The sequence below is a fragment of the Flavobacterium esculini genome, assembly GCF_048284325.1.
In the GTDB taxonomy this organism is placed as follows: domain Bacteria; phylum Bacteroidota; class Bacteroidia; order Flavobacteriales; family Flavobacteriaceae; genus Flavobacterium.
This window is the reverse complement of record NZ_JBLVPI010000004.1, coordinates 1-230,686: the sequence shown is the minus strand read 5'-3', so window position 1 is coordinate 230,686 and position 230,686 is coordinate 1. Positions and strand designations below refer to the sequence as shown.

Below are 230,686 nucleotides of genomic sequence, written 5' to 3'. Positions count from 1 at the left end.
GAATTAATACCCATACTGATGCATTAAAAGAAGGGTTTAGTAGTGGAGATATTCACATTTCACCTGATGGACGTTTTCTATATGCTTCTAATCGTGGGGAAGAAAATAATATTGCAATATTTTCTATAGAAAGCAATGGTACTTTAAAAACAGTAGGGTATCAATCTACTTTTGGTAAAACTCCACGGATATTTACTATTGATTCTACTGGAAAGTTCTTGATAGCAGCGAATCAAACAAGTGGTAATGTAGTCGTTTTTAAACGAAATTTAGTTACGGGTCTGTTGAAAAAATCGGGAACTGAAATAAATTTAGAAAATGCTTCTTGTGTGCAAATTAAACACTATCGTAATTAGCGATTATTACTTTAAAATTTAATATTAAAAAGTTGTGATGGCATTCTTACAGGCATGATAATCAGTGCTTTTTTTTGATGTAAAATCATTCTTACAATGTATTGATTTATAGTATTTTAACAAAAATATGGCTTTTCTAAGTATTTGTAAATCAAGCATTTACGTTTTTGTAATTTTAACAAATTATTGACATTGTTTTTCGAATAAAATTTAAATTAATTTTATAAAAATAAACAAAGTTATACTTAATGAAAAATGTTATCCTTTCCAATTTTCATCCCATTTTGGTGGGAAAATTAATAGATCAAACAAAGCTCAATCAGTACACAAAATTTCTCTATTACTATTTTCAAAATCACCCACAATCGGGTATTTCAAAGAATGATGGTGTTGAGCCTGCAAGTTTTGAGTCTATATCTGAGCATGTAGATAAGTATTCGGTTTCTTCAGAAAGTATCAATAGCAGACAAATTTTGATTTTTGAAGATGTGGATAATTTTATTGAAAATGAAATGGATATTACTTTGCCTTCTGAATACCATTTACCTGTCGGTTTTGAAATTAAACCTGGAAATCTTTCTGGACCTAAAATAGAGGTTCGGATGGAATGGTTTAAAAGAAAAATGGGATATGTTTTTGATGAGTTTTATTCAAATACAATTTCGAGCCCTGAAAATTTAATTCATGTTACTTGTTCCGGTTATTCTTCTCCCAGTGTTGCTCAGGAAGCCGTTATTGAAAGAGATTGGGAAACGGTTCAAGTTACTCATTCCTATCATATGGGATGTTACGGTGCTTTTCCAGCAATTCGTACCGGCAGAAGTTTGCTATGCTCTAGCGAAACTAAAGGGAGAGTAGATATAGTTCACACGGAATTATTGTCGGCCCATTTAAATTTAGTTGAGTTTTCTAATTCAAATACCATGATTTGCTCCCTTTTTGCAGATGGATTCATAGGATATTCTTTATTCGATGAGGAATCATTTATGCAAGATGATGCATTTCCGGAGAAAAAAGGATTGCGAATTGTCGCGGCTCATGAGGTAATTATTCCTGATTCATTAGAGGACATGTCTTGGGATTTAGGGGAATATAATTTTTTAATGACACTCTCCAAACGCGTTCCCGTTTTTATTCGTAAAAATATCAAACCGTTTTTGACTACGCTTTGCAAAAAAGGAGGTGTAGATCTTGAAGAACATAAAGACAACATGCATTTTGCAATACATCCTGGAGGACCAAAAATCATAGATTATGTTATAGATGCCGTTGGATTGTCTAAAGACCAAGCAATTTGGTCTTATGAAATTTTACGCCGCCTGGGAAATATGTCTTCGGCAACGATTCCTCATATTTTTAATGAAATTGTAAATGATTCCAACATAAAATCAGGAACAAAAGTTGTTGCAATGGCATTTGGGCCAGGACTTACAGCTACAGGATTGTTGCTTGAAAAAATATAATTCAGATAAAAACTTATAAAAGAAATAGGCTATAAGCGGTTCACGTTTATAGTCGATTGTCTTTTTTATAATAATTCACCATCAAATTCACAAATTTACTATATCCTTCCATGCCATCTTTTTGTTGGTTTAATTTCAGGAAATTGTCATAAAAAGCATGAAAACCAGTTTCAATAGGGGTTTCATATTGCTTCCAGAAATGGTCACTTTCTTTGTAGTTCTTCAAAATTCCCGGATGAACAGTTTTTAGCAATTGTTTAAATACTTTTTCATTTCGAATTTGCCAATTGCTTAAACAATAGCGTAAAGCCATGCTGTATCCAGAATATTGAAAGTATAAATTGTTGTTTTTTACTGAGGCTAAAAATCCAATAAAATTACATTCGCTTTCACTGGCATAGCCCATTTGATGAGCCATTTCGTGATTGGTTGTCATTGGAAAACTATACATAGGTCCAAGATAATTTACTTGGGCTTCATTTGTGAACGGATTCAAATAGCCGCCAAAACCCATATAAGCCAAAGGCAAACTGAGAATCGATTTTTTAGTACTCAAATGACTATAAGTAAAATAGGGGTATTGATTGGATAGGTTTTTATAACCATTTAAATTCATTTCAAAAACCTGTTCTTGCGAGTAAGGGAAGACCACTTTTAAACTGTCGTTTTTTGTAATCTGACCTTGAACAGCGTTAGTTTTAATGATTAATTTTTTGGTGAAAGCCAATAAATCAGCATCCGAATACTCTTTTTTAATTGCCATTTTCTCAAAAAGTGGTTGTCGGTGATAATTGAAAGCCCAAAGAATATGGAATAAAAAATAAAAAACGGAAAGATAACTTAAAATAGACAGAATGTTGTTTTTCCAAGCTTGTTTCCAGGATTTTCGTTTGTTCCAAAACCATATTAATATAAGTGAAATTACAATGAAATAAATGAAATCACCCACAGAAAAAGGAATTGTGCCAAAAACAATTCTCGAAAATGTAGCAATAATAGGATATAAGCCATTGCTGTAAAATTGCTCGACATATTCTGGAAAAAAAGGAATAATCTGCAAAAACAGTATTTGTACTAAAAGAAAGAAGGAAAGAAAATATTTTGGTTTCACTGGATGAACTTTGAATATGTAAAGATAATTACAATATCAATTAGTATCGAAAAGAATTTAAACTTTGTAACTTTGGGGCTTGTAAATGGTAAACCTCAAACAAAAATAAATGAGTCAAGAAATAAGAAATTTGGAACCAAAAGTACTTTGGAACAAGTTTGCCGATTTAAACGCGGTGCCCCGTCCTTCTAAAAAAGAAGAGCGTGTAATTGAGTTTATGAAAAATTTCGGAAACAGTCTGGGATTGGAAACTTTTGAAGATGAAATCAGGAATGTTATTATTCGTAAACCGGCTACTCCAGGAATGGAAAACCGTAAAGCGATTGTGATTCAAGGCCATTTGGATATGGTGCATCAAAAAAATGCAGATACCGTTTTTGATTTTGATACACAAGGGATAGATATGTATGTGGATGGAGACTGGGTTCGCGCGCGCGGAACTACACTTGGTGCTGATAACGGTCTTGGAGTTGCCGCAATTATGGCGATTTTAGAAAGTAAAGAGATTCCGCATCCTGCTATTGAAGCCTTGTTTACAATTGATGAAGAAACTGGAATGACTGGCGCTTTAAATCTAAAAGGAGGCATTCTTCAAGGTCAAATCCTGTTGAATTTAGATACAGAAGAGGATGATGAAATTGACATTGGTTGCGCCGGAGGAATCGATGTAACGGCTACAAGAAGTTATCATGAAGAAGAAGTTCCGGAAGGGTCTGTTGGACATATTATCACTGTAAAAGGATTGAAGGGCGGGCATTCAGGTATGGATATCCATAAAGGTTTGGGTAATGTCAATAAAATAATGAACCGTTTGTTATTTGATGCTTTTGAAAACTTCGGTTTGCAAGTAGTGGAAATCAATGGAGGAAGTTTACGTAACGCTATTCCAAGAGAAAGTGTTGCTACAGTAATTATTTCCGAAATGTTTGACGAAGCTTATATTTTTGATATGCAAGAAATCATTAATGATATCAAAAATGAATTTAAAACTACGGAACCAAACTTAACTATCGAAATCGTGAAATGCGATTTGCCAAAAAAAGTAATGGATTTAGGTGTTCAGGAAGGAATTATCAGAGCAATTTACGCAGCACATAATGGAGTGTATCGCATGAGTGCTGATATGGAAAATCTGGTGGAGACTTCTAATAATATTGCCAGAGTAATCATCAAAGATGGTGAAATTTCAATAGGATGTTTGACTCGTTCTTCTGTAGAAACGTCTAAATATGATTTGGCTAATTCTTTGCGTTCCGCTTTCGAATTGGTAGGTTGTGAAGTGGAACTTTCCGGTTCTTATCCGGGCTGGACTCCAAATGTAAATTCGGAGATTCTAGACGTTCTGGTTGCCATTTACGAAAAACAAAATAACGAGAAACCAAAAGTTGTGGCTTGTCACGCAGGATTAGAATGTGGAATTCTGGGAACTAATTATCCTGACATGGATATGATTTCTTTTGGACCGACAATTCACGGAGCGCATTCGCCAGATGAAAGAGCGAGTATTTCTTCTTCTCAGAAATTTTGGAAATTTGTTTTGGAAATTTTAGCCAATATTCCGGTTAAATAGTATTCAGTTTTCAGTCGCAGTTTTCAGTTCCTACTTATGATATTAAGAATAACTGAAAACTGAGACTGCGACTGAAAATTTTTAAAAATTAGTCTCTTTTAGGACTGTTTTTCTTATCTCTTTTTTCTTCTTTCTTTTCTTTTGCCGTTTTTAAAGGTTCTTTTTTCAAAGTTTTCTTTGCGTCTTGACTTTTTGCCATGATGTAGGTATTTAAATTTTGTTTTTAATTTTGATGTAAGTAAATGTATATAATATTTTGATTTGTTTTAAATATTATTTCAAAAAATCCCCGTCGATGATTAGTAATTCCACTCCATTAGTAACAATAGAGCGATGAGAGCTTAAATCATCAGAAACTACATAAGTCATTCCTTTAGATAGATTTGTTTGTTCTCCATTCTCCATTTCGCTAATAAAAGTCCCTTCGAGACAATGTACAATATGTCCTTTTTGGCACCAATGATCGGCTAAATAACCGTCAGAATAAATAACTTTCCGAATTCGGAGTCCTCCTAATTGCAAAGTTTGCCAATAAGCGGTTCCTGTTTCCCCTCTATGTTCTGTTCTTTCTATTTTGTCCCAATTTATGGCTTGAAAAGGTATGTCAGACATGGATTATGTTTAATGGATTAATTAAATTTTAGCTAAAACCCAAATTTAAGTATTTTAAAATAAAAATCCCCAACTACTTTTGTAATTGAGGATTGGAATTGTCTTTAGATTAAACCTGTAGACGTTATGTTATTTTTTCTTCAGAATTTTATATTCTTCATAACAGCCACTTATGGCATCCATAATTTGTAAATCATTTGCTGTTTGTATAAATGCTTCCGAGTAATTACAGCGTTGCAAAATTTCGGCTAATTCATTTTTATCCACACCAAGAAGTACAGATATCGTTTCTCTGTCAAATTTAGATTCGAGTAGATTTCGAACCGTATCATCCTTTTTCATTTCTTTTAGCTTTTTGAGTTCCTTTGGGTTTTTACCAAAGAAGTTATAAAGCATATCCGCTGGGTTAAAGATAGAACCAAGTACTCTTCCAAAGGCATTTGGAGAATATTCACCTGCTTCATAACCTTGTGTTAATCCGGAAATACTATAACGGTAGTTTTCTTTTGTTGGAATTAATTTTGAATCAACTTCGAGATATCCCGTTAAATTGAAAGGTCTGATGACTACTTCCTCTAATGCGATTGCTTTTTCGGTAAGTTGAATTTTCGTGCTTTTATTTTTTATCCAGTCATTTGTAACCCGAACTCTTAAAGATTGGAAGCCTAAGATAGTAAAATGTAAAGTATCGTTTGGTTGTACATCAATTTCGAAATACCCTCTCGAATCGGTAGTGGCGCCTCTTACTTTGTTGATGTTGATGATATTTACATTAGACAAAGGCAGCTTAGAATTGTTGTTGATAATAATACCATTAACTCTTTGGGAATGTTCTATAACTTGTGCAAAAGCGGTTGCAGATAGTACTAAAAAAAAGAAAACTACAAAATATTTCATAAACTCATTTAAAACTTTAAAAGTAATAAAAGAGGATTAAATATTTTGTAGTTTCTCTATATAATTATAAGAAAATTAACTAAATGTTAGTCTCTTCTTGGTCTTCTTGGTCTTGGTGAATCACCAAAGCTTTCAGAACGTCTAGGCGCTCTATCAGATGCACCTTCAGTTCTAGGTCTGTCAGATGAAAAACCATCTTCTCTTCTTGGAGCAGCACTTCTAGAATCGCTTCTTCCGCCAAATCCACCTTCTCTAGGAGCTGAATTTCTGTCGCTTCTAAATCCGCCACCGCCAGAACCTTCTCTTCTTGGAGCAAAACTACCTTCTCTTCTTGGAGCTGAACTTCTTCCGCCTCCAAAACTTCCACCAGAACTTCTTCCGTTATGATCACGTCTTCCGCCACCATCATTTTTAGAAATTTCAACATTGATTCTACGTCCTTCTAATTGTACGTTGTTCAATACTTCCATTACTTTATCAGTATGTTCCGGATCAGTGTTAAAGAAAGAAAAACCTTCTTTTACGTCTACTTTGAAAACGTCATCACGACCTAAGTCTAATGTTTCTTTCAAGTAATCTTTCAATGACATCCAATCAAAGTTATCTCTAGAACCGATGTTCACAAAATATCTCGTTGCACCACCATTGTTATTTTCTCTTGGAGCACCATCTCTATCATCACGCTCACGTCTTTCAGAACCTGAAGCTTGATTAGAAATATCTCTGGTTTTCTTGTAATAATTGATAAAACGGTTAAATTCAACCGATACCATTTTCTTGATTAATTCCTCTTTCGATAAACCTTCAAGAACGCTGTTAATTGCAGGAAGATAGTTGTCAATTTCGTGATCAACTTCTGTATCTTTAATTTTATTAGCTAAGTGTAACAATTGGATTTCGCAGATTTCAATTCCAGAAGGGATTGTTTTTTCTTCGAATTTTTGTTTGATGATTCGTTCAATTGAAGAAATCTTACGCAACTCACTTTTAGTTACGATTACAATAGAAGTACCTAATTTACCAGCACGACCAGTACGACCTGAACGGTGGTTATAAGTTTCAATTTCATCAGGTAATTGATAATTCACTACGTGAGTAATGCTGTCAACGTCAATTCCACGTGCAGCAACATCAGTAGCTACAAGCATTTGGATTTGTCTTCCTCTAAAAGATTTCATTACGCCATCACGTTGCGCTTGAGATAAATCTCCGTGTAATGCAGCAGCACTGTATCCATCTTCAACCAATTTTTCAGCAACAGCTTGCGTATCTCTTTTAGTACGACAAAAAACTACTGAGAAAATGTCTGGATTAGCATCCGCTAAACGTTTCAAAGCTTCGTAACGGTCACGCGCATTTACAAGGTAAAATTCGTGAGAAACGGTAGCAGAACCTGAGTTTTTAGCTCCAACTGTAATTTCAATTGGGTCAGTCATGAATTGTTTTCCAATACGTGCTACTTCAGCAGGCATTGTTGCAGAGAATAACCATGTGTTTTTTTCGTCTGGCGTAGTAGAAAGGATGTTTACGATATCTTCGTAGAAACCCATGTTCAACATTTCGTCAGCTTCGTCAAGTATACAATAGTTGATTTGAGATATATTTACCAAACCTCTATTAATCATGTCTTGCATTCTACCTGGAGTTGCCACAATAATTTGTGCGCCTCTCTTTATGTCTCTCGCCTGATCTGTTATGCTAGCTCCACCGTAAACTGCTACCACATTAATACCTTTTTCGTATTTAGAGTAGTTTTTAATTTCGTTGGTAATCTGCAAACAAAGTTCGCGTGTTGGAGATAAAATTAATGCTTGTGTATTCCTGTTGTCGGCATCAATTTTCTGAATAACTGGAAAACCAAAAGCTGCCGTTTTCCCTGTCCCTGTCTGAGCCAACGCAACCATATCTGTGTCTTTTTCCAATAATAGGGGAATCGCTTTCTCCTGTACTTCGGTCGGATTTTCAAATCCTAGATCTAAAATCGCCTTCAGTAACGATTCACTCAATCCTAATTGTTCAAATTTATTCATATGTATTTTTAAAATAGGGTGCAAAATTACTGTTTATAATTCATATAAACTAATGCTATTTTAAGATTTAATGATTTATTGTAAATTGATTATCAGAAAGTTATGTTTTTTATTTACAATTTATGTATTTTGCTTTAATAATTCAATGTGAAATTACGACTCAAAATCGGATATATTGTTATAAAAATGTAGTATTGCGAAAATTTATTTATTTGCTTTCAGGAAGTCTATTAGTTGGAGTGTCGCTTTTCCTCTATGACTAATTTTATTTTTTATTTCCAATGATAATTGTGCGAAAGTTTTCTGATATTCTTCAGGTTTAAAAATAGCGTCGTACCCAAATCCTTGATTACCTGTCTTTTCTAAAGTAATTTCACCCCGGGCGACTCCTGTAAAAAGATGTTGTTTTCCGTTTAAATTCAAAGCAATCACTGTTCTGAATTGTGCCTTTCTATTATTTTTATCTGATAAAGCCTCTAATAATTTATTCATATTATCATCGGCATTACGCTGTTCTCCTGCATATCGTGCTGAAAAAACTCCAGGTTCTCCGTTCAAAGAATCCACTTCAAGTCCGGTGTCATCAGCAAAGCAGTCGTAACCATAGTTGCGGGTAACATAATTTGCTTTTAAGATAGCATTGCCTTCAATGGTTTCTGCTGTTTCAGGAATTTCTTCATGACAACCAATGCTTTCTAAACTTAGAATTTTGATTGAATCGGGAATCATACTTTGTATTTCCAGAATTTTATTTTTGTTATTGGAAGCGAAAACGAGTTGCATTTTATTTGTTTTAATTAGATTTCAAAGATACATTTTTTTAACTATTTCATTGGAATGCCGTCAAAGCAGTTCAAAATTTTTAGGGTCATAGGAATCTCTAGTTTATTTAGAATTTTAAAAATGTATTATGGATTAAACTGCTAAAAAACAATACGTTAATTAATGGTTAAAGTGTCGTTTTTTAATTATTTGAATTGACATAAGTTGTATCTTTGAGTGTGGTTTTGATTAATCACTTGGGTAAAACCATCTGAAAAGAGAAGCTTATTCAAATAGTCATTTCATGCTGAACGGTATGATTTGATAAATGGTGAATCAAAATCTACAATCGGAGGCCCTTTAAAAAGGCCTCCTTTTTTGTGGTTACTTACCAACATCGGTTTTTGACTAGTGGAAATTTTATTTTAAATAGTGTTTTTAAAATTCTAAAATCACGATGTTAATTAAGTGTTAAAGTGTTTTATTAGAGTAGTTTGAAACTAAATTTGCGTTATCTTTGAGTATGGTTTTGATTTGTTCTTGAATATGGCCATCTGCAAAGAGTAGCGTATTTAATAGTTAGTTGTACCGAAAGATATAAGTTGATAATAACAAATCAAAGTCTGAATTAGAGGCCCTTTAAAAAGGCCTCTTTTTTTATAATTATTTGTCAAGATCGGTTTTTGACGTGTAGAAATTTTATTTTAAATAGTGGTTTTTAAAATTCTAAAATCACAGCGTTAATTAAGCGTTAAAGTGTTTTATTAGAGTAGTTTAAAACTAAATTTGCGTTATCTTTGATTATGGTTTTGATTTGTTCTTGAATATGGCTATCTGCAAAGAGTAGCGTATTTGATAGTTAGTTGTACCGAAAGATACAAGCTGATAATAACAAATCAAAGTCTGAATTAGAGGCCCTTTAAAAAGGCCTCTTTTTTTATAATTATTTGTCAAGATCGGTTTTTGACGTGTAGAAATTCTATTTTAAATAATGTTTTTTAAAATTCTAAAATGACGGCGTTAATTAAGCGTTAAAATGTTTTAGTAGAATGGTTTGAAACTAAATTTGCCTTATCTTAGAGTATGATTTTGCTTTGTTCTTGAGTATGGCCATCTGCAAAGAGTAGCGTATTTGATAGTTAGTTGTACCGAAAGGTATGAACTGATAATAACAAACCAAGGTCTAAATTGGAGGCCTGTAAAAAGGCCTCTTTTTTATGGCTATATGCCAAAAATAGTAGTTTTTTAGTTTGTCTGTTTTTCTAATGTGTTTTATTAGAAACAACTTTTGTTAAAATTTCCTAAACTAATTTTAAGGAATAGTAATTTTTTAATAACTGTGGTTTTAGCTTTATAAAATGACACGTTAACGATTAGTTAAAGTGCTGATTTACATCTATTATGGTGAAAGTAAATTGTATCTTTGAGTGTGGTTTTGATTAATTACTTGAATGTATCAATCTTGCAATAAGATATGATAATTCAATAGTCAGCTATACAAGTTAAAGTATAAGTTAGATAATGGTAAATCAGAATCAACAATTGGAGGACTCTAAAGGTCCTCCTTTTTTTGTTGTAAACTTTTAGTGTTTCGTAACACTTTTTAAATTATCGGGGAAATACAAATCCGATAAATGAGCAAATTCATCTCCACGCATAAAAATATTAATATCAACATCGGCAAAATTTTTTTTACCAGCTGCAGCCAGAAGTTCATTAGCAGCGTGTAAGCTGTTTTTATGAAAATAAAAAACGCCTTCCGATTTATCAGTCACAAGTAATCCTTTGATTAATATTTTGTCTAGTGTAGCAACTCCGGTAGTACATCTGTTATTGTTGCATCGCAAGGCTTGAATACATCTCAATGAAAACTGGACTCCACGTGCACTATCACACATCAGCACCAAGTGCGATAGCTCTTAGAGTGGAATATCCTGAATTATTTTACCATTGCAAATGACGCATATCTTGTCTTGTATGCCAAAACGCACTAATGTTTTATTTACAATAATAAGTGCGGCTTCAAATGACATTCCTATGCCATCCGCAAATTCGAGTGGTACAGCACCAGTTTCTCCTTCGGCACCATCAACGGTGATGAAATCAGGAAATTAATTTTGAGTAATCATTTCTTGGCAAATCATTTCAAATTCGCTGGTTTCGCCAATACACAATTTAAAGCCAATAGGTTTCCCATTGGACAGTAAACGTAATTTTGCAATAAATTCTATTAACCCTTTTGTATCTGAAAATGCAGCATGGCCGGGTGGAGAAAGTACCGTTGTATGTGGTTGTACACCTCTAATTTTAGCTATTTCTAAGTAAATTTGTCTCCGTTAAAACCACCTCTATCATCGCGACAACCAAAATATCCTGTTCCTATTTGACAAGTGATGTCCCCTCCTTGTTGATGAAACTTAGTCAAACCACCTTCGCCTGTATTGTGATAGAATTTGCCGAGGGCTCCTTTGGTTAGAACCATGATAGCATTTTCACTCAAGGAACCAAAACTCATAGCCGAAATGTTTAATAACGAAGCCAAATAGGGCTACGTACAATCAGGTCCGCCAACTAAAACTCGAGGCAGCTTCTCATTGACTGTTGCTGGAAAAATAGAATGTTTAATTCCTTCGTAACTAGATTTATTTAAATTTAATTGTGTTCCAAAAGGCGTTTTAGAATCAATATTTTTTGCTCTTTGGTGAGCCAGAGTTCACTGATTTCAGGAAAAAGGTTTCCCATCGGTAGAACGTTCGATAAAATATTGCTGAATTTTCGGATGCTATCATTTTAAATAAATATCTAAAATAACCTAATACAGGTAAATTTCTTAAAATGGCATGTTTCTGTTGAATACTATTGGCATAACCAATCAACAATAAATAAATAAAAAGATCAATAAAAATAGACCTGCTTTAAAATATAAATAAAGACCCAAAGTAATTATAAATGCAGCAATTCCTAAAGCGAAATTTTTTGTCTCATAGGTGAAAGTTATTTCAGCTATTAATTTACTAAGACTATTAAAAATTTTGTACTTTAAATGCTATTATTTGAAATGAATTGTTTTATTTCACAAAACAGAAAAACGCAATTAAAAAGAGTAGTTAGAAAAACTAAAGAGTTCTTTTTTACGTATGTTTTTTTGTCTAATTGTAATTTATTAAACATGGGTCAGAAAAAATACGTTCGACTTTCTATTACTTTGAAATTATTGTTTTTCATGTTATTTTTCATAAATACTTACTCACAATATGTTTTTAGAAGCAATGCAATTCCTGAAGAGATTTCCCTATATAACTTTACTACAATTGCAGATGTTGGCCAAAGAAATTTAGATATCCAATTTGTAATTGCAAATTATAATTCATTAAGCCCTAAAAAGCTTAAGACTGAAAGTGATGACTTAGGCTTTACACAAAATAATTTTTGGGCAAAAACCGAACTGGAAAACCCTACAGATTTATCCTTAAAATATTACTTAGAGACTGCTAGACCAATTACAGATTTAGTAGAATTATATATTTTTGATGTTGCTTCAAAGAAAATTACCAAAGCCGTTAGTGGTGACAACATGCAATATTCTGTACGTAGTTTTGATAATCGTAAAACTATTTTTAAAATTGAAATAGCACCAAAATCCAGCTTGATATTATTTTTACATTTAAAAAGCGATGGTGAAGTAATAAAAATGCCAATAAAGCTGTATTCCTCGGAAAGTTTTATAAAAACAGTTTCAGAAGAGCAATTGTTTTTCGGTATTTTTTATGGAATTTTGACAATTGTTTCCATTATTTACTTTTTTTTCTATTTTGCTTTACGCGAAAAAACATTTTTGTATTATAGCTTATATGTTATTTTTATTGGCTTAATGCAATTTTCGTTAGACGGTTATTTTTATGAATTGGTTACACCGCAGGGTGGGTGGTTTTCACTTCATGCCGTATTGTTTTTTGCGATGGTAGCCGGTTTCTTATTGGGTAAATACAGCGAAGTTTTCTTAAACATCAAAAAGTATAATAAAACGATTTACATTCTATTCAATATCGTTTATTTTTTAGCTTTCGTGTTAATTTTCTGTATCCTTTTTGTCCCAGCAGCTTTGGCAATAAGTTATCCTTTGGCAAACGTGCTTGGGTTACTGATCCTCATCTTGATCATTTCCTCTGTGATTTATCTGTATTACAAAAACAAGTATGTTGATGGTTTTTTTACTATTGGTATTTTCTTTTTAATTCTTGGATTTGGAATATTTATTCTCAATAATTTTGGTCAAGTTCCTAATTCATTTTTGACTCAAAACAGTTCTAAATTAGGAACCGGTTTGGAAGTAATTTTCCTTTCACTTTCAATGGCAAACCTGATTAGGAATCTTAAAAATGAAAAAAATGAACTGAATCGTCTTGCTTTAGTTCGTTCGGAAGAGATGAATGATTTAAAATCTTATTTTTTATCGAATATTAGCCACGAATTGCGAACGCCACTGAACGCCATCATGAATTTAATTGATTCTATTTCTGTTGAAGTTCAGGATGAAAAAATTAGAAAAAATTGTCAAATTATAAAATATTCCTCCCATAGCTTATTGAGTTCCGTCAATGATATTTTGGATTTTTCTAAAATTGAAAAAGGGGAATTAAAACTTGAGAATAATCAATTTGATCCAGCGCAGGTTTTAGAACATTTGAAGAATAATGCAATTAATATCGCTAAAGATAAAGGGTTAGGGTTTCAGTTTTCAAAATCGGACACTATTCCTGATTTTTTAATTGGAGATGTGACCCGATTGGTGCAGGTTGTGAATAATGTCTTGAATAATGCCATTAAATTTACGGCCACCGGTTTTGTGAAATTTACTATCGACAGCGAGTTGAAAAACAACAATAAGGCCAGTTTGATTTTGACTATTTCGGATTCTGGTATCGGAATTTCAAAAGATAAAATGGACCGTATCTTTGATTCTTTTTCTCAAAATAATATCGATAATAAGCGAAAATTTGGTGGACTTGGATTAGGACTTTACATCGTTAAGACTTTGGTCGATATGCAAAACGGAACTATTGTAATGGATAGTAAAATCAATGGAGGAACCACTTGCATTATTACGATTGATTTTGATGTATCGACAGAACAGAAAAAGGTTGAAGCTCCTGTTAAAATTGTTATTGACGATTTAGAAGGGAAATCCATTTTAGTAGTTGAAGACAATCCGATCAATCAAATGGTCATAAAAATGATTACCAAGAAATGGTTAAATACAACTGTTGTTTATGCTAATAATGGTCAGGAAGCATTGGAAGCATTTAAAACCAATCAATTTGACATTGTATTAATGGATCTCCAAATGCCAGTTATGGATGGTTATGAAGCAACGATTGCAATTAGAAATGGCGAAGCAGGAGCACATAATAGCAACATCCCAATCATTGCAGTAACTGCCGATGTGATGGAAACCACAAAAGAGCGCGTTAAGGAAATAGGGATGAATGATTATTTGTCTAAACCAATTAAGAAAGAAACTTTATATGAGGCGGTTAAAAAGTTAGTTTAACTAAAACGCAATCGAACATAAACGTGTTTGATTCCTTTTTTATCGGAATCTCTCTCGTCAATTTCGAGAATGTCAGTGAGGGATTTAAGCATGGGTGTAAGTTTTGCAAAGCCATAATTTCTTGGATCGAATTCTGGTTTTTTCTTTACGATGAGGTTTCCTACGTCACCCAGAAAAGCCCAGCCACTGTCATCAGCAATGTCTTCGATGGTTGATTCGATTAATTCTATGGTTTGCACATCGACTTTGTTTAAGCTTTTTGGTGTTGCTTTTTTTGCATCTGAGGCAGTTCTTTTTGGTAATTTCTTTTTGATTGCTCCGTCTAAAACTTCAATATAAATAAATCGGTCACAGGCAACAATAAATGAATTGGGCGTTTTTTGTTCTCCAATTCCAATGACTTTCATTCCGGATTCTCTCAATCGGATTGCTAAACGTGTAAAATCAGAATCACTGGAAACAATACAAAAACCATCCACTTTATCCGAATACAATAAATCCATAGCGTCAATAATCATCGCTGAATCCGAAGAATTTTTACCCACCGTGTAACTGTATTGTTGAATAGGTGTAATAGCATGTTCCAATAAAACACTTTTCCAGCCTCCGGCATTTGGTTTGGTCCAATCGGCATAAATACGTTTGGTGGTTGGTGTGCCAAACTTGGCTATTTCCTCCATCATTCCTTTTACATTACTATACGGAACGTTGTCAGCATCAATGAGAACGGCAAGTTTTAATTCTTTTGTATCTTCGGACATAAATTTCTAATGTTGAAATATTTATCCAAATATACAAAGTTTATCATCGGAATCGTTTTTTTTAGCCCTGATCGAAACGGCATCCTTTTATGCCGATTTTTCTTCAGCACAAAAGATATAGTGTAGAGCAGGAAATAGCTCCTGATAGTCATCAAGATAAACCCTGAAAAATAAATTTACTTTCAATACCATTATAAAATTTAAATAATTATTTTTGCAACTTCTTAAAATTAAAATTATTACTTAATATATTATGGTAAAAGATTTATTCGAAAGGATTCAAAACAATAAAGGGCCATTAGGGAAATGGGCTTCACAAGCAGAAGGATATTTTGTATTTCCAAAATTAGAAGGAGATTTAGGCCCAAGAATGAAATTTCAAGGAAAAGAGGTTTTGAACTGGAGTTTGAATGACTATTTAGGTCTTGCAAATCACCCTGAAGTGCGTAAAGCAGATGCGGATGCAGCGTTAGAATATGGTGCAGCTGCTCCAATGGGTGCTCGTATGATGAGTGGCCACACTAAATATCACGAACAATTAGAGAATGAATTGGCTGCTTTTGTAATGAAAGAATCTTCTTATTTGTTGAATTTTGGGTACCAAGGAATGGTTTCTATCATTGATGCTTTGGTGACTAGAAATGACGTTATTGTGTATGATGTAGATGGACACGCTTGTATTATTGATGGTGTTCGTTTGCATAGCGGAAAACGTTTTACTTACAAGCACAACGACATTGAAAGTATGGAGAAAAACCTGCAACGTGCCACAAAATTAGCTGCTGAACAAGGAGGAGGAATCCTTTTTATTACTGAAGGTGTTTTTGGGATGCGTGGGCAACAAGGAAAGTTGAAAGAGATTGTAGAAATGAAAAAGAAATATAATTTCCGTCTTTTAGTTGATGATGCTCACGGTTTTGGTACACTTGGTAAAACAGGTGCTGGAGCCGGCGAGGAGCAAGGTTGTCAGGATGGAATTGATGTTTATTTCTCAACTTTTGCCAAATCAATGGCGAATATTGGTGCTTTTGTAGCTGCCGATAAAGATATTATCGATTATTTAAAATACAATTTGCGTTCTCAAATGTTTGCGAAAGCATTGCCAATGATTCAAACTATTGGTTCTTTGAAACGTTTGCAATTGTTGCGTGACAACCCAGGATTGAAAGACAAATTATGGGAAAATGTAAATGCTTTGCAAGGTGGTTTGAGAAGTAAAGGATTTAATATTGGTGATACCAATACTTGTGTTACACCAGTTTACTTGGAAGGAAGTGTGCCAGAAGCGATGGTGATGGTGAATGACTTAAGAGAGAATTATGGTATTTTCTTGTCAATAGTAATTTATCCGGTAATTCCAAAAGGAATGATTTTATTACGCGTTATTCCTACTGCACCTCACACTTTGTCAGATATTGACGAAACACTAACTGCTTTTGAAGCAATCCGTGAAAAATTAGAAAACGGAACCTATAAAGAAATTGCATCACGTACTAAAGTTGATTTGGACGCTTAATTTCGTGTTTTAGTTTTATATAAAAAATCCATCAGTCTAACTGATGGATTTTTTTTGGAATGAATTTAGCTATGAATTTGTACATTTATAAAACTAAAATGGAAATTTATGAAAAAAGTAATTGTATTAGGAATCGTTTTTATGAGCCTTCTAGTTTCTTGTAAAAAAGAAAGAGAAAAGAAAGAAGCTCCGGCTGAATTAGAAAAAATAGTTATTGAAGAACCCGTAACCGAAGAATGTTACCGTACAATTTTAAAAAAGGATACGATTTCAATGACTTTGAATATAAAAGGAGATCAATTGACTTCAGGGAAATTGAGTTATAATTTCTACGAGAAGGACAAAAGCTTTGGAACATTAGTTGGAAAAATAAAAGGAGATACACTTTTTGCGGATTATGCATTCATGTCAGAAGGTGTTGCTACGGTTCGCCAAGTTGCTTTCTTGAAAAAAGGGAATACGTACATTGAAGGTTTTGGAGATGTAGTGGATGATAATAAAGGAAAAGTAACTTTTAAGGATGCAAAACAATTAAAATTTGACGGGAATATAGTTTTGTCAAAAGTGGAATGTAAAATGTGATTTTTGTTATAAAAAGCAACCATCTATAAATAAAAAATCCATCGGCCACCGATGGATTTTTTATTTATAATTTAATTATTACAGATTCTTTAAAAAAGTACATCTGCGTTTATGAACTATAGGATCAAAATGTTTCCACAAATTGTGAATAGCAATATTGTTAGCTAATTCAGGAGTTCTAAAACAATTAATAATTCCCTTTTCTTTGAACGTTTCGTAGTATTCTTTAAAAATGATCGCTGTTACTGCTTTGTTTTGGTATTCCGGGAGAACGCCTATAAGATAGAAAAGAACATCTTTGCTTTGTTTTTTGGCTTTCAATAAATGAAGAAATCCAAATGGAAATAATTTTCCTTTTGATTTTTGCAATGCTTCCGAAAATGAAGGCATCACAATGCTAAAAGCAACAATATTATGGTCTTTGTCTTCCACAAATTTGATGAATTCAGGATTGATGAAACTGATGTATTTTTTCTTGAAATATTCTTTTTGTGTGTCTGAAATGGCTACAAAAGAGGATAAAGACGCGTACGATTTATTGAATAAATCAAACATTTTATCAACGTGGGGCATCACTTCTTTAGTAGTTTTGAAATTAAGCGGACTTAATTGGTATCGTCTTTTAACCAAATCATTTGCTTTTTCAAAAAATTCCGGCTTTACGTTTGCAAAAGGAAATTTACTTTCTATGTATTCTTTCTCTTTAACATAACCTAATTGCTCAAAATGAGTGGCGTAATACGGATTATTGTACCACGTAATCATGGTTCCCATTTCATCAAAACCTTCTGTTAGAATACCTACTTTATCTAAATTTGAAAATCCCATAGGACCTTCAACGTGTTCTAAATTATTTTTTCGACCTAATTCATTGACTTTTTCTAAAAGTGCTTTCGTCACTTCAATATCATCAATGACATCAAACCAACCAAATCGAACTTTCTTTTTTTGCTGATCATTCACTTCACTCCAATTGATTATAGCAGCGATTCGGCCTACAATTTCATTGTTTTTGTAAGCAATATAAAAATAGGCTTCGGCATTTTCAAAAGCAGGATTTTTGGTCTTATCAAATGATTCCAGTTCATCTGCTATGATTGGTGGAACCCAGTTTTTATTGTTTTTGTATAATGAAAAAGGAAATTTTATGTAATCCGTTAATTCGCTTTTTGTCTTTGCTTCTTGTATTGTAATCATGGTAGTTTTGGCTTGTAATTTCTATCCTTTTTTTGTTTTTTTTGCTCTTTTCTTAGCTTTTTTATCGGAATCGTTATTGTCTAAATTAATTCGGACTTCATTATAATTAGCATCATAGCGCCAGGAAAAACCTACTCCTCCATAAAGAACAGAAGGAGTATCTTTGAAATTAGTGCTTATTGAAGCATCAATTTGCATGTCTTTGTTTAATAAATAAGCAGCACCTCCACGAACAATTGCGTCACTATAAAAATCACTTTTAAAGCCTTGGTTTTCTACAAAACCTGACCATTTATCATTGAATCCTTTTGTTAAGGTTAATACGTAACCATAACTAGGATAGTCAGTTGTTATGTAATCGGCAATGATATTGGTAACAAAAACCCATGTTCCGTCTCCTAAATGGTTTTGTGTAATCAACATGATTTTTGGAGATATGCTGGATTCAGGAGAAAAAGAATATGGATTATCCGCCATGGTGAAATTAGCCCCTGCAAATACGGAAACAGCAGGAATTAATTGATGCCAATTGAAAGCGCGATTGGCTTTCCAACTGTAAACATTTACCTTTTTTTCGTAATTTTTAAATGGATCGTAAATTAGATATTTGGCTCCTAAAACGGTTTGCTTTAGCGCTGATCTATTAGAGTTATTGAATAATGTAGTGAATTTCTCGTTTTGGTATTGCAAATCGGCTATCAATTCTAATTTTTCCATGAACAATCCCCATCTTAATGTAGCATCAATCCCAAAACCATTGGCGTCATAATTTAATAAATTATGTTTTTGTTTAATTCCATAAATGCCTGTTTCTATTTGAATTACTGATTTTCCAACTGCAAAAGCGGACATGGTTTCACCTGGTCTATTAGAGTTGATTTGATCCGTATGCTGTCCATAATGAATACACGGAATCATAAAAATGGCTACTGCAAATAAGGTTTTGAATTTGAACATATTATTTTTTTGGGTTAAAAAGTAATAACGCTTTTCAAATGTACTATATTTTATTATTTATTTAAGAATGATATTTTAATTTTGAACGTTGGATTTATTAATTTTGAAAAAAAATATACGTTTATGCAAACTGCTTCATTTTCCGGTTTTATAAAAGCACTTTTTTATATGGTTGCTTTCTATTACATTTTTAAATTTTTGGCGAAGTTATTCTTGCCTTTATTAGTAAAAAAAGTAGTGGAGAAAGCAGGGCAAAATTTTCAACAACAGCAACAAAATGCGCAGGATAATTCTTGGAATAAAACACAAAGCAAAGACGAAGTGATTTACAATGCTGCGAATGCCAAAAATCCTCGTGAAACCAAAAAAGTAGGAGAATATGTTGATTACGAAGAAATAGATTAAATTTGCCGTAAAAAACGCAGCTCTCATACTTTAAACCAAACTTTCAAAAATTGAAAATAATAAATAAGTTCTATCCGCACGCACTAGCCATACTCGGTTTTGTACTAATATCTCTAATCTATTTTTATCCTGTATTGCAGGGAAAACAAATTTTCCAATCGGATATTGCTCAATACACGGGAATGGCCAAAGAGCAAAACGATTTTAGAGCCTCAGATCACGTGGAACCTTATTGGACAAATTCAGCTTTTGGGGGAATGCCGACCTACCAATTAGGTGCAAAATATCCACACGATTATATTGGGATGATTGATGATGCTTTACGGTTTTTACCGCGTCCCGCTGATTATTTATTTCTGTATTTCCTTGGTTTTTATGGGTTAATGTTAGTTTTAAAAATCGATCCTTTGAAAGCCTTTTTTGGTGCACTGGCTTTTGGTTTTTCCACTTATTTGATCATTATACTTGGAGTTGGACATAATGCAAAAGCGCATGCTATTGCTTATATGCCGCTCGTTATTGCCGGTTTTATTTTAGTTTTTCGAAAAAAATACATTTTAGGTGGTTTGCTGACAATGTTTGCCACAGCATTAGAAATTAATGCCAACCACTTCCAAATGACCTATTATTTGTTGATTTTCTTAATGATACTTTCTGGTTATTTTATTTATCAGGCTGTGAAAGAAAAGGAATATAAATCACTGTTATATTCGTTTGGAGTTCTGGCGGTGGCCGGGATATTTGCTTTGGGTGCTAATGCAACTAATTTATTGGCTACAGCCGAATATGCGGATTTTAGTACTCGGGGAAAAAGTGAATTAACCTTTAATCCTGACGGGTCAAAAATGACCAGTAATAGTGCCATGACTCGGGATTATATTACAGAATACAGTTACGGAATCGCCGAAAGTTTCAATCTTATTGCTCCAAGACTTTTTGGTGGTTCTAATAATGAAGCTTTGGGGACGGATAGTAAGATGTATGATTTTATGATTGGTAAAGGGGTACAAGAGGCTCAGGCTAAAGATTTTGTTTCTGGAATGCCAACATATTGGGGCGACCAGCCTATTGTAGCTGCGCCAGCTTATATTGGTGCCATCGTTTTCTTTTTAGGAATTTTGGCTTTGTTTGTTGATGAACGAAAAATTAAATATGTATTTCTCTCGGGAGCCATTGTGGCATTAATACTTTCTTGGGGTAAAAATTTACCTGCTTTGACTGATTTTTTTATTGATCATGTTCCAATGTACAATAAGTTTAGAGCGGTTTCTTCCATACAGGTGATTTTAGAATTATGTTTCCCAGTTTTAGCGATAATGGGATTACAGTCCTTTTTTAAATTAGAAAAAGAGAATGCAAAGCTGCAGCAGAAATCCTTATTAGAAGCAGGAACTTTTAGTTTGGGAGTCATTGTGATTTTGTTTTTGTGTAAAAGTTTGTTCAGCTTTTCTGGTGGGAATGATAGTTACTATTTAGAAAATTACGGACCAGATTTTGTAAGTGCGCTTAAGGAAGACCGAATGAATTTGTACAGTGCGGATTTATTGCGTTCTGGTTTCTTTATTTTACTTTCAGCAGGTGTTTTATGGTTGTTTATAAAAAATAAATTGGCTCAAAATACAGCAATAATCTTGGTAGGACTTCTTATGATTTTCGACTTGTTTTTTGTCGATAAAAAATATGTTTCGAGTAAAGATTTTGTGAGTGGAAGAGAAGTAGAAGTGCCATTTCAGGAAACACCTGCGGATGCACAGATTCTAAAAGATACAACAAACTACAGAGTTTTTGAAGTAAGCGGTAATTTATCAAGCGCCCGAACTTCTTATTTCCATAAATCTATTGGGGGGTATAATGCGGTTAAACCTCGAAGAATGCAACAGTTATTTGATTACCAAATTGCCAAAAACAATATGGAAATCCTTAATATGTTGGACGTAAAATATGTAATTCAAACGGATAAAGAAGGAAAAGAATTTCCAACTTCGAATCCTAATGCCAACGGAAATGCTTGGTTTGTGAATAAAATAAAATTTGTTCAAACGGCTGATCAAGAAATGAAAGCATTGGATAGTTTGGATTCTAAAAATGTGGCCGTTGTAAATCAAAAAGAATTTGAAATTAAAAATAAGGTTTTCGCCAAAGACAGTTCGGCTGCAATAATTTTGGATTCCTACAAACCCAACCATTTAAAATACAGTTCGAATAATGGGAATGAAGGTTTAGCCGTTTTCTCTGAGATTTATTATGGAAAAGGCTGGAATGCTTATGTAGATGGCAAATTGACACCTCATATAAGAGCTGATTATACACTACGAGCACTTGTTATTCCTGCGGGAAAACATGCTATAGAATTCAAGTTTGAGCCACAAGTTATTAAAACAGGAAGTACAATTACACTCTTTAGTTCAATAGGAATGTTGTTGCTATTAATTGGAGGGATTTATTTTGTGCAGAGAAGAAAACAAGTGAATAGAATTGAATAGCAATTAGTCGAAATGTTTTTCTAAAATTGTATATTTGAATATGAAATCTTTATATAAAAAGGAAAATAGATTGTCCCAAAAAGAAACTGAAACTTCTGATTTGCAAAAGTTGTACTCTGAAAGAATAGAAAGGTTTATGGCTTTGGTTGAAATTTCGTATGCCTTAAAAACTGCACCAAGAATTATTCAGAAAAAATAATGCTTCAAGAAATTTTAGACATTTGGGAAAAACTCGCCGAAAACAATGTTCGTTATCTAACTATTGGTGGATTGGCAGTAAATATTTATGGTTATACCAGAAATACTGGGGATATTGATATATTGATTGACGATACTATTGAAAATAGAAAAAATCTTCGTCTCGCTTTTGCAGCAATTGGAATTGGAGATTTTCCATCACTTGAAACAATGCAATTTGTTGCTGGATTTACAGATTTTACTATTTCTTATGGGTTGAGATTAGATGTGATGACTTCTATTAAAGGGTTAGAAAACGAAAATTTTGACCGTTTGCTACAAAATTCAACTATTGTTATCTTGAAAGAAATTCCTGTTTATTTTTTAGATTATGATAATTTGATAAAAGCTAAAAAAGCGACAAACAGACCTAAAGATATTTTAGATATTGAAGAGTTAGAAAAACTAAATAAAAAAAATGATTGAAGATTGTTCATTAACGATTTTTGACCCGAGCCTGAAAGAGCGAACAGGCGAAGCATTTCAGAAGTTTTTAAAACTTCTAAACTTTAAACCTTAAACTTGGAATCAAAGAAATTATTAATTATTACCTATTATTGGCCACCGGCTGGCGGACCCGGCGTTCAACGTTGGCTCAAGTTTGTAAAATATCTACCGGATTTTGGAGTTCAACCTATTGTGTATATTCCCGAGAATCCAACCTATCCAATTGTTGATGAAAATCTAGTAAAAGAAGTTTCGGAGAAGGCAATTATTCTGAAACATAAAATTTTTGAACCGTATCAATTAGCTTCGTTTTTTTCGAAAAATAAAACGAAAAAAATCAGTTCGGGAATTATTCCAAATAAAAAGAAACAAAGCTTTCTTGATAAAACCTTTCTTTGGATCCGGGGCAATCTTTTTATTCCGGATGCCCGTGTTTTTTGGGTAAAACCATCGGTTTCTTATTTAGAAAAATACATTCAAAAAAATAATATTGATACGATTGTAACTTCTGGGCCGCCACACAGTTTGCACCTCATTGGATTAGAATTAAAACAAAAATTAGATCTAAAATGGTTTGCTGATTTCAGAGATCCTTGGACTACCATCGGGTATCATAAATCCTTGCGATTATCTGATTATGCAGCCAAAAAACACAAAGATTTAGAACATCAAGTTTTGAATTCCGCCGATGCAATTATTGTAACTAGTAAGACTACTAAAACTGAATTTCAAGCCATTACAAATAAGCCTATTGTGGTTATAACGAATGGATACGATACTGAAAATGTCGAAAAACAATCTTTGGATGCAAAATTTAGCTTGGCTCACATTGGTTCTTTCCTTTCGGAAAGAAATCCTTTGATTCTATGGGAATGCTTCGTTGAATTACTAGATGAAATTCCGGATTTCAAATCACATTTAGACATAAAATTAATTGGCGCAGTAAGTCAGGAAGTATTGGAAACCTTGACTCAATTTGGCTTAAATCCGTATTTGAATAATTTGGGCTATGTTTCCCATGCGGAAGCGATTGCCCATCAAAGAAAATCACAGGTTTTATTGCTTATCGAAATTGATTCCGAGGATACCAAAAGTATTATTCCGGGGAAATTATTCGAATATATGGTTTCTAACAGACCCATTATAGCGATTGGACCAAACGGTTCTGATTTTGCCGAAATCATAACAGAAACGAATACAGGAGTGTTTTTTGATTATTCTGAGAAAGTGAAGCTGAAAAGCGTAATTTTGGACTTTTATAATCAGTTTTTGATAGGAAAATTACAATCGAATGGAGTAGGTTTACAACATTATTCCAGAAAAAACCTTACCAAAGAATTAGTACAATTGATTAATTCATACACACACAACCTCTAACTTCTAAGCTCAATAATGGGAATAGTATTAAATCAGTCTTTAAAAAATACGATAATAACCTATATTGGTTTTGGAATTGGTGGGATAAACACCATTTATTTGTATCCTGTTTTTCTAGGAGCCACTTTTTATGGGTTGACTAATTACGTGACTTCTTGCGCTAACGTCATTATGCCATTATTTGCTATTGGAATGCAAAATACGTTAGTAAAATTTTATTCTCAATATAAAACCGAAGAAGAAAAATCTCGTTTTTTATCCTTTACTGTTTTATTTCCTTTTCTATTGATAATCCCAATGTTATTAATTGGACTCTTATTTTATGATCAGATTTTGTTCTTTTTATCCAAAAAGAATGCAATTGTCAAAAATTATATTTGGTTGATACCATTTATTGGATTATGTATGGCCTATTTCGAAATTTTTTATGCTTGGTTGCGCGTACACATGCATTCTGTTTTTGGAAATTTTATTAAGGAAGTAGGTTTGCGATTGTTTTCGTTATTTCTATTAATTGGAGTTTATTATAATTGGCTTACTGTTGAAGGATTCGTATATGCAACAGCAGGATTGTATTTTTTAGCGTTTTTGGTGACTATGTTCTATGCATTTAGTATCCAAAAGCCCACTTTTCAGTTTACAATTCCTGAAAACACAAAAGAAATATTGACGTATACTTTTTATATTATTTTATCAGGAAGTGTTGCTAATTTACTTTTGGATGGAGATAAAATGATTCTTAATCAATATATGCATATCGAGAATATTGCCTTTTATTCTGTTGCGACCTATATTGCCTTAGTGATATCTGTTCCAAGTCGTGCGATGCATCAAATCGTTTATCCTATCACTGCACGATTAATGCATGAAAATAAACATGATGAGTTAAATAATTTGTACCAAAAAACCTCGATTAATTTACAAGTAGTAGGTGGTTTGGTGATGTTGGGGATTTTTGTGAATATCAATCAGTTGTATGAAATGGTGCCAAAAGATTATAGCGGTGGTATTTTGGTTGTTTTTATGATTGGAATCTCCAAGTATTTCGATTTGATTTTAGGGAATAATAATGCCATTATTTTCAATACAAAATATTACAGGACGGTTTTGTTTTTGGGAGTTGGATTGGTAGTGTTAACCATAGTCCTGAATATGATTTTTATCCCTATTTATGGTATTATGGGGTCCGCTTTTGCCACATTGTTATCAATTACTTTATATAGTCTTGCCAAATTACTTTTTGTGGTTAAGCGATTGGATTTATATCCTTTTACAGCACAAACGTTGCATTCCATAGTGATTACGGTTGTGATGTTCTTACTGTTTTATTTCTGGCAATTTCCTTTTCATCCAATAATTAGTATTGGATTAAAATCAGCTTTGGTGACCATTTTGTATGTGTATATCAATTATAAATTTGTTATTTCTACCGAAATAAATCAAGTTATTGATAATATATTGAAAAAAATTAGAAAGTAGGTTTAGAATGATTTTTTCTAATCCAAAAGTGAGTTGCTATCGGCCCCTATAAAGGGCTCATGACTTTTGTGAATCTTTTACACATTTATATTTTACTAAAAAAACAGTCTTTAAATACCCTCAAATTTAATTATTACATCAAACAGTATCATTAAAAAGCGTTTAATAATATAATTTTTTAGTCATATATTGGAAGATTTTATATAGTGTGAATTATATAATTTTTTCTAAGTATTATGTAATATCTAAAAGCGTTTTTAAAAATATATTTGTATTCTATTTAGAATTTTAAACACAAAGATCAAATTGCAAAATAATTGAAAAATCACTAAAAGTGGGTATTGTGGAAACAAGGTGTTGGCCTTATTTTTGCAAATAATATGTTCGCAAAATATTTTTGAAAAGAATAATAAATAGCTAAAGTAATTTACCCAATAATTATGCAAAGCAAACAATATATTAACGAAGAGAGCCTACAAAAATTTTCTAATATTATAGCAAATAAAATTCATAATGGATTTGTTATAACTGAAAGAAATGATGCATTGCCATTTGCAATCTTATCAAAAGATGCAAAAGCAGTAGATCATAGTTTTAATTTTTTACTTTGTTGTGTAACACTAGGTTTATGGTCCATAGCTTGGATTTATCTAACGTACGTTTCATCTAGAGAAAAAAAGATATTAGTTGCCATCGATGAGGATGGAAATACATTTGAAGAAAAATGTTATTCTGAATAGATTTTTTATAATTTATCTTTAAGGTATTTTCCAGTGATTGATTTTTTTATTTTCACTATTTCTTCGGGTGTCCCTACAGCTAATAATTTTCCGCCATTTTCCCCTCCTTCAGGGCCCAGATCAATAATCCAGTCGGCACATTTTATAAGATCAAGGTTGTGTTCGATAACAATTATCGAATGCCCCTTGTCTATCAAAGCATCAAATGAAGCCAATAATTTCTTAATGTCATGAAAATGCAGTCCTGTTGTAGGTTCGTCAAAAACAAAAAGAGCTTTCTCTTTTGTGGCTCCTTTTACTAAGAAAGAAGCAAGTTTTATGCGTTGGGCTTCTCCACCTGAAAGAGTAGAAGAGGATTGTCCTAATTGTACATATCCCAATCCAACATCTTGTAGTGGTTGAATTTTTTGAGTGATTTTAGCTTGCTTATGAGTGATGAAAAATGCAATTGCATCATCAATGGTCATCGTAAGAATATCGTTTATATTTTTACCTTGAAAGGCAACCTCCAAAACTTCTTTCTTAAAACGTTTTCCGTTACAGGTTTCACAAGGCAATTGCACATCAGCCATGAAAACCATTTCTACGTTTATGGAACCCTCTCCTTTGCAGGTTTCACATCTTCCGCCATCAACATTAAAAGAAAAATGTTTGGCCTGATATCCTCTTATTTTTGATAATTTTTCCTTGGAATACAATTCTCGGATGTCATCATAAGCTTTGATATAAGTCACCGGATTAGAACGAGAACTCCTTCCAATTGGGTTTTGATCTACGTATTCAATATGTTTGATTTGTGAAAATGAACCTGTCATTTCAGTAAATTGTCCTGCTTTTTCTCCAGCATTCTCCAATTTTTTTTGCATGGCAGGAAATAAAATCTTCTTTACAAGTGTACTTTTTCCGCTTCCTGAAACACCTGTAATAACGGTCAATACATCCAATGGGAATGTAACATCAATATTTTGCAGGTTATTTTCTCGGGCTCCTTTTATTTCTATAAAATTCTTGAAAATTCTTCGTTTTTTAGGAACTGTAATTTCTAAATCACCATTCAAATATTTTGCGGTAAGTGACGTCGATTTCAGGATTTCATCATACGTACCTTGAGCCACTAAATTACCACCCAAAGTCCCTGCTTCAGGGCCAATGTCGATAATCATATCAGCCGCTTTCATAATGTCTTCGTCGTGTTCGACTACAATAACGGTATTGCCTAGATCACGAAGCGACAGCAATACTTTTATCAATCGTTCTGTATCTTTTGGGTGCAAACCAATACTGGGTTCATCAAGAATGTACATAGATCCTACTAAACTGCTTCCCAATGAAGTTGCTAAATTAATTCTTTGTGATTCACCTCCGGAAAGTGTCGCTGAATTTCTATTTAAAGTAAGATAATCCAAACCAACTTCAGTTAAAAAGGATAATCGATTATTGATTTCTACTAATAGTCGCTTTGCAATTTGTTTTTCGTAAACATCTAAGTCAATATTTTCGAAAAAGGTGACCAAATGCTTTATGGGTAAATCAACTAAATCAGAAACGGTTTTACCATTAATTTTTACATAAGAAGCTTCTATTCGCAAGCGTTTTCCTTTACAGGAATGGCATTTGGTTTTACCGCGATAACGAGAAAGCATCACACGGTTTTGAATCTTATAATTTTTTTCTTCTAATTCCTTAAAGAAATCATTCAGGCCTTGGAAGTAGTTATTTCCATTCCAAATCAATTCTTTTTGGTCCTCGGATAATTGATAAAAAGGTTTATGAATGGGAAAGTCAAATTTGTAAGCGTTGTTTACTAATTGGTCTCGAAACCAACTCATACTTTCTCCTCGCCAAGGAAAAATCGCGTTTTCAAATATGGATAAAGTTGTGTTAGGAACCACTAATTCGGCATCAATTCCTATTATATTTCCGTAACCTTCACATACAGGACAAGCACCATAAGGATTGTTGAAACTGAATAAATGTACATTTGGTTCCAAAAAAGTAATACCGTCCAGTTCGAAATTATTAGAATAAGAAAATGTTTTATCCGAATTTAATTCCTGTAAATAACAAATTCCCTTCCCTTCAAAAAAAGCGGTTTGAACGGCATCCGCCAGTCTATTGTAGAATTCTTCTTCTCCCGAAGTTTCGGGATTGACAACAATTCGATCGATGATGAGCTTTATGTCTTTATTGTCTAAAGAATGTTGGTCGATTTCATCTAAACGGACCATTTCATTATTAATCAGAATCCTGGCAAAACCTTGTTGTAAAAGGACTTTTAGTTTGTCTTCCAGTTTTCGGCCTTCTTCCAGATGAACAGGGGCCAGCAGTAACCATTTGCTATTAATGTCAAATTTTTTCACATCACTTACCACATCGGTGACCGTGTTTTTTTTGACTTCTCGTCCTGAAATAGGAGAATAAGTTCTTCCAACTCGAGCAAATAATAATTTTATATAATCGTAAATTTCAGTTGAAGTTCCTACCGTAGAACGCGCATTCGTAGTGTTTACTTTTTGTTCAATAGCAATTGCAGGAGCAATTCCTTTGATATATTCCACTTTTGGTTTATCCAAACGACCAAGAAATTGTCTTGCATAGGAAGATAGACTTTCTACATAACGGCGTTGTCCTTCGGCGTATAAAGTATCAAATGCCAGGCTTGATTTTCCTGATCCGGAAAGCCCAGTGATAACAACTAATTTATTTCGAGGAATCGCAACATCTACATTTTTTAAATTATGTACTTGTGCGCCTTTGATAATAATATTTTTCTTAGGATCTAATGTGGAAAGGTCAACTTGCATAAAAATAATTAATTTTCACAAAAGTAATCAATTTTCATTGGAGAAAAGAGGTTGAACAAATCACAAATTTAGCATTGTTAATAGAATGAAATCATAAATACGGTTCTCGGAATTTTGTATGGCTATTAAATTTCGTGTTAAATAGTTTTTTTATTTCTTAAAGCAGAATAGTTTTAAAAAAAATATTTTTTAGTCTTGTTATTGCGTATATTTATATCTCTTTAACGCCGAATTTAAATTTAAATTGTAAGATCTATATTCTATAGATGTTGATTTTTCTTAATTTAATTTGTTTGTTAAAATAATTATTCGCTAAATTTGAGCATTAAAAAACAACCCTAATAATCTTAGCCTATAGTGTAAAACTACTTTTTAGAGAAAATTCTCCCTTTTAATTAAAAACTAAAAAGTATAACTATGGCTAGTACACAACTTCCAGACGCATTATTGGTTCAGGATTATGTTGCAGGTAATGAAGATGCCTTAGCATCATTGATCAAAAGACACGAATCAAAAATTTATGGTTTTATATATTCTAAAATCTCCGATAGAGATATTTCGAATGATATTTTTCAAGATACCTTTATTAAGGTAATAAGAACCTTAAAATCAAATTCTTATAATGAAGAAGGAAAGTTCTTACCATGGGTAATGAGAATCTCTCATAATCTTATTGTGGATCATTATCGAAAAACTAAAAAAATGCCCATGTTTAGAGAAACAGAGGAATTTTCTATTTTTTCAATAATGTCAGATGACTCTCTTACTATAGAAAACAAAATAATATCAGAACAAGTCGAGATGGATTTAAAAAAACTTATTGAAGAACTTCCTATAGATCAAAAAGAAGTTTTGGTCATGAGAATGTATCAGGACATGAGTTTTAAAGAAATTTCTGAGGTGACAGGTGTGAGTATAAATACTGCTTTGGGTAGAATGCGTTATGCGTTAATGAATATGAGGAAAGTTATTGATAAACATCAAATTGTTTTGACTAATTAACAATAAATTGAAATTTGCTCCGTTGTAATATAAAAACAAATTTATTACAATATGGCAAAAATTTACTTCAAAAAATTATTAGTTACTAAGAGCATGAAGCCCGAGAAAGAAATCGTTTCTTTTTTATTGAATTATTCAAAAGCGTTAAGCATAATAAGAATAGAAGATAAAAGTTTCGAAATTATAGCGAATTAAGACAGTCCTTTTAAATATAGGGTGTTATTTTATTGAAAAAAAATCAAGTACTATTTTTTTAGTACTTGAATAACCGGATTCCACTAATCTTACAGTAAGATTAGTGGAATCTCCTATTTAGAGGAGTTCTGTTTTTGGTAGTAGTCATCTAAGACTGATTTTTTCCCAATCGTTTTGGTGATAATATCTTTATCCAAATCCCAACCACGCGCTGGCGAATATTGGCGTCCATACCAAATGATTTGTAAGTGCAAATCATTCCATATTTCCTCTGGAAAAATGCGTTTGGCATCCTTTTCTGTTTGAACTACATTTTTTCCATTTGTCAAATTCCATCGGTACATTAAGCGGTGTATGTGAGTGTCTACAGGAAAAGCAGGAACCCCAAAAGCTTGAGACATTACTACACTTGCCGTTTTATGTCCAACTGCCGGTAATTCTTCTAAAAATTCAAAACTTTGCGGTACTTTTCCACCATGTTTGTCAATTAAGATATGAGATAAGCCATGAATACCTTTCGATTTCATGGGGGATAAGCCACAAGGGCGTATGATTTCCTTAATTTCTTCCACTGACATTTTTATCATATCATACGGATTATCTGCTTTTGCAAAAAGCAACGGTGTGATTTGATTCACACGGACATCCGTACATTGTGCCGAAAGTAAAACCGCAATCAATAAAGTATAAGGATCCTTATGGTCTAACGGAATAGGAATCGTAGGATATAATTCTTTTAACGTATTTATAACAAACGTTACACGTTCTTGTTTATTCATTATTCATTAAATTTGATTTGTAAAGAAAAACAATCTCAATAGCAATTCAAATTCAAATCAAACAAATAAAAATATAAATAATGACAACATTAAAAAAAGGAGATAAAGCACCCGATTTTTCTGGTCTGGATCAAGACGGAAAAAGGTATCAATTAACTGATTATAAAGGAAAAAAACTAGTCGTTTTCTTTTATCCAAAAGCTAATACACCTGGATGCACTGCCGAGGCTTGTGATTTGAGAGATAATTTTGAACGTTTCAAAGCTAATAATTACGAGCTTCTGGGTGTAAGTGCTGATCCGCAGAAAGCCCAAGCAAAGTTCAAAGAAAAATATGATTTCCCTTTTCCATTATTGGCTGATGAAGATAAATCAGTAATTGAGGCATTTGGTGTTTGGGGGCCGAAGAAGTTTATGGGAAAAGAATATGATGGGATTCATAGAACTACTTTTGTGATCGATGAAAACGGAATTATAGATGAAGTGATCTCTGATGTAAAAACCAAAGCACATGCTGCTCAGATTCTGAAGTGAATTTTCAGATTTCAGTAGGTAGATTTTATTAAAAAGGCACTAAAGATTAAAATTTCAATCTTAGTGCCTTTTTTATTTCCTTTTATTGTCTTATTAAAACTATCAATACTATTTAAGGATTGACACCTGAGACCTTGCTAACTGAATCTAGTTACTTTCTTTTAATAATTTACTTGGATCATAACCAAAAAGGTGATGTTCTTTTATAATTTCAGCAATACCGGAAGGAAGCATAGTTTCCCAACCTGGTTTTCCTTGACTTATCATGTTGAGTACTTCACGCGAGAATACTTCCAGAATATTAGGATCATAATCTATAATATCAACAACTTTGCCATTGAATTTGAAGAATTTGTACAATTCTTTCATTCTAGGATGTACTTTCAAATTGTCTGAAGTGATAATTTCACCATTTTCGCCAATCATTGGATACAAAAAGACTTTCATATCACGGTAAAATAATTTTCCGAAGGCTTCCAGAATCCCACCACTTAAATGGCGGTAGTATTTTTCGTCAAAAATATCAACCAAATTATTTACTCCCATTGCTAATCCCATTCGGGCCTTAGTATAATTGGCAAAATATTCCACTACTTTGTAATATTCCTGGAAATTAGAAATCATTACCGTTTGTCCTAATGAACAAAGTAATTCGGCTCGATCCATAAAATCTCTTTCGTCAATTTCACCATCTGAACGTAAATTCGAAAGGGTAATTTCAAAAACAACAAGAGTATTATCGACTTCTACTTTATTCTCGTTCAGAAACATTTTTAATGATTTCTCATACATGTCCATGTTTACTTTTGTAACCGGACGAAAACTTCCTCTAAAAGCAAGAATATTTTTTTTGTATAATATTGCTGCAGGAAGGATGTTTTTCCCATCAGGATTAAACATAACGGCATCAGTCATTCCGTTTTTTACTAACTGTAAACTCATCAAACGATTGTCTACATCTGCAAAACGCGGTCCTGAGAAATTAATAGTATCTATTTCTAACTGATCTTTATCCAAGTGATCATATAAATAACGCAACAAACGCTTAGGGTCATTGTATTTATAGTACGCGCCATAGATTAAATTAACACCAAGAATACCAAGTGTTTCTTGTTGTAATCGTACATCTGTTTCCTTAAAACGAATGTGAATAATAATTTCATTATAATCCTCATCCGGTTCAATTTGGTAACTGATTCCTACCCACCCATGTCCTTTAAATTGTTTGGCAAAATCAATAGTGGCTACAGTATTGGCATAACTAAAAAACATTTTGTTAGGATGTTTTTCTCTGCTTAAACGCTGCTCTATTAAGTTGACTTCATGAGACAGCATTTTTTTTAGTCTGCTTTCCGTAACGTAGCGTCCGTCTTTTTCTGTACCATACACAGCATCACTAAAATCTTTGTCATAGGCAGACATCGCTTTTGCAATAGTACCGGAAGAACCACCTGATCTAAAAAAATGTCTTACAGTTTCTTGCCCAGCACCAATCTCTGCGAAAGTTCCGTAGATATTTTCATTCAAGTTGATACGAAGTGCTTTGTCTTTTATGGAAGGAATTTGCTCGATGACTTTGTCACCTTTTAATTTTATTTCAGTACCCATTTTATTTTAAATATGGCTAATATGTTACAAAGTTAGTTAAATAGGGTTCTAATGAAAGATAATTAACCCTATTTTTGTAAAAAAATCTAAGAGCATTGAAGGTATATTTTTTAGGTACAGGCACATCACAAGGAATTCCTATTATAGGAAGCAATCATCCAGTATGCAAAAGCACTGATTTTAAGGATAAAAGGCTTCGGGTTTCGGTTTGGATCTCTTGGGAAAACCATTCATTCGTAATCGATTGCGGACCTGATTTCAGGCAACAAATGCTTTCTTCTAATTGCCAAAAAGTAGATGGAATCCTATTTACTCATGAGCATTCAGATCATACTGCCGGTTTGGATGATATTCGCCCGTTTAATTTTAAACAAGGCGAGATTCCAATTTATGCGCACCAAAGGGTAATTGACAATCTTCAAAAGCGTTTCGATTATGTTTTTGAAACCGTAAATAGATATCCGGGAGCACCATGTGTCGCAACGATTGAAGTGATCAATAATCAGCCATTTTCTATTGGTGATAAAACGGCTATTCCTATAGATGTGATGCATGCGGGACTTCAGGTTTTTGGGTATAGAATAGATGACTTTGCCTATTTGACCGATGTGAAAACAATTGAAGAAAGCGAAATAGAAAAGTTAAAAGATCTAGAAGTATTGGTGATAAACGCTTTGCGTGAAGAATCTCATATTGCGCATTTCAATTTGCAGGAAGCATTAGATTTTATAACTTTGGTTCAGCCTAAAAAAGCCTATATTACTCACATCAGCCATATTCTTGGGTTTCATGAAGAAGTGCAAAAAAGACTTCCAGAGAATGTTTTTCTTGCGTATGATAATCTAGAAATTACAATTTAATCAGTCTAAAATGAAAAAATCATTATTGCTTTACGCCTTTATCCTAGCTTTATTATTTAATGTTTACACCTATATGTTCTTGAGTAAAGAAGTAACTTTTGAACAAGATAGATATAAAAAGGTAACTACAAAGTTGAAAGATAGTTTGAATTCGGTTAAAAATAAATTAGCGGACTCCAATTATTTTTCTTTGGAAAAAAACGAAAATGCCCAAAATTATTTTGAATCTTCAAATTCAGGAAAGATCATTCAATATGAAAAATTAATTCCTTTTGTAACCGAGAAATTATTGGATTATAATTCAAATCCTAATGGAAATCCCTACGTAGGGCAGGATAAAATAGGAGCTAATAAATTTATAATCAATAAGATCAGGATTCTAAATCATCGTTGGATTATTGCGGATTTTAGCGATGGCGAAATTTGGGGAGAAGTGTTATTGAAATACTTTGTCAACAATGATGACAGTATTACTTTTGAAGTGAATCAATCTTTGTTGTATCAAAAATAAAGCTTTAGTTTTCAGTCGCAATGAATACTCAATGCGACTGAAAACTGAATGCTAATTTTCAAGAAGCCAATTCTTGAAATCATAAAAATTTTGTGGTGCTACACCATGGCCTACAGGATATTCTTTGTAGGTAGAATGAATGCCTAATTTCTCCAGAAATGGTTTTGTTTTTCGGGCCCATTCCACAGGGATTACTTGATCTGCAGTTCCGTGAGAATGGAATATTTTAAGTTTTGTAAAATCGTTTCTCAGATAATTTTTTTCTAAAATAGGTTCGCTTACATAACCGCTCAACGCAACGACTCTTTGCACTTTATCAGGATGAGATAACGCTATTGCATAACTTAAAATCGAACCTTGACTGAATCCAACCAAAGTCACTTTTTTAGCATCAATTGGATAGGTTTCAATTAACTCGGCAATAAATTGAGCGATTAAATCTCTTGATATTTTGGCTTGTTCATGATCTGAAAATTTGTTTTCGTCAGCATCAAAATTGATGGCGTACCAGGCATACGCACCATATTGCATATTATAAGGGGCTCTTGCTGAAATGATGTAGTATTCATCAGGAAGCTCGGTCGCAAATGAAAATAAATCTTCCTCGTTGCTACCGTAACCATGTAATAAAAGTAAAAGTGGGTTTTTGTCTAATTTTATTTTAGGTTCTCGTATTTTATATTCTAAAGATAAATTCATTTTGTTATGATATGTTTTTAAGCCATTTTTGAAAATAAGTTCCTAATAAAGGAACCGGTTTTGTTTCGCCTTTTATAGCACTAGTGATACCATAGGACCATAAAACAAATACAAAAATCCACATAGGGGCAGAAATCATTAAGCTGTCAAAATTGCTGATAATTAGTCCTAATGATATAAAGGTAAAAGTGAGTCCTAATCCCTGTCGGATGTGGAATGAAGCAAAAGTATTTTTGTCTTCAGAATTCATTGACATCGCTATAAATACACCTATTCCTAAGATATAACTTGTAATTGCGGCAGTTTTTCCTGCTTCTGTAGTGTTATTCATATTTTTTATTTTTTCTCACTTTGGGTCTCTGGAAGATTTTTTATTTATACTAAAATTAGTTGTCCTTGATTCAGAATCCCGTGAACTTTTCCTTTGATTTCTGTTCCCAGAAAAGCGGAATTTTTCGATTTCGATAAAATGGACGATTTCGTAAAAATGCTTTTTGGTTCTGGGTTGAATAGGGTAATGTTAGCTTTTGAGCCTTCATTAATGGTTTGTATATCGATACCAAACCTAGATTTTCCAGATGTTAATTTCTCTATTACAGTTTCTAATGGTAGTACCGTCATCAAAGTACCAAAAGTACTTTCTAAGCCGATTGTTCCATTTTTGGACGTATCAAACTCCATTTTTTTATGTTCAATGTCAATTGGATTATGGTCGGAAGTAATCATATCAATCGTTCCATCTTTTATTCCTTTCAATAGCGCTTTTCTATCTGTTTCTGTTCTCAATGGTGGAGAAACTTTAAATCTTGTATCGAATTCTTCTAGTTTTTCATCTGTTAAAACTAAATTATGGACTGCTACACTACAGGTTACATTTAATCCATTGGCTTTAGCCTCTTTGATTAACTGAACTGATTTTTTAGTCGAAATAGTTGGAATGTGTAATTTTCCTCCGGTATATTCTAACAGAAATAAATTTCGTGCGATTTGTAATTCTTCGGCAAGATTTGGAATTCCTTTCAAACCTAATCGAGTAGAAACAATCCCTTCATTAGCTACTCCGTTTCCTTTTATGTTTTCATCTTGAGCAAATGCAATAACCAATCCGTCAAAATCCTGGACGTATTGTAAGGCTATTTTTAGCAAATTAGCATTGTTCAAACTTTTACCGTAATCTCCAAAAGCAATTGCGCCCGCTTTTTTCATATCATACAATTCAGCCATATCTTTTCCTTCACTTTGTTTTGTCAAAGCGCCAATCGGGAAAAGTTGAGTTGCAAATCCATGAGCTTTATTTACCACAAAATTCACTTGGGATTGATTGTCAATAATAGGGAAGGAGTTGGGTTGTAATGCAATTGCTGTAAAACCGCTTTTGGCAGCTACATCAAGCCCGTTTGAAATGGTTTCTCTGTCTTCAAAACCAGGTTCTCCAAGGGAAACGCTACTGTCAAACCAGCCTTGTGATACATGCAAATTATCGAGTTTTACTTCGTCTGCTTTTTCTAAATTGGGAAGCGATTTGCCAATTTTTTTTATAAAACCATCAACAATTAAAATATCTACTGTCTTGTTATGAAAAGGACTTTTCGAATCGATAATTTTTGCTTCTCTGATGATTATATTCATAATGATTGTTTAATTATTTGAAATTCGACTTTACTTCACGAACCGTATAATTGCCATTTCGGTTAGTAGAAATAACAGTGCAAAGATAACAAACCATTTCCAAATTTGATTATCAGTTCTGTCAGTTTGTAAAGTGTCAAAAAATGATGTTATAGATTCGGCTGTTTTATAATTTGAGACTATATTTTCATTGGCTGCAGCCAAATTGCTTTCGGTTCTGTTGTAATTAAAACTGATGTTTTCTAACCATGTTTTTTTATTGTAAATACTATAATTTCCAGCTTGTTCCGGATAATCATTGAAAATCATTTTCACTTTATTATTCAAAATTTGTTGAATAGGAATAAATTGTTCATCTGCACCTTTAACGGTTAAAATATCATCTTTATTTAATGAAGCGTCTGTGAAATGGGGATTGTTATTTCCTATGATCAAAGCACTTATGACATTGTTTTGATTGTTCATTGCCATTTTATAAAATGTAGGGACAATCAATGGCGATTGTTGGAAATTTGAATTTAGTGTATTAATTGGTGCGGAGAAAATAAAAACTGCTGCAGCCGAATTTGCCAACGAAGTCAGAAAAATACTTTGGTCTTCATAGGATAAAGCAGCTGGACTTGAGCTGGATAAGCCAAACGAATTTTTTGTTTTTGGATATTGAAAATTAGTGACTTTATTTTCGAAAACAGTATTGAATATAGGATGATTAAAATTGATTTTAGTAATCAGTTTTTCTTTATTTTCAAAAGAGTTGAATTTGATATTTCCAAAATTCATCAAAAAAGGATTCAAATTAGCAACCGAAGCCACTGCCGAAGGAATCATAATTAAATTCCCGCCTTTTTCCACAAAAGAGTTTAAAGTAGTTTGTAGCGCTTGGGGAATTTCATCCAATTCATTTAAAACAATCGTATTTTGCTCTTCCAGTTTGTTATAATCCAGTGACCCTAAAGTATAATTATTAAAATTAAATTCTTCAGCCGTATAAATTCGATAAAGAAAATTGCTTTTTTCTGGTTCACCAATGCTGATTACATTCGTTTTCTTCGTTTTTGAAATGCTGAAAAACAAAGTGTTATCATAACTCAAACCATTGTCAATAATAGAAACATAACCATGAAAAGCTTGTTTTGGAATTGTAAAATTGATACTTTTTTTCTTTGAATTTAAAGTTACTATCGTCTTTGCAATAAGTTTGTTGTCATTATATAAAGAAATAGGAATTGGATTGAATTCTTCGCCATAATCAGATAATTGGACACTAATTTCATAAAAATTATCTTGTGTTTTATTGATATAAACACTGTCAATTGAAGCGTTGTTTTTTTGTTCTGCTTTCGGGATTATGAATTGGGGAGAATCAGCTGCGTTACTATTTTTTAATTGTTTCTCATCAAGTCCTACAGCATCCGTGATGATGATAATGTCTTTTTTAAAAGTAGATTTATGCGCTTTTATTTTTGCCATTATATTGTCCAACTTAAAAGGCGCAGCACTATATTTAAGGTTTTGTAAAGAACTTCTAACCGACTTTATATCCGTGTTCCAATAATTCTCTGAATTGGTAAGCAAAGAAAAATTTATTTTTTCCGGAGTTTCTTCCAGTAATTCCTGGACGGCTCGTTTTAGTAATTCGCCTTTTTTGCCTTTGGCTTGCATGCTAAAAGAATTATCCAAAATAATATACAATTCATTAGTGGGGTTTTTACTGTCTTTTGAATCGAAAAAAGGTTGCGCAAATGCTATAATAATACAAGCGAGTAACAATAAACGACAGGCGAGAAGCAACCATTTTTTGATTTTGGAGCTTTTTCTGGTTTGTGTCGAAAGTGCTTTTAAGAAACGAACATTAGTGAAATATTCTTTTTTGAAACGGCGTAACTGAAATAAATGAACCAAAATTGGTACAATCAATAAGAAAAGAAAGTATGTAATTTCGGGATGTTTAAAATGCATTTTTATTTCAAGTTTACTTCACGGGATTTTATTTTCAATGGAGTTCATTGAATTTAGTAGTCAAAAATACAAATTAGTTGACAGTTTTGTTTGAAGTTGGTATAATTTTTCAAAGGAACAAACAATTGCCATTGATTCTAAAATATTTATGTATTTTAGCTTTTCAATAAAATTTAAAAACATGAAAAATTCATATGTTGTTCTTCTTTTAGTTTTCAGTTTAACAAGTGTGCAAGCACAAAAAAACAAATTCAATTTGCTAATTGGAACTTATACCAACAGCTGTGAAAGTAAAGGAATTTATACCTATGATTTTGATTCAGATACTGGAGGTTTTAATCTTAAAAACACTACTGATAATGTAGTAAACCCAAGTTATTTGACTGTTTCTAAAAACAATAATTATGTTTATTCAGTAAATGAAAATGGAGCTGAAAGTACGGTAAGTTCTTTTGGTTTTAATGCTTCAACTGGAAAATTAAGCTTAATTAATAAACGAAGCTCCATAGGAGCTGATCCTTGTTATATTATTAATGATGATAAAAATGTAATTGTGGCCAATTATTCCGGTGGTAATATTTCTGTTTTTGGTAAAAATAACGATGGAAGTATTTCTGAAGCAAAACAGGTAGTGCAACACTTTGGAAAAGGAATTAATGTACAGAGACAAGAGAGACCTCACGTTCACATGGTTCATTTTTCTCCGGATAGAAAGTTCATTTTATCTAATGATTTAGGGAATGACAAAGTATATTCGTACCAATACAATCCAAATGCAACGAATGAAATTTTGAATATTAAAGACAGTATTTCTGTGAAATCTGGAAGTGGACCAAGACATTTAACGTTTAGTAATGACGGGAAATTTGTTTATTTATTGCAGGAATTAGATGGAGCATTGACTGTTTTTAGTTATTCAAACGGAATATTAAAAAAAATAGAAGAAACTACCATTTTACCTAAAGATTTTAAGGGAACTTTCAGTTCTGCAGACATTCACATTTCGCCTGATGGAAAATTTTTATATGCTACTAATAGAGGTGAGGCAAATTCTATTTCCATTTTTAAAATTCAAAAAAATGGAAAATTACTGTCGAAAGGACAAAGGAGTACTTTGGGAAAAGGACCTAGGAATTTTGCGATTGATCCAACTGGAAAATTTCTTCTGGTAGCACATCAGTATTCTAATGATGTTGTTGTTTTTAAAAGGAATATAACTACGGGAGCACTTACTGATACTGGAAAAAGAATTGCTTTGTGTTCTCCGGTTTGTTTGGTTTTTACAAAGAATTAAACTTGAAAATTGAATAAAACTCACGAAAAAAAAGGGTTGAAAAATGATTTCCATTTCCAACCCTTTTTGTACTATTTATTCTTGTTTTTATCTTTTATCCCTGATGGTCAGAAAAAAAAATCAGGATTTAGAAATTGAACACTAAAAACTGAATGATGATCACTATTTGTTCTTATCTTTTCTTTTTTTATCTCTGGTTTTTAGCATATTTCTGTTTACAGAACCATGTGTTTTTTTCTTGGTTACACCTGGCCCACCTAAATTGACTTTCTTATTCTTTTTACTTTTCTCTTGAAAAGCCCCATCACCTTCAAGCTTCTGTTTTTTCATCATAAACTTAATCGGTTGTCTGTCTTTTTCAGGTTCGATTAATTTTGATGACACTTCAACTGTTTCTGGGAAAGGTTCAATATCTAATTCCATATTCATCAACACTTCCACTTCCACTTTAGATTCTTCTTCGCGAGGAGCAATAAGACTTATCGCTGTTCCTGTTGCATCGGCACGACCGGTTCTACCAATTCTGTGCATATACAATTCAGGCATTTCGGGCATTTCAAAGTTGATAACATGGGTGATATTAGAAATATCCAAACCTCTTGCCATAATATCTGTGGTAATCAAACCACGTAAATTTCCTTCTTGGAAAGAAGCCATTGTACTCAAACGATAATTTTGAGATTTATTCGAGTGAATTACCCCAAACTGTCCTTCAAAATCTTCTTCGATTCGTTCGTGAACCATATCTGAAATCTTCTTATTATTCACAAAAACCAAAACACGACTCATGTCTTCGTTGGTTTCCAACAAGTGTTTTAGAAGGTTTATTTTGGTGTTAAAATTGGGAACTTTATAGGTAATTTGTTTGATGTTTTCCAATGGTGTTCCTGATGCCGAAAGCGTAACTTCCTCTGGATAATCAAAATAGTCATTTAAAATGGCATCTACTTCATCCGTCATCGTTGCCGAAAAAAGTATGTTTTGACGTTTTTTAGGCATCATAGCCAAAATAGCTGTCAATTGCGTTCGGAAACCTAAATTAAGCATTTCGTCAAACTCATCAATAACCAGTTTTTGCATTTCTTCAAAACGAATCACATTATCTAATGTTAAATCCATGATTCTTCCCGGAGTTCCCACGAGTATGTCACAACCTTGATAAACGGTTGTTTTTTGAGTATTAATGTTGACACCTCCAAAAATACCAACGGTACGAACCGACATGTATTTTGTCAGTTTTTCTACTTCTTCCACTACTTGTACTACAAGCTCACGTGTAGGAACCAGAATCACTATTTTAGGGGTGTGTCCCGGAGTAAATTTATATAGTTTTAATAAAGGCAATAGGTATGCAAATGTTTTACCGGTACCGGTTTGCGCAATTCCCATCATATCTCTTCCAGACATTATCACAGAAAAAGTTTTTTCCTGGATGGGAGTTGGAGATGTAAATCCTAAATCATCTATTGCTTTTTGTACAGATTTAGGGAGATTGAATTGTTCGAAAGTACTCATTTGCTTAAATTTTGTGCAAAGATAGTCTTTTTGAGAGGAATGTTAAGTTTTGATGCTAAACTTCAATAATCTACCCCCTATTTGAATCTTATTTCCCACGATAAATTAAGGGAATAGATCCAAAAGTATTTGCCTGGGTCAAATATTATTTCTTGATGCGTAACTGCAAATTGAGTTCCCCAAGCATTTTGTTTGTTTGACGAAGAAAAATAATATCCCAAATTAATTTTTTGAGACTTTAAATTTATGATTGAGGCTTCATTTTCATTAAAAATAAACTGATTTGTTTCAGGGGAAAAACCAATTCCTAATGAAAGCCCTAAATAATTGTCGGCATCACTACGGTATTTGCGATATGCGATGGTTCCAGAGCTGCTGGTTCCGGCGCCACCAGGCGTTATATAAGGACGAAATGACCAATAGCTATTTCCATAATACCAACCTACAGAGCCGGTATATATAGTTGTGGAGGTGCTGTACATTAAAGTTCGGAATCCTAAGGAAACTTCAAAACTTTTAGGTAAAGATTTGTATAGTTCTGCACCAAATCTAACATCTGGAAACAGAAATGAATTTGACAAACCAACATTAACATAGGCATAAAATCCTTTTGAAATTTTTGGGTATAAATCGACTTCATACTGTAACCCATTTTCCTTGAATCTTCTATTGAAATTTACTTTCGCTATTATACTTCCGTATTTTGTTTGGCGGCCATATTTAAGAGTATGATATTGCATTGGATCAAATACATCCGAATATAAATCAACAGTTGAATTAATTCCAATAGAATTTTGACTGAGTATTTTATTTAAACTTACTTTATAATCACTAGCTTTTTTATCCTCTGGATTTTTATCTAATATAAATTGAACAGTATTTAATGCTTCTATTGGATTGTATGTGCTTTCTTGGGCACTTGCCTTTAAATACAATAGTTCAGCATCGTCAGGAAAATTTTTCAAAGCTTCATTTGTCATTTCTAAAGCTGCAAATGACATATTTGCCCAAGACTCATTTTTTATTGCTGCTATCCAAGTACTCTTGTTTTTAGTATCTCTTTCTAAAACATAAGCAAACTCTTTTCGGGCTTTTTTATAGTCGCCATCCCAAGAATAGGTTGTTGCTAAAAAAGAACGAATTTCGTGATAATCTGGATACTTAGTTAGTATAGAAATCAAAGTGTCCTGCGCTTGTTTGCGTTGTTTATTAAAAGCTAGATTACGCGCTATCTCAAAGGAGGCATCTGGATCTCCATTGTATTTCTTCTCTTGACCTGACATTTCAAAGGCAAGTAAAAATGTTAAAAAACAAAGGAGTTTTATGACTGTTTTTGAAATCATTTTTTTAAGGATTTTTTAAAAGTTACGTAATTGTTATTCTCAGGATGTATTTTTAAAAGACTGTCAATAGTTTTATTTGCCTGATTTTTATTTTTCATCCTTTCATAGGCTTGAGCCAATTTATAGCCTAATTCGGCATCATTAATTTGATTTGCTAATCCTTTTTCACCAATTTCAATTGCTTTTTTATTTTGGCCTGACCACCAATATACATCCATTAGTGCTAAATATGAATCACCGTAAAACGGAGTCCTGTTTATGACTTCCAATAATTCAATTTCTGCATTTTTATAATCACCATCCCAAGCTAATGTTCTGCCTTTTAAAGTCCTTACGTCTCCATAATTAGGAAGCTCATTCAATATATAATTACATAATAATCTCGCTTTTTCACGTTCTTTTTTGAATGCTAAATCTCTGGCCAGAAAGAAAATCTGATCAGGATTTAATCCTTTTGTTAATTTTTTGATTGTCGAAAGTTGCTCAGCTGTAAATGCATAAGTAGGTTTTTTAAAGCTGGTGGCGGTATTGGTAATTTTATTTTTTGAGGTTACGTAAGCATTTAATTTTTTATAATCATTAAAAGAACCGGTTATCGTTTCCATCATTTCGTTGTCTGCTTCACTAAGATTGAAATTTTTATCAATTTTAAAAAGACTGCCATCGGAATAAAAATAGTCCTTATAAATATAATCATTAATACTGCCTTTGTATCTCATTAACGGAATGTCATGGATATTTCTAAATTCTCTAACGGTATCCAAACCTTGACCTATCCAAGTCGTTTTTTCCAACTTATTGAATTTGTAATTATTCGTTAAAAAGGATACTAAACTTGGCGTTACATCGGTATGTGAAGAAATGGATTTAAATTTTGCGGTTTTCTTCAACATAGGGCTGTAAATGTAAAGAGGGACATGAAAACGGGATAAATTGTCTTTTTGGGGAACTGGAATTAGCCTGTGGTCTCCAGTGATTATAAAAATAGTATTATCATAGTCGGGTCTTTTAGAATAAGCTTTCATAAAGCTTTGGATGGAATTATCAGTGTAAAGAAGACAGGCAAATATGTCTTTATATTCACTCATCTTGTTTTTTTCAAAATAAGATTTGGTATTTAAAATACGTTCGACCTTTTCTAAATACACTTTTTTAGAAGGAAAATCAAAAGGTTCGTGATTGGTAAGTGTCATTATGATATCCAATCGAGGTTCCTTTTTATCTTTTAATTCAGCTAATGTTTTGCGGTATATTTCAGCATCGGGATAACCCCAGGAGAATCCGCCTGAATTTTCTTTTGTCTTAATATATCCAGGGCCGAATTTATTGACATCAATGATTTTATCAATACCGTTATATTCTAAGAAATTACTTTTTTTATCAAATGTTGATTCATCTCCAGAATAATAAGCGGTAGTATAGCCGTTCGATTTTAGAATACTGATTAATGAATTGTGTTTAGGGATTGGATTCAATTCCATAAATCCATTTTCTCCAAAAGGCAATGAACCAATTAAAGAGGGTAACGCGCCAAATGTTCGTCCAGCATTACTCACGAAATTTTCCCAATAAAGCGATTTTGTAGCCAACGAGTCTAAGTAAGGAGTAAACCCTTTGTATTCACCATCATCGGTAAAATCGCTTCCAAGGCCTTCCATAATAATAAAAACAACATTTGGTTTTTCTTTTTGTATATTGAAAAACGGACCCAATACATCTTTTGTGCTTTCTGATTTTTTTTCCAGAGGAAATTCTTTTTTGAAAGTGAGATTACCTTCAGAGGCCAAAGCTTTATCATTTTCGGTTCTTATGATGTCACTCAATAAGAAATTTAATTTGTTTTGAGAAGTAGTTTTGTTTGTACTGGCAATTACAAAAGTTAAACTTCCAAAAACAAATAAAACGAAAAGTAAAATTTTAGTATTGATTTTATGTCCAAATGAATTGAATAACCAAATCAATCCCAGAAAAACAATTGGTACTATTATGAACGGTAAAAGCATCAGATATGATAGCGATAAAGAGGCTGTTACAGTCGTATACATGTCACTCAAAGAATATCCTAAAAGATCTGCTCCAAGATTAATATGAGTGGTTAGGCTGTATCCTATCAGTCCAAGTTGGATGATTGTGATAATTGAGAATAATACTTTGATAACAATTATTCCTATAGGATTTTTAATGTATTTTAATACTAAATAAAGGGGAAAAAATAATAATCCTATTAGTAGTCCCGTAAAAAAATCATTTAATAATTTATAGGTAAATAACTGTAAATCAAAATCTTCGAATAATTCGATTAAGCTTAACAGGCAAAAAATAATTATCAGTGAAATTGTGGCGTAAATATATTCTAAACTGTTATAGTAAGAGAATTTTTCTTTCATTTGAATGTTTTATAGAATTAGGCTTTGGTCATTCCTTTTCGTGTCATGGCTCCCCATTTCTTTTTTTTGTTAAAATAATAATCAATATTTCCACTAATTGCTGCATACAAAATGACTGGATGATTAACAAAAGGTTCTAAAAAAGCAATCTTCAATAGGTTGAAACCTGTTCCTTTCTTTTTATATTGATGATAGGTAAGTTCTTCAGTAATTATGGCAACTATTGAAAACAAGACTGAAAATAAATAGGCGAAAATAATAAATACTAATGAATAATCCCATCTTACATGATTTAATGCAATAAGAATTCCAAAATAAAGGATACCGGCTACTTCTATAATTGGAGCCATTCTTTCGAAAAAAAACCAATATGGATAACTGATAATTCCCAAGGATTTATATTTTGGATTAAACCCTATTTTACGGTGTTTTTTAAGTGTTTCGATAGTTCCACGAGTCCACCTGTTTCTTTGGGATGTAAATATTTTATAGCTGTCTGGCGCTTCTGTCCAGCATAGTGGGTCAGGAATATAAGCTACTTTATATTTTTGTTTCTCCTCTTCCATGTACCTTCTCATTCGCACAATAATTTCCATATCTTCCCCTACGGTATTTGTATCGTAACCGCCCACTTTAATGGCTATTTTTTTATCAAATAAACCAAACGCACCCGAAATCACTAACAGGCCGTTTAGTCTGCTCCATGCCATTCTTCCTAATAAAAAGGCTCTCAAATATTCTAAAATTTGACCTTGTTCCAGCCAAGTTTTAGGAAAGTTTATATCGAGTAATTTACCATCCTTAACGGTGCATGAATTGGCTATTCTGATTACTCCACCGGCTGCAATTACTTTGGCATCTGTTGTTTCCAGAAAGGGCTTAATCATTTTTTGAAGCGCATCTTCCAGCAATAAACAATCCACATCTATACAGGCAACATATTTGTTTTTACTTATATTAAGTCCCATATTTAGAGCATCAGCTTTTCCTCCGTTTTCTTTGTCAATTACAGTTAATTTGTCAAATGCAGGGTTTATAGATTTATAAATGCCTTTTCTTAGTGGTTTTGTTTTAATCTGTTCATTGATATGATGGCTTATTTGAATTAAGTCATAGGCTTCAATGAGTTTGCTTAAACTATCATCTTTACTTCCATCATTTACAATGATAACATCATAATTTACATAGTGACTCGACAATAAGGAACGTACATTTTCAACAATGTTTAAACTTTCATTGTATGCAGGTGCAATAATGGAAATTGAAGGAGAAAAAGTCGAAGATAATATTTCCTTATAATTAACAAAGCTATTTTTCTTTACATACTCAATTGTTTCGATAGCCGAAATTACTGCTAATATGACATAAGATCCAATTGCAATTGCAGAAAAAATAAAAAAGAAATAAGGAATGATTGACATTATAATTTGTACGGTGCTTGAATCCATAGTCAATTGGTTTAGGCTGTTAGCATTTTTTTTAGTTCAATCTCGTATAAAGTATATTCTTCAAAATTAATATTTTTCAATATCTCCATTATTAACAACTTAATTTCAAAATTTTTGTGATGTATATGTTCCAATAAGAAAGGCTTATCGCTATTCTCATACACATTTTCCATCATTTTTAAAAAAGCGATTTGTTCTTCATGACTGCGCTCATTAAAATTGTCTTTCAAAATGTTTTTAGCTTCAACAATATTCAGATGGCTTAATGCAGAAATTACATTAACTCTTACGTCTTCACTGTTATGATTTAACAGTTTAATAAGTTCTTCTTTTGCTTCAAATTGATTGTAGACTTTAGTAAGTTTTAAAGTAAAAATGACTACAGAATCATTTGAAGATTTCAACCATGGCCTAATATCTACAATTTGTGGGTCATTGTAAAGTTGAAGGATTTCTAACAATTGAATCTGATCCCATTCAGATAAGGATGTTTCTAAAATATTCAAAAATTCAAGCCCTTTGAATGCATATAAATGGACAAGGTATAATTGCATTTCCTTACGAACTTCTCTCTTAGGATGGTTAATGTTATTGATTATTATTTTATGAACTCCCTTTATTTTAAATTGTGTAAGCTCTCTAATTCCGATAGCGATGATATCCCATTTTTTACTTCTTAATTTGGCTAACGAGTACCGTAAAAGCCCCAGTTTAATATAGAGTTTGTCAATAGATTCAGCTATTTCACCAGAAATCTCATTTCTTAATTTTAATAATGTTGAAATAATAATTTTCCTTTTAAAAGGATCAGCTACACATTTTTTTAATTCATTGATAATTAATTGTTGTTCTGAACTAAAGCTTCCATCTTCATTTCCAGAATATAAATAGGTAACAAGATAAGATTCATAATCCTCTTGATATTTAGCCTTAATCATTTCATTCTCCCTTAAGTTGTTTCTTAAATAGATCAGATACATTATTAGCATTGCAATAATTATTGAGAAAATACAGCTTAAGCTCCAGGCCAATTTGATTATTGGTGGAAAATGTTTTAAAAATTCTAAAAGGTAAAGGTTCCCGTTCATAACTAGATGCTTTAAGTTATTTGTTCGAAATATTAAATGAGCAATCGTTTTATCCTGATTACTAATTCATGGGGACTAAAAGGCTTACTCATAAAATCAGTAGCTCCCAAGTCAAATGCTTTAAGCACTATTTCTTCCTGTCCAGCTGAGGAAAAAACGACAATAGGAGTAGGTACATTTAATTTGTTTCTTACATGACTGATTACTTCTAATCCGCTGACAAAAGGCATCATAATATCGGTTAAAATTAATTCCGGATTGTGCTCTTCTATTAATTCTATTGCTTGCTTTCCGTCAATAGCTATAAGAAGTTTATAACCTTCTTTTTCTAATCTGAATTTTAGTAATAATGAGAGAACTGAATTATCTTCGGCTAGAACAATTTTTTTAGTTTTATTCATTTGTTGAGTGTTTTGAATTAGGTTAATAATTCACATTTAAAATATCATAAAATTATTTGTTAATAGCTTCAATAATTTCTACTCTTTACTTTCTTGTAAATTAAATCGATTTATTCAAAATTTAAATTTTTTATCTAGTTGTCACTTTTTTAATTCTAAATTTTGAGTTTTTTTAAATCTAATTTATTAGTAATTCTATTAACCAAATATAATGCAATTTTTTTTCAAAATATTCGATAAAGTGCATATAAAACAGATAAAGAGCATAAAAGTAATTAAATATAAGTTAAATACTACGAAATTTTTAAAATAAAAATTACTAAATATACCTTAAATTGTTTATAAAAAGAGGTGTTGTAATAATTAAAATAGTATTTTGATTAATTTCAATGTTTCAAGAAAATTGGAGTTGTCGATTTTCGATTAGTAAACGTTGTAGTAAAAATTAAAATCCTTCGAAAACACCCAATCCGAATAATGCAAAGTCATATTTCACTGGATCATTTGCATCGAATTCCCGGAGTTTTAGATCTAATTCAGCTAATGCTTTTCCGTCGTTTTGTTTTCGGCTAAGCAATCCTAATTTTCGGGCTACATTACCGGAATGCACATCCAAAGGACAAGATAAAGAAGCAGGGGAAATACTTTTCCAGATTCCTAAATCAACTCCTTTGTTGTCTTGACGCACCATCCATCGGAGAAACATGTTGATTCGTTTTGCTGCCGAATTATTCAAGGGATCTGAAATGTGTTTTTGGGTTCTATACTGATGTGGAATTTCGAAGAATGTCTTTTTGAATTCCGAGATACTTTTTTGCATAGTTGCTAATTCTTGGTTTTTAGCATATACGGATTCTAAGCCATTGTGGTTTTGATAAATATTTTTTAAGCTTCTGATAAAACTGGCAAAATCCTGTCCGTTGAAAGTTCTATGAACAAAAGTTTCTAGTCGTTCCAAATCATTTTCGGAATGTGACATAACAAAATCATAAGGAGCATTCCCCATTAAATTCATCATTTTATGAGAATTTTTGATAATCATTTTGCGATTTCCCCAAGCAATTGTTGCGCTTAGAAAACCAGCGATTTCAATATCTTCTTTTTGTGAAAATAAGTGCGGAATTTGGACTGGATCACTTTCTATGAAGTCAAGCGTGTTGTACTGTACAACTTTTTCGTCTAGGAAGGATTTGAGTTCGGAGAAATTCATAATTGAAACGCGGATGAGACGGATTTTAAAGAAAATACACGGATTTAAAATTAATTACAGATTAGAATAAATTAGCTTAGCCCAGATAGCAGTGGAAATCCTTTCTAGTCCTGAACTTGTTCAGGATCCTGAACAAGTTCAGGACTAGAAAGATTGCAACGTATAGCTGGAAATAGCTCCTAATTACTAATTTGTCCATCTATCATTACTAATTTTCTATCGGCCATATTTGCTAGCTCTTCATTATGCGTTACAATCACGAAAGTTTGTCCCAATTCATCACGTAATTTAAAAAATAATTGGTGCAGGTTTTCGGCAGATGCTGTGTCAAGATTTCCCGAAGGCTCATCGGCAAAAATGATTGCGGGTTTGTTGATTAAAGCTCTTGCAACAGCCACACGTTGCTGTTCCCCACCGGAAAGTTCATTAGGTTTGTGATTCATACGGTGCGAAAGACCAAGGTAGGTTAGGAGTTTTTCGGCTTCTATTTCTGTTTCTACTTTGGATTTATTGGCAATAAAAGCGGGAATGCAAACATTTTCCAACGCCGTAAATTCAGGTAATAATTGATGAAATTGGAATATAAAACCTAAATTTAAATTTCTGAATTTGGACAGATTTTTGTCGTTCATAGTCAGAATATCTTCGTCATTAATGCGTAATTCGATTCCGTTTTCAACTGTAGGTTTGTCTAAAGTTCCAAGAATTTGCAAAAGTGTTGTTTTACCTGCGCCCGAAGCCCCAACGATAGAGACAATTTCCCCTTTTTGAATATGTAAATCAACTCCTTTCAACACATGTAGTTGATTGTAATATTTATGTAGATTTTTGACTTGTATCATTTTGAAACTATTTTCACAAAGAAACAAAGATTTTAATGATTATTAAATGGTTCACAATATATTTTCCTTCACAAATTATAAACTTTAGTTAATAAGGATTAATCACTTCCTATTATTAGATTAAATTTGGGTTTAGATTATTGGCTATAATAATCTAAAATCAATTTTTTTTGTAAACGAAATAAACTAATAAATGGAAATGGAACAAGGAATGGAAGTTGCTACTTTTGCCGGTGGTTGTTTTTGGTGTACCGAAGCAGTTTTTTTAGAATTGAATGGGGTGAAAACAGTGGTTTCGGGATATATAGGCGGAGAAACAATTAATCCAACATATAAAGACATTTGCAATGGCGATACCGGTCACGCTGAGGCGATTCAAATTACTTTTGATCCCAGTAAAATAAGTTTTGGCGAATTGTTGGAAATATTTTTTGCAACACATGATCCTACTACTTTGAACCGTCAAGGAAATGATATTGGGACACAATACCGAAGCGAAATTTTCTATAATAATATAAATCAGAAAGATTTAGCCGAAGCATATATTGCTTTAATGACTAGCGAAAATACGTTTGGGGAACCAATTGTTACCGTAGTTTCACCAGCTACATTATTTTATGAAGCCGAGGATTATCATCAAAATTATTACAATCAAAATAAATTGCAAGGATATTGCAGTTATGTAATTACGCCAAAAGTAGAAAAATTGAAAAAGATTTTCAAAGACAAGATCAAAAATTAATTGGCATTAGATTTGTGTGTTTTGCAATAAACAATTCTAAAACAGAATGATAAGAAAAACACAAGTTGGAGAAACGGGTAATAAAAATAGAAATCTTTTTCTGGGTTTGTTATTTGATGCAATAGGGATGTTATCGTTTACTGTTCCTTTAGTTGGAGAATTCTCTGATGTGGTTTGGGCGCCAATTGCCGGTTATTTAATGACAACAATGTATAAAGGAACGGTTGGAAAAGTGGGTGGAGTAGTTACTTTTCTGGAAGAAATCTTGCCATTTTCGGATTTTATTCCCACATTTACGTTGACTTGGATTTATAATTATTGGATAAAAAACAAAAACGCTTCATAATTGAGGCGTTTTTTTATTCTTTAAAAACAAATCCGAATCCCATTCGTTTTAGCATCTTTTTTTCGAATGCCCAAAAGAATTTGAATTGTCCGAAAACAAATCCGATTGAGACTAAAAGTACCTGGTATATTGGAAAAATCAATAATAGTCTAACAGGAGTGAACCAATAACCTAAGTCCGATTTTGTAATCCCCAGCCAAAAACAAAATGGCTTTGATAGCCAGGCTGAAGCCGAACCAGTAATTGCAAAAACAATAAATATAATTGTGAGTTGGAAATTGGTTTCAATTCCCCAACGTTTTTTTAAATCACCCATCTTTATTTATAATGATTACAAATATAGTGACATTATCGTAAGGGAACAGTACCAAAGAGTTTTTGTTTGTAGGTATTTTGAAAATAAATAAAGTAATTATAAATCAAATAATTTACTTCATAACCATAGTCAATGTTAGAATCATAGTTGATTGTCATTTCATAAAGATTAGTGTCATAACGTTGTGGTTGTAAGACACGGTTATTCCACTCGCTAACGTAGAATTGATTTTTATTCTCTAAGTAGGTTTGGGAGTGAAACCCTCTAGGATAAGCTCTTGAATTAAGCCAAGTGCTAAAACCTGGGTCAATTATTATGACTTCATATTGGAGTTCATCATTGGCAATTCTTACCGTATCACTTTGTTTTATAGTGGATTCTCCTTTGCCTGAGAGTAGAGGTTTAGAAGTAGTACAACCTATGATAAAACAAAAAATTAATAGTAGGATGTAAAAACTATTTTTCATGATAGAAGAATGAATTATAAAGTTACAAAAATAAAATAATTCGGTATAGTTTTTATTTTAAAAATTTAATTTTCACTCAGTTACATTGGAACTAAATATAATAAAAAAGGGATACATTAAACAATGTTTAATGTATCCCTTTTTTATTATTTAATGCAAAATACTAGCCTAATATGCTGATAATTTGTGAAGCTAATTCAGTACCAATTCTATCTTGTGCTTCTCCTGTTGCAGCTCCAATATGAGGAGTCATTGAGATTTTATGATTCATCAAAATAGTCATTTCAGGAGTTGGTTCGTTTTCAAAAACATCCAATCCAGCGAATAATACTTTTCCGCTGTCTAATGCTTTTACTAATGCAACTTCATCAATAACTCCACCACGAGCACAGTTTACAATACCTACGCCATCTTTCATAATAGCCAATTCTTTCTCTCCAATGATGTAACCATCTTGAGCAGGAACGTGTAATGTTATGAAATCAGCTTCTTTCAATAAAGATTCCAATGATTGAGAAACGATAGTTGTTGTGATAGATTGACCGTCAAAAAATTCAACTTTAACGTCAACTTGTGGGATAAACATATCAGCAGCAATCACTTTCATACCTAAACCTAATGCCATTTTAGCAGTAGCTTGACCAATACGTCCAATTCCTACTACACCAAGAGTTTTTCCTCTTAATTCGATTCCGTTAGCATATGCTTTTTTCAAACCTTCAAAGTTTGTATCTCCCTCAAGAGGCATATTTCTGTTAGAATCATGTAAAAAACGTACACCAGAGAATAAATGTGCAAAAACCAATTCTGCAACTGATTCTGATGAAGAAGCAGGAGTATTGATTACGTGAATTCCTTTGCTTTTAGCATAGTCCACATCAATGTTATCCATACCTACACCACCACGACCAATAATTTTTAATCCTGGACAAGCATCAATAATATCTTTACGAACTTTGGTAGCACTACGCACCAAAACAACGCTTACATTGTTTTCATTTACAAAGTTAGCCACTTGTTCTTGCGCTACTTTTGTAGTTATAACTTCAAATCCACCTTTTTCTAAAGCTAGAATTCCACTTTTAGAAATTCCGTCATTGGCTAATACTTTCATTTTTTATGTCATTGCGAGGAACGAAGTAAATCTCACCCTCATATTTAATTTATTATTTTATTTTTCTGGAGCTATTTCCCGCTTTCCATTGCAATCTTTTATGTTTTTAAAGAAAAAACATAAAAGGATTTCCATTTCAATCGGGGCTAGGTATCCAGAATTCAATTGGTATTTTTTGTGAAACTGAAAACTGCGACTGAAAACTAAACTTTAGCTTCCAATTCTTTCATTACATCCACCAATACTTGAACACTTTCTAATGGAAGTGCATTGTACATAGAAGCTCTGTAACCGCCTACTGAACGGTGTCCAGGTAATCCAGATATTCCCGCAGCTTTCCACATGGCATCAAATGTTTCTGCATGAGCAGCATCATTCAATAAGAAAGTAGCATTCATGTTAGAACGATCTTCAACAGCTGCAGCCCCTTTGAATAATGTATTTCTGTCAATTTCTCCATAAAGTAATGCAGCTTTAGCATTATTTATTTTTTCAATTGCAGCAACACCTCCAAGGTTTTTTAGCCATTGTAAAGTCAATAATGATGCGTAAACAGGGAAAACAGGTGGAGTATTATACATACTTTCTGCTTTGATATGTTTAGTATAATCCAACATACTTGGGATTATTCTGCCATTTTTACCTAAAATTTCTTCTTTCACAACAACCAAAGTAGTTCCGGCTGGACCCATATTTTTTTGAGCTCCTGCATAAATCAAATCAAATTTAGAAAAATCTAATTCTCTTGAAAATATATCAGAACTCATATCACATACAATTGGCATATCAAGTGACGGGAATTCCTTCATCTGTGTGCCAAAAATAGTATTGTTACTGGTGCAATGGAAATAATCAGCATCTGAAGGTACAGTGTATCCTTTTGGAATATGATTGTAATTTTCTTCTTTTGATGAAGCAACAATAACTGTATCACCAAAAAATTTTGCTTCTTTTATAGCTGCTGATGCCCATGTTCCTGAATCAAGATAAGCAGATTTCCCACCTTCTTTCATTAAGTTATAAGGAGCCATAATAAATTCTAAACTAGCTCCGCCAGCAAGAAATAAAGCTTGATATCCTTTTCCTTCTAGGCCTAAAAGTTCAATAACAAGAGCTCTTGCCTCATCCATAACGGCAACGAAATCTTTGCTTCTATGTGAAATTTCTAAAATGGATAAACCAGAATTGTTGAAGTTTAAAATAGCTTGCGCTGATTTTTCAAAAACTTCTTGTGGTAAAATACAAGGTCCTGCGCTGTAGTTGTGTTTTTTCATGGTGTAGTTTAAGTCCAAAAAATTAAAGTGCAAATTTCGGTAATAGGAGTTTAAAAAGCGTTAAATAATTCGAAAAAATTAAACAATTTTTGACTATATTGTTAGCAAAAATGAAATAGTATCGATATTATCTGCATAATTCCACAATTTGGGTCTTTGTGTTTGTCCAAAGTCAATACTGCTTTCTATCAGATTATTACTTACAATACACTGAATTTGCTCGTTTTCAGATTGTAATCTTATTTGTAAGTCATTGATATCGTCATAAAATTCATAAAATACACTAGAAATAGGGGAGGCATGGCTTTTATCTTCTTTTATAGTCAAAAAGCCATTGTCCAATAATTTAAAATTACTCATCAGGAAAACGGCTTTGTTGTAATCATAATTGTTAGCATATTTTTCATAATGAATAACATCCTGATACTCAAATATGGCTTCAAAAAAAATATCAAAAATATACCCTTTTGGGACAAAAATTTTAGAGACATTACGGCAACCTAAACCAAAATATCGGAATATATCTTCACCTAAAGCGCTTAATTGATCTTTGGTCTCTTTTCCATTCAAAACAGCAATAGAATTCCTGCTTTTTCTTATTATTGAGGGCTTGTTTTTGAAGTAATATTCAAAATAGCGAGCGGTATTATTACTACCTGTTGCTATAACAGCATCAAAATTTTCTAGCTTTCCTTCAACAAAAGTTATTTTATTAGCCAGTTCAGGGTCAACGGTTATGATGTATTTAGCTAAAAAAGGCAATAGATGTTGGTCATTTGAAGATGTTTTTATCAATACATCATGCCCTGTTATTAAAACTGATAAGAAATCATGAAACCCAACTAGCGGAATATTTCCGGCAAGAATTAAGGCAATTTTTTTAGGTTCATTTATTTGAAAATCATAAGCAGAGAGCCATTGATTTAAATTTTCTTCTGTTAGTGCTTCTGCCCAAGATTGAATAGAAAAATAAACTTGTTCAGGTGTATACCATCCATTATGAGATTGTGATAATTTTATTAAATCGATAAAATCATGAAAAAATAGATCGTTATGTAAAACAGTAGGATTGATAGAAGAATTATCTTCGGAAAATTGACTTAAAAACTTTCCTAATTCGAGAAAACTTCGTTTTTTTTCGTTTTGTAACATAAGTAACTTGTATATGAATAGTTTTGATTGTAATTTTGCACAAAAATAAGCTATAATAAGTTATAAGTCAAAAGAGAAAAAATCTTAAATAATTTTATCTCAAAAGACATAGCTTTTAACTCATAAAAAGATAAAGATGGCAATTATAATAACAGACGAATGTATCAATTGTGGTGCTTGTGAACCAGAATGCCCAAATACTGCAATATACGAAGGTGCCGATGACTGGAGATTTAAAGATGGAACAAAACTTAAAGGGAAAGTGATTTTGCCTGATGGAACTGAAGTAGATTCAGATGAAGCTCAAACTCCAATTTCTGACGAAATTTACTATATTGTACCGGGAAAATGTACAGAATGTAAAGGGTTTCATGATGAGCCACAATGTGCTGCAGTATGTCCTGTAGACTGTTGTATTCCGGATGACAATCATGTTGAATCTGAGGAAACATTACTAAACAGACAAGCATTTTTGCATAATGAATAAACGATTTCATTTAAACAAAAAAAATCCTGAGTATTCGCTCAGGATTTTTTTTGCTTTTTAGAATTACTTTTTGATAATGATATACGTTTCAGTAGTTACTTTATCTGTTTTATCATCATAAGATTCTAAAACTAGATTTCCATTAGCATCAAAATAGCCGTATGAAGTTTTATTTTTTGACTTGTAAATATAATTGTTGTTTGATGTTCGTCTTAAAATTGCAGCTTTTTTACTGTTTGGTGAATACAGCGTATAGCCACTATTATCGGTTGTAAATTGGTATTTTTTACCATTTAAATTGTAATAGGCAGAACGGTCAACATTTACTTTTGTGATTCCATCTGAGGTTATTGCCGTTGTAGCAGTCACTTGAACGGGAGATTCTTTTACTTCTTTATTCAAAACATTAGAATCAGCATTTTTTAATTCTATATTTTGGACTTCTTTAATTTCCTGAGTTTTGATTAATTGTTTTTCTCCTTCAGAATCTTTAACCTTTGTAATTGTTGTTTTAACTTCTGATTTTACGTTTTGATTTTGTGCTTGAATAGTTAGTGACAGTAAAAAAGCTGCCGTTCCTAAAATTATAGTTTTCATGATATTTAGTTTAAAAATTTATATATAACAAACCTACAATTAGTTGATTGTAAAATTGTTATAGAATTTCTTTTAAAAATTATATTATTCACATGAAGGGCTAAGTAATTTTAGGAATCTATTTTGTTTTTTTTATAGCAACAATCACATACGTGTCGTAAGCGTACGTTTTTCGATCAATAATTTTGATGATTTCAAAATTATTTAAATATAAAAACAATTGAATTTCATTTAGGGTGAATACACGAACGGTTGAAAAATCGTCTGCAATTATTTCTTTTTTATCATCTTTAAAAATATAATATTGTGCAGTCCATTCCAGCATAAAATTATCTGAAAGAGTCGTTTTCCAATTACTATTTCTGTAATATTTTATTCCTTCATATATTGCTTCGTGAATTATAACTTGGTTTTCTGTAGCAAAGGGAATAAATCGATTGGCATCTATAAAGTCAAAAATGAGAATTCCATCTTCTGTTAAATTTTTGTAAATGGATTCAAAAGTGCTAATAACGTCTTCATTTGTAGTTAAATAACTTGTGGAACGCCCCGTAATAAGAATTGAATCAATGGGTTTTTCTAATTCAAATTGCCTCATGTCACCATGAATGAAAGTACAGTCCTTATTTCTTTCTTTGGCGATAGCGATCATACTTTGGCTATAATCAAGGCCAATATATTGCTGATTATTTTCCTGAAATCTTTTAGCAAGATTACCCGTGCCACTGCCAATCTCTAGAATAGTTTTACAATTGTTTTCTTGTATTAGATTGTTATAAAATTGATATTCTTCATCATAATCAATGAAGGTTTGGTACATAGCATCAAAAATTGCAGCCATTTTTCCGTCATAGAGATTTGTCATGATAGTTGTTAATTGGAATATTAAATATAGTAAAATATACGAAATAAAAAAGGGCTGTCGAAAGACAGCCCTTTTGAAATTATTAGATAACCGAATTAGAATTTATAGTTCAACGATAAATTAAACATAGTCCCTAATTGGCTAAAATGTGACCCATCATAAGTTGTATTTGCATAACGTCCGTTGAAAGTAATCAAATTGGATTGGTTTTTAACTTTAGCAGGATCATTCAAAAGTGTAGTTCCTGCTGCATTTTCAGCTACAAATTTCCATTCAGGTAGAACATTTAATAAATTATTTACGTTTAGTGCTAATGTTAATTTGTCTGTCGCTGAGAAATTAATTCCTAAATCAGTAACAATTTTTGGAATGAACTCCGTTTTTAAATTAGAATCTAAACCATCTTGGTCAAAAGTAGTTTTTCCAAAATAAGTATTGTTAAGTGAAAAATCAAATTTTCCAATTTTATAATTTGCTCCCAAAATCCATTTAGTATCAGGTCTGGAAGTAAACATTAAAGATTCTAGTGTTTGTCCAAAATTATTGCTTTTTACAGGAGAGATTCTTTCATTTTGAAAAGTAATATTTCCAGATAAATTGAAACCTAATTTTCCTGTTCCTAACATAATATTGCTGTAATTAGCAACTACATCTAAACCTGATGTTCTAGAGTCAAATGAGTTTTCAAACCAAGCAACTGTACCAAATTGAGTTTCAACTTTGTCTCCTAAAACGATTCTGTCTTCCACTTTAATATTGTAATAATCTATTGTGAAATTAAAATTTCTTGATGGTTTTGCTCCTATTCCTATCGTTATATTAGTTGATTTTTCAGCATCTAATGGGTCAATTCCTAATTGACGTGCTTGTGGAGAAACATTGTTTATAATGCCACTTACTTGAATTCCTTGTCCAGGAACGAATGAGTATTGTGATTTTTGAGTGTAAATTTGGTGTAATGTTGGTGCTCTGAATCCAGTAGAAATGGAACCTCTTAATGTGATTTTATCATCCAAGAATTTATATCTTGAGCTTAATTTCCATACAGTTGCATCTCCAAAATCGCTGTAATCTTCATAACGAAGAGTACCGTTTAATAAGAAATTTTCAGTTACATCATAAGCAAGATCAAAATATGCACCTAAATTATAACGATTCCATTTTCCTGAGTTTTCAGGTCTGTTACCAGCAAATGAATCTGCTCCAATTCCATCCCAAGATGCTTTGTCTCCTTCGGTAACTTCAAAAGTTTCTGTTCTGATTTCCGAACCAAAACCAATACTTACTTTATCCGATAATACTTTAGAGATATCTAAGTTACCTACAATATGGTTGAAAGAAGTTCCTCCTGGTTTAAAGGCTATTGGGCTATTTTCCAAATAAACGTTATTTCCATCAGCATCTTGAATGTCAGATCTGTTGAAAGAGTTTTCAACTGTATAGGTTTGTGTATTTCCACCTACAGTGATGCTCGCATCTGTATTCCAATCGTTTTTTGTTGATTTATATCCTAATGTACCGTTATAATCATTTAGATCTCCAGTAAATGTTGGTACATAGCCTAAATAAGAGGCTGGTGTTCCATTGCCAAAGAAATCTTTTAGGAAAGGGTAATCACTTAAAGTTCTCCAATAAGGAGTTCTGTAGTTAGCAAAAGAGTTTACTTTTTTGTAAACATAAGCTGCATTGTAATACATTTGAGAAGTTTCGCTTAATTCGCTTCCACCATTAACTAAGAATTTAGCGGCTGCAGTTTCTGGCGATCCATTGATGTTTCCTGCATCTGGTTTTTTTGCAAGAAAAGCTTGAACATCTGAAAGAGAAGCTCCAAAATCTCCAGCATCTCCAGCAGCATCAACTTTACCGGGTCTGTTAGATAAATTAACTTTAGAGAAATCTACTGTATAGTTTACAAATCCTTTGTCTCCTACTGTAGAACCATTGTTTAAACTTACGCCTAACATTTCGCCATCACCTTCAGAAGTAATTCCACTTCTTACTGTTACTGATCCGCCGTTAGTATTCTTTTTTAAGATAATATTCATTACCCCTGCAATGGCATCAGATCCATATTGGGCGGATGCACCATCACGAAGGATTTCGACTCTTTCGATAGCATCAGTAGGAATTGCAGAAATATCTGCACCTGTTTCACCACGTCCCGGAGACGTTTGTACGTAAAGTAAAGAACTTAAATTTTTACGTTTTCCGTTGATAAGGATTAAAGTTCTGCTTGGTCCCATATTTCTAATTTCGTATGGATCAAGTAATGAAGTAGCATCGTTTACAGGTGTTTGTACCGTGTTAAAAGAGGGAATTTTGTACTGTAATGCTTTGTCAAAAGTGGCTTGCCCAGTTGATGCTAGGTCTTTAGAGGATATTACATCGATAGGAAGTGCAGTTGTAGTGTTACTTCTGGGAGCTGTTCTTGTACCAGTAACAACAACTTCTTGAAGATTTTGTCCACCTTCTTCGGATAAAACAATATTAATTGTTGTTCCGGTTGCTGCTTTTTCCACTTTATTAAATCCTACGTAGCTAAAAACTAAAGTAGCCCCTTCTTTAACTTTGATTTTGTAAGCTCCATCAATGTCAGTTGAGACTCCATTGTTTGTTCCTTTTTCAATAATGTTAACACCTGGTAATCCAGCACCGGCATTGTCTTTTACTACGCCAGAAATTTCTTTTTGTGCAAAAATAAATGTGACGTTTAATAGAAATAATAATAATGTGAATTTTTTCATAAATAATTAATTTTGGTTTTGTTTGGTTTGAAATCGGTTGCAATATAATTTTTTTTTAACAAAAAATTAATATTTAGTTTAATTTTTTACAAACATTTATGGAAATTTTAATAACAATTAATAAAATTGTGATACTAATAAATTGTTCTGAAGAATAGTATTGAATTGGTAAAAAGTAAAAACTAGAATGGTAATGCATAAATGTTTTGATTATGCTCTCAAACATTTATTAAATCTTATATTTGCAAACTTTTAAAGTGAATTATAAAACTTTTAGCAGGAGACTGTTATCAGTGAACAAAAATAGCATGAGCAATGGCGTTGCCATATTTCATTAAAAACAAATATTATCTACACATGAAAGCAGGAATTGTAGGATTACCGAATGTTGGAAAATCAACATTATTCAATTGTTTATCCAATGCAAAAGCGCAAAGTGCTAACTTTCCTTTTTGTACTATTGAACCAAATATAGGTGTTGTAAATGTTCCGGATTCCAGAATAGAAAAACTGGAAGAATTGGTTAAACCAGAACGCGTGCAAATGGCAACCGTAGATATCGTTGATATTGCAGGATTAGTAAAAGGAGCGAGTAAAGGAGAAGGTTTAGGGAATCAGTTTCTAGGAAACATTAGAGAATGTAATGCGATTATTCACGTTTTGCGTTGTTTTGATAATGATAACATTATACATGTTGACGGAAATGTAAATCCTATTCGTGACAAGGAAACGATTGATATTGAATTGCAATTGAAAGATCTTGAAAATGTTGAAAAACGTTTAGAAAAAGTAAAACGTGCTGCTAAAACTGGAAATAAAGAGGCAATTGTTGAAGAAGCATTGCTAAATAGAATCAGAGAAACGCTGCTTCAGGCTAAATCAGCCAGAACGGTAACGCCACAAAACAATGACGAAGAAGTTTTGATGGAAGGGTTTCAATTAATTACTGCAAAACCAGTATTGTATGTTTGTAATGTGGATGAAAACTCAGCAGTTAACGGAAATAAATATGTAGACCAAGTTCGTGAATTGGTTAAGGATGAAGATGCTGAGGTTATTGTACTTTCTGTTGGTGCAGAAGCTGATATTACTGAATTGGAAAGCTATGAAGAGCGTCAGGTTTTTTTAGAAGATATGGGTTTGCAAGAGCCAGGAGCATCTGTATTGATTCGTGCAGCTTACAAATTATTGAAACAACAAACTTATTTTACGGCAGGAGTTAAAGAAGTTCGTGCTTGGACTATTAATATTGGAGCAACTGCGCCACAGGCGGCAGGAGTTATTCATACCGATTTCGAAAAAGGATTCATCCGTGCCGAAGTTATTGCTTATGAAGATTACGTTCATTACGGTTCAGAAGCTAAATGTAAAGAAGCAGGAAAATTCAAAGTAGAAGGAAAAGAGTATATCGTAAAAGATGGCGATGTTATGCATTTTAGATTTAATGTATAAATCGATTTAATGTGTAATTGGATTTATTGCCTAAGTATAAAAAACTATAAAATTTACTTTTATAGTTTTTTTTGTTTGTAAGGAATTTTTTCGTTAATTTATACAACGTAAAAACGTAAACCTCTAATCTTATGAAACTTGAGCAAATTGTCGTTAATGATAAAAAAGATGTAGAAGTTATTTTTTCTACTACTGGTTTTAATTCAAAGGAAGCAAATCTTGTTCTGGCTTTTGGTGAAAGATTTTTTTTAGAAAAGGTATTGCCATATAAAAAGATAAAGGATTTATACCCCAAAGCACATATTGTTATTTGTTCTACTTCTGGACAAATTTCGAATACCAGTTTAGTCGAAAACAATATTGTAGCTACAGCAATAAATTTCGAAAAAACATCTATTAAAGTTTCTGAAATTGATATTTTGAATAATTCGGATATTCATGAATTAGGCAATATAATTAAAAAAGACTTTTTTAATGAAGACCTAAAATCAATACTTATTCTTTCTGAAGGCAGTTTTGTTAATGGGACTGAACTTATAAACGAATTGATAAAACAAACAAAAGAGACAATCCCTATTTTTGGGGGACTGGCCGGAGATGAATATAAGTTCGAAAAAACAATTGTAGGGTTAAACAACGATGCCTCTCAAGGTAAAATTGTTGCTGTTGGTTTTTATGGAGATGCTATTCATTTTGGTTTTAGTTCTAAAGGGGGGTGGAGTGATTTTGGTCCGGAAAGAGAAGTTACACTTTCAGAAAAGAATGTGCTGTACAAAATAGGCGATAGGTTTGCGCTAGATTTATACAAAGAATATCTTGGGAAATATGCTGACGAATTGCCTGCTTCGTCATTATATTTCCCGCTTTCCATGAAAGAAAATATAGATGCCGCACCAATTGTAAGAACAATATTGTCGATTGATGAGGTAAATAAATCAATGACTTTTGCGGGTAATATTCCTCAAGGTTCTTTCGTTAGATTGATGAAAGGAAATTTGGATAAACTTATAGATGCGTCTTATAATGCCGCTTTACAAATATTTTCGGAACAATCCACTAAACCGGAATTAGCATTATTAGTAAGTTGTGTAGGTCGAAAAGTTGTTCTTGGTAATAGAATCGAAGAAGAACTTGAAGTAGTAAAAGAGGTTTTTGGTGAAAACACGCTAGTTTGCGGTTTTTACTCTTATGGTGAAATCTCTCCAACGTTTAAAAAAGTAGCTTGTGAGCTGCATAATCAGACGATGACAATCGCAACCATTTATGAAGAATTATGATGGAAATAGAGAATCTACACAGACAACTGAACAGGCAAATAAAAAAGCATTTTTCAGAAGATTTCATTGCGGATAATACTGTTGTTTATAATTTTATTGAAGTAATAAATCTATCGTATTTGAATTTTGAAAAAGATGCCGAATTATTTGAGCAATCTTCACGATTAAACGATTTAGAGTATTATGAAATAAATCAAAAACTAAAATCAGAATTAGATAAAAAAGAAAACATACAGGATAAGTTAATTCAAGCCATAAAGCAATTAAACAACAATGAAATAAAACTTGGAAGCGAGGACAGCTCAATTGATTTATTGCAAATTTTGCGTGATGAAATAGATTCTAAGAAAGAGTTTCAAGATCAATTGTATTTAGCAAAATCGAATGCTGAAAAAGCCAATGAAGCTAAGTCAGATTTTCTCTCTATTATGAGTCATGAAATTCGAACTCCTTTAAATGCAATCATTGGTTTGATTTACATTATGGAAAAAGAAAATACGTTATATAGTTTTCAGGAAAATCTAGAGGTTTTAAAGTATTCAGCACAAAATTTATACATGCTTATAAATGATATTCTGGATTTTAATAAAATAGAGGCAGGGAAAATTGATCTTGAAAAAATTCCATTTGATTTTAAGGAGTTAGTTTTCCATATCAAAAAGTCTTTAGAGACAAAAGCATCAGAAAACTTAAATAGGATTGAAGTAATTACTGATAATAATTTTATTACAAATGTAATTAGCGATCCTTTAAGAATTGGTCAAATCATTACAAATTTAGTTTCAAATGCTATAAAATTCACTAAAAATGGATTGATTCAAATTAAAATAGACCAAATCCAACAAAAAGACAATATTTCTATTTTTAAAGTTCAAATTATTGATAATGGAATTGGAATTGACATCGAAAAGTTTAAAACAATCTTTCAGAAGTTTGAACAAGCACAAACTACAAGGCAATTTGGAGGAACGGGATTGGGTTTGGCAATAACAAAGAAACTACTGCATTTATTAAATTCGGATATCAAATTGCAAAGTGAAGTAGGAGTTGGTTCTAATTTTAGTTTTGTTTTGGAATTACCAATATTTTCAACAAATTTAGCCTTAAATAATAATATTGTCTATCATGATTATAAAGAAGAAAATCTAGACGGATTAAAAGTTCTTTTGGTTGAGGATAATTTGATAAATATCAAAATTGCTGAAAAAATACTTAAGCAATGGAATGTCATCGTAGATACTGCAGAAAATGGACTTATTGCCATCGAAAAATTTAAATTAAATGCATATGATATTATTTTAATGGATTTATCAATGCCAGTAATGGATGGTTATGAAGCAACAGCAATCATAAGAAGTACAAATACATTGCTTCCGATTATCGCTTTGACTGCCTCATCTTCTTTTAATTATCTTGAAAAAGCGATACAAATAGGTATAAATGAATATATTGTAAAGCCATTTAATCCAAAAGAGTTAAATATGAAATTGAGAAAATATTATAAGTAATTTCTTTTAAAGTTAACTTCCTGTGTACGCAAGTCTTTTAATTTTTATTACTTTTAATAAAAATAAATAACTATGAAAATCATCGCCTTCGCAGGAAGTCCAAGTAAAAACTCCATCAATAAAAAATTAGCAACTTATGCAGCCCATCTCTTCGAAAACGCCGAAGTAGAGGTTTTGGATTTGAATGATTTCCAAATGCCTTTATTTAGCGTTGATATAGAAAAAGAAATCGGTCAACATGAACTTGCCAAAGCATTTTTGGCTAAAATTACCAGTGCCGATATTTTGGTTGTTTCGCTTGCCGAAAATAATGGAAATTATTCTGCGGCTTTCAAAAATGTGTTTGACTGGTGTACCAGAATAACTGCTAAAGTTTTTCAGGAAAAACCAATGTTACTAATGGCAACTTCGCCAGGAGCCAAAGGAGGAGCATCCGTTTTGGGAATAGCAAAAAACGCTTTTCCTTTTTATGGTGGTAATATAAAAGCAACTTTTTCACTACCTAGTTTCAATGATAATTTTGATGTCGAAAACAATAAAATTTCTAATCCGGAATTAGATAATCAGTTGAAAGAAATTATCAGGAATTTTTAAATATCAGATGTACTAGATGCAATTAAAATATTTGTTGTTTGTTTTTTTGAGTCTTTCGTTTTTTGATATTGCTTATTCGCAAAAATATCGTTTAGTCGATTCTATTGTTGACGGGTACCCTAAAGTTACAATCACTGCGGATCAATTAGTTGAATTAATTAATAAAGATTTTTCTAAACAAGATGAGAAAGCAAGAGCCGTTTTTAAATGGGTGACTGCTAATATAAGTTATGACGTTGATTTAGCTAAAGCGATGGAGTCTAAGCCTATTTATGCATTTTCTTATAAAACCGAAAAAGAAAAGGAGATTAAAGAAAAGAAGTTTAAATTGGATTTGGTAGGGAATGCAATGGTTTCAAGAAAAGCGGTTTGCCATTCATACGCTGCCTTGGTGGAATATTTATGTGTAAGAGCAGGGTTGGAAGCGAAGATTATTATAGGAAACCTGAAATCAGATCCTTCAGAAATTGGAGCGTTGCCTAATAGTATGAACCATGCTTGGAATGTAGTTAAAATAGATAATGATTGGAAATTTATTGATGCAACGTTAGCTGCTGGATTTATTTCTCTTAAAACAAATTCGTTTAAGTTTTATTTCAATGAGAGTTATTTTTTTACAAATCCAGAGCGCTTCTTTTTAAATCATTATCCATTGGATGAAAAGTGGCTTTTGACTAAAAAAAATAAAAAAGATTTTGCACAATTGCCCTTATTTTTTGGAAATTATTTTCAAAACAACTACCAATTAATTAAGCCTGAATCAGGACTTTATTTAACTTCGGAAGGTGAGAATTTTATTTTTGCAATTAAAGGATTGGATCAATACGATACTGTTGAATATTCTTCCAGTATCAATAATAAAATCATCTATTTAGATCAAAAAAATGATTTAGACTACACAATCTACTTGGCGGATAAAAAAAACTCTTTTGTTTCTATTTTCGTCAATAGAAAAATAATTGCGATTTATAAAATCATATAGGAATTCATCTTTAATTTTCAAAATCAAAATCAAAAAAATCAAAAATCGGTAATCCTAAATCAAAATCTATTGTCAATATCATTCTTAATAACTTTGAAGGCTTCTTGTTTTAAATTTTATCGAATTACACTACATTAGCACAAAATCCACAAAATTTACAATGTCCGATCAAAATCAATATACCGAAGATAATATTCGGTCACTCGACTGGAAAGAACATATTCGCATGCGTCCCGGAATGTATATTGGGAAACTGGGTGATGGTTCCTCCCCGGATGATGGTATTTATATTCTTCTAAAAGAAGTACTCGATAACTGTATCGATGAATTTGTCATGGGGTCAGGTAAGACAATTGAGGTGACTATCAAAGATAAAACGGTCACTGTGAGGGATTATGGTCGTGGAATTCCATTAGGAAAAGTGATTGATGTAGTTTCCAAAATGAATACAGGTGGAAAATACGATTCTTTAGCATTTAAGAAATCTGTTGGTTTGAATGGTGTAGGGACAAAAGCGGTGAATGCGTTGTCTCATTTTTTCCGGGTAGAATCCGTTCGGGACGAAAAACAAAAAGCAGCTGAATTTTCCGCAGGAAATCTAGTTCTTGAAGAAGATATTATAGATACAACCAAACGAAAAGGAACTAAAGTTACTTTTATTCCAGACGAAGCAATTTTTAAAAATTATAAATTCAGATATGAGTATGTAGTCAAAATGCTTAAAAACTATTGTTATTTGAACAATGGTTTGACTATTTTATTCAATGGCGAAAAATATTTCTCTGAAAATGGTCTGAAAGATTTATTGGAAGAAACCATTCATGCCGATGATTTGGAATATCCAATTATTCACTTGAAAGGAGAGGATATCGAGATTGCTTTGACGCATAGTAAAACACAATACAGTGAAGAATACCATTCCTTCGTGAATGGACAAAATACCACACAAGGTGGGACGCATTTAGCAGCGTATCGGGAAGCAATTGTAAAAACGATTAGAGAGTTTTACAATAAAAATTTCGAAGCCTCAGATGTGCGTAAATCTATTGTAAGTGCGGTAAGTATTAAGGTTATGGAGCCCGTTTTTGAGTCGCAAACCAAAACTAAATTGGGATCGACTGATATGGGTTCAGAGCCAGGAATGCCATCAGTGCGTACTTTTATAAATGATTTTGTAAAAACGAAGTTAGATAATTATTTACATAAAAACACAGCAACAGCTGATGCATTATTGCGCAAAATTCTTCAAGCTGAAAGAGAACGAAAAGAATTATCAGGAATTCGAAAATTAGCGACTGATCGTGCCAAAAAAGCAAATCTTCACAATAAAAAATTAAGGGATTGCAGAGCTCATCTTACGGATACCAAAAATCCTAAAAGACTGGAGAGTACGCTTTTTATCACTGAGGGAGATTCCGCTTCCGGGTCTATTACCAAATCGCGAGATGTGAACACTCAAGCAGTTTTTAGTTTGCGTGGTAAGCCTTTGAATTCCTACGGAATGAGTAAGAAAATTGTTTATGAAAATGAAGAATTCAATTTGTTGCAAGCGGCACTTGATATTGAAGATGGTTTAGAAAAATTGCGGTATAACAATATTGTAATTGCAACGGATGCCGATGTCGATGGAATGCACATTCGGTTGTTGTTAATTTCTTTTTTCTTGCAGTTTTTTCCTGAATTAATAAAAGAAGGGCATTTATATATTTTACAAACACCACTTTTTAGAATCAGAAACAAGAAGGAAACGATTTATTGTTATTCAGAAGAAGAACGAAAAGAGGCAATGGAAAAATTAAAACCAAAGCCAGAAATCACCCGATTTAAGGGATTGGGGGAAATCTCTCCGGATGAGTTCAAAAATTTTATTGGAGAAACCATTCGACTTGACCCAATTATGATGGATAAAAACACTTCGATTGAGCAATTACTATCCTTCTATATGGGAAAAAATACTCCAGACCGACAGGAATTTATAATCAAGAATTTGAAGGTAGAATTGGACGTGATTGAGAAAGTTTAAAATTCAAACTGATATAGAATACTATGGAAAATCAAGATGTTCGATGGAAGCAAAGGTTTCAGAATTTTGGAAAAGCACTTTCTCAATTAACAAAATTTATTGAAAAAGGGGAACTTAATGAACTTGAAGAGCAGGGTTTGATTCAAAGTTTTGAATATACACATGAATTGGCTTGGAATGTGATGAAAGATTTTTTGATATTTGAAGGAATTCAAAATATTGTTGGATCAAGAAGTGCTACAAGAGAAGCTTTTAATAAAGGTTTATTTGAAGAAGGACAAATTTGGATGGACATGATAGAAAGCCGAAATGAAAGTGTTCATACCTATAATGAGGAAACAGCCGACAAAATAGCTCATAAAATAAAAGAGGTTTATTTTTTAGCTTTTATTAATTTTAATGAAAGAATGAAAACATTTTTATGATGAAATTTGGCTTAAATAAAGAAACGATTTCTAAAATAAATTCAGTTTTTGTTAAACATTCTGAAATCGAGAAGGTAATTATTTATGGTTCCCGAGCAAAAGGGAATTTTAGAAAAGGCTCGGATATTGACCTGACACTTTTTGGAAATGAATTGAAGGATGGTTTAGTTGGAGAAATAAATCTCGAAATAGATGATTTGAATACTCCTTATTTATTTGATATTTCAATTTATAATCAATTAACTTCCGAAAGTTTAAAAGACCATATCAACCGAGTAGGGGAAATTTTTTATGAAAGAATTTGAAATGGTTCCAGCTTAAATTAGAAAGGTGAAAATAAAATAATTAAAAATAATTTTTTAATGATAAACAATAGTTTAAAGTAAAATTTAAACATTCAGCATAAATGAAAGACGAAGACGACGATAACATAATTCCAGCAAACGAAGAAAATAATTCGGAAGATCATTCTACTGATGAAAATCAAGATGAAAATGATTCGGATGAAATTATTAATGTAGATAAAAAATTTTTTGGAGGACAGCATTTTTACTATAATCAGGAAGATGAAAATGATACCATTACAAAAGTTACAGGAATGTACAAGGAATGGTTTTTGGATTATGCATCATATGTAATTCTGGAGCGTGCAGTTCCTGCGATTGAAGATGGTTTTAAACCCGTTCAACGCCGTATTATGCACTCTTTGAAAGAATTAGACGATGGGCGTTACAATAAAGTGGCTAATGTAGTAGGGCATACCATGCAGTATCATCCACACGGAGATCAGAGTATTGGTGATGCAATGGTGCAAATAGGTCAGAAAGAATTGTTGATTGATTGTCAAGGAAACTGGGGGAATATCCTAACGGGAGATGGAGCTGCCGCTTCTCGTTATATCGAAGCTCGTTTATCTAAATTTGCCTTGGAAGTTTTATATTCTCCAAAGATTACCGATTGGGGCGTTTCTTATGATGGTCGTCGTGCGGAGCCTAACAATCTGCCTGTAAAATTTCCATTATTATTGGCTTCTGGAGCAGAGGGAATTGCAGTTGGTCTTTCGACGAAAGTCTTACCTCATAATTTCAATGAACTAATTGATTCGTCAATAAAAATTTTAAAAGGAAAACCATTTACCTTATATCCTGATTTTTTGACACAAGGTATTGCTGATGTGTCTAATTATAATGATGGATTGCGTGGTGGACGTGTACGTGTACGTGCCAAAATCGCGCAGCTAGACAAGAATACCTTAGTGATTACCCAAATTCCGTTTTCGACCAATACGACCACTTTGATTGACAGTATTTTGAAAGCGAATGATAAAGGGAAAATCAAAATCAAGAAAATTGAGGATAATACTGCTGCTGAGGTAGAGATATTAATTCACCTTTTTCCTGGGGTTTCGCCAGATAAAACGATTGATGCCTTGTTTGCTTTCACGGCTTGTGAAACTTCGGTAGCTCCTTTGGGATGTGTGATTGAGGATAACAAACCGCTGTTTATTGGGGTTTCGGATATGTTGAAAATTTCAACTAATAGGACTGTTCAGCTCTTAAAAAGCGAACTTGAAATCCAGTTAGGTGAATTGGAAGAACAATGGCATTTTCTTTCTTTGGAACGTATTTTTATTGAGAATAAAATCTATCGTGACATTGAAGAAGAAACAACTAGAGAAGGCGTAATCAGATCGGTTGATGATGGTTTGAAACCACACACGAAACATTTAAAACGTGCTGTTACCGAAGAAGATATTTTGCGTTTATTGGATATCCGAATCATGCGTATTTCTAAATTTGACAGCAATAAAGCACAGGACAAAATCGAGTCATTGGAAGGCGATATTGAACAAGTAAAACACAACTTAGAACATCTTATTGATTTTGCTATTGCTTACTTTACCAAGCTAAAAGAAAAATATGGAAAAGGACGGGAACGCCAAACGGAACTTCGTATTTTTGATGATATTGAAGCCACCAAAGTTGTTTTAAGAAATACAAAATTATACGTAAATAAAGAAGAAGGATTTGTAGGTACGAGTTTGAAAAAAGACGAATACGTTACGGATTGTTCTGATATTGATGATGTAATTGTATTCCTTCGTGATGGTAAAATGATGATTACCAAGGTGGATGCTAAAACCTTTGTGGGTAAGGACATTATTCACATTGCTATTTTTGACAAAAGTGATAAGCGTACGATTTACAATATGATTTACCGTGATGGAAAATCAGGTCCTTCCTATATAAAAAGATTCAATGTTTCTGGGGTAACCCGAGACAAAGCGTATGATTTAACCAATGAAACTACAGGTTCTCAAGTAGTGTATTTCTCTTGTAATCCAAATGGGGAAGCTGAGGTTATTACGATACTATTGCGCCAAGTTGGTAGTGTAAAAAAACTGAAATTCGATATTGATTTCGCCAGTTTAGCCATAAAAGGACGTGCTTCCAAAGGGAATTTGGTAACTAAATATCCAATCAAGAAAATCGAACTGAAAGAAAAAGGAATTTCGACTTTATTACCAAGAAAAGTTTGGTTTGACGATACTGTCCAAAGACTAAATGTAGATGGAAGAGGAGAACTTTTGGGTGAATTCAGGCCAAGTGATAAGATTCTAATCATATCGCAATCCGGAAAAATAAAAGTAATTACACCTGAATTATCTACTCATTTTGATGAAGATATGGTAGTTTTAGAAAAATGGGTTCCTAAAAAGCCAATTTCAGCGATTTATTATGATGGTGAAAAAGAGCGCTATTATATCAAACGTTTCTTGGTAGAAACAGAAAACAAAGAGGAAAGTTTTATCACGGAACATGCTAATTCACATCTCGAAATAGTATCTACGGATTATCGTCCTGTGGCCGAATTAGTTTTTGCGAAAGTAAAAGGAGTTCAAAAAGAAAATATGAAGGTGGATATTGAATCCTTTATTGCTTTAAAAGGATTTAAAGCTTTAGGGAATCAATTGACAACTGATAAGTTGAAACAAGTAAATCTATTGGAATCTTTGCCTTATGAAATTCCTGCGGAGGTTATTCCAGAAGAATTAGAAGTAAAAGGTGAAACTGACGCTGATGATGCGGATATTAAACTGGAAGATGATGGTCAAATAACTTTATCTTTAGAATAAAAAAAAGCTCCTGATGGAGCTTTTTTTATGGGTTTTATCATTTTTATTTGAACAATTGTTTTAACGTAAGTCTCTTTTTATCTCTTAATTTATTAAGAATTTTCAAAAAAGCAATTGCGGTAATATAGGCATCGCCCATTGCGGTATGTCTGTCTTTTTTAGAGATGTCAAATTTATCGGCAAGCTCGTCCAAACTGTAAGTATCTTTACGTTCCAATAAATGAGAAACTATGAGCGTTTTTTTATAAAGCACTGCTGTGTCCAAAGTCTTGTTTGTTAATTTCGGCAATCCATTTCTCTCCAGTGCCCTATTAATCATGGTAATGTCAAATATAGTATGATGCGCAATTATAATGGAGTCTGCTAAAAATACCAAAAACTGTTGTAAGGCCTCTAATTCAGTGGGACGGTCTATGACAAATTCTTTCAGAATCCCATGAATTTTTGCAGTCGCCTGATCGTAATGATCTTGTTGAATAAAAACTTCAAAACTATCCTGAATGGGAATTGTATTGTTTTTCAGGACGATAGCCCCAATACAAAGTATTCGATCATTAGTGTAATCAAATCCGGTGGTTTCTGTATCCAAAACAACAAAACGCGTAGTATCAATGTCTTTGGACTGTTCCTCCTCGGATGATTTTTCGGATTTGTTCCAAAGTTTAAATAAACCAACTTTAGTTTTTTCAAAGAGATTCATCATTATAATATGTTTGAAGCATTAAATCGGATGGTAATGATTTCTTGAAGTTCCTTAATGGTTTTAAAAGTCCTTTTAAGCTTAATCTTTTCTAATTTGGTTAGCGTTTCCAAGGCAATAAACTGCCCGGAATCATGATGCAAAAGCCCTTGTTTGGTTCTAAATTTCAATAATGCTTTGTACGAATAAGAACAGGCTAAATACAATTCGCTGTTATGGGGTTCCAGTTCTGCCAATTTTTCAAAACGTTCGGGAGTATTGCTAATGGATTTTACGGAATGAGACAGAATCAACACTCTCGCAGCGTCAGTCAGTGGCATTAAAGCCCGTCTTTTTATGTCAAAAAAGTCTTTGTGGGCACCATCCTGTTCTACCAGAAGTTGTCTGAAAAATCCAGTAGGAGAGGGGCTTTGCAACGCACCACTTACTAAATGAATATAAAAAACAGGATTGGCTTTTATATTTTTAAAAATAAAATCGGAAAGATTATTAACGAGTTCATGATCTCCATAAGAGAGGCTGTAATCAAAAAATATAAAGGACAACAATACTTCGTTTTTCCCCGGATTGGTAATCCAATGATGAACCAGATTTTCCCATTCACCAAGGCTCAAACACCATTTTGGATTAGAAGCCATCATTTCTGCAGGACAATAATCATAGCCAATATCGAAAAGGCCTTTATTGACATGAGTCGCTAATTCTAAAAAATAACTTTTAGTTTGTTCCTTTAATTCTTCTGGGACATCCTCATAAACTAAGGCATTGTCTTGGTCAGTATGCAGTAATTGCTCACTTCTCCCTTGACTTCCTAATGCCAACCAGGCAAATTTTACAGGTGGAGGCGTTTTCATTTTTTTTAACGCTATTTCTATTATTTGCTTAATACAGACATCATTTAATTCTGTAATTATTTTAGAAGTCAGTGTCATGGGGATATTTTGGTCTAAATATCCTTGTAATAATTGCATTATATTGGCTCGTATCGGCTTTATCTGTTTTGCTTTTTTTGCTCTTTTTACCGCTTTTATCAAAACTGCAGGATTATTACCAAGTTCCACCATGACATCATGTTTGGATAGGATTCCAACAGCTTTGGAATTTGCCGTACCATCTTTGGTAAGACATAAATGGCTGATGTTACTTTTCATCATTGCCATTTGTGCCTGAGTAACGGTCATTTTCTTGGGATAAGTAATAACCGGAGTGGTCATTATCAGGTCGGCTGTTGTGGTGATTGGAAACTCTCCTGTCACTATTTTATTTCTTAAATCCTTATCTGTGATTATCCCAATGGGAAGCTTATCTTCTATGACAAGAATAGCACCCACATTTTTTTTGGTCATGATTTCGGCAATCTCTTTTGCTGTAGTGGTAGAAAAACAGGTTATTAGTTTTTTTGAATATTTTACAGGCTGTATGTCCAATAGATTTTTATCAATGTCCAAAGTTTCACTTCCTATTATTTCACCATATAATTTGCCGCTATGACTATTGGAATAGGGATTGCGCGTATTAGAGGCAAAACTTTCTATTAGGAAATTCCCTACTGCCCTGTTTTCTAATGCGTACGGTTTGAATATGCTGATGGGTATGGCATAAAGGATAGTTTCTTCATGGGTTCGGGCCTCCATTTTATAGTTCTCATTAGCGATAAGTGGCCTCAACCCAAAAATATCGCCTTCATCACACATATCCAAAATGTCATTGTTCAGACTATTTTTAAGTGTCACGGCACCTTTATGAACCACATAAAAACAGTTGTGCGTTTCTTCGTTTTCGGCAAACACTACGCTGTCTTTTTCTTTGTAAATGATAGATATTTGTTCCGAAAGAGTTTCGATATCTTTTTGATGTAAAAAGTTAAAAGGAGGGAAATTTTTTAAAAAGTCTGCAACTCTATGGGAGATTGTATTTTTCATGACGCTTATTTGCACCGAAGTTAATTTATAAAACAAATATATAAAAGAAAAAAGACCAAATTAGAGTCTTTTTGTGTTCTGCTATTTCAAGACGAGGCCTGTTCTCAGCATAAAAAAAGCTCCATTTCGGGAGCTTTTTCATGAAAACATATTTTCTATTACTTTTTTTTCTTCATTTTCATATTCAATACTTCAACTAATAAAGAGAAAGTTATAGCAAAATATAAGTATCCTTTTGGTACCGGTGTAACGTGGTTTCCAAAGATTAAAGCATCTGATAAATGCGCACTTTCAGTAAGTAACATCATTCCAATTAAAATCAAAAAAGACAATCCCAGAATTTGAATTGATGGGTGTTTATTGACAAAATTCCCTACAGGAACAGCAAATTGCATCATAATTAATACTGAAATAACTACAGCTGTAACCATGATATAAATAGCACCTTCTACACCATTTGTCATCCCTACCGCAGTAAGAATACTGTCAAAAGAAAATACTAAATCGATCATAATGATTTGTAAAAGTACATTTTGAAATGATTTTGTAGCCGCTTTGCCTAATTCTTTTTCTTCATGTCCTTTTTCATCTACTTTCTCCCGAATCTCATTCGTGCTTTTATAAATCAAGAATAATCCTCCTGATAAAAGAATGATACTTTGACCCGTAATTCCCGCGGAAAACCAACTCAAATCAATATGAAACCAAGGTTCTTTCATTTGGATCAATAAATTAATTCCAAACAAGAGCCCAATTCTCATAAACATAGCAAGAAACATTCCTACTTTAGTAGCTTTTTTGCGTTGCTCAATGGGCAATTTTCCAGTGGCAATCGATATAAAAATAATGTTGTCGATTCCCAATACAATTTCCAAAAAGGTCAATGTTAATAAGGCAATCCAAGCATCGGGATTTAAAAATACTTCCATTTTATTTAGTTATGATTTGTAAGTTTTAATTTGAAATTAGTAATCACCAATCTTGGTGACAGTTCCTTTTTGTTTCGTGTCAACGCCAACCATTCCAAATTCAAAGGTATAGGAATTTTTTGATGTTGTCAAAATTTTCATGTCGATTGCCTTTTCTTCTGCTCTATTTTTGGGATGTAATTTCTGCAAAATATACTCACAATCATTTACCCAGCGAATCGAAGCGGTATCCGTTTTTCCTTCAAATGTTTCAATTTCCAGACTGTCATTGCGTTCAAAAACGGTTGTTTTTTTTATGCCGTTGACTTTGTATTCAAATTTGAATTTTCCGGTTTTAAAGTCCTTGCAATTGCGTTCCACATTGTAGCATGACATTAGTACTAATAATGGGAGGAGGAAGATTATTTTTTTCATATTTTTTTGGAGCTGTTTACTGCTTTACGTTTCAATCTTTTTTCGGTAAAAACCTCAAAAAAGGATTTCTCCCGAAACTTCGGGACAATCAAGGGTAGTTATTCGATTTTAATATCATATTTATCTAAAAGTCCAATGATTCCTTGTGTAGAAAATTTGGCTTTTTTCATGGGATTGAATTCGGGATCAATTTTAAAATTAGTTGCTTTTGAAAAATCGGCTCCGGCCAATTGGGTATTGTTAAAAATAGTACCCTCCAAATTGCTGTTGTCAAAAACGGAACTCGTAAGATTGGTGCCAACAAAACTTACCTCTCTTAACGAACAAGAATTGAATTTTGTCTTTGGCATTTTTTTATTCGCAAAAGATGAATAATCCAAGACGCATTCCTGAAAATTGACATTAAACAGGAAATCGTCGCATTCCTCAAATTGAATACCCAGTAATTTGCAGTTTTTAAATTGTATTCCTTTTAAACTTGTCCCTGATAATTTGGTCATCGCCAGATTACAATCGATGAATTCACAATCCATGAAGCTACTATAGGAAAAGTCACTATTTGATAAATCACAGTTTTTAAAAACGCAATCTTCAAATTCTCGGTTGTTAACTTTTTTATCGGTGTAAACGATTTTTTTAAATGTTTTTTGAACGTGAATTAGGTTTTCCATTAGTCGTTAAATAAGCTTTTCGTAATTGTTTTTAATCCCAAGTACATCAGAAACATGGCGGCAAGACAAGCAATAATTCCAATTACTAAAACCAAATAATGCCACATATTTTGTTGATTCATAAAGGCATTATAAATCACTGATGGACCTATAAATAGCAACGGTAAAGCGCCTGCTAAATATTTAATTCCTTTGGATAATAGTTCTTTGTTGGTTGCCATTTTTAGTTATAAATTTGGAGTTAAAGTATGCTAAAAACGAAGTGTGATTGCTTTGTTGCTCGCAATGACGCTTCGATTGAAAACTGCGACTGTTTCTAACCGTTATAATTATCGACTGCCTTCCTCACACTTCCATATTTATTCAATAATTCAGCGGCTTTTTCATAGGAAACAGGAATTTCTCCCATAATCATTTTCACGCCACGATCTACCAGTTTGCTATTGCTCAGTTGCATATCGACCATTTTATTGCCTTTCACTTTCCCCAGTTGAATCATAGTAGTTGTGGTAATCATATTCAGCACCAGTTTTTGGGCTGTTCCTGCTTTCATACGGGAACTTCCGGTTACAAATTCTGGTCCCACAACCACTTCGATTGGGAATTTTGCGGTTTGCGAAAGCGGGCTTCCTGCATTGCAAGAAATACTTCCTGTGCTAATATTATTTTCGTTACACGCTTGTAATCCTCTAATAACATAAGGCGTTGTTCCTGAAGCGGCAATTCCTACAACAACATCATTCTCTTTTATATTGAAAGCTTTCAAATCAATCCAGGCTTGTGCAGCGTTGTCTTCGGCATTTTCTACGGCTCTACGGATTGCGATATCACCACCGGCAATAATTCCGATTACTAAATCGAAAGGGACTCCAAATGTTGGTGGACATTCCGAAGCATCCAGAATTCCCAAACGTCCCGAAGTTCCTGCGCCTATATAGAATAATCGTCCGCCGAGTTTCATTTTAGCAACGATTTCAATCACTAAGTTTTCTATTTGTGGCAAGGCTTTTTCTACGGCAAGCGGAACCGTTTTGTCTTCCTGATTGATATTAGAAAGTAATTCTTGAACCGACATTTTTTCTAAATGTTCGTATTTTGAGGATTGTTCGGTGGTTTTGGTAAAAGTCATTTTTTTTGGGGTTCTAAGTTGTTACCTGTTGCTGTTCTTTTTTCTGTCATATGTCAAGTGTAACTGTTAATGGTTTATGGTCGCTGTGTTTTGTCCACTTTTCATAAGCACCAACTTCGACATTATCTAATTTTTCAATAAGATTTAAAGATGCAAAACAGAAGTCGATATGATATGGTCTGTCAATTTTCCGGTGCATAAAAAGTGTTTTATCTTTTTCCTGTCCTTGAGTTTGGTTGTGGAAATGATGATAAGTGCTTAAAATATTTTTAGTCTTTAAATAATCAACAAGGTTTGTATGGTTATAAATTCTGTTTGGTTTGTCCCAAATGGAATTGCTATTGAAATCTCCAGCAAGAATTACATTTTCATTGTCTAATAAGTTGCTATAAAAATGAACCGCGTTCCAAACCTGCTCTGTATAGCAGTCGTGTTTTTCAGGCTTCTGTGACCATATTGCGAAAACTGTCAAATTGATTTTGTCGTTGTAAACTGACAAAGGTAAAACATATTTAAAATCCGTATTATGTATATCAAGCAGTTTAATTTTGAAGTCGTTATATGAAAAAACTCCAATTCCTTTATGTGGATTGTCGCCATACCAAAAAATATCAGTTGGCTGTTTTGTGTCAAGTCCAAATAAAAGTCGCTCTTGATTTTCGCATTCAGGAATAATTAGAATGTCTGGCTGTTCTGCCAGAATAAACTCCGCTTTTTTACGGAAAGCCATGTTACAATTCCAAGTTATTATTTTCATTCTGCTTATTTGTCGTTGAGTCATGCTACAAGTAGCAGGTTACTTATTAATAGGAGCCATAAAATGACTGTAATCTACCCAATTTTGGATAATTTTGTAACATAAAATGTTCTTTTTTTGCGTGAGGGATAGCAGCGGAAATCCTTTTTATTTTTCCTTTAAAAATAAAAAGATTGCAGCGAATAGCCCGACCCGATTTTTCAGCGGGTCACGCCCAAATTATAAAATTATATAAAATACGCCAAGGCAATTCCAAAAATGATCATCGAAACTTTGGCGATATTGAACTTGTGTCCTTCGCTGGTTTCAAAAATAATGGTGGATGAAATATGAAATAATATTCCTATTACAATGGCTGTGATTTCAGTATAATATACGTTTAATATAGGCATATAATCAGACAAAAATGTTCCGAGTGGTGTCATAATTGCAAAGGTTGCCATGAAAAAAAGTATCGCGTTTTTATCCAGATTTGCATTGATGAAAAATGTCGTCAAAATGATTGCAATTGGCAAATGATGAATGGCAATTCCCACCGCTAAATCATGGTGGTGGCTTACGGGAAATCCTTCCAGAAAGGCATGGATACAAAGACTGATGAATAACAACCACGGGATTTGGGTCATTGTTTCATGGCCGTGAACGTGACCGTGTTCAGCACCTTTGGAGAAAAATTCTAAGATGATTTGGAATAAGATTCCCAGCATGATGAAAATTCCAATTTTTGGATTAGCGTTTTCGTAGACTTCGGGCAATAAGTGCATTACCGTTAGGGAAAGTAAAAAGGAACCGCTAAAGGCCAATAAAAGCTTTAAATTTGTTTTGTTTTTTGGTCTTAAAACCAAAGCGAAAATATATCCTATAAGTACGGAAAGTAATGGTAAAAGATAATTCATTATTTATTTAACCGTTTATTTATTAATCTGTTTAACCGTTTTTTGTTTTGTCGATTAATCTTAATAAATGATTAACCGATTAACCCAATCAACTATTTAAAAATCATGATTAGTCGTTCACTATCTGTTTTGTGGAATTTTTTCAATTTATAATCGCCAAAAATATCCAATAAGTAAATTCCGGCTTCTTCCATTAAATCCTCAAAATCTTTTAACGTAAGCGCTTTTACTTTTTCGATAAAATGAAATTTTTGACCTTTGTCCTCAAAATCAATTTCTTTGTAAATATGATCGTCCTTTAGATACCGTTTAATATGAAAATCGATTCCTTCAACTGTTTTTGTTTCTTCAGGAACCAATGTTTCCAGTACTTGGGTCACATTCATGAAGTCAATCACGGCAAAGCCATATTCTGAAAGGCTTTCTTTAATGGCTTTTAATGTGGTAAGATTGTCTTCGTCATTTTCGAAATAGCCAAAACTGGTAAATAAATTGAAAATGGCATCATATTTTTCTTCAAAAGGTTCACGCATGTCATGAACTTTGAAATGGAGCGTTTCATTAGTATTTTTAGAAGCTTCAGCAATGCTGTTTTCAGATAAATCAGCGCCAAGGACATCAAATCCCAATTGGTTCAAGTATATAGAATGACGGCCTTTGCCACAAGCTAAATCCAATACTTTTGCTTTTTCAGGAAGATTAAGGTAATGGGTAAGATTATCCATAAAAACCTGGGCTTCTCTGTAGTTTCGTTCTTTATATAGAATGTGATAATACGGAGAGTCAAACCAAGACGTATACCAGTTTTCAGTTGATTTTAGTTGATTTTCAGTTGGTGGATTTTGTGCTGCAGACATTTATTCTTTTTCAATTAATTCGATTGATGCAAATTTAGTGTATTTTTGCCGAATATAACGATAACAATTCCCCCTTTAGGGGGTAGAGGGGGCAAATGGAAAATAATTATAAAATGATTGCCAAAACCTTTTTTGGTTTTGAAGAAATATTAGCAAAAGAATTGCAAATGCTGGGCGCTCAAAACGTGGAGCAAGGTGTGAGAATGGTGAGTTTTAAAGGGGATAAAGGGTTTATGTACAAAGCAAATCTAGCGTTGCGTACGGCTTTGAAAATCCTGAAACCTATTTATTTTTTCAAGGCAAATAATGAACAGGCTTTGTACAAAGGGATTTCAAGTATGAATTGGTCTAAATTATTGAATGCCAACCAGACTTTTGTGATTGATACAACGGTGCATTCGGAATATTTTAACCACTCGGAATTTGTTTCCCAAAAATGTAAAGATGCAATCGTGGATCAGTTCAGAGAAAGAACAGGACAACGACCAAGTATTGACAAAGTACATCCTGATTTAAGAATTAATATTCACATCGATAAAGATCAAGTTTCAGTTGCACTGGATACTTCCGGGAATGCATTAAACCAACGTGGGTATAGAACCGCTACCAATATTGCCCCTATAAACGAGGTATTGGCAGCCGGAATTCTATTGCTTTCGGGCTGGGACGGTCAAGGAGATTTTTTGGATCCAATGTGTGGTTCCGGAACATTTTTAGCCGAAGCGGCGATGATTGCCTGTAATATTCCGGCAAACATTAACCGTAAAGAATTTGCTTTCGAAAAATGGAACGATTGGGACAATGACTTATTTGACAATATTTCAGACAGTTTATTGAAACGCGTTCGGGAGTTTCATTATACCATAAAAGGCTACGATAAAGCTCCGAGTGCAGTTCAAAAAGCCAAAGACAACATTAAAAATGCCAATCTTGATGAGTATATTTCTATTGAGGAGCAGAACTTTTTTGATACAGAAAAAACATCAGAAGGGAAATTGCACATGGTTTTCAATCCGCCGTATGATGAGCGTTTGGATATCCACATGGAAGAATTCTACAAAAGCATTGGTGACACCTTAAAGAAAAATTACCCGGGAACTAACGCTTGGTTAATCACGGCTAATCTGGAAGCCTTGAAATATGTTGGACTAAAACCTTCGAGAAAAATCAAACTTTTCAATGCTGGTCTAGAAGCGCGATTGGTGAAATATGAGATGTACGAAGGAAGTAAAAGAACGAAATTTCAAGTGTCAGAAAGCGGAGATCAGGTATCGGATTCAGATAAAAATATATAAATTAAAACGCATAATTTATTATGACCAAATTACAAGTACGTGCCTTTCTTTTTCAACTCGGTTGTTTTGCGATATTATTTACTTTATTTAGATATATCGTAGCACATTATACCAATTTAACTGGTTATTGGATTCCATTGACCGCTTTTGCAATTGGAACACTTTTATCTCCAAAATTTCAAGCGGTGAAAACGAAAGACGGAGAAAAATTATTTATGAAGTGGATTTTCATTAAAGGACTTCGCGTTATTGGGTAGTTTTAAAAAGTGTGCTTTTTACTTTAAATATAATAATTAGAGTATTCAGTTAAGTTTTAAAAAATATTACAGTAAACGGTTTATTCATTCTACTCAAAACAAAAAAAAATCGCAAAGAGAACAACTGTTGTTTTCTTTGCGATTTTTTTTTATTCTAAATTCGGAATTTATTTAGTCTCTGTTTTTTTAGGAACGATTGTAGCCGTTTTTTTCTTGTAAAAAGGAATGAAGTAGGTTACCGTGTAATTGAATCCTACCCCAAAAGTACCATTGTAAGTTCTGTTGAAACCCGGAATATACAGATTGTCAAAATTGTCTGGTTTTTTATTAGAAACCAATGCATTTAAGCGAAGGCTGAAACCCACAAACACATTATCAAAGACTTTTGCTTTTACTCCTGCGACAACTTCAACCCAGCTGGCAGTCAATCCATTATATTTAGCGCCGGATGCAATTGCCGGTACTTCCCCAAAATATGGATTGGCATTGTAGATTTTATAATTGTTCAATTGTTGACTGAAGCTACTCAAACCATATCGCATTCCTATCGAAATAATATTCTCCATATTCAGCCAGTTTTCATAGCCATTGTAATCAAAACCCGCTTTTAAGTAAGTTCCTTTTGCCGTGGTATTCAGGCGGTCGTCTTCAGTGGTTTTATTTTCATTTCCAACTTCAGCTGCCAAGAAATATCTTTTTGTCAAGCGATAATCGCCGACTAATTCTATGCCTTTGTAATTTTTATCATATAAAGCACGCGTCAATTTGTATAAATCAATACCTACACGAAAACCGTAACGATCCGTTTTTACAATGGTATCGTTCTTTATTTCGGATGAATTCTTTTCAATTATAGGTTTTGGAGCTTCAGGAATCACTTGATCCATTTTTTTTCTTTGGATGGTGTCGGTGTCTTGTGCTTGTGCCAAAAATAGAGACAACATGAGGCAAAAACTAAAAAAATATTTTAATGTGTGTGTCATTTTCGTTATCTATATTACTTTTTTCAACCGAGATGTATTTAATCCATTTTGTATCAGGAACCGTTGCATCAGTATGTGTATACGGATTTGAAGTGTTCAACGCAAACAGCGTCTTAAATCCACAAGCTCTTGATACAAAAAAGTCAGCTCTGGTATAATCAAACCTGATATTGTCTTGGTTTACCAAAGCTGGATTTGCATTTCCGGAATTTAAAATAAAACTATAGCTTGTAGTATCTTCGTTTGTTTTCAATGGAATTGAAATCGTGCTTCCGTTAGTCAAGTATTTAGAGTCATCAATAGCACCGACATTAAAAATAATTCCATCGGTCATTCCTGGACTGACTACTTTTAGATTTGTCACATTTTTCAAAACCGAAGGATTCAAGAAATCATAAAAGCCAATCACTAAACGGGGTGTTGTGGGAGTATTTGCATCGCAAATATCATCTTTCTCACAACTGGAGAACGATAGCGCTAATACGAATACCAATAAAATTATTTTTTTCATTTATAATTTGTTTTTGTGTAAACCGGTCCACAATTTAGTGACTGAAGAAAAAATTTCTATAGTAATGACAATTTTTAAAATCAAAAATCAACATTCACTAATCAAAAATCTGCAATTTATTTTCTTTTTTCCAAAAGTACAACATTCTCTACGTGATGCGTTTGCGGAAACATATCCACAGGGCGTACCCGAGTCACTTTGTATTTCTCGTCCATCAAAGCCAAATCACGTGCTTGTGTAGCCGAATTACAACTTACATAAACTACTTTTTCAGGTGCAATTTTCATAATTTGTTCAATTACAGCTGCGTGCATTCCATCTCTTGGTGGATCGGTGATAATCACATCAGGATGTCCGTGTTGAGCGATGAAACTATCGTTGAAAACAACTTTCATATCTCCTACAAAGAACTCGCAATTGCTGATTTCATTGCGTTCGGCATTTAATTTGGCATCTTTAATGGCTTCAGGGACACTTTCTACACCGATTACTTTTTTTGCTTTTTTCGAAACAAATTGCGCAATAGTGCCTGTTCCCGTATATAAATCATAAACGATTTCATTTCCGGTAAGTCCAGCAAAATCGCGCGTTATTTTATACAATTCATACGCCTGATCCGAATTGGTTTGGTAAAAAGATTTCGCATTAATGCTAAATTTCAACCCTTCCATTTCTTCTAAGATGTAATCTCTTCCTTTGTATAATTTAATATCAGTGTCGTATAAAGTATCGTTTGCTTTATTGTTTATCACGTATTGAAGCGAAGTAATTTGCGGGAATTTCTCGTAAAGATGGTCCAGAAGTAATTCTCTGTTGGCTTTGTCATTTTCAAAAAACTGAATTAAAACCATGATTTCACCGGTCGAAGCAGTACGCAACATCAATGTTCTAAGCAATCCTTCGTGTGCTCTTGGATTAAAGAAAGTTAAGCCATGGGCATTGGCAAAATCTCTCACTTCGTTTCTAATCGCATTGGAAGGATCTTCCTGCAAATGGCATTTGTTGATATCCAGGATTTTGTCCCACATTTTCGGAATGTGAAAACCAAGTGCGTTTCTGTTTCCTAAATCTTCGGTGCTATCAATTTCCTTTTCGGTCAACCAACGGCTATTCGAAAACGAAAATTCCATTTTGTTTCTGTAAAAAAACTGTTTTTCTGAACCAAGAATCGGTTCAATTTCCGGAAGTTCTATTTTTCCAATACGTTGCAAATGATTTTTCACCTCATTTTGCTTGTAATACAACTGTTGGCTGTATTTCATATTCTGCCATTTACAACCGCCACAAACACCAAAGTGCTCGCAAATAGGTTCTACACGATGCTCTGAATATTCATGAAAATGAACTGCTTTTCCTTCGTAATAAGCCTTGCGCTTCTTGAAAGTCTGCACATCAACCACATCACCCGGAACTACGTTTGGGATAAAAACTACTTTACCATCCGGAGCCTTTGCTACCGAAACGCCTTTTGCACCAGCATCAAGGACTTTTATTTGATGAAAGACAACTTTGTCTGTATTTTTCTTTGCCATAGCGCAAAAATAAGTGTTTGAATGGTTTTATAAATTCAAATTGTGAAATATTTTCACTTTTAAGTGTTTTTTATTTGAGCCAATTCCCGCTTTCCACCGCAAACCCAAACTTTAGTGGTTCTTCCTTACGGTAATTACTATTTTTTAACATAATTGTATTCGGTGAGTGAAATAGTCCCCTAATTAACATTTTGTTTTTTTTAACTTCATTTGAATTCTTTTCGTTTTTTTTAATATTCATATTTATGAATCAAAGAATAAATCCAATACATATAAAAAGGGCGAATAAAGAAAAAACCTAAAATGGTAGGATAACCAAATTCTAATACTAAATTTTTTACCAATAAAAGCGTCTCTTTCAAAGTGGTTTTTGATTGAGCTGTTTGTTCTCTTTAGCCAGTTTTCTACAGGATCTATAAATTATAATTCTATAAAATGCGAAATACTCAGCAATTGTTATCAAATATGCCGTTGTTAAACCACTAAGAATTCTGCTGAATTGGGAACTAAGCAACGCGGAACTTGTGGTAGCTAATTCTGCATATTTCTATCGGTCAAACCATTCTTTAAAATTCGCTTTATTAAACATGAGGCGTATTTATTTTAGAAGGAGCAGTCTAAAAAGCTTCCGTCTGCTGGAGTAAGTCTACCAAAATAAGAGTTTAGTTCTAAAACCAACCTGAAAAATAGTAACTGGATAGTTTGTGACTTTTAATCAGTAAATTGATTTACGTGTTCAAAAAATAATTTTTTTGAAATAAATGATATTTATGGTAAAATTAATTGTACGAATTTTATACTCTCATTTTTAACGTATATATTTACAGTACTAACAAATACATTATTATATGGAATTGTATCGCAAATTATCAAAAATTAGTTTTCTTAAAAAAAGTTATGCATACAAATTCCTTTTTGTTACGTTTATAGGTATTCATATTCCATTGATTGGATTACTTTTTTTTGTTTTATATGGTAAACAGTCGGCTTTACCTCATTCGATAATGATTTTTACATTAATTATGACTTTGTTGGCTACAGGGATTACTTTGTGGGTATTGAAAAAATTAATAAAACCTATTGAGGTAGCCTCAAAAGCATTGGATAATTACAGAAATACAAAAGTGGTGTCTGACCTGCCAACAGTCTTTAAAGATGAAGCTGGTTTGTTAATGGCAAACATTCAGGCATCAATTACAGAAAACGAAAAATATATCAATGACAAGCAGGATTTAGTTTATTTACTTTCACATGATTTGAGAAATTTTGCTGGGAATTCAAACGCCTTAGCTAAACTGATTTTAGAAGAAAACCCTTCAGATTCTGTTACTGAATATGCTGATTTGATTTGTCAATCTACTGATCAACAATTTGTTTTTATTGAAACGGTTATCAATTTGATTAAAGAGGAGGATGAAATTTCAAAAAAAAGAATAGATACTAAGCAGGTTCAAATAACCACTGTTTTATCCCTTGTAGCGGAACAGGTAGCACAAAAGCTGGCAAGTAAAAAGATTAAACTGATTACAGAAATTGAAATTGAGGAAGCTCGTCTTAAAATAGAAGAAGATTTATTGATTAGGGTTTTAGTTAATTTAATTGATAATGCCATAAAATTCTCCTTTCCAAACAGTGAAATTAGAGTTCGTGTTTATTTGGAAAAAGGACAATTAGCTTTTGTGGTTTCTGATTCCGGAATAGGATTTAATCCAAAATATAAGGAAGAACTTTTTAAAAAATTCACCACTAGAAGCAGATTAGGAACGGCTAATGAACCTTCAACCGGAATTGGATTGTATTTGTGTAAAAAAATAGTAGAAAAATATCAGGGAAAACTTTCGGCTGAAAGTGAAGGAATTAATGAAGGAGCTACATTTTTATTTATTTTTGAAAATGTAAAGTGATTCCAGTTGAACTTTAAATATTCGTTAAAAAAAGCAGCGTTCTTAAAAACATATTTTTTAAAAGAACTAAATTTGAGAAAACTAAAAACTATAATTATGAAAAGAAATGCAACTGCAGTTTGGATTGGTTCACTGAAAGAAGGAGCCGGGAAACTAACAACACAAAGTACAACATTAAAGGATACGCAGTATTCATTCAAATCCCGTTTTGAAGAAGGAGTAGGGACTAATCCTGAAGAACTCGTTGCGGCAGCGCATTCCGGGTGTTTTACGATGCAACTTTCCGCATATATAACCGAAGGTGGTTTTGAAATTGAAAGTATCGAAACCAAATGTGATATTGATTTGGTAGAAGGGACTATTATAACGTCACACTTAACAGTAAATGCAAAAGTGAAAGGAATAACTGATGCAGTTTTTCAAGAATTGGTTACAAAAGCAGAGAAAAATTGTCCTATTTCTAAACTATTGAATGCCGCAATTTCTACTACAGCTACTTTAGTGTAAAAAACAAGAATTTACATAAAAAAGGCTCGATTTACAATTAAATCGAGCCTTTTTCTATTTGGATAATTTCGTTACACTTCGTCAATTCTTATTTAAAAATAAAAGTATCAGTAGTGATAATGCATTGCTATTAGACTTTTCCCGTATAAAAGCATAAGACCTTTTCATTTGAGTTTTTACAGTATTTATAGATATATTGTAAGTTTCCGCTATTTCAGAATAACTAAGATCATTTATGACATGGGAAATAAAAATATTTCTTCTAGCTTCAGGAAGTAAATCTAATAATTTAAGGACTTTAATGATTTTACTGTCGTCAGTTTTTTCAAGATTTATGGGATCTTCATATTCGGGAATAGATAAATTGTTTTTTTCTACATCAGCTCTTTTTATTTTTTCTAAATATTGAAGACTCAAATTTTTTACTGCTTTAGACCCATAAGCCCTAAATGATGTGTTAATTGTTGTACACTGTTCTTTATTCCAGAAGTAAATAAAAAAATCCTGAACAATATCCTTTGCAGCTTCTCTATCCTTGGTTATTTGGAAAGAAACCAAGGATAAAAACACAAAGTGTTCTTTGTATAAGTCCTCAAAATTTTTTATATCCTCATGAAATGACATTTCCTAATACTAATAAATTGATTTATATTATTGCATAGTTAATAAAAAAAAACATAAAAAAAAGCATTATGCTAAAAAAAACTTAAAATTGCTGTCACCCTAAATTGATTTTTTCATAACATATATTTAACAAATAAGATTTTTTATGGACATCCCCCAAAATGTAATTAAGGTTCTTCGAGAAATAGAAGTTACAGGAAATATAGATAGTAAAGAATTTGAGAAATTGGTTCCAGAGGAGCAGGAACTTATCAATGCTTTATACAAAAATGGATTAGTGAATGAAGCATTACGATTTATTGATTCAATCGATGTTGAGAAAAATTGGGAAGAATTAAAAAAGAATCTAGATCAGCATAGAAAACCGGTTGCGCCACTATGGAAAAATGTTTATAGATACGCGGCTATTTTTATTGGAGTTATTGGAATCTTCTTTCTCTATCAACAAAAAGATGTTGCTGAATCTAAAATTAAAAAGGATAACAATCAGATTGAGCTTGTATTGGATAATGGAGAAGTGCAAATTCTTAGTGCAAACGGAGAAAATCAAATTGTATCCAATAATGGTCAGGTAATCGGCTCACAAAACGGTTCTGAAATAAAATACAGCTCAAATGCTTCTGTAGATAAGTTGGTATATAATCAAATAAAGATTCCCTATGGCAAAACTTTTAATGTTAAATTATCTGACGGAACGGTTGTATATCTAAATTCAGGTACTGTCTTAAAATATCCGGTAAAATTCATAAAAGGAATGAATAGAGAGGTTTTTCTTGATGGGGAAGCCTATTTTGATGTGAGAAAAGATAAATTACATCCCTTCATTGTAAATGCAAACGCTATGAATGTAAAAGTTTTAGGAACAAAGTTCAATGTTTCGTCATACAAAGAAGATACAGAGATAAGTACAGTATTGGTAGAAGGTTCAGTTAGTTTATCCAATGATGAAAAACCAAATAAAAAAGCGCTCCTTACTCCAGGATATAAAGGAGTTTGGAATAAATCTAGTACAGGTATTTCTTTGGAAAAAGTGGATACGAAGCTTTATACGGATTGGATGAATGGGGAAGTTGTTTTCAGGAAATCAACATTCAATGAAATTATAAAAAAATTAGAACGAAGTTATAATGTTACTATTCAGAACAATAACAGAGAATTAGATGCAGTGAAAATTAACGCATCCTTTAATAAAAATATAGAAACGATTGAGGAAGTAATTTCTTCATTGAGTAAGATTCAACCGTTCACTTATGAAATAAATGATACTAAAATAGTAATAACCAAATAAACTAATTAATGCCTATGAGATAAAGTGTAACTTTTTATAAATGAGTACACTAAAAAAAAAATCGGAAAATAGTTCAGTATTTTCCGATTTATAAAGTGGCTCTAACGACGTACGAAAATAAATCATTTAAAACTAAACAAAATTATGAAAAAAATAATTAAGAAGAACGTGGCACGTCCATATTTTCCTAAAATTAACCTAAAGATGAAACTTACTACCATTTTACTGTTAGTTTCGTTATTAAAAATCCAAGCCAGTACCTATTCGCAAAACACAAAACTTACGTTGAATGTTAAAGACGCAAGTGTTGGACAGATTTTTAATAAAATAGAAACAATCTCAGAATTTAGATTTCTATATGAAAGCGATAAGATTGATTTAGATCGCAAGATTACTTTGAATGTGGAGAAAAAAAACATATCCGAAGTTTTGCAAATGCTATTTAAAGGAACCGATGTGGAATATAAAACAATCGATCGTCAAATTCTTTTAACCAAAAAAAAGAATGCCCTTTCTACAAATACGAAAGCGATAGTCGCTATCGTTAAAGATGAGCAGGCTTTGGAAGTTAGAGGAATAGTGTCTGATAAAAATAACGTTCCACTCCCTGGAGTGAATGTATTTGTTAAGGGAAATACTGCCGGTACCCAAACCGATTTTGATGGTAAATACAGTATTAAAGTTGGGGACAGTAATGGTGTTTTAGTATTCTCGTACATTGGTTTCATTTCACAAGAAATTAGCATTAAAAATAGAGCAACTCTAAATGTTACTTTGTTGGAAGATGTTGCCACATTGAATGAAGTGGTACTTATAGGCTATGGTACGGTAAAGAGAAAAGATTTGACAGGAGCCGTTTCATCTATTAAATCAGAAAAAATTGCTGAGATTCCTACAAACAATGCATTAGAAATTTTACAAGGAAGGATATCCGGTATGGATATGACCAAAAGTGATGGACAAGCCGGATCAGGTTTGAGTTTTACGTTGCGTGGAAATAGATCTTTGAGTGCTTCAAATGCTCCTCTGATTTTAGTGGACGGAATCCCTTATGGTTCAGCAGAAGGTATAAATCCATCGGATATAGCGTCAATTGACGTTCTGAAAGATGCCTCTTCCACTGCTATTTATGGAACTCGTGGAGCAAATGGTGTTATTTTAATTACTACAAAAAGTGGTAAAGCAGGTAAAACGAAAGTCTCTTTTAATACTTATTACGGGCAGCAAGATAATGCTGGTTTGGCTAATATTCAAACTGGCGATCAATATATTAAATTTAAAAGAGAGGCATTTAGAACACGAGGAATTACTAATGATGCTGTTATTTTTAACCCTGCAGAACTTGAGGCAATAAACAAAAAACAGTATGTGGACTGGATGAGGGAAATAATTAATACCGGTTCAGTAAAAAACTATGAACTAAATGCAAACGGAGGAAATGTAAAAACTACTTTCAGCATGTCTCTTGGATTATATGATGAAGAAGGTCTTTTCAAAAATGATAATTTACGTCGCTATAATTTATCTGTTGGTGGCAGTCATAAAATTTCAGATAATATTAAGATTGGCTCAAAGTTCTTTTTTACCAATCAGGATAATAATCGCCGATATGACCCTTTGAATCAAGCAAATAAAATAAATCCTTTTGGGGATCCATATGATGACAATGGAAACATTATACTATATCCGGTAGCTGGACAAAGCTTTAATATCAGTCCATTAGTAGATGAAATCCCTGGAGGATATGTTAATAATTATACCGCAAGCAGAATATTTAATTCATCCTATTTAGAATGGAAGATAATCGATAACTTAAGATTCAAAAGTTCGGCTGGTTTAGATTTTCAAAATAGCCGAAGAGGTTATTATTATGGAAGTAACACTATAACTAGAACTGGAAAAGATTCACAATCAGGAATTGAGAATTCTAGTCAAAAAAACTATACCTGGGAAAACATACTTACCTATTCTAAAAATTTAGGGAATCATGATTTTGACATGCTTTTAGGAAATAGTGTAATCAGTAATAAAACGGAAACATCAGAAGCTTATGGATTCAAACAAGCTTCGGAAACTACTACTTTTTATGATTTAGGATCTAATACAAATTTATTGACAATGAATAGTGATCTTATTGAGAGCAGCCTAAGTTCTTATTTTGGGCGTGTTAATTATAAATTTAGGGGTCGTTATTTACTAACGGCAAGTTTGAGAGCTGATGGATCTTCTGTTTTGGCCGATGGACATAAGTGGGGTTATTTTCCTTCCGCAGCCTTGGGATGGAGAATAAGTGATGAATCATTCATGAAAAAAAATACAGCTGTTTCTAATTTAATGTTTAGAACGAGCTACGGAATTTCGGGTAACAGTGCGATATCTCCATATCAAACATTGGGAGGTTTAGGAAAAGTTACTTATTCTTTTGGCGAAACAGCTGCTTTTGGTTATTATCCTAAAGACATTCAAAATCCTGACCTTTCTTGGGAAACTACTGCGACTACCAATTTTGGTCTTGACTTCGGTCTTTTCGAAAATAGAATCAGTGGTACTTTGAATTACTATATAAGTAAAACCAGTGATCTGTTATTACAACGAGTTCTTCCGCAAACGTCTGGTTTTTCAAGTGTATTTGAGAATATAGGAAAAACAGAAAACAAAGGATTGGAAATAGAATTAAACACAGCCAATATCGTCAATAAAACTGCTGGAGGTTTTCAATGGTCATCCGGATTTAACTTTTCACAAAACAAGGAAAAAATTGTGGCTTTGTCAAGTGGTTCAGATAGAGATTTAGGAAATGGATGGATTGTAGGACAGCCTACTCAAATATATTATGATTATCAAAAAGTTGGTATTTGGCAATTAGGAGAAGAAACTCAGGCAGCTCAATTTGGACAGATTCCAGGAGATATTAAAGTAAAAGATCAAAATAATGATGGGAAGATAACTGCAACTGACGATCGTGTTGTTGTAGGTACGCCGCGTCCCGATTTTAATTTTGGGTTGAGTAACGAATTTTCTTATAAGAACTTTAAATTATCTGTGTTTTTGCTAGGTAGAAAAGGACAGACGATAAGAAATGAAGCAAGTGGAAATTATAAAATTGATGGTAGAGAAAACGGGCCTGTAGTAGATTATTGGACTCCGGAAAATCCTACTAACTCACATCCTCGTCCAGATATAAATAAGAATCAAAACAGTACTTATATGAGTACATTATATTATGCGGATGGGTCATTTGTAAAAATTAAAAATATAACATTCGATTATACTTTAAAAGGTTCAAAAATTGAAAAACTTAAAATCGAGAACATTAGATTTTATAGTTCTTTATTAAACTACTTTACTTTTAGTAAGTTAAAACCATATGATCCTGAAAGAGGAGGGAGTATATCATTTCCAATGACAAAGCAGTTGATTTTTGGAATGAATGTTAATTTTTAAAAATTTTCTTTTGCTAAAGCTGTCTTTTTTAATAGGTAACGGCTTGGTTTTATTTTTAATACAAACAAATTTTATTTAAACATAAACATAAATATTATGAAAAAAATAACTTTCATTCTAATGACTCTCATGGTCATTGGTATGGTTTCCTGTCAAAAGGACTTTCTGGAAGAGACTAATAAAAGTGGCTTAACTGCCGATAGTTTTTATTCAACAACGACAGGTATAGAAGCATTGGTTAATAGTGCGTACACACCACTTCGTTTTTGGTACGGAAAAGAAGGTGGAGCAACATTATCTGAATTAGCAACTGATTTGTTTTTAAAAGGAGGTGATACACATCATCCTGAAATTGGAGAGCAGAATTCAAGTTTCAATAGCCAAAGTCCAGTTGTAGAAGTATATTGGAGTCGCTTTTATGCTGCCATTAACTATTGTAATACCGCTATCGAAAAAATACCGGCATCACCATTATCTGAGGAACTCAAAAAAAGAAGATTAGGTGAGGTTTACTTTCTTAGAGCGATGTACAATTGGAAGATTGTTGAAATGTGGGGAGGGGTAGATTTATCTACTAAACCAACCGTGGGAGTTGTAACTACTTCTACCAGAACATCGGTGGAGGAATTTTACAAATTGATATTTTCAGATCTTGATTTAGCCATAACGAATCTTAATGGCTATACTGTTCCTGATGGTGGAAGAGTGACTAAACCTGCTGCCGAAGCGTTTAAAGCTCGGATGTTGCTTACAAGAGGGATGAATGCCGAGGCTTCTTTATTAGCAAAAAAAGTAATTACTGATTATAACTTTAAATTGTTTAGTGATTATACTGCATTATGGGATATCAATAACAGTGAAGGGTCCACTAATTCAGAAGTTATTTTCTACGTTAACTATTCAGCTAACAATCTATTGAATACTGCCGATGATTCATTTGACGGGAATAGTGCCGCGAACGCTTTTCGTCGAGAAGGTGGAAATCAATTGCATTTAATGTTTACGCCACGCTATGATTTTCATGCAGGCATGATATTGGATATTCCAAATAGTATTGGTTTTCAACGGTATGCGCCAACGAAACGTTACTTGCAATTATTCAATTCAAATATTGATCAAAGATACAAAGGGACTTTCAAAGAGGTTTGGAAACAAAATGGAGGAAACAAAGGAATTTATACGAATATGATAGCTGGAGATACTGCGGTTTACTGGAGTCATACCGTTTTATCAAGTTCTTTCAAAGCAAGTAAGGCTACAAAATATGAATTGAAAGATATAAATGATCTTTACAAACCAGATCAATCTTTGGTTGATGTTAGGAATTTTATAGAAATGCACAAGCACAATAGTACTACTGACAGATCTGCAATCTTTGAATTTAGAAGTAAGCGAGATGCATTTGTAATCAGAATAGCAGAAATGTATTTAATCGTTGGTGAAGCCGAAATGAAATTGAATCATGGAACGGATGCGGCAAGTTATATAAATGTACTAAGAACTAAACGTGCGGTGCCAGGCAAAGAGAGTCTAATGCAGATTAGTGCATCGGATTTGAGTATTGATTTTATTTTAGAGGAACGTGCCAGAGAACTTGGAGGTGAATTATTGCGTTGGTTTGATTTGAAGAGAACAGGGAAATTATTAGAATACGTTAAGGCATATAATCCAAATGCAGCAGCGAATATTCAAGAGAAACACTTGTTACGACCAATACCACAATCCAATTTAGATAGAATAACCAATAAGGATGAGTTTATTCAGAATACGGGTTGGTAGATTAAGATAAAAAATACTAAAATCTAAGTTATGCTAATAAAATTTTGGGATTTCTATAGTAGAAAATCATTGCTATGGAATTCAAAACATTTTTTTTTTATCATGTGTAGTTTGTTAGTGGTTGGTAGCGTTAGTTCTCAATCTTTAGGAGGTATCACGGCAATTCGTGATACCTCTTATGCCACTAATAGTGCGTATGAAAAAACTAAAGTTGACTATCCTTATATTAAGATTGTTAAGGAATTTCGTTTTGAATCGGTTAAGGAAAAAAGGAATGTTACGTATTGTAAAGTTGGTGAAAGAAAGTTAAAACTAGATGTTTTTTATAACATTGAAAAAGAGAAGCCGTTAAAAACTGCCATTATAATAATCCACGGAGGAGGTTGGAGATCGGGTAGCCGATCACAACATTATCCATTAGCCCAAAAACTGGCCCGTTTAGGCTATGTCTGTTTTACACCAGAGTATCGGCTTTCAACGGAAGCTCTTTTTCCTGCCGCAATTTATGATGTAAAATCAGCCATCAGATGGGTGAGAAAAAATGCTTCAAAGTATAATTTTGATACAAACAGAATCACTATTTTAGGTTTTTCTGCTGGAGGGGAAATGGCTTCTTTTATGGGAACCACAGGAAATATGCCCTTATTTGAGGGGACAAATTGTAATACGGACATACAATCCCGCGTAAATGCAGTGGTAGATATTGATGGAACTTTGTCTTTTGTTCATCAAGATGGTCGGGAAGGAGATGATAGTAAAAGAATTTCAGCGGGAACTCATTGGTTTGGATATTCAAAAAAGGAAAATTCTAAACTATGGGAAGCAGCATCACCTTTAAGTTATGTAAGTGCTAAAACACCTCCGACACTTTTTATTAACAGTTCTGTGCCTTGGATGCATGCTGGAAGGGAAGATTATATTAAAGTATTGAACGAGAATAAAATTTATTCTGAAGTTCATACATTTGAAGGATCTCCGCATTCATTTTGTTTGTTTGATCCTTGGTTTGACCCTACGGTAAATTACATTAATGATTTTTTAAAAACAATTTTCAATTAATACTATTAGAATGATGCTTAGAGCAAACGGTTATAAGGTTGTATGTCTTTTTTTATTAATTTCAAGCAACATTTTTTCGCAAACGGCTAATCCAGATAAATACAAATATGTCTATACGGTGGCTAAGGACGGCAGCGGTGATTATGCCACTATTCAGGAGGCTATCAATGTGATGCGGGTTTTTACCTTGGCACCGATTACCTTGTATATTAAAAATGGGGTCTATAATGAAAAGATAGAATTATTCGAAAATAAAACCGATGTTCGATTTGTAGGCGAAAATGTAGATAAAACCATTATTAATTTCGATGATTATTCGGGAAAAGGTAAATTAAATACATTCAATTCGTATACAGCTAAAATATCTGGGAATCGTTTTGTAGCGGAGAATATCACCTTCCAAAATTCGGCAGGAAGAGTAGGTCAAGCGGTAGCTTTGTATGTGGATGCGGATGAAGCTGTTTTTAAAAACTGCAAGTTTCTGGGGAATCAGGATACCGTGTTTTTGGGAGGTGAAACGTCCAGACAGTATTTTGTGAATTGCTTTATCGAAGGAACCACCGATTTTATCTTTGGACCGGCAACGGCTGTGTTTCAGAATTGTGAAATTTTATGCAAATCAAATTCATATATAACCGCTCCCAACACTACTATGGGTAAAGAGTTTGGATTTGTCTTCTTGGATTGTAAAGTTACCGTAGGAGATGAGGTTACCAGAGAATATTTGGGAAGACCTTGGCGCGCATGGGCAAAATCAGTTTTTATTCGTTGTGAATTACCAAGCCAAATTGCTCCCGAAGGTTGGGACAATTGGTCGAATAAAGAAAATGAAAGAACTACTTTTTTTGCTGAATTCAAATGCAAGGGTGCTGGATTTAAACCTAATGAAAGAGTAGCTTGGTCACATCAGTTAAAAAAATCAGAGGCCAAAAGATATACGGTTAAGAATATATTAAGTCCAAAGTCTAAAAATGGGACTGAATGGTACTTGAAATAAGTCGTAACAGAATCTAATGTATTGAAAAAGGCTCGATTTACAATTAAATCGAGCCTTTTTTTATTTGATAAATTTACAAAATACATTACCAAAGCTGATGTACTTCAGGTTTGATATAACGCTCATAAATTTCATTCATCGCTGCAATTTTTTCATAAGTTAATTTAGGCAAATTGTAAACCGATAAATTGGACAATACATGACTTTCGTTTGATGCGCCAGGAATAATGCAGCTCACTTCGTCAAAATTCAAAATCCACTGTAAAGCAATAGGAGCTAAATTTGTTGCTTCTGGAAATAAAGCTTTCAATTCTTCGACTGCTTTTAAGCCTAGTTCATAATTAATCCCAGAGAATGTTTCGCCTTTGTCAAAAGCTTCGCCATTCCGATTAAAATTACGGTGATCTTGAGCATCAAAAGTTGTTTTAGCATTAAATTTTCCTGTTAGCAATCCGCTAGCTAAAGGAACTCTTGCTATGATGCCTACATCGTGCTTTAGTGCTTCTTTGAAAAATAATTCGGATGGACGCTGACGGAAAAGGTTGAAAATAATCTGAACCGTTGTTACATTTGGGAATTCAATAGCTTTTAGCCCTTCTTCCACTTTTTCGACACTAACGCCAAGATTTAAAATTTTCCCCTGCTCTTTCAAACGATCAAACATTTCAAAGATTTCCGGACGGTAAAATACTTCGGTCGGAGGGCAATGCAATTGTATCAAATCCAGTGTTTCTAATCCGGTTCTTCTAAGACTGTCTTCTACGAATTTTTGTAATACTTTCGGTTGGTAGCCTTCATTGACATGCGGGTTGATATGTCGGCCACATTTGGTCGCGACATAAATTCGTTCTGAACGGGAACGAACTACTCTGCCTACGGCGGTTTCGCTCAATCCATTTTCGTAAACATCGGCGGTATCAATAAAATTCACGCCGTTATCGATGGCGGTATTTATTAGCTCGTCTGCAGTTTTATCATTAAAAGGAGAACCCCATTTTCCTCCCACTTGCCAAGTACCAAGTGATATTTCGGAGATTTCAAAATCTGTTTTACCCAGTCTGCGATAGTTCATATTCTTTATTTCTATAATGGTTATTATTGTTTTTATCTGACGAAATTTGAGCAATTGTGGTCTTTATAAGAGGCTCCAGCTTGCTTATATTTTACGCATCATCGTTTGTGAATTATTTAGTTTCGCAAATATGATCCATATCAAAGCAAATCTAATACATCCTCTTTTAATTTTAAATCTAAATGGATAGTATTTTTGTTTTTTTATGTGTCGTCCTAAAATTGGTTGACAAGTTTAGTTCTTACTTTTGAGAGGTCTATTTAAATGTGTTCGTTCCTCGCAAGAACCTGATTGTGGAACGGTATTATGAAAAAAGTTCGTGATTTTTAGCCCTGATGGAAGCGGCATCCTCGTAGCGTAGCGAAGAGATACAGCGAACAGCAGGAGGATTCGTTCTTTAAAACTCCATTCGTTTTGCTTCACCAATTTAAAAATAAGTTTGGAGGTGAAATATTATTTTTTATATTTACATAACTAGTTATGTAATTAATTATAAAATATGAAATTATTCGAAAAAACAGGAAAAATGGCTTTGGGTAGTCGGTTGCGATTATTAACCGCTACAGTAACCGAAAATGCAGCCCAAATTTATGAATTATACCAGGTGGAGTTTTCGCCAAAATGGTTTCCTGTGTTCTTTGTCCTTTCAGAAGAGGGTGAAAAGACCATTACCGAAATCGCTAACGAAATAGGGCATTCCCAACCATCAGTTACTAAAATAATTCAGGAAATGACGGTTTCAGGATTGGTCCAGGAGAACCTGAAATCAAAGGATAAACGTAGGACTCTAGTAGGGTTAAGCCCAAAAGGAACAATGCTTTCGGAAAAAATAAAGGTGCAATGTACCGATGTAGATGCTGCCATTGAAGGCATTATAGCCGAAGCCACACACAACCTTTGGGAAGCAATTGAAGAATGGGAATTTTTATTGGAACAAAAGTCCTTGTTCAGACGAGTACAGGAACAAAAGAAACTGCGTGAGTGTAAAGACGTCCAGATAGTTGAATATTCCCCACAATATCAGTCCGCTTTTAAATCGCTGAACGAAGAATGGATTTCCACTTACTTTGAAATGGAAGAAGCCGATTACAAAGCATTGGATAATCCAAAAGAATACATTCTGGACAAAGGCGGGAAGATTTTCATTGCGTTATACAATAATGAACCCGTTGGAGTTTGCGCACTCATTAAAATGAATGATACCAGCTATGATTTCGAAATGGCAAAAATGGCGGTATCTCCAAATGCACAGGGAAAAAACATTGGAGGTTTGCTTGGTCAGGCAGTTGTGGATGCTGCAAGGAAATTGGGTGCTTCCAAATTATATCTGGAAAGCAATACCATTTTGAAACCTGCCATCAACCTGTATCAGAAATTAGGTTTCCAGAAAGTAGTAGGACAAGCCACGCCTTACAAGCGCTGTAATATCCAAATGGAATTAAACTTAAACAATCAAATTTAAAGAATATGAAAATATAGTAAAAAAAAGAAAACGTAATCCCAAAACAATTTTTAGAAGTTGATTTTGTCGTTCTTTCCATTGGTAAAGATTCTATGGTTACAAAAATGCTGTACAAGTCAACTGATTTTGTTCCTTTTCATCAACACCCTAACGAACAGAGCGGTTATGTGATTTCCGGGAAATACAAATTAAAATTTTCAGGAGAAGAATTTTTATTATCTGAAGGCGATACTTATTCGATTCCTGACAATATGGAACATTCTATTGAAATTATTGAGGCAGGACAGGTAGTTGATGTTTTTACACACATCCGGCAGGATTATTTATAGGGGATCATTTTATAATCCCTAGGTAAGGCATACTACTAATACCTAATCTACGTTGGTAAAATAGAAAAAAGCAGATTAAATGAAAAAAAGGTGGTCCGTTAAGACCACCTTAGTACTATAATATAAGGCTGTAATTAGGCCAAGTCGAAGCGGTCAAGGTTCATTACCTTAGTCCACGCTGCAATAAAGTCTTTCACAAATTTTTCTTGAGAATCGACACATCCATAAACTTCAGCGATGGCTCTTAACTCTGAGTTTGAACCAAAAATAAGATCCACACGCGTTCCAACCCATTTGATTGCACCGGTTTTACGATCCGTACCTACAAAAGCATCGTCAGATTCTGAAACTGCTTTCCAAGTTGTACCTAAGTCAAGTAAGTTTACAAAGAAATCGTTCGTTAAAGCCTCTGGGCGTTTTGTAAAAACTCCAGTTTGAGACTGATCAAAGTTCGTATTCAGTACACGCATACCACCAACAAGAGCCGTCATTTCCGGTACAGATAGTGTTAATAATTGTGCTTTGTCAATAAGCAGTTCCTCGGCTGAAACCGTATATTTTGTCTTAACATAATTACGGAAACCATCTGCTTGAGGCTCAAGAACTGCAAATGAAGCTACATCTGTTTGTTCTTGTAAAGCATCTGTTCTTCCTGGACTAAAAGGGACGCTCACATCATGATTAGCATTTTTTGCTGCTTGCTCAATTCCTGCATTACCACCTAAAACTATTAAATCAGCAATTGAAACTTGCTTACCACCAAAATTAGCGCTGTTGAATTCTTTTTTAATTTTTTCAAGTGTTTCTAAAACTTGTTCTAATTGGGAAGGATTATTTACTTTCCAATTTTTTTGAGGCTCTAGACGAATGCGAGCACCGTTAGCACCACCACGTTTATCAGAACCACGGAACGTTGATGCAGAAGCCCATGCAGTAGATACCAATTGAGAAACTGATATTCCTGAAGCCAAAATGGTTTCTTTTAGAGAATCTATATCTTGATTATCAATTAATTGATGTGTGTTGACTGGGATAGGATCTTGCCAGATTAATTCTTCCGCTGGAACTTCGGGTCCTAAATAGCGTGTTTTTGGGCCCATATCGCGGTGCGTAAGCTTGAACCATGCTCTAGCAAATGCATTATTAAATTCGGCTGGATTCTCTAGAAAACGTCTTGATATTTTTTCATAAGCAGGGTCAAATCGCAGTGAAAGGTCTGTAGTCAGCATAAACGGTTGGTGACTTTTTGAAGGATCATGTGCATCAGGCACTAAACCAGCTCCTGCACCATCTTTTGGTCTCCATTGGTGCGCACCTGCCGGACTTTTAGTTAATTCCCATTCGAATCCAAATAAATTTTCGAAATAATTATTACTCCATTTAGATGGAGTTGTAGTCCATGCTCCTTCTAGACCACTAGTAATTGTATCTCCACCATTACCAGTACCAAAACTATTTTTCCAACCTTGACTTTGTTCTTCAATACTTGCTCCTGCTGGTTCAGCACTAACATATTTCTCTGGATCTGCAGCACCATGGGTTTTACCCAATGTGTGTCCGCCGGCGCTTAATGCAACAGTTTCTTCGTCATTCATTGCCATACGGGCAAAAGTTTCACGAATATCATGCGCTGCTAATATTGGATCTGGGTTTCCGTTAGGTCCTTCAGGATTTACATAAATTAATCCCATTTGAACAGCAGCAAGAGGTTGTTCTAATTCACGTTCTCCATTGTAACGATTGTCTCCTAACCACTCGCGCTCAGAACCCCAATAGATATCTTCATTTGGTTCCCATACATCTTCACGTCCTCCAGCGAAACCAAAAGTCTCAAAACCTGCCGATTCCAAAGCACAGTTACCCGTTAAAATCAATAAATCAGCCCAAGAAATTTTTCTGCCATATTTTTGTTTGATAGGCCATAGTAACAAACGCGCCTTATCTAAGTTAGCATTGTCTGGCCAACTGTTTAGCGGTGCGAAACGTTGCGTTCCAGCTCCAGAACCACCACGTCCGTCTGCAATACGATACGTACCCGCACTGTGCCAAGCCATTCTAATGAATAGACCTCCATAAAAACCAAAATCGGCTGGCCACCAGTCTTGTGAAGTAGTCATTAATTCCATGATGTCTTGCTTCAAGGCAGCAAAATCCAAAGACTTGAACTCTTCCGCATAGTTGAACGTTTCCCCCATTGGGTTAGACGGTGCACCGTGTTGACGTAAGATGTTTAATTTCAATTGATTTGGCCACCAGTCACGATTTACAGGGCTAGAACCAGCACCTTGCTTGGCAGGAGTACCAGCACTTGCACCATGATTAAACGGGCATTTGCTTTCACTGTTCACATTGTAGGAGTTTGCAGTAGTTGGGTTTGTGTTATTTTCCATATTGTAATTGTTTTTTATTTTTTAAATAACGAATTTACATATAAAAATCAGTGTTGATGTTTGTTTTTAATAGATAAAAACTATAGTTCTTTTCTAAAATCCGTTATGCAGTCAACTCATGAAAAATGGTTAATTAAAAAGGGATTAGAGCATCTGGATACCAAGCCTAGATTCTTATGGTTTTGATAATGGGGTATTTGGCTCGTTCTAAGAAATAATGTCATTAATTAGCGAAACCAAAAAGCTGTTTTATGGCGTATGCTTTTCTAATTAGGGTAGGTATACGCCATAATGTAGCGTATATTACTATATCTAATAGTAGATTGGTTCTAGTGGAATTAACGTAATAAAAAACATTACGTAAAGCAGAAAATACTCGTTTCATAATTTGCAAACGGCTAGAGTCAAGGGAATGTTTCTTAATTTTAGCCCTCCATTTAATAATTACTGCAACTCCACCTTAACATTGTACTGATTTAAACTCAAAATAGTTTCTATAGATCCAAAAGTGGAAATGCTCTTTTGATATTCTCTTTCTTTTTTCAAAGCAATTTGTTTTACACAGTTTTGGAACCGACTCACTTCTTTTAGATTCGTAAGGATTAATCCGGGAACGGCTGCATTTTTTCCCTCTTTGTCTTTGGAAACCATCGTAAAATAGGATGAATTACAATGATTGACGGTTCCAGTTTGAATGTTTTCTGATTCCACACGAATACCAATAATCATAGAACTGGTTCCCACATAATTGACGCTGGCTTTCATCGTTACCAATTCACCCACCTCAATTGGTTTTAAGAAATTTACTGTATCTACAGAAGCCGTTACGCAATAATTACCGGAAAACTTTGAAGCACAGGCAAAAGCAATTTGATCGAGTAATGATAATATATACCCTCCATGTATTTTGCCACTAAAATTAGTGTGTGAAGGCAGCATTAATTCAGAAATTGTTATGTGAGAGGAACTTACCGTTTTGAAAGTAGTATTCATATTGTAGTTTTTTTGATACTAATAAGAGTTTTTGAGTTGTTTTTTAGCCATGGATTACACTAATTAGTACTAAGTCTTTATAATTTAAAATAATTAATACTAATTAGTGTAATTCGTGGCTAATTTTTTCTTGAGATTATGATAAAGTGTCCAGTTTCTCTCCAGTTAATACTATAAAATTTATTTTTGGAGATTCACACAAAGAACAGCAATAGTCTTCGGGTAAATCTTTAAATAAAACCCCTTTTTCAATTCCTTGACTAACATCACCGTATTCTGAGTTGTATAAAGTCAAACATTCCGGGCATTGATGAATATCTTGTGCTGCGTTTTCTTTTTTCGTGGCAGTTTTATTTACTTCAACAATTTGATTTCCTAAATCTTCAAAATATTTTCTACTCAATTCAATCAAAATGGTTGGAAGCTCCAGTTTGTCTACATCTTGCGCATGAACAATATATTCTTTGGTATTTGGATCAAAATTTTTGGCGTACAAAACATTATACGTATCTCTGATTTTGATGGATTCTAAGTCTTTTGGCAATTCATTTTTTTCGACTACAATCGAAGTGAAATAATGTCCATCCCGATTGTATTCTGATAATCCAAAAGTGAGTCCATACGTACTGATATCAAACTGATCCAGCGTTCGAACCAGAAAAGTTTTAAGGTTTAAAGCCCATTCCATCGCAACAGGCAAGTGCCAGTTAAGTTCCAGCAGCGAGTGGCGAACGTTAATTCCTTTTTTGCCCAAGAATTTTTCCCAATCTAATTTTCTATCTTTTGGAATCCCTTTTACGATAAAGGATTTCCATGGTGTGATACATATTTTACCAATTTTGCAATCAAAACATAAGTCGCACATTTCTTTCAAAAACTCTAAATCATAGAGGTTATTTCTCCAATACAATCCCAACCAATACTGATCAATTCCCAATCGATTCATTCCTTCATAATAAGGAAATGGATAGAAAGGAATGTTTAACGGTTTGTCAATGGTTCTGTTATTAGTGTCCAAAGCATCGCTGACCAATTGAAAAATCATGTCCACAGAATCTGGTTCTTCTTCGAGTATTTTTTCAATGGCATAATATATTTCGGAGATATTCCAACTGTAAATCAGTACGGGATACATTTCCATCTTATCCCATTTTGGCAAACGGATATATAGAAACCAATAATCTTCATGGTCCGAAGCAATAAAGTTGATGTGTCCTGTAAATAAAGGAACTAACTGTTGTTTTGGATCGGTGATGTTTACTTTTAGCTTGGGTTGCTCTTTAAATTGCTCTAAAATATATAAAAACTTATTTCCCGTAAGCCAAGGTGTATTTCTAAAAATATCGGTGGATACATAGGAAGAAACAATGTTGTTTCCGCTTTTTTCATTGGGATAAACAAAATAGTTCTTCCCTGTTTTTTCTTTCTCAATAGGAGTAAAACCTTTAGGAAATATAATATCTTGTCGAGAACCAAAGGAGATTGCATCCAGTCCTTGTTCCAAAGCCATATTTACAATTACTCGTAATTCACCTGGTGAAATCACGCCTCCTTTTACTATTAGTCTTGTCAATTCCATATTTTTTAGTGTTCAGTTTACAGTTTTGAGTTTACAGTGGTTAACTGATTACGATATACTGCTAACAATTATTTACATTTTGATAAGATTTCTTTTACTTCGGTTTTGCAACTTCCACAACCTAATCCAGCACCTGTGGTTCTGCATAATTCGGTAAAGTTAGTCACGCCACTTTTTATGGCTTCTTCAATATTTCCGCTTCCTACTTGACTGCAAGAACAAACTAATTTTCCTATTACCGGTTTAGTATTTGAACTTCCTCTAAGCAACGTGTTTCTTTTGTCAGATAATTCGATTTTGCTTTCAATCATCGTTTTGAATTCGGCAAACTCATTTTTATCCCCCATCAAAATAGCACCTATTAACAAGTCGTTTTTGACGATACATTTTTTATAGTATCTTTTTCCTAAATCAGCAAACACAATTTCTTCGTAAGAATCGTCATTATCTGGGATTTCTATTTCACCAATACTACATAAATTAATATCTTCCAGTTTCAAGATATTCATCAAAACGGAACCTTTATAAAAACTGCTGATATCACCGGCCATATAATTGGCTAAAACGTCTGCTTGTTCTTCAGCTGCCGAAGTAATTCCGAATAATTGGTTGTTGAATTCAGCGATTTCACCAATGGCAAATACATTTGGATTCGACGATTGTAAATATTGATTTACTTTTACACCACGTCCGCAGGATATTCCTGATTCTTTGGCTAATTCTATATTTGGAATAGTACCAATGGTGTAAACGATAGCATTTGCAGTTATAATTCGACCACTTTTCAGTGCGATTTCTATTTCATTTGGATTCTCTGTTTCGAATACGGTGCTGACTTCATTATCAAAATAAATTTGAATGTCACGAAGTTGTACTTCTTCGGCAAGTAATTTACTCGAAATTCGGTCCAATTGACGTTCCATTAATCGGGAAGCCCTTTGAATTATTGTAATTTTTACTTTTTTATGTTTTAAGGCTGCGGCCAATTCTAATCCTAATAATCCACCACCTACGATAACTACATGTTGCTCTTCTGCAACTAAATTAGTGTTATCCAGATAGTTTTTTAATCGGTCTGCATCTTCTTTTTTTCTGATTGTGAATCGTCCAGGCAAATGCAATTGTGCATTTTCAGGAATAAAAGGTCGGCTTCCGGTTGCTAATATTAAGGAATCAAAAGTATGGGTGATACCGTCACTATCTAGAATTATATTTTCTTTGGTATTGATGTTATCAATTGAAACACCTGATTTCATAGTGATATTTAGCTTACTTAAAGCTTCATCTTTTATTTTCAAAAGCTGTTCCCAAGAAAGTTCCGCCGTTACGTATTCCGGTAGTAAAACCCTGTTGTAAAATGGATTTTCCTCATTTGAAAAAACAATAATTTCATCAGAAGTATTGATTTCCCTGTAGTTTTGAATGAATCGAAAAGCAGCAGCACCAGCACCTACAACTGCGATTTTCTCGAAAGGTTTTATATATTTGGCAACCGAGACAGTTGTGAATTTAAAGTCAGGCTCTTTCGATACAGGATCTACAAGAGTATTAGTCAAATTATTGGTTCTGTTCAAGTCATTTTCCAACTGTTTTCCCCAGTGCATCGGCAAGAATAGTACTCCTTCTCTAATGGTATCAGCAACTTTGGCTTTTACACGAACAGTTCCATTCTTACTGGTCACTACCACAATATCTCCATTATTTATGGATGCTTTATAGGCATCAATAGGATTTATTTCAAGCACAGGACTCGGAATATGCGTCATCAATCGAGCTACTTTACCCGTTTTAGTCATTGTGTGCCATTGGTCTCTTATGCGGCCCGTAGTAAGAATGAACGGAAAGGTATCATTAGGTTGTTCCGAAGTATTTTCAATAGCCGTAGGGATATTAAAAATCGCTTTTTGTGAAGGCGTATAGAATTTTTTATCGGTAAATAAACGGGGTGTTCCAGGATGTCCATAATCAGGAACAGGCCATTGAAAAGTACCTTCATTTTTTAGACGGTTGTAATTTAAAAAGGAAATATCTATGTTGGTATTTTTTGTCATTAGACAGTGTTCCTTATAAATATCTTCGGTACTGTTGAAATTGAAACCGGTGAAATTCATTTTTTTAGCAAAACGAGTCAGAATTTCCACATCGGGTAATGCTTCTCCCGGTGCATTGATACCTTTCGGCAAATAAGAAATTCGTCTTTCAGAATTGGTCATGGTTCCTTCTTTCTCTAACCAACCTGCTGCAGGCAATAATAAATCGGCAAATTTTGACGTATCTGCATTATGGGAAATATCTTGAACGACCACAAATTTGGCATTAGCCAGCGCTTTTTCCACTCTGCGGGAGTCAGGTAAACTTACCATAGGATTGGTACAAATAACCCAAATCGCTTTCATTTTTCCAGATTCTAAAGCATCAAACATCTCAGTCGCCGTTAATCCCGGTTTTTCGGATATGCCATCCACTCCCCAAAAATCTGCTACCTCTTTACGATGTACCGGATTATTTAGTTCTTTATGTACAGCAAGTAAATTTGCCATTCCGCCTACTTCACGACCACCCATGGCATTTGGTTGTCCAGTCAGTGAAAAAGGTCCAGAACCTGGTTTTCCTATATGTCCTGTTAATAAAGAAAGGTTAAGTAAAGCCGTATTTTTGTCTACGCCGATAGCACTTTGATTGAGTCCCATTGCCCAAAGCGAAAGAAATCCTTTGGCTTTACCAATGATGTCAGCCGCTAATTTGATGTCATTCAAGGGAACGCCACAAAGTTTAGATGCTTTCTCTAATGAGCTAGACAGTACTAGATCTTTATATAATTTGAAATTTTCAGTGTGGTTTTTAATGAAATCATTGTCGGCATATCCTTTTTCGATTAGCCTTTTGGCCAAAGCATGATATAAAATAATGTCAGTACCCGGAATGATTTGTAAATGCAAATCGGCAGCTATTGCCGAGTCCGTTCTTCGAGGATCGATTACAATGATTTTTGTTTTCGGATTTTTTTCCTTGTGTTGTTCGATTCTTCTAAAAAGAATAGGGTGACACCAGGCAGGATTGGCTCCTGTTATCAAAAAGGTATCTGCCAGTTCAATATCGTCGTAAGCGATTGGTACAGAATCTTCTCCAAATGTTTTTTTGTACCCTGCCACCGCTGAACTCATGCACAAACGGGAGTTGGTATCGATATTATTGGTTTTCAGAAATCCTTTTACAAGTTTGTTTACCAAATAATATTCTTCCGTAAGACATTGACCAGAAATATAGAATCCAACACTGTCAGGACCATGTTTTTTTATTATGGACGAAAAGACTGCTGCTGCACGATCCAAAGCGGTATCCCAGCTTACTCTTTCCATAGGATGGGACTTACTCCACCTCATTTCTGGATAAAGAATCCTGTCTGAGGTATCGTTGACTACATAATGAAGGTTCATCCCTTTCGAACAAAGCATGCCTCTGTTCACCGGATGGTCTTTGTCGCCTGTAACGGTGACGCCATTTTTAGAATCATTGGTTACTATAATTCCGCATCCTACTCCACAATAGGAACACGTGGTTTTGATTTCTGAATTTTGCATTATTGAATTTCTTTATTAATAATGAAAGCTTAGTATATTGATCTGTTTCAATCTTACGAAAGTGTAAAAATAAGTATTTTTACGTATTAATACGTATTAAATGGATTTTATTTTATATTTTTGAGTAAAATAAATATTTAGTAGCAAATCATTTTGTGAACGATTTTAAATTTTAGCCATGACATCGCCATGAGACATCATATTCTTTTAAAAAACAAATATTAGCTTCGTATGAAAGAAGAATTAGCCACTTGTAGTACTTGTATAAATGAAAATTGTTTTATCAAGAAACACATTCATTTAGAACAAATGAAGAATTACATTGACAGAAAACGTAGTTTTACTTGTAAAAAAGCACAGCAATTTATCATTGAAGGCGCGCCAATTCAAGGTTTGTACTTTATTTACAAAGGAAAAGTAAAGACGGTAAAAACAGGTATTAACGGAAGAGAACAAATCGTAAGATTAACTAAAGATGGTGATACTGTCGGTTTTAGAGGTTTTGGTACCAGTAAGCGCTACCTTATAGGTGCTTATGCGTTGGAGGATACTATGTTATGTAATTTTAGTAATGAAGATATGCTGGAAATACTTCATAATGTCCCTGAATTCACCTTTGATTTAATGCTGTTTTATGCGGAAGAGCTGAATAAAAGTGAGAATAATATTCGTAAAATTGCACAAATGAATGTGAGGGAAAGGGTAATTGATACCTTACTATATATCCATAGAAAATTCGGTCAGATGAATGGTGTAATAGAGCTTGATTTGTCCAGAAAAGAAATTGCTGATTTTGCCGGAACCACTGATGAGCAAGTGATACGGGTTATTTCAAGTTTAAAAAAAGAATTACTCATTAAAACTGTCGGTAAGAAAATAGGATTAGTTAATACCGACAAATTAAAATCAGAAATTAAAGAACATAAATAGTTACAAGAATAAATCGCTCCCTTTTTCTCTCTTTCTTCTTCTTTCAAATAGGTAGTCTCCTTTTGGAAAACAAAAAATCGCCCAATTTTTTATTCGAATAAATAATCGCTTTTTATGTTTTTAAAAGCCGATTGACATGATTTTTAGCAGATAAATTTTTACTATACGTATTTTTTACTACGTGTTTAATACTGCTAAGCCTTGCTATTGTTGGTTTTGTTTCTATTATCTGTCAAAAAGCAGGAGTTGAACCACCTTAATTACGGTTTTTTAAGTACTAAAAAGTTATTTCAGTCTGTTTTTTATATAGCATCTAAGTATTAGTACTTACGTAAATTTGCTTCATACTAATTAAAACATAAGATTATGCAAAAGTTTAAAAGCACATTACTAGGTACTCAAGGTTTGAATATGAGAAAAATTTCAAGAGTAAATCTTTCGAAATCTTTTTTCTTGGGAATCGCCTTAACCGTATTAAGCCAAAATGAAGCAAAAGCACAATTTACCGCAACAGGACAAATTAGAGAAAGAACTGAATTTAGAGCAGGACAAGGGACTTTGCAAAAAGAGGCAGACAAAGCAGCTTTATTCAATTCTCAAAGAGCAAGATTAAATATAGGGTTTACAGGGTATAGATTTAAAGTATTTATGGCGTTACAAGATGTGCGCGTGTGGGGACAAGATGCTTCTACCATAAATAGAACAACTACAGAAGCAAATAACGGGATCATGCTTCATGAAGCTTGGGGAGAGATTATGTTGAATGACACGATAAGCACCATTCAAAATTTATCTTTAAAAATAGGACGTCAAGAAATCTCTTATGATGACCAAAAAGTGTTAGGAGGTTTAGATTGGTTACAACAAGGAAGAAGACATGATGCGATTGTTTTCAAATTTGCAAACAAAGGATGGATTGCTGATGTTGGAGCTGCATTTAACCAAAATAAAGAACTTAATGCCGGGACAGTTTATAATGGAGTTCCTACTGCTTATGGCGCTGGTACAAATGGAATTGGTACCATGTACAAATCATTTCAGTATGCTTATATAGGAAAGAAACTTTCCTTTGGTGATATCTCGTTTCTATTCTTTAAAGATGATTTTAATAAATATACGAATGTTACTTCTGGAACACCGGCTGTAACTACCAAAGTATATGGAGAAGGAGTTTGGAGTCGCAATACTACAGGATTTTATTTCAACACTAATGTTACCAGAAAATTCAATCTTACAGGAAGCTTGTACCATCAAGGGGGTAAGGACAAAGACGGCAGATCTATAAGTGCTAATTTGGCTTCGGTAACATCAACTTTGCAAGTAGGAAGAAAATTATTTGTAGGTCCTGGAATTGATTATTTATCAGGAACAGACGGTACAAAAGCAGTAACCGCAACTTCAGAAAGCAATCTTTTTGATCCATTATACGGAACACCACACAAATTCTGGGGAAGTATGGATTATTTCTATGCTGCGAATGGCTTTGGAAAACAAGGATTATTGAACTATTTCTTTAAAATGAAATACAACGCAAAAGATAACCTTACATTTTTTGCTGATATACATGGTTTTGCAGCAGCAAACACCTTGTCTAATGGAGCTGGAGGGGAATTAGATTCTTATTTAGGGACTGAGGTTGACTTAATGGTACGATACAATTTAACTAAAATGATCAATATTGAAGCTGGATATTCTTTCATGAAAGCTACTAATTCAATGGCGTCAGCAGCGGTTAAAAATGTTACAACACCAGATCTTAGCCCACAATTTGCTTATCTAATGCTAAATATCAAACCTAATTTTTTAGCCAAAAAATAAATTAAAGTATTCAATTTTAAAAAAAATAAATAAAATGAAAAATTCAAATAAACAAATAACAAGGGTTTTCAAAAGAGTTATGTTGACCTTGTTGATCGTATTGAGTTCCGCTTTTACAACAATAAATGCTCAAAATGATCCTGTACGATTAGGTTTCATTCCACTTACGGATTGTTCGCCAATTGTTATGGCAAAAGAACTAGGGTTATTTAAAAAATACGGAGTTGAAGTTATTGTAACCAAAGAATCTTCTTGGGCGAATGTTCGTGACAAAATTTTAACAGGAGAATTAGACGGAGCACATTGTTTGTATTCTATGCCGTTCTCAGTATACACAGGAGTTGGTGGTAAAGCTGGATCTGAAATGAAAATTGCCATGATGCTTAATGTAAACGGTCAGGCCATTACACTTTCTAATGATTTTTGTGGAAAAGTAGGCTTTAAACAAATGAATAAAATAACTCCAGTGGTTGCGGCCAAGTTAAAAGCTGAAAAAGAAGTGACATTTGCCATGACTTTTCCTGGAGGAACACACGATTTATGGTTGCGTAACTGGATGTCTATCGCTGGTTTGAATCAAAAAGCAGTGAAAATTATTACGATTCCTCCTCCACAAATGGTGGCGAACATGAAGGTTGGAAACATGGATGGTTATTGCGTAGGAGAGCCTTGGGGAGGTGTTGCCGTAAAGCAAGGAATTGGATTTACACAGGTAGCTTCTCAAGACATTTGGAAAGATCATCCTGAAAAAGCTTTGGTTGTGAACAAAGATTTTAGCTCAAAACGTAAAGCAGATTTAGTAAAAGTAATGAAAGCGGTAATGGAAGCTTGCATCTGGTTAGACAATCCATCTAATCGTAAAAAAGCGGCTGCAATTATTGGTAGAGCGCCTTATGTAAATGCACCAGCTGACGTAATTGAAGCGAGATTGATGGGAGATTACAATTTAGGTTGTAACCAAGGAACACAAGTTTATGCCAAAGATTATATGTTATTTCACAAAGGCGGAATGGTTAATTATCCTCGTAAATCATATGCAATTTGGGCGATGGCACAGTTTGTAAGATTCGGATATTTGAAAGAAGCTCCAAATTATGCTGCAATTGCGGATAAATTAATCTTGCAAGATTTGTACGAAGAAGTAGCTAAGAGCATGAAAGTGAAAGTTCCAAATGATGATATGAAACCTTTTTCTCTTACTATGGATAAAACTGTTTTTGACCCATCAAATCCTGCAGCTTACTTAAAAGTTGTAAAAAGATAAATTAAAAAATAGATTACAACGTCTCAACCCCTTTTCTTTATAGAGAGTCCCGTCCCGAAGTTTCGGGATCGGGGAGACATTAGAAATACCTTAATTAAACTAAATTTTATTACCATGTCTGATAAAAACACACTAACCATTGATACACTAGATTCAGAAATCAATGTTTCAACAGAGACAAAAAAAAGTGTCACAGAAGAAAATTATAAACTCAAATTAGCATTAAATTCTTTACTTGTAAAATCGAAATCATTGCTTTTGGCAGGTGTAGGTTTGTTCGTTTTTGGCGGATTCTGGAGTTTATTAAGTTATTATACAAAAGATGCACTACCTGGTCCAATAGCTACTTTAACTGTTTTGAAAGAAATGTTAAGCGATCCTTTTTATGACTACGGACCAAATGATAAAGGAATAGGATTACAATTATTCAATTCGATAAAAACAGTATTGATGGGGTTTTTGTTAGGTTCATTAATTGCTATTCCAATTGGAATTTTAATGGGAGCCAGTACCGTTTGTAAACAAATTTTTTATCCAATTGTTCAGCTTTTAAAACCAGTTTCCCCTTTAGCCTGGTTTCCTATTGGTTTGGTGGTTTTTAAAGATACTGGAATGGCAACCATATTTATTGTTTTTATTACTTCTTTGTGGTCTACGTTGATTAATACTTCTTTTGGTGTGGCGTCGATTCCTCAGGATCATAAAAATGTAGCAAAGGCATTTGGATTTTCTAAAATGAGATACTTGACTAAAATTTTAATTCCGTATAGTTTACCTCATATAATTACAGGGTTGCGTTTGAGTATCAGTGTAGCTTGGTTGGTAATTGTAGCGGGTGAAATGTTGTCTGGTGGAGCAGGTATTGGGTTCTTTGTTTGGGACAGTTGGAATGCATTAAGCTTGGAAAAAGTTATATCAGCCATTATCATCATTGGTATTATAGGATTGCTTTTTGACAGATTATTTACTTTCATCGAAAATAAAGTGGCTTATAAAGCTTAATAAAATTTAAAAAATACAACTATGAGTTATTTAGAAATAAAAGATTTGGAAATTTCGTTTCCAACTCCAAAAGGAAAATATGTTGCAGTAACAAATATTAATTTATCCATCAAAAAAGGAGAAATTATCTCTATCATTGGTCACTCCGGTTGTGGGAAATCAACCATCATGAATGCCATTGCCGGAATGCTTATTCCCACAGGCGGAACGGTTGAATTAGACGGAAAAATAATAAAAGGCCCTGGACCAGATAGAGGAATCGTTTTTCAAAACTACTCTCTTTTGCCTTGGATGTCAGTTCATGAAAATATTTTTCAAGCGGTAGATTCAGTAATGGATTGTTCTACGAAAGAAAAACATGAAATTGTGGATAATAATCTTAAAATGGTTAATTTATTGGAACATAGAGATAAATTACCTGGACAATTATCGGGTGGTATGAAACAAAGAGTAGCCATTGCGAGAGCTTTTTCTATCAACCCGGGAGTATTATTGTTGGATGAACCTTTTGGTGCTTTGGATGCTTTAACCAAAGGTACTATGCAAATTGAAGTATTGAAATTATGGAACTTAAACAATAGAGATAAAACTATTGTTATGATTACACATGATATTGAAGAAGCATTGTTTTTGTCAGATCGAATTGTAGTATTAAATAATGGTCCCGCATCAACCATTAGGGAGATTGTAGAAGTTCATTTACCAAGACCTCGAAACAAAATTGAAATAGTAAAAATGCCTGAATATATTGAGCTAAGAGATAAATTATTACATCTGTTAACGGATAAGTTCTCCATTGAAGATATGGATATGGTATATAAAAGTTAATTTTTTTGGTTTGGTTTAATTTGTTTAGTTAATTTAAGAATCCCTGAGGTATTGAGCCATTTCAGGGATTTCTGTTTAAACCCAAAATACTAATTATAAAAAATAAATCGATATGAATACTACAATTTTTGATTTTATAGGCGATCATGCCGGGGAGTGGAAAGTAGCTTCAATGATTGCTTTGAAAGGAGAGCCAATCGAGTCCGTTTCTCACATACAAAAGATTTCAAGTTCTTTAGTTCCGTCTAATAAAGGAATTTGGACCTTAAAAGGAATTGTGAGTAACCTTCGGTATACGGAGAAAGAGGATAAAGACAACTTGGTTGCTATTCAAGAAGATTTAGGCCGCTCAGAAGCTACTTTAGCGGCATTTATTCCCATCCGAAAATCGGAAGCATGGTGGAATTTAGCGCAAGATGAACGTAGAAAAATAATGGAAAATAAATCCCAACATACCCAAATAGGGATGAAATATTTGCCTGCAATTGCCAGGAAGTTATTTCATTCCAGAGACATTGGTGAGCCTTTTGATTTTTTGACTTGGTTTGAATATGCTCCAGCTGATGCCGCTGCTTTTGAAGAACTTTTAGAAACACTTCGAAAAACAGAAGAATGGAATTATGTGGATAGAGAAATTGATATTAGATTGGTGAGAATATAACCAATAATCATAGGGTAAAGAGATGAATTATTTGCGACTGTTATCGCTGTGCATTCTTGGACTTTGAGGTTTTATTTTTCGGTTTCAGACCGATTTCCACTTCCTCAAAAATCGGAGACTTTGTCTGGGCCTAGTTATTTCATTTTCTCAATTATATTTCCATCAAGTCCTGCCACATCTAAATACATTTCGTTAAATTCTTCTGAGTCAACAAATGAAATTCCTCCAAATGGATTTAACTCAATACCATTCAATAAAACTTTAAAATTGTAATTGACACTATTAGCATTTCCATATTTATTAGTAAGTTTTTGAATGTCTTTTTTAAATTTTGTATAGTTTTCATTTGCAAAAAAATTACCACCGATTACGCCCATGCTTTCGTCAATATTTTTAAAATTAGCAAAACCAATTTCTTCATTATCTATAAATACGAATCCTTTCATAAGTTTTTCATAGTTTGATGTATAATATTTCTAAAATGATTTATAACCCATAAATGTATCGCCTTTATAAATCTGAAGTATTTAGTTAATCTCAAATATACTGTTAAATCAAATAGTACAATATCTCAAATTACCATTAAAAAAATCAACCGCAAATTCACAGATTTCAAAGCTGTGAATTTGCGGTTGATTTTTTAGCTTCTACACAAGACGTAAAACCGTAATAGAAAGTGTTACGTCTGTGCATGAAGTAAAAACTTTCTAGAGGAATTGAAAGTTTTGCTATTCTTTTTTAAATGAAGTTTACTGGTTTTATTATTAACAATTTTTTTAACCCAAATAACCCATTCAAAAAAGTATTATTATTTACGTTCCATTTCTCTGGATAACGTAGGTTGTTTTTCGTTCATAATTTTAGTTACGGTAAGATGCATCCAAACTAAACAGATTGCTGAGAATAGCAGGATAAATACCCAAGAGCTTGACCAAATTCCGGTTGCAGTCAATAAATAACTGAAGATAATTGGTCCAAAGAAACCTCCAAGACCACCTATCATACCTACCATTCCACCTACAACACCAACTTCTGTCGGGAAATATTCAGGAATGTGTTTATAAACGGCTGCTTTCCCGATTCCCCAAGAAATACCAATCAGGATTACCAAAACTAAGTATACCCACATGTTAGCTTCAAAATGGATTTGTGTTATTCCTTTTGCTAATAATTCTTTTTTCTTCACTTCTTGGTTTTGTTTTACCACTACTTCTTGCCAAGAGTTTTTGGTTGGGAAAATAGAATTTTCAACTGTTTTTTCTACTTTTTTATTGATTGGAAAATCTTTATCTCCTACTTTTACATTGGTATCAGAAATAGCGGTTATAGTTCCTTTTTTACCAGCCATAACACCTGGACCAGCAGTTGTTATATCCATTTTTGGGACCATCAATAAAGCACTTAATACAACAGAAGATCCTAATACCCAATACATCACTTTTCTAGCTCCAAATTTATCGGATAAATAACCACCAAAAGCGCGAATCACTCCAGAAGGTAAGCTGAACATGGTAGCAAATAACCCTCCCATGACAAGGCTAGTTTGGTATACGTTCATAAAGTTTGGCAACAACCATTGTGAATATGCAACGAAACATCCAAATACTAAGAAGTAATAGGCTCCAAATCTCCAAACTCTCACACTCTTTAAGGATTGAAGCATTTGAGAAACTGTTTTTGTTTGGTTCTCTATTTTTTTGTTTTTTGCAAAAACCAAGAAGACAACACCAATAACTACCAGAGCAGCTCCATATATGATCGGTAATAATTTCCAACCATTTTGTGGGTCTTCTACTGAAAAATGATTCAATAGAGAAGGCGCAAGAAATGTAGTTATCGCAGCTCCAGCATTTCCCATTCCGAAAATCCCCAAGGCTCTACCTTGCCATTCTTTTGGGTACCAAATAGAGGTATATCCAATTCCAACTGCAAAACTGGTTCCTACCATACCAAATAAAAAGCTTAGAAGGGCAAACATGAAAAAACTATCAGCTAAAGGAAGCAGAAACAAAGGAATCGAGCAGAGGAGCAGTAATATGGAGAATACATATTTTCCACCAAATTTGTCAGTTAAAATACCGATTGGTAAACGCATAATAGAACCTGTAAGAATTGGAATTCCAAGAAGCCAGCCCACTTGGACAACACTCCATTTAAAAATTCCATTGTCTACTAGGAATGTTACTAAAACACCATTTAAAGTCCAACATGCAAAACATATAGTAAATGCAAGTGTATTTAAAACCAAAATTTTATGGGATTGGGATAAAGAGTTTGAATTTTTCATAATACTTATATTTTTTACAAATGTAAGTACTAGAACTTAGTGAAAACCTGCGTTTTCGCAGTTTACGTAAAATAATTAAGTATTTATACTTAATTTATATTGATATACGTAGTCTTTAAGGTATTGGAAAGTTTCTTCTTGAAAAAAGGTTATAATAAAGAGTATTCTGTAGCTTTATTAGAAAGTTCCATAAGATTCTTTACTTTCAATTTTTTCATCAAATTAAAACGGTGAACCTCTGCCGTGCGCTTACTGATATCTAAAGCTTCAGCAATTTCTTTATTTCCTTTTCCGGACAGTAAAAGTTTAAGGATTTCTTTTTCTCTTTTGGTTATCATCATTTCCTCGTCTAATGGTTGTTTTGTTTCCATTACCCCAGACGGATTACTAAGTTGACCAATTAATATAGAGGAGATGTCGCCACTAAAATATTTTCCACCATTAGCAATGGTGTGGACTGCTTTAAGAAATTCTTCTTTGCTGGAACCTTTAAGTAAGTATCCATCGGCTCCGGCTTTGATTGATTTTAATACGTACTCTTCTGATTCGTGCATAGAAAGCATAACAATTTTTACCATATTGTTTTGACTTCTTAGTTTTTCTACTACTTCAATGCCGGTCATATTTGGCATACGAATATCTAAAATCAGTAAGTCAGGTATAACGGCTTCTACCATTTTAAGGGCTTCCAGACCATCCATAGCTTCGCCAGCAACTTCTATGTTAACTTCATTTTCTAATAATGATTTGATTCCATCTCTTACAAATACATGATCATCTGCCAGAACAACTCGAATAGTATTACTCATAACTTACTTAATTTTGAAACTTGATTAATTACGTATATTAACCTAAAAATTAAGGCTAAGATACGTATTCTAATGAAATTATTTTATTTGGATTGAAAAAAGAGTAAATTTTGTAAATTTTATAAGATTATATAGGAATATTGAAAGTGATTCGGGTCCCTTCATCTGGAATTGAGTTGATAAAAACCCGACCATTAATATATTGAATCCTTTCTTTCATGAAAAGTAACCCCATTCCGGATTCGCTGTTTCTCTTTTTCTCGGCAGTAGTAATATCAAATCCTTTTCCGTTATCGTCAATTGTAATACTCAAAATAGAATTACTATGCGACAATTGTACAATTATATGCGAGGATTCGGCATATTTAAGAGCATTATTAATGGCTTCTTGAGTCAGTCTGTAGATGTTAATTTCAATTAAAGAATCCAATCGTTTATCAAAATGGGTCTTGTTGTAAAAAAGAATATTCTTTCCTGTCAATTTTGATAATTCCTGAGTCAGTTTTGCAATTGAGGAAACAATGCCATGATCGCTCAATTCCGGAGGCATTAAGTTGAATGTGGCGGTGCGAACTCCTTTTATAATGTCAAGCGATAATTTTTTTAGGTATTCTATTTTTTGGGCAGCTTTTTCTTTATCATCCAGATTGATGCTTTCCAGACTAAATTTTAAACCGGTAAGCATTTGGCCAATTCCATCATGAATTTCTCTGGCAATCCTGTTTTGTTCGTTTTCCTGATTTTCGACAATCTTACTCGAAATAATTTTTTGCTGATTGATTTTATCAGTTACATTTTCGGTATTCAATCGTTCAACTTCCTGTTCCGCTTTCTTACGCTCGGTAATATCAAAACAGATAATCAATAATTCAGATTCTTCTTTTTTTATGGTTACAGGAACCATTGATAAGTCGAGCCAGAGCGATTCCCCGTCTCTATTGGTAATATTGAGTTCTCCTTGCCAACCACTTCGTTGTTTTTCGGCAAGAATCCTATCAATTACGATTTGCTCTTTTTCTATTGGAGTCAAAACCTGAGAAAAGGTCTTGTCCGAAATAAATGGGTTGTATCGCAGTAGTTTTGAGAATTTTTCTCCAATATGAATTACGGTGCCATCAGGGGCAACGCGGCAATAGAGCAACGTATTCTCCATGGCATAATTGAGTGATTTTAATTCTTTAACAGAATTTTCTTTTATTTCACTAATTATTTCGGTGTTATAAGCAAGTTTTAATGCCTTTTTTTCAGAAGATAAAAGTTTAGAAATAAGTTTTTCTACTTTTTGATTTGTAGGTTTAAAGATGAACAAGAATTCGAGTAATAAAACAAATAGCGTAAATACTAAAATTGCATATTCCGTTTTACTTTGGAGTGTCACTTTTTCTAGCGCCTCTTTGTCGTATTCATCAACAATTTGGTTCATTTTAGAAAGAAAAACTACTTGGTTTTCAAGAATGGCTTGTACTAATTTTTGATTTTCGGATTCCTTTGCGTTTAGTTTTTTATTTTCTAAAAAAAAGGTTGTAGCAATAACAATACTGTCAAAATTAGGTTTGATTGCCTTAAATAATACCGAAAGGGTTTTGCTTTTCTCTTTTGGAAAACCAAGACTGTCATTTCCTTTTTCTAAATTAAAATGGGTAGTTTTCCAAAGCGAAAGCGTTTCTTCTATGCTTGTGATTTCCTCATTTTTTTTTGCAGTATCTGTTACGAAATTTAAAATTAAAACCTCTTTCGTCAATTTCTGGCTCAACATTCTTTGTTTTCCCGAAATATTGATTATTCGGGAATCACTCAGTTGGCTGTTAAGGTTGTATTGTATCAACAACTGGCTTAACAACACTGTAATGGCAATAGTTAATAAGGCGAAAAGATACAATCGCCTTAAGTTTTTAAATGAAATAGTATCGATAGATGATCCTTTGGCGCTTTTTGTCATAACGAAATCAGATTACAGTTCAAGAGACTCTTTGATCAATTCAAGATTCGCAGCACTGTAGTTGATTTTTAAGGCTTCCTGCTGTCCTTTTTCAGACATTTTAAGCCAAGTTTTCAGAATGATATTTTTCATTTTTTCCCTGTCGTGTTTGTGTACAAAAGGGTCTAGGTAGTATTCTAGAAAGACTAAGCAAATGACATCTTCTAAAAGTTGTGTTTCCTCGTCTTTTTTAAGTAATTTTTTTTCAATCAGAAAAGAAACTCTGTCGATAAATTCCTCACTGTAGCCCGCTTTTTCTAAAATAACAGCGGTTGTTTTGGCGTGAAATTTTTTCAAATCTTCGCGCCATTTTAAATAACCCACACGATCCATAGGGTAGGATTCCCGTGCTATTTTCCATCGGCAAATGTGTTGTGCTTTAGAGGCTATTTGAACTGATTCTGAAGCATTTGGATGAAAATCCATCAGTCTTTTATACATTCGATTTGAATATAATAATTCCTTTGGATAGGTTATAGATTGGTATGTTTCGTGGTTTGGATCTTGAGCATTCTCTGCATCAATCCATGTACTTGCGTTCTGGAATGGTGTTGTTGTCATTTGAAATGTTTATAATCAAAGATACATAATTATTCCAAAAAGCCAACGAATACTTCATCTTCTACAATTTTTACAGGGTAGGTAGCGATTTTTAAATCATCACCATTCAGATTCGAACCGTCTACAAGAGAAAATGTTTTCTTGTGCATCGGACAAGCTATTTTAGGAATATCGTCAGTAGAACCAATCATTCCTCTTGAAAGCACCATTTCCATTTTATGAGGACATAGGTTTTGACAGGCGTACCATTCGTTTCTGCGGTCAAATTTTATAATGGCAATCTGTTTGTTTTTGTATTTGATACAACCACCACCATTACTAGGGAAATCAGATGTTTTACCTGCCTTGAACCATATTTTTACATCGTTTAGAGAAACGGTTTGGTATTGATTTAGAATATTTTCCATTTGAATAATCTTTTAATTTTTCTTCACTTCAGCCCTCTCCAAAAGAGAGAGGGTTGAGAGTAGAAAGAGTTAATTAGTTGTATATAATGTAGTAGTTGTTTTTATTTAAAAACGGTTGATTACCAAGATTTTGGCATTTTTTGATCTCTTATTGGTACAAATTCAATATTGTCGTCTCTCTCGTCAGAATTGGTGAAATGTCTAAAACGTTTTTGCAATTCAGGATTTTCAATAACCTGAGTCCATTCACATTCGTATGAATCAACCAATCCTTGCATTTCTACATCCAATGCATTAGCAATTCCCAAGCTATCTTCGATTACTACTTGTTTCAAGTAATCTAGTCCACCTTCCAGTTTTTCTAGCCAAGTAGAAGTTCGTACTAATGGTCCTGCTGTACGGATATAAAACATCAAGAAACGGTCTAAGTATTTCAAACAAGTTTCTTTGTCAACCTGTTCTGCAAATAAAACAGCGTGTTTTGGATTTGCTCCTCCATTACCACTGATGTATAGATTCCAGCCTCCGTCTACGGCAATAACTCCAAAATCTTTTCCTCTGGCTTCGGCGCATTCCCTGATACAACCAGAAACGCCACCTTTGATTTTGTGTGGTGAACGCAATCCTTTGTATCTGTTTTCTAATTCAATGGCAAAAGTGGTACTGTCATCCATTCCATAACGACACCAAGTGTTCCCTACGCAGCTTTTTACGGTACGTAATGATTTACCATAAGCATGTCCACTTTCAAAACCGCTGTCGATAAGTATTTTCCAAATTTCAGGCAAATCGTTTAATTCGGCACCAAATAAGTCGATACGTTGCCCTCCTGTAATTTTGGTATATAAATTGTATTTTAGGGCTACTTGACCTAATACGATTAGTTTCTCGGCTGAAATTTCACCACCTGTAACTCTAGGCACGACAGAATACGTACCGTTACGTTGAATATTAGCCAAGAATCTGTCATTTGAATCCTGTTCAACGACATGTTTGTTGGCAGTATCATTATATATACTGGAGAATATAGAAGATAAAACCGGTTTACAAACCTCGCATCCGTCTCCTTTTCCTACAGTACCTAATACCTCATTGTGATTGGTAAATTTGTTGATTTTTACGATATCATATAGTTCTTGTCTGCTATAAGCAAAATGCTCGCAAACCACATCTTTTACTTCTTTTCCTAATGATTTTTGGGTTTCTTTTACTAAATCTACAACCATTGGTTTACATCCACCACAACCCGTTGTTGCTTTGGTCAATTTGACTACATCTGAAAGAGTTTCGCAAGTACCGTCTGTGATAGAACAGCAAATACTTCCTTTGGTAACATTTTCACAAGAACAAATTACGGCAGTGTCCGGCAAGTCCATTGCGCTTCCCATAGTAGAACTTTCTCCTCCTCTTGAACCCAAAATCAAATCTTCTGGATTTTTAGGCAATTTCATGGCGTTGCTATAAATTTGGAACAATCCATTATAATCACTTGAGTCACCTACCAATATCCCTCCTAAAAGTGTTTTTCCGTCTTTGGTAACATTGATTCTTTTATAAATTCCACTGAATTTATTTTCGTAAACAATGGCGGTTACGTCCTCATTTTCTATAAAAGGATCACCAAAACTCGCAACTTCAACACCAATTAATTTTAATTGTGTAGACATATCGATGGTTTCCCTCATCGTTTTTGCCCCTTTCATAATTTGTTCAGCGGCTACATCGGCCATTTCATATCCAGGAGCTACAAGACCATAAATCATATGATTGTAAAGTGCTACTTCTCCGATCGCATAGATATAAGGATCAGAAGATTGCATTTTATTGTTTACTACAATTCCTCCTCGTACGCCTACTTCAAGTCCGGAAACTCTTCCTAGTTCGTCCCGTGGTTTAATCCCTGCAGAAATTACTAACATGTCTACTTTTAGGAGTTTTTCTCCTTCAAACATCATTCCTGTTATGGTATCTTCACCAGCAATATATTGTGTTGATTTGTTAAGGTGAATGCTAATGTTGAGTTCCTCAATTTTTGATTGCAACATATCACTCGCACCTTTATCAAGCTGTCTTGGCATCAATCGAGGAGCAAATTCCACTACATGTGGATTTAATCCTAAATCATATACCGCTTTAGCGGCTTCAAGTCCTAATAATCCACCACCAAGGACGGCAGCTTCAGTAGCACCATTTTGCTTTATTTTCTTGGCGTAAGCCATTATTGCATCTAGATCTTCAATAGTTCTGTATACAAAAACTCCTTCTTTATCTACGCCTTCAATAGGCGGTACGAAAGCAGCTGAACCTGTAGCTAAAACTAAATAGTCGTAGGCATGCGTTTTTTCTAAATGGGTATGTATTGTTTTTTGCTCTCTATTAATATCAGTGATTAATTCAGAGGTGTTTAGGATTATGTTGTTTTCTTCATACCAATTTGATGTTGATAATGATAAGTCGTCAGCGCTTTTACCCGCAAAGTATTCACTCAAGTGAACTCTATCGTATGCGCGTCTTGGTTCCTCTCCAAATACGGTGATTTGATATTCTTCTTGTCCTGATTTTGCAATGAATTTTTCACAAAATTTGTAACCTACCATGCCGTTTCCGACTACTATTACTTTAATCATAATCTCATTAATTAAGTATTATTACGCAAATATAAGTATTAATACTTAATTTAGATACTTAATTGTGTGTTTTTGAAATTAATTAGTAATTATTCAAAAAAGGGTGTTTTAAATAGGGTATTTATAATTAAAGTCCTGTTTTGTTAAAAAAAATATTCTGTATTTGGGGGGTCATTTAATATTTGGATAAAAAAAGCTCCCAAAAAAGTGTTTGGGAGCTTTGAGTTAATTTAAAACAGTGTACTTATATTTTAAAATTTTTATTTTAAAATTACTTAGATTGATAGTATTTTTTTCTTAACCAAAAAGCCACATTTACTAAAATTATCAAAGCCGGAACTTCTACTAATGGACCAATAACTCCAGCAAATGCCTGTCCGCTATTGATGCCGAAAACTCCAATGGAAACTGCAATTGCCAATTCAAAATTATTTCCCGATGCGGTGAATGAAAGTGCTACAGCATCTCTATAATTGGCTCCGATTTTTTTTGAAACAAAAAACATCAGGAAAAACATAATGGTGAAGAAAATCACAAGCGGAATAGCAATTCGAATTACATCCAGTGGTAGATCAACAATCATTTCGCCTTTTAAACTGAACATGACTACGATTGTAAAAAGTAAAGCAATCAACGTAATTGGAGAGACAAAAGGAATAAATTTTTGATTGAACCATTTGTCGCCAATGTATTTCTTGATGGCATAGCTGCTAATTACTGCTAATGCAAATGGAATTCCTAAATAAATTCCAACTGTCGTGGCAATTTGTTCAACCGTAATATTTAATTCCAATCCTTTTATTCCGAATAATGGTAACATGATTTCCAAATAGAAATAGGCATATAAACCAAAAAAGAACACTTGAAGCAAACTATTAATTCCAATTAATCCAGCGGTTAATTCTCTATTTCCCTCGGCTAATTCATTCCAAACAATTACCATCGCAATGCAAGGCGCAATTCCAATTATGATTAAACCGGTCATGTATTCCGGATAGTCTTTCAAAAAGAATGTTGCTAATAAAAACATTAAAAACGGACCGAAAATCCAAGTGATTAAAAAAGAAGTGGTCAGTAATTTTGGCTTTTCAAGCATTAAAGAAATTTTTGAAAAATCAATTTTAGTCAATGGAGGATACATCATTACTATTAATCCAATTGCCAAAGGAACATTTGTCGTTCCGCTTGAAAAGGAATTGATAAAACCACTGCTTGACGGAATAAAGTAACCAATGGAAACTCCAATTATCATTGCCAGAAATATCCAAAGGGTAAGGTAACTATCGAGAAAGTTTAATCTTTTTTTAGAGGCCATTATTATGATTTTATTTGGGAGAATACGTAGCACATTTCAGTTGCAATTTGTAAACTGCGTTCCTGATATTTTTTTGCTTGTTGTGGTGTATTGTCAAATGCTTTTGGATCTTCAAATGTGATTGGAATACGCTTTTCAGCACCAGCGATAAACGGGCAACCTCCATGTGCTTGGGAACAAGTCAATATTGCTGCAAACTCACTTTGGGGGTTAAAATCGTCATCATACGTTTTTGAAAAACCAATAACGGGATATTCATTGTCGGAATATTTTATGGCATAAATTGGATTATTCCCTGATGCAATAGTTTTAATTTTAAAGCCTGATTGTTCTAGTGTTTTGGCAGCCATGGGAAATAAAGCCGTTGCTTCGGTACCTCCAGAATAACAAAATACATTTTTGATATTGAAATACGCCGCTGCTGTTTGTGCCCAAACTTGCGATAAATGGCTTCTTCTGGAATTGTGTGTGCAAATCAAATTCAGCCTAACTTCTTGTTGGTTAGTAACTTTTTGTTGAATAAAATCAATAAGTGGTTGCAAAATAATTTTGCGTTCTGGTGCGATGGTTTCAAAATCAAAAGCAGAGATTACCTTTTCGATTTCTGGAAATACGATAGTTTTTGTTAAAGTCATTTTATAGTTTTAAAAAATTAGCAACAGCCTCCTCCAGGAGTACAACAGCTTGATTGCGCTTGGATTTCAGATAATTTTACTTTTTGTTTTTCTGCAGGAATGCCACATTGATCTTGTGCTAAACAAGCGGTTTGTTTGTTTAAAAGAGTGAATGCTGATCCGTTGAAACCAATATCGTATTTTCCAATAGTTTCACCTTGATATTCGACTTCAATTTCGGAATCTTCTATTCCTAACACTTTTTCTGAAAGAGCGATGATGTCTAAAAGTTTTTGCGGTTTTAGGCGGTGTTCGAAGTCATTGGCATCCCATAATTGGAAATTTACTACGGTTTCTTTTCGAACTTTTCCACCGCAATCAATAAAGTTTTTAGTGATTAAACCCACTTCGGTTACGTGAAAATGCTCTGGAACATAGGTTCCGTTTGGCAATACAAAAGCAACGTTGTCTAGCGTGCTCAACTGTTTTTTAATTTCTGAGAGTTTCATATGAATATAATATTTTGTTTTTTAAAGGATATGATATCGCTATTCCTAAATTATATTGTTTTTTTGAGTCAGGGCGATTTCATGATTCTAGTAATTTAAAAATTAACAACATTGATTCTTCTTATTTTCTAAGTAGGTATTAATGTGTTGAAAGAATCCTTTTATTTTATTAAAACCTTGTTCGTTGAGGCAATAGCAAATGGCATTGCCTTCAAAATTGCCTTTTATAAGTCCGGCATTTTTTAGTTCTTTCAAGTGTTGGGAAACAGTAGGTTGTGCCAAAGGCAGTTCATTTACGATATCACCGCACACACAACTGTTTACTTTTATGAGATGTTCTATTATAGCAATTCGGGCAGGATGCCCTATGGCTTTCGCTAATGTTGCCAATTCGTTTTGCTCGTCTGTGAAATGTTCTGATTTAGTAACTCCCATCGTTATATATTTATATTGCAATATTACGATATTGATATATAAAAACCAATCTAAAAACACTAATTTTTGTTTAAATTTTTATTTGATGCACTGTTTTACTATAGAGCAATACTAGTTGATAAGCATTTTGAAGTTTATGTTTTTAAAGGAAATAGTCTCTAGGTAAAAATTAAAAAATAGTCGATACTAAGACCTCCAAAGAAATAGTTGAAAAAGATGCTTTTAGTTTTTGTAAATCGCCCAATTCACATCCATTTCGATAGAAAATCAATCAATTCTTCTCTCAATTCTTTAAATATTTTTTCAAAAACAGCGATACTTTCTCTATGTTTTTTATGGTCTGAAAATTGTTCATTGTCAATGCCATTAGGATTATCAAGCGTTGCTGCTTCAAGATAGGCTTCGTGACTTTTAATATCATGAGTTAAAATGTCAATCTGTTCCTTTTGAATAATCAGTTGGTTATTAAAATGATCTGCTAAGGAGCGTACCTCATTAGAAGTGTTTTTTTCTGCCACTTCCAAAATTCGGTTATCCATAATTTTAAGTTCATCTTTATAAAAGGAAAGTTTGTTTAACCATGTTTTGTGTTCTTCGTGTAATTGATATATTGTTTTTTTAGTTTCCATTTTTCGTTTTTTTTAAATAGTTTTAGAATAATTGAATCTGCGTTATTTTAAAATATTAAAGCTCAAATATATCTTTTGGAATAGCATGAAAGCCTACTGATTTTACTTTATTTTCAATGTCACTGATAGCTACCATTTTGGAGGTATGCACAGTGAATTCTCTGGGAAAGATTTCAGCATTCAACAACACATCTTTTATTCCGTCTAATTTCAATACGCGGGATTTAATTTCGATTAAATCCACTTCTTCTATAGCATTTGTTCCAAAAATTTGACCGTGATTTCCTGGAATTACATTGTCTTTTAGTGCGCTCATGTTTCTATTTTTTAAAATTAGGAATCTATTTTGGATGTATTTAAGTAAAAAGATAAGTTGTTTAAAGTTAGTGATTTATGTTTTATTAATATGCAAAATGGAATAGAAAAATATCATATTTTGGATTTTAGAATGAATATTCGTTTACAGTGTATTTTAGTAAATCTACTGGTTCTAATGGTCATTTTATCTTTGAAAAATAAATCGGCTTGATATGCAGAACTTATTGTAATGGTAACTTTGAAATCTAATGCTGTCTAACAGCACAATTGCATTTTTGTAAAAAATAACAATTATAGACTATTCAATTTTAATGTATTAAGTAAATATCGTAATAAGCCATAAAAATATTCATTTCAATTACAATGGGTTTATCGGAGACTTTAGAAGATAAATATTATATAAAAGAGGTTGATGCCGATAAAATAAGTATTTATTGCTACTATGATTTGATGGGTGAATTAATGATTACAACCACAAGCATGGAAAAGCCCAAATGTTCTATTCTGAAGGTGTCACCACTGAAACTAAAAACTTATTTTCTTTCTACTGCCATTTTATCGGGGATCCAGTATTTAAGGTAAACAGTTGATTCCTTCAAAAATAGAATTTGGGGTAATTAAAAAGTGTACTGAAACCGTTTTAAAATAGAATATCCTATTCTAAATTAAGGTTTAGAATAGGATATTTTACTTTCAGGAGTAATTAACCTTCGGATGTTTTTGTGGCCTCTTTTTTGTCTAAACCTCTTTTTCTTAGCAAAGGCGCAACGCTAGGTTCTGCTCCACGGAAACGTTTATACAAGACCATTGGTTCTTCGGTTCCACCTTTTTCTAGAATGTTTTTTCTAAATGATTTGGCTTTTTCAGTATTGAATAAATTGGTTGTTTTAAAGACTTCAAAAGCATCCGTGTCCAAAACGCCTGACCAGATGTAACTATAATATCCTGCCGAATAACCGCCTGAGAAAATATGATTGTAATACGTGCTTCGGTATCTTGGAATGATAGACTGTATTAAACCGATTTCGTCCATTGCATTTTTCTCAAAAGTATTCGAATCTATTGTAATTACTGATTTTTGGGTGTGATATTTTAGATCTAAAAACGAAGCTGCCAAATACTCTGTCGTCATAAAACCTTGATCAAAAGTGCTTGATTCTTGCATTTTTTTGATCAAATCATCCGGAATGACGTTTCCAGTTTGGGACTGTTTGGCATACATTTTTAAAACTTCAGGTTCTCCCGCCCAATTTTCCATAATTTGCGAAGGCAGTTCAACAAAATCTCTTGAAACATTTGTACCGGCTAAACTTCGGTACGTTACATTCGATAATAATCCGTGTAAAGCATGTCCGAATTCATGGAAAAAAGTCGTCACTTCGTCAAAAGTCAATAAAGCCGGACTGTTTTCTATTGGTTTAGAAAAATTGCAGACAATAGAAATTACCGGAGCTTGTCGTATTTCGTCAACTGTTTTTTGGGTTCTGTAGGAGGTCATCCAGGCGCCGCCACGTTTTGAATTTCTTGGATAAAAATCCATATATAAAATACCTATGTGTGTTCCATCGGATTCTAAAACTTCCCAAACCTCCACCTCTTCATGGTATTTTGGCACCTCATGTAAAGGTTTGAATTGTAAGCCGTATAAGTTTTCGGTAACTTGAAAAATGCCTTTTCTGACATTTTCTAAACTGAAATAAGGTTTTAATTCCTGCTCGTCTAAATCAAAACGTTCTTTTCGGATTTTTTCAGTGTAAAATCGCCAATCGTAGGGCTTTACCGAATCATTTATTCCGTCTTTTTTCATCATTTCCTGAATATCTGCAGCTTCCGTTTTAGCAATTTCTAAAGCAGGTTTCCATAAATCATTTAAAAGTTTGTAAACATTTTCAGGAGTTTTGGCCATGGTTTCTTCCAAAATATAATGGGCATGCGTCTCATAACCAAGAAGTCTTGATTTTTCCCCACGAAGATTTGCTAGTTTTAGAGCATTTTCTTTATTGTCAAAATCGTCATCATGATTGGCACGGGTTTGATAGGCTTCCCAAATTTGCTGTCTTAAATTTCTATTAGCGCTATATTGCAAAAACGGAATCACACTGGAATTAGACAAAGTAAAAACCCATTTTCCCTCGTTTCCTTTTGATTTTCCCTCGGCAAAAGCGGCAGTAATTAATTCCTGCGGTAATCCGGATAAATCGTTAATGTCTTCAATAACCAATTTGTATGTATTGGTTTCAGCCAAAACATTTTGACCATATTTCAGACAAGTCAGCGAAAGTTCTTCATTTATTTTTCTCAGTCTCTCTTTTTCTGAATCAGTTAAATTTGCTCCGCTTCGTACAAATGCTTTGTATAAATTATCCAAAACCTTAGCTTCCTCGATATTAAGATTTAGTTTTTCTTTTTCATTCCATAGCGATTTTACTTTTGAGAATAATTTTTCGTTCAAATAGATATTGTCATTGTGTGACGCTAAGTTTGGAGCAAGTTGTTTGGCTATATCCTGAAGCTCATCGTTGGTATTTGCGCCATTCAAATTTGAAAATACCATATTGACATTCAAAAGAAATTCCCCAGCGTTTTCCATAGCAAGAATGGTGTTCTTAAAAGTTGGGATGCCAGTATTATCAGTAATTTGATCTATTTGTGTCTGATGTACTTTAATGCCTTCTAAAATAGCGGGTTTAAAATGTTCGTTTCTTATTTTATCAAAAGGCGGAACATTATAAGGGGTATTATAGGACTGAAAAAATGGATTCATTGCTTCATTTTGGTCTTTTTCCTGAGTTTCCATTGGTACCATTTTGTAGTTGTTTGTAAAATATAAAAAAAATAGTTTTTTTGTAAATTTAACAGAATACAACATGATTAGGTAACCGTTGCATGTTATTTAATTTTATTTTAAGAAATTCAGCAATAAAATAATGGTGTTTAAAATATAATGAATTCTCACGGGGGCATGAATTAATTACGGATTAGGAAACTTCAAATTAATATTCAAAAATAGTTCACCAGAAAATGAGTATTAACAGTTTTTTTTCATACTTATAAACTACATTTTTGATTAAAAATGATTAACTTAGTGTTCTGTAATTCAGTTTAATAAAATATTAAAATGAAAAATAAAGATGACAAATCAAATCTAAATAAGCTGAAACCGGATAAGAAAGATAAAAATAAAGTTCCGGATTCTCTTGTGTATCCTCCAAGTGAAGATATGTACAACAAGTTCCAAAAAGAAATGGAAATTGACCCAGAAGATATTACTAAAAAGAAGGCTCCAGTTGAAATAAATAATGTCAGGAAATTGAATCAAAAAGATTTTGATGAAGATGAATCTGGTAGTGACTTAGATGTTCCCGGCTCTGAACTGGATGATGATCAGGAGGATATGGGAAGCGAAGACGAAGAGAATAACAATTACAGTATTGGCGGTGATAATCACAGTAATTTAGACGAGAATACCGGAAAGAGTTGAACCCAATCTAAATATTTTTTAGCTTGCTTATTGACTGATTTCACGAATATATCAATTCCATACCTTTTAGATTTATTTTAACTCTAATTTTATTTATCATGATATCTTTAAATAAATACAATCAAAAGCGTTATTTTAATGCTACCGCCGAACCCGACGGTGCAATTAAAAAATCTATAACCGAATTAGTTTTCGTCATGCAAAAACACGCGGCATCCCATTTGCATTATGATTTTCGGTTGGAAATAGACGGAGTATTAAAGAGCTGGGTTATACCCAAAGGACCATCCATGAATCCAGCAGATACAAGGCTGGCTATAATGGTGGAAGACCATCCATACGATTACAAAGATTTTGAAGGAATTATTCCCGAGGGGAATTACGGTGCCGGAACTGTTATGATTTGGGATAATGGAACTTATACTTTAGCGGATAAAGAAGGAACGGACAATGTCGAAAAAAAATTAAAATCTGATTTGAAAGAAGGACATCTTAGTTTTATTTTAAATGGAAAAAAGCTCAAAGGGGAATTTGCGTTGGTAGAGTTAAAAGCGCAAGAAGAAAATACATGGCTTTTGATAAAGAAAGATGACCAATATGCAAGTAATGAGGACGTTTTGGAACAAGATAAGTCTGTAATTTCAAATATGACATTAGAAAGTTTAGAAAATTAGATTGATTGAAAAGTTGTTTAAACAAACAAAAGAAAACTCCAAAGTTTTGAAGCTTTGGAGTTTTCTTTATTAATTATTATTGAAAAATCGCCTTATGGAGCTTTTTTTTACTTTAGAATCTCAATTGATAAACTTCATCTAAATCTTTTTCTGAACTGATATTCACATCTAAGTCAGTTACAAATCCTGAATTTAACCCATAAACCCAACCGTGTAGTGTTAAATCTTGGCCGTTTTTCCAAGCTGCTTGAACAATGGATGTTTTGGCTAAATCAAAAACTTGTTCTTTTACATTAACTTCAACAAAAGCATTGAAGCGTTCTCTTTCATCAGTAATTGAATTTAAGTACTGATCGTGTAATCGATAAACATCTTTTATGTGTCGAATCCAGTTGTCAATAATACCAATTGAATCATTTCCCATAGCTGCCTTTACACCACCACAACCATAATGCCCACAAACAAGTACATGTTTTACTTTTAAAACATTTACAGCATAATCTAATACACTTAACATATTCATATCAGTGTGGACGACCATATTGGCAATATTTCTATGTACAAATACTTCGCCGGGTTTAGCTCCAATTATTTCATTAGCAGGAACTCTACTGTCTGAACAGCCAATCCATAATAATGGAGGAGTTTGGCCTTTGGCTAAATCTTGAAAATAATTTGGATCTTTAGCTAAAGAAGTTTCAACCCATTCTTTATTGTTGTCTAATATTTTTTTATAAAAATCTTTCATTTTTTTTAGTAATTAAAATTTAACTTTCTATGTATTTTTTAATATAAATGTATTTTCTTAAATATTTTTAGGTAATTTCTCTTTGAACCATTTTTCTTTTGGCAACATCGTAATAATGTTCAAAAGTAACTTTGTTAGGGATTTCTTCGCTATTTTCTAATTGATAGGCTTTTTTAAATCCTCTAAGTTTGACTTTAATATGATCCTCTTTTGCTCTGACAGTTTTAAATTCATGGATTAAATCTAAAATATCATGTGCAATATAAACAGTGTCTTTTGCATCAATAATTACTTTTGAGTTTTCAGGGATATCATTCAAAGTAGATTTAATGGCGGCTTTATTCAAGAAAGAAACTTCCTGTGCTAAATCGATATGAATAACATCACCATCTGCATATTCTTCTTTTCTAAAATGATAAGCTCGTTTCAAGTTTCCTCTCAAAACAAATATAATACTGATGATAATTCCAAGCGCAACACCTTTTAATAAATCGGTAAATACAACGGCTAATAATGTTGCAATGAAAGGAACAAACTGATATTTTCCTTTTTCCCAAAAATGTTTGAATGTTGATGGTTTAGCCAATTTATATCCTACTAACAGTAATATAGCTGCTAATGTTGCCAATGGAATTTTATTCAAAATGAATGGAATAGTTACAACACTTACCAATAAAAATAAACCATGAATGATGGTTGACATTTTAGATTTGGCTCCCGAATTACTATTTGCAGATGTGCGTACAATTACAGATGTTAATGGTAAACCACCTAAAAGAGCGCTCACCATATTTCCAATCCCTTGAGCTTTAAGTTCTACATTGGTATCAGTATAACGTTTTTGGACATCCATTCTATCAGCCGCTTCAATACTTAATAGCGTTTCTATCGAAGCCACAATAGCAATGGTAAAGGCAACCACCCAAACTTTAGAATTTGTAATTCCAGAAAAATTAGGGGTGACAATTATTTGTTTGAATTCTTCTAAAGACGTTGGAACTGGTAAGGAAACTAAATGCTCTTTGGCTATAGCCAATGAACTTCCGGAAGTTGTGAAAATCTCGTTCAAAATAACACCAATAACTACAGCTACAAGTGCACCGGGAACTAATTTTAATTTTTTCAAAAAAGGAACTTTATCCCAAGCGATCAATATGGCTAATGAAAGTATTGTAATAATAATGGAACCCAATTGAATGTAATTAAAAACGGCCAGTAATGCAGAAAATGTATTACTTCCTCCCAATTCGGAAAAAGCTTGATCTCCTTCAAAATCATTATCATAACCAAAAGCATGTGGCAGTTGTTTCAAAATAATAATAATTCCAATTCCGGCCAGCATTCCCTCAATCACATTGGTTGGGAAATAATTTGAAATGGTTCCTGCCTTTATAAATCCCAATGCTAATTGAATTAAACCGGCAATAAAAACTGCAGTTAGAAAAACGTCAAAAGCACCTAAATCAGTAATTGCAGTAAGAACTATAGCAGTTAGTCCAGCTGCTGGACCAGAGACACTTAAATTTGAGGTACTTAAATAACCCACAACGATACCACCTACAATACCTGAAATTATTCCCGAAAATAACGGTGCACCAGAGGCCATTGCAATACCTAAACACAATGGAAGCGCCACCAAAAAAACCACTAAACCAGATGCGAAATCGGATTTGAGGTTAGCAAAAAGATTGATTTTTTTTGTCATAATACCTTACTGAAAATTGAATACAAAAGAATTGTTCACATTGATATAATGTGAGAATTAGATTTTAAAATTTTAAAATCAACGTTGTATTAAACTTGGTCGGGTGGGGGAATAAATATGGAAGAAGCAATTATATCGTGTTTAGATAAATTCTCAGATAGAATAAGACTTGAAGTTAACTCTGATAAATTGATTATTTCATAGCCCATATCAAAATGGCAAATTGCTTTAATCTGTTTGTGTGATTGCTCTTCCTCAGAAAAACTATAGGCAATAGAAGTATCAGTACTTTTCTTTATCGCACTAACAATTGTTGGTGTTGAAAGAAAAGCAATAAAAACAAACAATAGTATTTGTGCGATTAGCTTCATAGCTGCAAAAATAGAATTTAACAAATGAAATCAATACTGCTTTGTGAAATTTAAAATAAAATTAACATCTGTATTGCTAATAAAAAGAGAAAAGATTATTACAGTAGTATTTTTGATGTTATTAATATTTTGATTTATTGATAATTAATTATTGGACAATTAACAAAATAAATTTCTGTTTTTTGAATCATTAGATGTTTTTATTTCTTAGGCATTTGAATTAATCTTAGATTTTTTTTTTTTGATTTATAGTATAATTTTTTAATCAAATATTGAGTAATAATGGTTGTCTATTGTTTTTTAGTGTAAAAAGACAATTTAAATCATATCAGTTAAAAAATTTAGGGGTTTAAAAATATTTTAAATGTAAAATCGTTTAAAAAAACTCATTTTTTATAAATTTTTTAATAAAAGTATATAAAAAATAGGGGGTGTGTGGATATTAATATTATGAATTTTTTAAAAAATTACAATATTAATATGGAATATCTATTATTCTCTAATGATTTTTTGTTATCAATAATTCTTATCAAAAAGAGCTAAAAAAGTAATTATTAATTATTCAACTTAAAATAAAAGTTAATAAATTCGCCAAAAGAAAAATGTCTTTTTCTCATAAAAAAGAATAATTTGGACTGCTTTTTTAATATTATAGTAATTAAAAAGATTTGATTTGAACATTTCATCACCATTAAACTAAAATAATAACCAACTAGATTAATAACTAAACTAAATTAAACATGAAAAAAGCAGGACTAATTTTAGCATTGATGCTAACGACGAGCATGGCATTTGCACAAGAAACACCAGCGCCGGCAACTACTTTTGGGGGATCAGCAGACATGTATTACAAGTATGATTTTTCTAAACTACAAGGTAATGGTAAAACTAGTTTTACAAGTGCACATAATTCTTTTGAGTTAGGTATGGCTTCCATTGAAGCATCACACAAAATGGGTAAAGCATCAGTTTTTGTAGATTTAGGTTTTGGAAGCAGAGCAAGTGAATTTACTTATAATGATGCAGCTAATACTTTTATGATTAAACAATTAAATTTCACTTATGAGTTTTCAGATAAATTTAAAGTTACAGCAGGTAGCTTTGGTACTCATATAGGTTATGAATTATTGGATGCGGTGGATAATAAAAACTACAGTATGTCTTACGCTTTTACAAACGGACCTTTTTTTAATACAGGTGTAAAGGCACAATATACTTCTGGGAAGTTTACTATTATGGCTGGTGTTACTAATCCAACCGATTTTAAATCAGCACTTGATGCAGGTTCTACTCAAAAAACGTTTATCGGTCAATTGGGTTACGTTGGAGATACAGGAAGTGCTTATTTTAATGTAACTACAGGTAGTTCTAATCCTGTTTCTGATAAAAACATAACTCAATTTGATTTTGTAGGTTCTAAGAAAATAAGTGATACGTTCTCATTAGGATTTAACGGTACTTACGCTATCGTTGCAGATGATTTTGATAGTAATTTAGATGGAGAATGGTTCTCTTTAGTTGGATATGCTAGTTATGCAATGAAAGATAATCTTAGTTTAGCATACAGACTAGAGTATTTTGATGATAAAGATGCACTTTCAACAAATGCTATCGGTGGTAACATACTTGGAAATACTTTGTCCTTAAACTATAAAGTAGGGAACTTAACTATTATTCCTGAGATTAGATATGATAGTTCATCTATAGATACGTTCAATGATAGCGATGGGCCTACAGATTCAAACGCTTATGTTTTACTTGCAACTACATATACTTTCTAATTAGAAAAACAATATTTTTTTTTTGCTGTCAAGATGCTTTCTAAGTATTTTGGCAGCTTTTTTTATTGAATAGATTTATTAATGTAAGTGTATTTGAGTAATGAGAGATTATATGTTCGGATAAATTTAGTGCTTCCTCGAAAGCATAAGGTAGGCTATACTGAGATTTTGTAGTTGTTTAATGTGCCAATAAGTTAAACATTCTGCAGTTGTTCAATAATAGTATTAAAAAAACAATAAAGCGGCTTTTTGAATCTTTCAAAAAGCCGCTTTATTGTTTTTTTGATAATGAATTATTGTTTTTTATAAATAGAGTAGATGGTGTTTTTTGTATTTTCGTCTATGATATCATCAACATGAGATTGAATATAATGTAATTTGAATGCGATTACAGCTGCCGAAAGATTTTTAGTATCATACCCTATAATTCGCAATCCCTGTTCCACATTAAAATCTGATGGAGCTATTTCTAATAATTCATCAGACCAAATTCCAAAACCTTTTTCTGCTAAAATTTTCCACGGAAATAAAGCACTGGGGTCTTTTTTTCTGGTTGGAGCAATATCAGAGTGGCCAATAATATTTTGAGTAGGAATATTATAGTCTTTTTTTAATTTAGTTAAAAGCGCCAATAAACTGTTTATCTGTAGTTCAGTAAAAGGTTCGGTACCGTTATTATCTAACTCAATTCCTAATGAGGTTGAATTGATATCGGTGTTTTTTCCCCATGAACCAGTTCCGGCATGCCAGGCTCTTAAATAATCATTCAACATTTGGACCACTTTTCCATTATCTGAAATTACATAATGGGAACTTACCTGTGTTTCAGTTTTTGTAAATGTTTTTACGGTTTGCTGTAAGGAATCTTGGGCAGTATGATGAATAATTATGAAGTTAGGTTTGCGTAAATTAAAATTTACGGTACCTATCCATTCTGTATTAATACCATTTTGCAAAGGGGTTGAGCCCATTTTTGAAATAGAATCTTTAAAAATATGTAATTGTTTTGCATATAAAGTATCAATGCTTATTGCTGTTTCGGCAACATAAGGCAAAGGCTGTGGTTCTTTAGTTGAAATCTGATCCTTTAGTGTTTTGAGTTTTTTGTCATATACTTTCTCACTGGCTTTGTAAGGATTTGTGGAGCAAGATGTAATTACAACAGCCGAAATCAGGTAGTAAAAGGATTTTTTCATATTTTAAATTGCATTTTTGTATTCTAAAATACGAATTAGCTATTATCTCTTTTTCGATTTTTTTGGGTTTTTACTTTCTTCTTTAAGAACCTTATATTTTTCTTTTTGATCGTCATTTAATAATTCTACAATCTTTCTTTCCGTGTTTTCAGAAAGTATTTGAATGTCTTTCATTTGATCGCTTTGATTGGTTTCCTGTTTTAATATTACCCCTTGGCGTTTTATACTTTCAAGGAAAATATTTGATATAGCAATTTCTTGAAGCGCATCAAGAGTAAGTGCTGGCTTTATTTTTCCCATGATTTTTCCAACAGTTTCTTCAGCAGGAATTTCTTTTGGTTTTTCCTGACTTCTACCTTGGTCCATACTACTATTCATACGGCCACTTCCATAGCCATTACCACCATAACCGCCTCCGCCATAGCCATTATTTCCATATTGTGCGGAAATAGTGTTAATAGACAATAACATAAATGTACCCACTACTAATGACTGAACTATTTTCATATTTAATGTTTTAAAAATGTTTTCAAAAACTATATTATAAATCTAAGCGGGCTCACCATACAAATCAAATTCTGTAGCCTCGATAATTTTTATCATTACAAACTCACCCGTTTTTACATAATGTTTTGACGCATCAATTAAAACTTCGTTATCTACATCAGGACTGTCAAATTCAGTACGTCCCACAAAATGACCCCCTTCTTTTCTGTCAATAATACATTTAAATGTTTGTTCCACTTTTTCTTGGTTTAAATCCCAGGAAATTTGAGATTGTAATTCCATAATTTCATTTGCACGCTCCTGTTTTACTGTATCTGGAACATCGTCTTCCAATAAATAAGCATGTGTGTTTTCTTCGTGAGAATATGCAAAACAACCCATTCTGTCAAATTTCATTTCTTGAACAAAATCTTTCAATATGTTGAAATCCTCTTGTGTTTCTCCTGGATATCCTACGATCAAAGTGGTACGAATTGCCATTCCGGGAACTGCTTCACGGAAATCTTTCAATAATTTTGTTGTTTTTGCCTGAGTTGTTCCGCGACGCATTGATTTCAAAATTGAATCTGAAATATGTTGCAACGGAATATCAATATAATTACAAATCTTAGGTTCACGTTTCATGATTTCCAGAACATCTATTGGGAAACCAGTCGGAAAGGCGTAATGCAAACGAATCCATTCGATTCCTTCTACTTTTACCAACGCTTCTAATAATTCACCAAGATTCCTCTTTTTGTAAAGATCCAGCCCATAATAAGTTAAATCCTGGGCAATCAAAATCAATTCTTTTACACCGTTTTTGGCTAAACCTTCGGCTTCTTTTACCAGTTTTTCAATGGTTTGTGAAACGTTTTTTCCTCGCATCAATGGAATCGCACAAAAACTGCAGGGTCTGTCGCAACCTTCGGAAATTTTTAAATACGCATAATTTTTAGGAGTTGTAGTTAATCGCTCTCCCAATAATTCATGCTTATAATCGGCACCCAAAGCTTTCAGTAATTGCGGCAACTCAGTTGTGCCAAAAAACTGATCCACATTTGGAATCTCTTTTTCTAAATCAGGTCGGTAACGTTCAGATAAACATCCGGTAACGAATACTTTATCTACTAATCCTCTTTCTTTTTTATCAGCATATTGTAAAATCATGTTTACTGATTCAGCCTTAGCATTATCAATAAATCCACAAGTGTTTATTACAATAATATTTCCTTCTTCAGCTTCCGGTGCTTCGTGAGTAACATCTTTTCCGCTTGCGCGAAGCTGTCCCATAAGCACTTCACTGTCATATACATTTTTCGAACACCCAAGAGTGATTACGTTGATTTTATTCTTTTTTAAAGACTTCGTTCTCATAACATTATAGTCCCGATAATTTGGGAATTTTGCAAAATTACAATTTTTTATTCAAACTGAACTTATTTCAGTTTCTTTTCAGTTTTTTTATGGAGCTATTCCTGCTGTACGTTGCAATCTCCCGAAAAAAAAATAGGGCGGATTTCTCCCGAAATTTCGGGACCATCAGGGCTAAAAAAAATCCGTTCCATAATAACGAAACGGATTCTTAATAATATTCTTTTTGGAAACTATAATTCAAACAATAAAGTTAAAGAAACAGTATTATTGATAGTATTTATTTTAGCGCCATCTGTAAATCCTTGGTTAAAAAAACCTTGCTGAGAATTTCTTTCCGACGATGAATACGATAAATCTACCTTGGTTGAGCCAAAATTATAACCCAAACCGCCTGAATAACCAGTCAAATCACCAACAGTTGTTTTGTTTTTATAGGGGCTTTGTTCGTAGCGGTATCCTGCTCTTAAACTTAATCGCTCAATTTTGTATTCAGCGCCCACTCTTACTTCATTGGTTTTATCCAAAACAGAATTCATATAGCTGTTTGTATCACTGAAATAAGGATCGTTTTCTGGTTTGAATTTCGTCTTGCTATAATCTTTCATGGCATAATCAATGCTTATCAATCCTGATTTACCAAAAACATAAGCAAAACTTCCCGTAAGTTTACTTGGTGTTTGTAATTTGTAAGGTTCGTAATAATTTGTAACTTGAGGATTTACCACATCATTCGTGTCTGGAAGATTTGTTGCGCTACTCACGGCTACTAATCGTTGTGAAAACTCATCGCTTAAGTGATACCAAGTTGATGATTCATAAGCCAATCCTAAGCGAACTTCATTAGTAACTTTTGCAATAGCACCCACTTGAAATGAAAATCCAGTTCCGTAAGTATACAATTCGTTGTCAAAACTTACATTAGTAACGGTATAGTCGGAAGTTAATGGAGCGCTATTCTCTTCATAAAAAAGAGAAGACTGTCTGTAATCTGTAAAATGAGAGTTTAAATTTAGTCCTATATATAGTTTGTCTTTATAGGATGTGGCTGCATTAAAGGATAATTTTCCATTATAGCCATTAGAACTAATAGTGTTTTCGTGATAATAATTTCCGCCTGCAGGAACATTCGAATTGTATTGTGTGTTGTTTGGATTTGTGCTAACAGGATTAATAATATATCCTTGATATCCTAAAAAAGCTTGTTGCGCTCCGTGATCTAAATTTCCATAGCTTGAGTTTTCCAGTACATTTAATGGGACTCCATCAGCATAACTTAAAAAATAGCCGTCAACTGAATTATTTGGATTGGTTCCCGCAGAGAACAAAGAATTATTGAAGTTGTTTATATTGTCATAATTAACTCCTACTGAAAACTTTTTCCAATTGCTATTTGAATTTCTATTATTAAAAACAAAAACACCTCCAGCTTGATTTAAATCAAATGAATTATCTTTCTCGGAGGTTTGAGTACCAAAATAGTTAGAATTATTTTTCGTTTTGTAACTGCTCAAAGTTACACCTATTTGATTATTTGAAAAAACAGCTGAACCCGCAGGATTTAAATTTAAAGAAGATAAATCTCCACCAAGTGCTCCAAAAGCACCACCCATAGCTCTAAAACGTGCTGTTCCATTCAAATTGTCTTGCGCATATCGCATCGCATCTGTTATTTCTTGTGACTGTACAGCACTAAAAGTGAAGCCGGTTATTAATAGGAATAAATATTTTTTCATTTTTATTTCAGGTAAGGTTTAGTTTTTTATTTAAATAGATATAAAAGTTATCGTCTTCCACCTCCGCCAGATGATCTTCCGCCACCGCCACTGTTTCCGCCACCGCTTCCACCATAGTTGGAACCACTTGAGCTAGGGTTATATGATCTGGAAGTTGAAGAATTGCTGTCGCTTCTTGGGCTTGGTGTGTAAGATCTTGAAGTGGTATTGTTACTTTCGCTGCGGTAAATGGTTGTATTAGTGCTAGTTCTTCGATTCGTGTTACTGAAAGTATTGTTCTGATTTTGATCTCTTGTGAATGTAGGACTTGTTCTAGTGTTATTATAGATGGAATTTCTGTAGTTTGACCCTCTGTACCTGTTAGTTTGGTTTTGAGAGTAATCTCCAGAACTTCGGTTGGTGTGGTTTCTGCTGTTATTTGCTGTATTAGAATAAGACGAACCTCTTCTACTTGGGTTGTATGAGTAATTATTGTTGTAATTATAACCATATCCATAATTAGGGTAATTTGAATACCCAAAACCAAAGCCGTAATAAGGGTAGTCCCACCCAAAACTAGAATAGCCATATCCGTAATAAGGGTAGTTGTAGCCATAATAAGGATAGCCATAACCGTAATTTCCATAGCCATAATAAGGGTAACCCATTCCATATCCTAATGAAAGGCCCCAATAATTAGGAGATACAGTTATTATGGTTTCACGGGAATTACTTCCCCATCCGCCATAGTTTTGGTTCGTGTCTTGGATGCTATCGTCATAAGAATTATAGTTATCCACATCTGTGAAAATTTCAGGGGATTGATTGTTGTCTTGTAATGAACCAAAATAATTTTTATAGTAATTATTTGGAGTATTTAGATTCTCACTTTCAATCATTTTTTTGCTTGTGTTTCCGTAAATTCCATCCCCATCATAGTAAGAGCTATTTTGGTATGAACCACATGAAGTTAACAGAATGCTTAAAAACCCAACAATATAATAAATGGATGCATTTTTAAGGGAAAAAGTACTAGTTTTCATATCTATGGGGTTTTTTATTGTTGGACAATACAAAAATAGTTAGTTTTGCGGAACTATTTAGTTAAAATTATTAAAACAAAATTTATGCCAAACTATTCAATATGAGTAAGAACTTAACTACAAGATCAGAAGATTATTCAAAATGGTATAACGAGTTGGTTGTAAAAGCCGATTTAGCCGAAAATTCAGGAGTTAGAGGTTGCATGGTTATTAAACCGTATGGTTATGCAATATGGGAAAAAATGCAAGCGGAGTTGGATCGAATGTTTAAAGAAACAGGGCATCAAAATGCCTATTTTCCTTTGTTTGTTCCAAAAAGCATGTTTGAAGCAGAAGAGAAAAATGCGGAAGGATTCGCTAAAGAATGTGCTATTGTAACGCATTATAGATTGAAAAATGATCCGGATAAGCCTGGGAAACTTATGGTAGATCCTAATGCAAAACTGGAAGAAGAGTTAATCGTTCGTCCAACAAGTGAAGCTATTATTTGGTCAACATACAAAGGATGGGTGCAATCTTATAGAGATTTACCGTTGTTGATTAACCAATGGGCAAATGTTGTGCGTTGGGAAATGAGAACAAGATTGTTTTTACGTACTGCAGAATTTTTATGGCAAGAAGGACATACTGCTCATGCTACGAAAGCAGAAGCTGTTGAAGAATCAGAAAAAATGATGCATGTGTATGCTGAATTTGCAGAGAATTTTATGGCAATTCCGGTAATAAAAGGTTTTAAAACTGAAACGGAACGTTTTGCTGGAGCTGAGGAAACGTATTGTATTGAGGCTTTAATGCAAGATGGAAAAGCACTGCAGGCAGGAACGTCCCACTTTTTAGGACAAAATTTCGCTAAAGCATTTGATGTTAAATTTGCTAATGCCGAAGGGAAACAAGAACACGTTTGGGGAACTTCATGGGGGGTTTCTACTCGATTAATGGGGGCTTTGGTAATGACGCATTCTGATGATCAAGGATTGGTTTTGCCTCCTAATTTGGCGCCAATTCAAGTGGTTATTGTTCCTATATATAAAACAGACGAGCAACTAGCAGCTATTACGGTCGAAGTGGATGTATTGGTAAAGGCATTTAAGAAATTGAATATTTCTGCAAAATACGACAATAGAACAACTCAAAAACCAGGGTTTAAATTTGCTGAATGGGAATTAAAAGGAGTTCCTGTTAGAATCGCTGTTGGTCCAAAAGATTTAGAGAACGGTACTTTTGAAGTAGCAAGAAGAGATACGTTGACTAAAGAAATTGTTTCCAAAGACGAAATTGTAACTTATATCACCGATTTATTAGCTCAAATTCAAATTGATTTGTTTGATAAAGCCTTAAATTACCGTGACACGCATATTACTGAAGTAAATAGTTTTGATGAATTTAAACACGTTTTAGATACTAAAGGAGGCTTTGTATCAGCTCATTGGGATGGAACTGCAGCAACTGAAGAGAAGATAAAAGACTTAACTAAAGCTACGATTAGATGTGTCCCTTTGGATAGAGTGGAAGAGGCTGGAAGCTGCGTTTTCACTGGGAATGAGTCAGTAGGAAGAGTGTTGTTTGCGAAGGCGTATTAAAAAAAAATATTTTTTTTTGCATCTACTATTGTACGTTTCAAAAATAGTTGTATTTTTGCATCCGCATTAGAGAAGCAGGGCCCGTTCGTCTATCGGTTAGGACGCATGGTTTTCATCCATGTAAGAGCGGTTCGATTCCGCTACGGGCTACTATTTTTTTTGCATGTTAAAGTTTTCCTGAACTTAGAGGGAAAAATGGCCCGTTCGTCTATCGGTTAGGACGCATGGTTTTCATCCATGTAAGAGCGGTTCGATTCCGCTACGGGCTACAATTTCAATTTAGATTGATAAAAACTTAGGAGGATAAGGTCCGTTCGTCTAGGGGTTAGGACGCCAAGATTTCGTCTTGGTAACAGGGGTTCGATTCCCTTACGGACTACAAAAAAATAGTAAAAGATAAAAAAGCAATAAAATGGCAAATCATAAATCAGCTCTAAAAAGAATTAGAAGTAACGAAAAGAGAAGAGTATTAAATAGATACCAACATAAAACTACTCGTAATGCAATTAAAGCATTAAGAATAGCTACTGATAAAGTAGATGCTACTTCTAAATTATCAAGTGTAATATCTATGATTGATAAATTAGCTAAGAAAAATATTATTCATGATAATAAAGCTTCTAATTTAAAGTCTAAATTAACGAAACATGTTGCTAAATTGTAATTAATGCAATTTTAAAAATAATATATATATAAAGCTCTCAATTTATTGAGAGCTTTTTTTATGTATATATGTCCCGTCCTGAAAATAGGATCAATCCTAAAACCGGATTAAGCATAAATGTTAGTTAGTCTAAAAAGGAAAAATGCTAGGTTTCTAACGCCTCTGAATTTTGATCTGAATGCTTTTATTTTAGCATTGAAAGATTCTGCTGAAGCATTGGTGCGATAAAAATTAAGCATAAATATTAGTTAGTCTAAAAAGGAAGAATTCTGTATTTCTTACTCCTCTGAATTGCGATTTAAAAGCTTTTATTTTAGCATTGAAAGATTATGTTGCTGGTAATCTCAATACAGAAAGTAGTTTAATGGCTTTGAAAATGTCAGTCAAGCACCTTAATCCATCATTCTGATAGAGGGTTGTAATATTGTACTAACAATTATCAAGGAATATTAAATGAAAACGAAATTCTATGGAGTATGACACAGAACTCTGATATGAGAATGCAGTAGCAGAGAGGGTAAATGGGATTTTACAACAAGAGGTTATGATTGATAAATACAATCAAAAATTATTTACTATGAAATCTGCTGTCAGAGAAGCCGTAAAAATATATAATAAATACGTCTGCATTATTCAAACTATATGCTGACGCCTGATCAAATGCATGCGCAAAACCAAGGCCAAATGAGAGCTTGCAAAACAAAAAAAACAGTAGTAACCTTGTGCTTACTACTGTCTAAAAATTATACTTTTATTTTTTATAATCTTGATCGCTATTTCAGGACTAGACAATTAATTTATTTTTTAAGTATTCAAGCATTGATGTGGTTATGGGCTTCGATAAAAAATCAATAACCATAGGGTATGTTTTCGCTTTTTTTAAGTCTTCGGGGTCTATTGTAGAAGAGAGAACAACTACTTTTATGTTTTTGAATTCGGAAAAGTTATCAGTATTGAAAACATCTAAAAACTCCCATCCTCCCATTACTGGCATATTTAAATCTAAAAAGATCAATTGAGGATGTGTTTTTAATGTGTTTTCAATATTGTATTTTATTTTATTAAAGTAGAGAAGCGCTTCTTCTCCATTTTGAGCAGTAATTATTTCATTAGAAAAAGATGCTTTAATGATTACTTTTTTGCATAACATAAGTGTTATTGGGTCGTCATCAACGCATAAAATTTGATCCAACATTATTGTTTGTTTTTAAATGTTAATGTAAATGTAGTTCCTTTGTTTACTTCGCTTTCAATGCTAATAGTTCCACCCATAGTTTCAACCTGGGATTTTACAAGATATAACCCTAGTCCTTTACTGTCAGGATAATTGTGGAATCTCTGGTAAAGTCCGAAAATTTTATCTCTATTTCTTTCTAAATCTATTCCTATTCCGTTGTCTTTGAATATTAAATAAACGGTATCGTCAACTTCATTAGCGTTAATTGTTATTTTAAGCTTTCTGTTTTCGGATTTGTATTTTATGGCGTTTGTTAGTAAATTTAATAATATACTTTCTATATAGGCTTTGTTAGTGTTTAAAACAGAAACTTTTTCGAAATTAAGTTTGATTATGGGTTTGTATAATTCAATTTGAAAACTAAGTTGATTAAAAACATTTTCAAAGATTTCTTTCAAAAGTACGGCTTCTTTTTGAATAGAAGGATTGTCCTTAATGATAATTACCTTAACTAAGTCATTAATTGTTTCGTTTAATAAATGTGTTGATTTATTAAAACCGTTTAGAATTTCCTTTAATTCCTGATTTTCTATAGGGATGTCTTCGATTAAATTTAAAAGGCCGGTCAGATTAGATAATGGCGCTCTGAGATTATGAGAAGTGATATACGAAAACTGTTTTAAGTCTTTATTGTTTTGTGTCAATTCTCGAATAAGTTGCTCTTTTTCTTTTTCTTGTTTTTTTTCTTCAGAAACATCTCTTTGTATTGAAATCCAATGTGAATGTTCATTTTCTGAGTTGTATATCGGAATCATAGAAAAGCGAACCCAATATTCTTCTTTGCTTTTCTTATAACTGATGGTTTCGATTAAGCATTCTTCTTTATTTTTTAAAGCGGTAATTAATTTTTTGTACTCCAGTTTGTCGGAATTTGGACCTTTAAAAAGGTTTGGTGTTTTTCCAATAATTTCTTCGGATTTGTATCCAGACATGTTGGTAAAAGCTGGGTTTACATAAATTATCTTTGGAATCCGAGCGTTGTTGAGATTGGCTTCGGTTATAATTATGGAATCTTTAGATTGAGTAATTACGGTTTCTAATAATTTAAGTCTTTGTTCTTCTTCTTTTTGTTTTGTAATATCTTGTATGGCTCCAATCATTCTTATGGCTTTTCCTTCCTCATCTTTAAGGAGGAATCCTCGGTCAAGGACATATTTATAAGAGTTGTCCGCGCATCTAAATCGATATTGATCTTGCCATTTCTCTGTCTTTTGCTCTATGAATGAATATAGTTTGATAGACATTTTTATGCTGTCTTCAGGGTGGATTTTATCAAACCACCATGTTGAGTTGTCGCCTACCTGATCTTCTGTATAGCCAAAAACGTTTTCTATTCCTTTATTCCAAGATAAATTGTCTTCTTGTATTTTCCAATCCCAAATGGTGTCACTTGTTGCTTTTGCTACAATGTCATATTTTTCGTTCGATTCTTTAATTTTCTCATTTGTATTCTTTAATTTTTCGAAAACAGCTATATTTCTATTGTCGTTTTTTGATAAAATATATTTATAAGCTATGCCTGTTAAAGAAATAAACAATAAATCTTTTACGAAGTTATAATATTGGTAATTAGCGTGGTGAGTGTAGAGTTGAAAAAATTTATGGCAAATAATAGCCATAAATATGGATATAAGAACGTAGGTTAAGGTTATTTGATTGGTTTTGTTTTTCATTACTCAAATATAATTAAATAATACTTAATTATTAAACATCATTTAAAACTTATTTTAGGACTTTTTTTATGGAATATTTTTGGGTCTAAATGGTTAACAATATGTAAACTATTGCATAAATCTTTTTTATATCAAAAAAAAGTGTACCTTTGCACCCATTAAAAATCACAGATGGAATCTATTAGAAACATTGCAATTATTGCCCACGTCGATCACGGTAAAACAACTTTGGTTGATAAAATTATGTATCACTGTCAGTTATTTCGTGACAACGAAAACACAGGTGACTTAATCCTTGATAACAACGACTTAGAGCGTGAAAGAGGTATTACCATTACTTCTAAAAATGTTTCTGTAGTATACAAAGGAACAAAAATCAACATTATTGATACTCCTGGTCACGCCGATTTCGGTGGAGAGGTAGAACGTGTATTGAACATGGCTGATGGAGTTTGTTTACTAGTAGATGCATTTGAAGGCCCTATGCCTCAAACTCGTTTTGTATTACAAAAAGCATTAGACCTTGGTTTGAAACCATGCGTTGTTATTAATAAAGTAGATAAAGAAAACTGTACTCCTGAAGAAGTTCATGAAAAAGTTTTTGACTTAATGTTTGAATTAGGAGCAGAAGAGTGGCAGTTGGATTTTCCAACAGTTTACGGTTCAGCTAAAAATAACTGGATGTCTGACCATTGGGAGAACGTAACTGATAATGTGGAAGCATTGTTAGATATGGTTATTGAAAATGTACCAGCTCCAAAAGTTTCTGAAGGAACACCACAAATGTTGATTACTTCATTAGATTTTTCAGCTTTTACAGGTCGTATCGCTATTGGTCGTTTAGAAAGAGGTATTTTGAAAGAAGGAATGCCAATTTCATTATGCAAAAGAGATGGTACTATTATGAAATCTAGAATTAAAGAACTTCATACTTTTGAAGGTCTTGGACGTAAAAAAGTACAAGAAGTTATTGCAGGAGATATTTGTGCAATTATTGGAGTTGAAGGTTTTGAAATTGGAGATACTATAGCTGATTTTGAAAACCCGGAAGCGTTACAAACAATTGCTATTGATGAGCCAACAATGAGTATGTTGTTTACAATTAATGACTCTCCATTCTTTGGTAAAGAGGGGAAATTTGTAACTTCTCGCCATATTAGAGATCGTTTAAATAAAGAATTAGAGAAAAACTTAGCAATGAAATTGGGTGAGACTGATTCTGCTGATAAGTTTATGGTTTTTGGTCGTGGAGTACTTCACTTGTCTGTTCTTATTGAAACAATGAGAAGAGAAGGATATGAGTTGCAAATCGGTCAACCACAAGTTATCATCAAAGAAATTGATGGTAAAAAATGTGAGCCAATTGAGGAATTAACAATCGACTTACCAGAAACACTTTCGGGAAGAGCGGTAGAGTTTGTTTCTTTCCGTAAAGGAGAAATGTTGAGTATGGAAACTAAAGGGGAACGTATGATTATAAAATTTAATATTCCATCTCGTGGAATTATTGGATTGCGTAACCAATTACTTACCGCTACTGCTGGTGAGGCTATTATGGCACATCGTTTCATAGGATATGAGCCTTACAAAGGAGAAATTTCTGGACGTAACAAAGGTTCATTGATTTCTATGGAAAAAGGAAAAGCTATTCCTTATTCTATCGATAAATTGCAAGATCGTGGTAAGTTTTTTGTTGAACCAAATGCTGAAATTTACGAAGGTCAGGTAATTGGAGAAAACTCTCGTGGTGATGATATGTGCGTAAACGTAACTAAAGAGAAAAAACAATCTAACGTTCGTTCTTCTGGTAATGATGAAAAAGCTAGAATTATCCCTCCAATTATTTTCTCATTAGAGGAAGCTTTAGAATACATTCAAAAAGATGAATACGTTGAGGTAACTCCAAAATCTATTCGTTTAAGAAAAATTTATTTGACAGAAACAGATAGAAAAAGATTCAAATTCTAATTTTATTTTTTTAAATATAAAAGCCATTCGTTTATTCGAATGGCTTTTTTTATGGTTCTATTTTTAGTGATATTTATTTTTGTAATAGTGTCTTTAATAAATTTACAGATTAGAAATAAACATCTAGATTACGATAGCAAACAATATATTTTGAGATTAAAGATTAAGTTTACAAAAGGTTATCTCTTCAAGCTAAAATGCCCCTTTGCCTCTCTACCGTCTTCTAATTTGAAGGTATACCAATAATCATCTGTTGGTAGAAGAAATCCATTGAAAGTTCCGTCCCAACCTTGACTTGAAGGAATTATATGTTTAAGCAGTTTTCCGTATCGGTCAAAAATATAAATTGTCGATTTTGAATTGAAAACAGCGCTTACTCCTTTTATATTCCAATAGTCATTATATCCATCATTGTTTGGAGTAAAGAATTTTGGAACACCAATTACGGCAATAGTTTGACTAACTAATCCGCATCCATTTTTGTCATTTACGAATACTTCGTGAATTCCGGCGGGAACATTATTGAAGAAATTGGAATCTTGGAAATATCCGGAAGCTTCATCTAAACTGTATTCATAATCTCCGGGTCCCGTAACATTTACAGTAACCGTATTTACGTCGCTCATGTCAATAATAACAATGTTTTCAATATGTGCCAAATTTGAAGCAGTGACTTTTATGGCTCGAATTTTACTACAGCCGGATAATGTAGCTACTTCAACAGTATAACTTCCTTCGGCATTTACGTCTAATGTATAATCTGTTTTCCCTAATAGAACAGTTCCATCTTTTGACCAAACATAAGTGTAATTACTTGTAGAAGACCCATCTTGAATTCCCGCATCGAGTTGTACAAAAAACGTCGGAAGATTGGAGCAAACTAATCTGTCTTCGCTTCCATCGGTATTCAAATTTATTTTTGGTGTAGGCTGTACAACAAAAGGAATTATTGTAGAGGCTGTACAAGTCGTGTTTATGGGGTTTTCTATTACAACTCTTATGTTTTGTGTTCCAGTAGCGAATGGATTTGGTAACGGACTTGGCAACGAATTTCCATTTCCGTCAAAATATTTTACTGTCATTCCAGTTTGATTTCCCAGAATTGTAGATTGAAATGTGGAAGTGTCAAAAGCAAATTTACCATCTTGAATCAATGGATCTGATTCGTCATCACAAGTAGTCGTCAAATTTACCGGAACAGGAAAGGCTTCCGGCAAATCATCCACAATAAATTGAATGGTGGTTTCGTCAAAACATTTTTGCATCGTATTATTGGTAACTACAGCCTTTATAGTTTGTGAAGCAGTTGCGAAAGTCGCTGGAAATGGACTGGTTATCAAGACTCCGTTAGCATCTTTCAGAGGATTATTTGCAGCATCAAAATAAGTCACGGTCACAGGAAACGATTGATTGGTTCCTAATAAAGTGGTTTCTAAATTTGAAGTATTGAAAGAAAAAATTCCATCTTGATTGTCGTCGCATTGTCTGAAAATTGCGACAGTATTGGCATAAGGTAATTTTTCTGCGGTTAAAGTCACAAATGATCCCAAACCATAACAAGCATTGTCCATATCACTATCTACACGAACCCAAATGTTTTGAGTGTCTGGATAGCCTATATTTCTATAATAGGAAATATCAGTGATTGAATTGAGTTCGGATAATGCATCAGCTTGATTTCTATAATAGGTTATAGTATAATTTCCAGCGGGTAACAAAGCTTTAATGTCAGTTGTGACGCTGCTGAAATTGAAGGTACTAATCCCATCTCTTTTGTCGTTATTGATAGTACTTGTTCCGTTTGTATCTAGAAAATCATCACAAACTTCAAAAGTTCGATTAAAGGTAATTGGAATTTGTGTTGCCAGAACTTGTAAAGTAATTTTTGCAGTTCTATAACATCCATTCGTGTTTACAACTCTTGCCCAAACCGGCATTGTTACTGCTGTTGTGTTTGTAAATGCCAATGGAGCCGTGATTAGTTGAGTTGCATCGGCGGTATTGGCTCCAGCCAAAGTTTTGTAATAAGTAAAAATTTCATTAGCGGAATTACTTGAAATTACATTGTTTTTTACCGTTAGATTAAATGTTGAAATCGCATCCAAGTTATCATCACATTGTATTATCGTCACATTATTGACAACTGGTAAGGCATAAATAACCAACGTGGTTTCAGACGAAGTCAATCCGCATGAATTTCCTGTTTGGTTCAATACTGCACGGTATTTGTAGCCGTTCATTGCATTGGTAACACTTATTATGGCTAGTGGGTTTGCTGTAACATTAGGATAAGTTGCATTGTTGGTAAGGTTGTTCCAATTCACTCCGTCAATAGATAATTGCCACTGATAGGTATTTCCGCCGTTATCAGCTAATGAAATTATAGTATTTTGTAATTCGCACGTTGGAGCCACACTAGGTTGCGTGGTTATTACGATAGGGGCAGCCATTATATAATTTGGATTAGGTGCTGTGTAACCAATGTCACTTGTTACTAACCCATTTGCGTCAACTGTTGGCGGTGCAATACTTCCAAGAATTCCATCTCCATTGGCATCTAAAAAACCAGCTTCAATGACATCACTACATAAATCTTTGTCACTGTCTAAATCGCGGTAATTTCGAATTCCATCAGCATCTAGGTCATTTCCAGTTTCTGCTGAATCTAAAATTCCGTCATTGTCGCTGTCTAAATCCAAATAATCCAAGACTCCATCTTTATCAGTATCGACAGGAGTAAAACCTGGCTCAAAAGCATTGTCTAAACCATTATTATTTGTATCGGCATTTGATAAAGCCACCGAATTGTTTACTTGGGCTTCTATTATATCTGCAATTCCATCATTGTCGCTATCTGTATCCAATTGGTCAGGTATTTCGTCTAAATCAGAGTCCTTTGGAATACAGGGTGTAAAAAACTTTAAGGTGACTCTGTTTGGGGTAATGTCAGACAGATTTTTATGGGTGAAACTTATCGAATTGGCTAAATATGTTAAAAATTGGAAAGTACCAGTTCCAGCCGTTAATGGCAAAGTTCCATTTAACCTAAAGCGTATTTCAAATGATGAATATTGGGTTATTCCAGTTTCGTATATGCCATCATAATTCGTGTCTATCAATAATTGATTGTTTGGATTAAGGACGGTTATGGTTCTGTTTATATCTGAATTTACGACATATTCAGCATCGGCATTTAGTAAATCAGTTAAATTTGCAGTTGAAACATATTCAATTCCTGCGGTCATCGGGCTAGAAAAGTTCATCGTATAAGTTATGCTATTTGTTTTTCCTGCCGGAATTTCAGTGATAAAACTACCATCGGTATTTCCTGTAAATGTTCCTGATAGCAATCCCGACCCAGTAGTTGTAACAGCTCCAGTAAATGAATTGTAATAACTATCAATAGCAATAGTTCCTGCGGCGGAATTTGAAATGTTTATATTTTGGCTTCCGTAAGATTCTGTACAGTTGGTAATTCCATCATTGTCGTTGTCTAAATCAATATTGTCATTGGCTTTGTCATTGTCATAATTTGTTGCACAGCTACTAACGGGAATTTTATCTGAAAATATAAAGGTGCCACAGTTTGAGTTAGTGCCTTTTACTTGATAATAACCAGGTGCCGTAGGAGTATAGGAATTGGAGTTAGAAGTTGAAATGGCAACACCATTATAATACCATTCAAAAGCATCATAAGAAGTCAAAGCACTAATACTTAGAACCACATCCGGGATGCAATTAGAGCTTGCGCCAATTTTTATATCGGAAATAATCTCTGGTTTCAGGTCAAAACCAGAATAATAGCCACCATAAGTTGCCGCACCATTAGTTCCAAAGTAAGAAACATAAACCTGTTTCGTAGATTTCACGGCTATATTGCCAAATAAACCATTAATTGTATATCTCACAAATCCTGAATTTCCTGTAATAGCAACTGGTGTAGCCGTAACGGGAATACCATTTATTTTGACCAAAGCACCTGTTTCAGTAACGATGTTTAAACCTCCATTAAATGTTATATTACCTATTGATTCAATAAAAGGGATATTATCAACACTATTGGGTGTGGCACAATTCAAGGGTGGCACAAAAAATAGGTTTTGATTTGCCGGAGTAGCCGATCCTCCAATACTTTGATAAGCAAAAACATTTTCAGAAGTGGTAACATATAAATTTCCATTACTAAACTGACTTCCGTCAATAGCGACATAATCGCCGGCATTAATTAATGTAACAAAAGGAGTTGCGTTACCATTCAAATAAATTATGGTGTTGGGATTATGTGCAATCAGTAAAACACGCTCTATGTCATTAGCACCAATGCCTTTTACAAAAATGTATTTCATTCCTGTTTTTTCATAAGAAACTATTTGGTCATATCCCACATCTCTTCCGTTAGTATTTGTTGTGTTACTTCCCCCAAATGATCCGGAATTGACAACCACTGGTTTGTCGGATTCAACCAAAGCACCAATCATCTTGGAGCTGTTAGAGGGAGAGTTATTACCATTATAATTTTCCAAAGCCATTACATAGCTTTCATTCTTGTTTAATGTTACTACTATTGGAGCCGTATAAATTGTGCCATTAGAAAATATTGTGCCGATAGGAATATTTGAGATGGTAACGCTTGTATTATTTTCTGTTGATAAAATAGAGGCAAAATTCAATAAACTACCATCTACATTTGGATTTAACATTGCGCCTAATCTAAACGTTTTGCCAAGCGCACTATTTCCTTTCGATACAAGTCCACCAGCATGATTATAAGAACCGTTGGCATTTCTAGAAGCATTTCCTCTTACACTTGCGTAAACTAAATTTTCGGCTTCTATAATATATCCTTTGTTTTGTATAATTCCAATATTGGTTTTTGGGGTGAATAATTGAGTTGTATTTCCTGTTCCGATAGTATATACATACGGTGCATTGTTGCTTACAACCCCCGTTATTATATTTCCTCCAATTTCGATAATTTTAAAATTTACGTTATTTGTGTTTGGAGTTGAAATATATAAATAATGATCCTCTACCATGCCATTTTGTGCGATTATTGGCGGAATATAGTGTGTTTTACTAAATTGAGCAAAACACCCAATCGATAAAAAAATAAATAAAAGGAGTAATTTTTTTTTCATTCGCTAAAAATAGGAAATTAAGGATTATCTTTTTAATGAAAAATGGCCTTTTATTATTCTTCCGTCTTCAAAAGTTAAATTAAACCAATAATCATCTGTAGGTAAAGCATATCCATTAAAATTCCCGTTCCAACCAAAGCTAGTTGAACTAAGTTGTTTTAATAATTTACCGTAGCGATCAAAAATTGTTATTGTAGATTTAGGCAACAAATTAAGGTTTTTAATTTCCCAAAAATCATTATATCCATCCCCATTTGGAGTAAAGTAACGAGGATAATCGAGCACATAAATTTTGAATGGATTGGATAGGCCACAGCCATTTTTATCTCGAACATAAACTAAATAATCTCCAGAAGCTATTGCGTTGAAAAGTGGCTCGTCTTGAAAAAACGATCCGTCAAGAGAAAATTCATAATTTCCTAATCCTATATATTCAATCAAAACTGAATTTCCGTTTCCATCAAAATCATTTATTTTCGCTCCCGTAATAGTTGCAATTCCTGATAACGTTACATCAAAAACCTTTGTTGCCATGCAACCACTTGGATGAGTAACTGTTACCGAATAATTACCGGGAGTAGTAATATTAATTGCATTTGTAGTTGCTCCAGTATTCCATAAATACCCTAAAAATCCAGTATTAACAGCTAGGTTTATGGAGCTGCCGTTGCATAATACAGCCTTCTCTTCTTGAAAATTTGATGGACTAAAAGTACTAACAATAAGTGTTTCAGGAGTAATAGCGTAACAATCAGGACCATTTACAATTCGGGCATAAATAATTTGTTGATTGGCAACAGTATTATTAAAAATGTTTGGCAAAGGATTTTTTTGAGCAATAGCATCATTGGTATTTAAATAATATTCAACAAGTAATCCGGTTGGTAACCCATTCAATACTTGTGGCGTTACTTGTGCATTTAAATCAAAATGATAGAAACCATCTTGAACGGTATCTGCATCACAGGTTGTGATTGGATTTTGAGGAGTTATGCTATTAGTTGAAATTTGAAGGTTAATTTTTGCGTAATTAGCGCAACCATAGGAGTTTGTAGATCTTGCAAAGACAATTTGGTTTGTTGTTTTATTTTGATAATTTGTTGTATTCGTAATTGGATTGAGTTGTGCTTGAGCATCTGCTAAAGATTCATAATAGACAAGGTTACTTAAACCAGCAGTATTATTTTTTACTAATGCATCCACTCGAGTCAAATCAAAAATGGTAATTCCATCAGTGTTAGCATCACATTGGGAAAGAGTAGTGTCATTCAAAGCGATTTTTGGAGCATATTCTACTTTTATTTCATCGCTGGTCATACAAGTTGCAGGAGTCAAAGTAATTTCAACTTTATACATGCCTGTATCGGTAACTGTTAGAGATGGGCTAGTTTCTCCTATTATTTCAATTGAATCTTTAAACCATTTGTAGCTATAACTTACCGGTAATTTAGTGTCAATAGTATAGCTTTCGCCAAAACAAATAGGGTTATTGGTCGTTAATAATCGATCCGGTCCTAAATCTATTTTTGGAGAAAAGCTACCTGCCTTTAGAAAAACAGCTGAGTCGTAATATTGAAAAGTGTCATCAGCAATTACTAATTTTATATGATAAGTTGTTCCGGCTATAACATTTGTTTGAGCATTCATCACAACAGTTTGGGCACTATAGTTTGTAGGACTAGTGCTTGAACTATACCCTCCAAAATAGTTTTCGTTTTTTGCAGGGCATCCACCGAATACGCCAAATGAAGGAATCAAAGGATGAATATTTAATGATGAAACGGGAGTAGTAGTGCTAGGAATTACCGCTAAATTTTGATAATTGGCCGTGCTACTTTTTTCCTTTATTAAAAATGCAAATCCATCGGAAAAGCGGCACGGAAAATCATCCTGGTATTCATTGGAAGCGAATAAATAATCAAAACTTATGAAATTAGTCAGAGGGGTGAAATCGAATTCTAAAACGGTAGCATTTATTGTTTTAAAGCCTAATTCCTTATCTAAATCAGCATCTCCTAACCAAGAAGTATCTCCTCCTCCTTGATTTCTTATAAATGGTCCTATAGAATTTTGGCTGCTCCATGTACTTAAAAGTACGCCTTCGGTAAAAGGAAAACTACCTCCTTGATTATTAAAATAGGCATAACTATTTTTCCCTGCAGTAAATGTATCTCCAGTTGCAATTGGGTTTGAAATAGAAGCACAAGAGCTGTTTACTAAAATATTTTCAACAAGTTGTTGAGCTGTATAAGAATCATTTACTGAAATAGATTGCCCCGTTGCATTACTTAAAGTGCAACAAACGAAGATATAAAATAAGATTGTTTTTACACATTTCATAGCACTGTAAAGATACTACAAATCTCTATTTTTTAATAAGCGATAGGATAAGAATGTAAAAATGAAAGTCCAACATAAAACGATTAAAATGGAGAAAAAATGTACACTGTAATCTTTACTGTTCTCCATTCCAATCTGGTTTCCAATAGACTTAATAATTGATAATCGAGAGAAGGGTTCCACAATTAAATTAGACATGGATTCCAAAGGAAAAAATTGTGTAATGTAGGATGCAGTGTTGCTTTCTGGAAATATTTTAAAAGTTAGAATTCCTTTGGCAATTCCTTCAATAATATTCCAAACTAAAAGAAATCCAAGTGCAAATGCCGAACGTTTTACCAATATTCCTAAAAATAAGCAGAAAGAGAAAAATCCAATTAATTTTATGAAATAGGCAAAGATGTATTCCAAATCTGAGAAAATGATACCAATTTCGGTATAAGAAGAAAAACCGTAACCAAGAATTAATGACATTATAAACACAAAAACAGTTGATACTGTAGCAAATAAAACGATTGTCAGAAATTTAGAAAGAATAAATTCTTTTTTACTCATTCCGTCTATCAAATTTTGTTTTAATGTACCGTAACTATACTCGTTTGCCATCATAGATACGATAACAATAGCCAAAAATAATTTTAAAATTGCCGCAATATAAGTGTTGAAATGCCAAATGAATGGAAAATTAAAAATACCCATTTCGGCAAGATGGAGCTTGAAAATTCCAAGATCAAATTTGATTGAAGCAGTTAATGCAATAAAGGTTAGGAGAATAAAATAAGTCAGAGTCAAAACGCGACTAGCTTTATTTTTCCATATTTTTTGCAGTTCTATTGAGAGAAGTCGTTTCATTAGTTTAGTTTTTGATAGTTGGTTTAGTGTTATTTGTTAATTCTAAAAATTGCTCTTCCAAGCTATTTTTACGTTTAACCAAATGACTTAATACAATGTTTTTTTCAAAAAGAAATTGATTCAACTCCTTTGCATCCCAATCATGTTTTAAATAAACTAAAACTTTTTCCCCTTCATTTTTAACACTTTTTACAGCAGGATGAGTCTTTAAAATGACCTCCAAATTTTCATTGTCATCAGCTTGTAACTCAAAGAATCCTTCATTGGCAGACATACCACCAACTAAACCAGAATATAAAATTTCCCCTTTTCTTAAAACTAGGGTATGCGTACATACTTTTTCCACTTCGTCCAGTAAATGGGAGGCGAGTAAAATAGTTGTTCCCGTCGCGGCAATTTGTTTGATTATATCTCGAATTTGATGGATCCCTTGTGGATCTAAACCATTAGTAGGTTCATCAAGAATTAAAATTTCGGGGTCATTCAATAGGGCCGAAGCTATAGCTAATCGTTGTTTCATTCCAAGAGAAAACGTACTGAATTTACTGTTTTCTCGCTCTATTAAACCCACTAATTCCAGTTTTTCGTTTACTTTAGTATAGTTAATCCCTTTGATTTTGCAAACCAACTCTAAATTTTCCTTTGCTGTCATGTACGGATAGAAATTAGGTCTTTCGATGATAGCTCCTACTTTTTTTAATGCTTCATGGGTTTGCATTGTACCTCCAAACCAGCTATATTCCCCTGAGGTTTTATTTACCACATTCAAAACAATTCCTAATGTTGTCGATTTCCCGCTACCGTTAGGACCAAGAATCCCATATACATTACCTTTATATATGTCGAATGAAACGTCTTTTAAGGCTTGTAAACTGCCATAACGCTTGTTGAGATTTTTAATAGAGAGTATGATTTCCAAAGTGCCCGTTTTTAAGTTTTATATAGGACGAACAAGGTCACGATTTGTTACCAGTAAACTGAAATTAGTTTATTTCACCAATTAAAATGCAGAGTGTATTTAATTTCTCAGTAGTAATAGGTTTCATAATATAGTCTTTTACTACGCTGTATTTTTTTGCCATTTCAATATCAATGGGGTCAATTGAAGATGTGATAATAAAAATTGAAATTTCTTTTTTTATAGGTATTTGAATAAATTCGTCAAGAAATTGCCAACCATCCATCACCGGCATATTCAAATCAAGTAAAATTGCATCGGGTAGATTTTCATTCTCATTACAAATTTGTTTTAATTTATTTATAGCAAATTGAGCGTTGTAAAAAGGTTGTATTTCTTCGCAAAATTTGTTTTTTGCGATAAGAATAGTCATTAATTTTACAGACATCTTATCGTCATCAATAATGTAAGTTAATTTATTTTTCATTTAGATATACTTTGAAAATGGAACCTAAACCTATTTCACTTTCTACTTCAATTTTTCCATCCATAGCCTCGAGTTGGTTTTTGGTTATAAATAGTCCAATTCCTTTGGCATCGTCATTACCATGGAAGGTTTTAAACATGCCGAAAATTTTATGCCCATTTTTCTTTAAATTCAATCCTAGTCCATTGTCCTTAAATGTTATGACGGTGAAATTTTCATCAATTTCATAACCAATTTTTAAAAAAGCATTACGTTCAGGTGATTTATATTTTATGGCATTTGTAAATAAATTAAGTAAAATACTGTCTAAATAAGCGGGTATAACATTTACCATTAATTCGTCGGGAATTGTATGGGTTATTGTTATTTTACTTTCTTTAATAGCCAGACTTAATGCTTTTTTTGTTTTTTCGATCTCGCGTTTTAAACTAATCTTCGTTTTTTCAATATTTGTTTTCTGCTGAATCGTTATGATTTCGTTTAAATACTCAATTGTTTCAGAGAGTTTTTCAGTTCCTTCTTTAAACAAATCAAAATAAGATAGTTTCTCCGTAATATCATCTGTATTTTCAATCACATCTACAACCATTGCTAAATTGCTGGTGTGTGAACGTATATTATGGGAGACAATATGTGCAAAATTATAAAGTTTATTGTTTTGGTGGCTGGTGACTTCTAGTAGATGCTTAAGCTCTATTTCCTTATTGATTCTATTTGTGACATTGCGGCCTACACCAACAAAATTAATAAAATTGTTTTGACTATCAAAAACGGTGGTGATATTCAATTCAAACCAGTATTTTTCTTTTTTCTTATTGTAATTGAGAATAATAATTTTGATACTTTCTTTATTGCGAATTGCTTCTCGCATTGTTGCCGTTACTTCTACATCTGTTTCCGGACCTTTGGATAAATATCCGGGTCTTTGACCTATAACCTCCTTCATATCTAATCCTGTCAGATCTAAATACGCTTGATTTGCCCATATAGCCTTACCATTTGGATTCGCAATTACTATAGTGTCAGTAGTTTCTGACGCAGCGAGAGATAATAATTTCAGTTTTTCTTCAATATTTTTTCTTTCGCTAATATCTCTGATGAAACAAACTAAATAATTGCTTTCATTCACCTGAAATGATTTACCAGATGCTATTTCTACAGGAATTGACTCACCAGATTTAGATTTTATAAAGGTCTCGTTTACGGCATAGTCATTCCTTGTTAAATTATAAGCTAGAAAAATTCGGATTTGTTTTCTGTACTCTAACGGAAATAATTCTGAATTATGGGTACCTATTAAATCAGAGCATTTGTAACTAGTAAGTGATGTAGTTCTTTGATTACAATCGGTTATAATTCCATTCGAGGTATCAATGATGATAATGGCGTCATTAGCACTCGAAAAAATGGAAGAAAATTTTTCAACATTTAATTGAAGTTCGTTGATTAAATTTTGCTCTTTTGTGATGTCCTGAAAAGTACCTAATAATTTTGTTGTCTTTCCATCTGTACTTTCAACCTGACAAATACATTCGATATATTTGATATTGTTTTTGGCAGTAATAATTTGGAATTTATCCTCAAAAGAAATCCCTTCATTAATAGCTTTATCTATGAGATAAGTTATTTTGTCTCTATTTTCACCTTCTGCATAAAAATTAATTCCACTTCCATTGATGGGGATGAAATCTTCAGGGACCTCAAGAATAGATTTTGTAACGGTATCCCAATACACTTCATTGGTTTGCAAGTTCAATTTCCAAATTCCTATTTTAGCCGATTGGGCGGCTTTGAAATAGGATTCAAGCTTATTTATCATAGTAGGTATTTTTAATCTATTGAAGGGGATTCAAATATAAAATAAATATGTTTGGTTTATGCTTTTTTAACACAAAATGATTAATCCGTGTGTGGAATTTGTGAAATTATTGTTTTTAAAAGTGTATGAATTTAAATGGTTTATCTTTATTACTGAAAGTAAATTCTTTATTTTAGAGGATTAGGTGGCTAATTGGTTAGGATGTTTTTCGTAATTGGAATTACTTAGTTTAGATTTAAAAACAGGCATTTTGGAAACCTTCATAGCCATAAAAAATGGGATTACTCAGCAGTTGAAGAAGTTCGAAATTATGGTCTTTTAGAACTCTAATTTGTTGTAATTTTGCATTAAATATTTTTTCGAATGAGCGAGCCGATAATGCTTTTTAAAAAACCATCTTACCCTATAAACAATGCGCTTTTGGATTATTTGGAACGATTTGACCGAATCTCCAAAGTGCCTATTTTTTATGATGATTTGTTGCGTTTTTCCGGTTCCATAAATGTTTACGATAAAAATGATCAAGATACCTTATGGATTCGGGTGTATTACAATGAATTTGAACGAAAAGAGATTGATTTGACGTTGATGAAAATCTATTCTCTTTTACATTCGGATGGTAATTTGGGAATTATCAAATTTCTGAATGTAGATTCAATCGATTATTGCACTTTTGGAAATTCGAAGCCTTTTCGAATCAAAGTCAGAAACATTCTGAATGATAATTACACGCATTTTTATATCAAGAAAGCAGATGCTTCGCGTGTATATGGACTGGAATTGGAACATATTTTGTCACCGGATAAAATAAATTTTTTAGTCTATAAAGATACTTTGATCGAAGAGCATATCATGGGAATTGCCGGAGATGTGTTCATTAAAACACTTTTGGCTGATTGTACCGAAACAGAAAAATCACAGATCGCAAAAGAATTTGTCAAGTTCAATGAACGTTGTATGATTCGCTTGTTAGGAGATATGCGTTCTTATAATTATGTAATTATTCCTATTCACGATTTTGATCAGGTGGTTTATAGAATCCGTGCTATTGATTTTGACCAACAATGCTTCGAAGGAAATTTTAAGGTGTATCGTCCCCAGTTTTTTAAAGAAAATTATCCAATGGTAAAATTGGTTAAAGAAAAACTTCAACATAGTTCGATAGAACAGTATAAAGATGAAGAGCGGGCGGTTCTTGCCAAAAGAATACATTCTGCCGAAAATCGGATCAAAAGATTATTGCAAATCATGGGTTCTGATGTCATTTCAACTGATGAACATTTGAATCAATTGAAATTAGAACTGTATAGTTATACCAATGATTTAAATTTTAAAAAAGCAAAATCCATGGGGAATGTAATGAGTGCAGCTTTTGAATTTATTACCAGAAACTTTAAAAACACAAATTTATTCAATACTGGATTCTAGTCTTTCTATAAATTTACATTTTCAATACAATGAGTTCTAAAAACTATATTTCTGTCTTATTCTCCTTTGTTTTTTTATCTTGTCAACAAGATTCGAATTCATTAGTAACCCTATATTCTTTACCTAATAAGTTAAAAGAAGTTTCTGGAATTACGTATTCGTCAGAAACAAATTTACTTTGGACACTGGAAGACAGCGGTAATGCAAATGCGATTTATGGTTTGAATTTTCAAAATGGTGAAATTGAAAAAACCATACGCATCGAAAATACAGAAAATATTGATTGGGAAGATATTACCAAGGATGACAATGGAAATCTTTATATTGGAGATTTTGGGAATAATGACAACGAAAGAAAGGATTTGTGTATTTATAAAATAGACAAAAAAACATTAAACAGTGAAAGTGTCGTTCCAGCTTATAAAGTCTCATTTGCTTATCCGGAACAAAAAGATTTTCCGCCAAAAAAATCAGTAATGTTCTATGATGTTGAAGGTTTTTTTGAGTTTAAAAATAATTTCTATCTGTTCACCAAAAATCGAAGCAAAGGATTTGATGGGATTGCTTTTTTATATAAAATTCCGAATACTCCCGGATTTCATCAAGCGGTTTTAATGGGACAATTTATAACTTGCGACGACTATAACCATTGTGCGATTACCAGTGCGACGATAAGTCCGGATGAATCCAAAGTCGCCATTTTAACACATGATAAAATTTTATTATTCGAAAACTTTAAAGATGACAATTTTTTGAATGGAACAAAAACGATACTCAATTTAAACCATTTTTCTCAAAAAGAAGCGGTTTGCTTTAACGATAATGATTATTTATTCATTGCCGATGAAAGAACCAAAAGTATTGGTGGAAATGTTTATAACGTCAGTATCAAAAAGCTAAAATCCAAATCCTAAACCAAAAGTAATTCGGGCTTCTTCATCAGCACTTTTAAAATAGGCGATTCTGGCCGTAAGTGCATTCAGACTGTTGAGCCACAATCCTCCTCCAAAAGATTGATGCCATTTATCTGAATTTTCGCCTTTTAGCCACACTCTGCCATAATCAAAACCAGTAAAAATTCCGTAAGACATTGGTAAAATACTTCTTTTTATTTTTCCTAAATTCAAGCGGATATCGCTACTTTGATAAAAAGATTGGTTCCCTAGAAAACGTTCATTTCTAAAACCTCTCAAATCATAATCACCACCTAAAGTGGCACCTTGATAAAAATCAAAATTGTTATTCAATAATATTTTTGCTTTCAAAATTGTTGCCAAAACTATTTTGCCGTTAGCATCAATTTTATGGTTGAAATTTAGTTTGCTTTCTACTGTCGGGAAATTTCTTTTGGTGTCATTTAAGTTCATTTTCCAACTTGCAGCGATGGAAAATCCCATTCCCATAGTAGGAAATGAAGGAATATCATAATTTTCAAAACTGTATTTCAGTGTAGCTCCTGCAAATTTTTGGCTGTTAAAAACAGCTTCATTTACGATTCCAGGTACGTTTATAAAACGATCATTCGTTTCTTCTACACTGATTCTTTCAAAGGAGGTCTGAAGTATGATTGCACTGCCATATTTCCCTGTTTTTTTAATGGACGGCATGACCATTAATGTTCTAAGACGCACCCGATTATAATCCATTCCAAAAGTTTCGTCATTATTTAAAGATTCATTTCCGTATCCAAAATAATTAATCGTAAAGTTGGGACTTGTAAATTGGGCTTCCAAATTTAAACCCCATTTTTCAACTGATTTTGGAAAATGAGCATTATAAATGAGTTCATATCCATCGGTTGCAAAAAAGTAATTGGCTTTTAAGATGTGTTTTTGCGTATACGGATTTTGATTGAATTTATTAACGATGTAGTTAGTTACAAACCCTAATTTTATACCATTATCAGGATTATAACCAATACTTGGTAAACCAGAAAAAGCATTATATTTTGGTTTTTCATAATCATAAAGATTGGTTTGATAATCATCCGTCAAAAGGACTTTGGTTTTAGAATCTAAAGCATAGGTATTCGCTTTTGATTTAAAATCATTAATTTTTACCTTTTTTCCATTTTCGACAGTGTAAGAATCGTTGTCTTGTCCCCCAATTAATCGAATGTTTATTGCAGAATTTGACATGCCTTTTACTTCAAAAACATCATCATCATCTAATCCGTAAATCCAAATATTCTTAGTTTTTCCAGCAGTGAAGTCTTTTGTGTAAAGTAATTCTTCGCCTTCATTTTTCATTCGATACACTCCAATTTCAAGTTTATTTTTTGCTTTGTGCTGGATTATAAATTTATCTTTTTTGTCCGTTCCAACAATTAAAACTGTTTTCTGCAGCACGTTGTAATATTCCGAAGCATAGTGCTGTAATTGCATTTTTCTGACTTTCAATTTATGCTTAATACTTTCGATAGTTTGATCCTGAACGGATGCAGGCAAATTATTAAAAGCAGCATCTATATCAGCATCCAAAAGGTTTTCCTCGATGTATTTTGCCTGTTTTAACCATTCGCTTTCATCTGTAGTTTTAAGTAAAGCAAGGTCTAACGGATACGGTTCACGATTGAGCCATTTCACATTTTTAATTTTCTCTTTAAAAGTTTGCATGTGGCGCAATTGTGGATTATTCATCAAAAGAGTGACTAATGCACCATCATATTTCGTAAAAGCTTGGTCTCTATCGCGTGGAATGGGTTTGTAAATTATTTTTTTGCCTTCTTTATATTCGCCCCAACGCCATTGATCCTCATGTCTATCCCAATCGCCAATGAGCATGTCAAACAATCGCACTTTGATATAAGCACTTTCATCTACTGTATATTTTTCATCTTTGTGAAGATTTTTTAATAAATCAGCAGTACTGATAATTGCAGTTGGTTTTCCAAAGCTTTTTACTGCTATTTGACTGTCATTAGGACGTTCTTCCACCATATATAATTCATCCCCAAAATTGGCATTAAAGTCCTTTAACGCTCCATGTTTCGGAATATAATACAATACGGGATTGCTATGTGCGACGCCAATTTTGTCTGCTAAATTACCTACTGCAAAAGGGGTATAGGGATGTGAGGTGGTGTAAAAATCAGATAAAAGATCATCAGCATACGTATCCTCAAATTCGTTTTGAATAAACTGGTCTTTAAAAGCAACTGATTGTAAAAAACGTTCCGTACTTTTTTTCATGGCGCGCATTACATATTCTTTGCCATCTTTATCAAATAGCTGTAATGATTTTGATTGATGGCCACCTCCGGCACGTTTCGGTTTTAAGCCTCCAAAGAGAGTGTCAATAGTAGCCGTTCTTACTTCTATTGGCAAACCGTAATATTTTCGATAATGGTTTCCAAAAAAGAATTTATAAAATAATGATTTTTTAGTTTTTTTCGCTGAATAGATAGATACTGTTGTAGTTTTACTAAATGATGTTGGAAATTTTTGGGTGCTATAATCGTCTTTTTTATCTAATACGGATTGTTCAAAAATCAGTTTTTCTTTATTATTTTCTTTGCCATAAAAAGAAACCTTTGCTGCTCCATTTTCATAAATAGATAGTGTGGTGTACCCATTTCCACCATAAGAAAAGTCATTAGGGAAAACAGCTTTAGCCGCTTCTGATTTTGAACCGGCTCCACTGATAATTTGCTTGATGTTGTCTTTATTAATGTATTGCAGATTGTGGTCATGACCTGAAACCAAAATAACATTATCCTGACTTTGAAGCAGTGTTTTTATACGTTTTATGAAAAGTGTATAGCTTTTATTTTGAATATCTTGCGGACTTATTCCAGAAGTTTTTCGGGTTAGATTGATGAGGGAGCCAAGGATAGGAAGTGGAATTTTTTGTTCTAATGGAAAAAGCTGTTTCTCTAATGAAAATTGACCACTGTGCGTTCCGTTGCTCATCAACGGATGATGAAGCGCCAGAACTACTGTTTTTTCTTGATTTTTATTCAAAATATTCTCTAGTTCAGCAAAAAAATCTTCCCGTGTTTTGATATCACAGTCATCATTTATAGTGGGGCTTTTATCCCAATCTTCCAAAAACCATTGGCTGTCAATAGTTATAAGAGTTACGTTTTTATTTATTTCCAGATCTTCGATGGCACAGCTTTTTCTGGGTAAAAATGATTTTTTGTCATTCAGATAATCGGTTACAAACTTGGCCTGGCGCTGTAATCCTTTAATTCCATTGTACCAATCATGATTTCCAGGAATAAAAATAGTTTTTCCTTTGAAGTTTTTAGATAATTTTAGTTGGTTTGTTAACTTATTTTCGGCAATAATTCGTTCATTTGGACTGTCAGTATTGGGCAGTCCTTTAGGGTAAATATTATCTCCAAGAAATAAAAGAGTCGAGTTTTTGTTTGCTTTTTCTAGCTGATTTTCAAGTAGACCAATGGTTTGCTGAGCGTTTTTTTCATTGGCATTTCCTGCGTCACCTATTAAATAGAACGTATGCACAATTTTTGAACTATCTATTACGTTTTGTGATATTGGATTCTTAATATTTTTACCAAACTGAGCATGATGCGTAGCGCAAGATTGAAGAACTAAAAACAAAAGAATAAAACCAAAGTTTGTTTTATTCCTATTTTTAAAACGATTATCCAAAAACAATTCCATAATTTAGTAGTATAATTATTTCTTATGAATCTTATAGAACAAGCCGAAGATTTTGTTGTTAAATTACTCAAAGATAAACTTTCTAATTCATATACTTACCACAATATTAATCATACACGTGAGATGGTTGCAGCAGTTTTAAAACTTGCTGAGGGTATGAAAGTTAATACCAGTGACAAAGAAATTTTGCTTATTGCAGCTTGGTTTCATGATACCGGGTACATAAATGGTTGTGCTAATCACGAGAATTGCAGCAGTGCTATAGTTACCCAGTTTTTGAAAGAAAAAGGGAAATCAGAAGAATACATTACAGAAATCACCAGCTTAATTAAAGCCACTTCAAAGGAATATGTGCCCCAAACGCTTCTTGAAAAAATAATAAAAGACGCCGATTATTATCATCTTTTTAGTGATGATTATTTGTCCAGTTGTGAAGTTTTGAGAAAAGAATGGGAAAATACAGAGGATAAATTATATTCGGATAAAGATTGGGCCGCTGAAAACTGGGATTTTTTAGTGAATAAGCATCGGTTTTATACTGATTTTGCTTTAGAAAATTGGCAACCTTTAAAAGAGAAAAATATTGAAAGAATTCAAAAAAAAAATAATGTAACTGACGATAAAAAGGCTAAAAAATTGAAAAAAGAAGACAAGAAGAAAGAAAAAGAGGAAAAGCCGGAACGTGGTATTGATACTGTTTTCAGAGTTACGCTTGGTAATCATACCCGTTTGAGTGGTATTGCTGATAGTAAGGCTAATATTCTACTTTCTGTAAATGCGATTATTATTTCAATTGCACTTTCTACGATTATTCCAAAACTAGATAGTCCAAAAAATGCCCATTTGGTGATTCCAACCTTTATTATGGTAATTTCTAGCGTAATCACAATCATTTTTGCCATACTTTCTACAAGGCCAAAAGTAACAAAAGGCGTTTTTACTAAACAAGACATTGAAAATAAAAAAGTGAATTTACTTTTCTTTGGCAATTTCTACAAAATGCCATTGCAAGACTATGAATGGGCTATGAACGAAATGATGAAAGACAGAGAGTACATTTATAATTCGATGATTAAAGATTTATATTTCTTAGGAATAGTTTTAGAGAAAAAATACAGATTATTGAGAATTGCCTATAATCTTTTTATGATAGGAATAGTTGTCTCAGTTGTTGCTTTCATCATTGCTTTCAAAATGGTTGGAGTTTAGTTTAGTTCATCCAATAAATCCTGATAGGAATAGTTTTTAGAATCGGGTGCTTTATTTTTATTAAATACTTTTACTCTAATGGCTCTCAATCCGGAAACGCCTTGTAATTCCTCAACTTCAAATTCCTCGATAGCGGGTTCTAAGATATTTTTGAATTGTAAAAATTTTATGTAATTCAAATATTCGGTTTGTTCGGTATTGTGAGAGTATACGATGGTAATTTTTTCTTTTTCCGTTATTCTTTCTTTACTTCCTTTGATATTGGCTTTGTCGATGCGTTTTTTCACAACTTCATAACGGGCATTGTAAGTCCCATCTACATCAAAACGTTTTTCATCCATTCTAAATCGGATTGAGATAGGGGAACTAAATACTAAAATTAATGAAGTCACATCAAGTTCGTAAGGCAAAGAAGATTTAAGTTGATGGTGTTCCAATTCCATTTCGCACAACGTTTGCAATTGCCACAATCTTAAATTATGAAGGTATATGTTGTCAAAATCTTTGTTTGGAGTAATTGAAGCACCTATATAAAGATTGTGTTCCACACCATCTGTTTTGAAACGTTCATAATAATGCGGGAAAATATTTTGTGCTTCGACTTGTTTTTTATCAAGAATTGAGGCTAATTTTTTATTAACAATAGACATGGCATTATCAAATTTCTTTCTCGATTGGTAAAACATTCCTGTTTTTTCATCCAAACTCTCAAAATAATTTTGCTCTAGTGTTTCACCGATCTCATTTGTTTTTGTGTTCCTTATAATAGGATGAATCTCTTTTTCAATATAAAGTTGAATCTGTTGCTCTGTATCAGCTTTAAGAGGGAATTCCAGTTGTTCATAAAATGATTGCAATTCAAATTTTCGTTGTTCCAATAAAACCAGATTGCTATTTGAATTTTGATTTTCAAAGATTTGAATGAGAGCTTCCAATTGATTTTTTAAATCTTCTTTTACAGTTTCATTTCTATGATTAGACGAGCCTTTAATATCTATTTGACCGTATAATGGATACACTTCTTTAAATACAATTTCTTTGAAAATATAGTCTTTATTAGGGTTGTTAGTTTGAAAGTATTTCTGAGCTTCTCTTCTGAATTTCCAATAAACACTTGGGTGAATTGCTGTGTATTCCCTTTGAATGATAGCTTCTATATGGTGTTGCATATCATTGTTGTAGCGCTCCAATGTATCTACCAAATAAGGTAAAATCAAATCCAGATTGTTTGCATTAATGCTGTTAAGTTCTCTTGGTTTTGCTGAAACTAATTCTATAATACCTAGAAGTTTATCATTTTTTATTACAGGTGCAAGAATACTGCTATGAATATTTAATCTTAAAAAATGTTCTCCTAATTTTTCATTTCCCGGTGTTGTGGCAAATTTTTCAACATTTGAAATTACAAAAGGTTTATTTTGTTCCAAAATATTTTCCAAAGAGCATCCAAAAAGGAGATTTTTACAATCGGCTTCCTGCATATCGTGAAGAATGAAACTGCCTATTTTTTTGTCATCATAAGGAGGTTTTACAAATGTTTGATCCTCTTCATTATAAATGATAAAACCAACTTTCAAATCAGATATTTTGAAAATGGAACGAAAAATAGTTTCAAAATTTTGATTATCTTCAGTATGATCTTTTTCTGATTTCAAAAGATTACTTTTCAAGTTTGAAACGGCACTTTCTATAGAAGCATCGAATAGAGATACGATACCAAAGCCTTTTAAAATCCAGCTTTCGGACGGGAATTTTTCTTTCCACAAATCGATATTCTCATAATTGTCCATCAATAAATCGATATCTTCTGGAGTTAATGTTATTGCTTTATCAGTCGGGATAATTTCCATAAAATCGGCATTATATAGAATTCTATAATGTTTCATAATGTCATTTGCATCTGGAATATCGTAAAACAAAGGTTTGTTGAAATCAAAATGTTGATTGTAGAATGTGTTCAAAATCAAAATGCAATTCATTATGTAGAATTGATTGCCATCGAAATCCCGGATTGCCATGTCAAAAGTTGTCCCGGCATTGTGAAGTATTTTTTTGAATCTTTCGGTAAAATTAAACGTAAAATTTTGAAAAGGAATGGTAACCGCTTTAATTTCATTATTTGTTAAAGCAGTAGGGAATAGGTCAGCTAATAAATATTTTATCAGTGTTTCGTTAGTATGAATTAAATTAAAATCCTCAATTCCAGTTCTGAATTCCGGGAAAGATTCTATTTCTTTCAATAAAGCTTTTGCATAATTTGAACGATAATCCACATTGGTTGCCGCAATTTCATCCAAAGTTTCAATGAGTTTGTGAAACGAAATTAAGGTCTTGAATGGGCTTTCTTTGAACAAATGATAATCCATCTGATAGTTTATTTAGAATACAAAATTACTAATAAACGAAATTGGATAGACTAATTTTAGGTTCTTTTTTTAAGTAGTATGATTCGAATTTAATAAGTCGATTTTTTTTGGACACTAAATTTTAATATCCTTTAAAGAAATTTATAATAATTGAGTAATGGGAATGCTATTGTACTTTAATAATTTTTTTTGGTTATTTTTTTGTCTCAATATCATTATAGATTTTATTAGTAGAAGGATTAGCATCTTTTCAAGGTTTTAGTAGGTTAGCAATAGGGAGTAGTTTAATTCTTGAAAGCTTTTATTTAATGAAATTGACTTTAATAAAAAGCTACTAATTTAGAGCTTTGAAATAAAATGATTTTGTTAAATGGAAACGGATTTTAAACGGCATGAACCCTTTTTTTATAAAACCCAATTAATGTTTCGTTTATTTCTTTTAGTTCTGGGGTGAGAAATGTTTTCTGACCATTTTCATCGTTAGTTAATTCAAGATGACAAACAGTACATTTAAATTCTTTGAAATGATTTGTGACATTCCTGGTTGTGATAATTTTATGCCCAAACAATGAACACAAAATGTTTTTCTTCAGAAATTTTTCTTTGATTTCAATTGTGTTCATAAATTTGAGTATTAAGATTTGGGAAGATAAACTTAATAAATAACCGTTTAAATAGCAAATAAAATCGATTAAATACACTTTATGTTAATAAAAACATAATATTTCTTACAGTTAAAATAATTAACAACTCTTTTTTGTCTTGTAAAATCAAAAAAAATCCCCATTCACTTTCGCAATTGGGGATTGAATATTTAAGTATTAAAAATGTAAACTGCTACTGAACAGTGAAAACTAGCTCTTCTCTTCTTTATTGAAATAAACTAAATAATAATACATTTGTTTTTCTTCATCCCAACCTTTTTCAACAAATTTTTCTGCACTTTCAGGATTGATGAAATCCATTTTTATTTGGATATGTGTATCTAAATTAATTATATTTTTGATTGATTTTCTTGCGTCAGAAACTGCAGCATTGGCAATAGGGAAAGAAGTTACATCTTCAATGCTATATTTTTCTCCTTTGTCTATTTTATAATTTTTGAATTCTGGAATCAAATCCGGGTTGTCTAAAACTTCATTTAAGAAATTAGTTTCTTCAAACTGATCATTTTTAGCAAAATAATTCACGGAACGATTCATGAACATCACTTCTTCTTTCTTGTCTTCGGCAGGAAAAACAACGTCTTTGGCGAAGTTCTGACAGAATTTTAAATACTTTTTAGTAATGAAATTTTCATCCTCAAAAGCATCTACTGAAAGAAAATGTTCCAGCCAATATCTTGCATCATAACGGTTGCTATCTACTGTTAGGATTTTATAACCTTCTTCTTTTTTGTAATTAAAGATTAAACACCCTTTGTCTAATTTATTTAAATTTACACCTTGTTGTAAAATCATTTCTAAGTGCGTTGCTTTTTCCTCAAATTGTAAAAAATCAGCCTGTATCTCACTTTTGAAAATTCCTATCGCATCCACCACATTATTATCAATACTCACATTTGTTAAATACGTAACATATACTTCTCCATTCTTGATGTGTGGATGATTGGATTGCTCAAATAAGTGTTTCGTGATTTTTTTTGAAGCTTCATGAATAGTACTTGGGTTTTCAAAAATTTCCGTTGCAAATTTGAACATGTCATTATAATCCAAATCGATTTCATGTGCAAATTGAAAATAGTTTTCTTCTTTTTCTCTAAAAGGTTTAAAGAAAAACTCCTTCATCAACGGTACAATTTCATCATTTAAATTAAACGGTTGCTCTGATAAAAAAAGAGCTTCGTTTCTGCTTTTATTACCAACTCTATGAATTGATAAGTTCTCGATATGGGTATTATATAAGTTGATCATATATTGTATTTAATATTTAGATGAGAGAGCCAAGATAAATGACAATTTTTAAGTCTTTCATCTTGGCTCTTGATGCTTATTCGCTTAGTTATTTAATTCCAATTCTCCTCAAACCCATAGTCTTCAAAACTATCATCTCCTTCAAACATGTCTAAATCATCTTCGTCCAGTCCATCTTCAAATTCATCATTATAGTCATCGGCATTATCTGATTCAAAGTTTTTTTCCATAGCTTCATCAGGCATTTCACCGTGAGAAAATATCGTTTCTGGATATAGATTTCCAAGAATCTGGTCTTCTACTGCGGCTAATTCTACAAGGAAAGTCCACATGTTGATGAAATCGTATACATAGATAATTTTGGTGTTTTGTTTATCTAAAATATCCGATAACTGATAATCGCTCATTACTTTTTGTTCCCCTGGAATATCTCCGGTATCAAAAAGCGAAATTTCGTCTTCCTGATTCCATGTTTCATCACAAGTATAAAATGAAGCCACTTCCATTCCGTCAAAACCAAAGGAATTAAAGATAGCATTGTGTAAATCTTCTAAAGTATCGTCTTCAAGTATTGCAATGTCTCTAAAAACATCATCTTCTGCGTCTAGAATTACTCTAAATTTATAAACCATAATCTTTGTTTTTGTTGAAAGGTCAAAGGTAAAATTTAATTTTAGATTTTATCCCGAAGTTTCGGGACAGATTTCAGATTTGTTGATAAGATTTTTGCGTATGATTCTGTAAGGAGAGTATGTGATTGATTGTCTTTTTTTCTAAAATAGTAATGTGTTTTAAAAATTAAGATGAGCTGTTTCTAAATTTATCGGTAATTCGTTTTCGAATGATGTGATACTTTTTATGATTTGGATAACTTCTGTTCGCGGTCATATTATTGAAAATTAAAGCTACAATCAGTAGAATAAGTACACCACTTAGAACAGGATATAGCACATACCAATAGCCAAGCATTGTAATTTTTGGAGAACCAATTATTGCAATCAATGCGGTAGCGCCTCCAGGAGGATGTAACGTTTTGGTTGCTTGCATTAAAACGATTGAGAATGAGACAGCTAGAGGAGCACTTATCCATAAAATATCGGGCGCAAATTTAGCTACTGTAACTCCTACAATCGCCGATACAAGATGGCCACCAACAAGATTCCTGGGTTGGGATAATGGACTTTGGATTGCGCCATAAACCAAAACACTTGAAGCACCAAAAGAGCCAATCAAAAAAACTACATCTGAATGCAGTAGTGTTTTGGATTGCATATAAGCCATTAGACCTATACCGATAAACGATCCTAAAAAAGCCCAAAAATGTTCTTTGAAATCAACTAAAGTTTCTTTGTAAAGAATGTATTTAGTTTTACGATAATTCCTTTTTATTTTTTCAATTGGCATAAACTATTATTTTGATAAACTGGCAGAATAGGAGTACACAGTGAATGGATAAATCATTTTGGCTGTGTATTTTGAAATCAGACAAGCAACCAAAATGGGAAGAAATAAAGTATAATCATTCGTTAATCCACAAACTAAGAAAATCGCTGTAAAAGGCGCATGAATACTGGCGCTTAAAACCGCAGCCATTCCAATAACCATAAAGTTTACAGGAATTACATTCGCATTTAAATAGGTATTTAAAAGCAAAGCAACAAGTAATCCTAAAAAGGCACCAATGAATAGGCTTGGTGCAAAAACTCCTCCATCACCACCTGAAGCAAGCGTTGCCGAAGTTACTATTGGTTTTAGAAGTATTATTCCAATAAATGTCAGTCCCAATGAAAGTGTCACGTCATTCGAATGAACAAATATTCCCTTGATAGCGTGATATCCTTCTCCATAAAGTTGTGGAAAAAAGAATAAGGAAATACTCAGAATTAGTGAGCCTATAAGAATCTTATAATAATGAATTTTTATTTTTGAAAATTGAGATTTAAATAATAAAACACAACGAGTAAGATAAACGGAATTGATTCCGGCTAAAATCCCCAAAAGTATAAAATACGGAATCGCTCTTAAATGCCAAGTTTCAATACTTACCGCAAACAAAGGTTTTTCATCTAATAAAGAAACAAGTCCAAAAGCTATTGCAACCGCAATCAAATTACTGATTAAAAACGCTCGGGTTACCTTTCGGGAAATAACTTCAATCGCAAAAAGAATTCCGGCAATAGGACTGCTGAACAAGGCGGTAACTCCGGCGGCAACTCCTGCACAGATCAATTCAGTTTTGTATTGTCTGAATACGTTTTGTTTTCTTTGGGCAACAGAACCAATAGTCGCAGAAGCAACAACGGTGGAAACTTCAATTCCTGTGGATCCTCCAAAAACAACAGTCAATAATCCGTTGATGAAATGGGATGGAATTTTATAATTGGGTAAGTTTTTGGACTTTGAATTCGTGCTTTCAAAAATTTCTTTAATCCCTTTATTTTCTTTTTTTCTAAAAAGATATTCTCTAAGGAAATATATTACGGATAGACCAAAAACCGGAAAAAGAATAATATATATAGGATTTAAGGAAGCCTGATAAAAAAATATTTCCTCGTAATATTCGGTTATTTTCTTTAATGAAATTCCTAAAAAAGCCGAAAGAAAACCAATTAGAACAGAAACAATAACTAATTTTTGAAATTTAATTAATTGGTAATTTTTTTTAATTCGGGTAGTATTGTTCATCTAATAATTGTTTTACAAACCGTAATTCCAAATAAAATAAAAATGATTTATTTGAAAAAATAAAGTTTTTGAGAGTATTACAAATTTAAAGAAAGAATCTTAGACTGGGGTTCTAAAATCAATATAAGTACTATTTTTTATGATTTATTTGTGAATTATGCTTTTTTAGCAGGTTAAAACGGTCTTATTTTTCATAAAATTCAATCGGAAGATTATCTGGATCAGCAATAAAAGTAAAAGGTTTGTTTGTTGTTGGGTCCAATCGTATGGCTTCAGACGCTATATTTTTTGAAGATAAAAAATCAATTGTTTGGTCCATGTCATTTACTTCAAATGCTAGATGGCGTAATCCAGTTGCTTCTGGTCCCGAAGTACGCTGCGGTGGATTTGTAAACGAGAAAAGTTCAATGATGTAAACGCCATTTAAAGCCAAATCAAGTTTGTAGGATTCTCTTTCCTCACGGTAAATTTCCCGAATAATTGTTAAGCCCAAAACATCGGTATAGAACGTTTTAGATTTTTGATAATCAGAGCAAATAATGGCTATATGGTGTACTTTGTTGATGGAAATCATAATTATTTCGTTTTATTTTAAATAAGTCATTTCAGGAAGATTCGCAGTTGGATCTTGCACTAAAGCCTCTGAATGAAGTTGGTGGATTATCGCTTTTGTTTTTTCGAGATTATCAATCCTAAAGAGGAATTGTACTTCATTTTCATCATCGGCATTTTGCCAAAGGTATTCTAAATACATTCCTTGGGATACATGAAACGCTTTGTCTTTTTCCAAAATAGCTTTGATGATTTCCAGCGGGACATTTTTGAGTTTTGCTAGAACGTGTGGCATAATTTTAATTTATTCGTTAAGTTTCCGAATCACTTTTGCTGGATTTCCAACAGCCAATGAATTATCAGGAATGTCTTTTGTGACAACAGAACCAGCACCAATAACACAACCATTTCCTATAGTTATGCCAGGGCAAATAACTGAATTTCCACCAATCCAACAATCGTCTCCAATCGTTATAGGTAAAGCATTTTCATGGGTCTTTCTCAGTTCAGCATCAAGTGGATGTGATGCGGTATAGAGTTGAACACCTGGAGCAAATAGCACATTAGAACCAATGGTCACTTTGGCACAATCTAAAACAACACAATTCACATTAAAATAGACATTTTCTCCACAACTGATATTGTAGCCGTAATCACAAAAAAAAGGTGGTTCAATATACAGGTTTGCTCCTGCATTCGGAATTAGCTCTTTCAGTATTTCTCGCGCTTTTTTGGTTACTCTATACTCGGTAACATTTAATCTGTGAAGAAGATTTTTTGATTTTCGTCTGTCTTTTACTAAAACGGCATCACCAGCCAAATAATATTCTCCGGCGATCATTTTTTCTTTTTCTGTTTTCATATTATATTTTGTTTTTGGCGATTTTATCATGAATCTTTAACGTTTCCTGCAATGCCGCGCTTCCATACCAAAGTGTTAGTTCAGCTTCAAGAAGATTTGATTGAACTGCAGGGTCTGTTGCCACAAATGCTTTTGCTTCTTCAATATTATTTGCATTAAAGATATAGATTCCTCTGTAATTTCTTTCGTTTTTCATGAAAGGACCAGCAACAACTAGCTTTCCTTCTTTGGCTAATCGATTGATATTGGCCATATGTCCTTCGAATAATTTTTTAGTTTCCTCTTTTGTCGCTTTAGTATTGCTTCCCGTTTTTAACAGGCAAAAAACATAGTGCTTCATTCCATATTCATCGGCATTTAATGTTTTTACCAGCTTTTCATCATAAGTAGAGGCAGTTTCCTGAGAAAATATTGACGAACTATAAAATACGAGTAAAAGTAAAAATATTGATTTTTTCATTTCTTCAAAATTTGATTGAACACAAATTTAAGGTTTTATCATAAAATAAAACGCTCGGGTAAAAAATGATATTTCAATCATTGATTTATCAGATAAAAACAACTCATCCTAAAATTTCTACAGTTGGGTAAGAACTTTTATTAGATTTCTTTTTTCCAATGGATATTTGTTTCATCAAAAATCAAATATCATGAAGATTATTTATACGCTGACTATTTTATTGTGCTCGATAACGCTATTTTCACAAACAACTGTTTCCGGGAAAGTAGTCGATGAGAAAGGAAATTCAATAGTGGGAGCCAATGTTTTTATCGAAGGAACGTATGATGGTGCTTCCAGTACTGAAACGGGTGAGTTTACTTTTACAACTACTGCAACGGGCAATCAAACCTTGGTGGCGAGTTTTTTAGTCTATGAAACTACAAAAATGGTGATCGATGTTTCGAATTTTAAAAATAAAACTATAAAATTAAGAGATAATGTCAATGCATTAGATGCGGTAATAATTACCGCAGGAAATTTGGAAGCAGGTGATAAAGCAAGAGTTTCGGTATTGAAACCGCTGGATATTGTTACAACTGCGGGTTCGGCAGGGAATATTATTGCCGCTTTGCAAACGTTGCCCGGAACGCAAAATGTGGGTGAGGACGGACGATTATTTGTTCGTGGCGGCGAGGCAAATGAAACACAAACTTTTGTAGACGGCATACGCGTGGCGCAACCTTACGGCGCTTCTGCTCAAAATTTACCTACACGCGGTCGATTTTCGCCATTTCTGTTTAATGGAATATCCTTTTCTACAGGCGGTTATTCTGCGGAATATGGGGAGGCTTTATCCAGTGTTTTGTTATTGAATACGCAAGATGAACCCGACCAAAACAAAACCGAAATTTCGTTAATGACTGTTGGTTTAGGAGTTGGGAATACTCAAAAATGGAAAAAAAGTTCTTTGAGTGTGAATACTGCTTATATCAATTTAGCGCCTTATCAAGTTGCAATCAAGCAAAATGTAGATTGGAATAGTCCGTATCAATCTTTGTCTGGAGAAACGGTATATCGCTATAATTTCAATAACGGGATTTTGAAATTATATGCTGCTTTTGACTCCTCAAAATTCGACATCAATCAGGAAAATATCAATTCAGCACAGAAGATCAGAGTTGATTTAAACAACACTAATTTTTATTTTAATTCTTCCTATAAAGGCGGTTTTGGCAACAATTGGCAAATTACTTCGGGTTTGAGTTATGGTTACAGTAAAAATAAAATAAAATTGGATTCAGATGCTGTTGCAAATGATGAAAACGCCGCCCATTTGAAATTAAAATTAACACAACGTTTTTCTGAAAGAGTGAAATTGTCTTTTGGGGCAGATTATTTTATTACCAAATTCAATGAGGATTTCAAAGAGAATTTAGGAACTACAAATACGAATGGCTATAATTCAAATATCGGAGCAGTTTACACCGAAGCGGATGTTTTTTTCTCCAAAAAGTTTGCTGCAAAAGCTGGATTGAGAGCTTCATACAATGATTTACTAAATGAAACTGCTCTTTCTCCCAGAGTTTCATTGGCTTACAAAATGGCTAAAAATAGTCAGCTTTCATTAGCTTATGGAGATTTTTCACAAACGCCAAATGTGGACTATATCAAATATTCTAAGTTCCATCAATTCGAAAGTGAGAAAGCATTACATTATATTTTGAATTATCAATACAATAAAAATGGAAAAACCTTCAGAGCAGAAGCCTATTATAAAGATTACAGTAATTTGGTGAAATATGATACGCCATCAATACAATACAATTCGATGTTTAATAACAATGGTTCTGGTTATGCTAAAGGATTAGATTTATTTTGGAGAGACGGGAAATCGATTAAAAACTTAGAATATTGGGTTTCGTATTCGTACATCGATACGGAGCGAGATTATAAAAATTTTAGTGCCCAGGTTACTCCTAATTTTGTTGCCGATCATAGTTTGTCGATTGTTACTAAATATTGGATAAACGATTGGAAATCACAAATTGGATTCACAAATTTATACAGTTCCGGGCGACCGTATAACAACCCAAATGAAACGAAATTCATGAACGGAAAAACAAAATCTTATAACAGTTTGAGTTTCAACTGGGCGTATTTATTGACTTCGCAAAAGATTTTGTATTTCTCTGTCTCTAATATTTTAGGAAGCCAAAATGTGTATGGTTATGATTATGCGAAAAATCCAAATACAGCCGGAGTTTATAATAGGGTGGCCATTACGCCAACTGCAGATCGGTTTTTCTTTCTGGGATTTTTTTGGACCATTAGCAATGATAAAAAAGAGAACCAGTTGAAGAATTTGTAGAGACATTGAATTGCAACGTCTCTGTATTTCAACGTCCCTACAATTCATCCATTAAAATCAACAGTTCAGTAAGTATAAATTTTAAAAAAGGTACTACCAGTGTAAATTTGGTAAACAATTAATCAACAACTAAAAATTAAATATCATGACAAAAGTTATCACCGCAATCGCATTATTTATATGCAGTTTATTATCAGCTCAAGGGCAATTTGAGCAAGGAATGGGAAAAGCATTCGGACTTTGGAAGGAAGGAAAAAGCACTGAAGCTTCGGATTTGTTCGAAAGAATTGCAGGAGCAGAAAAAACGAGTTGGCTGCCTAATTATTATGTTGCGTTGGTAAATACAAGCACTGCTTTTGGAACACAGGATAAAGATAAAATGAATTTGTTGCTTACAAAAGCACAAAATGCATTGGATACAGAAATGGGTAAAAATCCAAATAATGCAGAATTATTAGTGATGCAAGCCATGATTAATACCGCTTGGATTGTTTTTGACCCAATGACAAACGGAATGAAATTGTCAGGAAAAACAATGGAATTGTATACCAAAGCAGAAGCAATCGCGCCAGAAAATCCAAGAGTAGTTTTTGGTAAAGCAGAGTTTCAAATAGGAGGAGCAAAATGGACAGGAATTGACACTAAACCTTTGTGTGGCCAAATTGAAAAATCAATCGGACTTTTTGCTACTTTTAAACCGGAAACTCCTTTCTCTCCAAAATGGGGATTGGATAGAGCGACTGAAGCATTGAAAAACTGTAAATAAGGTTTACTAGATAAAAAAAATTAAACTAAGAAATGGAAAATCAAAGGATACATACCTATACAGAATTTAAAAAAGGAACAATTGTTTCTCTTAAAATTGCTTTGATTTTTACTTTTGTATTTTCTTTAATCCAAGGCCGTTTTGATTTTGAAACGATATTGACCACTTTTTGGGTAAGTTCATTGTATTCTTTTGGGATTGGTTTTGGAAATGGTGTAATTAACTCCATTCTGAATAAGAAATGGGATTGGTTGGAACACACTAATTTAAGAGTGTATTTTGGAATAATAGCTACAGTGTTGTATACCGTTCCAGTTGTTTTAATAATTGATTATATCACTTTCGTGGTTTTTCAAAAAATGAATCCTGCTGAGTTTTTTAATGACAGAATGATTTGGGTCCACTTATTTTATATCATACTTTCTTTAGGTGTTTCGACCTTCATGCATGCTCGAAGTTTCATGGCGAATTGGAAACAGGCGTCAAGAAAAGAAGTAACGGAACAAAAAATAATTGCAGGCACAGCTTCGGCAAAGTTTGAGAGTTTAAAGAATCAAATTGACCCGCATTTTCTTTTTAATAGTTTGAATGTTTTAAGTTCTTTAATTGAAGAAAATACAGAGAATGCGCAACGATTTACGACTTCATTGTCAAAAATTTATCGCTATGTATTAGAACAAAAAGATAAAGAGTTAGTTTCAGTTGAAGAGGAATTGGCTTTCGCCAAAACTTATATGAACCTGCTCAAAATGCGTTTTGAAAATAGCTTGTTTTATGAGTTGCCAACATCTAATATAAATCCTGAGGCTAAGGTTGTTCCACTTTCTTTACAGCTTTTATTGGAGAATACGGTAAAACACAATGTTGTTAGCGAACAGAGGCCTTTGCACATTCGCATTACGATTGAAGGAGATTACCTTGCTATTCAAAATGAGTATCAAAAGAAAGAAGTGTTGCAAGATCGCCAAGGTGTAGGATTGCAAAACATCATCAATCGCTATGGAATTATTACCAATAGAAAAGTATTGATTGAACAAAATGAAAAAACCTTTACGGTCAAAATACCCATTTTATCCAAACAAATTTCGGTTATGGAAACGAATAGTAATTACAGTGAAAATAGTGCTTATTACCGAGCTAAAAAACGGGTTGAAGAACTTAAAGGCTTTTATGGAAACTTAATTTCATACTGTTGTGTCATTCCTTTTTTAATATTTATTAATCTAACTTATTCTCCACATTTTCAATGGTTTTGGTTTTCGGCTGCAGGCTGGGGATTTGGATTGCTTATGCATGCTTTGAAAGTTTTTGGATATAGCACCAATTGGGAAGAAAGAAAAATACAGGAGATTTTGCAAAAAGAAGATAATAAACAAACTTGGGAATAGTATTAGCATTCCGTTATAAATGCAATTTTTATGACTGAACCTGAAGTAATTTTAAATAGAAACATCATGGAAAATAACAATCAAAACGAGGAACGTTATTACAAAGCGAAAAAAAGAGTAGAGGAAATTAAAGGTTTTTATGGGAATTTAGTAGCCTATATTGTTGTTAACATTGGACTTTTAGCGATTAATTTACTCACTTCTCCCAAACATTTGTGGTTTTATTGGCCTATGTTAGGTTGGGGAATTGGGGTTGTTTTTCATGGCATGAAAGTTTTTAATTATATGCCATTTATAGGGAAAGACTGGGAAGAGAAAAAGATTAAAGAGTTTATGGATAAGGAAAAAGAGAACAAGGAAACTTGGAGATAATTTAATTTTGAAGGAAATGGGAAGATTTAGAAGAAGTATGTTAAATGATTATAATACGGAAACGTATAATCCGGACGAGCGCTATAATCTAGCATACAAAAGAGTAAAAAGAATCAAAGGTTTTTACGTTCATTTAATTGTTTATGTCATTGTTAATGCATTTATTGTTATTTCAAGTTTTAATCGAAGCTTACTCGACAACGACATATTCTGGCGTTGGGAAACTTTTTCAACAGCGCTGTTTTGGGGAATTGGATTGACAGCGCATGGATTATCTGTTTTTGGAAGAAATATATTTTTTGGGTCTGAGTGGGAAGAGAAAAAAATTAAAGAATTAATGGAAAAAGAAAAAAGTGAGAAATGGGAGTGAAAATGAGTTTTCAATCCCATGTTTTAGTTAACCAAATAACCAAATAAACGATTCAACATTAAATGACGACAATAATAATTGAAGACGAAAAACCAGCTGCCAGATTACTGCAACGAAAACTTGAAAAGCTACACATTCAAGTAGGAGTGATGCTGCATTCAGTAGAAGAATCTATTGATTGGTTTTCTAAAAATAAACATCCGGATTTGATCTTTTTGGACATTCAATTATCGGATGGATTGTCTTTTGAAATCTTTGAAAAAGTAGCTATCAAAAGCGCCATAATTTTCACGACGGCTTATGATGAATATGCGTTGCGCGCCTTCAAATTAAATAGTATTGATTATCTTTTAAAACCCATCGACGAGGACGATTTGGAAGTGGCAGTTTCTAAATTTAAAACACGCTTACCAAAACAAGAAACAAGCTCCCGAGATTTCGGGATGGATTTTGAGCAAATCAAAAGAATGCTGATCAATCCATTTGAAAAAAATCATAAAAAAAGGTTTACAGTAAAAATTGGACAACATTTGAAAGTAATCACTACTGATGAAATCGAATGTTTTTTTAGTGAAAATAAAGGAACCTACATTCATACTTTCGACAATAGAAATTATTTAATTGAAAATACGTTGGAGTTTTTGGAACAGGAATTAGATCCTCTGGATTTCTTTCGAATCAATAGAAAATTCATTATCCCGCTTAAAGCAATTAAAGAAATTGTGATGTACAGTAATTCTCGTTTGAAGGTTATTTTGCCTTCTTATAAAGTCGATGAGGTGATTGTAAGCAGAGAAAAAGTTTCCGAATTTAAAACCTGGATTGGGTAATTTAAAGTAATAAAAAAACTGTTTCAAAACTTCAAACAAAATCCATAAAAGGAAAATATTAAGCGAAGGCTTTTGAAACAGATTAGTGATTTTTAGCTCTTGAAATTATTCAAATAAGGATCTGATTTCTTTTTCAGTTTTGCCTAATTTTTGTTGTAATTTTCCCCAAGTTTCATCTTCTTTTCCTTCTTCAAACAACACATCGTCATCTGTCAATTCCGCGAATTTTTGTTTAAGTTTTCCTTTTAATTCATTCCAGTTTCCTTTAATCTCTTTTGAATTTGGCATAATGTATAGTTTTAAATTGATATTATTTCTTTTACAAATTTGGCGATTGAAAGAGGAAAAACTATTATGTAATTAAGAGGATTTGTTGTTTAATTTTTGGTAAATTGTTCTGGATTTTGAATGCTATTTGAAATAAAGTAATGACACTTTTTTTATTAAATTAAAAACAGAGGTGATTTTGTTTAAGTTTCTGGTGTTGAATAAACTGAATTTTACGAATAGATTGTGTCTATGGTGGTTTTTAGACCTTAAAAAATGTTTTTCGGATTCCAATTAACACGAAAATAAACAAAGTGTAAACGATGAAAAATGGAGCGATATATTCGATTAAATTCAAAGGTAGCATAACAGCAATAATCAACAATTGAAAGCCTAATCCATAAATTGAAAGCGTCGTCATAAACCAATGTGGAAATGTTTTTACCTTGTAGGCCTCTTTGTCAAGCGTGTGAATTATTTTGTCAAAAGTACCGTAGACAATAGTGTAAATCCGGAACAAGATATCAACTGATTTTTGGCTTTCTCCGGGCAAAGCTCTAGGTGATTTATATTCGAAAATTTTACTGGTTGAATCTCCTCCAACAGATTTATTTCTTAAAATTACATAATAGTAATTGTATAAAGTTCCTTGTAATTGTATGCAGATAAATGATAAAATGGTAACCCAGATAGTAGTTTTTGAAACATAACAAATGGTCATAAAAAGCAAGAAGTTTAAGATGATGTCAAAAACACTGTCGAGGTATCTTCCGGTGTAGGAAGGCGTATTTTTAATCCTTGCCAGTTCACCATCGGCAGCATCTATTCCCGATTTCAGGATGATGAAAAAACTGGCTAAAAAGTAATGATTTTGTAAAATACAGTAAATTGCAATACCCCCTGAAAGCCCAAAAAGCAGCGTAACATGAATGGGAGTAAATCGGGTATTCTTTAATTGATTGGCTAAGAATTTCCCGAATGGTCTTCCGTAATCGGATAAATCTAAAAATTTATCTGGAGCAGCAAGTTTAGACATTTAAGTTTATGAACAAAGAAATGCGACAATATAGTCAGGTGTAAATTGTAAAAAAAATTATTTTGATAATCGATGTAAAGTAAAAGTCATTGCGGTCAATAAGAAAAAAGCACTAACTTGATGCAAGAGTCCCAACCACAAAGGAACACCATACAACAACGTTAAAACACCTAGTCCAAACTGTACAAAAACCAATAATAAAAGCAATTTAATTCCTCTAGTTTGGGGTTTGTCTAAAGTGAAATTAATGCTTTTAAAGTACAATAAAACAATCATGCCAACAACAAAATAAGCTAATGTTCTATGTACAAATTGAACCCCGCTTTTTCCTTCTGTGAAACTCAAAAACAGGTTTTTTTGTTCTAGAAAAACACTGTCATGGATAAACTGTCCATCACTCATTAAAGGCCAGTGATTGTGAATTAAACCCGCATTTAAGCCCGCAACAAAGCCACCATATATAATTTGCAATAATAAAAAAGCCAGTACTACACGGGCAATTGCTCGTAATGATTTTACAATTTCTTTCTTTTCAGGATATAGTAAATCCAAAGCAACCCAAAGCGTATAGGAAAATGTGATAAAAGCAAAAGTTAAATGCAATGCAAGTCTAAAATGACTTACGTCCGGATTATTTACCAAACCGCTTTTTACCATAAACCAACCTAAAAATCCCTGAAAAGCACCCATTCCTAAAAGAATGCCACATTTTTTTAAGGTTTTACGGTCAATTTTTTTCTTAATTAAAAAATAAACAAATGGGATGATGAAAACAAAACCAAGAATTCGTCCAATAAAACGGTGAAACCATTCCCAGAAATAGATAAACTTATAATCTGAAAGAGTAAAGTCGTTATGGATATTGATTTTTTGATATTCTGGAAATTGTTTGTATTTTTCAAAAGCTTCTTGCCATTTTGCTTCCGAAAGTGGAGGCAAAGTATCAGTAACTAAATGCCAGTCGGTCATAGAAAGTCCTGAATTAGTCAAACGTGTAATTCCACCTACAACAACCATTAAAAATATTAAAAAGCATCCTGAAAGCAACCAAATTACAACTGATTTATTTTCCTTTTTCATTTTTGAAACTAATTTTTGCAAAGATATTTTAAAAACAATTAATCCTTAATTCAACAAGCGTTAATCTTTAATCCTATTTTTTCAGCCCTTTTTAACATAAATCCATAAGCAGCTTGATATTCGTTAGGAATTTCTCCTTCTAATATGGCTTCTTTGATCGCTTCTTTGAGCATTCCAATTTCTTTGGATGGTTTAATGTTGAAAATTTCCATAATCTCCTCGCCAGTTATTGGAGGTTGAAAATTACGCACATGATCACGCTCTTCTACTTCCACAATTTTCTTTCGAACAATTTCAAAATTATTATGGTATTTTTTGAATTTGCCAGGGTTTTTGGTGGTAATATCCGCTTCACATAGCGTCATTAGATTTTCTACATCTTCACCGGCGTCAAAAACTAAACGACGTACTGCAGAATCAGTAACGGTATCTTGCGACAAAACAATTGGTCGCGAACTCATCATGACCATTTTTTGTACGAATTTCATCTTTTGATTCAAAGGCATGTGCAAACGTTCAAAGATTTTCTTCGCCATTTTTCCTCCCAGAAATTCATGTCCATGAAATGTCCATCCTTGTTTTTTGTTAAAACGTTTCGTTGGCGCTTTTCCAATGTCGTGCAACAAAGCAGCCCAACGCAACCAGACATCATCTGTATTAGGACAAATGTTGTCAACGACCTCTAAAGTGTGATAAAAATTATTTTTGTGTGTGTGGCCTTCAATTTCTTCGACTTGATTCAAAGCAGTTAATTCCGGCAGAATGATATCTAAGAGTCCTGTTTTGAACAATAATAAAAATCCAATGGAAGGTTTGTCTGTAGAAAGGATTTTATTCAATTCGTCAACAATACGCTCCCCGGATATTATTTTAATGCGCTCTGCATTTTTTGTAATAGAGTTCAATGAGCGTTCTTCGATTTCAAAACCCAATTGATTTGCAAAACGAATTCCTCTTAACATTCGCAAAGGATCATCAGAAAAAGTGATATCCGGATCCAAAGGGGTTTTGATTGTTTTGTTTTTTAAATCTTCCAGGCCGTTAAAAGGATCTGATAATTCACCAAAGTTTTTTGCGTTCAATGATAATGCCAAAGCGTTTATCGTAAAATCCCGACGGTTTTGGTCGTCTTCAAGCGTTCCGTTCTCTACAACAGGATTGCGACTATCTACATTATAGGATTCTTTTCGCGCACCTACAAATTCAATCTCGGTATCTTCAAAACGCAACATCGCTGTTCCATAGTTTTTGAAAACCTGAACTTTTGGTTTTTTTGGAAGTAATTGGGAAACTTTTAAAGCCAATTCGATTCCGCTGCCAACGGCAACAATATCAATATCTTTTTTGAAATCTCTATTCAAAATCAAATCTCTCACAAAACCGCCAATGACATAACTATCTATGTTAAGTTCTTGGGAAGCTTGAGAAATGACTTCGAAAATTTTATTATTTAAGGCTTCTTTGTAGTTCATTCATTTTCTGTATTTTTCATTTCGACGAAGGAGAAATCTCATTGTTTTAATCACTTAATGAGATTTCTCCTTCGTCGAAATGACAAATAATAACGTAATTATTTACGTATCACTTTTACCTGTGAATCATTCGTTAGTTTAATTATTGTTGAAGATTTTTCGGAAATTTTTTCGCGATGCAAATTTACAACATAGTCGACGCCTTTTATAATTTCAGGACTAATTTCTTTGAAACTTTTTGGAGTAGGTTGTCCAGAAATATTTGCTGATGTTGAAACCAATGGTTTTTTCATCTTTTCCATTAATTTAAAACAAAAAGGTTCTTTCACGATACGGATTCCTAAAGTGTTATCTGAGGCAATTAAATTAGGAGCCACGTTTCTTGGTTTGTCTAAGACTAAAGTTGTTGGATTTTCGGATAAATCCATGATTTGCCAAGCAACTTCAGGGATGTCCTTGAATACATTATACATCATTTTTTCGCCATTCATCAAAACGATCATGCTTTGGGTTTCGGCTCTTTGTTTTAGCTTATATATTTTGGCGACAGCCTCAGGATTTGTGGCATCGCAACCAATTCCCCAAACGGTGTCAGTAGGATATAAGATTATTCCGCCGTCTTTTATTACTTCGTAGGCATTGTGTATTTCTTCTGTTATGTTCATAAAATGGATCGTCAATGTAATTTATAATGCAAAAATAGTTATTCTAGACGTTATAAGCAGTAAATAAAAAATACATTAATTATAGTTTTATTAATTATAAGATTAATTTTGTCTCTTTGACATCCTTGCCTCAAGGATTGTTTGCGGTTTAATATTCAGTAAATTTCATTAAAATGGGAAAATCAATTAAAATACTCATTCCGATATACAAGTCTTATTTTGGAGAATTAGAAGAAAAATCTTTTTTGCAGTGTATGAAGTTGCTCAGTAAATATGATATTTCTTTAGTTCAACCGGAAGGTTTGGATACCTCATTTATTACTGAAAAGTATAATACTATTGCGGTTGAATATTTTGAAAAAAAGTATTTTGAAAGTATTGAAGGATATAATGAATTGCTTTTGACATTCTCTTTTTATGAAAGATTTATCGACTCAGAATTTATTTTGATATACCAATTAGACGCTTTTGTTTTTAAGGATGAACTCAGTGAATGGTGTGAAAAAGAGTATGATTATATTGGAGCTCCATGGATTGCCACACTGGAGAATTCGATTGCATTGAAAATTTTCAATACAATTGCTCGAAAGTTTAGGTCAAAAAAGAAAAATGAGCGGGAAAAGATTTTTTTTAAAGTTGGAAACGGAGGTTTTTCTTTGCGCAGAACAGCTTCTTATTGTTATATAGCCCAAGAACAAGAGTCTTTTATTTTTGATTTTTTAAATGCAAAAGAGCGCCCTTTTTATGCAATAGAAGATGTTTTTTGGTCTATAAAAGTACCAGAATTATATCCGAATTTTAAGATCCCAGACTATATGGAGGCTTTAAATTTTGCTATGGATCGTAAGCCTAAAATAGCTTTAAAGTTAAATAACAACAAACTTCCTTTTGGTTGTCATGGGATAAATAAGCCGAAAGTTATAGATTTTTGGAAACCCTATTTGAACTTACACTAATACATTAATAATTATAATACTGCTATGATTGAAATTTTCAAATTTTATAAATCTTTCAAAAACGAACAAGAGATTCATTCCTTGATAGAAGATTTCAGTCATTCAGGAACTGTTTTTGGAGATGGGAAACGAAATTTAATCAAATTATTTGTACTTGAAAACAGAATGGTTAATGTTAAATCGTTCAAAATACCGCATTTAATCAATAAAGTGGTCTATAAATATTTCAGAAAATCTAAAGCCAGACGTTCCTTTGAATACGCAACTGCTTTGTTGGAGAAAGGTATTGGTACACCACAACCGATAGCTTATTTTGAAAAACATAATTGGATGGGCTTGAATAACAGTTTTTATATCAGCGAGCATCTTCAAGCGGAGTTGACTTTTAGAGAATTAGTGTTAGATCCAGATTATCCAGACCACGAAAATATATTGCGACAGTTTACTAAGTTTACTTTTGATTTGCATGAAAAAGGAATCGAATTTCTAGATCATTCACCAGGGAATACTTTGATTAAAAAGGGACTTCAAAATCAATATGAATTTTTCTTGGTAGATTTAAACAGGATGAACTTTCATGAGGTTATGGATTTCAATTCTCGCATGAAAAATTTTCATAGGCTTACGCCAAAAATAGAAATGTTGACTATCATGAGCGAAGAATATGCAAGACTTTACCATAAAGAATATGATGAAGTTTTTGCTAAAATGTGTTTTTATACCAATGATTTTCAGATGAAATTTCATAGAAAAATCGCCCGAAAAAAGAAACTGCTATTTTGGAGATAAGGGTTGTCTTTTATTCCAAAGTTGCTGTAGTTCCTTATATCTTATCTGAATGCAATATGCATTCAGATAACAAATAACCACTCCTTTTTTTCCATCAAGAAACCCAAAACGGACAAAATAATTATATAAAAAATTATAGACTGGATGAAAAAGGAGAAATAAATAAGAAGGTTTTTGCTTCTTGTTAAACTTCTCTTGAGCTTTAAGTTTTCCGTAACGTACTATTTTTGATTTATAGGATTCATAATTGGTATAGGAATAATGGGTGAGTTTGCTTTTAAAGATGCTAATTTTTCCGTCTACATTTAGTTTTTCATGAATTAGTCTGTCTGATGTATATTCTGCATGATTTTTATGGAAAAGCCTAAAAATTTTATCACTTTGATTTCCGCTGAAATGCAATACTTTATTTTCAAACATAAAAGTTCTGGGGAATAGAAAAGCAGCGTATGTTAGGTTGTTTTTTATAGTAAATAAAATTTCCTTTTTTAATTCAGTAGTCAATCGTTCGTCAGCATCCAGAAATAAAACCCAATCATTTTTTGCTTGTGAAATCGCAAAGTTTCTTTGAGAAGAATAATTTTCAAATCTATTTTGAATGAATTTTACCTTTTTGAATGACTTACAAATAATCTCAGTATTATCGGTACTGAATGAATCCACAACAATAATTTCGTCAGCAAAATCCAAATCAGCCAAAAGTGCTTTCATTTGACTCTCTTCGTTTAATGTAATTATTAAAACTGAAATATTCGTGTTGTGATTGTATTTCATTAATTTTTGGATGTTTTACAAAAATAGAGTATTATTCTAAATGTGTTTCCAAGAAAGTATGCAAAGAAGGAAAAATCAACTCGGGAGTAAACTCTTTGTAAAACGCAATGGTTTCTTTTTTTATGATTTTAGCCGTTTTACCTTCAAATAAATTTGGTTTGAACTCTGTTAAATGTAGCGAAACATGATTAATTCCATCTTCAAATGTAGCCCAACCTTTTTTATCAATCCAAGGAGAAAAAATAATGAATGAAGGTTTTTCTAATGCTTTTGCCATATTTATAGCGCCACCATCATTACCAATTATCATGTCACAATTATTCATTAGGGCAATAAACTCTCGAATATTTTTCCCTAAAACGGAAAAATAAATCTTCTGTTTGGTACTTTCTTTACATTTATTGTAAATTGTTCTTGCGTCTTCAATTTGCTTTGGAAAATAATTAAAAAGAATATTCAGATCATCTTTATCTGCAATGAAATCTACTAATTGAGACATGTATTCCAGTGGATAGGTTTTATCTGGACTGCTTCCAATTATGCTGACCATAATTGTTTTTTTAGAGTGGTCTATACCGTGAGATTCAAAAAGGGAAACAGCAAAATCATTCTCTTCTTTTGTAACATAAATTCTGGGAAATGTTTCTAATTCAATATCCAGATGTAAAGGATTTAGCAATGCTAATCGTTGTTCGATTATTAGACCTAAATTCGTATGGGTCGTTTTTTTTCTAATGACAGTATCCGTATAAAGAAAGTCTCTCCCTTTTTTCCAATAGGATATTTTTTGTTTTGCACCCGAAAATAATACGACAAGCCAGCTTTCTAATTTGGAATAGGCATCAATAACAATATCATATTTTTCAGCTCGAATGGATTTCAATAATTTAAAATGTTCCCATTTGCTTTTTTGATGCTTTTCCTGGAAAAGGATGAGATTGTCGAAACTGGTGTTTCCTTGTAAAACTGGAAGTGTAGATTCGTAAACCATATAATCAATTTGCGCTTTGGGATAGGCTTTACGCAAATTATCGCATAATATGGAGCTTACTAAAACATCTCCAATCATTTTTTGTTGAATTACAAGTATTTTCATTCGAAATAAATTTGAAAAAATTATGCTTTTGTTTTCAAGTAATTCATGGCACGAGGACTAATCCAGGTTTGCTTTTGTATTGCATTAAAATAATATATAAGCAGCTTTTTAAGCATCAGCCGATTCACTTTTAATTTTGGAATAAAAAATAAAAACAGGCTCAAAAGCGACAAAAATAGTTTCTCACTGAGTACTCCTAAAATCAATACACTATGTAAATTGAGTTGTATTAATGTTGAAAATTGATTGCTGATGTATACGTGTTTAGAAATAATTACTTCCGTTTTTGTAAGTGCTTTAGTCTTGACATTTAGTCGGGATGCACCACCATGTTGATGAAATATAGTAGCTTTTCGGGTAACGGCAACTTTTCCTTTATTCTCTGATATCTTTTTGCAAAGAGCAACATCTTCAAAATACAACCAATAATCTTCGTTCCAGCCTTTAATTTTGTTAAACCAATCCCTACTTATAAAAATGACCGCTCCGGTAACCCAATCTGGGTAAAATAAATCATCCGTATTGTTAAAACGTTCTTCCAGTTTTGCTTTGTTCAGCTTTCTAAAAAGAGATCTTGAGATACCAAAAAATCGTCCTAAAGCCGGAAATAAATTATTCTGTTTGTAAAAAACATCGTTTTCATTTATTTGCAAACAGGATAAAATTCCAATTTCTGGATGTGAAACAGCTGTTTCTAAAAGGGTTTCAAGGGCTTGAAGAGTAAGTTTTGTATCTGGATTTAAAAAAAGGAAATGGTTTCCCGTAGCAATACTTGCACCAAAGTTGCAACCATTTGAGAAACCATTATTACCAGTATTTTCTATAAATGTAAACTTGGAATATTTTTGTTTAAAAAAAGTAAATTGTCCGTCATTAGAAAAATTATCTACAAGGATAACTTCGAATGCCATTGTTTTTGAAGTAATGGAATCGATAGATTCTAAACATTCGTCTAAGGCTTTCCAACCTCGGTAATTGACAATAATTATTGAAATATCCAATAGGTCTTTTTATAAAATTTTTAACGAAAACGGATTATACCGCTACGTCATATTCGCGCAATGCATTGTTCAATGATGTTTTTAAATCAGTTGAAGCTTTGCGGGTTCCAATGATTAAAGCGCAAGGCACTTGGAACTCACCAGCAGCGAATTTTTTAGTATAACTTCCAGGAATTACTACGGAACGCGCAGGAACATATCCTTTCATTTCAACTGGAGTTTCACCGGTTACATCAATGATTTTTGTAGAGGCAGTCAAACATACATTAGCACCTAGTACTGCTTCTTTTCCAACGTGAACGCCCTCAACAACAATACAACGAGAACCAATAAAGGCTCCGTCTTCAATAATTACCGGAGCAGCTTGCAAAGGTTCCAATACGCCACCAATTCCAACACCACCACTTAAGTGTACGTTTTTACCAATTTGAGCACAACTTCCTACGGTTGCCCAAGTGTCCACCATAGTTCCTTCGTCAACATAAGCACCAATATTTACATAACTTGGCATCAAGATAACACCGCTTGAAATATAAGCGCCGTAACGTGCTACTGCATTGGGAACTACACGAATTCCTTTTTCGGCGAAGTCTTTTTTTAGCAACATTTTGTCATGATATTCAAAAATACCAGAATGTAACGTTTCCATTTTTTGAATTGGAAAATACATCACTACCGCTTTCTTAACCCATTCGTTTACTTGCCATCCTTCACCAACTGGTTCCGCAACACGTAATTTTCCGGTGTCTAATAATTCGATGACTTCTCTGATAGCGTCAGTTGTTGTTGTTTCTTGTAACAAAGCGCGGTTTTCCCAGGCTTGTTCTATAATAGTTTGTAATGGATTCATTTTAATTAAATTTTTGACAAAGATATGTTTTTTAGCCAAAAGCCAAAAGGCTAATTGAGTTGAAAATGTTACAGATTTAACTTGCTTTGTGTTTAATGTTTTTTAAATGTTGTAAATTTGATGAATCAATGAAAATCTTCTAAACATGAAAGATAATTTCTCCAAACAAGCTGCTGAATATTCAAAATTTAGACCGCAATATCCAGACGAATTTATTGATTATTTGGTTTCGTTTGTCAAAAACAAATCGGTCGCGCTCGATATCGCAACTGGAAATGGGCAAGTGGCACAGAAACTTTCTCGGTTTTTTGAAACGGTTTATGCCATTGATATCAGTCAGAATCAATTGGATAATGCTATTCCTTCTGATAATATAATTTATAAAGTTGCAGCTGCTGAAAATACCTTTTTTAAAAATCAAGAATTTGATTTGATAACTGTGGCGCAAGCGGTTCATTGGTTTGATTTTGATTCGTTTTATAAAGAAATCTACCGGATTTTAAAACCAGACGGAATCTTTGCTGTTTTAGGATATGGATTGTTTTCTACCAATGTAGATTCTGATACGATAATTCAAAATTTTTATTATAATGTTGTAGGTCCGTATTGGGATGCCGAGCGGAAATACTTGGATGAAAATTATAAAACGATTCCATTTCTATTTGATGAAATTGCTGCAAAACCTTTCGAAAATCATTTTACATGGACTTTTGAAGAACTTATCGGATATCTGGAAACGTGGTCAGCCACACAACATTATATTTCAAAAAACAATAAAAATCCTTTGGACTTGATTTATGATGACTTGAAAATTTCGTGGCAAAAAAATGATAAGAAAGTGACATTTCCATTGTTGCTAAGAATCGGAAAATTAAAATAGTTACCTTTGAAAAAAATAAGCAAATGCCAAGAATACTCTCCATAGACTACGGTCAAAAACGTACAGGAATAGCTGTTACCGATGAAATGCAAATTATAGCTTCAGGTTTAACTACCATTCCATCCGCAACAGCCATTGCTTTTTTGAAGGATTATTTTGCCAAAGAAAAAGTAGAAGCAGTCCTTATTGGTGAACCCAAACAAATGAATGGCGAACCCTCAGAAAGTGCTTCCATCATTAAAGGATTTGTAACGCATTTTACGAATCATTTCCCCGATATGAAAGTCATTCGGGTAGATGAACGGTTTACTTCTAAAATGGCTTTCCAAACCATGATCGATAGTGGTTTAAGTAAAAAGAAAAGACAAAATAAAGCATTGATTGACGAAATTTCAGCAACGATAATGCTTCAAGATTATTTGACGCGAAAATTATTTTAAAATTGTTCTTTCTTAGGCGTTAAAACGGCCGTAATGTTTTCTTGATTTCCTACTTTTTAATAATAATTTGTTATAATTTTTATGGTTATATAAAGTATCTTTGCGCTTTAAAATTTTGTTATGCCTGATACAACCATTCGTTCAAATAGTGATGTAGTTCTTATAGGAGCTGGAATAATGAGCGCCACACTTGGCTTAATCCTAAAAGAATTACAACCGGATATAAAAATTGAAATTTACGAAAGATTAGATATTGCTGCTGCTGAAAGTTCTGATGCATGGAATAATGCCGGAACTGGACATTCTGCTTTTTGTGAGCTTAATTATACTCCTGAAAGTGAAGATGGTAGTATTAGTCCTAAAAAAGCAATCAGTATTGCGGAATCTTTTGAAGTTTCTCGTCAATTTTGGTCTTATTTAGTCCAACAGAAAAAAGTTTCATCTCCTGAAAATTTTATAAAAAGCATTCCACATATGAGTTTTGTTTGGGGTGATAAAAATGTAGCGTATCTTAAAAAAAGATATGAAGCATTACATGCAAATCCACTTTTTAAAGACATGCTTTATAGTACTGATTTTTCTCAGTTAAAGGAATGGATGCCTTTGGTTATGGAAGGCAGAAATGAATCTGAGAAAGTTGCGGCAACTTCTATGGCAATTGGAACGGATGTAAATTTTGGAGAATTAACCAGAAGCATGTTCAATTATTTAACGCAATTGGATGGTGTTACGATGCATTTTCATCACGAAGTTCAAAAATTGAAACAACGTGAGGATAAATCTTGGAGAATAAAAATTACAGATTTGGCTACAGGCCAAAAAAGAAAAGCATATACCAAATTTGTCTTTATAGGAGCTGGTGGTGGTTCATTACCATTGTTAGAAAAAGCTGATATTCCGGAAGGAAAAGGTTTTGGAGGTTTCCCGGTAAGCGGACAATGGCTGAAATGTACCAATCCTGAAGTGATTGCAAAACATCAGGCTAAGGTATACGGTAAAGCGAGTGTGGGTGCACCGCCTATGTCTGTACCGCATATTGATTCCCGAATGATAAATGGTGAAAAAGCATTGCTTTTTGGACCTTTTGCTGGTTTTTCTACTCGATTTTTAAAAAATGGATCCTATTCAGATTTGCCATTATCTATAAAACCAGATAATATCATTCCTATGATTGCTGCTGGTATTAAGAATATTCCACTGACAAAATATTTGATTGAGCAAGTACGTCAATCACCAAAAGATAGAATTAATGCATTAAGAGAATATGTTCCTGGTGCAAGATCTAAAGACTGGAAATTAGAAAGAGCAGGACAACGCGTACAAGTTATCAAGAAAGACGAAAAAGAAGGAGGAATACTTGAATTTGGTACTGAAGTAATCACAACTGCTGATGGTTCATTATCTGTTTTACTTGGTGCTTCTCCGGGTGCTTCAACTGCAGTTTCGATTATGATAGATTTAATAGGAAGATGTTTTAAAGAAGAAATTGAAACACCGGAATGGCAGGAAAAATTAAAAAGAATGATTCCTTCTTATGGACAGGATTTGAATACGAATCCAACGTTATTAGCCGAAATTAGAAAAGATACTGCTGAAATTCTAAAACTGAATAATTAGATATTTTATAATAAAATAAAAGCGCGGGTTTTTAGAGTTTAATCTAATTCCAGCGCTTTTTTATTGGTTTAAAATTATAGTTTAAAACAATGTACTTTAATGCATTTCGCTTTAGCTTCTGAAAGTTTTTCACCACGAATTAATTTGTGTTAATTGATGAAAGTCATGGCTAATATTTGGTTTAGTTTTAGGAGTCCATTAGTTCTTTTGTTGTCTTGAGAATGTTTTTGGATAAATTCGTTAACCAGATTAGCTGTTCTATAACTAATTGTGCTTCCTGCATTTTCAATTGAAATGCTTCCTCATCTATAGGAATACCTTCTTTTAATTCTTTTTCTCGAATGTTTTTCAACTCGGTAAAACGCATGGTTAAATCTTCTTTTGGCATATTTTCTTTTATATCTAAATCATTTTCTTTCAAAAGCGCAATGGCATTATCGAGATTTTTAATAACGGTATCGACCACAACATTAAATGCCTCAGAGGCTGATGTCGTTTTGTGAGATTGAATATAAGTTCCCAATGATGCTGAAGAGGAAAGTAAGGAATGATTGAGTATGGCTAGTTTATATACTTGTGGTAGTTGTTTTTGTTTTGATTTAGGTTCTTGTGACATTCTTTGGAAAGAGGCCATTAAATTTCCTATTTCTATAAAAGCATTCTTTCTGGCTAATCGATATGAAGTAGAAATAGTTCCCTTCTTGTTATATAAAATAGAAATTTCCTTCAAGTAATTTTCATTTGCTTTTATAGATTTTTCCAAATAAATGGGAATATTTAAAAACTCCCATGAAGGCCATAAAAAGTGATTGGCAAGAAAAGCCAAAGCAGCACCAACGATAGTGTCCAAAATTCTATATTGAATTACATCATTAATATTGGGAGTCAATATTCCATAAATAAAAACGATATACATCGTCACAAATGTTGCGCTGACTTTATAATTTGTTTGTGTAAAGGAGAATCCTAAAAGCATGCAAAGAATAGAAAAAACACTGATTATAATGCTATTATGGATGAATGTAAGCACTCCAAATGCAATTAATCCGCCTAAAATAGTGCCAAAAATTCGATGAAAAGAACGTTGTTTGGTTAAGCCATATCCCGGTCGCATGATTACGATGATAGTCAACAAAATCCAGTACACGTTGTGAAAAGGCAGCACATTACCAATTATAAAACCAATTAGAATTGTTATGGTTAATCGCAGTGAATGCCTGAAAATAGTGGAGGAGAAACTGAGATTTTCAATTAGCGTACTTAAAGGATAATATTGTGGTGTCAGAAATTTTTCTAAGTCTTTGTCTTTTCCTTTAAAATCCAATGAATTGATAGCTAAGGTAAAAGCGCGTTCTACAATTTTTATTTTTTCAACTTGCTTTTCGGCATATTGAAGCATGGTAGTCAGCATAAAAACACCTTCGGAAGCCGCCATTTTTCCTAACTCGTTTTCGTATTCTGTGATGGCAACCTGTAAAGAATTCAAGTCCCCCAGTAAATTATGTTTAGAAACATATTTGGTTCGGTTTTGGACACTTTTATATACTTGTTTTAAACTTGCCGCAAGATTGTAAGCTAAGCTTTGGTAGGTTAATAATACCTTTGGATGATCGTCAAATTTTTGGTGTAGCTTGTCATGATCGAATGAAGTGGATAAAGCAAGTTCCAAAATTTCTATCAAAGAAATAAAAACGATAAGCATCTTTCGGTTTTGATTGGAAGAACCAGAATTAGTATGACTGCTAATAAGTACTTCTCTTATGTTTTCCCGGATGGTATTGAGCTCTACCTGAAGATGTAGTTGTTTCTCAATAATTGCTTTTCTATCCGCGTCAATGGTCCATAAATCACCTCTTAGTTTTAAATACTTTGCCGTGAGTTTGATACACTCGGCGATTTGTAATTCGATGTAACGATGAGGGCTTACATAATGAAAAATGAGCGAGATTAGGAGGTAGAACAAACCTCCAGCCAGAATTAATCCTGAGTATTCAATCATTTCCCAGCCGGTATGTAAATGTGCAAAGGCTAATGCAACTGCAAGCAGTGTAGAGAAAGAAACCGCTGTGGCTCTTTTTTCATATACAGAAATCATGGATAACAAGAAAATCAACAAGGCTAAAAAAGGATAAAAAATCCAAGAATATGGATGCATAATATTGACTAACAAATTGACACCGGCAACTAAAAAAGCGGTAACGAGAACACCATTAATTTTATGTTTTAAGCTGCTTGGAATGTCACTGGGATAGGTAAAAAAAGCACCTAATGCTATTGTAAATCCGATTTCAAAATCACCAAGAAAAGAAAACAACAAAACAGGTAGAACAGCTGCTATTGTTACTTTTAAGGCATTATTGAAATAGGTACTGTCGGTAAATTTTCGGATTCTGTAAATCATATAGTAGAATTACAAACAAAGGTAAGAATTGTACGAATTATTCAAAGGATAAATAGAGGTGTTTTGGACTTAATCGTAAAAAAACACTAATTATCAATTCAGGATTAATGATTGTCTATTTTTTTACTATTTTTGCAGACTGAATTAAAGGAAGTATATTCGGATTTTAGTAGATATTACCTAATACAAAAATAATGATTTTACCAATTATAGGATATGGTGATCCTGTTTTAAGAAAAGTAGGAGAAGTTCTTTCGCCAGAACATCCCAACTTGAAAGAAATAATTGCCAATATGTACGAAACGATGTACAATGCTTACGGTGTCGGACTTGCTGCACCGCAAGTAGGATTAGCAGTTCGTTTATTTGTAATCGATACAACACCTTTTAGTGATGATGAAGATTTAGAAGATTCTAAACAAAAAGAACTGAAAGGATTCAAAAAAACTTTTATCAATGCAAAAATGATAAAAGAAGAAGGTCCAGAATGGAGTTTCAACGAAGGATGTTTGAGTATTCCAGATGTTCGTGAAGATGTCTATCGAAATCCAACCATAACTATTGAGTATTGCGAAGAGGATTTTGTAATGAAAACCGAAGTATTCGAAGGATTAATCGCCAGAGTAATACAACACGAATACGATCATATCGAAGGGGTTTTGTTTACAGACAAAATTTCGACATTGAAAAAACGTTTGATTCAAAAGAAATTGAAAAATATCTTAGAAGGCAAAACATTCCAAGAGTACCGAATGAAATTTTTTGCCAAAAAAGGAAGATAAATTTCCATATATAGCTTTAGCTTGGTATGGTTTTTGGTTTTTAATGAAAAAATAAATAAGTCAAATTCTTAATAAATAATTACAAAAAAATGAATTTAGAAAAAATATTATCCATTTCCGGGAAACCGGGTTTATACATTTTGAGAGTACAAACACGCACTGGGTTTGTTGCAGAATCATTAGTGGACGGAAAAAAAATTACAGTAAATTTAAAAAGTAATGTGAGTTTATTGTCCGAGATTTCAGTTTATACGTATGAAGGCGAAAAACCATTAGCTGATGTCATGCAAAAAATTGCAGATAAAGAAAATAAAGGTGCGGCGATTTCTCATAAAGAAGATAATGCTACATTAACGGCTTATTTTAAAGAAATTTTACCTGATTATGATGAAGAAAGAGTTTATCCATCAGATATTAAGAAAATTTTAAACTGGTATAATATGCTTCAGGCAAAAGGATTAGTTACTGATGAAGTATCTGCTACAACTGAAGAAACGCCAGCTGCCGAAGAGCTTGTTGCTGTTGCTGAAGAGACAGAAGTGAAAGCTCCAGCAACAAAAGCAAAAGCTCCAAAAGAGTAGTTTCTATTTAATATACTATTTGATCCTGTTCAGCTATTTTCCTGAACAGGATTTTTTATTTTTACAAAAAATCATTTCTTATGAATTCAAGACAAAACCAACTGCAAGCTTTCGAAAGATTATTAGATATTATGGACGATTTGCGGGAAAAATGCCCTTGGGACAAAAAGCAAACCATGCAAACTTTGCGTCATCTTACCATAGAAGAGACCTACGAATTAGGCGATGCTATTTTAGATAATGATTTAAATGAAGTCAAAAAAGAATTAGGGGATTTGTTATTGCATATTGTTTTTTATGCCAAAATAGGAAGCGAAACCAATGATTTTGACATGGCAGATGTATGCAATGAAATTTGTGAAAAATTAATTCACCGTCATCCACATATTTATAGTGATGTAGTTGTAAAAGATGAAGAAGAGGTGAAGCAAAACTGGGAAAAACTGAAACTCAAAGAAGGTAAAAAATCAGTTTTGGAGGGTGTGCCCAAAAGTTTACCCGCATTAGTAAAAGCAAGCAGAATTCAAGATAAAGTAAAAGGAGTAGGATTTGACTGGGAAGAATCGCATCAGGTTTGGGATAAAGTTCAGGAAGAATTAGAAGAGTTGCAAGTTGAGGTTCAAGCTGGTGATCAGGATAAAATAGAAGCCGAGTTTGGAGATGTTTTGTTTTCAATGATAAATTATGCTCGATTTCTAAATGTAAATCCCGAAGATGCTTTGGAACGAACCAATAAAAAATTTATTAAGCGCTTTCAATATTTAGAAAGTAAAGCGGGAGAATTAGGAAAACCATTGATGGATATGACACTTGCAGAAATGGATGTTTTTTGGGAAGAAGCGAAGCGTCTTCCTAATAAATAGTAATTGGAAATCATAGATTTCCAAATAACTCAAATTTTGGGAAGAAACAAAGAAATTATAGTGTTCAGTTTTTTAATGAACAGTGCTAAATGATTAAAATTACTCTGCTAATTTTTTTAGGGCATTGATTTCTTTTAAAATAATCTTTTTACCAGTCAATTCAATCAATCCTAATTTTTTAAAATCTGATAATAATCGAATACAGCTTTCGGTGGCCGTACCAATCATACTGGCTAATTCTTCTCTTGAAAGTTGGACTTTTAAGGAGTTATCTTCATTTTTTCCGAAAGTATCGTCTAAATAAAGAAGTGTTTCTGCTAATCTTTCTTTGACTGTTTTTTGTGCCAAATTGACCATATGATCATCAGCCTCTTTTAGGTCTCCACAAATAGTTTTCATCACATTCATCGAAAACTGATTGTTTTTGTCAAAGAAACTCATTACTTCGGCTTTTGGAATGAAACAAACTTCCATGTCTTCAAGGGCAATAGCACTTAAATTTACGGGTTCGTCACTGATCATGGAACGTTGTCCTAACAATTCTCCTTTTGTAACTAGTTTTACAATGTGATCCTTACCGTTGGGGCTTAATTTGGTTAGTTTGCATACACCCTCTTTTATGCAATAAATTCCATTCACATTTTCACCTTCCTCAAAAATAATAGTTCCTTTTTTTATAATATGGGAGGTTTTACAATCCGCAAGATGTACTAATTCATTTTTAGTAAGTGCTTTCAAAGAGCTAAATTCTCTAACGATACATTGTTCGCATTTGCTCATCTTGTTTGTCATTTGGTTTGCGTTACAAAAATAACTTTTTAATATGATAAATGTCATATTTTTAACGTATTCCATTTGTGACCTTTGTTCAAGGTAAAATGAGCAAAGTTATGGACACACAAAACTGTTTCCATTGTGGGTTAGATGTTATAAAAGAAGATCAAATTATTTTTGATGCCAAAAAATTTTGTTGCAATGGTTGTAAAAGCGTATACGAAATTTTTAGCCTCAATGATTTGACTTGTTATTATGATTTTGAAAAATCCCCTGGAGCAACCCCGCAAGATAGTAATGGTAAATATGATTTTTTAGATAATGAAAGTATAGTTTCTAAACTTTTGGAGTTTCAAGAAAATTCAACCGCTATTATTTCACTTAATATTCCTCATATTCATTGCAGTTCGTGTATTTGGATTCTGGAAAATCTACAGCGTCTTCAAAAAGGAATAAGTACTTCTCAGGTCAATTTTCCTGAAAAGAGCGTTCGAATCACTTTCAATCCCGAAGCAGTTTCAATAAAAACGATTGTTTATTTATTGAGCTCTATTGGTTATGAACCCTATATCAGTCTTGAAAATTATGAAACGGGAACTAGCACTATCGATAGAAGTTTGACCTATAAATTAGGTGTTGCCTTCTTTTGTTTTGGGAATATCATGTTGCTTTCATTTCCTGAATATTTTGAGGTTAAGGAATTTTGGCTGGACCAATACCGTGATTTTTTCAGAGGTGCGATTTTTGCTTTGTCGTTACCCAGTTTTTTCTATTCGGCCAGTGGTTATTATGTTTCGGCGTATAAAAGTATCAAATCTAAAATGCTCAATATCGATATTCCCATTGCTTTGGGAATTATTGTGATGTTTGTGCGAAGTACATTCGACATCCTGATGGATTATGGTTCTGGCTTTTTTGACAGTTTAACAGGATTGATTTTCTTTATGCTTTTGGGTAAAATGTTCCAAATCAAAACCTACAGTTTTTTGAGTTTCGAAAGGGATTTTAAATCTTATTTTCCAATAGCAATTACCAAAATTAATACAGATGCTTCGGAAGAAAGTGTCGCTGTTTTCGAAGTTGAAAAAGGGGATCGATTACTCATTAGAAACCAAGAACTCATTCCTGTTGACGGTATTTTAATATCTGAAAAAGCAGCAATAGATTATAGTTTTGTAACTGGGGAAGCGATTCCTATTACCAAACAATCTGGTGATAAAGTATTTGCAGGAGGAAAACAAATAGGAAAAGTGATAGAGATGGAAGTCTTACATTCCGTTTCACAAAGCTATTTGACGCAATTATGGAGTAATGATGTGTTCCAAAAAAATGTAGAACAAAAACACAAAACGATAACAGACAGAATTTCTCGTTATTTTACGACCATACTTTTATTAATTGCCTTTGCTGTATTTGGATATTGGATTTCTATTGACGCTACTATTGCTTTCAATGTTTTCACAGCCGTACTCATTGTTGCTTGTCCATGCGCTTTGGCATTGACTGCACCATTTACTTTCGGGAATGTATTGCGAATTTTAGGGAAGCAGAAATTCTATCTCAAAAACGCTTTAGTTATTGAACAATTAGCCAAAGTAGATACCATTGTTTTTGACAAAACGGGTACCATTACCACCAATAAAAAATCGAATATATCGTATGAGGGTGACGTTCTAACTAATGAAAATTTGTTACTGATTAAAAATGTACTTCGGGCCTCCAATCATCCGTTGAGCAGAATGTTATATGAGTATTTACCAGTTCCGATTTTACAAAATAAATTGGCAAAGGAAACCAAAAAGTTAAAAGTTGATGCTTTTGAGGAAATTACAGGAAAGGGAATTCAGGCTCAAATTTTTGGATACCAAATTCAAATTGGTTCAGCAGCTTATGTAGAAAAAACAGAAGAAAAGAACATTCAGCAAACATCTGTTCATATAAAAATAAATAGTGTTTATTATGGAAAATTCATTTTCAATAATCAATACAGAGAAGGGTTAGAGGAGCTTTTCAAGAATTTAAGCAGTAAATATCAAATTAAGGTTTTGTCTGGTGATAATGAAGGAGAACGGTCAACTTTAGAAAAACTTTTGCCGAAAGGCACGGAATTAATTTTCAATCAAAAACCGGAAGAAAAATTAGAATTCATTAAAAAATTACAGCAGAAAGGTAAAAATGTGATGATGGTAGGTGACGGATTGAATGATGCTGGAGCTTTGGCACAAAGTAACGTAGGGATTTCAATTTCAGAAAACGTGAATGTTTTTTCACCGGCCTGTGATGCTATTTTAGATGCCAATGAATTTCAAAAACTGAACTATTTTTTGAAACTGTCAAAGAAATCCATTACGACTATTAAAATGAGTTTTGCTGTATCATTATTGTATAATGTGGTGGGGTTATCATTTGCTGTTACCGGAAATTTATTGCCTTTGGTTGCTGCCATTATAATGCCTTTGAGTACCATAACGATTCTTAGTTTTGTGACAGTAATGAGTAATTATTATGCGCGGAATAAATAGAATTATGCAAGCTTTTAAAAGGAGTGTGCTAATGATTTGGACTAAAAGTGTAAGTATGATAAATGTCATATTTTTTTAGAAAACAGCAATGTAATTTTGTTTAACACAAAGTAAGGTATGAGTGTCATTTATTTATTAATCTCCATCAGTATAATCGTAGCTCTTGTTTTTTTTATTGCATTTATTTTCGCAGTAAAAACAGGACAATATGACGATGATTACACACCGTCGGTCAGAATGCTTTTTGACGACGAAATCAAGAAAGCAACCCAAAAGGAAATACAAACAATAGAAGAAAAACAAATTTAATTATGGAAATGCAACAGTTTTATTATGACAACAAAATTGTAAAAAAATTCATTTACGCAACTATTGTATTTGGAGTGGTAGGGATGTTAGTGGGGCTTACATTAGCCTTTATGTTCCTTTTCCCCAATATAACTGATGGGATTTCGTGGTTGAGTTATGGTCGATTAAGACCTTTACATACTAATGCCGTTATTTTTGCTTTTGTAGGGAATGCTATGTTTGCAGGGATTTATTACTCTTTGCAACGATTGCTGAAAGCCAGAATGTTTAGTGATTTTTTGAGTAATCTGAATTTTTGGGGTTGGCAATTAATTATTGTTGCCGCTGCCATTTCCTTGCCAATGGGTTACAGTTCTTCTAAAGAATATGCTGAATTGGAATGGCCTATAGATATAGCAATAGCATTAATTTGGGTTGTTTTTGGAATCAATATGATTGGAACTATCCTGAAACGTAGAGAGCGTCATTTGTATGTTGCGATTTGGTTTTACTTAGCGACATTCGTTACTGTGGCAGTTTTGCATATTTTCAATAGTTTATCATTACCAGTTTCTGCTATGAAAAGTTATTCTGTTTATGCGGGAGTTCAAGATGCTTTAGTTCAATGGTGGTACGGGCACAATGCGGTTGCTTTTTTCCTGACTACGCCTTTTTTAGGATTGATGTATTATTTTGTTCCAAAAGCGGCTAATCGTCCGGTGTATTCTTATAGATTATCGATTGTTCACTTTTGGTCCTTAATATTTTTATATATCTGGGCTGGACCACATCATTTATTGTATTCAGCATTGCCTAACTGGGCGCAAAATTTAGGTGTTGCTTTTTCTATCATGTTGATTGCGCCATCATGGGGCGGAATGATAAACGGACTTTTAACGTTGAGAGGAGTTTGGGACAAAGTACGTGTGGATCCAGTTTTGAAATTTTTTGTTGTAGCGATCACAGGTTACGGAATGGCTACTTTTGAAGGTCCGATGTTGTCTTTGAAAAATGTAAACGCAATTGCGCATTACACGGATTGGATTATTGCCCACGTTCATGTAGGTGCATTAGCCTGGAACGGATTTATGGCTTTTGGTATGATCTATTGGTTGGTTCCCAGAATGACCAAAAGTAGTTTGTACTCTCTTAAATTGGCTAATTTCCACTTTTGGATTGGGACTTTAGGGATCATATTATATACAATCCCCATGTATGTTGCCGGATTTTTACAGGCTTCTATGTGGAAACAGTTTAACCCGGACGGAACTTTAACCTATGGTAACTTCCTGGAAACAGTAACTCAAATTATGCCCATGTATTGGATGAGAGCTATTGGTGGAACCCTTTACTTAACTGGAATGTTTGTTTTAGTTTATAATATTATTCAAACAGTAAGAGCAGGTTCTAAAATAGAAGATGAATTAGCCGAAGCTCCTGAATTATTGAAAATTAGTGCAGGAAGAGTAAAAGGAGAGAAATTTCACCCTTGGTTAGAAAGAAAACCGATCCAATTGACACTATTAGCTACAATAGCAATTTTAATTGGAGGTGTAATCCAAATTGTACCAACGATTATGGTTAAATCCAATATTCCAACAATTGCAAGCGTAAAACCATATTCTCCATTAGAACTCGAAGGACGCGATTTATATATTCGTGAGGGTTGCGTGGGTTGTCATTCGCAGTCAGTTCGTCCATTCCGTAGTGAAGTGGAACGGTATGGGCCACAATCTAAAGCAGGGGAATTCGTGTACGATCATCCTTTCCTTTGGGGTTCAAAACGTACAGGTCCGGATTTATTAAGAGTGGGAGCAAAATACAATGACAATTGGCATTTTAACCACTTCTGGAGTCCTCAAAGTATATCTGCCGGATCAATTATGCCAGGTTATAAATGGCTGTTTGATAATAAACCAATGGATATTTCTTTAACCAAAAAGAAAATGGAAGTCATGGTTACATTGGGCGTACCTTATACAGAAGCTCAGGTTGCAAGTGGTTTAGAGGATTTAAGAAAACAAGCCATTGCAATTGAAGAAAACTTGAAAAACGACCCTGACTTTGTCAAAAGTTACAATGAAAGCAAGAAAAAAGCATTAGCCAGAGGAGAAAAATTTGTTCCAATGAACGAAAGGGAAATCGTTGCCTTGATTGCTTACATGCAAAGACTTGGAACCGATATTAAAGTAAAAGATCTAGCTAAAAAATAAAAGTCATGTTCGAACAAATAAAACACAATATGGAAACTATCGACGGAGTTGCGATATATCCAATCGTATCGTTATTAATTTTCTTCGTCTTTTTTGTAGGACTTGGTATGTGGGTTTTCTCATATAAAAAAGAAAAGATTAATGAATTGAGCCAAATTCCTTTGAACGACAATTAAATAGTATAATTTTTTAAAATTTAGAAAATGAAAAAATTAATTCCAGCATATGTTAGAGTCCCAGTTATTTTCTTTGCTGTATTTGGGGCAATGGAATATTTTATTGACTCTGGAGATAAACCGGCATTTATAAAATTCCCAATGGTTTCCGTCTTTTTGTTTGTGTTTCTTTTCCTTTTGACAGCAATAGAAATTACAATGAGTGCCGTTGATACGATTACCTATCAATTGTTATCAGAGGAACAAAAACTAAAATTAGAAGAAGCTAATTCTTTGGGTCTAAAAGAAAAAGAATGGTTCAAAAATCTGATAAAAAGTTTAACAAATTCAGTACCATTAGAAAATGAAGGCGAATTATTGTTAGAGCATGATTATGATGGAATCAAGGAATTAGACAATAATTTACCGCCTTGGTGGGTATATTCATTTTATGCCTGTATTGTTTTTGCCTTAATTTATATGGTTCGATTTGAATTATTAGGAGCAGACAATCAAGAAATGGAACTTAAAAAAGAGGTTACCCAAGCCAAAATTGATATTGCCGAATACATGAAAACTGCACCGGATTTAATGGATGAAAAAACAGTTGTTTTATTGACGGAACCGGCTGATTTAGCGGCTGGAAAAGAAATTTTCACAACGAATTGCGCGGCTTGTCACAGAGCGGATGCTGGAGGACAGATAGGACCTAATTTAACGGATGTTAACTGGATTTTGGGCGGAGGAATTAAAAATCTATTCCATACCATTACAAATGGAGGCCGTGATGGAAAAGGAATGATTGCTTGGAAAGGTACTTTAAAGCCTAAAGAGATTCAGCATGTTGCCAGTTATATATTGTCTTTACAAGGAAGCAATCCTAAAGATCCAAAAGCACCAGATGGTGAAGTTTGGGTAGATGAGAATGCACCTAAAACGGTTGCTTTAAGCACTGAAGTTAAAAAATAATAGGTTAGTCTATTAACAATGTCAAAGGCTAAAACTTTAACGTAGTTTTTTAGATTAAATATTCAAAAATAAAAAAATGTCAAAATTACCAGACGAAGCTTTTAGAGATACTATTGGAACGATTGATGAAGAAGGGAACCGAAAATTTATTTTCCCTAAAAAACCCTCAGGTAAATTTTATGAATACAGAAAGTGGGTCAGTTACTTTTTGTTGACTGTACTTGTCGCCAATCCTTTTATAAAGATTAATGGCAATCAGTTCATGATGTTCAATATATTGGAAAGGAGATTCAATATTTTCGGATTTCCATTTTGGCCTCAAGATATTTATCTTTTCGTTCTTTTTATGCTTGTTGGCGTCGTTTTCGTCATCCTTTTTACGGTAATTTTTGGACGTATATTTTGCGGATGGATTTGTCCGCAGACTATCTTTTTAGAAATGGTTTTTCGAAGAATTGAATATTGGATTGAAGGCGATCGTGGTGCCCAAATTCGTTTGGAAAAACAAGAATGGAATGGTGATAAAATCAGGAAAAAAGGATTTAAGTGGACTCTATTCTTACTTATTTCTTTTTTTATTGCCAATGTCTTTCTGGCTTATCTGATCAGCAGCGATACGTTGTTTTTAATGATTGAAGAAGGACCCGAAAACCATGTAAGTACTTTAGTTTCTTTATTGATTTTCACAGGAGTTTTCTATTTTATTTTTGCATGGTTTAGAGAACAGGTTTGTATTATCGCTTGTCCTTACGGAAGATTGCAGGGCGTTTTATTAGATGATAAATCGATAAATGTTGCGTATGATTTTGTTCGAGGTGAAAAAGAAGTGGGTAGGGCTAAATTTAATAAACAAGAGGACAGAGCAACAACAGGAAAGGGCGATTGTATCGATTGTAAACAATGTGTGAACGTTTGTCCAACTGGAATTGATATTCGAAACGGGACGCAAATGGAATGTATTAATTGTACCGCTTGTATTGATGAATGCGATACCATTATGTATAGCGTGGGTTTGCCAAAAGGACTGATTCGTTATGCTTCGGAAGATGAAATCGAGAAAAAAGTAACGTTCAAGTTCACACCCAGAATGAAAGGCTATTCCGCTGTATTGTTTATTTTGACAGGGATTTTAATAGGATTATTGTTTTTACGTACAGATGTAGAAGCCAGTATTTTGAGATTACCAGGACAATTGTTTCAACACAAAGGAGATAATATTAGTAACATCTATACTTTTAAAATTATAAATAAGACCAACATTGATTTTAATGACATTCATTTCAAATTAGTTGGCATAAATGGAACTTTAAAAGTAGTAGGAAAACAAGCTATAAAAATCCCAAAACAAGGAATGAACAATGGAACTTTTTTTATTGAAATCAATCAAAATCTATTGGAAAGTGATAAAACAAAATTAAAAATTGATGTTTATGATGGACTTAAAAAAATTGAAACCAGCGTAACCAGTTTTTTAAGTCCGAGAAGTTTTGATTAGCAGATCTGTTTTTTGGATTAAATATAAAAATAACAATACTATGAAAATTAACTGGGGAACGGGAATCGTCATTGCTTTTGGGTTGTTTATAACCTTCATTTTATATTTTGTTTTTACGGTGCAATCCGATTCAAAATATGACAACGAGTTGGTTGTGGAAGAGTATTACAAACATGATGCTCATTTTGGGGATGAAATGATACGCATTCAAAACGCGCAAAATTTGGCTCAAAAACCATTGGTAAATAGTACTTCAGATGGAATCACAATTGTATTTCCGGATGTGTTTGTGCCAAAAAATATTAAAGGAAAAGTATCCCTTTATAGACCGTCTAACAAAAGATTAGATTTTGAAACTCCAATTTCATTATCTGATGCTACTTTGCTCATACCTAAAAAAAGTTTGTCAGGCGGTCGTTGGGATATTAATATGGAATGGCAATATGAGGGGAAATCATATTTAACTAAAGAAACAATTTATATCAATTAGTCCTAAAGTCGAAAGTCTTAAAATCCATTGTGACTTTAGGCTTTCGACTTTATGACATTAGACTAAAACAATGCTTTACACGGCTTTCATTTTCGGTTTAATAAGTAGTTTTCACTGCATAGGAATGTGTGGACCTATTGCTATGATGTTACCCGTAGATAGAACTAATCAGGCAAAAAAAGTTACCCAAATTATCACGTATCATCTAGGAAGAATAACGGCGTATGCCACGATTGGTTTTATTTTTGGAATGCTGGGTAAAGGTTTTTTTATGGCCGGACTGCAACAGAAACTATCTATATTTATAGGTATAGCCATGATTATTGTGGTGTTAACTCCTGATAAAATTTTTGCTAAATATAATTTTTCGAAACCAGTTTTTAAATTAATCGCTACAATAAAAACGGCTTTAGGTAGTCAGTTTAGAAACAAAAGTTATAAATCACTATTCATTATTGGCTTACTCAATGGTTTTTTGCCCTGTGGAATGGTTTATGTGGCTTTGTTTGGTGCCATTGCCATGCAGAGTGAAAGTCTGGGAGTTTTGTATATGATATTATTCGGATTAGGAACCGTTCCTCTGATGAGCAGTGTCGTGTATATTAATTCATTTTTGACCGTTTCTGTTCGGAACAGAATCCAAAAAAAAATTCCTTATGTTGCTGTAGTCATTGGCGTATTATTTATCTTGAGAGGGTTGGGATTGGGAATTCCTTATATTTCTCCATCCAATATGAATTTATTTGTGCAAGCAAATCCTAACTGTCATTAATTTTGAATATATAAAATCAAAGCTTTCAGTCTACTGTCTGGACGCAAATATCTTCTAGTATAGTAAACACGAATTCCACCAATTTCCGCAAATTAATTCGTGCAAATTTGTGGAATTCGGGTTTAATTTTTTAATATTATTTAAAAAATAATTTAAATCTAATCACTAGATTGTCATCGAAAATAATTCGGTTTCTGGAGCTTTCCTTTTTAATCGCAAATCAAATGCCATACAGATATTACGAACATAAGGTTTCCCTTTTTCGGTAACCTGAATAGTATTGTCATTTATGATAACTAATCCATCTTGTTCCATTTCCTTCAACTGAATTAAAATGTCGGGAATTTCAATAAAATAGCTCTCGTTATTTTGCCATGAAGTTTCAAATTGGCACATTAAATTCAAGATGTGTTTTCGGATGATGAGGTCTTCATCGGTTAATAAATGGCCTCTAAAAACAGGTAATTTATTCCATTCTAATATTTGATAGTAATCTTCCAGATTTTTTACATTTTGGGCAAAACTATACCAGCTGTCACTAATGGAGGAAACACCCAAACCGATCATCAATTGTGTTTTTGAGGAGCTGTATCCCATAAAATTGCGATGCAATTTCCCGTTTTGGAAAGCGTCATGTAAACTGTCCGTTTTCAAAGCAAAATGATCCATTCCTATTTCATGATATCCATTTTCGTATAATAATTTTTTGCCCGTTTCATACAGCAGTTGCTTTTTATAATCTTTTGGAATGTCTTCATCATTAAATCCGCGTTGTCCATTTCCTTTAATCCAGGGAACGTGAGCGTAACTATAAAACGCCAATCGATCGGGTTGTAATGATTTTGTTTTCTCAATGGTATCGATTATATCTTCAATTTCCTGAAACGGCAAACCAAAAATAATATCATGACCAATGGAGGTATAACCAATTTCTCTGGCCCAAAAGGTAACTTTTGCAACATTGTGAAAAGGCTGTTCTCTATGAATTGCTTTTTGAACTTTTTCAGAATAATCCTGAACGCCAAAACTCACTCTTCTAAAACCTAAATCGTAGAGTTTTTGCAAATGTTCATGTGAGGTATTGTTTGGATGTCCTTCAAAACTAAACTCATAGTCTTTGGCTTTATTGGCATAACTAAAAATACCATTTATTAAATCTTCCAGATTTTTAGTAGAGAAAAATGTGGGAGTTCCACCGCCTAAATGAATTTCTTTGATGGTTGGTTTTTCTCCAAGGATTTTACAATATAAAGCCCATTCTTTCAAAACGGCATCCATATATGGATTTTCGACAGCATGATTTTTTGTAATACGCTTGTTACAACCACAAAAAGTGCATAAACTTTCGCAAAAAGGTAAATGGATATACAAACTGATTCCTTCCGAATTATTACTTGCTGTAAATGATTCTTTTAAAGTTCCTACCCAAATTTCATTCGAAAAATCAGTTTCATCCCAATAAGGAACCGTTGGGTAACTAGTATATCTAGGACCTGGAACATTGTATTTTTGAATTAGAGAATTTTTCATAGTAAAGTCATTTTGCATAACCCAAAAGTAGTAGTACTCCTGAAAATTTAAAATGATAATTATCATATTAAAAATAGCATTTATAAAAAAAGAGACTATCTTTTGGAACAGTCTCTTTTAGTGAATAATAATTAATTTAAGAAATGCAATCGGTAATAATTTTTGTCCATTTTTGTGCCAATACATGGTCTTCGTATAAACATTCCTGGTCAATTATTTCATTTTCAATAGTGTAAAATTGAACTAATTCTTTTTTATGGGCTTCTTTGTATCCAAATTCAAATTCGATTTTTATGATTTTAGCCGAATTATTTTCAGTTGTAGCAACCAGTTTGCAAGAAGCAATATCATTTAAATTTACAAAAGTGACTACTTCTTCCGGAGCGTTAAAATCCATTAAAAGGAAGCCTTTGTTTTTTTCGTCCAACGCCAATACTTTTTTGTTTTGGGTTTCGGTCAATCCAAAATTGGAATGATTATTACGACTGTATTTCTTTTTTATCTCCTTGATTTTATTTTTGTTAATGACATTTGAGCGAAATACAAAGAAGAGCGGAATGCCTATTAAGATTGTTATTACAATGCCTATTATAGTTACGGATGTATCCATTTTTTTATTTTTTGAGTTATTTGTAAAGCATGATTAATTCGATTGAAAACCAAATGGAATCCAATCGAAAAAGAAAGATAAGTGTATCTTCTAATTACGGAATCAGGGCTTTAAATCACCAAAAATAATGGAAAGGAAAGAGTAGGAGCGAAACCATTTCACATCGATTGATGTCTTGTTTCGCATGACGAGAAAAGAATTTTAGGACTTTAAAATCCAGAATTGCAATTTGAAAATTTTCAAGATATTTTGTAATTGTATATTCGGTAGTTTTATAATGGAATCCAACTACATTGTTTGCGTGGGGCTGGATAAAAACCGAAGAATGAATGCTGTCAGGAGAAAAGGAAGTACTGGTTTTTTCTATTTGAATTTTTTCAATAGGAGATTGGTTCGCATTAAAAGCAAATAATAAAACCATTGAAAGTCCAATAAAAACAACTGTTTTCTTAATACAATTCATTCTGCAAATTTAAAATTAACAGCCGACTTTAGGTTATTTTTTCTGGTAAATGAAAGTTAAAATTTTAAATACGGAAACTCTTTTGCATAAAAAAACCTCGCACTATTTAAGAACGAGGTTTGTAATTTTAAAAATTACTGAAAATTATTCTATTTTCAAATTTCTCAATTGTTTTAGTTTTTCTTTCCAAACATCTAGACTTTCTTTGTGAATGGCGATATTTTTACGAACTTCTAATACAATGGAGTTTTCTTTTTTTGCATTTCTTGTGTTGGTGAAAAACTGAATGTTATTCTCTAGTTGGAAAATTTCATTCTGCACTTCCTCAATTTTCCGCATCAGGAATATCTTTTCGTTATCCAGTTTGCGTGTATCATTGCTTTCTGATAGATTGTCCATTCTATTGGCAAAACGAATCATATCAGTGTCTTTTTTACTCAAACTCAATTTTTCAAAAAGCGCATCCAGGATTTTATTGAATTTTCCTTCGATATGTCTTCTTGGAAAAGGCACTTTTCCAAAGTTTTTCCAAGTTTCAATATGTAATTTTATAGCATCTAAATCAGTTTTGTGATCACCAGTCAATTGGAATCCTCTCAACTCTTCTAAATAAGCTTTTTTATTATCAAAAGCTGCTACTTCTTCGCCATTTTCCTCATTCTTTTGCTCTTTTAATTTGTCAAAATAATGATTACAGGCATCTTTAAACTCTTTCCAGATTTTATCAGAATATTTTCTGGGTACATGTCCTATTTGTTTCCACTCGTCCTGAATTTGCTTCATGATAGGTGTAGTCGCAGCAAAATCAGTGCTTTCCTGTAGTTCTTTGGCTTTAGTAACAAGAGCAGTTTTTTTACTTAAATTGTCGTTTTGATCTTTCTTAATGTCTTTATAAAATGAATTTTTGAAAGAATTAAAATTTCTGACGGCAGTTTTAAAACTGGCCCAAGTTTCCTCATTTACATCCGATGGTACTTTTCCAGCTGAAAAGAAAGCAGTTCGTAACGCTTCAATTTTTTCTATCTGATTCAGCCATTGCGAATGAGCATTCACTTTCTCGGTAGCTAAAACTTCAATTTTGGCAATAATTTCTTTTTTCTTTTCTAAATTTTCAAGTTCCGTTCCTCTTTGATTTTCAAACAAAACTTCGCGTTTATCATGCATTTGCTTAGTCAAATCACTAAACTTATTCCAGATTTCATCACGATGTTCTCTAGAAACAGGCCCGATATCTTCTTTCCAGATTCTATGTAAATCCTGTAATTCTCGGAACGCTTTATTAACATCGGCTTCTTTTACCAATTCTTTAACACGCGCTACAATTTTTTGTTTTTGTTCTAGATTATGTTTGAAATCCAAGTCTCTCGCTTCTCGGTCAAGATGCAAATAGTCATAGAAATTTTCCACATGAAAATGGAAATTATTCCAAACGTGATTGTATTTATCTTTCGGAATTGGTCCAGCATTTTTCCATCGTTCTCTTAAATCATTAAAATGCTTTAAGGTATCTTTGATGTTTTCCTGTGGGTTGATTAACTCCTTGAGTTCCTCAACAATTGCTAAACGATTTTCTAAATTGGCTTTTAGATTCGTTTGTAAACTCTTGAAATGTATATTTTTAGTATCTCTGAAAAGAGAATGATATTTATCAAATTGTGTTTTTAATGGAGAATGGTATTGGAATTCTTCATTTGGATCTTGATTTTCAGTAAGAAATTCTTCTTTTTTCTCTTCAAGAAGATGATTATATTTAGCTAAGAATGCTTTTTTTATTTCTTCGATATGATCCTTTGCTGACATCACTTTTTCACTGGTAACTAAACTCTTCAGTTCTTCTACCAGTGCCTCAAGAGACAATGTATCATAATCCTGCATCGGAATATCGTGACGTTCTTTCAGTGTATCATCTTCGCTTTCCTCAGCATTAGCCTCCGTAATCGCGTTTAATGCCGATTGGTTTTCAGTTTCTATAGTAGGTTCATCATGAGCTAACTCATCCTCTGTTAGGGTTACAACATTTTCGTCAATAGAATTAACAGCTACGCTATCGTTATTTTCGTCAATTGTTTCAGTTTCCATAATAGTATCTGATTGATTTAATTCAAGTGAATTATTGTCTAAACTTCCATCTGCTTCCAGCAGGTTATCATTCTTTTCTTCTAACATTTTTTCAATGTGTAAGGTTTTTATTTTTTGTATCGAACACGAAAGATAGTAAAGGAGCATGAAATTACAAAATAAATCCTTTATTTAGAGTCGTTTTATGTTAAAATTATCCTTTTTTTGAAGCAATTTCCTGCTATTCGCTATATCTTTTTTATCCGCCGAAAATGCGGATAAAAAAGGATGCCGCTGCCATCAGGGCTAGGGTTTTGGGAATTAATCAATTTTTTTTTATTTACTGTAGTTCAATATTTTAAACAAAAAGCCACTCATTTTAAGTGGCTTTTTTACTTACATAAGTGTGTGTACGAAAAATGAGGTTTTTCTATTATTTATTCCAAATTTTCCACGCTTTCTCTGCTTGAAAAATAAGCATATCCAGTCCATTTTTTATTTGGGCTCCTTGTGCTGCGGCTCTTTTTAGAAATTGAGTTTCGGCAGGATTATAAATCAAATCATAAGCAATGTGCTTATCCGTGAAAAACTCATACGGAATTAATGGAAATGCATCCACATTAGGGCTTGTTCCTACTGGAGTAGAGTTTATTATGATTTGGTAATTATCAAATGTCGTCGCATTGATTCGGTTGTAATCGATAGCATTTTCTTTAGCTTCTCTGGAAACAAAAGTATATGGAATATCCAATTCATCTAACGCAAAAGCCACTCCTTTAGAAGCGCCTCCTGTTCCTAAAATCAAGGCCTTTTTATGGTGTGGCTGTAATAAAGGTTCTAATGATTTTTTGAAACCATAATAGTCTGTATTGTAGCCTTTTAATTTTCCTTTTTTGGTGATTTTTATCGTATTTACAGCGCCAATTTGTGCTGCGTTTTTAGATAATTTATCAAGAAATGGAATAACCGTTTCCTTGTACGGAATTGTAACATTTAATCCTTTTAAATCCGAAGTGTTTTTAATTATCTCTGGAAAAGAGGATATTTCAGGGATATCGAAATTCTCATAAGTGCAACCTGTGAAGTTTTCGTTATTAAATTTATCGGTAAAATATCCTTTTGAAAATGAATAATTAATGTTGCGTCCTAATAAACCAAAGCGTTTTCTAACTATGTCAACCATTATAATTTTTTATGTTTTGCAATATAATTCTGAACCATTTTTTTTGCCCAAACCACTGGGAATAAATCTTCTAAAAGAATATAATTGTCAAAATTTAATCGCAAAGCATTACTTAAATGAAATTTTGCTTTAGTGTTTTGTCCAATCATAAAATACAAGCCAGCTAAACGGTATTCTACTTCATTCTCTTCCGGAAAATATTCAGAGGCTTGTAATAAAGTTTGAATAGCACTTTCAAATTCGCCTAAAAACTGAAGAATATCCACCCAAAATAACCAAGTGTCCAATCCGTAATCACCAAATTCTACTGCTTTTCTATATCCAAATTCAGCTTCTTCAAAGAAGTTCATTTGTTTATTGATGGTTGCAAAGCGTTTCCAATACAAACGATTTTGGTTGTCAATTGCTAATGCTTTGTTTACAAAAACTAACGCTTTTTGGTAGTTTTTTTGACGCACATAAAAATCAGTAATGGCAATCCATCCTTTGTCTAAAAGAGGATCTTCATGTACCGTTTTATTGAAATATTTTAATGCTAATACTTTGTTTCCTAATTTTTCATAGCATTTTCCCATTCGAAGTAAAGCATACGAAGTCGCATCATCTAATTCGATGGTTCTGCTGTAACTTTCTATGGCTTCTGCGTATTTTTTTAAACGCTCATAAGCTTTGGCTTTTTCCATGAAAGCACCAAGGAATTCATCATCTATTAAAGTAGCATAATCAAAGGCGCGAATTGCATTTTCATATTCTTTTACACCATAATGCAAACGACCTAGTTGATGCCAGGCGATTTCGCTGTAGGGATTTTTGTCAATATATTTATTCAAATAGGCGATTGCCTCTTGATTCTGATCTAAAAATTCAAAACAATACACAACGTTGTATAATGCGGATTGGTCTTCCAGATCTTCTTCCAGACACTTGATAAAGCTTTCTTTGGCCATTTCCAGATTATCCATAAAAAGATATTCCATACCTATTAGATTATAGACATCGGCGTAATCATCTGTATATTGTAATGCTATTTTTAACATTTCAACGGCCTTTTCGTGCTGGTCTCTTTTAGAGCAGATATTGGCTTTTTGAATGTAAATTTCTTCATTGGTTGGTTCAATGGCGTACAGCTCATTCAATAGCTTTTCGGCTAATTCAAGTTTGTCATCATACACAAGCATTTCCACTTGGACTAGTTTTAGTCCGGTAGATTTTGGATGTTGTTCCAAAGCTAGTTTGAGTGCTTTTTTTGCCAAAGCGGCCTTACCCATATCGAGATAATGAAGAATGATTTCTTCAAATTCTTCGGAGTCAAAAAAGAGAACTTTGTTGGTTTTCAACATGGACTCAAATTTAGACAATGATAAGTTATAGTCTTCTTCTTCGTTGCTTAATTGCATACTGTGTGTTTTTAATTTGGCCTAAATAAATTTAGGGAATCGTGCGTGTACTGTGAGAAAAAGTTAGAATTGTTGTGAACAATTTAATTAACAAAAAAAGCTTTGGTTTAAACTGATGCCATAGCCCTGATAAGAGTGGAAATCCTTTTACTTTTTTTCTTTAAAAAAGTAAAAGATTACTTCACTATACTTTTATTTTAATTGGAGTTCAGTGAATTTCATTTGCAACGGATAGCGGGAAATAGCTCCCAATTGCGATATTTTTAAATATTAATTCTTGTTCAAAATTTCATCCATTACTGCCAGGATGATACTGCAACCTTCTCGTATTTCTTCTTCAGAAATGGTTAGAGGAGGTGTTATTCTAATGGCACATCCTTCAAACAGTAACCAGAATAAAATGAGCCCTTTGTCTTGACATTTGAGAATCACTTCGTTTGTTATATCGGCACTTTTTGTCATTGCGGCCAGCATTAATCCTTTTCCTCTTATTTCTACTATCAAAGGATGTACCAAAAGTGTTCTAAATAGCTTTTCTTTCTCCATTGCTTCGGCCATGAGATTGGTCTCAGTAATTTCCTGCAAAGTCGCCAAACAGGCTGACGCAATGACAGGGTGGCCTCCAAAAGTGGTGATATGCCCCAGTTTAGGATTATCGCTCAACAAATCCATCATGGCAGATGAAGCGGTAAAAGCACCTACAGGCATACCGCCGCCCATTCCTTTTCCCATTACCACAATATCAGGAACGACATCGTAATTTTGGAATCCAAAGAGTTTTCCCGTTCTTCCAAAACCCGGTTGGATTTCGTCGAGAATCATAATGGCGCCCACTTCAGTACAGCGTTGGCGTACTTTTTTAAGGAAATCATTGTGTGGCTGAATAAATCCGGCGCCACCTTGAATGGTTTCCAGAATAATTCCTGCGGTTTTGGTCGTTATTTTTTGTAAATCTGCTTCGTTGTTGAACGTGATAAAATCAACATCTGGAATCAACGGGCGAAAAATTCTTTTGCGCTCTTCAAATCCCATTACACTCATGGAGCCCATGGTATTTCCGTGATAGGCGTTGTGGCACGAAATCAATTGGCTTCTTCCCGTGGTTCGTCTGGCGAGTTTTAAGGCACCTTCAATAGCTTCTGTTCCTGAATTGACCAAATAGGTTTTGTCTAAAGGCGCGGGTAGAAGTGAGGCTAATAGTTTGCAATACAGAACGGCCGGACTTTGAGAATATTCCCCATAGACCATTACGTGTGAATATTTGTCTAATTGATCTTTGATGGCTTGATTGACTCTCGGGTGTTGATGTCCCAATGTGCAAGCGGAAACTCCCGCCACAAAATCCAAGTATTTTTTATTATTGGAATCGTAAATGTATGAACCTACTGCATGCGACACTTCCATACCCAATGGATAAGGGGAAGTTTGTGCTTGGTATTTTATGAAATCGGTATTCACGGTTATTTGTTTAATCGTTTAATTGTTTATTCGTTTATTTTTGTAACCTGCTATCTGAAACCTGCTATCTTTAAACTGAGCAACTGTGACTGAAAACTGTGACTGAAAACTGATTACTTCTTTTTCTTTTTATCATAGTTCAATGTTTCCTTTCGAATTTTTATTGGAACATCTTTCTTTGCTTCTTCGGCTTTGGTTGCTTTGGCTATTTTAGCGTTGTCTTCATTTTCTTCCGGTGGAAAAATATCGTCTTTGGATTTTATTCTCTCATCGCCCCGCCAGACTAAACCCCGGAGTTTTCGTGCGTTTTCGGGTAACTCTTTCTCGGGAAATATATCGCCATCGACTTGCTTAAAAAAGGTGATGGTTTCTATTGTTTTTTTGTCAAAAATAATATTGATTTTACTACTCACATTTTTGTTAATTCCAATGAGTTCTTTCGCGTCGTTCCGCATATAATAAATGACTTCGGTGTTTTTAATGATGTCTACATCATGCAATTTTCCTTCCTCAAATTTCCCAAAGAGATTTTGTCCTTTTACCTGATTATAGCCCGTTCCCAGTGTGTCTTTCGAGACCAGAAAAGTATTATTGAGGACTTTAAGCGAATCGAGCGCTTTGGTGTTATTATTTCCAATGAGATGCATGATATCACCTGTGATCTGGTTCTCACCGTTCCAGAGTATTGGATTTCCTATGAGTTTTGTCAAAGCTGTTTTTGAACTCGAATGTATCGAATCACATTTACCGCTCATGTCTGTTTTGTAAAAGCGAACATTGTTGAACGCTCTAATAATTCGGTTGCCTTCTTTACCGGTAACCATCAGTCTTTTTCCATGAATGTAAACCGAGTCGTTTTCGACAAAGTTTACTGCCACAGCTCTTTTGGTTACAAACATCGAATCTTGATTTTTATATATTTCGGCGTAATTTCCTTTAACAATTCCGCGATTGATGGAATCCGTTATTTTTACATTCCGTGTTGCCGATGCAAATTCCCTGTTTCTATCATAGTACAAGCTGTCTCCTTTTATAACCCGATCATCGTATCTAATATACGATTTATTAAGAAAATGCGCCAGATTTTTTTTGGTGTCATAAAATCCTTTTTCGGTATAAATATAATTAGCCTTACTGGTAACTGTCGAAGGCCCTAAAAGATAAGAATGTCCTGAATTACTGAAATAATCCAAATGATTTGTTTTTATCACATACGTTGGATTTGTAATAGTAACAGCCGTTAAGAATTGGAATTTTTTTTGAGCTACATAATACCTTCCTGATTTACTTTTTAAAGTATTATCCTTATTTACGATTATTCCCGGAGAATTGTAAAATACTTCCTGCGTGTTTCGGTCAAAGTTGATGGTGTCTGTTGCCAATGTAGCATCTGGAGAACTCATTACTGCATTTCCCGTAGCAAGTGCTTTTTTTACATTTCCGTTATATTCAGCGTATTTACTATTTAAAAATAAAGTGTCTCCTTGAACTAATTGTACATTTCCAAAAGCCTTTATGTAATTTTCCTTTTGAAAATAATAGGCTTTATTACAGGTTAAAACTACTCCGTCATGATTTACACGTACATTTCCAGTAAGTAAAAAGGCATCTGGCATTTCAACTTGATTTACATCTGCGAAATCGGAATGTTCAACAATAATTTTTTTGGGAGCTTGCGCCAAAACCAAATTAGTACAAAGTAAGAGCAAACAACAACGAATGAAAAATAGCGGTTTCTTCAAGGGATTTATTTTTTGTCAAATTTATGAAAAAGGAGACAATCCTAATCCATATTAGGATTTATTTATAATTAGATAATAGCATGTCAAAAACCAATTGAACTTATTTTAAAGTTATCAACAAATAATGAGACTCTTTCGTTGTAGTATCCTTTTTTAAAAAGGGATTCATTTTAATTTCAAACGATAGCAGCTTCTTTATTCTAAAAAATATTAAATTTAAAAATTGATTTATAAATCATAAAAAAAAGACAGAAATCAGCGTAAATAATTTTGTATGATAAAAAAAATAACTATTGTTGCAGGAATAAGCGTAATGCTTTTGGCGACAGCTTGTAAAACGAAAGATTTAAAAATGAACGCAGCACAGAAAGAGACCGTCTCAAATAAAAAAGAAGTTGTATATCAGGTTTTTACACGGTTATTCGGAAATAAAAACACCAACAATAAACCTTGGGGAACCCTGGACGAAAATGGGGTGGGGAAGTTTAATGATTTTACAGATACAGCATTACAGGAAATAAAGGATTTAGGGGTTACTTATATTTGGTACACCGGAGTTCCACATCATGCTTTGATACGTGATTACACTGCAATTGGAATTTCTAATGATGATCCAGATGTAGTCAAAGGCAGAGCAGGATCGCCTTATGCAGTAAAAGATTATTACAATGTGAATCCTGATTTGGCAGTGAATCCAGCCAATCGTTTGCAAGAATTTGAGGCTTTGATTTCAAGAACCCACAAAGCGGGATTAAAAGTAATTATTGATATAGTTCCCAATCATATTGCGCGAAAATATGAAGGAAAGAACAATCCTAAAGGGGTAAGAGATTTTGGTGCTGATGATGATGTAACTGTCGAATATAAAAGAGATAATAACTTTTATTATATTCCAAATAGACACTTTGAAGTACCCGATACCGATAAACCATTAAATGGAGAAAAGAATCCTCTTATTGACGGGAAATTTGAAGAATATCCTGCAAAATGGACTGGAAACGGCTCTCGTCTCGCAAAACCAGATCGTAATGATTGGTATGAAACTGTAAAAGTAAATTACGGAATTCGTCCTGACGGTTCGAAAGACTTTCCAGAACTTCCTTCCGGTTTTGATACAAAATCATACAAAGAGCATTTCGATTTTTGGAAAGGAAAAGATGTTCCGGATTCTTGGAAAAAATTCAGGGATATTGCCTTGTATTGGACTGAAAAAGGGGTTGATGGCTTTCGATACGATATGGCAGAGATGGTGCCTTATGAATTCTGGAGCTATATGAATTCAGCTATTAAGGTTAAAAATCCAGATGCTTTTTTATTGGCAGAAGTCTATAATCCGAATGAGTATAGAAATTACATCCGTTTGGGTAAAATGGATTATTTATATGACAAGGTAGAAATCTATGATAAATTAAAAGATGTAATTCGAGGAAAATCGTTACCGGATGGATTATCGGACATACAAAATGGTATGGCTGATATTGAGCATCATATGTTACATTTTTTGGATAATCATGATGAACAACGTTTAGCAAGTCCAGAATTTGCAGGAACGCCGGAAAAAGGAAAACCCTTAATGGTAGTTTCAACCACAATAAGTACTTCACCTACAATGATTTATTTTGGTCAGGAAGTAGGGGAAGCTGGAAATGAAAATGCGGGTTTCGGTACGCATTCCAGAACTTCAATTTTTGATTATGTAGGGGTTCCTAGTCATCAGCGCTGGATGAACGGAGGGAAATTTGACGGAGGTCAATTATCACAAAACGAAAAAGACCTGCGTGATTTTTATAAAAGATTGCTGAATTTTTCTCTTAAAAGCCCTGCCTTGATAGGAAAATACCAAGAAATTCAATCCGTTAATCGCCATGAAACGCAAGGGTATGATTCAGGGATTTATGCTTTCGTCCGTTGGTCTGATACGGAAAAGTTATTAGTAGTCACTAATTTTTCTTGGTTAACCACTAGTAATTTCGAAATAAAAATTCCTTCGGATATTATACAAAAATGGAATTTTAAAGATGGAAATTATACGTTAACAGATCAGTTGTATCATAAAAGTGCCATTCAATTGCAGGTTTTAAACGGGGTAGGAAAAGCCCATATTACAATAGCTCCTTCCGAATCGTTTATTTACCAATTATAGAACATAAGTAGGCTACACAAAGTTGTAGTTCCTTTATTGTGATTTTGAAAAGGAAAGAAATATTTTAAACAAAAAATGCTGATATAAAGATATCAGCATTTTTTTATAATTTAAATTTAAAATATTATTTTTTTATCGCTGCATCATAATTTTCAGCCACTTTTTTCCAATTGATTACATTAAAAAAAGCGTCAATATAATTTTTTCTTTTGTATTGGTAATCCAAATAATAAGCGTGTTCCCAAACATCTAAAGCTACTATTGGTGTTCCTGGAATAAGTGCATTTTTCATCAAAGGATTGTCTTGGTTTTGAGTACTGGTCACTTGGAGTTTTCCGGCTCTGTCAACCACAAGCCATACCCAACCGGAACCAAATTGTTTTGTAGCCTCATTTTTGAATAAAGTTACAAAATTTTCAAATGAACCAAAATCGGTTGTAATCGCTTCTGCTAAAATATCCGTGGGCTTTCCACCGGCTTTAGGAGCCATAATTTGCCAGAATAAAGTATGATTATAATAACCACCAGCGTTATTTCTTGTATTGGCATCATTCAAATCTAATTTTGCTAATACTTCTTCAATCGTAAGGTTCTCTAATAGAGTTCCGGCTACAGCCAGATTCAAGTTGTTGGCGTAGGTCAGATAATGTTTAGAATAATGCATTTCGAGCGTAATGGATGAAATATTTGGCGCTAAAGCATCATATGTATAGGGTAGTTTTTCCAGTTGAAAAGAACCTTCATTAGCCTTTACATCATCAGGAATTCCTACTGATATTTTTTCTTGAGCTGTTGGTAGAGGAACTTCAACAACTTCAGTAAGTTTTTTGTTATTGCAGGACAGCAAAAGGGTTATTAATACAAAACAAGGGATATAGAAATTAAACTTTTTCATGAGTAACATTATTTTTTTACAATAGAATTGATGATTTCGATATATTGTTCTTTTGCTTCGTCTGCAGTAAGATGACTTATTTGCATCCAAGCATTTATTTTGAAAGCATCTCTTAAATGGTAATTTGAGGTTTGTTTTAGATCTAAAGTTCCCAAAGTTGCCTGTTTATAAAAAGCATAAAGCCTTAGCTGAACATCTTGTGGTAGAGATGCTTGGGTCATTTCAGAAGCTATTTCAACTGCTTCTTGAAATCGGGTATCTAAATCTTTTTCAATCATTTATCCTTTTGTAGCAATAATTGTTTTTCCTCCAATTGCTTTTTGATTAAGAACTACATTTATAGGTGTTCCTAAAGGTAAAAATATATCTACTCTTGAACCAAATTTTATGAAACCGGCATCAGTCCCCTGAATAACCTGCATTCCTTCTTCGGCATAGTTTACAATTCTTCGGGCTAAAGCGCCCGCAATTTGACGGTATAGAATGGCACCAAATGTTTTATTTTCAATGACTACTGTTGTTCTTTCGTTTTCTTCGCTTGCTTTTGGATGCCAAGCAACTAAGAATTTACCAGGATGGTATTTACTGAATTTTACAATTCCGCTAAGTCCATAACGCGTTACATGCACATTTATTGGCGACATGAAAATCGAAATTTGCAAACGTTTGTCTTTGAAATATTCTCCTTCATATACTTCTTCAATAACTACTACTTTTCCATCAACTGGAGCCAGTATTACATTATCATTAAGTATTGCAGTTCTTTTTGGATTTCTGAAGAACTGTAAAATGATAATTAAAAATAAAAGAGCACTTATTTGAATTAGCATTTTAAGCCAATTGGTGTCGATAAATTTATCGGACAATAAAACGACAACGGCTGTAAAAAAAGTGCCTAATAAAATTGACGGGGTTCCTTCTTTATGAAACATAGTTTAAGATTTGGTAAAATAAAAATATAATTGGTGCTACAAATATAACACTATCTAGTCGATCTAGAATGCCTCCATGGCCAGGCATGATACTTCCGCTATCTTTTACACCGGCGATACGTTTGAATTTGGATTCAATTAAATCTCCTATAGTGCCAACAATTCCAACAATTACAGCGATTGAGGTCCAAATTAAGATGGATCTTTCGCTAAATTGAGGATTGGCTCTGATGTAGTATTTTGATATTAAATAACCCGCTAAAACTGCAAAAACAATTCCGCCGAAGAATCCTTCTATTGTTTTTTTAGGTGATATTTTTTCGAATAATTTAGTTCTGCCTATAGATTTCCCTACAATATAAGCAAAGGTATCGTTAGTCCATATTAAAATGAATAATCCAATTATAATTTTGGGATTATAGTCGTTTATTCCAAATGAAATTTTAGTGATAAATATAAATGGCAGTATAATATACCCCAATAAATACAAGTACTTTGATGAAGTGCTTATTTTTTGAATATTATCATAAAATAAGAAAAGAATACATTTTATAGATACTACCAATGCTATAACCAATAAAACGACGTCTAATTGTTGTATGTTTATTGAAATTTCTAAATCAGTATTGAATGCCTGATTGATAGCGTCTGTAGTAATTTTATTGTAATGGCTTACTAAAGTTACTGTAGTGTATAAAAGGGTCCCAAAAAGAATTGGAAATAATTTATGTATTTGAATTAAATGGCAAAATTCATAAACTGTAATTATAAGAAAGATTCCAAATAGAATAAAAAAGCTTTCCGTTGAATATAAAATAGAAGCAAGTAATAATATGATATAAATGGCTCCTGATATACCTCGTTTTAGAGTTTCATTCATTTTAAAGATCTTCTAAAAGCAATAAATATAGATTTTTTGCCGAACTTCCGTATTGTGTAAAATCTTCCTCTTTCGCTTTTTCGAAATATTTTATTGTAGTTATATTGGTAGGGTAATCGGTTTGGTATTTCTTTTTAATAGCGCTAAGTCCATCACTTTTAGCATCAAGTATCTGACTTGTACGGGCTAAAATGATAATGTTTGCAGGTAATTCGTTTGGTTTGTTTTGTTTAATCTGTTTTGAAGAGAATAATATAGAACCTTCCTCCGCAATTAAATTTTCACAACTTGCAAGAATAAATTTTGGATTTTTAGGTTTGTCATAATTAAGTTTGTTATCATCGAGCATTGCAAAAAGAGCCGGCTCATAACATAACGCTTCACTTTCAAACCAGTCATTTTCTTCGAGTATGTTTTCAAATTGTTCTTTTACTTCTTCTGAGTTTTCACAGTATAAAAATTTACCACCATTTTTTTTAAAATTGTAGATAAATTTTTCATCTATAGAAGTAGTATTATCAGTAAATGATTTACTAAATTCACTCTCTTTATCTTCCTCAGAAGCCGGATTGCTAGAACCAAAAAATTTTCTAAAAAGACTCATATTCTTGTAAACTACTTAAATTTATTATTTGAAAACGTCCAAAGATAAAAAAATCTTAATTCAAAAGAGGTTTTTGAATTAAGATTTTAAAAATAATTAAATAATTATGTATTTTTTTAAGAGACTACTTCTTCAAGATTTTTATCAAATGTTCTTTTTCCAAAAATAGCTTCCAAATCATCTTTGAATATAACTTCTTTCTCAATTAAAATATCTGCAAGTTGATTTAGTTTGTCTTTATTTTCTTCTAAGATATCAATAGCTCTTTGGTATTGACTTTCAATAAGTAATGAAATTTCTTCATCAATAATTTTAGCCGTTTCTTCAGAATATGGTTTTGAAAAACTGTATTCACTTTGTCCGGTTGAATCATAATAAGTAACATTACCTATTTTTTCATTCAAGCCATAAATAGTGACCATCGCACGAGCTTGTTTTGTTACTTTTTCTAAATCACTTAGAGCACCAGTAGAAATTCTGTTAAATGTAACTTTTTCAGCAGCTCTTCCGCCCATAGTAGCGCACATTTCGTCTAGCATTTGATCAGGGCGAACAATTAATCGTTCTTCTGGTAAATACCATGCTGCACCTAAACTTTGTCCTCTAGGAACAATAGTTACTTTAATTAACGGTGCTGCGTGCTCCAGCATCCAACTTACTGTTGCATGACCCGCTTCATGGATAGCAATTGCTTTCTTTTCTTCTGGAGTTACAATTTTATTTTTCTTTTCAAGACCTCCTACAATTCGATCAACAGCATCAAGGAAATCTTGTTTGTCCACCGCTGTTTTATTGTGTCTCGCTGCAATCAAAGCTGCTTCGTTACATACATTGGCAATATCTGCACCAGAAAAACCAGGAGTTTGTTTGGCTAAAAAGTCAGTGTCTAATCCTTCTATTTTTTTCAAAGGAGCTAAGTGTACTTTAAAAATTTCGGCACGTTCGCGAATATCTGGTAGATCAACAAAAATTTGTCTGTCAAAACGACCTGCACGCATCAATGCTTTGTCAAGAACATCAGCTCTGTTTGTTGCAGCCAATACGATTACATTTGAATTGGTTCCAAAACCATCCATTTCAGTAAGCAATTGGTTTAATGTGTTTTCACGTTCGTCATTACCACCGGACATATTGCTTTTTCCTCTTGCTCTACCTACAGCATCAATCTCATCAATGAAAATGATAGCTGGAGATTTTTCTTTGGCTTGTTTGAATAAGTCACGTACACGTGAAGCACCTACACCCACAAACATTTCGACAAAATCAGAACCTGATAAAGAGAAGAACGGTACTTGTGCTTCACCGGCAACGGCTTTAGCCAATAATGTTTTTCCTGTTCCGGGTGGTCCTACGAGTAAAGCTCCTTTTGGAATTTTACCTCCAAGATTCGTGTATTTTTCAGGGTTTTTCAAGAATTCAACAATTTCTTGTATTTCTTCTTTTGCTCCTTCGAGACCGGCAACATCCTTGAATGTAGTTTTGATGTCGGTTTTTTCGTCAAAAAGTTTTGCTTTTGATTTTCCAATATTGAAAATTTGTCCGCTACCGCCACCGCCGCCACCTGACATTTTTCTCATGATGAAAATCCAAACACCTATGATAATGATGATAGGCAATAAACTGATTAATATATCCGACCAATTATTTTTTGGTAAGAAGTTAAAATCTTTTAATTTACCTTCACTAACGGCTTTTTCAAGCTTAGTTTGGAATATTTGATCATTACCAATATCAAAAGAGTAATGTGGACCTTTATTTGCCCTGTCAAAAATGTCTTTTGATACTTTTTTGTGTATTGGATCTTTTAGAGCTGCAGCGTTTAAGTAAACTTCAGCTTCTGTTTTATTGTAAACAATTACTTTTTCAATTTGACCTTTTTCTAAAAAAATATTAAATTTAGATGAAGTTAATTGCGCTGGCTCTTGAATACTTGACCCCCCGGTTATAAAGCTTATAAATAAGAAAATTAATAAAATTGCTGTATAAATTAACCAAGGACTTATTTTAAATTTATTCGAATTTGGATTATTATCTTTAGCCATTAGAAGTTTGTTTCTTTAGTATTTGTTTTCGATTGTAGTGATTTTTGCATCACCCCAAAGACTCTCAATATTGTAATATTCTCGTATGTGTTTTTGGAAAACATGCACTACAATATTTACATAATCCATAAGAACCCATTCTGCATTATCAGTTCCTTCAACATGCCAAGGCTTGTCTTTTAATTCTTTTGAAACTGTTTTTTGTATAGAGTTAACGATAGCGTTAACTTGAGTATTTGAATTTCCATTGCAGATGATGAAATAGTCGCAAACTGCGGTGTCTATTTCTCTTAAATCAAGAATATCGATGTCATTTCCTTTTACTTCTTCTATTCCTTTAATGATGTTCGCCAATAGCACGTCATTGTTTATAGTCTTTTTCGCCATGAATTATTTTTATATAAGTTTGTAAAGTTACCATTTTTTGTGATTATTTTTGAACCTTAACATAATATTAAATTCTGTTTCACAAAAAAACATATATGAAAGTTATCAAACTCGATGCCATAGATTCTACAAATGAATTCCTCAAAGGGTTATCGAACAAACAGGAACTAGAAAATTTTACTGTTGTCACTGCTGAAAGCCAAACAAACGGTAAGGGGCAAATGGGAGCTATTTGGACTTCTGAGCCTAGTAAAAACTTAATAATGAGTATTTTGATTAAGGAATATTTATCGGATATTTGTCAGATATACAATCTGAATATTGCAGTTTCACTTGCAGTAATTGATATATTGGAATCCTATAAGATTCCCCATCTTCGTATAAAATGGCCAAACGACATATTGTCATACAATAAAAAAATAGGTGGCATTTTGATAGAAAACAGCATCAAAAGTGATGGCACTATTATTTCTATTGTCGGTTTAGGTCTAAATGTGAATCAAACTGATTTTGGAAATTTGCCCAAAGCGTCTTCTTTAGCGGTTATTTGTAATAAACAATTTGATAAAGAGGAATTACTTTTTTCTATTATGGATAAAATAGAATCCAATATAAAATTATGGAAACAAAACGCTGAAATGTCATGGTCAGATTACACTGATAAACTATTTAAAAAAGGAATTCCAATGCCTTTTTCAGATCAAAACAATCAAAATTTTATGGGAATTATTCAAGGTGTTTCTCCTATTGGAAAACTTCAGGTACTTTTGGAAGATGATACTATTTCCGAGTTTGATATTAAAGAGGTTCAAATGCTCTATTAATAAAAAATTAGCTTAATGTTCTGATAACTTAGTAATAATCCCTAAGGTGTAATTTTGTTTTTTTAATAAAATTAATTATGCTATTTTTATTATATTTGACTTCTTTGCAATCGCTAATTACCGCTCTGTTAATTTTTTTAAATAAAAAATTCAAACAAGAAGATTTTTATCTGACTATGTTTTTTGGTGTTGTTTTTTGTCATCTTCTCTATAAAATCTCTTTGGTTTTTATCTATAATAATACTGATTTGTTTGAAAAACTACATGGGAGTTTTTCTTTTCTATATGGTCCTATGGTCTATTTTTATATGCTTTCTGTATTTGATAAGAAAATCAAAACGAAACAAATTTTTTATCATTGCCTGCCTTTTTTTATTGGTTTTATACTCAATATAATCATATTGTTCATGGCGGTTAATCACCCCCTTTTTTATAGCATTATCAACGTTTCAAATCTTGTTGTAATGTTACTTTTAGTCCCTTCTTTTTTGGGTTATAGCATCTGTTGTTTAAAATTTAGTAGTGATAATTATAGGGATGGAGTTACCATTTTTGATCTAAAAATTAATATTATTAAGGTAATCAGTATCGTTCTTAATTTATTGGGGCTTCTGACTTTTATGGGGCTAATTTTTTTAGCTTTTAATTTTAATTGTCCAATCAATTTCAGATTTATTTTTTACTTTTTGATGTTGTTCATTTTTGTTTATGTGATTCATATTCGTTTTTCTATATTTTTTGAAATTCAAAAAATGGAGGTTTTGGAAAATAAAAGCGAAGAAAAATATAAGAATTATGAGTTGAATCCGATTGAAATGAACGAAATAATCACCGCAATAAATTCCTATTTTAAATTAAAAAAAGGGTTTTTAGATTCAGAATTCAAATTAGACAAGCTCTCATTGGATTTGAATATTTCGAAAGTTAAAATTACTCAAGCGCTTAATGTACAATTAAAAACTAATTTTTATCAATATATCAATTCTTTGAGAGTTGGAGAAGCCAAAAGGTTAATTGATAAAAATCAAGATACTAATTTTGTCACTATTGGTTATGAAAGCGGATTTAAAAACAAATCTACTTTTTACAAATATTTTAAGCAAATTACCGGAGCTACCCCAAGTGATTACAGAAAGATGTTGACGGAATAGTACCTTGCTTTTTCTTTTACCTAAATCTTCAATTAAGATCTTTTTGTTTTTTATTCTTTTCAGCCAAAAAGATTCTTAATAAAAACAAAATATTCTACAAGACAACATCTTTACACCTTGTTAACAATTTATTATTATTGCTAATGCTATGACAGTAAGGGTATTAAAATATTTTTTTTCAAAAAGTGTATGTGTAAATTTAAAAGGACTTCAGGAAAAATATCTTCCAATAGATTTGCCCCAGATATTTTAAAAATCAAAAAAAACAATGAAAAAACTACTATTGCTATTTGTATTGATGTCATTTGGAACCCAGCTGAAAGCTCAAAATCAAGCATCCATTATTGGAAAAATTTCTGATGGGAAATCGTATTTACCAGGAGTAAATATTTCTATTCTTGAAAAAAAGATTGGTTGGAGTACAGATTTAGACGGGAATTATCAAATTTCTAACTTGCCTGTGGATACAGTTACAGTTTCATTCAATTATATGGGGTACAAGACTGTAATTAAAGAAATAAAATTAATTAATGGAATTAACAATTTAGGAACTATTGTTCTTGTCGCAGATGAAGGAGCTTTAAATGAAATAATAATAAAAGGTTTCTCAGGACCTTCACAAATTAAAGCATTGAGTGTCCCGTCCTGAAAAAACGATACAGATTATTAGATAAAATTAAATATTAAACAGTAGCAAAAATGTTTTTGCTACTGTTTTTTGCTTTATAGGTTCTCATGTTAATTATGCTTTGA

At 33.0% G+C, this 230,686-nt stretch carries 202 protein-coding genes, 3 tRNA genes and 1 pseudogene (1 of these 206 cut by a window edge); 86 read left to right on the top strand and 120 right to left on the bottom strand.

The genetic code is table 11. The features are described 5' to 3' along the window. Positions 1-356: the final stretch of a lactonase family protein gene (locus ACNQGG_RS05595; RefSeq protein ID WP_417962041.1), read on the top strand. Its footprint begins 775 nt before the window's first position; only the last 356 of its 1,131 coding nucleotides appear in the window; its start codon lies off the left edge, out of view; its stop codon occupies positions 354-356. A 248-nt stretch (positions 357-604) separates the two neighbouring features. Next, on the top strand, positions 605-1,819 hold the full coding sequence (locus ACNQGG_RS05590) for a 3-oxoacyl-[acyl-carrier-protein] synthase III C-terminal domain-containing protein (protein WP_417962040.1): 1,215 nt from the start codon (positions 605-607) through the stop codon (positions 1,817-1,819). A gap of 46 nt (positions 1,820-1,865) precedes the next feature. Here the strand turns inward: ACNQGG_RS05590 and ACNQGG_RS05585 are convergent, their stop codons facing one another. Then, entirely contained in the window at positions 1,866-2,930 is a 1,065-nt protein-coding gene (locus tag ACNQGG_RS05585) for a DUF3810 domain-containing protein (RefSeq protein ID WP_417962039.1), read from the bottom strand. Positions 2,931-3,039: 109 nt separating this feature from the next. On the opposite strand from ACNQGG_RS05585, the gene ACNQGG_RS05580 reads away from it, so the two are divergent. Then, on the top strand, positions 3,040-4,500 hold the full coding sequence (locus ACNQGG_RS05580) for an aminoacyl-histidine dipeptidase (RefSeq protein WP_417962038.1): 1,461 nt from the start codon (positions 3,040-3,042) through the stop codon (positions 4,498-4,500). Positions 4,501-4,773: 273 nt separating this feature from the next. Here the strand turns inward: ACNQGG_RS05580 and ACNQGG_RS05575 are convergent, their stop codons facing one another. From ACNQGG_RS05575 to ACNQGG_RS05550, 6 genes and pseudogenes are all read right to left on the bottom strand, one after another. Beyond that, positions 4,774-5,112, bottom strand: coding sequence for a DHCW motif cupin fold protein (locus tag ACNQGG_RS05575; protein WP_417962037.1), 339 nt, complete (start codon positions 5,110-5,112; stop codon positions 4,774-4,776). A 129-nt stretch (positions 5,113-5,241) separates the two neighbouring features. Next, positions 5,242-6,009 (bottom strand): carboxypeptidase-like regulatory domain-containing protein, encoded by a 768-nt coding sequence (locus tag ACNQGG_RS05570; RefSeq protein WP_416857843.1) that lies wholly within the window; start codon positions 6,007-6,009, stop codon positions 5,242-5,244. An 86-nt stretch (positions 6,010-6,095) separates the two neighbouring features. Beyond that, positions 6,096-8,039 carry a DEAD/DEAH box helicase gene (locus tag ACNQGG_RS05565; protein WP_417962036.1) on the bottom strand — a complete coding sequence of 648 codons (1,944 nt, stop codon included), beginning with the start codon at positions 8,037-8,039 and terminating at the stop codon, positions 6,096-6,098. Positions 8,040-8,243: 204 nt separating this feature from the next. Next, positions 8,244-8,822 carry a non-canonical purine NTP diphosphatase gene (locus ACNQGG_RS05560; RefSeq protein ID WP_417962035.1) on the bottom strand — a complete coding sequence of 193 codons (579 nt, stop codon included), beginning with the start codon at positions 8,820-8,822 and terminating at the stop codon, positions 8,244-8,246. Positions 8,823-10,384: 1,562 nt separating this feature from the next. Then, positions 10,385-11,107: pseudogene (locus ACNQGG_RS05555) on the bottom strand (glutamate synthase-related protein). A gap of 11 nt (positions 11,108-11,118) precedes the next feature. Continuing rightward, entirely contained in the window at positions 11,119-11,316 is a 198-nt protein-coding gene (locus ACNQGG_RS05550; RefSeq protein ID WP_417962034.1) for a glutamate synthase-related protein, read from the bottom strand. A 654-nt stretch (positions 11,317-11,970) separates the two neighbouring features. Between ACNQGG_RS05550 and ACNQGG_RS05545 the strand changes: the two genes are divergently transcribed. Next, positions 11,971-14,352 (top strand): hybrid sensor histidine kinase/response regulator, encoded by a 2,382-nt coding sequence (locus tag ACNQGG_RS05545; protein ID WP_417962033.1) that lies wholly within the window; start codon positions 11,971-11,973, stop codon positions 14,350-14,352. Here ACNQGG_RS05545 and ACNQGG_RS05540 read toward each other — a convergent pair. Beyond that, on the bottom strand, positions 14,349-15,113 hold the full coding sequence (locus ACNQGG_RS05540) for an NYN domain-containing protein (RefSeq protein WP_417962032.1): 765 nt from the start codon (positions 15,111-15,113) through the stop codon (positions 14,349-14,351). The genes ACNQGG_RS05545 and ACNQGG_RS05540 overlap by 4 nt on opposite strands. Positions 15,114-15,366: 253 nt before the next feature. On the opposite strand from ACNQGG_RS05540, the gene ACNQGG_RS05535 reads away from it, so the two are divergent. Both ACNQGG_RS05535 and ACNQGG_RS05530 read left to right on the top strand, forming a co-directional pair. Continuing rightward, the gene (locus tag ACNQGG_RS05535) at positions 15,367-16,629 is read left to right on the top strand and encodes a cysteate-C-fatty acyltransferase (RefSeq protein ID WP_416857848.1); all 1,263 of its coding nucleotides are present in this window, start codon (positions 15,367-15,369) and stop codon (positions 16,627-16,629) included. Positions 16,630-16,737: 108 nt separating this feature from the next. After that, positions 16,738-17,211 (top strand): hypothetical protein, encoded by a 474-nt coding sequence (locus tag ACNQGG_RS05530; RefSeq protein WP_417962031.1) that lies wholly within the window; start codon positions 16,738-16,740, stop codon positions 17,209-17,211. Positions 17,212-17,289: 78 nt separating this feature from the next. On the opposite strand, the gene ACNQGG_RS05525 is transcribed toward ACNQGG_RS05530, so the two are convergent. Then, complete coding sequence (locus ACNQGG_RS05525; RefSeq protein WP_417962030.1) at positions 17,290-18,408, bottom strand: GTP cyclohydrolase; 1,119 nt, start codon at positions 18,406-18,408, stop codon at positions 17,290-17,292. 21 nt (positions 18,409-18,429) lie between these two features. Beyond that, entirely contained in the window at positions 18,430-19,365 is a 936-nt protein-coding gene (locus ACNQGG_RS05520) for a transporter (protein ID WP_416857851.1), read from the bottom strand. 123 nt (positions 19,366-19,488) lie between these two features. Here ACNQGG_RS05520 and ACNQGG_RS05515 point away from each other — a divergent pair, with 123 nt between their 5' ends. The 7 genes from ACNQGG_RS05515 (at position 19,489) to ACNQGG_RS05485 (ending at position 26,533) form a co-directional block, all read left to right on the top strand. Beyond that, a complete protein-coding gene (locus ACNQGG_RS05515; RefSeq protein ID WP_416857852.1) occupies positions 19,489-19,770 on the top strand; it encodes a DUF4834 family protein in 282 nt (93 codons plus the stop codon). 50 nt (positions 19,771-19,820) lie between these two features. Beyond that, positions 19,821-22,253: a YfhO family protein gene (locus ACNQGG_RS05510; RefSeq protein ID WP_417962029.1), complete on the top strand. Its 2,433-nt coding sequence runs from the start codon at positions 19,821-19,823 to the stop codon at positions 22,251-22,253. Between the two features lie 40 nt (positions 22,254-22,293). Beyond that, the gene (locus ACNQGG_RS05505) at positions 22,294-22,452 is read left to right on the top strand and encodes a hypothetical protein (RefSeq protein WP_417962028.1); all 159 of its coding nucleotides are present in this window, start codon (positions 22,294-22,296) and stop codon (positions 22,450-22,452) included. Then, a complete protein-coding gene (locus tag ACNQGG_RS05500; RefSeq protein WP_417962027.1) occupies positions 22,452-22,916 on the top strand; it encodes a DUF6036 family nucleotidyltransferase in 465 nt (154 codons plus the stop codon). The genes ACNQGG_RS05505 and ACNQGG_RS05500 overlap by 1 nt, the downstream gene beginning before the upstream one ends. 96 nt (positions 22,917-23,012) lie before the next feature. Next, positions 23,013-24,314, top strand: coding sequence for a glycosyltransferase family 4 protein (locus ACNQGG_RS05495; protein ID WP_417962026.1), 1,302 nt, complete (start codon positions 23,013-23,015; stop codon positions 24,312-24,314). Between the two features lie 15 nt (positions 24,315-24,329). Then, positions 24,330-25,793: an oligosaccharide flippase family protein gene (locus ACNQGG_RS05490; RefSeq protein WP_417962025.1), complete on the top strand. Its 1,464-nt coding sequence runs from the start codon at positions 24,330-24,332 to the stop codon at positions 25,791-25,793. Between the two features lie 440 nt (positions 25,794-26,233). Then, positions 26,234-26,533: a hypothetical protein gene (locus ACNQGG_RS05485; protein WP_417962024.1), complete on the top strand. Its 300-nt coding sequence runs from the start codon at positions 26,234-26,236 to the stop codon at positions 26,531-26,533. 5 nt (positions 26,534-26,538) lie between these two features. Here the strand turns inward: ACNQGG_RS05485 and uvrA are convergent, their stop codons facing one another. Continuing rightward, positions 26,539-29,337, bottom strand: coding sequence for an excinuclease ABC subunit UvrA (gene uvrA / locus ACNQGG_RS05480; protein ID WP_417962023.1), 2,799 nt, complete (start codon positions 29,335-29,337; stop codon positions 26,539-26,541). Positions 29,338-29,754: 417 nt separating this feature from the next. On the opposite strand from uvrA, the gene ACNQGG_RS05475 reads away from it, so the two are divergent. Both ACNQGG_RS05475 and ACNQGG_RS05470 read left to right on the top strand, forming a co-directional pair. Beyond that, entirely contained in the window at positions 29,755-30,339 is a 585-nt protein-coding gene (locus tag ACNQGG_RS05475; protein ID WP_417962022.1) for an RNA polymerase sigma factor, read from the top strand. Positions 30,340-30,390: 51 nt separating this feature from the next. Continuing rightward, the gene (locus ACNQGG_RS05470; protein ID WP_417962021.1) at positions 30,391-30,534 is read left to right on the top strand and encodes a hypothetical protein; all 144 of its coding nucleotides are present in this window, start codon (positions 30,391-30,393) and stop codon (positions 30,532-30,534) included. A gap of 113 nt (positions 30,535-30,647) precedes the next feature. Here ACNQGG_RS05470 and ACNQGG_RS05465 read toward each other — a convergent pair whose 3' ends face one another. After that, positions 30,648-31,313 (bottom strand): endonuclease III domain-containing protein, encoded by a 666-nt coding sequence (locus ACNQGG_RS05465; RefSeq protein WP_417962020.1) that lies wholly within the window; start codon positions 31,311-31,313, stop codon positions 30,648-30,650. A gap of 80 nt (positions 31,314-31,393) precedes the next feature. Between ACNQGG_RS05465 and bcp the strand changes: the two genes are divergently transcribed. Further along, a complete protein-coding gene (gene bcp / locus ACNQGG_RS05460; RefSeq protein ID WP_417962019.1) occupies positions 31,394-31,846 on the top strand; it encodes a thioredoxin-dependent thiol peroxidase in 453 nt (150 codons plus the stop codon). A gap of 147 nt (positions 31,847-31,993) precedes the next feature. On the opposite strand, the gene ACNQGG_RS05455 is transcribed toward bcp, so the two are convergent. Then, complete coding sequence (locus ACNQGG_RS05455) at positions 31,994-33,454, bottom strand: TonB-dependent receptor (protein WP_417962018.1); 1,461 nt, start codon at positions 33,452-33,454, stop codon at positions 31,994-31,996. A 95-nt stretch (positions 33,455-33,549) separates the two neighbouring features. Between ACNQGG_RS05455 and ACNQGG_RS05450 the strand changes: the two genes are divergently transcribed. Together ACNQGG_RS05450 and ACNQGG_RS05445 are read left to right on the top strand one after the other, a co-directional pair. Then, positions 33,550-34,314: an MBL fold metallo-hydrolase gene (locus ACNQGG_RS05450; RefSeq protein ID WP_417962017.1), complete on the top strand. Its 765-nt coding sequence runs from the start codon at positions 33,550-33,552 to the stop codon at positions 34,312-34,314. 10 nt (positions 34,315-34,324) lie between these two features. After that, positions 34,325-34,825 carry a hypothetical protein gene (locus ACNQGG_RS05445; RefSeq protein ID WP_417962016.1) on the top strand — a complete coding sequence of 167 codons (501 nt, stop codon included), beginning with the start codon at positions 34,325-34,327 and terminating at the stop codon, positions 34,823-34,825. A 51-nt stretch (positions 34,826-34,876) separates the two neighbouring features. Here ACNQGG_RS05445 and ACNQGG_RS05440 read toward each other — a convergent pair whose 3' ends face one another. From ACNQGG_RS05440 to ACNQGG_RS05425, 4 genes are read right to left on the bottom strand one after another with little or no spacing between them, the layout of a single operon-like run. Further along, positions 34,877-35,524 carry an alpha/beta hydrolase gene (locus ACNQGG_RS05440; RefSeq protein ID WP_417962015.1) on the bottom strand — a complete coding sequence of 216 codons (648 nt, stop codon included), beginning with the start codon at positions 35,522-35,524 and terminating at the stop codon, positions 34,877-34,879. A gap of 4 nt (positions 35,525-35,528) precedes the next feature. Then, positions 35,529-35,855: a hypothetical protein gene (locus ACNQGG_RS05435; RefSeq protein WP_417962014.1), complete on the bottom strand. Its 327-nt coding sequence runs from the start codon at positions 35,853-35,855 to the stop codon at positions 35,529-35,531. A gap of 44 nt (positions 35,856-35,899) precedes the next feature. Next, entirely contained in the window at positions 35,900-37,153 is a 1,254-nt protein-coding gene (locus ACNQGG_RS05430) for a dihydroorotase (RefSeq protein WP_417962013.1), read from the bottom strand. Positions 37,154-37,183: 30 nt separating this feature from the next. Further along, positions 37,184-39,112: a BatA domain-containing protein gene (locus tag ACNQGG_RS05425; protein WP_417962012.1), complete on the bottom strand. Its 1,929-nt coding sequence runs from the start codon at positions 39,110-39,112 to the stop codon at positions 37,184-37,186. Positions 39,113-39,293: 181 nt separating this feature from the next. On the opposite strand from ACNQGG_RS05425, the gene ACNQGG_RS05420 reads away from it, so the two are divergent. Then, positions 39,294-40,406, top strand: a complete 1,113-nt coding sequence (locus ACNQGG_RS05420) for a lactonase family protein (protein ID WP_417962011.1) — start codon at positions 39,294-39,296, stop codon at positions 40,404-40,406. Positions 40,407-40,568: 162 nt separating this feature from the next. On the opposite strand, the gene ACNQGG_RS05415 is transcribed toward ACNQGG_RS05420, so the two are convergent. The 8 genes from ACNQGG_RS05415 to ACNQGG_RS05380 all read right to left on the bottom strand — a co-directional run bounded on the left by ACNQGG_RS05415 (position 40,569) and on the right by ACNQGG_RS05380 (position 50,640). Continuing rightward, complete coding sequence (locus tag ACNQGG_RS05415; protein WP_417962010.1) at positions 40,569-41,921, bottom strand: DEAD/DEAH box helicase; 1,353 nt, start codon at positions 41,919-41,921, stop codon at positions 40,569-40,571. A gap of 77 nt (positions 41,922-41,998) precedes the next feature. Continuing rightward, on the bottom strand, positions 41,999-43,264 hold the full coding sequence (locus ACNQGG_RS05410; protein WP_417962009.1) for a YaiO family outer membrane beta-barrel protein: 1,266 nt from the start codon (positions 43,262-43,264) through the stop codon (positions 41,999-42,001). Then, the gene (locus ACNQGG_RS05405) at positions 43,261-45,651 is read right to left on the bottom strand and encodes a sulfatase-like hydrolase/transferase (RefSeq protein WP_417962008.1); all 2,391 of its coding nucleotides are present in this window, start codon (positions 45,649-45,651) and stop codon (positions 43,261-43,263) included. Before ACNQGG_RS05405 ends, ACNQGG_RS05410 begins: the two co-directional genes overlap by 4 nt. 17 nt (positions 45,652-45,668) lie before the next feature. Continuing rightward, a complete protein-coding gene (locus tag ACNQGG_RS05400; RefSeq protein ID WP_417962007.1) occupies positions 45,669-47,099 on the bottom strand; it encodes a glycosyltransferase family 2 protein in 1,431 nt (476 codons plus the stop codon). Positions 47,100-47,110: 11 nt separating this feature from the next. Further along, positions 47,111-48,187, bottom strand: coding sequence for a HEAT repeat domain-containing protein (locus tag ACNQGG_RS05395; RefSeq protein WP_417962006.1), 1,077 nt, complete (start codon positions 48,185-48,187; stop codon positions 47,111-47,113). Positions 48,188-48,219: 32 nt separating this feature from the next. Beyond that, a complete protein-coding gene (locus ACNQGG_RS05390) occupies positions 48,220-48,588 on the bottom strand; it encodes a response regulator transcription factor (protein WP_417962005.1) in 369 nt (122 codons plus the stop codon). Positions 48,589-49,033: 445 nt separating this feature from the next. Beyond that, positions 49,034-49,798, bottom strand: coding sequence for a TIGR02757 family protein (locus tag ACNQGG_RS05385; protein WP_417962004.1), 765 nt, complete (start codon positions 49,796-49,798; stop codon positions 49,034-49,036). A 179-nt stretch (positions 49,799-49,977) separates the two neighbouring features. Then, positions 49,978-50,640, bottom strand: coding sequence for an ABC transporter ATP-binding protein (locus ACNQGG_RS05380; RefSeq protein ID WP_417962003.1), 663 nt, complete (start codon positions 50,638-50,640; stop codon positions 49,978-49,980). A gap of 193 nt (positions 50,641-50,833) precedes the next feature. On the opposite strand from ACNQGG_RS05380, the gene msrA reads away from it, so the two are divergent. Continuing rightward, positions 50,834-51,382 carry a peptide-methionine (S)-S-oxide reductase MsrA gene (gene msrA, locus ACNQGG_RS05375; protein WP_417962002.1) on the top strand — a complete coding sequence of 183 codons (549 nt, stop codon included), beginning with the start codon at positions 50,834-50,836 and terminating at the stop codon, positions 51,380-51,382. Positions 51,383-51,428: 46 nt separating this feature from the next. Continuing rightward, complete coding sequence (locus ACNQGG_RS05370) at positions 51,429-51,728, top strand: hypothetical protein (protein ID WP_417962001.1); 300 nt, start codon at positions 51,429-51,431, stop codon at positions 51,726-51,728. A gap of 13 nt (positions 51,729-51,741) precedes the next feature. On the opposite strand, the gene ACNQGG_RS05365 is transcribed toward ACNQGG_RS05370, so the two are convergent. The 5 genes from ACNQGG_RS05365 to ACNQGG_RS05345 form a co-directional block, all read right to left on the bottom strand. Further along, positions 51,742-52,044 carry a DUF6787 family protein gene (locus tag ACNQGG_RS05365; RefSeq protein WP_417962000.1) on the bottom strand — a complete coding sequence of 101 codons (303 nt, stop codon included), beginning with the start codon at positions 52,042-52,044 and terminating at the stop codon, positions 51,742-51,744. Positions 52,045-52,076: 32 nt separating this feature from the next. After that, complete coding sequence (locus ACNQGG_RS05360; protein ID WP_417961999.1) at positions 52,077-52,511, bottom strand: DUF6146 family protein; 435 nt, start codon at positions 52,509-52,511, stop codon at positions 52,077-52,079. A gap of 163 nt (positions 52,512-52,674) precedes the next feature. Continuing rightward, positions 52,675-53,625, bottom strand: a complete 951-nt coding sequence (locus ACNQGG_RS05355; protein WP_417961998.1) for a D-2-hydroxyacid dehydrogenase — start codon at positions 53,623-53,625, stop codon at positions 52,675-52,677. A 203-nt stretch (positions 53,626-53,828) separates the two neighbouring features. Next, entirely contained in the window at positions 53,829-54,899 is a 1,071-nt protein-coding gene (gene serC, locus ACNQGG_RS05350; protein ID WP_417961997.1) for a 3-phosphoserine/phosphohydroxythreonine transaminase, read from the bottom strand. A gap of 93 nt (positions 54,900-54,992) precedes the next feature. Next, positions 54,993-56,051 (bottom strand): acyl-CoA reductase, encoded by a 1,059-nt coding sequence (locus tag ACNQGG_RS05345; RefSeq protein WP_417961996.1) that lies wholly within the window; start codon positions 56,049-56,051, stop codon positions 54,993-54,995. Between the two features lie 136 nt (positions 56,052-56,187). Here ACNQGG_RS05345 and ACNQGG_RS05340 point away from each other — a divergent pair, with 136 nt between their 5' ends. Beyond that, entirely contained in the window at positions 56,188-56,538 is a 351-nt protein-coding gene (locus tag ACNQGG_RS05340) for a 4Fe-4S dicluster domain-containing protein (RefSeq protein WP_416843816.1), read from the top strand. A gap of 63 nt (positions 56,539-56,601) precedes the next feature. Here ACNQGG_RS05340 and ACNQGG_RS05335 read toward each other — a convergent pair whose 3' ends face one another. From ACNQGG_RS05335 to ACNQGG_RS05325, 3 genes are all read right to left on the bottom strand, one after another. Next, positions 56,602-57,135, bottom strand: coding sequence for a hypothetical protein (locus tag ACNQGG_RS05335; RefSeq protein ID WP_417961995.1), 534 nt, complete (start codon positions 57,133-57,135; stop codon positions 56,602-56,604). A gap of 118 nt (positions 57,136-57,253) precedes the next feature. After that, the gene (locus ACNQGG_RS05330) at positions 57,254-58,000 is read right to left on the bottom strand and encodes a class I SAM-dependent DNA methyltransferase (protein WP_417961994.1); all 747 of its coding nucleotides are present in this window, start codon (positions 57,998-58,000) and stop codon (positions 57,254-57,256) included. A gap of 95 nt (positions 58,001-58,095) precedes the next feature. Then, positions 58,096-60,744, bottom strand: coding sequence for a TonB-dependent receptor (locus ACNQGG_RS05325; RefSeq protein ID WP_417961993.1), 2,649 nt, complete (start codon positions 60,742-60,744; stop codon positions 58,096-58,098). A 357-nt stretch (positions 60,745-61,101) separates the two neighbouring features. Here ACNQGG_RS05325 and ychF point away from each other — a divergent pair, with 357 nt between their 5' ends. From ychF to ACNQGG_RS05280, 9 genes are all read left to right on the top strand, one after another. Beyond that, positions 61,102-62,196, top strand: a complete 1,095-nt coding sequence (gene ychF / locus ACNQGG_RS05320) for a redox-regulated ATPase YchF (RefSeq protein WP_417961992.1) — start codon at positions 61,102-61,104, stop codon at positions 62,194-62,196. Between the two features lie 131 nt (positions 62,197-62,327). Then, positions 62,328-63,473 (top strand): FIST signal transduction protein, encoded by a 1,146-nt coding sequence (locus ACNQGG_RS05315; protein ID WP_417961991.1) that lies wholly within the window; start codon positions 62,328-62,330, stop codon positions 63,471-63,473. Next, entirely contained in the window at positions 63,470-64,981 is a 1,512-nt protein-coding gene (locus ACNQGG_RS05310) for a response regulator (RefSeq protein WP_417961990.1), read from the top strand. Before ACNQGG_RS05315 ends, ACNQGG_RS05310 begins: the two co-directional genes overlap by 4 nt. Before the next feature lie 72 nt (positions 64,982-65,053). Beyond that, entirely contained in the window at positions 65,054-65,575 is a 522-nt protein-coding gene (locus tag ACNQGG_RS05305) for an NADPH-dependent FMN reductase (protein ID WP_417961989.1), read from the top strand. A 16-nt stretch (positions 65,576-65,591) separates the two neighbouring features. Beyond that, positions 65,592-66,557: a transglutaminase domain-containing protein gene (locus ACNQGG_RS05300; protein ID WP_417961988.1), complete on the top strand. Its 966-nt coding sequence runs from the start codon at positions 65,592-65,594 to the stop codon at positions 66,555-66,557. A 160-nt stretch (positions 66,558-66,717) separates the two neighbouring features. Further along, positions 66,718-68,580 (top strand): DNA topoisomerase IV subunit B, encoded by a 1,863-nt coding sequence (locus ACNQGG_RS05295; RefSeq protein ID WP_417961987.1) that lies wholly within the window; start codon positions 66,718-66,720, stop codon positions 68,578-68,580. A gap of 23 nt (positions 68,581-68,603) precedes the next feature. Beyond that, positions 68,604-69,005 carry a nucleotidyltransferase substrate binding protein gene (locus tag ACNQGG_RS05290; RefSeq protein ID WP_417961986.1) on the top strand — a complete coding sequence of 134 codons (402 nt, stop codon included), beginning with the start codon at positions 68,604-68,606 and terminating at the stop codon, positions 69,003-69,005. Further along, on the top strand, positions 69,002-69,310 hold the full coding sequence (locus ACNQGG_RS05285; RefSeq protein WP_417961985.1) for a nucleotidyltransferase domain-containing protein: 309 nt from the start codon (positions 69,002-69,004) through the stop codon (positions 69,308-69,310). Before ACNQGG_RS05290 ends, ACNQGG_RS05285 begins: the two co-directional genes overlap by 4 nt. A 101-nt stretch (positions 69,311-69,411) precedes the next feature. Continuing rightward, on the top strand, positions 69,412-72,141 hold the full coding sequence (locus ACNQGG_RS05280; RefSeq protein WP_417961984.1) for a DNA gyrase/topoisomerase IV subunit A: 2,730 nt from the start codon (positions 69,412-69,414) through the stop codon (positions 72,139-72,141). A 43-nt stretch (positions 72,142-72,184) separates the two neighbouring features. On the opposite strand, the gene ACNQGG_RS05275 is transcribed toward ACNQGG_RS05280, so the two are convergent. From ACNQGG_RS05275 to ACNQGG_RS05230, 10 genes are all read right to left on the bottom strand, one after another. Further along, positions 72,185-72,844, bottom strand: a complete 660-nt coding sequence (locus ACNQGG_RS05275) for a 3'-5' exonuclease (protein WP_417961983.1) — start codon at positions 72,842-72,844, stop codon at positions 72,185-72,187. Beyond that, on the bottom strand, positions 72,844-74,763 hold the full coding sequence (locus ACNQGG_RS05270; protein ID WP_417961982.1) for a DUF294 nucleotidyltransferase-like domain-containing protein: 1,920 nt from the start codon (positions 74,761-74,763) through the stop codon (positions 72,844-72,846). Before ACNQGG_RS05270 ends, ACNQGG_RS05275 begins: the two co-directional genes overlap by 1 nt. Positions 74,764-74,921: 158 nt before the next feature. After that, positions 74,922-75,692 carry a TerC family protein gene (locus ACNQGG_RS05265; RefSeq protein WP_417961981.1) on the bottom strand — a complete coding sequence of 257 codons (771 nt, stop codon included), beginning with the start codon at positions 75,690-75,692 and terminating at the stop codon, positions 74,922-74,924. A 36-nt stretch (positions 75,693-75,728) separates the two neighbouring features. Next, positions 75,729-76,106, bottom strand: a complete 378-nt coding sequence (locus ACNQGG_RS05260; RefSeq protein WP_417961980.1) for a DNA topoisomerase IV — start codon at positions 76,104-76,106, stop codon at positions 75,729-75,731. 98 nt (positions 76,107-76,204) lie between these two features. Then, positions 76,205-76,777 carry a pentapeptide repeat-containing protein gene (locus tag ACNQGG_RS05255; RefSeq protein WP_417961979.1) on the bottom strand — a complete coding sequence of 191 codons (573 nt, stop codon included), beginning with the start codon at positions 76,775-76,777 and terminating at the stop codon, positions 76,205-76,207. Continuing rightward, the gene (locus tag ACNQGG_RS05250) at positions 76,777-76,998 is read right to left on the bottom strand and encodes a DUF6095 family protein (RefSeq protein ID WP_417961978.1); all 222 of its coding nucleotides are present in this window, start codon (positions 76,996-76,998) and stop codon (positions 76,777-76,779) included. Before ACNQGG_RS05250 ends, ACNQGG_RS05255 begins: the two co-directional genes overlap by 1 nt. Before the next feature lie 95 nt (positions 76,999-77,093). After that, a complete protein-coding gene (gene murQ / locus ACNQGG_RS05245) occupies positions 77,094-77,906 on the bottom strand; it encodes an N-acetylmuramic acid 6-phosphate etherase (RefSeq protein WP_417961977.1) in 813 nt (270 codons plus the stop codon). A gap of 46 nt (positions 77,907-77,952) precedes the next feature. Next, positions 77,953-78,663 (bottom strand): endonuclease/exonuclease/phosphatase family protein, encoded by a 711-nt coding sequence (locus ACNQGG_RS05240; RefSeq protein WP_417961976.1) that lies wholly within the window; start codon positions 78,661-78,663, stop codon positions 77,953-77,955. A gap of 227 nt (positions 78,664-78,890) precedes the next feature. Next, positions 78,891-79,559 (bottom strand): ZIP family metal transporter, encoded by a 669-nt coding sequence (locus ACNQGG_RS05235; RefSeq protein ID WP_417961975.1) that lies wholly within the window; start codon positions 79,557-79,559, stop codon positions 78,891-78,893. Between the two features lie 92 nt (positions 79,560-79,651). Next, positions 79,652-80,416, bottom strand: a complete 765-nt coding sequence (locus tag ACNQGG_RS05230) for a class I SAM-dependent methyltransferase (RefSeq protein WP_417961974.1) — start codon at positions 80,414-80,416, stop codon at positions 79,652-79,654. A 95-nt stretch (positions 80,417-80,511) separates the two neighbouring features. Here ACNQGG_RS05230 and ACNQGG_RS05225 point away from each other — a divergent pair, with 95 nt between their 5' ends. Together ACNQGG_RS05225 and ACNQGG_RS05220 are read left to right on the top strand one after the other, a co-directional pair. Further along, the gene (locus ACNQGG_RS05225; protein WP_417961973.1) at positions 80,512-81,711 is read left to right on the top strand and encodes a THUMP domain-containing class I SAM-dependent RNA methyltransferase; all 1,200 of its coding nucleotides are present in this window, start codon (positions 80,512-80,514) and stop codon (positions 81,709-81,711) included. 20 nt (positions 81,712-81,731) lie between these two features. After that, complete coding sequence (locus tag ACNQGG_RS05220; RefSeq protein ID WP_416857927.1) at positions 81,732-81,968, top strand: hypothetical protein; 237 nt, start codon at positions 81,732-81,734, stop codon at positions 81,966-81,968. A gap of 167 nt (positions 81,969-82,135) precedes the next feature. Here the strand turns inward: ACNQGG_RS05220 and ACNQGG_RS05215 are convergent, their stop codons facing one another. The 3 genes from ACNQGG_RS05215 to rlmD all read right to left on the bottom strand — a co-directional run bounded on the left by ACNQGG_RS05215 (position 82,136) and on the right by rlmD (position 84,994). Further along, on the bottom strand, positions 82,136-82,912 hold the full coding sequence (locus tag ACNQGG_RS05215; protein ID WP_417961972.1) for a DUF6048 family protein: 777 nt from the start codon (positions 82,910-82,912) through the stop codon (positions 82,136-82,138). Between the two features lie 10 nt (positions 82,913-82,922). Beyond that, the gene (locus tag ACNQGG_RS05210) at positions 82,923-83,462 is read right to left on the bottom strand and encodes a DUF6452 family protein (RefSeq protein WP_417961971.1); all 540 of its coding nucleotides are present in this window, start codon (positions 83,460-83,462) and stop codon (positions 82,923-82,925) included. A 116-nt stretch (positions 83,463-83,578) separates the two neighbouring features. After that, positions 83,579-84,994: a 23S rRNA (uracil(1939)-C(5))-methyltransferase RlmD gene (gene rlmD, locus ACNQGG_RS05205; RefSeq protein ID WP_417961969.1), complete on the bottom strand. Its 1,416-nt coding sequence runs from the start codon at positions 84,992-84,994 to the stop codon at positions 83,579-83,581. Positions 84,995-85,842: 848 nt separating this feature from the next. Here rlmD and ACNQGG_RS05200 point away from each other — a divergent pair. Both ACNQGG_RS05200 and ACNQGG_RS05195 read left to right on the top strand, forming a co-directional pair. Then, positions 85,843-86,898, top strand: a complete 1,056-nt coding sequence (locus ACNQGG_RS05200; RefSeq protein ID WP_417961968.1) for a sensor histidine kinase — start codon at positions 85,843-85,845, stop codon at positions 86,896-86,898. Between the two features lie 96 nt (positions 86,899-86,994). Continuing rightward, complete coding sequence (locus ACNQGG_RS05195; protein ID WP_417961967.1) at positions 86,995-87,405, top strand: OsmC family peroxiredoxin; 411 nt, start codon at positions 86,995-86,997, stop codon at positions 87,403-87,405. 81 nt (positions 87,406-87,486) lie between these two features. Here ACNQGG_RS05195 and ACNQGG_RS05190 read toward each other — a convergent pair whose 3' ends face one another. Next, positions 87,487-88,029, bottom strand: a complete 543-nt coding sequence (locus tag ACNQGG_RS05190) for an RNA polymerase sigma factor (RefSeq protein ID WP_417961966.1) — start codon at positions 88,027-88,029, stop codon at positions 87,487-87,489. Between the two features lie 145 nt (positions 88,030-88,174). On the opposite strand from ACNQGG_RS05190, the gene ACNQGG_RS05185 reads away from it, so the two are divergent. The 5 genes from ACNQGG_RS05185 to ACNQGG_RS05165 all read left to right on the top strand — a co-directional run bounded on the left by ACNQGG_RS05185 (position 88,175) and on the right by ACNQGG_RS05165 (position 96,596). Beyond that, positions 88,175-89,317, top strand: coding sequence for a FecR family protein (locus ACNQGG_RS05185; protein WP_417961965.1), 1,143 nt, complete (start codon positions 88,175-88,177; stop codon positions 89,315-89,317). Positions 89,318-89,461: 144 nt separating this feature from the next. After that, positions 89,462-92,761 carry a TonB-dependent receptor gene (locus ACNQGG_RS05180; RefSeq protein ID WP_417961964.1) on the top strand — a complete coding sequence of 1,100 codons (3,300 nt, stop codon included), beginning with the start codon at positions 89,462-89,464 and terminating at the stop codon, positions 92,759-92,761. 96 nt (positions 92,762-92,857) lie between these two features. Then, positions 92,858-94,540 (top strand): RagB/SusD family nutrient uptake outer membrane protein, encoded by a 1,683-nt coding sequence (locus ACNQGG_RS05175; RefSeq protein ID WP_417961963.1) that lies wholly within the window; start codon positions 92,858-92,860, stop codon positions 94,538-94,540. Positions 94,541-94,570: 30 nt separating this feature from the next. Beyond that, positions 94,571-95,599 carry an alpha/beta hydrolase fold domain-containing protein gene (locus ACNQGG_RS05170; protein ID WP_417961962.1) on the top strand — a complete coding sequence of 343 codons (1,029 nt, stop codon included), beginning with the start codon at positions 94,571-94,573 and terminating at the stop codon, positions 95,597-95,599. Positions 95,600-95,609: 10 nt separating this feature from the next. Continuing rightward, positions 95,610-96,596 (top strand): pectinesterase family protein, encoded by a 987-nt coding sequence (locus ACNQGG_RS05165; RefSeq protein ID WP_417961961.1) that lies wholly within the window; start codon positions 95,610-95,612, stop codon positions 96,594-96,596. An 85-nt stretch (positions 96,597-96,681) separates the two neighbouring features. Here the strand turns inward: ACNQGG_RS05165 and ACNQGG_RS05160 are convergent, their stop codons facing one another. Next, positions 96,682-97,668, bottom strand: coding sequence for an aldo/keto reductase (locus tag ACNQGG_RS05160; RefSeq protein WP_417961960.1), 987 nt, complete (start codon positions 97,666-97,668; stop codon positions 96,682-96,684). Positions 97,669-98,167: 499 nt separating this feature from the next. Between ACNQGG_RS05160 and ACNQGG_RS05155 the strand changes: the two genes are divergently transcribed. Both ACNQGG_RS05155 and ACNQGG_RS05150 read left to right on the top strand, forming a co-directional pair. Further along, positions 98,168-99,130 (top strand): bifunctional helix-turn-helix transcriptional regulator/GNAT family N-acetyltransferase, encoded by a 963-nt coding sequence (locus ACNQGG_RS05155; RefSeq protein ID WP_417961959.1) that lies wholly within the window; start codon positions 98,168-98,170, stop codon positions 99,128-99,130. Between the two features lie 104 nt (positions 99,131-99,234). After that, entirely contained in the window at positions 99,235-99,459 is a 225-nt protein-coding gene (locus ACNQGG_RS05150; protein WP_417961958.1) for a cupin domain-containing protein, read from the top strand. A gap of 134 nt (positions 99,460-99,593) precedes the next feature. Here ACNQGG_RS05150 and katG read toward each other — a convergent pair whose 3' ends face one another. The 4 genes from katG to ACNQGG_RS05130 form a co-directional block, all read right to left on the bottom strand. After that, positions 99,594-101,849, bottom strand: coding sequence for a catalase/peroxidase HPI (katG, locus tag ACNQGG_RS05145; RefSeq protein WP_417961957.1), 2,256 nt, complete (start codon positions 101,847-101,849; stop codon positions 99,594-99,596). Positions 101,850-102,293: 444 nt separating this feature from the next. Next, on the bottom strand, positions 102,294-102,842 hold the full coding sequence (locus tag ACNQGG_RS05140; protein ID WP_417961956.1) for an acyl-CoA thioesterase: 549 nt from the start codon (positions 102,840-102,842) through the stop codon (positions 102,294-102,296). 136 nt (positions 102,843-102,978) lie between these two features. Continuing rightward, a complete protein-coding gene (locus ACNQGG_RS05135; protein ID WP_417961955.1) occupies positions 102,979-104,421 on the bottom strand; it encodes a rubredoxin in 1,443 nt (480 codons plus the stop codon). 68 nt (positions 104,422-104,489) lie between these two features. Further along, a complete protein-coding gene (locus ACNQGG_RS05130; protein ID WP_417961954.1) occupies positions 104,490-108,002 on the bottom strand; it encodes a molybdopterin-dependent oxidoreductase in 3,513 nt (1,170 codons plus the stop codon). Positions 108,003-108,233: 231 nt separating this feature from the next. On the opposite strand from ACNQGG_RS05130, the gene ACNQGG_RS05125 reads away from it, so the two are divergent. The 6 genes from ACNQGG_RS05125 to ACNQGG_RS05100 all read left to right on the top strand — a co-directional run bounded on the left by ACNQGG_RS05125 (position 108,234) and on the right by ACNQGG_RS05100 (position 114,505). Then, positions 108,234-108,932, top strand: a complete 699-nt coding sequence (locus ACNQGG_RS05125) for a Crp/Fnr family transcriptional regulator (RefSeq protein WP_416858050.1) — start codon at positions 108,234-108,236, stop codon at positions 108,930-108,932. Between the two features lie 366 nt (positions 108,933-109,298). After that, entirely contained in the window at positions 109,299-110,750 is a 1,452-nt protein-coding gene (locus tag ACNQGG_RS05120; RefSeq protein ID WP_417961953.1) for an alginate export family protein, read from the top strand. A gap of 34 nt (positions 110,751-110,784) precedes the next feature. Next, the gene (locus ACNQGG_RS05115; protein WP_417961952.1) at positions 110,785-112,014 is read left to right on the top strand and encodes a CmpA/NrtA family ABC transporter substrate-binding protein; all 1,230 of its coding nucleotides are present in this window, start codon (positions 110,785-110,787) and stop codon (positions 112,012-112,014) included. 114 nt (positions 112,015-112,128) lie between these two features. Then, entirely contained in the window at positions 112,129-113,016 is an 888-nt protein-coding gene (gene ntrB, locus ACNQGG_RS05110; RefSeq protein WP_417961951.1) for a nitrate ABC transporter permease, read from the top strand. 21 nt (positions 113,017-113,037) lie between these two features. Beyond that, on the top strand, positions 113,038-113,844 hold the full coding sequence (locus ACNQGG_RS05105) for an ABC transporter ATP-binding protein (RefSeq protein ID WP_417961950.1): 807 nt from the start codon (positions 113,038-113,040) through the stop codon (positions 113,842-113,844). A gap of 112 nt (positions 113,845-113,956) precedes the next feature. Next, complete coding sequence (locus ACNQGG_RS05100; RefSeq protein WP_417961949.1) at positions 113,957-114,505, top strand: chlorite dismutase family protein; 549 nt, start codon at positions 113,957-113,959, stop codon at positions 114,503-114,505. Between the two features lie 134 nt (positions 114,506-114,639). On the opposite strand, the gene ACNQGG_RS05095 is transcribed toward ACNQGG_RS05100, so the two are convergent. The 14 genes from ACNQGG_RS05095 to ACNQGG_RS05030 all read right to left on the bottom strand — a co-directional run bounded on the left by ACNQGG_RS05095 (position 114,640) and on the right by ACNQGG_RS05030 (position 129,800). Then, positions 114,640-114,951, bottom strand: coding sequence for a hypothetical protein (locus ACNQGG_RS05095; RefSeq protein WP_417961948.1), 312 nt, complete (start codon positions 114,949-114,951; stop codon positions 114,640-114,642). A 362-nt stretch (positions 114,952-115,313) separates the two neighbouring features. Next, the gene (locus tag ACNQGG_RS05090; RefSeq protein ID WP_417961947.1) at positions 115,314-116,792 is read right to left on the bottom strand and encodes an MFS transporter; all 1,479 of its coding nucleotides are present in this window, start codon (positions 116,790-116,792) and stop codon (positions 115,314-115,316) included. 149 nt (positions 116,793-116,941) lie between these two features. After that, on the bottom strand, positions 116,942-117,601 hold the full coding sequence (locus ACNQGG_RS05085; protein ID WP_417961946.1) for a response regulator: 660 nt from the start codon (positions 117,599-117,601) through the stop codon (positions 116,942-116,944). Positions 117,602-117,728: 127 nt separating this feature from the next. Further along, complete coding sequence (locus ACNQGG_RS05080; RefSeq protein WP_417961945.1) at positions 117,729-119,540, bottom strand: sensor histidine kinase; 1,812 nt, start codon at positions 119,538-119,540, stop codon at positions 117,729-117,731. Positions 119,541-119,552: 12 nt separating this feature from the next. Beyond that, complete coding sequence (locus ACNQGG_RS05075) at positions 119,553-120,140, bottom strand: DUF4202 domain-containing protein (protein ID WP_416858059.1); 588 nt, start codon at positions 120,138-120,140, stop codon at positions 119,553-119,555. 29 nt (positions 120,141-120,169) lie between these two features. Continuing rightward, entirely contained in the window at positions 120,170-120,547 is a 378-nt protein-coding gene (gene nirD, locus ACNQGG_RS05070) for a nitrite reductase small subunit NirD (protein WP_416858060.1), read from the bottom strand. A 119-nt stretch (positions 120,548-120,666) separates the two neighbouring features. Then, positions 120,667-123,174, bottom strand: a complete 2,508-nt coding sequence (nirB, locus tag ACNQGG_RS05065; protein WP_417961943.1) for a nitrite reductase large subunit NirB — start codon at positions 123,172-123,174, stop codon at positions 120,667-120,669. 271 nt (positions 123,175-123,445) lie between these two features. Continuing rightward, positions 123,446-124,489, bottom strand: coding sequence for an ACR3 family arsenite efflux transporter (gene arsB, locus ACNQGG_RS05060; protein WP_417961942.1), 1,044 nt, complete (start codon positions 124,487-124,489; stop codon positions 123,446-123,448). Between the two features lie 2 nt (positions 124,490-124,491). Continuing rightward, positions 124,492-125,124 carry an arsenate-mycothiol transferase ArsC gene (locus tag ACNQGG_RS05055; RefSeq protein ID WP_417961941.1) on the bottom strand — a complete coding sequence of 211 codons (633 nt, stop codon included), beginning with the start codon at positions 125,122-125,124 and terminating at the stop codon, positions 124,492-124,494. Between the two features lie 17 nt (positions 125,125-125,141). Further along, positions 125,142-125,612, bottom strand: coding sequence for a DUF6428 family protein (locus ACNQGG_RS05050; RefSeq protein ID WP_417961940.1), 471 nt, complete (start codon positions 125,610-125,612; stop codon positions 125,142-125,144). Positions 125,613-125,714: 102 nt separating this feature from the next. After that, positions 125,715-126,047, bottom strand: a complete 333-nt coding sequence (locus tag ACNQGG_RS05045; RefSeq protein ID WP_417961939.1) for an ArsR/SmtB family transcription factor — start codon at positions 126,045-126,047, stop codon at positions 125,715-125,717. A 245-nt stretch (positions 126,048-126,292) separates the two neighbouring features. After that, positions 126,293-126,676 carry a hypothetical protein gene (locus ACNQGG_RS05040; RefSeq protein WP_417961938.1) on the bottom strand — a complete coding sequence of 128 codons (384 nt, stop codon included), beginning with the start codon at positions 126,674-126,676 and terminating at the stop codon, positions 126,293-126,295. Between the two features lie 55 nt (positions 126,677-126,731). Beyond that, the gene (locus ACNQGG_RS05035) at positions 126,732-126,992 is read right to left on the bottom strand and encodes a heavy-metal-associated domain-containing protein (RefSeq protein ID WP_417961937.1); all 261 of its coding nucleotides are present in this window, start codon (positions 126,990-126,992) and stop codon (positions 126,732-126,734) included. Between the two features lie 705 nt (positions 126,993-127,697). Further along, positions 127,698-129,800 (bottom strand): M3 family metallopeptidase, encoded by a 2,103-nt coding sequence (locus tag ACNQGG_RS05030; RefSeq protein ID WP_417961936.1) that lies wholly within the window; start codon positions 129,798-129,800, stop codon positions 127,698-127,700. A 312-nt stretch (positions 129,801-130,112) separates the two neighbouring features. Here ACNQGG_RS05030 and ACNQGG_RS05025 point away from each other — a divergent pair, with 312 nt between their 5' ends. Together ACNQGG_RS05025 and ACNQGG_RS05020 are read left to right on the top strand one after the other, a co-directional pair. Next, positions 130,113-130,475, top strand: coding sequence for a hypothetical protein (locus tag ACNQGG_RS05025; RefSeq protein WP_417961935.1), 363 nt, complete (start codon positions 130,113-130,115; stop codon positions 130,473-130,475). 98 nt (positions 130,476-130,573) lie between these two features. After that, a complete protein-coding gene (locus ACNQGG_RS05020) occupies positions 130,574-131,149 on the top strand; it encodes a DNA polymerase ligase N-terminal domain-containing protein (protein ID WP_417961934.1) in 576 nt (191 codons plus the stop codon). 112 nt (positions 131,150-131,261) lie between these two features. On the opposite strand, the gene can is transcribed toward ACNQGG_RS05020, so the two are convergent. The 3 genes from can to ACNQGG_RS05005 form a co-directional block, all read right to left on the bottom strand. After that, complete coding sequence (gene can / locus ACNQGG_RS05015) at positions 131,262-131,897, bottom strand: carbonate dehydratase (protein ID WP_417961933.1); 636 nt, start codon at positions 131,895-131,897, stop codon at positions 131,262-131,264. 67 nt (positions 131,898-131,964) lie between these two features. After that, complete coding sequence (locus tag ACNQGG_RS05010; protein ID WP_417961932.1) at positions 131,965-133,602, bottom strand: SulP family inorganic anion transporter; 1,638 nt, start codon at positions 133,600-133,602, stop codon at positions 131,965-131,967. An 89-nt stretch (positions 133,603-133,691) separates the two neighbouring features. Beyond that, positions 133,692-133,973, bottom strand: coding sequence for a hypothetical protein (locus ACNQGG_RS05005; protein WP_417961930.1), 282 nt, complete (start codon positions 133,971-133,973; stop codon positions 133,692-133,694). A 740-nt stretch (positions 133,974-134,713) separates the two neighbouring features. Here ACNQGG_RS05005 and ACNQGG_RS05000 point away from each other — a divergent pair. Beyond that, positions 134,714-135,754: an outer membrane beta-barrel protein gene (locus tag ACNQGG_RS05000; RefSeq protein ID WP_417961929.1), complete on the top strand. Its 1,041-nt coding sequence runs from the start codon at positions 134,714-134,716 to the stop codon at positions 135,752-135,754. Between the two features lie 293 nt (positions 135,755-136,047). Here the strand turns inward: ACNQGG_RS05000 and ACNQGG_RS04995 are convergent, their stop codons facing one another. From ACNQGG_RS04995 to ACNQGG_RS04975, 5 genes are all read right to left on the bottom strand, one after another. After that, complete coding sequence (locus tag ACNQGG_RS04995) at positions 136,048-136,950, bottom strand: N-acetylmuramoyl-L-alanine amidase (RefSeq protein ID WP_417961928.1); 903 nt, start codon at positions 136,948-136,950, stop codon at positions 136,048-136,050. Positions 136,951-136,992: 42 nt separating this feature from the next. Next, positions 136,993-137,457, bottom strand: a complete 465-nt coding sequence (locus ACNQGG_RS04990; protein WP_417961927.1) for a hypothetical protein — start codon at positions 137,455-137,457, stop codon at positions 136,993-136,995. Positions 137,458-137,499: 42 nt separating this feature from the next. Further along, positions 137,500-138,813 (bottom strand): 30S ribosomal protein S12 methylthiotransferase RimO, encoded by a 1,314-nt coding sequence (gene rimO, locus ACNQGG_RS04985; protein ID WP_417961926.1) that lies wholly within the window; start codon positions 138,811-138,813, stop codon positions 137,500-137,502. A 230-nt stretch (positions 138,814-139,043) separates the two neighbouring features. Further along, a complete protein-coding gene (locus ACNQGG_RS04980) occupies positions 139,044-140,546 on the bottom strand; it encodes an OmpP1/FadL family transporter (RefSeq protein ID WP_417961925.1) in 1,503 nt (500 codons plus the stop codon). Positions 140,547-140,593: 47 nt separating this feature from the next. Next, the gene (locus ACNQGG_RS04975) at positions 140,594-141,568 is read right to left on the bottom strand and encodes a hypothetical protein (RefSeq protein WP_417961924.1); all 975 of its coding nucleotides are present in this window, start codon (positions 141,566-141,568) and stop codon (positions 140,594-140,596) included. 101 nt (positions 141,569-141,669) lie between these two features. On the opposite strand from ACNQGG_RS04975, the gene proS reads away from it, so the two are divergent. The 5 genes from proS (at position 141,670) to rpsT (ending at position 143,812) form a co-directional block, all read left to right on the top strand. Further along, complete coding sequence (gene proS / locus ACNQGG_RS04970; RefSeq protein ID WP_417961923.1) at positions 141,670-143,148, top strand: proline--tRNA ligase; 1,479 nt, start codon at positions 141,670-141,672, stop codon at positions 143,146-143,148. A gap of 78 nt (positions 143,149-143,226) precedes the next feature. Beyond that, positions 143,227-143,298: transfer RNA gene (locus ACNQGG_RS04965), tRNA-Glu, on the top strand. Positions 143,299-143,345: 47 nt separating this feature from the next. Then, positions 143,346-143,417, top strand: a tRNA-Glu gene (locus tag ACNQGG_RS04960). Between the two features lie 38 nt (positions 143,418-143,455). Continuing rightward, positions 143,456-143,527 (top strand) — tRNA-Glu (locus ACNQGG_RS04955). 33 nt (positions 143,528-143,560) lie between these two features. Next, the gene (rpsT, locus tag ACNQGG_RS04950; protein WP_039109573.1) at positions 143,561-143,812 is read left to right on the top strand and encodes a 30S ribosomal protein S20; all 252 of its coding nucleotides are present in this window, start codon (positions 143,561-143,563) and stop codon (positions 143,810-143,812) included. Positions 143,813-143,919: 107 nt separating this feature from the next. On the opposite strand, the gene ACNQGG_RS04945 is transcribed toward rpsT, so the two are convergent. The 3 genes from ACNQGG_RS04945 to ACNQGG_RS04935 form a co-directional block, all read right to left on the bottom strand. After that, on the bottom strand, positions 143,920-144,051 hold the full coding sequence (locus ACNQGG_RS04945) for a transposase (RefSeq protein WP_470303373.1): 132 nt from the start codon (positions 144,049-144,051) through the stop codon (positions 143,920-143,922). A gap of 545 nt (positions 144,052-144,596) precedes the next feature. Next, entirely contained in the window at positions 144,597-145,007 is a 411-nt protein-coding gene (locus ACNQGG_RS04940) for a response regulator (protein ID WP_417961922.1), read from the bottom strand. Continuing rightward, positions 145,007-146,722 carry a PAS domain-containing sensor histidine kinase gene (locus tag ACNQGG_RS04935; RefSeq protein ID WP_417961921.1) on the bottom strand — a complete coding sequence of 572 codons (1,716 nt, stop codon included), beginning with the start codon at positions 146,720-146,722 and terminating at the stop codon, positions 145,007-145,009. The genes ACNQGG_RS04940 and ACNQGG_RS04935 overlap by 1 nt, the downstream gene beginning before the upstream one ends. Before the next feature lie 171 nt (positions 146,723-146,893). On the opposite strand from ACNQGG_RS04935, the gene typA reads away from it, so the two are divergent. Further along, positions 146,894-148,690 carry a translational GTPase TypA gene (gene typA, locus ACNQGG_RS04930; RefSeq protein ID WP_417961920.1) on the top strand — a complete coding sequence of 599 codons (1,797 nt, stop codon included), beginning with the start codon at positions 146,894-146,896 and terminating at the stop codon, positions 148,688-148,690. A 179-nt stretch (positions 148,691-148,869) separates the two neighbouring features. Here the strand turns inward: typA and ACNQGG_RS04925 are convergent, their stop codons facing one another. The 6 genes from ACNQGG_RS04925 to ACNQGG_RS04900 form a co-directional block, all read right to left on the bottom strand. After that, positions 148,870-153,828, bottom strand: a complete 4,959-nt coding sequence (locus tag ACNQGG_RS04925; RefSeq protein WP_417961919.1) for a T9SS type B sorting domain-containing protein — start codon at positions 153,826-153,828, stop codon at positions 148,870-148,872. Positions 153,829-153,852: 24 nt separating this feature from the next. Further along, positions 153,853-156,168 (bottom strand): choice-of-anchor L domain-containing protein, encoded by a 2,316-nt coding sequence (locus ACNQGG_RS04920; protein WP_417961918.1) that lies wholly within the window; start codon positions 156,166-156,168, stop codon positions 153,853-153,855. Between the two features lie 15 nt (positions 156,169-156,183). Continuing rightward, positions 156,184-157,020: an ABC transporter permease gene (locus ACNQGG_RS04915; protein ID WP_417961917.1), complete on the bottom strand. Its 837-nt coding sequence runs from the start codon at positions 157,018-157,020 to the stop codon at positions 156,184-156,186. A 4-nt stretch (positions 157,021-157,024) separates the two neighbouring features. Next, positions 157,025-157,939 carry an ABC transporter ATP-binding protein gene (locus tag ACNQGG_RS04910; RefSeq protein WP_417961916.1) on the bottom strand — a complete coding sequence of 305 codons (915 nt, stop codon included), beginning with the start codon at positions 157,937-157,939 and terminating at the stop codon, positions 157,025-157,027. A gap of 64 nt (positions 157,940-158,003) precedes the next feature. Continuing rightward, complete coding sequence (locus tag ACNQGG_RS04905) at positions 158,004-158,405, bottom strand: response regulator (protein ID WP_417961914.1); 402 nt, start codon at positions 158,403-158,405, stop codon at positions 158,004-158,006. After that, positions 158,395-160,224, bottom strand: a complete 1,830-nt coding sequence (locus ACNQGG_RS04900) for a PAS domain-containing sensor histidine kinase (RefSeq protein WP_417961913.1) — start codon at positions 160,222-160,224, stop codon at positions 158,395-158,397. The genes ACNQGG_RS04905 and ACNQGG_RS04900 overlap by 11 nt, the downstream gene beginning before the upstream one ends. A 363-nt stretch (positions 160,225-160,587) precedes the next feature. Here ACNQGG_RS04900 and ACNQGG_RS04895 point away from each other — a divergent pair, with 363 nt between their 5' ends. Together ACNQGG_RS04895 and ACNQGG_RS04890 are read left to right on the top strand one after the other, a co-directional pair. Next, complete coding sequence (locus ACNQGG_RS04895) at positions 160,588-161,652, top strand: hypothetical protein (protein WP_417961912.1); 1,065 nt, start codon at positions 160,588-160,590, stop codon at positions 161,650-161,652. A gap of 29 nt (positions 161,653-161,681) precedes the next feature. Then, on the top strand, positions 161,682-162,566 hold the full coding sequence (locus ACNQGG_RS04890) for a hypothetical protein (RefSeq protein ID WP_417961911.1): 885 nt from the start codon (positions 161,682-161,684) through the stop codon (positions 162,564-162,566). Here the strand turns inward: ACNQGG_RS04890 and ACNQGG_RS04885 are convergent. Beyond that, a complete protein-coding gene (locus ACNQGG_RS04885; RefSeq protein ID WP_417961910.1) occupies positions 162,549-166,283 on the bottom strand; it encodes a metallophosphoesterase in 3,735 nt (1,244 codons plus the stop codon). The genes ACNQGG_RS04890 and ACNQGG_RS04885 overlap by 18 nt on opposite strands. 24 nt (positions 166,284-166,307) lie before the next feature. On the opposite strand from ACNQGG_RS04885, the gene ACNQGG_RS04880 reads away from it, so the two are divergent. After that, a complete protein-coding gene (locus tag ACNQGG_RS04880; RefSeq protein ID WP_417961909.1) occupies positions 166,308-167,492 on the top strand; it encodes a Pycsar system effector family protein in 1,185 nt (394 codons plus the stop codon). Here the strand turns inward: ACNQGG_RS04880 and ACNQGG_RS04875 are convergent. From ACNQGG_RS04875 to ACNQGG_RS04830, 10 genes are all read right to left on the bottom strand, one after another. Next, a complete protein-coding gene (locus ACNQGG_RS04875; protein WP_417961907.1) occupies positions 167,489-169,858 on the bottom strand; it encodes a GAF domain-containing protein in 2,370 nt (789 codons plus the stop codon). The two genes, ACNQGG_RS04880 and ACNQGG_RS04875, sit on opposite strands and share 4 nt — an antisense overlap. Before the next feature lie 383 nt (positions 169,859-170,241). Next, complete coding sequence (locus ACNQGG_RS04870) at positions 170,242-170,481, bottom strand: hypothetical protein (RefSeq protein WP_416846438.1); 240 nt, start codon at positions 170,479-170,481, stop codon at positions 170,242-170,244. Between the two features lie 231 nt (positions 170,482-170,712). Next, a complete protein-coding gene (locus ACNQGG_RS04865) occupies positions 170,713-171,771 on the bottom strand; it encodes a nucleoid-associated protein (protein WP_417961906.1) in 1,059 nt (352 codons plus the stop codon). Positions 171,772-171,863: 92 nt separating this feature from the next. Next, positions 171,864-172,403, bottom strand: a complete 540-nt coding sequence (locus tag ACNQGG_RS04860; RefSeq protein WP_416856697.1) for an IS1096 element passenger TnpR family protein — start codon at positions 172,401-172,403, stop codon at positions 171,864-171,866. Between the two features lie 166 nt (positions 172,404-172,569). Continuing rightward, positions 172,570-173,175, bottom strand: a complete 606-nt coding sequence (locus ACNQGG_RS04855) for an HPP family protein (protein WP_416856696.1) — start codon at positions 173,173-173,175, stop codon at positions 172,570-172,572. Positions 173,176-173,181: 6 nt separating this feature from the next. Then, positions 173,182-174,456, bottom strand: a complete 1,275-nt coding sequence (locus ACNQGG_RS04850) for a chloride channel protein (protein ID WP_417961905.1) — start codon at positions 174,454-174,456, stop codon at positions 173,182-173,184. A gap of 184 nt (positions 174,457-174,640) precedes the next feature. Further along, a complete protein-coding gene (gloA2, locus tag ACNQGG_RS04845) occupies positions 174,641-175,030 on the bottom strand; it encodes an SMU1112c/YaeR family gloxylase I-like metalloprotein (RefSeq protein ID WP_416856694.1) in 390 nt (129 codons plus the stop codon). Positions 175,031-175,042: 12 nt separating this feature from the next. Beyond that, the gene (locus ACNQGG_RS04840; RefSeq protein WP_416856693.1) at positions 175,043-175,303 is read right to left on the bottom strand and encodes a hypothetical protein; all 261 of its coding nucleotides are present in this window, start codon (positions 175,301-175,303) and stop codon (positions 175,043-175,045) included. Between the two features lie 9 nt (positions 175,304-175,312). Continuing rightward, positions 175,313-175,870, bottom strand: a complete 558-nt coding sequence (locus ACNQGG_RS04835) for a sugar O-acetyltransferase (protein ID WP_417961904.1) — start codon at positions 175,868-175,870, stop codon at positions 175,313-175,315. A 1-nt stretch (position 175,871) separates the two neighbouring features. Continuing rightward, positions 175,872-176,330: a YciI family protein gene (locus ACNQGG_RS04830; RefSeq protein WP_417961903.1), complete on the bottom strand. Its 459-nt coding sequence runs from the start codon at positions 176,328-176,330 to the stop codon at positions 175,872-175,874. Positions 176,331-176,520: 190 nt separating this feature from the next. On the opposite strand from ACNQGG_RS04830, the gene ACNQGG_RS04825 reads away from it, so the two are divergent. The 6 genes from ACNQGG_RS04825 to ACNQGG_RS04800 all read left to right on the top strand — a co-directional run bounded on the left by ACNQGG_RS04825 (position 176,521) and on the right by ACNQGG_RS04800 (position 182,406). Next, positions 176,521-178,680: a TonB-dependent receptor gene (locus tag ACNQGG_RS04825; RefSeq protein ID WP_417961902.1), complete on the top strand. Its 2,160-nt coding sequence runs from the start codon at positions 176,521-176,523 to the stop codon at positions 178,678-178,680. A 145-nt stretch (positions 178,681-178,825) separates the two neighbouring features. Continuing rightward, a complete protein-coding gene (locus ACNQGG_RS04820; protein ID WP_417961901.1) occupies positions 178,826-179,446 on the top strand; it encodes a hypothetical protein in 621 nt (206 codons plus the stop codon). A gap of 32 nt (positions 179,447-179,478) precedes the next feature. Further along, on the top strand, positions 179,479-180,834 hold the full coding sequence (locus ACNQGG_RS04815) for a 2TM domain-containing protein (protein ID WP_417961900.1): 1,356 nt from the start codon (positions 179,479-179,481) through the stop codon (positions 180,832-180,834). A 30-nt stretch (positions 180,835-180,864) separates the two neighbouring features. After that, positions 180,865-181,206, top strand: a complete 342-nt coding sequence (locus ACNQGG_RS04810; RefSeq protein ID WP_417961899.1) for a 2TM domain-containing protein — start codon at positions 180,865-180,867, stop codon at positions 181,204-181,206. Between the two features lie 16 nt (positions 181,207-181,222). Next, on the top strand, positions 181,223-181,576 hold the full coding sequence (locus ACNQGG_RS04805) for a 2TM domain-containing protein (RefSeq protein WP_417961898.1): 354 nt from the start codon (positions 181,223-181,225) through the stop codon (positions 181,574-181,576). Between the two features lie 62 nt (positions 181,577-181,638). Next, on the top strand, positions 181,639-182,406 hold the full coding sequence (locus ACNQGG_RS04800) for a LytR/AlgR family response regulator transcription factor (protein WP_417961897.1): 768 nt from the start codon (positions 181,639-181,641) through the stop codon (positions 182,404-182,406). A 105-nt stretch (positions 182,407-182,511) separates the two neighbouring features. On the opposite strand, the gene ACNQGG_RS04795 is transcribed toward ACNQGG_RS04800, so the two are convergent. The 5 genes from ACNQGG_RS04795 to ACNQGG_RS04775 form a co-directional block, all read right to left on the bottom strand. Continuing rightward, the gene (locus tag ACNQGG_RS04795; RefSeq protein WP_416835302.1) at positions 182,512-182,694 is read right to left on the bottom strand and encodes a CsbD family protein; all 183 of its coding nucleotides are present in this window, start codon (positions 182,692-182,694) and stop codon (positions 182,512-182,514) included. 241 nt (positions 182,695-182,935) lie between these two features. Then, positions 182,936-183,709 (bottom strand): CDP-alcohol phosphatidyltransferase family protein, encoded by a 774-nt coding sequence (locus tag ACNQGG_RS04790; protein ID WP_417961896.1) that lies wholly within the window; start codon positions 183,707-183,709, stop codon positions 182,936-182,938. Positions 183,710-183,766: 57 nt separating this feature from the next. Beyond that, on the bottom strand, positions 183,767-184,789 hold the full coding sequence (locus ACNQGG_RS04785; protein ID WP_417961895.1) for a COX15/CtaA family protein: 1,023 nt from the start codon (positions 184,787-184,789) through the stop codon (positions 183,767-183,769). Positions 184,790-184,839: 50 nt separating this feature from the next. Then, positions 184,840-186,261, bottom strand: coding sequence for a CCA tRNA nucleotidyltransferase (locus ACNQGG_RS04780; RefSeq protein ID WP_417961894.1), 1,422 nt, complete (start codon positions 186,259-186,261; stop codon positions 184,840-184,842). A gap of 98 nt (positions 186,262-186,359) precedes the next feature. Then, positions 186,360-186,926 carry an L-threonylcarbamoyladenylate synthase gene (locus tag ACNQGG_RS04775; protein WP_417961893.1) on the bottom strand — a complete coding sequence of 189 codons (567 nt, stop codon included), beginning with the start codon at positions 186,924-186,926 and terminating at the stop codon, positions 186,360-186,362. A 173-nt stretch (positions 186,927-187,099) separates the two neighbouring features. On the opposite strand from ACNQGG_RS04775, the gene ACNQGG_RS04770 reads away from it, so the two are divergent. Together ACNQGG_RS04770 and ACNQGG_RS04765 are read left to right on the top strand one after the other, a co-directional pair. Further along, positions 187,100-187,882 carry a DUF5672 family protein gene (locus ACNQGG_RS04770; protein WP_417961892.1) on the top strand — a complete coding sequence of 261 codons (783 nt, stop codon included), beginning with the start codon at positions 187,100-187,102 and terminating at the stop codon, positions 187,880-187,882. Between the two features lie 24 nt (positions 187,883-187,906). Further along, complete coding sequence (locus ACNQGG_RS04765) at positions 187,907-188,671, top strand: lipopolysaccharide kinase InaA family protein (RefSeq protein WP_417961891.1); 765 nt, start codon at positions 187,907-187,909, stop codon at positions 188,669-188,671. Here ACNQGG_RS04765 and ACNQGG_RS04760 read toward each other — a convergent pair. The 4 genes from ACNQGG_RS04760 to ACNQGG_RS04745 are packed head-to-tail and all read right to left on the bottom strand — an operon-like array spanning position 188,657 to position 192,392. Further along, a complete protein-coding gene (locus ACNQGG_RS04760) occupies positions 188,657-189,445 on the bottom strand; it encodes a glycosyltransferase family 2 protein (RefSeq protein ID WP_417961890.1) in 789 nt (262 codons plus the stop codon). The genes ACNQGG_RS04765 and ACNQGG_RS04760 overlap by 15 nt on opposite strands. A 31-nt stretch (positions 189,446-189,476) precedes the next feature. Continuing rightward, complete coding sequence (locus ACNQGG_RS04755; protein WP_417961889.1) at positions 189,477-190,541, bottom strand: glycosyltransferase family 9 protein; 1,065 nt, start codon at positions 190,539-190,541, stop codon at positions 189,477-189,479. Positions 190,542-190,561: 20 nt separating this feature from the next. Continuing rightward, a complete protein-coding gene (locus ACNQGG_RS04750) occupies positions 190,562-191,542 on the bottom strand; it encodes a glycosyltransferase family 2 protein (protein WP_417961888.1) in 981 nt (326 codons plus the stop codon). A 34-nt stretch (positions 191,543-191,576) separates the two neighbouring features. After that, the gene (locus ACNQGG_RS04745; RefSeq protein ID WP_417961887.1) at positions 191,577-192,392 is read right to left on the bottom strand and encodes a 2,3,4,5-tetrahydropyridine-2,6-dicarboxylate N-succinyltransferase; all 816 of its coding nucleotides are present in this window, start codon (positions 192,390-192,392) and stop codon (positions 191,577-191,579) included. Between the two features lie 145 nt (positions 192,393-192,537). Between ACNQGG_RS04745 and ACNQGG_RS04740 the strand changes: the two genes are divergently transcribed. The 3 genes from ACNQGG_RS04740 to ACNQGG_RS04730 all read left to right on the top strand — a co-directional run bounded on the left by ACNQGG_RS04740 (position 192,538) and on the right by ACNQGG_RS04730 (position 195,329). Continuing rightward, the gene (locus ACNQGG_RS04740; RefSeq protein WP_417961886.1) at positions 192,538-193,272 is read left to right on the top strand and encodes a class I SAM-dependent methyltransferase; all 735 of its coding nucleotides are present in this window, start codon (positions 192,538-192,540) and stop codon (positions 193,270-193,272) included. A 23-nt stretch (positions 193,273-193,295) separates the two neighbouring features. Next, positions 193,296-193,712, top strand: a complete 417-nt coding sequence (ruvX, locus tag ACNQGG_RS04735; RefSeq protein ID WP_417961885.1) for a Holliday junction resolvase RuvX — start codon at positions 193,296-193,298, stop codon at positions 193,710-193,712. A 120-nt stretch (positions 193,713-193,832) separates the two neighbouring features. Then, complete coding sequence (locus tag ACNQGG_RS04730; protein ID WP_417961884.1) at positions 193,833-195,329, top strand: malate:quinone oxidoreductase; 1,497 nt, start codon at positions 193,833-193,835, stop codon at positions 195,327-195,329. 187 nt (positions 195,330-195,516) lie between these two features. Here ACNQGG_RS04730 and ACNQGG_RS04725 read toward each other — a convergent pair whose 3' ends face one another. Beyond that, positions 195,517-197,730 carry an FUSC family protein gene (locus ACNQGG_RS04725; RefSeq protein WP_417961883.1) on the bottom strand — a complete coding sequence of 738 codons (2,214 nt, stop codon included), beginning with the start codon at positions 197,728-197,730 and terminating at the stop codon, positions 195,517-195,519. A gap of 194 nt (positions 197,731-197,924) precedes the next feature. Here ACNQGG_RS04725 and def point away from each other — a divergent pair, with 194 nt between their 5' ends. The 3 genes from def to mazG all read left to right on the top strand — a co-directional run bounded on the left by def (position 197,925) and on the right by mazG (position 199,956). Next, positions 197,925-198,512, top strand: a complete 588-nt coding sequence (gene def / locus ACNQGG_RS04720; protein ID WP_417961882.1) for a peptide deformylase — start codon at positions 197,925-197,927, stop codon at positions 198,510-198,512. 89 nt (positions 198,513-198,601) lie between these two features. After that, complete coding sequence (locus tag ACNQGG_RS04715) at positions 198,602-199,093, top strand: DUF5606 family protein (RefSeq protein WP_417961881.1); 492 nt, start codon at positions 198,602-198,604, stop codon at positions 199,091-199,093. Positions 199,094-199,173: 80 nt separating this feature from the next. Beyond that, positions 199,174-199,956: a nucleoside triphosphate pyrophosphohydrolase gene (gene mazG / locus ACNQGG_RS04710; RefSeq protein WP_282716924.1), complete on the top strand. Its 783-nt coding sequence runs from the start codon at positions 199,174-199,176 to the stop codon at positions 199,954-199,956. A gap of 99 nt (positions 199,957-200,055) precedes the next feature. On the opposite strand, the gene ACNQGG_RS04705 is transcribed toward mazG, so the two are convergent. Further along, positions 200,056-200,736, bottom strand: a complete 681-nt coding sequence (locus ACNQGG_RS04705) for a Crp/Fnr family transcriptional regulator (RefSeq protein WP_417961880.1) — start codon at positions 200,734-200,736, stop codon at positions 200,056-200,058. A gap of 110 nt (positions 200,737-200,846) precedes the next feature. Here ACNQGG_RS04705 and ACNQGG_RS04700 point away from each other — a divergent pair, with 110 nt between their 5' ends. The 8 genes from ACNQGG_RS04700 (at position 200,847) to ACNQGG_RS04665 (ending at position 209,634) form a co-directional block, all read left to right on the top strand. Further along, complete coding sequence (locus ACNQGG_RS04700) at positions 200,847-203,252, top strand: heavy metal translocating P-type ATPase (protein WP_417961879.1); 2,406 nt, start codon at positions 200,847-200,849, stop codon at positions 203,250-203,252. A gap of 117 nt (positions 203,253-203,369) precedes the next feature. Beyond that, complete coding sequence (gene ccoS, locus ACNQGG_RS04695) at positions 203,370-203,561, top strand: cbb3-type cytochrome oxidase assembly protein CcoS (RefSeq protein WP_417961878.1); 192 nt, start codon at positions 203,370-203,372, stop codon at positions 203,559-203,561. A gap of 2 nt (positions 203,562-203,563) precedes the next feature. Further along, a complete protein-coding gene (gene ccoN, locus ACNQGG_RS04690; RefSeq protein WP_417961877.1) occupies positions 203,564-205,753 on the top strand; it encodes a cytochrome-c oxidase, cbb3-type subunit I in 2,190 nt (729 codons plus the stop codon). Positions 205,754-205,758: 5 nt separating this feature from the next. After that, a complete protein-coding gene (locus ACNQGG_RS04685) occupies positions 205,759-205,929 on the top strand; it encodes a CcoQ/FixQ family Cbb3-type cytochrome c oxidase assembly chaperone (protein WP_416856660.1) in 171 nt (56 codons plus the stop codon). 27 nt (positions 205,930-205,956) lie between these two features. Continuing rightward, positions 205,957-206,877 (top strand): cbb3-type cytochrome c oxidase N-terminal domain-containing protein, encoded by a 921-nt coding sequence (locus tag ACNQGG_RS04680; protein ID WP_417961876.1) that lies wholly within the window; start codon positions 205,957-205,959, stop codon positions 206,875-206,877. A 76-nt stretch (positions 206,878-206,953) separates the two neighbouring features. Next, complete coding sequence (ccoG, locus tag ACNQGG_RS04675; RefSeq protein WP_417961875.1) at positions 206,954-208,372, top strand: cytochrome c oxidase accessory protein CcoG; 1,419 nt, start codon at positions 206,954-206,956, stop codon at positions 208,370-208,372. A 40-nt stretch (positions 208,373-208,412) separates the two neighbouring features. Beyond that, positions 208,413-208,862, top strand: a complete 450-nt coding sequence (locus tag ACNQGG_RS04670) for a FixH family protein (RefSeq protein WP_417961874.1) — start codon at positions 208,413-208,415, stop codon at positions 208,860-208,862. A 70-nt stretch (positions 208,863-208,932) separates the two neighbouring features. Beyond that, on the top strand, positions 208,933-209,634 hold the full coding sequence (locus tag ACNQGG_RS04665; protein ID WP_417961873.1) for a sulfite exporter TauE/SafE family protein: 702 nt from the start codon (positions 208,933-208,935) through the stop codon (positions 209,632-209,634). Between the two features lie 165 nt (positions 209,635-209,799). On the opposite strand, the gene hemN is transcribed toward ACNQGG_RS04665, so the two are convergent. From hemN to ACNQGG_RS04625, 8 genes are all read right to left on the bottom strand, one after another. After that, positions 209,800-211,164: an oxygen-independent coproporphyrinogen III oxidase gene (gene hemN / locus ACNQGG_RS04660; protein WP_417961872.1), complete on the bottom strand. Its 1,365-nt coding sequence runs from the start codon at positions 211,162-211,164 to the stop codon at positions 209,800-209,802. A 136-nt stretch (positions 211,165-211,300) separates the two neighbouring features. Further along, positions 211,301-211,774, bottom strand: coding sequence for a hypothetical protein (locus ACNQGG_RS04655; RefSeq protein ID WP_417961871.1), 474 nt, complete (start codon positions 211,772-211,774; stop codon positions 211,301-211,303). Between the two features lie 115 nt (positions 211,775-211,889). Continuing rightward, positions 211,890-212,237 (bottom strand): hypothetical protein, encoded by a 348-nt coding sequence (locus ACNQGG_RS04650; RefSeq protein ID WP_417961870.1) that lies wholly within the window; start codon positions 212,235-212,237, stop codon positions 211,890-211,892. 144 nt (positions 212,238-212,381) lie between these two features. Continuing rightward, on the bottom strand, positions 212,382-214,403 hold the full coding sequence (locus tag ACNQGG_RS04645) for a DUF349 domain-containing protein (RefSeq protein WP_417961869.1): 2,022 nt from the start codon (positions 214,401-214,403) through the stop codon (positions 212,382-212,384). Between the two features lie 325 nt (positions 214,404-214,728). Continuing rightward, entirely contained in the window at positions 214,729-215,478 is a 750-nt protein-coding gene (locus tag ACNQGG_RS04640; RefSeq protein ID WP_417961868.1) for a shikimate dehydrogenase family protein, read from the bottom strand. Further along, entirely contained in the window at positions 215,478-216,875 is a 1,398-nt protein-coding gene (locus tag ACNQGG_RS04635) for a tetratricopeptide repeat protein (protein ID WP_417961867.1), read from the bottom strand. Before ACNQGG_RS04635 ends, ACNQGG_RS04640 begins: the two co-directional genes overlap by 1 nt. A gap of 270 nt (positions 216,876-217,145) precedes the next feature. Beyond that, positions 217,146-218,333, bottom strand: a complete 1,188-nt coding sequence (locus ACNQGG_RS04630; RefSeq protein ID WP_417961866.1) for an aspartate aminotransferase family protein — start codon at positions 218,331-218,333, stop codon at positions 217,146-217,148. 113 nt (positions 218,334-218,446) lie between these two features. Further along, positions 218,447-220,075: an OstA-like protein gene (locus tag ACNQGG_RS04625; protein WP_417961865.1), complete on the bottom strand. Its 1,629-nt coding sequence runs from the start codon at positions 220,073-220,075 to the stop codon at positions 218,447-218,449. Positions 220,076-220,349: 274 nt separating this feature from the next. Here ACNQGG_RS04625 and ACNQGG_RS04620 point away from each other — a divergent pair, with 274 nt between their 5' ends. Beyond that, complete coding sequence (locus ACNQGG_RS04620; RefSeq protein ID WP_417961864.1) at positions 220,350-222,218, top strand: alpha-amylase family glycosyl hydrolase; 1,869 nt, start codon at positions 220,350-220,352, stop codon at positions 222,216-222,218. A 124-nt stretch (positions 222,219-222,342) separates the two neighbouring features. Here the strand turns inward: ACNQGG_RS04620 and ACNQGG_RS04615 are convergent, their stop codons facing one another. The 7 genes from ACNQGG_RS04615 to rsfS form a co-directional block, all read right to left on the bottom strand. Further along, positions 222,343-223,113 carry a superoxide dismutase gene (locus ACNQGG_RS04615; RefSeq protein WP_417961863.1) on the bottom strand — a complete coding sequence of 257 codons (771 nt, stop codon included), beginning with the start codon at positions 223,111-223,113 and terminating at the stop codon, positions 222,343-222,345. Between the two features lie 8 nt (positions 223,114-223,121). Then, a complete protein-coding gene (locus tag ACNQGG_RS04610) occupies positions 223,122-223,391 on the bottom strand; it encodes an acyl-CoA-binding protein (protein WP_417961862.1) in 270 nt (89 codons plus the stop codon). Then, entirely contained in the window at positions 223,392-224,045 is a 654-nt protein-coding gene (locus tag ACNQGG_RS04605) for a phosphatidylserine decarboxylase family protein (RefSeq protein ID WP_417961861.1), read from the bottom strand. Next, positions 224,035-224,925, bottom strand: a complete 891-nt coding sequence (locus ACNQGG_RS04600; RefSeq protein WP_417961860.1) for a phosphatidate cytidylyltransferase — start codon at positions 224,923-224,925, stop codon at positions 224,035-224,037. The genes ACNQGG_RS04605 and ACNQGG_RS04600 overlap by 11 nt, the downstream gene beginning before the upstream one ends. A gap of 1 nt (position 224,926) precedes the next feature. Further along, entirely contained in the window at positions 224,927-225,529 is a 603-nt protein-coding gene (locus tag ACNQGG_RS04595) for an LUD domain-containing protein (protein ID WP_417961859.1), read from the bottom strand. Between the two features lie 116 nt (positions 225,530-225,645). Continuing rightward, positions 225,646-227,571 (bottom strand): ATP-dependent zinc metalloprotease FtsH, encoded by a 1,926-nt coding sequence (gene ftsH, locus ACNQGG_RS04590; RefSeq protein WP_417961858.1) that lies wholly within the window; start codon positions 227,569-227,571, stop codon positions 225,646-225,648. 15 nt (positions 227,572-227,586) lie between these two features. Further along, complete coding sequence (gene rsfS / locus ACNQGG_RS04585; protein WP_039109645.1) at positions 227,587-227,958, bottom strand: ribosome silencing factor; 372 nt, start codon at positions 227,956-227,958, stop codon at positions 227,587-227,589. A 95-nt stretch (positions 227,959-228,053) separates the two neighbouring features. Here rsfS and ACNQGG_RS04580 point away from each other — a divergent pair, with 95 nt between their 5' ends. The 3 genes from ACNQGG_RS04580 to ACNQGG_RS04570 all read left to right on the top strand — a co-directional run bounded on the left by ACNQGG_RS04580 (position 228,054) and on the right by ACNQGG_RS04570 (position 230,582). Then, a complete protein-coding gene (locus tag ACNQGG_RS04580) occupies positions 228,054-228,782 on the top strand; it encodes a biotin--[acetyl-CoA-carboxylase] ligase (RefSeq protein ID WP_417961856.1) in 729 nt (242 codons plus the stop codon). A 761-nt stretch (positions 228,783-229,543) separates the two neighbouring features. After that, entirely contained in the window at positions 229,544-229,933 is a 390-nt protein-coding gene (locus ACNQGG_RS04575; protein ID WP_417961855.1) for a helix-turn-helix domain-containing protein, read from the top strand. 268 nt (positions 229,934-230,201) lie between these two features. Further along, entirely contained in the window at positions 230,202-230,582 is a 381-nt protein-coding gene (locus ACNQGG_RS04570; protein ID WP_417961854.1) for a carboxypeptidase-like regulatory domain-containing protein, read from the top strand. Positions 230,583-230,686 lie beyond the last annotated feature (104 nt).

Excerpts from the sequence above, each read along its gene's own strand:
- ACNQGG_RS05470 (WP_417962021.1), top strand. The coding sequence starts at position 30,391 with ATGGCAAAAATTTACTTCAAAAAATTATTAGTTACTAAGAGCATGAAG.
- ACNQGG_RS05545 (WP_417962033.1), top strand. The coding sequence starts at position 11,971 with ATGGGTCAGAAAAAATACGTTCGACTTTCTATTACTTTGAAATTATTG.
- ACNQGG_RS05290 (WP_417961986.1), top strand. The coding sequence starts at position 68,604 with ATGGAAAATCAAGATGTTCGATGGAAGCAAAGGTTTCAGAATTTTGGA.
- ACNQGG_RS05100 (WP_417961949.1), top strand. The coding sequence starts at position 113,957 with ATGAATACTACAATTTTTGATTTTATAGGCGATCATGCCGGGGAGTGG.
- ACNQGG_RS04935 (WP_417961921.1), bottom strand. The coding sequence starts at position 146,722 with ATGAAAAACAAAACCAATCAAATAACCTTAACCTACGTTCTTATATCC.
- ACNQGG_RS04615 (WP_417961863.1), bottom strand. The coding sequence starts at position 223,113 with ATGAAAAAGTTTAATTTCTATATCCCTTGTTTTGTATTAATAACCCTT.
- ACNQGG_RS05395 (WP_417962006.1), bottom strand. The coding sequence starts at position 48,187 with ATGAACGGGAACCTTTACCTTTTAGAATTTTTAAAACATTTTCCACCA.
- ACNQGG_RS04945 (WP_470303373.1), bottom strand. The coding sequence starts at position 144,051 with ATGCTTAATTTTTATCGCACCAATGCTTCAGCAGAATCTTTCAATGCT.
- msrA (WP_417962002.1), top strand. The coding sequence starts at position 50,834 with ATGGAAATGGAACAAGGAATGGAAGTTGCTACTTTTGCCGGTGGTTGT.
- ACNQGG_RS05530 (WP_417962031.1), top strand. The coding sequence starts at position 16,738 with ATGAAAAAAGTAATTGTATTAGGAATCGTTTTTATGAGCCTTCTAGTT.
- ACNQGG_RS05195 (WP_417961967.1), top strand. The coding sequence starts at position 86,995 with ATGAAAAGAAATGCAACTGCAGTTTGGATTGGTTCACTGAAAGAAGGA.
- ACNQGG_RS04995 (WP_417961928.1), bottom strand. The coding sequence starts at position 136,950 with ATGAAAAAATCCTTTTACTACCTGATTTCGGCTGTTGTAATTACATCT.
- ACNQGG_RS05265 (WP_417961981.1), bottom strand. The coding sequence starts at position 75,692 with ATGGAAGTATTTTTAAATCCCGATGCTTGGATTGCCTTATTAACATTG.
- ACNQGG_RS04725 (WP_417961883.1), bottom strand. The coding sequence starts at position 197,730 with ATGATTTACAGAATCCGAAAATTTACCGACAGTACCTATTTCAATAAT.
- ACNQGG_RS05535 (WP_416857848.1), top strand. The coding sequence starts at position 15,367 with ATGGTAAAAGATTTATTCGAAAGGATTCAAAACAATAAAGGGCCATTA.
- ACNQGG_RS04610 (WP_417961862.1), bottom strand. The coding sequence starts at position 223,391 with ATGATTGAAAAAGATTTAGATACCCGATTTCAAGAAGCAGTTGAAATA.
- ACNQGG_RS05150 (WP_417961958.1), top strand. The coding sequence starts at position 99,235 with ATGCTGTACAAGTCAACTGATTTTGTTCCTTTTCATCAACACCCTAAC.
- ACNQGG_RS05465 (WP_417962020.1), bottom strand. The coding sequence starts at position 31,313 with ATGAATAAACAAGAACGTGTAACGTTTGTTATAAATACGTTAAAAGAA.
- ruvX (WP_417961885.1), top strand. The coding sequence starts at position 193,296 with ATGCCAAGAATACTCTCCATAGACTACGGTCAAAAACGTACAGGAATA.
- ACNQGG_RS05225 (WP_417961973.1), top strand. The coding sequence starts at position 80,512 with ATGGAAAATAATTATAAAATGATTGCCAAAACCTTTTTTGGTTTTGAA.
- ftsH (WP_417961858.1), bottom strand. The coding sequence starts at position 227,571 with ATGGCTAAAGATAATAATCCAAATTCGAATAAATTTAAAATAAGTCCT.
- ACNQGG_RS05120 (WP_417961953.1), top strand. The coding sequence starts at position 109,299 with ATGCAAAAGTTTAAAAGCACATTACTAGGTACTCAAGGTTTGAATATG.
- ACNQGG_RS04635 (WP_417961867.1), bottom strand. The coding sequence starts at position 216,875 with ATGCAATTAAGCAACGAAGAAGAAGACTATAACTTATCATTGTCTAAA.
- ntrB (WP_417961951.1), top strand. The coding sequence starts at position 112,129 with ATGTCTGATAAAAACACACTAACCATTGATACACTAGATTCAGAAATC.
- arsB (WP_417961942.1), bottom strand. The coding sequence starts at position 124,489 with ATGGCCTCTAAAAAAAGATTAAACTTTCTCGATAGTTACCTTACCCTT.
- ACNQGG_RS04780 (WP_417961894.1), bottom strand. The coding sequence starts at position 186,261 with ATGAACTACAAAGAAGCCTTAAATAATAAAATTTTCGAAGTCATTTCT.
- gloA2 (WP_416856694.1), bottom strand. The coding sequence starts at position 175,030 with ATGATTTCCATCAACAAAGTACACCATATAGCCATTATTTGCTCTGAT.
- ACNQGG_RS04795 (WP_416835302.1), bottom strand. The coding sequence starts at position 182,694 with ATGCCAAATTCAAAAGAGATTAAAGGAAACTGGAATGAATTAAAAGGA.
- ACNQGG_RS05200 (WP_417961968.1), top strand. The coding sequence starts at position 85,843 with ATGGAATTGTATCGCAAATTATCAAAAATTAGTTTTCTTAAAAAAAGT.
- ACNQGG_RS04975 (WP_417961924.1), bottom strand. The coding sequence starts at position 141,568 with ATGAAAACTAGTACTTTTTCCCTTAAAAATGCATCCATTTATTATATT.
- ACNQGG_RS04770 (WP_417961892.1), top strand. The coding sequence starts at position 187,100 with ATGGGAAAATCAATTAAAATACTCATTCCGATATACAAGTCTTATTTT.
- ACNQGG_RS04820 (WP_417961901.1), top strand. The coding sequence starts at position 178,826 with ATGACAAAAGTTATCACCGCAATCGCATTATTTATATGCAGTTTATTA.
- ACNQGG_RS04775 (WP_417961893.1), bottom strand. The coding sequence starts at position 186,926 with ATGAACATAACAGAAGAAATACACAATGCCTACGAAGTAATAAAAGAC.
- ACNQGG_RS05550 (WP_417962034.1), bottom strand. The coding sequence starts at position 11,316 with ATGAGTTTTGGTTCCTTGAGTGAAAATGCTATCATGGTTCTAACCAAA.
- ACNQGG_RS05235 (WP_417961975.1), bottom strand. The coding sequence starts at position 79,559 with ATGAATTATCTTTTACCATTACTTTCCGTACTTATAGGATATATTTTC.
- can (WP_417961933.1), bottom strand. The coding sequence starts at position 131,897 with ATGAAAGATTTTTATAAAAAAATATTAGACAACAATAAAGAATGGGTT.
- ACNQGG_RS05425 (WP_417962012.1), bottom strand. The coding sequence starts at position 39,112 with ATGCATTTTAAACATCCCGAAATTACATACTTTCTTTTCTTATTGATT.
- ACNQGG_RS04875 (WP_417961907.1), bottom strand. The coding sequence starts at position 169,858 with ATGGATTATCATTTGTTCAAAGAAAGCCCATTCAAGACCTTAATTTCG.
- ACNQGG_RS05410 (WP_417962009.1), bottom strand. The coding sequence starts at position 43,264 with ATGATTTCAAAAACAGTCATAAAACTCCTTTGTTTTTTAACATTTTTA.
- ACNQGG_RS05140 (WP_417961956.1), bottom strand. The coding sequence starts at position 102,842 with ATGAATACTACTTTCAAAACGGTAAGTTCCTCTCACATAACAATTTCT.
- ACNQGG_RS04655 (WP_417961871.1), bottom strand. The coding sequence starts at position 211,774 with ATGGATACATCCGTAACTATAATAGGCATTGTAATAACAATCTTAATA.
- def (WP_417961882.1), top strand. The coding sequence starts at position 197,925 with ATGATTTTACCAATTATAGGATATGGTGATCCTGTTTTAAGAAAAGTA.
- ACNQGG_RS04760 (WP_417961890.1), bottom strand. The coding sequence starts at position 189,445 with ATGAAATACAATCACAACACGAATATTTCAGTTTTAATAATTACATTA.
- ACNQGG_RS04990 (WP_417961927.1), bottom strand. The coding sequence starts at position 137,457 with ATGAAAATAGTTCAGTCATTAGTAGTGGGTACATTTATGTTATTGTCT.
- ACNQGG_RS04680 (WP_417961876.1), top strand. The coding sequence starts at position 205,957 with ATGAAAAAATTAATTCCAGCATATGTTAGAGTCCCAGTTATTTTCTTT.
- ACNQGG_RS05390 (WP_417962005.1), bottom strand. The coding sequence starts at position 48,588 with ATGAATAAAACTAAAAAAATTGTTCTAGCCGAAGATAATTCAGTTCTC.
- ACNQGG_RS04825 (WP_417961902.1), top strand. The coding sequence starts at position 176,521 with ATGAAGATTATTTATACGCTGACTATTTTATTGTGCTCGATAACGCTA.
- ACNQGG_RS05260 (WP_417961980.1), bottom strand. The coding sequence starts at position 76,106 with ATGAAAAAAATAATCTTCCTCCTCCCATTATTAGTACTAATGTCATGC.
- ACNQGG_RS04645 (WP_417961869.1), bottom strand. The coding sequence starts at position 214,403 with ATGTTAGAAGAAAAGAATGATAACCTGCTGGAAGCAGATGGAAGTTTA.
- ACNQGG_RS04895 (WP_417961912.1), top strand. The coding sequence starts at position 160,588 with ATGAGCGAGCCGATAATGCTTTTTAAAAAACCATCTTACCCTATAAAC.
- ACNQGG_RS04925 (WP_417961919.1), bottom strand. The coding sequence starts at position 153,828 with ATGAAAAAAAAATTACTCCTTTTATTTATTTTTTTATCGATTGGGTGT.
- ACNQGG_RS05405 (WP_417962008.1), bottom strand. The coding sequence starts at position 45,651 with ATGAAAGAAAAATTCTCTTACTATAACAGTTTAGAATATATTTACGCC.
- rsfS (WP_039109645.1), bottom strand. The coding sequence starts at position 227,958 with ATGGCGAAAAAGACTATAAACAATGACGTGCTATTGGCGAACATCATT.
- ACNQGG_RS05035 (WP_417961937.1), bottom strand. The coding sequence starts at position 126,992 with ATGAGCGCACTAAAAGACAATGTAATTCCAGGAAATCACGGTCAAATT.
- ACNQGG_RS04890 (WP_417961911.1), top strand. The coding sequence starts at position 161,682 with ATGAGTTCTAAAAACTATATTTCTGTCTTATTCTCCTTTGTTTTTTTA.
- ACNQGG_RS04650 (WP_417961870.1), bottom strand. The coding sequence starts at position 212,237 with ATGAATTGTATTAAGAAAACAGTTGTTTTTATTGGACTTTCAATGGTT.
- ACNQGG_RS04785 (WP_417961895.1), bottom strand. The coding sequence starts at position 184,789 with ATGAAAAAGGAAAATAAATCAGTTGTAATTTGGTTGCTTTCAGGATGC.
- ACNQGG_RS05340 (WP_416843816.1), top strand. The coding sequence starts at position 56,188 with ATGGCAATTATAATAACAGACGAATGTATCAATTGTGGTGCTTGTGAA.
- ACNQGG_RS04815 (WP_417961900.1), top strand. The coding sequence starts at position 179,479 with ATGGAAAATCAAAGGATACATACCTATACAGAATTTAAAAAAGGAACA.
- ACNQGG_RS05360 (WP_417961999.1), bottom strand. The coding sequence starts at position 52,511 with ATGAAAAATAGTTTTTACATCCTACTATTAATTTTTTGTTTTATCATA.
- ACNQGG_RS05565 (WP_417962036.1), bottom strand. The coding sequence starts at position 8,039 with ATGAATAAATTTGAACAATTAGGATTGAGTGAATCGTTACTGAAGGCG.
- ACNQGG_RS05500 (WP_417962027.1), top strand. The coding sequence starts at position 22,452 with ATGCTTCAAGAAATTTTAGACATTTGGGAAAAACTCGCCGAAAACAAT.
- ACNQGG_RS04755 (WP_417961889.1), bottom strand. The coding sequence starts at position 190,541 with ATGAAAATACTTGTAATTCAACAAAAAATGATTGGAGATGTTTTAGTA.
- ACNQGG_RS05230 (WP_417961974.1), bottom strand. The coding sequence starts at position 80,416 with ATGTCTGCAGCACAAAATCCACCAACTGAAAATCAACTAAAATCAACT.
- ACNQGG_RS05440 (WP_417962015.1), bottom strand. The coding sequence starts at position 35,524 with ATGAATTTATCTTTAGAATATAAAATACGAGAACCTAAAATAAAATTA.
- ACNQGG_RS05215 (WP_417961972.1), bottom strand. The coding sequence starts at position 82,912 with ATGTTGTCTCTATTTTTGGCACAAGCACAAGACACCGACACCATCCAA.
- ACNQGG_RS04580 (WP_417961856.1), top strand. The coding sequence starts at position 228,054 with ATGAAAGTTATCAAACTCGATGCCATAGATTCTACAAATGAATTCCTC.
- ACNQGG_RS04865 (WP_417961906.1), bottom strand. The coding sequence starts at position 171,771 with ATGATCAACTTATATAATACCCATATCGAGAACTTATCAATTCATAGA.
- rimO (WP_417961926.1), bottom strand. The coding sequence starts at position 138,813 with ATGAGAACGAAGTCTTTAAAAAAGAATAAAATCAACGTAATCACTCTT.
- ACNQGG_RS05325 (WP_417961993.1), bottom strand. The coding sequence starts at position 60,744 with ATGAAAAAATTCACATTATTATTATTTCTATTAAACGTCACATTTATT.
- ACNQGG_RS05080 (WP_417961945.1), bottom strand. The coding sequence starts at position 119,540 with ATGACAAAAAGCGCCAAAGGATCATCTATCGATACTATTTCATTTAAA.
- ACNQGG_RS05330 (WP_417961994.1), bottom strand. The coding sequence starts at position 58,000 with ATGACAAATCTCTATGACGGAAAAATGGCTGCAATTTTTGATGCTATG.
- ACNQGG_RS04830 (WP_417961903.1), bottom strand. The coding sequence starts at position 176,330 with ATGAAAAAATCAATATTTTTACTTTTACTCGTATTTTATAGTTCGTCA.
- ACNQGG_RS04980 (WP_417961925.1), bottom strand. The coding sequence starts at position 140,546 with ATGAAAAAATATTTATTCCTATTAATAACCGGCTTCACTTTTAGTGCT.
- ACNQGG_RS05420 (WP_417962011.1), top strand. The coding sequence starts at position 39,294 with ATGAAAAATTCATATGTTGTTCTTCTTTTAGTTTTCAGTTTAACAAGT.
- ACNQGG_RS04700 (WP_417961879.1), top strand. The coding sequence starts at position 200,847 with ATGGACACACAAAACTGTTTCCATTGTGGGTTAGATGTTATAAAAGAA.
- uvrA (WP_417962023.1), bottom strand. The coding sequence starts at position 29,337 with ATGCAAGTTGACCTTTCCACATTAGATCCTAAGAAAAATATTATTATC.
- ACNQGG_RS05180 (WP_417961964.1), top strand. The coding sequence starts at position 89,462 with ATGAAAAAAATAATTAAGAAGAACGTGGCACGTCCATATTTTCCTAAA.
- ACNQGG_RS05430 (WP_417962013.1), bottom strand. The coding sequence starts at position 37,153 with ATGAATATAATCATCAGAGAAGCAAAAATTATCGATTCGAAAAGTCCT.
- ACNQGG_RS04705 (WP_417961880.1), bottom strand. The coding sequence starts at position 200,736 with ATGAGCAAATGCGAACAATGTATCGTTAGAGAATTTAGCTCTTTGAAA.
- ACNQGG_RS05095 (WP_417961948.1), bottom strand. The coding sequence starts at position 114,951 with ATGAAAGGATTCGTATTTATAGATAATGAAGAAATTGGTTTTGCTAAT.
- nirB (WP_417961943.1), bottom strand. The coding sequence starts at position 123,174 with ATGATTAAAGTAATAGTAGTCGGAAACGGCATGGTAGGTTACAAATTT.
- ACNQGG_RS04600 (WP_417961860.1), bottom strand. The coding sequence starts at position 224,925 with ATGAATGAAACTCTAAAACGAGGTATATCAGGAGCCATTTATATCATA.
- ACNQGG_RS05580 (WP_417962038.1), top strand. The coding sequence starts at position 3,040 with ATGAGTCAAGAAATAAGAAATTTGGAACCAAAAGTACTTTGGAACAAG.
- ACNQGG_RS05455 (WP_417962018.1), bottom strand. The coding sequence starts at position 33,454 with ATGGGTACTGAAATAAAATTAAAAGGTGACAAAGTCATCGAGCAAATT.
- ACNQGG_RS05520 (WP_416857851.1), bottom strand. The coding sequence starts at position 19,365 with ATGTTCAAATTCAAAACCTTATTTGCAGTAGCCATTTTTATGATTCCG.
- ychF (WP_417961992.1), top strand. The coding sequence starts at position 61,102 with ATGAAAGCAGGAATTGTAGGATTACCGAATGTTGGAAAATCAACATTA.
- ACNQGG_RS05025 (WP_417961935.1), top strand. The coding sequence starts at position 130,113 with ATGAAAAATAAAGATGACAAATCAAATCTAAATAAGCTGAAACCGGAT.
- ACNQGG_RS04905 (WP_417961914.1), bottom strand. The coding sequence starts at position 158,405 with ATGAAAAATAAATTAACTTACATTATTGATGACGATAAGATGTCTGTA.
- ACNQGG_RS05295 (WP_417961987.1), top strand. The coding sequence starts at position 66,718 with ATGTCCGATCAAAATCAATATACCGAAGATAATATTCGGTCACTCGAC.
- ACNQGG_RS04605 (WP_417961861.1), bottom strand. The coding sequence starts at position 224,045 with ATGTTTCATAAAGAAGGAACCCCGTCAATTTTATTAGGCACTTTTTTT.
- ccoS (WP_417961878.1), top strand. The coding sequence starts at position 203,370 with ATGAGTGTCATTTATTTATTAATCTCCATCAGTATAATCGTAGCTCTT.
- ACNQGG_RS05010 (WP_417961932.1), bottom strand. The coding sequence starts at position 133,602 with ATGACAAAAAAAATCAATCTTTTTGCTAACCTCAAATCCGATTTCGCA.
- typA (WP_417961920.1), top strand. The coding sequence starts at position 146,894 with ATGGAATCTATTAGAAACATTGCAATTATTGCCCACGTCGATCACGGT.
- ACNQGG_RS04840 (WP_416856693.1), bottom strand. The coding sequence starts at position 175,303 with ATGCCACACGTTCTAGCAAAACTCAAAAATGTCCCGCTGGAAATCATC.
- ccoG (WP_417961875.1), top strand. The coding sequence starts at position 206,954 with ATGTCAAAATTACCAGACGAAGCTTTTAGAGATACTATTGGAACGATT.
- ACNQGG_RS05575 (WP_417962037.1), bottom strand. The coding sequence starts at position 5,112 with ATGTCTGACATACCTTTTCAAGCCATAAATTGGGACAAAATAGAAAGA.
- ACNQGG_RS05185 (WP_417961965.1), top strand. The coding sequence starts at position 88,175 with ATGGACATCCCCCAAAATGTAATTAAGGTTCTTCGAGAAATAGAAGTT.
- ACNQGG_RS05255 (WP_417961979.1), bottom strand. The coding sequence starts at position 76,777 with ATGGAAAACCTAATTCACGTTCAAAAAACATTTAAAAAAATCGTTTAC.
- ACNQGG_RS05105 (WP_417961950.1), top strand. The coding sequence starts at position 113,038 with ATGAGTTATTTAGAAATAAAAGATTTGGAAATTTCGTTTCCAACTCCA.
- ACNQGG_RS04670 (WP_417961874.1), top strand. The coding sequence starts at position 208,413 with ATGAAAATTAACTGGGGAACGGGAATCGTCATTGCTTTTGGGTTGTTT.
- ACNQGG_RS04940 (WP_417961922.1), bottom strand. The coding sequence starts at position 145,007 with ATGTTGGATCAAATTTTATGCGTTGATGACGACCCAATAACACTTATG.
- ACNQGG_RS05590 (WP_417962040.1), top strand. The coding sequence starts at position 605 with ATGAAAAATGTTATCCTTTCCAATTTTCATCCCATTTTGGTGGGAAAA.
- ACNQGG_RS05240 (WP_417961976.1), bottom strand. The coding sequence starts at position 78,663 with ATGAAAATAATAACTTGGAATTGTAACATGGCTTTCCGTAAAAAAGCG.
- ACNQGG_RS04900 (WP_417961913.1), bottom strand. The coding sequence starts at position 160,224 with ATGATAAATAAGCTTGAATCCTATTTCAAAGCCGCCCAATCGGCTAAA.
- ACNQGG_RS04790 (WP_417961896.1), bottom strand. The coding sequence starts at position 183,709 with ATGTCTAAACTTGCTGCTCCAGATAAATTTTTAGATTTATCCGATTAC.
- ACNQGG_RS05075 (WP_416858059.1), bottom strand. The coding sequence starts at position 120,140 with ATGACAACAACACCATTCCAGAACGCAAGTACATGGATTGATGCAGAG.
- ACNQGG_RS05435 (WP_417962014.1), bottom strand. The coding sequence starts at position 35,855 with ATGAATAACACTACAGAAGCAGGAAAAACTGCCGCAATTACAAGTTAT.
- ACNQGG_RS05560 (WP_417962035.1), bottom strand. The coding sequence starts at position 8,822 with ATGCAACTCGTTTTCGCTTCCAATAACAAAAATAAAATTCTGGAAATA.
- mazG (WP_282716924.1), top strand. The coding sequence starts at position 199,174 with ATGAATTCAAGACAAAACCAACTGCAAGCTTTCGAAAGATTATTAGAT.
- katG (WP_417961957.1), bottom strand. The coding sequence starts at position 101,849 with ATGGAAAATAACACAAACCCAACTACTGCAAACTCCTACAATGTGAAC.
- ACNQGG_RS04835 (WP_417961904.1), bottom strand. The coding sequence starts at position 175,870 with ATGAAAACAGAAAAAGAAAAAATGATCGCCGGAGAATATTATTTGGCT.
- ACNQGG_RS05045 (WP_417961939.1), bottom strand. The coding sequence starts at position 126,047 with ATGGGAGTTACTAAATCAGAACATTTCACAGACGAGCAAAACGAATTG.
- ACNQGG_RS05000 (WP_417961929.1), top strand. The coding sequence starts at position 134,714 with ATGAAAAAAGCAGGACTAATTTTAGCATTGATGCTAACGACGAGCATG.
- ACNQGG_RS04885 (WP_417961910.1), bottom strand. The coding sequence starts at position 166,283 with ATGGAATTGTTTTTGGATAATCGTTTTAAAAATAGGAATAAAACAAAC.
- ACNQGG_RS05540 (WP_417962032.1), bottom strand. The coding sequence starts at position 15,113 with ATGTCCGAAGATACAAAAGAATTAAAACTTGCCGTTCTCATTGATGCT.
- ACNQGG_RS04810 (WP_417961899.1), top strand. The coding sequence starts at position 180,865 with ATGACTGAACCTGAAGTAATTTTAAATAGAAACATCATGGAAAATAAC.
- ACNQGG_RS05525 (WP_417962030.1), bottom strand. The coding sequence starts at position 18,408 with ATGATTACAATACAAGAAGCAAAGACAAAAAGCGAATTAACGGATTAC.
- ACNQGG_RS04855 (WP_416856696.1), bottom strand. The coding sequence starts at position 173,175 with ATGCCAATTGAAAAAATAAAAAGGAATTATCGTAAAACTAAATACATT.
- ACNQGG_RS05135 (WP_417961955.1), bottom strand. The coding sequence starts at position 104,421 with ATGGAATTGACAAGACTAATAGTAAAAGGAGGCGTGATTTCACCAGGT.
- ACNQGG_RS04740 (WP_417961886.1), top strand. The coding sequence starts at position 192,538 with ATGAAAGATAATTTCTCCAAACAAGCTGCTGAATATTCAAAATTTAGA.
- ACNQGG_RS05130 (WP_417961954.1), bottom strand. The coding sequence starts at position 108,002 with ATGCAAAATTCAGAAATCAAAACCACGTGTTCCTATTGTGGAGTAGGA.
- ACNQGG_RS04745 (WP_417961887.1), bottom strand. The coding sequence starts at position 192,392 with ATGAATCCATTACAAACTATTATAGAACAAGCCTGGGAAAACCGCGCT.
- ACNQGG_RS05210 (WP_417961971.1), bottom strand. The coding sequence starts at position 83,462 with ATGAAAAAAATAATTTTATTGGTATTCGTATTAGCGCTATCGTTCTCC.
- ACNQGG_RS05280 (WP_417961984.1), top strand. The coding sequence starts at position 69,412 with ATGAAAGACGAAGACGACGATAACATAATTCCAGCAAACGAAGAAAAT.
- ACNQGG_RS05085 (WP_417961946.1), bottom strand. The coding sequence starts at position 117,601 with ATGAGTAATACTATTCGAGTTGTTCTGGCAGATGATCATGTATTTGTA.
- ACNQGG_RS05505 (WP_417962028.1), top strand. The coding sequence starts at position 22,294 with ATGAAATCTTTATATAAAAAGGAAAATAGATTGTCCCAAAAAGAAACT.
- proS (WP_417961923.1), top strand. The coding sequence starts at position 141,670 with ATGAGTAAGAACTTAACTACAAGATCAGAAGATTATTCAAAATGGTAT.
- ACNQGG_RS05385 (WP_417962004.1), bottom strand. The coding sequence starts at position 49,798 with ATGAATTTCTCCGAACTCAAATCCTTCCTAGACGAAAAAGTTGTACAG.
- ACNQGG_RS05415 (WP_417962010.1), bottom strand. The coding sequence starts at position 41,921 with ATGAGTACTTTCGAACAATTCAATCTCCCTAAATCTGTACAAAAAGCA.
- ACNQGG_RS04685 (WP_416856660.1), top strand. The coding sequence starts at position 205,759 with ATGTTCGAACAAATAAAACACAATATGGAAACTATCGACGGAGTTGCG.
- ACNQGG_RS05490 (WP_417962025.1), top strand. The coding sequence starts at position 24,330 with ATGGGAATAGTATTAAATCAGTCTTTAAAAAATACGATAATAACCTAT.
- ACNQGG_RS04870 (WP_416846438.1), bottom strand. The coding sequence starts at position 170,481 with ATGAACACAATTGAAATCAAAGAAAAATTTCTGAAGAAAAACATTTTG.
- ACNQGG_RS05005 (WP_417961930.1), bottom strand. The coding sequence starts at position 133,973 with ATGAAGCTAATCGCACAAATACTATTGTTTGTTTTTATTGCTTTTCTT.
- ACNQGG_RS04915 (WP_417961917.1), bottom strand. The coding sequence starts at position 157,020 with ATGAAACGACTTCTCTCAATAGAACTGCAAAAAATATGGAAAAATAAA.
- ACNQGG_RS05355 (WP_417961998.1), bottom strand. The coding sequence starts at position 53,625 with ATGAAAGTATTAGCCAATGACGGAATTTCTAAAAGTGGAATTCTAGCT.
- ACNQGG_RS05020 (WP_417961934.1), top strand. The coding sequence starts at position 130,574 with ATGATATCTTTAAATAAATACAATCAAAAGCGTTATTTTAATGCTACC.
- ACNQGG_RS04715 (WP_417961881.1), top strand. The coding sequence starts at position 198,602 with ATGAATTTAGAAAAAATATTATCCATTTCCGGGAAACCGGGTTTATAC.
- ACNQGG_RS05170 (WP_417961962.1), top strand. The coding sequence starts at position 94,571 with ATGCTAATAAAATTTTGGGATTTCTATAGTAGAAAATCATTGCTATGG.
- ACNQGG_RS05115 (WP_417961952.1), top strand. The coding sequence starts at position 110,785 with ATGAAAAATTCAAATAAACAAATAACAAGGGTTTTCAAAAGAGTTATG.
- ACNQGG_RS05220 (WP_416857927.1), top strand. The coding sequence starts at position 81,732 with ATGACCAAATTACAAGTACGTGCCTTTCTTTTTCAACTCGGTTGTTTT.
- ACNQGG_RS05125 (WP_416858050.1), top strand. The coding sequence starts at position 108,234 with ATGAAAGAAGAATTAGCCACTTGTAGTACTTGTATAAATGAAAATTGT.
- ACNQGG_RS05335 (WP_417961995.1), bottom strand. The coding sequence starts at position 57,135 with ATGAAAACTATAATTTTAGGAACGGCAGCTTTTTTACTGTCACTAACT.
- ACNQGG_RS05250 (WP_417961978.1), bottom strand. The coding sequence starts at position 76,998 with ATGGCAACCAACAAAGAACTATTATCCAAAGGAATTAAATATTTAGCA.
- ACNQGG_RS05310 (WP_417961990.1), top strand. The coding sequence starts at position 63,470 with ATGATGGAAATAGAGAATCTACACAGACAACTGAACAGGCAAATAAAA.
- ACNQGG_RS05365 (WP_417962000.1), bottom strand. The coding sequence starts at position 52,044 with ATGGGTGATTTAAAAAAACGTTGGGGAATTGAAACCAATTTCCAACTC.
- ACNQGG_RS04850 (WP_417961905.1), bottom strand. The coding sequence starts at position 174,456 with ATGAACAATACTACCCGAATTAAAAAAAATTACCAATTAATTAAATTT.
- ACNQGG_RS04880 (WP_417961909.1), top strand. The coding sequence starts at position 166,308 with ATGAATCTTATAGAACAAGCCGAAGATTTTGTTGTTAAATTACTCAAA.
- ACNQGG_RS05155 (WP_417961959.1), top strand. The coding sequence starts at position 98,168 with ATGAAATTATTCGAAAAAACAGGAAAAATGGCTTTGGGTAGTCGGTTG.
- ACNQGG_RS05370 (WP_417962001.1), top strand. The coding sequence starts at position 51,429 with ATGATAAGAAAAACACAAGTTGGAGAAACGGGTAATAAAAATAGAAAT.
- ACNQGG_RS05190 (WP_417961966.1), bottom strand. The coding sequence starts at position 88,029 with ATGTCATTTCATGAGGATATAAAAAATTTTGAGGACTTATACAAAGAA.
- ACNQGG_RS05475 (WP_417962022.1), top strand. The coding sequence starts at position 29,755 with ATGGCTAGTACACAACTTCCAGACGCATTATTGGTTCAGGATTATGTT.
- ACNQGG_RS05300 (WP_417961988.1), top strand. The coding sequence starts at position 65,592 with ATGCAATTAAAATATTTGTTGTTTGTTTTTTTGAGTCTTTCGTTTTTT.
- ACNQGG_RS04920 (WP_417961918.1), bottom strand. The coding sequence starts at position 156,168 with ATGAAATGTGTAAAAACAATCTTATTTTATATCTTCGTTTGTTGCACT.
- ACNQGG_RS04800 (WP_417961897.1), top strand. The coding sequence starts at position 181,639 with ATGACGACAATAATAATTGAAGACGAAAAACCAGCTGCCAGATTACTG.
- ACNQGG_RS04860 (WP_416856697.1), bottom strand. The coding sequence starts at position 172,403 with ATGGTTTATAAATTTAGAGTAATTCTAGACGCAGAAGATGATGTTTTT.
- ACNQGG_RS05275 (WP_417961983.1), bottom strand. The coding sequence starts at position 72,844 with ATGATGAATCTCTTTGAAAAAACTAAAGTTGGTTTATTTAAACTTTGG.
- ACNQGG_RS05380 (WP_417962003.1), bottom strand. The coding sequence starts at position 50,640 with ATGATACAAGTCAAAAATCTACATAAATATTACAATCAACTACATGTG.
- ACNQGG_RS05515 (WP_416857852.1), top strand. The coding sequence starts at position 19,489 with ATGCAAACTGCTTCATTTTCCGGTTTTATAAAAGCACTTTTTTATATG.
- ACNQGG_RS05175 (WP_417961963.1), top strand. The coding sequence starts at position 92,858 with ATGAAAAAAATAACTTTCATTCTAATGACTCTCATGGTCATTGGTATG.
- ACNQGG_RS04595 (WP_417961859.1), bottom strand. The coding sequence starts at position 225,529 with ATGAGTCTTTTTAGAAAATTTTTTGGTTCTAGCAATCCGGCTTCTGAG.
- ACNQGG_RS05090 (WP_417961947.1), bottom strand. The coding sequence starts at position 116,792 with ATGAAAAATTCAAACTCTTTATCCCAATCCCATAAAATTTTGGTTTTA.
- ACNQGG_RS05305 (WP_417961989.1), top strand. The coding sequence starts at position 65,054 with ATGAAAATCATCGCCTTCGCAGGAAGTCCAAGTAAAAACTCCATCAAT.
- ACNQGG_RS04640 (WP_417961868.1), bottom strand. The coding sequence starts at position 215,478 with ATGGTTGACATAGTTAGAAAACGCTTTGGTTTATTAGGACGCAACATT.
- ACNQGG_RS04665 (WP_417961873.1), top strand. The coding sequence starts at position 208,933 with ATGCTTTACACGGCTTTCATTTTCGGTTTAATAAGTAGTTTTCACTGC.
- ACNQGG_RS05570 (WP_416857843.1), bottom strand. The coding sequence starts at position 6,009 with ATGAAATATTTTGTAGTTTTCTTTTTTTTAGTACTATCTGCAACCGCT.
- ACNQGG_RS04620 (WP_417961864.1), top strand. The coding sequence starts at position 220,350 with ATGATAAAAAAAATAACTATTGTTGCAGGAATAAGCGTAATGCTTTTG.
- rlmD (WP_417961969.1), bottom strand. The coding sequence starts at position 84,994 with ATGGCAAAGAAAAATACAGACAAAGTTGTCTTTCATCAAATAAAAGTC.
- ACNQGG_RS05315 (WP_417961991.1), top strand. The coding sequence starts at position 62,328 with ATGAAACTTGAGCAAATTGTCGTTAATGATAAAAAAGATGTAGAAGTT.
- ACNQGG_RS04730 (WP_417961884.1), top strand. The coding sequence starts at position 193,833 with ATGCCTGATACAACCATTCGTTCAAATAGTGATGTAGTTCTTATAGGA.
- ACNQGG_RS05055 (WP_417961941.1), bottom strand. The coding sequence starts at position 125,124 with ATGACTTTAACAAAAACTATCGTATTTCCAGAAATCGAAAAGGTAATC.
- ACNQGG_RS05040 (WP_417961938.1), bottom strand. The coding sequence starts at position 126,676 with ATGGAAACTAAAAAAACAATATATCAATTACACGAAGAACACAAAACA.
- ACNQGG_RS05050 (WP_417961940.1), bottom strand. The coding sequence starts at position 125,612 with ATGAAACTCTCAGAAATTAAAAAACAGTTGAGCACGCTAGACAACGTT.
- murQ (WP_417961977.1), bottom strand. The coding sequence starts at position 77,906 with ATGACTTTTACCAAAACCACCGAACAATCCTCAAAATACGAACATTTA.
- ACNQGG_RS05285 (WP_417961985.1), top strand. The coding sequence starts at position 69,002 with ATGATGAAATTTGGCTTAAATAAAGAAACGATTTCTAAAATAAATTCA.
- bcp (WP_417962019.1), top strand. The coding sequence starts at position 31,394 with ATGACAACATTAAAAAAAGGAGATAAAGCACCCGATTTTTCTGGTCTG.
- rpsT (WP_039109573.1), top strand. The coding sequence starts at position 143,561 with ATGGCAAATCATAAATCAGCTCTAAAAAGAATTAGAAGTAACGAAAAG.
- ACNQGG_RS04805 (WP_417961898.1), top strand. The coding sequence starts at position 181,223 with ATGGGAAGATTTAGAAGAAGTATGTTAAATGATTATAATACGGAAACG.
- ACNQGG_RS04570 (WP_417961854.1), top strand. The coding sequence starts at position 230,202 with ATGAAAAAACTACTATTGCTATTTGTATTGATGTCATTTGGAACCCAG.
- nirD (WP_416858060.1), bottom strand. The coding sequence starts at position 120,547 with ATGGAAAATATTCTAAATCAATACCAAACCGTTTCTCTAAACGATGTA.
- ACNQGG_RS05400 (WP_417962007.1), bottom strand. The coding sequence starts at position 47,099 with ATGGATTCAAGCACCGTACAAATTATAATGTCAATCATTCCTTATTTC.
- ACNQGG_RS05345 (WP_417961996.1), bottom strand. The coding sequence starts at position 56,051 with ATGTTACAAAACGAAAAAAAACGAAGTTTTCTCGAATTAGGAAAGTTT.
- ACNQGG_RS05485 (WP_417962024.1), top strand. The coding sequence starts at position 26,234 with ATGCAAAGCAAACAATATATTAACGAAGAGAGCCTACAAAAATTTTCT.
- ACNQGG_RS05270 (WP_417961982.1), bottom strand. The coding sequence starts at position 74,763 with ATGAAAAATACAATCTCCCATAGAGTTGCAGACTTTTTAAAAAATTTC.
- serC (WP_417961997.1), bottom strand. The coding sequence starts at position 54,899 with ATGAAAAAACACAACTACAGCGCAGGACCTTGTATTTTACCACAAGAA.
- ACNQGG_RS05165 (WP_417961961.1), top strand. The coding sequence starts at position 95,610 with ATGATGCTTAGAGCAAACGGTTATAAGGTTGTATGTCTTTTTTTATTA.
- ACNQGG_RS05030 (WP_417961936.1), bottom strand. The coding sequence starts at position 129,800 with ATGGTACCAATGGAAACTCAGGAAAAAGACCAAAATGAAGCAATGAAT.
- hemN (WP_417961872.1), bottom strand. The coding sequence starts at position 211,164 with ATGAAAAATTCTCTAATTCAAAAATACAATGTTCCAGGTCCTAGATAT.
- ACNQGG_RS04765 (WP_417961891.1), top strand. The coding sequence starts at position 187,907 with ATGATTGAAATTTTCAAATTTTATAAATCTTTCAAAAACGAACAAGAG.
- ACNQGG_RS05160 (WP_417961960.1), bottom strand. The coding sequence starts at position 97,668 with ATGAACTATCGCAGACTGGGTAAAACAGATTTTGAAATCTCCGAAATA.
- ccoN (WP_417961877.1), top strand. The coding sequence starts at position 203,564 with ATGGAAATGCAACAGTTTTATTATGACAACAAAATTGTAAAAAAATTC.
- ACNQGG_RS05445 (WP_417962016.1), top strand. The coding sequence starts at position 34,325 with ATGAAAAAATCATTATTGCTTTACGCCTTTATCCTAGCTTTATTATTT.